The organism is Nocardioides salsibiostraticola (assembly GCF_054783655.1).
In genome coordinates this window covers 113,741-343,849 of the sequence record NZ_BAAGQD010000001.1, presented here as the reverse complement: position 1 = coordinate 343,849, position 230,109 = coordinate 113,741, and the positions used below count along the sequence as shown (strand labels likewise).

Annotated in this window: 214 protein-coding genes, 2 tRNA genes and 3 pseudogenes (2 of these 219 only partly in view); 161 read left to right on the top strand and 58 right to left on the bottom strand. The window is 67.7% G+C overall.

What is annotated here, in order from left to right; translation table 11 throughout:
* A protein-coding gene (locus ACYVLV_RS01640) for an LCP family protein (RefSeq protein ID WP_460807172.1) crosses the window boundary here: on the bottom strand, window positions 1–763 show its 5' portion. The gene continues 449 nt to the left of window position 1, outside the view; only the first 763 of its 1,212 coding nucleotides appear in the window; it begins with the start codon at window positions 761–763; the stop codon falls past the left edge of the window.
* 23 nt (window positions 764–786) lie between these two features.
* On the opposite strand from ACYVLV_RS01640, the gene ACYVLV_RS01635 reads away from it, so the two are divergent.
* Together ACYVLV_RS01635 and ACYVLV_RS01630 are read left to right on the top strand one after the other, a co-directional pair.
* Complete coding sequence (locus ACYVLV_RS01635) at window positions 787–1,290, top strand: acyl-CoA thioesterase (protein WP_460807169.1); 504 nt, start codon at window positions 787–789, stop codon at window positions 1,288–1,290.
* Between the two features lie 103 nt (window positions 1,291–1,393).
* Window positions 1,394–2,818, top strand: coding sequence for an LCP family protein (locus tag ACYVLV_RS01630; protein WP_460807167.1), 1,425 nt, complete (start codon window positions 1,394–1,396; stop codon window positions 2,816–2,818).
* Between the two features lie 10 nt (window positions 2,819–2,828).
* Here ACYVLV_RS01630 and ACYVLV_RS01625 read toward each other — a convergent pair whose 3' ends face one another.
* The 4 genes from ACYVLV_RS01625 to ACYVLV_RS01610 form a co-directional block, all read right to left on the bottom strand.
* Window positions 2,829–3,641: a shikimate 5-dehydrogenase gene (locus tag ACYVLV_RS01625; protein ID WP_460807165.1), complete on the bottom strand. Its 813-nt coding sequence runs from the start codon at window positions 3,639–3,641 to the stop codon at window positions 2,829–2,831.
* 72 nt (window positions 3,642–3,713) lie between these two features.
* On the bottom strand, window positions 3,714–4,268 hold the full coding sequence (locus tag ACYVLV_RS01620; protein WP_460807163.1) for a hypothetical protein: 555 nt from the start codon (window positions 4,266–4,268) through the stop codon (window positions 3,714–3,716).
* 139 nt (window positions 4,269–4,407) lie between these two features.
* Entirely contained in the window at window positions 4,408–5,697 is a 1,290-nt protein-coding gene (locus ACYVLV_RS01615) for an HNH endonuclease signature motif containing protein (RefSeq protein WP_460807161.1), read from the bottom strand.
* Window positions 5,698–5,836: 139 nt separating this feature from the next.
* Complete coding sequence (locus ACYVLV_RS01610; protein ID WP_460807159.1) at window positions 5,837–6,256, bottom strand: hypothetical protein; 420 nt, start codon at window positions 6,254–6,256, stop codon at window positions 5,837–5,839.
* A gap of 470 nt (window positions 6,257–6,726) precedes the next feature.
* Here ACYVLV_RS01610 and ACYVLV_RS01605 point away from each other — a divergent pair, with 470 nt between their 5' ends.
* From ACYVLV_RS01605 to ACYVLV_RS01585, 5 genes are read left to right on the top strand one after another with little or no spacing between them, the layout of a single operon-like run.
* A complete protein-coding gene (locus ACYVLV_RS01605; protein ID WP_460807156.1) occupies window positions 6,727–9,630 on the top strand; it encodes a phage tail family protein in 2,904 nt (967 codons plus the stop codon).
* A 7-nt stretch (window positions 9,631–9,637) separates the two neighbouring features.
* Complete coding sequence (locus tag ACYVLV_RS01600; RefSeq protein ID WP_460807153.1) at window positions 9,638–10,561, top strand: C25 family cysteine peptidase; 924 nt, start codon at window positions 9,638–9,640, stop codon at window positions 10,559–10,561.
* On the top strand, window positions 10,558–10,806 hold the full coding sequence (locus ACYVLV_RS01595; RefSeq protein ID WP_460807151.1) for an acyl carrier protein: 249 nt from the start codon (window positions 10,558–10,560) through the stop codon (window positions 10,804–10,806). Before ACYVLV_RS01600 ends, ACYVLV_RS01595 begins: the two co-directional genes overlap by 4 nt.
* Window positions 10,803–12,002, top strand: a complete 1,200-nt coding sequence (locus ACYVLV_RS01590; RefSeq protein ID WP_460807149.1) for a beta-ketoacyl synthase N-terminal-like domain-containing protein — start codon at window positions 10,803–10,805, stop codon at window positions 12,000–12,002. Before ACYVLV_RS01595 ends, ACYVLV_RS01590 begins: the two co-directional genes overlap by 4 nt.
* Window positions 11,999–12,472, top strand: a complete 474-nt coding sequence (locus ACYVLV_RS01585) for a hypothetical protein (RefSeq protein WP_460807147.1) — start codon at window positions 11,999–12,001, stop codon at window positions 12,470–12,472. Before ACYVLV_RS01590 ends, ACYVLV_RS01585 begins: the two co-directional genes overlap by 4 nt.
* Here ACYVLV_RS01585 and ACYVLV_RS01580 read toward each other — a convergent pair.
* Window positions 12,460–13,218 (bottom strand): inositol monophosphatase family protein, encoded by a 759-nt coding sequence (locus ACYVLV_RS01580; RefSeq protein ID WP_460807146.1) that lies wholly within the window; start codon window positions 13,216–13,218, stop codon window positions 12,460–12,462. The genes ACYVLV_RS01585 and ACYVLV_RS01580 overlap by 13 nt on opposite strands.
* Here ACYVLV_RS01580 and ACYVLV_RS01575 point away from each other — a divergent pair.
* The 7 genes from ACYVLV_RS01575 (at window position 13,217) to ACYVLV_RS01545 (ending at window position 23,081) form a co-directional block, all read left to right on the top strand.
* A complete protein-coding gene (locus tag ACYVLV_RS01575) occupies window positions 13,217–14,239 on the top strand; it encodes a glycosyltransferase (RefSeq protein WP_460807144.1) in 1,023 nt (340 codons plus the stop codon). The genes ACYVLV_RS01580 and ACYVLV_RS01575 overlap by 2 nt on opposite strands.
* Window positions 14,236–15,147 carry a glycosyltransferase family 2 protein gene (locus tag ACYVLV_RS01570; RefSeq protein WP_460807143.1) on the top strand — a complete coding sequence of 304 codons (912 nt, stop codon included), beginning with the start codon at window positions 14,236–14,238 and terminating at the stop codon, window positions 15,145–15,147. The genes ACYVLV_RS01575 and ACYVLV_RS01570 overlap by 4 nt, the downstream gene beginning before the upstream one ends.
* Window positions 15,148–15,210: 63 nt before the next feature.
* Window positions 15,211–16,380: a UDP-galactopyranose mutase gene (glf, locus tag ACYVLV_RS01565; protein WP_460807141.1), complete on the top strand. Its 1,170-nt coding sequence runs from the start codon at window positions 15,211–15,213 to the stop codon at window positions 16,378–16,380.
* The gene (locus ACYVLV_RS01560; RefSeq protein WP_460807139.1) at window positions 16,377–18,383 is read left to right on the top strand and encodes a glycosyltransferase; all 2,007 of its coding nucleotides are present in this window, start codon (window positions 16,377–16,379) and stop codon (window positions 18,381–18,383) included. Before glf ends, ACYVLV_RS01560 begins: the two co-directional genes overlap by 4 nt.
* On the top strand, window positions 18,376–19,308 hold the full coding sequence (locus tag ACYVLV_RS01555; RefSeq protein ID WP_460807137.1) for an ABC transporter permease: 933 nt from the start codon (window positions 18,376–18,378) through the stop codon (window positions 19,306–19,308). The genes ACYVLV_RS01560 and ACYVLV_RS01555 overlap by 8 nt, the downstream gene beginning before the upstream one ends.
* Window positions 19,305–20,096 carry an ABC transporter ATP-binding protein gene (locus ACYVLV_RS01550; protein ID WP_460807135.1) on the top strand — a complete coding sequence of 264 codons (792 nt, stop codon included), beginning with the start codon at window positions 19,305–19,307 and terminating at the stop codon, window positions 20,094–20,096. Before ACYVLV_RS01555 ends, ACYVLV_RS01550 begins: the two co-directional genes overlap by 4 nt.
* Before the next feature lie 231 nt (window positions 20,097–20,327).
* Entirely contained in the window at window positions 20,328–23,081 is a 2,754-nt protein-coding gene (locus ACYVLV_RS01545; protein WP_460807133.1) for an FG-GAP-like repeat-containing protein, read from the top strand.
* A gap of 21 nt (window positions 23,082–23,102) precedes the next feature.
* Here ACYVLV_RS01545 and ACYVLV_RS01540 read toward each other — a convergent pair whose 3' ends face one another.
* Window positions 23,103–23,825: a TIGR03089 family protein gene (locus tag ACYVLV_RS01540; RefSeq protein ID WP_460807132.1), complete on the bottom strand. Its 723-nt coding sequence runs from the start codon at window positions 23,823–23,825 to the stop codon at window positions 23,103–23,105.
* Between the two features lie 49 nt (window positions 23,826–23,874).
* On the opposite strand from ACYVLV_RS01540, the gene ACYVLV_RS01535 reads away from it, so the two are divergent.
* Window positions 23,875–24,966 carry a mannose-1-phosphate guanylyltransferase gene (locus ACYVLV_RS01535; protein WP_460807130.1) on the top strand — a complete coding sequence of 364 codons (1,092 nt, stop codon included), beginning with the start codon at window positions 23,875–23,877 and terminating at the stop codon, window positions 24,964–24,966.
* A 26-nt stretch (window positions 24,967–24,992) separates the two neighbouring features.
* On the opposite strand, the gene ACYVLV_RS01530 is transcribed toward ACYVLV_RS01535, so the two are convergent.
* The 5 genes from ACYVLV_RS01530 to cofD are packed head-to-tail and all read right to left on the bottom strand — an operon-like array spanning window position 24,993 to window position 29,913.
* Window positions 24,993–26,459, bottom strand: coding sequence for a DUF6297 family protein (locus ACYVLV_RS01530; protein WP_460807128.1), 1,467 nt, complete (start codon window positions 26,457–26,459; stop codon window positions 24,993–24,995).
* Window positions 26,452–27,159 (bottom strand): ABC transporter ATP-binding protein, encoded by a 708-nt coding sequence (locus tag ACYVLV_RS01525; RefSeq protein ID WP_460807127.1) that lies wholly within the window; start codon window positions 27,157–27,159, stop codon window positions 26,452–26,454. The genes ACYVLV_RS01530 and ACYVLV_RS01525 overlap by 8 nt, the downstream gene beginning before the upstream one ends.
* A 30-nt stretch (window positions 27,160–27,189) precedes the next feature.
* Window positions 27,190–27,942: a DUF3105 domain-containing protein gene (locus ACYVLV_RS01520; protein WP_460807124.1), complete on the bottom strand. Its 753-nt coding sequence runs from the start codon at window positions 27,940–27,942 to the stop codon at window positions 27,190–27,192.
* Window positions 27,943–27,988: 46 nt separating this feature from the next.
* On the bottom strand, window positions 27,989–28,909 hold the full coding sequence (cofE, locus tag ACYVLV_RS01515) for a coenzyme F420-0:L-glutamate ligase (RefSeq protein ID WP_460807122.1): 921 nt from the start codon (window positions 28,907–28,909) through the stop codon (window positions 27,989–27,991).
* Window positions 28,906–29,913 carry a 2-phospho-L-lactate transferase gene (gene cofD, locus ACYVLV_RS01510; protein WP_460807119.1) on the bottom strand — a complete coding sequence of 336 codons (1,008 nt, stop codon included), beginning with the start codon at window positions 29,911–29,913 and terminating at the stop codon, window positions 28,906–28,908. The genes cofE and cofD overlap by 4 nt, the downstream gene beginning before the upstream one ends.
* A 241-nt stretch (window positions 29,914–30,154) precedes the next feature.
* On the opposite strand from cofD, the gene ACYVLV_RS01505 reads away from it, so the two are divergent.
* From ACYVLV_RS01505 to ACYVLV_RS01485, 5 genes are all read left to right on the top strand, one after another.
* Window positions 30,155–30,418: a WhiB family transcriptional regulator gene (locus tag ACYVLV_RS01505; protein ID WP_460807118.1), complete on the top strand. Its 264-nt coding sequence runs from the start codon at window positions 30,155–30,157 to the stop codon at window positions 30,416–30,418.
* Window positions 30,419–30,507: 89 nt separating this feature from the next.
* Entirely contained in the window at window positions 30,508–33,516 is a 3,009-nt protein-coding gene (locus ACYVLV_RS01500; protein ID WP_460807115.1) for a glycosyltransferase family 2 protein, read from the top strand.
* Window positions 33,513–34,949 carry a DUF5719 family protein gene (locus tag ACYVLV_RS01495; protein ID WP_460807113.1) on the top strand — a complete coding sequence of 479 codons (1,437 nt, stop codon included), beginning with the start codon at window positions 33,513–33,515 and terminating at the stop codon, window positions 34,947–34,949. The genes ACYVLV_RS01500 and ACYVLV_RS01495 overlap by 4 nt, the downstream gene beginning before the upstream one ends.
* A gap of 110 nt (window positions 34,950–35,059) precedes the next feature.
* Window positions 35,060–35,485: a hypothetical protein gene (locus tag ACYVLV_RS01490; protein ID WP_460807112.1), complete on the top strand. Its 426-nt coding sequence runs from the start codon at window positions 35,060–35,062 to the stop codon at window positions 35,483–35,485.
* A 194-nt stretch (window positions 35,486–35,679) separates the two neighbouring features.
* Window positions 35,680–36,363 (top strand): DUF4396 domain-containing protein, encoded by a 684-nt coding sequence (locus tag ACYVLV_RS01485; RefSeq protein WP_460807111.1) that lies wholly within the window; start codon window positions 35,680–35,682, stop codon window positions 36,361–36,363.
* Between the two features lie 110 nt (window positions 36,364–36,473).
* Here ACYVLV_RS01485 and ACYVLV_RS01480 read toward each other — a convergent pair whose 3' ends face one another.
* The gene (locus tag ACYVLV_RS01480) at window positions 36,474–36,848 is read right to left on the bottom strand and encodes a metallopeptidase family protein (protein WP_460807109.1); all 375 of its coding nucleotides are present in this window, start codon (window positions 36,846–36,848) and stop codon (window positions 36,474–36,476) included.
* 100 nt (window positions 36,849–36,948) lie between these two features.
* Here ACYVLV_RS01480 and ACYVLV_RS01475 point away from each other — a divergent pair, with 100 nt between their 5' ends.
* The 14 genes from ACYVLV_RS01475 to secA all read left to right on the top strand — a co-directional run bounded on the left by ACYVLV_RS01475 (window position 36,949) and on the right by secA (window position 53,357).
* Window positions 36,949–37,320, top strand: coding sequence for a DUF3499 domain-containing protein (locus ACYVLV_RS01475; RefSeq protein ID WP_460807107.1), 372 nt, complete (start codon window positions 36,949–36,951; stop codon window positions 37,318–37,320).
* 30 nt (window positions 37,321–37,350) lie between these two features.
* Window positions 37,351–38,760 (top strand): phosphomannomutase/phosphoglucomutase, encoded by a 1,410-nt coding sequence (locus ACYVLV_RS01470; protein WP_460807105.1) that lies wholly within the window; start codon window positions 37,351–37,353, stop codon window positions 38,758–38,760.
* Window positions 38,757–38,915 carry a Trm112 family protein gene (locus tag ACYVLV_RS01465; protein WP_460807103.1) on the top strand — a complete coding sequence of 53 codons (159 nt, stop codon included), beginning with the start codon at window positions 38,757–38,759 and terminating at the stop codon, window positions 38,913–38,915. Before ACYVLV_RS01470 ends, ACYVLV_RS01465 begins: the two co-directional genes overlap by 4 nt.
* On the top strand, window positions 38,915–39,943 hold the full coding sequence (locus ACYVLV_RS01460) for an SIS domain-containing protein (RefSeq protein ID WP_460807101.1): 1,029 nt from the start codon (window positions 38,915–38,917) through the stop codon (window positions 39,941–39,943). Before ACYVLV_RS01465 ends, ACYVLV_RS01460 begins: the two co-directional genes overlap by 1 nt.
* A 44-nt stretch (window positions 39,944–39,987) precedes the next feature.
* Window positions 39,988–40,968, top strand: a complete 981-nt coding sequence (locus ACYVLV_RS01455) for a cation diffusion facilitator family transporter (RefSeq protein WP_460807099.1) — start codon at window positions 39,988–39,990, stop codon at window positions 40,966–40,968.
* A gap of 149 nt (window positions 40,969–41,117) precedes the next feature.
* On the top strand, window positions 41,118–42,548 hold the full coding sequence (gene ahcY, locus ACYVLV_RS01450; RefSeq protein ID WP_460807098.1) for an adenosylhomocysteinase: 1,431 nt from the start codon (window positions 41,118–41,120) through the stop codon (window positions 42,546–42,548).
* 102 nt (window positions 42,549–42,650) lie between these two features.
* On the top strand, window positions 42,651–43,328 hold the full coding sequence (gene mtrA, locus ACYVLV_RS01445) for an MtrAB system response regulator MtrA (RefSeq protein WP_460807096.1): 678 nt from the start codon (window positions 42,651–42,653) through the stop codon (window positions 43,326–43,328).
* A gap of 3 nt (window positions 43,329–43,331) precedes the next feature.
* Window positions 43,332–44,957 (top strand): MtrAB system histidine kinase MtrB, encoded by a 1,626-nt coding sequence (gene mtrB, locus ACYVLV_RS01440; protein ID WP_460807095.1) that lies wholly within the window; start codon window positions 43,332–43,334, stop codon window positions 44,955–44,957.
* Window positions 44,954–46,705 carry an LpqB family beta-propeller domain-containing protein gene (locus tag ACYVLV_RS01435; protein WP_460807093.1) on the top strand — a complete coding sequence of 584 codons (1,752 nt, stop codon included), beginning with the start codon at window positions 44,954–44,956 and terminating at the stop codon, window positions 46,703–46,705. Before mtrB ends, ACYVLV_RS01435 begins: the two co-directional genes overlap by 4 nt.
* A 111-nt stretch (window positions 46,706–46,816) precedes the next feature.
* On the top strand, window positions 46,817–47,581 hold the full coding sequence (locus tag ACYVLV_RS01430; RefSeq protein ID WP_460807091.1) for a ComF family protein: 765 nt from the start codon (window positions 46,817–46,819) through the stop codon (window positions 47,579–47,581).
* Between the two features lie 98 nt (window positions 47,582–47,679).
* Entirely contained in the window at window positions 47,680–48,333 is a 654-nt protein-coding gene (gene hpf / locus ACYVLV_RS01425; RefSeq protein WP_460807090.1) for a ribosome hibernation-promoting factor, HPF/YfiA family, read from the top strand.
* 174 nt (window positions 48,334–48,507) lie between these two features.
* Window positions 48,508–49,140, top strand: coding sequence for a response regulator (locus ACYVLV_RS01420; protein WP_460807089.1), 633 nt, complete (start codon window positions 48,508–48,510; stop codon window positions 49,138–49,140).
* The gene (locus ACYVLV_RS01415; protein WP_460807087.1) at window positions 49,140–50,333 is read left to right on the top strand and encodes a winged helix-turn-helix domain-containing protein; all 1,194 of its coding nucleotides are present in this window, start codon (window positions 49,140–49,142) and stop codon (window positions 50,331–50,333) included. Before ACYVLV_RS01420 ends, ACYVLV_RS01415 begins: the two co-directional genes overlap by 1 nt.
* 138 nt (window positions 50,334–50,471) lie before the next feature.
* The gene (gene secA, locus ACYVLV_RS01410; RefSeq protein WP_460807085.1) at window positions 50,472–53,357 is read left to right on the top strand and encodes a preprotein translocase subunit SecA; all 2,886 of its coding nucleotides are present in this window, start codon (window positions 50,472–50,474) and stop codon (window positions 53,355–53,357) included.
* 7 nt (window positions 53,358–53,364) lie between these two features.
* Here the strand turns inward: secA and ACYVLV_RS01405 are convergent, their stop codons facing one another.
* Window positions 53,365–53,853 (bottom strand): Rv3235 family protein, encoded by a 489-nt coding sequence (locus tag ACYVLV_RS01405; protein ID WP_460807084.1) that lies wholly within the window; start codon window positions 53,851–53,853, stop codon window positions 53,365–53,367.
* A gap of 34 nt (window positions 53,854–53,887) precedes the next feature.
* On the bottom strand, window positions 53,888–54,511 hold the full coding sequence (locus ACYVLV_RS01400; RefSeq protein WP_460807081.1) for a LysM peptidoglycan-binding domain-containing protein: 624 nt from the start codon (window positions 54,509–54,511) through the stop codon (window positions 53,888–53,890).
* Window positions 54,512–54,639: 128 nt separating this feature from the next.
* Between ACYVLV_RS01400 and ACYVLV_RS01395 the strand changes: the two genes are divergently transcribed.
* Complete coding sequence (locus ACYVLV_RS01395; protein ID WP_460807077.1) at window positions 54,640–55,212, top strand: hypothetical protein; 573 nt, start codon at window positions 54,640–54,642, stop codon at window positions 55,210–55,212.
* Between the two features lie 32 nt (window positions 55,213–55,244).
* Here the strand turns inward: ACYVLV_RS01395 and ACYVLV_RS01390 are convergent, their stop codons facing one another.
* The 4 genes from ACYVLV_RS01390 to ACYVLV_RS01375 are packed head-to-tail and all read right to left on the bottom strand — an operon-like array spanning window position 55,245 to window position 58,575.
* Complete coding sequence (locus ACYVLV_RS01390) at window positions 55,245–55,574, bottom strand: sec-independent translocase (protein WP_460807075.1); 330 nt, start codon at window positions 55,572–55,574, stop codon at window positions 55,245–55,247.
* A 2-nt stretch (window positions 55,575–55,576) separates the two neighbouring features.
* Window positions 55,577–56,740 (bottom strand): Mrp/NBP35 family ATP-binding protein, encoded by a 1,164-nt coding sequence (locus ACYVLV_RS01385; protein WP_460807072.1) that lies wholly within the window; start codon window positions 56,738–56,740, stop codon window positions 55,577–55,579.
* 10 nt (window positions 56,741–56,750) lie between these two features.
* Complete coding sequence (locus ACYVLV_RS01380; protein ID WP_460807071.1) at window positions 56,751–57,323, bottom strand: DUF1003 domain-containing protein; 573 nt, start codon at window positions 57,321–57,323, stop codon at window positions 56,751–56,753.
* Entirely contained in the window at window positions 57,316–58,575 is a 1,260-nt protein-coding gene (locus tag ACYVLV_RS01375; RefSeq protein WP_460807069.1) for a magnesium transporter MgtE N-terminal domain-containing protein, read from the bottom strand. The genes ACYVLV_RS01380 and ACYVLV_RS01375 overlap by 8 nt, the downstream gene beginning before the upstream one ends.
* Window positions 58,576–58,622: 47 nt before the next feature.
* On the opposite strand from ACYVLV_RS01375, the gene ACYVLV_RS01370 reads away from it, so the two are divergent.
* The 11 genes from ACYVLV_RS01370 (at window position 58,623) to ACYVLV_RS01320 (ending at window position 71,147) form a co-directional block, all read left to right on the top strand.
* On the top strand, window positions 58,623–59,705 hold the full coding sequence (locus ACYVLV_RS01370; protein ID WP_460807067.1) for a hypothetical protein: 1,083 nt from the start codon (window positions 58,623–58,625) through the stop codon (window positions 59,703–59,705).
* Between the two features lie 21 nt (window positions 59,706–59,726).
* Entirely contained in the window at window positions 59,727–60,176 is a 450-nt protein-coding gene (locus tag ACYVLV_RS01365; protein WP_460807065.1) for a hypothetical protein, read from the top strand.
* A gap of 168 nt (window positions 60,177–60,344) precedes the next feature.
* Window positions 60,345–61,700 carry a phospholipase D-like domain-containing protein gene (locus tag ACYVLV_RS01360; RefSeq protein ID WP_460807063.1) on the top strand — a complete coding sequence of 452 codons (1,356 nt, stop codon included), beginning with the start codon at window positions 60,345–60,347 and terminating at the stop codon, window positions 61,698–61,700.
* Between the two features lie 8 nt (window positions 61,701–61,708).
* Window positions 61,709–62,794, top strand: coding sequence for an endonuclease/exonuclease/phosphatase family protein (locus ACYVLV_RS01355; protein ID WP_460807060.1), 1,086 nt, complete (start codon window positions 61,709–61,711; stop codon window positions 62,792–62,794).
* 56 nt (window positions 62,795–62,850) lie between these two features.
* A complete protein-coding gene (locus ACYVLV_RS01350; RefSeq protein WP_460807059.1) occupies window positions 62,851–64,002 on the top strand; it encodes a glycoside hydrolase family 6 protein in 1,152 nt (383 codons plus the stop codon).
* A 45-nt stretch (window positions 64,003–64,047) separates the two neighbouring features.
* Entirely contained in the window at window positions 64,048–65,643 is a 1,596-nt protein-coding gene (locus tag ACYVLV_RS01345; RefSeq protein WP_460807058.1) for a methyltransferase domain-containing protein, read from the top strand.
* On the top strand, window positions 65,640–66,947 hold the full coding sequence (locus ACYVLV_RS01340; protein WP_460807056.1) for a DUF6752 domain-containing protein: 1,308 nt from the start codon (window positions 65,640–65,642) through the stop codon (window positions 66,945–66,947). Before ACYVLV_RS01345 ends, ACYVLV_RS01340 begins: the two co-directional genes overlap by 4 nt.
* Window positions 66,944–67,174 (top strand): hypothetical protein, encoded by a 231-nt coding sequence (locus ACYVLV_RS01335; protein WP_460807054.1) that lies wholly within the window; start codon window positions 66,944–66,946, stop codon window positions 67,172–67,174. The genes ACYVLV_RS01340 and ACYVLV_RS01335 overlap by 4 nt, the downstream gene beginning before the upstream one ends.
* A 78-nt stretch (window positions 67,175–67,252) precedes the next feature.
* Window positions 67,253–68,461, top strand: a complete 1,209-nt coding sequence (locus ACYVLV_RS01330; protein WP_460807053.1) for an acyl-CoA dehydrogenase family protein — start codon at window positions 67,253–67,255, stop codon at window positions 68,459–68,461.
* Window positions 68,462–68,475: 14 nt separating this feature from the next.
* Complete coding sequence (locus tag ACYVLV_RS01325; RefSeq protein ID WP_460807050.1) at window positions 68,476–69,471, top strand: DUF2332 domain-containing protein; 996 nt, start codon at window positions 68,476–68,478, stop codon at window positions 69,469–69,471.
* Window positions 69,472–69,581: 110 nt separating this feature from the next.
* Window positions 69,582–71,147: a sulfatase family protein gene (locus ACYVLV_RS01320; protein WP_460807049.1), complete on the top strand. Its 1,566-nt coding sequence runs from the start codon at window positions 69,582–69,584 to the stop codon at window positions 71,145–71,147.
* Window positions 71,148–71,369: 222 nt separating this feature from the next.
* On the opposite strand, the gene ACYVLV_RS01315 is transcribed toward ACYVLV_RS01320, so the two are convergent.
* Both ACYVLV_RS01315 and ACYVLV_RS01310 read right to left on the bottom strand, forming a co-directional pair.
* Window positions 71,370–72,938, bottom strand: coding sequence for a M28 family metallopeptidase (locus tag ACYVLV_RS01315; protein WP_460807046.1), 1,569 nt, complete (start codon window positions 72,936–72,938; stop codon window positions 71,370–71,372).
* Between the two features lie 179 nt (window positions 72,939–73,117).
* Complete coding sequence (locus tag ACYVLV_RS01310) at window positions 73,118–74,023, bottom strand: 3-methyladenine DNA glycosylase (protein ID WP_460807394.1); 906 nt, start codon at window positions 74,021–74,023, stop codon at window positions 73,118–73,120.
* A 52-nt stretch (window positions 74,024–74,075) separates the two neighbouring features.
* Between ACYVLV_RS01310 and ACYVLV_RS01305 the strand changes: the two genes are divergently transcribed.
* The 6 genes from ACYVLV_RS01305 to ACYVLV_RS01280 all read left to right on the top strand — a co-directional run bounded on the left by ACYVLV_RS01305 (window position 74,076) and on the right by ACYVLV_RS01280 (window position 78,382).
* Window positions 74,076–74,585, top strand: coding sequence for a hypothetical protein (locus ACYVLV_RS01305; protein WP_460807045.1), 510 nt, complete (start codon window positions 74,076–74,078; stop codon window positions 74,583–74,585).
* A gap of 24 nt (window positions 74,586–74,609) precedes the next feature.
* Entirely contained in the window at window positions 74,610–75,419 is an 810-nt protein-coding gene (locus ACYVLV_RS01300; RefSeq protein ID WP_460807044.1) for a fumarylacetoacetate hydrolase family protein, read from the top strand.
* Window positions 75,419–76,927: a glutamate--tRNA ligase gene (gltX, locus tag ACYVLV_RS01295; RefSeq protein ID WP_460807043.1), complete on the top strand. Its 1,509-nt coding sequence runs from the start codon at window positions 75,419–75,421 to the stop codon at window positions 76,925–76,927. Before ACYVLV_RS01300 ends, gltX begins: the two co-directional genes overlap by 1 nt.
* A gap of 20 nt (window positions 76,928–76,947) precedes the next feature.
* Window positions 76,948–78,084: a lysostaphin resistance A-like protein gene (locus tag ACYVLV_RS01290; protein WP_460807040.1), complete on the top strand. Its 1,137-nt coding sequence runs from the start codon at window positions 76,948–76,950 to the stop codon at window positions 78,082–78,084.
* A gap of 54 nt (window positions 78,085–78,138) precedes the next feature.
* Window positions 78,139–78,210: transfer RNA gene (locus ACYVLV_RS01285), tRNA-Gln, on the top strand.
* Window positions 78,211–78,309: 99 nt separating this feature from the next.
* Window positions 78,310–78,382 (top strand) — tRNA-Glu (locus tag ACYVLV_RS01280).
* Between the two features lie 198 nt (window positions 78,383–78,580).
* On the opposite strand, the gene ACYVLV_RS01275 is transcribed toward ACYVLV_RS01280, so the two are convergent.
* Together ACYVLV_RS01275 and ACYVLV_RS01270 are read right to left on the bottom strand one after the other, a co-directional pair.
* Complete coding sequence (locus tag ACYVLV_RS01275; RefSeq protein ID WP_460807038.1) at window positions 78,581–80,290, bottom strand: hypothetical protein; 1,710 nt, start codon at window positions 80,288–80,290, stop codon at window positions 78,581–78,583.
* A gap of 62 nt (window positions 80,291–80,352) precedes the next feature.
* Complete coding sequence (locus ACYVLV_RS01270) at window positions 80,353–81,498, bottom strand: LCP family protein (protein WP_460807036.1); 1,146 nt, start codon at window positions 81,496–81,498, stop codon at window positions 80,353–80,355.
* 218 nt (window positions 81,499–81,716) lie between these two features.
* Between ACYVLV_RS01270 and ACYVLV_RS01265 the strand changes: the two genes are divergently transcribed.
* Window positions 81,717–83,246, top strand: coding sequence for a DNA-3-methyladenine glycosylase 2 family protein (locus ACYVLV_RS01265; RefSeq protein WP_460807034.1), 1,530 nt, complete (start codon window positions 81,717–81,719; stop codon window positions 83,244–83,246).
* 1 nt (window position 83,247) lies between these two features.
* On the top strand, window positions 83,248–83,724 hold the full coding sequence (locus ACYVLV_RS01260) for a methylated-DNA--[protein]-cysteine S-methyltransferase (protein ID WP_460807032.1): 477 nt from the start codon (window positions 83,248–83,250) through the stop codon (window positions 83,722–83,724).
* A 126-nt stretch (window positions 83,725–83,850) separates the two neighbouring features.
* Here ACYVLV_RS01260 and ACYVLV_RS01255 read toward each other — a convergent pair whose 3' ends face one another.
* Window positions 83,851–84,573, bottom strand: coding sequence for an IclR family transcriptional regulator (locus tag ACYVLV_RS01255; RefSeq protein WP_460807031.1), 723 nt, complete (start codon window positions 84,571–84,573; stop codon window positions 83,851–83,853).
* 182 nt (window positions 84,574–84,755) lie between these two features.
* Between ACYVLV_RS01255 and leuC the strand changes: the two genes are divergently transcribed.
* The 4 genes from leuC (at window position 84,756) to ACYVLV_RS01235 (ending at window position 88,289) form a co-directional block, all read left to right on the top strand.
* The gene (leuC, locus tag ACYVLV_RS01250; RefSeq protein WP_460807028.1) at window positions 84,756–86,180 is read left to right on the top strand and encodes a 3-isopropylmalate dehydratase large subunit; all 1,425 of its coding nucleotides are present in this window, start codon (window positions 84,756–84,758) and stop codon (window positions 86,178–86,180) included.
* Window position 86,181: 1 nt separating this feature from the next.
* Complete coding sequence (leuD, locus tag ACYVLV_RS01245) at window positions 86,182–86,781, top strand: 3-isopropylmalate dehydratase small subunit (protein WP_460807026.1); 600 nt, start codon at window positions 86,182–86,184, stop codon at window positions 86,779–86,781.
* Window positions 86,782–86,792: 11 nt separating this feature from the next.
* Window positions 86,793–87,335: a DUF421 domain-containing protein gene (locus ACYVLV_RS01240; RefSeq protein ID WP_460807024.1), complete on the top strand. Its 543-nt coding sequence runs from the start codon at window positions 86,793–86,795 to the stop codon at window positions 87,333–87,335.
* A 228-nt stretch (window positions 87,336–87,563) separates the two neighbouring features.
* Window positions 87,564–88,289 (top strand): HU family DNA-binding protein, encoded by a 726-nt coding sequence (locus ACYVLV_RS01235; protein ID WP_460807022.1) that lies wholly within the window; start codon window positions 87,564–87,566, stop codon window positions 88,287–88,289.
* A 67-nt stretch (window positions 88,290–88,356) separates the two neighbouring features.
* Here the strand turns inward: ACYVLV_RS01235 and cofC are convergent, their stop codons facing one another.
* The gene (cofC, locus tag ACYVLV_RS01230; RefSeq protein WP_460807021.1) at window positions 88,357–88,986 is read right to left on the bottom strand and encodes a 2-phospho-L-lactate guanylyltransferase; all 630 of its coding nucleotides are present in this window, start codon (window positions 88,984–88,986) and stop codon (window positions 88,357–88,359) included.
* 124 nt (window positions 88,987–89,110) lie between these two features.
* On the opposite strand from cofC, the gene ACYVLV_RS01225 reads away from it, so the two are divergent.
* The 3 genes from ACYVLV_RS01225 to ACYVLV_RS01215 all read left to right on the top strand — a co-directional run bounded on the left by ACYVLV_RS01225 (window position 89,111) and on the right by ACYVLV_RS01215 (window position 91,429).
* Window positions 89,111–89,467, top strand: coding sequence for a VOC family protein (locus tag ACYVLV_RS01225; RefSeq protein ID WP_460807020.1), 357 nt, complete (start codon window positions 89,111–89,113; stop codon window positions 89,465–89,467).
* Between the two features lie 106 nt (window positions 89,468–89,573).
* Window positions 89,574–90,419, top strand: a complete 846-nt coding sequence (locus ACYVLV_RS01220; RefSeq protein ID WP_460807018.1) for a lysophospholipid acyltransferase family protein — start codon at window positions 89,574–89,576, stop codon at window positions 90,417–90,419.
* Window positions 90,420–90,421: 2 nt separating this feature from the next.
* A complete protein-coding gene (locus tag ACYVLV_RS01215; protein ID WP_460807016.1) occupies window positions 90,422–91,429 on the top strand; it encodes an NAD(P)H-dependent glycerol-3-phosphate dehydrogenase in 1,008 nt (335 codons plus the stop codon).
* A 26-nt stretch (window positions 91,430–91,455) separates the two neighbouring features.
* Here ACYVLV_RS01215 and ACYVLV_RS01210 read toward each other — a convergent pair whose 3' ends face one another.
* Window positions 91,456–92,568 carry a trans-sulfuration enzyme family protein gene (locus ACYVLV_RS01210; RefSeq protein WP_460807014.1) on the bottom strand — a complete coding sequence of 371 codons (1,113 nt, stop codon included), beginning with the start codon at window positions 92,566–92,568 and terminating at the stop codon, window positions 91,456–91,458.
* 31 nt (window positions 92,569–92,599) lie between these two features.
* On the opposite strand from ACYVLV_RS01210, the gene ACYVLV_RS01205 reads away from it, so the two are divergent.
* On the top strand, window positions 92,600–93,721 hold the full coding sequence (locus ACYVLV_RS01205) for a D-alanine--D-alanine ligase family protein (protein WP_460807012.1): 1,122 nt from the start codon (window positions 92,600–92,602) through the stop codon (window positions 93,719–93,721).
* A gap of 5 nt (window positions 93,722–93,726) precedes the next feature.
* Here ACYVLV_RS01205 and ACYVLV_RS01200 read toward each other — a convergent pair whose 3' ends face one another.
* The 3 genes from ACYVLV_RS01200 to ACYVLV_RS01190 are packed head-to-tail and all read right to left on the bottom strand — an operon-like array spanning window position 93,727 to window position 95,202.
* Entirely contained in the window at window positions 93,727–94,470 is a 744-nt protein-coding gene (locus ACYVLV_RS01200) for an MOSC domain-containing protein (RefSeq protein ID WP_460807010.1), read from the bottom strand.
* Window positions 94,467–94,910, bottom strand: coding sequence for a DUF3515 family protein (locus ACYVLV_RS01195; protein ID WP_460807007.1), 444 nt, complete (start codon window positions 94,908–94,910; stop codon window positions 94,467–94,469). Before ACYVLV_RS01195 ends, ACYVLV_RS01200 begins: the two co-directional genes overlap by 4 nt.
* A gap of 55 nt (window positions 94,911–94,965) precedes the next feature.
* Window positions 94,966–95,202 carry an Lrp/AsnC family transcriptional regulator gene (locus tag ACYVLV_RS01190; protein WP_460807006.1) on the bottom strand — a complete coding sequence of 79 codons (237 nt, stop codon included), beginning with the start codon at window positions 95,200–95,202 and terminating at the stop codon, window positions 94,966–94,968.
* Between the two features lie 137 nt (window positions 95,203–95,339).
* Between ACYVLV_RS01190 and ACYVLV_RS01185 the strand changes: the two genes are divergently transcribed.
* A complete protein-coding gene (locus tag ACYVLV_RS01185) occupies window positions 95,340–96,296 on the top strand; it encodes a thiamine-phosphate kinase (RefSeq protein ID WP_460807004.1) in 957 nt (318 codons plus the stop codon).
* A gap of 104 nt (window positions 96,297–96,400) precedes the next feature.
* On the opposite strand, the gene rpmB is transcribed toward ACYVLV_RS01185, so the two are convergent.
* Complete coding sequence (gene rpmB / locus ACYVLV_RS01180; RefSeq protein WP_460807003.1) at window positions 96,401–96,586, bottom strand: 50S ribosomal protein L28; 186 nt, start codon at window positions 96,584–96,586, stop codon at window positions 96,401–96,403.
* A 195-nt stretch (window positions 96,587–96,781) separates the two neighbouring features.
* On the opposite strand from rpmB, the gene ACYVLV_RS01175 reads away from it, so the two are divergent.
* The 15 genes from ACYVLV_RS01175 to ACYVLV_RS01105 all read left to right on the top strand — a co-directional run bounded on the left by ACYVLV_RS01175 (window position 96,782) and on the right by ACYVLV_RS01105 (window position 116,304).
* A complete protein-coding gene (locus ACYVLV_RS01175) occupies window positions 96,782–98,500 on the top strand; it encodes a DAK2 domain-containing protein (protein ID WP_460807001.1) in 1,719 nt (572 codons plus the stop codon).
* Between the two features lie 11 nt (window positions 98,501–98,511).
* Window positions 98,512–100,737 (top strand): ATP-dependent DNA helicase RecG, encoded by a 2,226-nt coding sequence (locus tag ACYVLV_RS01170; RefSeq protein ID WP_460806999.1) that lies wholly within the window; start codon window positions 98,512–98,514, stop codon window positions 100,735–100,737.
* Window positions 100,734–101,345: a 16S rRNA (guanine(966)-N(2))-methyltransferase RsmD gene (gene rsmD, locus ACYVLV_RS01165; protein ID WP_460806997.1), complete on the top strand. Its 612-nt coding sequence runs from the start codon at window positions 100,734–100,736 to the stop codon at window positions 101,343–101,345. Before ACYVLV_RS01170 ends, rsmD begins: the two co-directional genes overlap by 4 nt.
* The gene (gene coaD / locus ACYVLV_RS01160) at window positions 101,345–101,836 is read left to right on the top strand and encodes a pantetheine-phosphate adenylyltransferase (RefSeq protein WP_460806995.1); all 492 of its coding nucleotides are present in this window, start codon (window positions 101,345–101,347) and stop codon (window positions 101,834–101,836) included. Before rsmD ends, coaD begins: the two co-directional genes overlap by 1 nt.
* A 75-nt stretch (window positions 101,837–101,911) precedes the next feature.
* Window positions 101,912–102,508 (top strand): YceD family protein, encoded by a 597-nt coding sequence (locus ACYVLV_RS01155; protein WP_460806993.1) that lies wholly within the window; start codon window positions 101,912–101,914, stop codon window positions 102,506–102,508.
* A 95-nt stretch (window positions 102,509–102,603) separates the two neighbouring features.
* Window positions 102,604–102,789 (top strand): 50S ribosomal protein L32, encoded by a 186-nt coding sequence (rpmF, locus tag ACYVLV_RS01150; RefSeq protein WP_460806991.1) that lies wholly within the window; start codon window positions 102,604–102,606, stop codon window positions 102,787–102,789.
* 32 nt (window positions 102,790–102,821) lie between these two features.
* Complete coding sequence (gene rnc / locus ACYVLV_RS01145) at window positions 102,822–103,568, top strand: ribonuclease III (RefSeq protein WP_460806989.1); 747 nt, start codon at window positions 102,822–102,824, stop codon at window positions 103,566–103,568.
* On the top strand, window positions 103,561–104,448 hold the full coding sequence (mutM, locus tag ACYVLV_RS01140) for a bifunctional DNA-formamidopyrimidine glycosylase/DNA-(apurinic or apyrimidinic site) lyase (RefSeq protein WP_460806987.1): 888 nt from the start codon (window positions 103,561–103,563) through the stop codon (window positions 104,446–104,448). Before rnc ends, mutM begins: the two co-directional genes overlap by 8 nt.
* Before the next feature lie 86 nt (window positions 104,449–104,534).
* Window positions 104,535–104,723 (top strand): hypothetical protein, encoded by a 189-nt coding sequence (locus ACYVLV_RS01135; RefSeq protein ID WP_460806986.1) that lies wholly within the window; start codon window positions 104,535–104,537, stop codon window positions 104,721–104,723.
* 61 nt (window positions 104,724–104,784) lie between these two features.
* Window positions 104,785–106,317 (top strand): LVIVD repeat-containing protein, encoded by a 1,533-nt coding sequence (locus ACYVLV_RS01130; protein ID WP_460806984.1) that lies wholly within the window; start codon window positions 104,785–104,787, stop codon window positions 106,315–106,317.
* Window positions 106,318–106,405: 88 nt separating this feature from the next.
* Window positions 106,406–109,957, top strand: a complete 3,552-nt coding sequence (gene smc / locus ACYVLV_RS01125; protein ID WP_460806982.1) for a chromosome segregation protein SMC — start codon at window positions 106,406–106,408, stop codon at window positions 109,955–109,957.
* Entirely contained in the window at window positions 109,954–110,430 is a 477-nt protein-coding gene (locus tag ACYVLV_RS01120; RefSeq protein ID WP_460806980.1) for an acyl-CoA thioesterase, read from the top strand. Before smc ends, ACYVLV_RS01120 begins: the two co-directional genes overlap by 4 nt.
* A gap of 106 nt (window positions 110,431–110,536) precedes the next feature.
* A complete protein-coding gene (locus tag ACYVLV_RS01115; protein WP_460806979.1) occupies window positions 110,537–111,790 on the top strand; it encodes an oxidoreductase in 1,254 nt (417 codons plus the stop codon).
* Between the two features lie 41 nt (window positions 111,791–111,831).
* The gene (gene ftsY / locus ACYVLV_RS01110; RefSeq protein ID WP_460806978.1) at window positions 111,832–113,001 is read left to right on the top strand and encodes a signal recognition particle-docking protein FtsY; all 1,170 of its coding nucleotides are present in this window, start codon (window positions 111,832–111,834) and stop codon (window positions 112,999–113,001) included.
* A 9-nt stretch (window positions 113,002–113,010) separates the two neighbouring features.
* On the top strand, window positions 113,011–116,304 hold the full coding sequence (locus ACYVLV_RS01105; RefSeq protein WP_460806977.1) for a glycosyltransferase: 3,294 nt from the start codon (window positions 113,011–113,013) through the stop codon (window positions 116,302–116,304).
* 18 nt (window positions 116,305–116,322) lie between these two features.
* Here ACYVLV_RS01105 and ACYVLV_RS01100 read toward each other — a convergent pair whose 3' ends face one another.
* From ACYVLV_RS01100 to ACYVLV_RS01080, 5 genes are all read right to left on the bottom strand, one after another.
* Entirely contained in the window at window positions 116,323–117,063 is a 741-nt protein-coding gene (locus ACYVLV_RS01100; RefSeq protein ID WP_460806976.1) for a glycosyltransferase family 2 protein, read from the bottom strand.
* Complete coding sequence (locus tag ACYVLV_RS01095) at window positions 117,050–118,702, bottom strand: DUF2142 domain-containing protein (protein ID WP_460806973.1); 1,653 nt, start codon at window positions 118,700–118,702, stop codon at window positions 117,050–117,052. Before ACYVLV_RS01095 ends, ACYVLV_RS01100 begins: the two co-directional genes overlap by 14 nt.
* Window positions 118,699–119,370 (bottom strand): class I SAM-dependent methyltransferase, encoded by a 672-nt coding sequence (locus tag ACYVLV_RS01090; protein WP_460806971.1) that lies wholly within the window; start codon window positions 119,368–119,370, stop codon window positions 118,699–118,701. The genes ACYVLV_RS01095 and ACYVLV_RS01090 overlap by 4 nt, the downstream gene beginning before the upstream one ends.
* The gene (locus tag ACYVLV_RS01085; RefSeq protein WP_460806970.1) at window positions 119,363–119,863 is read right to left on the bottom strand and encodes a GtrA family protein; all 501 of its coding nucleotides are present in this window, start codon (window positions 119,861–119,863) and stop codon (window positions 119,363–119,365) included. Before ACYVLV_RS01085 ends, ACYVLV_RS01090 begins: the two co-directional genes overlap by 8 nt.
* An 86-nt stretch (window positions 119,864–119,949) precedes the next feature.
* A complete protein-coding gene (locus ACYVLV_RS01080) occupies window positions 119,950–120,963 on the bottom strand; it encodes a glycosyltransferase family 2 protein (protein ID WP_460806968.1) in 1,014 nt (337 codons plus the stop codon).
* 245 nt (window positions 120,964–121,208) lie between these two features.
* Here ACYVLV_RS01080 and ACYVLV_RS01075 point away from each other — a divergent pair, with 245 nt between their 5' ends.
* The 29 genes and pseudogenes from ACYVLV_RS01075 (at window position 121,209) to ACYVLV_RS00935 (ending at window position 150,654) form a co-directional block, all read left to right on the top strand.
* On the top strand, window positions 121,209–122,540 hold the full coding sequence (locus tag ACYVLV_RS01075; protein ID WP_460806967.1) for an ammonium transporter: 1,332 nt from the start codon (window positions 121,209–121,211) through the stop codon (window positions 122,538–122,540).
* Entirely contained in the window at window positions 122,537–122,875 is a 339-nt protein-coding gene (locus ACYVLV_RS01070; protein ID WP_460806966.1) for a P-II family nitrogen regulator, read from the top strand. Before ACYVLV_RS01075 ends, ACYVLV_RS01070 begins: the two co-directional genes overlap by 4 nt.
* A gap of 188 nt (window positions 122,876–123,063) precedes the next feature.
* Window positions 123,064–124,350, top strand: coding sequence for an ammonium transporter (locus ACYVLV_RS01065; RefSeq protein WP_460807393.1), 1,287 nt, complete (start codon window positions 123,064–123,066; stop codon window positions 124,348–124,350).
* The gene (locus ACYVLV_RS01060) at window positions 124,347–124,685 is read left to right on the top strand and encodes a P-II family nitrogen regulator (RefSeq protein ID WP_460806963.1); all 339 of its coding nucleotides are present in this window, start codon (window positions 124,347–124,349) and stop codon (window positions 124,683–124,685) included. Before ACYVLV_RS01065 ends, ACYVLV_RS01060 begins: the two co-directional genes overlap by 4 nt.
* Window positions 124,686–124,752: 67 nt before the next feature.
* Window positions 124,753–126,981, top strand: a complete 2,229-nt coding sequence (locus tag ACYVLV_RS01055; protein WP_460806962.1) for a [protein-PII] uridylyltransferase — start codon at window positions 124,753–124,755, stop codon at window positions 126,979–126,981.
* 122 nt (window positions 126,982–127,103) lie between these two features.
* Window positions 127,104–127,577: a hypothetical protein gene (locus ACYVLV_RS01050; RefSeq protein WP_460806959.1), complete on the top strand. Its 474-nt coding sequence runs from the start codon at window positions 127,104–127,106 to the stop codon at window positions 127,575–127,577.
* 122 nt (window positions 127,578–127,699) lie between these two features.
* Window positions 127,700–130,093, top strand: a complete 2,394-nt coding sequence (locus ACYVLV_RS01045) for a CDP-glycerol glycerophosphotransferase family protein (RefSeq protein WP_460806957.1) — start codon at window positions 127,700–127,702, stop codon at window positions 130,091–130,093.
* On the top strand, window positions 130,090–132,702 hold the full coding sequence (locus tag ACYVLV_RS01040; protein WP_460806956.1) for a CDP-glycerol glycerophosphotransferase family protein: 2,613 nt from the start codon (window positions 130,090–130,092) through the stop codon (window positions 132,700–132,702). Before ACYVLV_RS01045 ends, ACYVLV_RS01040 begins: the two co-directional genes overlap by 4 nt.
* A 41-nt stretch (window positions 132,703–132,743) precedes the next feature.
* On the top strand, window positions 132,744–134,312 hold the full coding sequence (ffh, locus tag ACYVLV_RS01035; RefSeq protein ID WP_460806955.1) for a signal recognition particle protein: 1,569 nt from the start codon (window positions 132,744–132,746) through the stop codon (window positions 134,310–134,312).
* An 89-nt stretch (window positions 134,313–134,401) separates the two neighbouring features.
* Window positions 134,402–134,773 (top strand): NYN domain-containing protein, encoded by a 372-nt coding sequence (locus tag ACYVLV_RS01030; protein WP_460806952.1) that lies wholly within the window; start codon window positions 134,402–134,404, stop codon window positions 134,771–134,773.
* 32 nt (window positions 134,774–134,805) lie between these two features.
* Window positions 134,806–135,879, top strand: a complete 1,074-nt coding sequence (locus ACYVLV_RS01025) for an amidohydrolase family protein (RefSeq protein ID WP_460806950.1) — start codon at window positions 134,806–134,808, stop codon at window positions 135,877–135,879.
* A gap of 211 nt (window positions 135,880–136,090) precedes the next feature.
* Window positions 136,091–136,540 (top strand): annotated as a pseudogene (gene rpsP / locus ACYVLV_RS01020) (30S ribosomal protein S16); the annotation flags it as partial.
* 182 nt (window positions 136,541–136,722) lie between these two features.
* Window positions 136,723–136,965, top strand: a complete 243-nt coding sequence (locus tag ACYVLV_RS01015) for an RNA-binding protein (protein WP_460806949.1) — start codon at window positions 136,723–136,725, stop codon at window positions 136,963–136,965.
* Between the two features lie 115 nt (window positions 136,966–137,080).
* On the top strand, window positions 137,081–137,623 hold the full coding sequence (rimM, locus tag ACYVLV_RS01010; protein WP_460806948.1) for a ribosome maturation factor RimM: 543 nt from the start codon (window positions 137,081–137,083) through the stop codon (window positions 137,621–137,623).
* A gap of 15 nt (window positions 137,624–137,638) precedes the next feature.
* A pseudogene (gene trmD / locus ACYVLV_RS01005) lies at window positions 137,639–138,319 on the top strand (tRNA (guanosine(37)-N1)-methyltransferase TrmD); the annotation flags it as partial.
* Entirely contained in the window at window positions 138,320–138,838 is a 519-nt protein-coding gene (locus tag ACYVLV_RS01000) for a GNAT family N-acetyltransferase (protein ID WP_460807392.1), read from the top strand. It begins immediately after the preceding pseudogene.
* 253 nt (window positions 138,839–139,091) lie between these two features.
* Window positions 139,092–139,439, top strand: a complete 348-nt coding sequence (gene rplS, locus ACYVLV_RS00995; protein WP_460806946.1) for a 50S ribosomal protein L19 — start codon at window positions 139,092–139,094, stop codon at window positions 139,437–139,439.
* A 40-nt stretch (window positions 139,440–139,479) separates the two neighbouring features.
* A complete protein-coding gene (lepB, locus tag ACYVLV_RS00990; RefSeq protein WP_460806945.1) occupies window positions 139,480–140,256 on the top strand; it encodes a signal peptidase I in 777 nt (258 codons plus the stop codon).
* Between the two features lie 15 nt (window positions 140,257–140,271).
* Complete coding sequence (locus tag ACYVLV_RS00985) at window positions 140,272–141,009, top strand: ribonuclease HII (protein WP_460806943.1); 738 nt, start codon at window positions 140,272–140,274, stop codon at window positions 141,007–141,009.
* Window positions 141,006–141,317, top strand: coding sequence for a DUF2469 domain-containing protein (locus ACYVLV_RS00980; RefSeq protein ID WP_460806942.1), 312 nt, complete (start codon window positions 141,006–141,008; stop codon window positions 141,315–141,317). Before ACYVLV_RS00985 ends, ACYVLV_RS00980 begins: the two co-directional genes overlap by 4 nt.
* Before the next feature lie 201 nt (window positions 141,318–141,518).
* Window positions 141,519–141,986, top strand: a complete 468-nt coding sequence (locus tag ACYVLV_RS00975) for a TadE/TadG family type IV pilus assembly protein (protein WP_460806940.1) — start codon at window positions 141,519–141,521, stop codon at window positions 141,984–141,986.
* Between the two features lies 1 nt (window position 141,987).
* Window positions 141,988–142,137: pseudogene (locus tag ACYVLV_RS00970) on the top strand (pilus assembly protein TadG-related protein); the annotation flags it as partial.
* A 117-nt stretch (window positions 142,138–142,254) separates the two neighbouring features.
* Window positions 142,255–143,787, top strand: coding sequence for a hypothetical protein (locus ACYVLV_RS00965; RefSeq protein WP_460807398.1), 1,533 nt, complete (start codon window positions 142,255–142,257; stop codon window positions 143,785–143,787).
* A 251-nt stretch (window positions 143,788–144,038) separates the two neighbouring features.
* Window positions 144,039–144,527, top strand: a complete 489-nt coding sequence (locus ACYVLV_RS00960; RefSeq protein WP_460806938.1) for a TadE/TadG family type IV pilus assembly protein — start codon at window positions 144,039–144,041, stop codon at window positions 144,525–144,527.
* The gene (locus ACYVLV_RS00955; RefSeq protein WP_460806937.1) at window positions 144,524–146,269 is read left to right on the top strand and encodes a TadE/TadG family type IV pilus assembly protein; all 1,746 of its coding nucleotides are present in this window, start codon (window positions 144,524–144,526) and stop codon (window positions 146,267–146,269) included. The genes ACYVLV_RS00960 and ACYVLV_RS00955 overlap by 4 nt, the downstream gene beginning before the upstream one ends.
* 117 nt (window positions 146,270–146,386) lie before the next feature.
* Entirely contained in the window at window positions 146,387–146,794 is a 408-nt protein-coding gene (locus ACYVLV_RS00950) for a YraN family protein (protein ID WP_460806936.1), read from the top strand.
* A complete protein-coding gene (locus ACYVLV_RS00945) occupies window positions 146,794–148,392 on the top strand; it encodes a YifB family Mg chelatase-like AAA ATPase (protein ID WP_460806934.1) in 1,599 nt (532 codons plus the stop codon). The genes ACYVLV_RS00950 and ACYVLV_RS00945 overlap by 1 nt, the downstream gene beginning before the upstream one ends.
* Window positions 148,389–149,537 carry a DNA-processing protein DprA gene (gene dprA / locus ACYVLV_RS00940; RefSeq protein ID WP_460806933.1) on the top strand — a complete coding sequence of 383 codons (1,149 nt, stop codon included), beginning with the start codon at window positions 148,389–148,391 and terminating at the stop codon, window positions 149,535–149,537. The genes ACYVLV_RS00945 and dprA overlap by 4 nt, the downstream gene beginning before the upstream one ends.
* A gap of 217 nt (window positions 149,538–149,754) precedes the next feature.
* A complete protein-coding gene (locus ACYVLV_RS00935) occupies window positions 149,755–150,654 on the top strand; it encodes a tyrosine recombinase XerC (protein WP_460807391.1) in 900 nt (299 codons plus the stop codon).
* Here ACYVLV_RS00935 and ACYVLV_RS00930 read toward each other — a convergent pair.
* Complete coding sequence (locus tag ACYVLV_RS00930) at window positions 150,616–151,251, bottom strand: murein hydrolase activator EnvC family protein (RefSeq protein WP_460806932.1); 636 nt, start codon at window positions 151,249–151,251, stop codon at window positions 150,616–150,618. The two genes, ACYVLV_RS00935 and ACYVLV_RS00930, sit on opposite strands and share 39 nt — an antisense overlap.
* A gap of 542 nt (window positions 151,252–151,793) precedes the next feature.
* Between ACYVLV_RS00930 and rpsB the strand changes: the two genes are divergently transcribed.
* From rpsB to rlmN, 9 genes are all read left to right on the top strand, one after another.
* On the top strand, window positions 151,794–152,840 hold the full coding sequence (rpsB, locus tag ACYVLV_RS00925) for a 30S ribosomal protein S2 (RefSeq protein WP_460806930.1): 1,047 nt from the start codon (window positions 151,794–151,796) through the stop codon (window positions 152,838–152,840).
* A gap of 91 nt (window positions 152,841–152,931) precedes the next feature.
* Entirely contained in the window at window positions 152,932–153,744 is an 813-nt protein-coding gene (tsf, locus tag ACYVLV_RS00920; RefSeq protein WP_460806929.1) for a translation elongation factor Ts, read from the top strand.
* A 158-nt stretch (window positions 153,745–153,902) separates the two neighbouring features.
* A complete protein-coding gene (locus tag ACYVLV_RS00915; protein ID WP_460806927.1) occupies window positions 153,903–155,021 on the top strand; it encodes an SPFH domain-containing protein in 1,119 nt (372 codons plus the stop codon).
* A gap of 11 nt (window positions 155,022–155,032) precedes the next feature.
* Window positions 155,033–156,163, top strand: coding sequence for a TFIIB-type zinc ribbon-containing protein (locus ACYVLV_RS00910; RefSeq protein ID WP_460806925.1), 1,131 nt, complete (start codon window positions 155,033–155,035; stop codon window positions 156,161–156,163).
* A gap of 86 nt (window positions 156,164–156,249) precedes the next feature.
* On the top strand, window positions 156,250–156,963 hold the full coding sequence (gene pyrH / locus ACYVLV_RS00905) for a UMP kinase (protein WP_460806923.1): 714 nt from the start codon (window positions 156,250–156,252) through the stop codon (window positions 156,961–156,963).
* A 70-nt stretch (window positions 156,964–157,033) separates the two neighbouring features.
* Window positions 157,034–157,588: a ribosome recycling factor gene (gene frr, locus ACYVLV_RS00900; protein ID WP_460807390.1), complete on the top strand. Its 555-nt coding sequence runs from the start codon at window positions 157,034–157,036 to the stop codon at window positions 157,586–157,588.
* A 7-nt stretch (window positions 157,589–157,595) separates the two neighbouring features.
* A complete protein-coding gene (locus ACYVLV_RS00895; protein ID WP_460806921.1) occupies window positions 157,596–158,498 on the top strand; it encodes a phosphatidate cytidylyltransferase in 903 nt (300 codons plus the stop codon).
* Window positions 158,499–158,622: 124 nt separating this feature from the next.
* Window positions 158,623–159,369 (top strand): hypothetical protein, encoded by a 747-nt coding sequence (locus ACYVLV_RS00890; protein ID WP_460806920.1) that lies wholly within the window; start codon window positions 158,623–158,625, stop codon window positions 159,367–159,369.
* Between the two features lie 58 nt (window positions 159,370–159,427).
* A complete protein-coding gene (rlmN, locus tag ACYVLV_RS00885) occupies window positions 159,428–160,555 on the top strand; it encodes a dual-specificity RNA methyltransferase RlmN (RefSeq protein WP_460806918.1) in 1,128 nt (375 codons plus the stop codon).
* Between the two features lie 24 nt (window positions 160,556–160,579).
* Here the strand turns inward: rlmN and ACYVLV_RS00880 are convergent, their stop codons facing one another.
* On the bottom strand, window positions 160,580–162,358 hold the full coding sequence (locus ACYVLV_RS00880) for a TIGR03767 family metallophosphoesterase (RefSeq protein WP_460806917.1): 1,779 nt from the start codon (window positions 162,356–162,358) through the stop codon (window positions 160,580–160,582).
* Between the two features lie 103 nt (window positions 162,359–162,461).
* On the opposite strand from ACYVLV_RS00880, the gene ACYVLV_RS00875 reads away from it, so the two are divergent.
* Both ACYVLV_RS00875 and ACYVLV_RS00870 read left to right on the top strand, forming a co-directional pair.
* Window positions 162,462–164,225: a DUF429 domain-containing protein gene (locus ACYVLV_RS00875; RefSeq protein ID WP_460806915.1), complete on the top strand. Its 1,764-nt coding sequence runs from the start codon at window positions 162,462–162,464 to the stop codon at window positions 164,223–164,225.
* A 76-nt stretch (window positions 164,226–164,301) separates the two neighbouring features.
* Window positions 164,302–165,447, top strand: coding sequence for a glycosyltransferase family 4 protein (locus ACYVLV_RS00870; RefSeq protein ID WP_460806914.1), 1,146 nt, complete (start codon window positions 164,302–164,304; stop codon window positions 165,445–165,447).
* Here ACYVLV_RS00870 and ACYVLV_RS00865 read toward each other — a convergent pair.
* From ACYVLV_RS00865 to ACYVLV_RS00840, 6 genes are all read right to left on the bottom strand, one after another.
* The gene (locus ACYVLV_RS00865) at window positions 165,416–166,546 is read right to left on the bottom strand and encodes an LOG family protein (protein WP_460806913.1); all 1,131 of its coding nucleotides are present in this window, start codon (window positions 166,544–166,546) and stop codon (window positions 165,416–165,418) included. The two genes, ACYVLV_RS00870 and ACYVLV_RS00865, sit on opposite strands and share 32 nt — an antisense overlap.
* 131 nt (window positions 166,547–166,677) lie before the next feature.
* A complete protein-coding gene (locus ACYVLV_RS00860) occupies window positions 166,678–167,547 on the bottom strand; it encodes a serine protein kinase RIO (RefSeq protein WP_460806911.1) in 870 nt (289 codons plus the stop codon).
* A gap of 160 nt (window positions 167,548–167,707) precedes the next feature.
* Complete coding sequence (gene ddaH, locus ACYVLV_RS00855; protein WP_460806910.1) at window positions 167,708–168,472, bottom strand: dimethylargininase; 765 nt, start codon at window positions 168,470–168,472, stop codon at window positions 167,708–167,710.
* Between the two features lie 57 nt (window positions 168,473–168,529).
* Window positions 168,530–169,150, bottom strand: coding sequence for a histone deacetylase (locus ACYVLV_RS00850; protein WP_460806909.1), 621 nt, complete (start codon window positions 169,148–169,150; stop codon window positions 168,530–168,532).
* A 98-nt stretch (window positions 169,151–169,248) separates the two neighbouring features.
* Complete coding sequence (locus tag ACYVLV_RS00845; RefSeq protein ID WP_460806908.1) at window positions 169,249–170,328, bottom strand: alkene reductase; 1,080 nt, start codon at window positions 170,326–170,328, stop codon at window positions 169,249–169,251.
* A gap of 103 nt (window positions 170,329–170,431) precedes the next feature.
* Window positions 170,432–172,249, bottom strand: coding sequence for an N-acyl-D-amino-acid deacylase family protein (locus ACYVLV_RS00840; protein WP_460806907.1), 1,818 nt, complete (start codon window positions 172,247–172,249; stop codon window positions 170,432–170,434).
* Window positions 172,250–172,489: 240 nt separating this feature from the next.
* Here ACYVLV_RS00840 and ACYVLV_RS00835 point away from each other — a divergent pair, with 240 nt between their 5' ends.
* The 5 genes from ACYVLV_RS00835 to ACYVLV_RS00815 all read left to right on the top strand — a co-directional run bounded on the left by ACYVLV_RS00835 (window position 172,490) and on the right by ACYVLV_RS00815 (window position 177,508).
* A complete protein-coding gene (locus ACYVLV_RS00835) occupies window positions 172,490–173,584 on the top strand; it encodes a 1-deoxy-D-xylulose-5-phosphate reductoisomerase (protein WP_460806906.1) in 1,095 nt (364 codons plus the stop codon).
* On the top strand, window positions 173,584–174,945 hold the full coding sequence (locus ACYVLV_RS00830; RefSeq protein WP_460806904.1) for a M50 family metallopeptidase: 1,362 nt from the start codon (window positions 173,584–173,586) through the stop codon (window positions 174,943–174,945). Before ACYVLV_RS00835 ends, ACYVLV_RS00830 begins: the two co-directional genes overlap by 1 nt.
* Window positions 174,946–175,061: 116 nt before the next feature.
* A complete protein-coding gene (gene ispG, locus ACYVLV_RS00825; RefSeq protein WP_460806903.1) occupies window positions 175,062–176,213 on the top strand; it encodes a flavodoxin-dependent (E)-4-hydroxy-3-methylbut-2-enyl-diphosphate synthase in 1,152 nt (383 codons plus the stop codon).
* Between the two features lie 73 nt (window positions 176,214–176,286).
* On the top strand, window positions 176,287–177,132 hold the full coding sequence (locus ACYVLV_RS00820; protein WP_460806902.1) for a GNAT family N-acetyltransferase: 846 nt from the start codon (window positions 176,287–176,289) through the stop codon (window positions 177,130–177,132).
* A gap of 13 nt (window positions 177,133–177,145) precedes the next feature.
* On the top strand, window positions 177,146–177,508 hold the full coding sequence (locus tag ACYVLV_RS00815) for a DoxX family protein (protein ID WP_460806901.1): 363 nt from the start codon (window positions 177,146–177,148) through the stop codon (window positions 177,506–177,508).
* A gap of 26 nt (window positions 177,509–177,534) precedes the next feature.
* Here the strand turns inward: ACYVLV_RS00815 and ACYVLV_RS00810 are convergent, their stop codons facing one another.
* Entirely contained in the window at window positions 177,535–178,518 is a 984-nt protein-coding gene (locus ACYVLV_RS00810) for a hypothetical protein (RefSeq protein ID WP_460806899.1), read from the bottom strand.
* A 139-nt stretch (window positions 178,519–178,657) separates the two neighbouring features.
* Between ACYVLV_RS00810 and ACYVLV_RS00805 the strand changes: the two genes are divergently transcribed.
* Genes ACYVLV_RS00805 through ACYVLV_RS00790 form a run of 4 tightly spaced genes read left to right on the top strand, consistent with a single transcriptional unit; the run spans window position 178,658 to window position 182,170 of the window.
* A complete protein-coding gene (locus tag ACYVLV_RS00805; RefSeq protein WP_460806897.1) occupies window positions 178,658–180,439 on the top strand; it encodes a proline--tRNA ligase in 1,782 nt (593 codons plus the stop codon).
* A gap of 60 nt (window positions 180,440–180,499) precedes the next feature.
* On the top strand, window positions 180,500–180,973 hold the full coding sequence (locus ACYVLV_RS00800; protein WP_460806896.1) for a hypothetical protein: 474 nt from the start codon (window positions 180,500–180,502) through the stop codon (window positions 180,971–180,973).
* A 41-nt stretch (window positions 180,974–181,014) separates the two neighbouring features.
* A complete protein-coding gene (locus ACYVLV_RS00795) occupies window positions 181,015–181,716 on the top strand; it encodes an HAD family hydrolase (RefSeq protein ID WP_460806895.1) in 702 nt (233 codons plus the stop codon).
* A gap of 37 nt (window positions 181,717–181,753) precedes the next feature.
* A complete protein-coding gene (locus ACYVLV_RS00790) occupies window positions 181,754–182,170 on the top strand; it encodes a nuclear transport factor 2 family protein (RefSeq protein WP_460806894.1) in 417 nt (138 codons plus the stop codon).
* Between the two features lie 274 nt (window positions 182,171–182,444).
* Here the strand turns inward: ACYVLV_RS00790 and ACYVLV_RS00785 are convergent, their stop codons facing one another.
* Together ACYVLV_RS00785 and ACYVLV_RS00780 are read right to left on the bottom strand one after the other, a co-directional pair.
* Window positions 182,445–182,879, bottom strand: coding sequence for a ferritin-like domain-containing protein (locus tag ACYVLV_RS00785; protein WP_460806893.1), 435 nt, complete (start codon window positions 182,877–182,879; stop codon window positions 182,445–182,447).
* A complete protein-coding gene (locus ACYVLV_RS00780; RefSeq protein ID WP_460806891.1) occupies window positions 182,879–183,403 on the bottom strand; it encodes a hypothetical protein in 525 nt (174 codons plus the stop codon). The genes ACYVLV_RS00785 and ACYVLV_RS00780 overlap by 1 nt, the downstream gene beginning before the upstream one ends.
* An 85-nt stretch (window positions 183,404–183,488) precedes the next feature.
* On the opposite strand from ACYVLV_RS00780, the gene rimP reads away from it, so the two are divergent.
* Both rimP and nusA read left to right on the top strand, forming a co-directional pair.
* The gene (gene rimP, locus ACYVLV_RS00775; protein ID WP_460806890.1) at window positions 183,489–184,019 is read left to right on the top strand and encodes a ribosome maturation factor RimP; all 531 of its coding nucleotides are present in this window, start codon (window positions 183,489–183,491) and stop codon (window positions 184,017–184,019) included.
* Window positions 184,019–184,993 (top strand): transcription termination factor NusA, encoded by a 975-nt coding sequence (nusA, locus tag ACYVLV_RS00770; protein ID WP_460806888.1) that lies wholly within the window; start codon window positions 184,019–184,021, stop codon window positions 184,991–184,993. The genes rimP and nusA overlap by 1 nt, the downstream gene beginning before the upstream one ends.
* Before the next feature lie 49 nt (window positions 184,994–185,042).
* On the opposite strand, the gene ACYVLV_RS00765 is transcribed toward nusA, so the two are convergent.
* Entirely contained in the window at window positions 185,043–185,492 is a 450-nt protein-coding gene (locus ACYVLV_RS00765; RefSeq protein WP_460806886.1) for a histidine phosphatase family protein, read from the bottom strand.
* Between the two features lie 66 nt (window positions 185,493–185,558).
* Between ACYVLV_RS00765 and ACYVLV_RS00760 the strand changes: the two genes are divergently transcribed.
* The 6 genes from ACYVLV_RS00760 (at window position 185,559) to ACYVLV_RS00735 (ending at window position 192,491) form a co-directional block, all read left to right on the top strand.
* Complete coding sequence (locus ACYVLV_RS00760) at window positions 185,559–185,960, top strand: YlxR family protein (protein WP_460806885.1); 402 nt, start codon at window positions 185,559–185,561, stop codon at window positions 185,958–185,960.
* A gap of 93 nt (window positions 185,961–186,053) precedes the next feature.
* Window positions 186,054–188,942, top strand: a complete 2,889-nt coding sequence (gene infB, locus ACYVLV_RS00755; RefSeq protein WP_460806883.1) for a translation initiation factor IF-2 — start codon at window positions 186,054–186,056, stop codon at window positions 188,940–188,942.
* Between the two features lie 182 nt (window positions 188,943–189,124).
* Window positions 189,125–189,610: a 30S ribosome-binding factor RbfA gene (gene rbfA, locus ACYVLV_RS00750; RefSeq protein WP_460806882.1), complete on the top strand. Its 486-nt coding sequence runs from the start codon at window positions 189,125–189,127 to the stop codon at window positions 189,608–189,610.
* Entirely contained in the window at window positions 189,607–190,479 is an 873-nt protein-coding gene (gene truB / locus ACYVLV_RS00745) for a tRNA pseudouridine(55) synthase TruB (RefSeq protein WP_460806880.1), read from the top strand. Before rbfA ends, truB begins: the two co-directional genes overlap by 4 nt.
* Before the next feature lie 30 nt (window positions 190,480–190,509).
* Window positions 190,510–191,460 carry a bifunctional riboflavin kinase/FAD synthetase gene (locus ACYVLV_RS00740; protein WP_460806878.1) on the top strand — a complete coding sequence of 317 codons (951 nt, stop codon included), beginning with the start codon at window positions 190,510–190,512 and terminating at the stop codon, window positions 191,458–191,460.
* The gene (locus ACYVLV_RS00735) at window positions 191,457–192,491 is read left to right on the top strand and encodes a hypothetical protein (protein WP_460806876.1); all 1,035 of its coding nucleotides are present in this window, start codon (window positions 191,457–191,459) and stop codon (window positions 192,489–192,491) included. Before ACYVLV_RS00740 ends, ACYVLV_RS00735 begins: the two co-directional genes overlap by 4 nt.
* A 97-nt stretch (window positions 192,492–192,588) precedes the next feature.
* Here the strand turns inward: ACYVLV_RS00735 and ACYVLV_RS00730 are convergent, their stop codons facing one another.
* Window positions 192,589–194,610 carry a PTS fructose transporter subunit IIABC gene (locus ACYVLV_RS00730; protein WP_460806873.1) on the bottom strand — a complete coding sequence of 674 codons (2,022 nt, stop codon included), beginning with the start codon at window positions 194,608–194,610 and terminating at the stop codon, window positions 192,589–192,591.
* A gap of 400 nt (window positions 194,611–195,010) precedes the next feature.
* Between ACYVLV_RS00730 and ACYVLV_RS00725 the strand changes: the two genes are divergently transcribed.
* The 7 genes from ACYVLV_RS00725 to ACYVLV_RS00695 are packed head-to-tail and all read left to right on the top strand — an operon-like array spanning window position 195,011 to window position 201,713.
* A complete protein-coding gene (locus ACYVLV_RS00725; protein ID WP_460806871.1) occupies window positions 195,011–196,120 on the top strand; it encodes a hypothetical protein in 1,110 nt (369 codons plus the stop codon).
* Window positions 196,117–197,586 carry an ABC transporter substrate-binding protein gene (locus tag ACYVLV_RS00720; RefSeq protein ID WP_460806869.1) on the top strand — a complete coding sequence of 490 codons (1,470 nt, stop codon included), beginning with the start codon at window positions 196,117–196,119 and terminating at the stop codon, window positions 197,584–197,586. Before ACYVLV_RS00725 ends, ACYVLV_RS00720 begins: the two co-directional genes overlap by 4 nt.
* Window positions 197,586–198,494: a branched-chain amino acid ABC transporter permease gene (locus tag ACYVLV_RS00715; RefSeq protein ID WP_460806866.1), complete on the top strand. Its 909-nt coding sequence runs from the start codon at window positions 197,586–197,588 to the stop codon at window positions 198,492–198,494. Before ACYVLV_RS00720 ends, ACYVLV_RS00715 begins: the two co-directional genes overlap by 1 nt.
* Window positions 198,491–199,708: a branched-chain amino acid ABC transporter permease gene (locus ACYVLV_RS00710; RefSeq protein WP_460806864.1), complete on the top strand. Its 1,218-nt coding sequence runs from the start codon at window positions 198,491–198,493 to the stop codon at window positions 199,706–199,708. Before ACYVLV_RS00715 ends, ACYVLV_RS00710 begins: the two co-directional genes overlap by 4 nt.
* Entirely contained in the window at window positions 199,695–200,480 is a 786-nt protein-coding gene (locus ACYVLV_RS00705; protein WP_460806863.1) for an ABC transporter ATP-binding protein, read from the top strand. Before ACYVLV_RS00710 ends, ACYVLV_RS00705 begins: the two co-directional genes overlap by 14 nt.
* Window positions 200,480–201,187 (top strand): ABC transporter ATP-binding protein, encoded by a 708-nt coding sequence (locus ACYVLV_RS00700; RefSeq protein ID WP_460806861.1) that lies wholly within the window; start codon window positions 200,480–200,482, stop codon window positions 201,185–201,187. Before ACYVLV_RS00705 ends, ACYVLV_RS00700 begins: the two co-directional genes overlap by 1 nt.
* 52 nt (window positions 201,188–201,239) lie before the next feature.
* On the top strand, window positions 201,240–201,713 hold the full coding sequence (locus ACYVLV_RS00695) for a hypothetical protein (RefSeq protein WP_460806860.1): 474 nt from the start codon (window positions 201,240–201,242) through the stop codon (window positions 201,711–201,713).
* Window positions 201,714–201,819: 106 nt separating this feature from the next.
* Here the strand turns inward: ACYVLV_RS00695 and ACYVLV_RS00690 are convergent, their stop codons facing one another.
* Window positions 201,820–203,994, bottom strand: a complete 2,175-nt coding sequence (locus ACYVLV_RS00690; protein WP_460806859.1) for a molybdopterin-dependent oxidoreductase — start codon at window positions 203,992–203,994, stop codon at window positions 201,820–201,822.
* A gap of 133 nt (window positions 203,995–204,127) precedes the next feature.
* Between ACYVLV_RS00690 and ACYVLV_RS00685 the strand changes: the two genes are divergently transcribed.
* On the top strand, window positions 204,128–205,225 hold the full coding sequence (locus ACYVLV_RS00685) for a DUF475 domain-containing protein (RefSeq protein ID WP_460806858.1): 1,098 nt from the start codon (window positions 204,128–204,130) through the stop codon (window positions 205,223–205,225).
* Between the two features lie 17 nt (window positions 205,226–205,242).
* On the opposite strand, the gene ACYVLV_RS00680 is transcribed toward ACYVLV_RS00685, so the two are convergent.
* Window positions 205,243–206,019: an HNH endonuclease family protein gene (locus tag ACYVLV_RS00680; RefSeq protein WP_460806857.1), complete on the bottom strand. Its 777-nt coding sequence runs from the start codon at window positions 206,017–206,019 to the stop codon at window positions 205,243–205,245.
* A gap of 192 nt (window positions 206,020–206,211) precedes the next feature.
* Between ACYVLV_RS00680 and rpsO the strand changes: the two genes are divergently transcribed.
* The 3 genes from rpsO (at window position 206,212) to ACYVLV_RS00665 (ending at window position 210,455) form a co-directional block, all read left to right on the top strand.
* Entirely contained in the window at window positions 206,212–206,496 is a 285-nt protein-coding gene (gene rpsO, locus ACYVLV_RS00675) for a 30S ribosomal protein S15 (RefSeq protein WP_460806854.1), read from the top strand.
* A 333-nt stretch (window positions 206,497–206,829) separates the two neighbouring features.
* Window positions 206,830–209,067: a polyribonucleotide nucleotidyltransferase gene (locus ACYVLV_RS00670; protein WP_460806852.1), complete on the top strand. Its 2,238-nt coding sequence runs from the start codon at window positions 206,830–206,832 to the stop codon at window positions 209,065–209,067.
* A complete protein-coding gene (locus tag ACYVLV_RS00665) occupies window positions 209,064–210,455 on the top strand; it encodes a M16 family metallopeptidase (RefSeq protein WP_460806851.1) in 1,392 nt (463 codons plus the stop codon). Before ACYVLV_RS00670 ends, ACYVLV_RS00665 begins: the two co-directional genes overlap by 4 nt.
* 164 nt (window positions 210,456–210,619) lie before the next feature.
* On the opposite strand, the gene ACYVLV_RS00660 is transcribed toward ACYVLV_RS00665, so the two are convergent.
* A complete protein-coding gene (locus tag ACYVLV_RS00660; protein WP_460806848.1) occupies window positions 210,620–211,135 on the bottom strand; it encodes a class I SAM-dependent methyltransferase in 516 nt (171 codons plus the stop codon).
* A 67-nt stretch (window positions 211,136–211,202) separates the two neighbouring features.
* Here ACYVLV_RS00660 and dapB point away from each other — a divergent pair, with 67 nt between their 5' ends.
* Both dapB and ACYVLV_RS00650 read left to right on the top strand, forming a co-directional pair.
* A complete protein-coding gene (gene dapB / locus ACYVLV_RS00655) occupies window positions 211,203–211,946 on the top strand; it encodes a 4-hydroxy-tetrahydrodipicolinate reductase (RefSeq protein ID WP_460807389.1) in 744 nt (247 codons plus the stop codon).
* 151 nt (window positions 211,947–212,097) lie between these two features.
* The gene (locus tag ACYVLV_RS00650; RefSeq protein WP_460806847.1) at window positions 212,098–213,726 is read left to right on the top strand and encodes a M4 family metallopeptidase; all 1,629 of its coding nucleotides are present in this window, start codon (window positions 212,098–212,100) and stop codon (window positions 213,724–213,726) included.
* A gap of 64 nt (window positions 213,727–213,790) precedes the next feature.
* Here the strand turns inward: ACYVLV_RS00650 and ACYVLV_RS00645 are convergent, their stop codons facing one another.
* The 3 genes from ACYVLV_RS00645 to ACYVLV_RS00635 are packed head-to-tail and all read right to left on the bottom strand — an operon-like array spanning window position 213,791 to window position 215,384.
* Complete coding sequence (locus tag ACYVLV_RS00645; protein ID WP_460806844.1) at window positions 213,791–214,090, bottom strand: AzlD domain-containing protein; 300 nt, start codon at window positions 214,088–214,090, stop codon at window positions 213,791–213,793.
* On the bottom strand, window positions 214,087–214,791 hold the full coding sequence (locus ACYVLV_RS00640) for an AzlC family ABC transporter permease (RefSeq protein ID WP_460806843.1): 705 nt from the start codon (window positions 214,789–214,791) through the stop codon (window positions 214,087–214,089). Before ACYVLV_RS00640 ends, ACYVLV_RS00645 begins: the two co-directional genes overlap by 4 nt.
* Window positions 214,792–214,850: 59 nt before the next feature.
* Entirely contained in the window at window positions 214,851–215,384 is a 534-nt protein-coding gene (locus ACYVLV_RS00635; protein ID WP_460806841.1) for a GNAT family N-acetyltransferase, read from the bottom strand.
* A 144-nt stretch (window positions 215,385–215,528) separates the two neighbouring features.
* On the opposite strand from ACYVLV_RS00635, the gene paaA reads away from it, so the two are divergent.
* From paaA to ACYVLV_RS00605, 6 genes are read left to right on the top strand one after another with little or no spacing between them, the layout of a single operon-like run.
* Window positions 215,529–216,527: a 1,2-phenylacetyl-CoA epoxidase subunit PaaA gene (paaA, locus tag ACYVLV_RS00630; protein ID WP_460806838.1), complete on the top strand. Its 999-nt coding sequence runs from the start codon at window positions 215,529–215,531 to the stop codon at window positions 216,525–216,527.
* Window positions 216,524–216,832: a 1,2-phenylacetyl-CoA epoxidase subunit PaaB gene (gene paaB, locus ACYVLV_RS00625; protein WP_460806837.1), complete on the top strand. Its 309-nt coding sequence runs from the start codon at window positions 216,524–216,526 to the stop codon at window positions 216,830–216,832. The genes paaA and paaB overlap by 4 nt, the downstream gene beginning before the upstream one ends.
* Complete coding sequence (paaC, locus tag ACYVLV_RS00620; RefSeq protein ID WP_460806836.1) at window positions 216,829–217,605, top strand: 1,2-phenylacetyl-CoA epoxidase subunit PaaC; 777 nt, start codon at window positions 216,829–216,831, stop codon at window positions 217,603–217,605. The genes paaB and paaC overlap by 4 nt, the downstream gene beginning before the upstream one ends.
* Window positions 217,602–218,102, top strand: coding sequence for a 1,2-phenylacetyl-CoA epoxidase subunit PaaD (gene paaD / locus ACYVLV_RS00615; protein WP_460806830.1), 501 nt, complete (start codon window positions 217,602–217,604; stop codon window positions 218,100–218,102). Before paaC ends, paaD begins: the two co-directional genes overlap by 4 nt.
* Window positions 218,099–219,193: a 1,2-phenylacetyl-CoA epoxidase subunit PaaE gene (paaE, locus tag ACYVLV_RS00610; protein WP_460806829.1), complete on the top strand. Its 1,095-nt coding sequence runs from the start codon at window positions 218,099–218,101 to the stop codon at window positions 219,191–219,193. Before paaD ends, paaE begins: the two co-directional genes overlap by 4 nt.
* A 9-nt stretch (window positions 219,194–219,202) precedes the next feature.
* The gene (locus tag ACYVLV_RS00605; RefSeq protein ID WP_460806828.1) at window positions 219,203–220,210 is read left to right on the top strand and encodes an aldo/keto reductase family protein; all 1,008 of its coding nucleotides are present in this window, start codon (window positions 219,203–219,205) and stop codon (window positions 220,208–220,210) included.
* Here the strand turns inward: ACYVLV_RS00605 and ACYVLV_RS00600 are convergent.
* Together ACYVLV_RS00600 and ACYVLV_RS00595 are read right to left on the bottom strand one after the other, a co-directional pair.
* The gene (locus tag ACYVLV_RS00600; protein ID WP_460806824.1) at window positions 220,203–221,024 is read right to left on the bottom strand and encodes a hypothetical protein; all 822 of its coding nucleotides are present in this window, start codon (window positions 221,022–221,024) and stop codon (window positions 220,203–220,205) included. The genes ACYVLV_RS00605 and ACYVLV_RS00600 overlap by 8 nt on opposite strands.
* A gap of 20 nt (window positions 221,025–221,044) precedes the next feature.
* On the bottom strand, window positions 221,045–221,704 hold the full coding sequence (locus ACYVLV_RS00595; protein WP_460806823.1) for a DUF3043 domain-containing protein: 660 nt from the start codon (window positions 221,702–221,704) through the stop codon (window positions 221,045–221,047).
* 66 nt (window positions 221,705–221,770) lie between these two features.
* Between ACYVLV_RS00595 and ACYVLV_RS00590 the strand changes: the two genes are divergently transcribed.
* From ACYVLV_RS00590 to ACYVLV_RS00565, 6 genes are all read left to right on the top strand, one after another.
* Window positions 221,771–222,568: a PspA/IM30 family protein gene (locus ACYVLV_RS00590; RefSeq protein ID WP_460806822.1), complete on the top strand. Its 798-nt coding sequence runs from the start codon at window positions 221,771–221,773 to the stop codon at window positions 222,566–222,568.
* Entirely contained in the window at window positions 222,565–222,843 is a 279-nt protein-coding gene (gene pspAA / locus ACYVLV_RS00585) for a PspA-associated protein PspAA (protein ID WP_460806820.1), read from the top strand. The genes ACYVLV_RS00590 and pspAA overlap by 4 nt, the downstream gene beginning before the upstream one ends.
* 63 nt (window positions 222,844–222,906) lie before the next feature.
* Entirely contained in the window at window positions 222,907–223,848 is a 942-nt protein-coding gene (gene htpX, locus ACYVLV_RS00580) for a zinc metalloprotease HtpX (protein ID WP_460806819.1), read from the top strand.
* Entirely contained in the window at window positions 223,848–224,441 is a 594-nt protein-coding gene (gene pspAB / locus ACYVLV_RS00575; protein ID WP_460806818.1) for a PspA-associated protein PspAB, read from the top strand. The genes htpX and pspAB overlap by 1 nt, the downstream gene beginning before the upstream one ends.
* A gap of 116 nt (window positions 224,442–224,557) precedes the next feature.
* Window positions 224,558–225,748 (top strand): sensor histidine kinase, encoded by a 1,191-nt coding sequence (locus tag ACYVLV_RS00570; RefSeq protein ID WP_460806815.1) that lies wholly within the window; start codon window positions 224,558–224,560, stop codon window positions 225,746–225,748.
* 105 nt (window positions 225,749–225,853) lie between these two features.
* Window positions 225,854–227,047 carry a sensor histidine kinase gene (locus tag ACYVLV_RS00565; protein ID WP_460806808.1) on the top strand — a complete coding sequence of 398 codons (1,194 nt, stop codon included), beginning with the start codon at window positions 225,854–225,856 and terminating at the stop codon, window positions 227,045–227,047.
* 28 nt (window positions 227,048–227,075) lie between these two features.
* Here ACYVLV_RS00565 and nadA read toward each other — a convergent pair whose 3' ends face one another.
* Entirely contained in the window at window positions 227,076–228,254 is a 1,179-nt protein-coding gene (nadA, locus tag ACYVLV_RS00560; RefSeq protein WP_460806806.1) for a quinolinate synthase NadA, read from the bottom strand.
* A gap of 56 nt (window positions 228,255–228,310) precedes the next feature.
* On the bottom strand, window positions 228,311–229,210 hold the full coding sequence (locus tag ACYVLV_RS00555; protein WP_460806804.1) for a GNAT family N-acetyltransferase: 900 nt from the start codon (window positions 229,208–229,210) through the stop codon (window positions 228,311–228,313).
* A gap of 51 nt (window positions 229,211–229,261) precedes the next feature.
* Between ACYVLV_RS00555 and ACYVLV_RS00550 the strand changes: the two genes are divergently transcribed.
* On the top strand, window positions 229,262–230,109 hold the 5' portion of the coding sequence (locus tag ACYVLV_RS00550) for a glycerate kinase family protein (protein ID WP_460806802.1). It continues 241 nt past the right edge of the window; the window shows 848 of its 1,089 coding nt (coding positions 1–848); its start codon is at window positions 229,262–229,264; its stop codon lies off the right edge, out of view.

Here is a 230,109-nt window from a genome sequence, read left to right as displayed (position 1 = left end):
TCCGGACCCGGGGACAGATGGTGATCCCGTTCACCGCGTCGACGATGTCGACGAAACCGCCGAAGCCGATCTCGATGTACTGGTCGACCCGGATACCGGTCTCGCTCTCGATGGTCTGGGTCAGGAGTTCCGGACCACCGGCGGAGAAGGCAGCGTTGATCTTCGAGGTGCCCCGCCCGGGGATGTCGACGATGGAGTCCCGGGGGATCGACATCAACAGGTTCGGTCCGGAGCCGGTGTGCAGCAGCAGGATGGTGTCGGTGCGCTGTCCCTCGGCGTTGCCGGTGCCCAGTTGGCGGCGCTGCTTCTCGGTCAGATCCGCGCGGGAGTCGCTGCCGACCAAGAGGTACGTCGTGCCCGGCTGGTCGCCGGGGCGGTCACCGGTAGGGGCGAACTCGATCTTCTCGACCTTGTTCCACGCGACGAAGGGGGTGACGGCGAGGAAGATCACCCAGACCAGCAACAGGACCAGGACGGTGCGGATCCAGAACCGCGGGCGGCGCAGTCGACTCGAGCGGCCGCCGTACGACGTGCCGCGCCCGGGTGTCGGGGCCGGCGCCGGAGTCGGGGCCAGCGGTCCGACCGGCTCAGCCGGAACCGCGCGGCGCTGGGCGGTCGGCGGTGGTTGCTGACGGATCGGACGCGTCGCATCCGGGGGTGGCTCCTGGCCCTTGTTCTTCCCGTACAGCCAGGTGAAGTCCCGGCCGCCACCTGTCTCGGAGCCCGATTCGTCGCGCGGGCCATCTCCGGGGGGTTTCGCCATGCCGCTGACGCTACCGTGCCGTCATGAATGATCTCTCCGGCCACGCCCCCTCCTATGCCCGCGTGTCGCTGGCGGTGATGATGTCGAGCAGGGAGGCGAACCTGCTGGGCAACATCCACGGTGGAGAGATCGTGAAGCTGGCCGACTCGACAGCCGGTGCGGTCGCGCAGCGGCACACCGCCGGACCGGCGGTCACCGCAGCCCTCGACGAGATGGCGTTCCTGGAACCGGTCCACGTGGGCGACATCGTGCGCACCTTCGGCCAGGTCAACTGGGCGGGCAAGTCGTCGATGGAGATCGGCGTACGGGTCGAGGCGCAACCGTGGAACGACCCGTCGGCCGATGGGTTGCATGTGGCCTCGGCGTACTTCGTGTTCGTGGCGGTGGACTCCGACGGGAGGTCCAGGCAGGTGCCGGAGTTGATTCCGGAGACGGCGCTGGAGAAGCGCCGGATGAGAGAGGCGCAGATCCGTCGGGCGCACCGTCTCGCGCGCCGCGAGGACATCGAGCAGAGTCGCAACTCCTGATCTGCCCCCCTCCGTTCGGCGCGTCGCGACCCGGTGTGACGGGTGGGACTGGTGATACTGGTGAGTCCTCAACTGCTTCCTTCCCCTAGCAGGAGATCCCCATATGTCCCCGACTTCGGAGCGCGCTGCTCGAGTCCGTTTCCGGCGTGCCATCGCCCTGATGGTGATGACCTTGGTGATCCCCGGGTCGGCACAGTTGATGGCCGGCAACCGCCGCGTCGGCCAAGCCGCGGTGCGGGTCTGGCTGGGGTTCCTCACGCTGGGTGCGGTCACGCTGCTGGCGCTGGTGATCCACCGCGAACTCGCGTTCTGGATGGTGGCCAACACCAGCCTGTTGCTCGTGCTGCGACTGGCGCTGATCGCCGGTGCGATCGGATGGGGCTACCTGCTGGTCGATGCCTGGCGGATCGGGCAGCCGCTGTCGTTGAGCATGTCGCACCGTCGTGCGGTGGTCGGCGTGAACGGCGTGATGTGCTTCGCCGTCGCGGGCACCCTCCTTTTCGGCGCCCACATCGTGGGGGTCCAGCGAGACTTCATCATCGCCACGTTCGGGAACGGCGCCGCCACCGACGCGAGCGCAGGGCGGTACAACGTGCTGCTCATGGGCGGTGACTCCGGCGCAGGCAGGTGGGGGCTGCGCCCCGACTCGATGACGGTCGCCTCCATCGACGCCGAGACCGGCAAGACGGTGCTGATCGGCCTGCCGCGGAACATGGCCAACTTCCCCTTCAAGAAGGGGTCGGTGATGGCGCGCGAGTTCCCGCAGGGTTTCGACTGCGACGGCTGCTACCTCAACGGGGTCAGCACCTGGGCGGGCGACAACACCGAGCTGTTTCCGAAGTCGAAGAGCCCCGGCGTGGACGCCACCATCATGGCCATCGAGGGCATCACCGGCCTGGACGTGAACTACTGGGCGATGGTGAACCTCGAGGGCTTCAAGGAACTCGTGGACGCGGTCGGTGGCGTCAAGCTCAACGTGCGCGACCGGATCCCGGTCGGCGGCCTCGGTTCGGACGTCACGGGCTACATCGAGCCCGGCAACAAGGTGCTCAACGGTCACGACACGCTGTGGTACGCCCGAGCCCGTGAGGGTTCGGACGACTACTCACGGATGGCGCGGCAGAAGTGCGTGATGAACGCGATGGTCTCCCAGATCAGTCCCCAGAAGGCCGTCGTGAACTTCCAGGACATCGCCAAGGCATCCAGCGAGATGATCCAAACCGACCTGCCCGCCTCGGAGCTCGACCGCTTCATGGCCCTGGGGCTGAAGGCCAAGGGCGAGAAGATCGCCTCGGTTTCGCTGGTGCCGCCGATGATCAACACAGCGGATCCCGACATCGATCTGGTCCAGGGCAAGATCCAGGACACCATCGACCAGTCCGAGGGCGCCGCCAAGCCGGCCCCGGGGGCCACGGGTCAGGGCAAGAAGAAGACACAGGCCCCGCAGTCAGTCATCGGAGGGTCGCTCGGTTCGCTCAAGGACGGATACGCCGCCAACGAGTCCCAGGACCTCGGAGCGGCCTGCTGACCGTCTCGCGTCACTCGCGTGAGAAGGCCGACGCCCGCTGGATCTGATCCTCAGTCGGGGTCACCCCGGTGTAGCGCTCGAACTGACGAGCCGCTTGGAGTGCAATGACCTCGGCGCCCGTGATGATCGGGGTGCCCGCCTCCCTGGCTGCCTGGATGAGGGGGGTCTCCGCAGGAAAGGCGACGACGTCGAAGACGACGTGGGCGGCCTCCACATGGGCCGACGAGAAGGCGAGGTCGTCCGCGTACGGTCCGTCCATGCCCAGTGGGGTGGCGTTGACGATCACCGCGTGACCAGGGGCGGGAGCCTCGGTCACGGCCCGGTAGCCGTTCGCATCGGCTATGGCACGACCCGCCTCGGCGTTGCGGGCGAGGACGGTCAGATCGTGGAAGCCGGCCCCCCGGAAAGCGGCCACCACGGCCTTGGCCATCCCACCGGACCCGTGAACCAAGACCGGCAGCGAGCGGTCGACGGCATGCTGATCGAGCAGGGTCTCCACCGCTTCGTAGTCGGTGTTCGACGCCGTCAGGACGCCGCCATCGTTCACGATCGTGTTCACCGATTCGATCGCCGCCGCCGAGGGTTCCAGGACGTCCACGAGCGGGATGATCGCCTCTTTGAACGGCATCGAAACCGAGCAACCCCGGATGCCCAGAGCTCGCACCCCTGCAACCGCGCCGACGAGATCTTCGGTGGAGTAGGCCTTGTAGATGAAGTTCAGACCGAGCTCGTCGTAGAGATAGTTGTGGAAGCGGGTGCCGATGTTGGACGGGCGCCCCGACAGCGAGATGCACGTGACCATGTCCTTGTTCAAGATGGGCATGGACCGATTCTGACGCACGACGCGCCGTCCCGGCTCTCGAGCGGCGGTTGAGAAAGCGACGGTGTCCCGACGTCAGCTGACCTGAATTCCCACAGAAGCTTTGTCGATACCGGTGACCGCCCAGTTGAAGCCTGTGCCGATTCCGCCGGGATTGAGAAAGTTCCACTCGATCTTGCTCGGATGGCTGAGCGAGGGCCAGGAGGACATGAACTTGGCGTCGGTCGGGGGGTCGATGGTGGAGAACGCGCCGTTGTCGAGCCACAACCGCAGGCTGAAATTCCCGATGTCGCCGAACGGAAGGCCCGGCAGGGCCCGGGGCTCGATGTTCAAGAAAAGGCCATCACCCTGCCAGAAGCCGGTCGGGTGGTTCAGCACGGTGACACTCGCGAAGTTTCCGCCGTTGGCGAACTGGGAGCCCGGTGCCGATTCTTGAGTACCTTCGATTTCGAGGAGAACCTCGTCCGGGATGTACACGCCACCGTAGTTGAACGTCCCGACATTGACCGGATTACGCATCCTCAGTTTCACGTAGATCGTGGTTTGCTGCTGGAGCGGCGTATTGGCCCACGTGCTCTGCGTAATACCGCTCATATCGGTTGCGGCTTTGACTTCGTATTCGAATCTCATGATTCCCCCCGTCCGATCGAATCACCCGTGCGGCGAGTCGATATTCGAACGTACACCTTTTTTGGGTCGCGGTGCTTTGACTGATTGGAGGAAGCAATTGGGTGCGGGAAGTGCGACGAGGCGGGCATAGTGCCATGGGCTAGACCCTCCGGTGGAAGGTGATGGTGCTGTCGGGTCTGATTTCGTGGGCGTAGTCGTGGTGGTGGATCAGGGTGTGATGACGCGGGCACAACACGGCTGTCCGACTCAGGTCTGTGGACCCGCCTTGGTGCCAGGGATCGAGGTGATGCATGTGTGACATCCCTGCGGGCCAGTCGCAGTTCGCTGCTTGGCAGGTGGGGTGCTCGAGGCTGGCCGCGATCCGCTGACTCTTCGAGTGGTAGCGACGGGTGCGGCCCAGGTCGAGGACCTGGGAGGTGCCGTTGAGAACGACGGGGATGATCCCGGCCTCACACGCGATGCGTCGGGCAAGCCCTGGGCTGATGGGTTCTCCGGTGTCGAGGTGTGCGGGCTTGATCCCGCCCATCAAGGTGTCGTAGTCGAGGTGGATGACCGCGGTCGCGGAGACGCCGCCGGAGCGGGGTGCGTCTTCGGCTTTGAAGGATTCGATGAGCTCGCAGAACGCTTCACCCATCCGCTTCGGGGTCGCGGCACGCTCGGCCCGCAACTGAGCCTTCTCTGACTCCCCGGGGTCCTCGGTCTGGTTCTTGGCGGCTTGGTGTTTGGGCGCGGAGAAGGCGAGGAGGAGTTTCCGGAAGATCGCGCCTTGCGCGGAGGGAATGACGAACTTCCCACGCACCGCACCGGTCCCGTCGTCATGCATCGTCAGCCTCGTCTGATTGCGCGCTGAGTCTTCTTCCTTCGCCAACTGTTCTGCTTCGTAGGCTTCGGCTCCTTCGGGGTCGAGGATCTCCCAGACCCGCCACCCCAGGACCTTCAGCGTTCGGGCGTCGAACTCGGTCGCGTTCTCGATCAACGTCTTCTCGACCTGCGCGACCGTTTCGGGTGGGCACTTGTCCTTCGGGAGTGCTCCGGCGGCGCGGGTGATGACGTCGGCTTGTTCGGCGTGGAGGTCCCCGGCCGCGAGCGCGGTGCGGGTCTGTTCGTGGGTGTCGAGGGCTTTGGCCTGCTTGACCCGGCGGTTGGCTTCGGTGCGGGTGAGTTTGGTGGTGTGGGCCAACCAGTTCGCCGTGCTGGTTCCGCCGGTTTCCGCGGCTACGTCACGGCGGTCGGCCTCAGCCAGGACGCGGCGTCCGAGTTCAACGACCTGGGCTTCGAGCTCGGTCAACAGCAAAGTTGCTTCGCGGGCGTCTTCGTCGCGCATCGACCAGGTCGTGTGGTCGGCGACGGCCGTCAACTTGGCCTGGATATCGCACGCAGCATCCACGATCGGGTGATCCCGATTGAGGGTGCTGGTGTCCTTGGACATGTGCCTATTCCAGCACCGGGCACCGACATTCCTGCCCCGAAATGGGGGTTATCCACACACAGCCAATCAACAGAGTGGTAACAGTTTTAGAACACATTATCTAGATCTCTGGCGATGTCTGTGGCAGCCTCAAGGCGACTCAGGGCAGTTGGACGGGCACGACCTCCGCGGGGCAATCGGCGCGCCACGGCTTCCCGATCACCCCGTAGTGGTTGAACATCACTCGGTAGCAGGCGGTGTCGGGTTCGGTGTTGGAAAATCCACCCGATGAGCTCGAATGCCGGACCAGGAAGACCAGTTCGCTCGTTGGGTCGATAGCGTCCTCAGCGTCGAACTCGTTCATCTCGATCACCATCAGCCGGCCGTCCTCACCCGCGTCGCTCTCCGCGGCGGCGCGGGCGTAGTCGACGGAGGACTCCTGCGGGGGATAGCTGATCGCCTCTGCGACCACCCGGGCCACCCGGTCGGTCTCGTGGCTCCCCGGCGCGGGCCACAGGGCGAAGACTCCACCAGCCAGAAGGACGGCGATGGCGAACGGAAGGGCGAGTCGCTGGATCACCTGATCGACGCTAGGTGCGCGGGGGACTCGAGCGCCTGAGTACGTGTACTCGATTGAGCGGGCTCGATGGCGAACTCCCCTTCAAGGAGGGGTCGGTTACTGCGCGGAGGCCTCTCGGAGCACCATTCGCGGTGTTCCGCATCTCGTGATGTCGTGCACGGGTTGCGCGTCTATGTCTCTCATCGAGGATCCCCCTGTTTCCAGCGTGCCTCGCGGGGTGCGAACGGTCACGGATTTGTCGGGAAAACCTCGGAGGCAGCGGGGTGTCTGGACCACCTCCGAGGATGAGGGGAACTAGACCGGAGCCCAGGGGGTCTCCCCAGAACCCAGGTTTATGGCTACCTTGGAATTACCGTTCCGTAATCGAGGCTACTAGGCCGATCGGATGCTGAGGGAGTGTTTTGGGAAGGCCGGGGCCTAACTCCTCTGTCGCGAAGCGACACCGGTTATCCCTGCCCTGAGGAGTCGACATGACTAATCGAATAACGGAAGCAACCAAGCGAATCCCGATCAAAGATCTTGATGGGCTGCGCCAAACGCTCAAGACCATGGAGTTCCACGCCGTTGAAGCGGCCCCGGCGTTCGACGCAGCATTCGCGGAAAGCCCGAACCGGGCGATGGCCCTGGCCCGCGGCTTCGCTGGGGCATTGGCCACGACCGAGGAGCATCGACAGCTCTTCCAGAGCGTCGCCTCCATGGACGAGGACCGACGCCGGACGCTGATCAAGGGATATCGCCAGGAGGGCCAGGGCCGCGGCGTCGTGCAAGCGATCGGCCGCTTGCCGAGAGCCCAGGGCCAATCGCTGATGCGGGCAATGGTCGAGCGGCCCGACGGCGCGATCGACAGGGCGGCGGCCAAGGAGGTCGGGGAGTGGCTTCGTGACGCTGGAGCGGTGATGCGAGCCCACGCCGCTGGGCTACCGAGTCCCGACTTCGACGACGCAGTCGTCGAGTTCTTCGAAGACGTGGTGGATGAGATCTCGGACGCGGTGAACGCGGTGATCGATGCTCTCGAAGCAATCGGGGAAGCCTTCGTCGATGCCATCAAGGACGTCGTCAACTGGACTATCGAGGCGGTCAAGGACTTGGCTCACGCGCTTTACTCCGCGGCGGCCACGCTGGGCGAACTCGTCGGGAAGTTGTTCGAAGCTGGGTACGCCGTGCTCAAGACGATGCTGGAGGGCCTCGAGGCGATAGGCATCGCGATGAAAAATATCGTGATCGCTGCGCTCGACCTGGCCAAAGAGGTGGTCATGGAGGTCTTTCGCGCCATCGACGCACTCGGACGCACCCTGGGGCAACTGTTGTCGACTATCGCGAATGTCGCGGTCGGCTTGGTGAAGAAGGCGGTTGATGCTCTGCTCGCCATCGGCAAGACCATCGGCAACCTACTTGCCCAGGCCGTTGAGTTCGGGTTCACCTTGGTGAAAAATATGGTGATCGCACTCGTCGAACTCGGCAAGGCCATGGGCGAAATCCTGGTGACGCTCGTGACGCGTCCCCAGGACCTCTTGGGCCAGGTGGTGCGCTCGTTCCGTGAACTGGGTCGGAGCCTGGCTGAGATCGTCGATGCGACGCTCGCTGCCGGAGCAGAGTTCGTCCGGCGCATCGCCCGGGCCGCAGCAGAGATCGGCGAGGCGCTGGTGGACCTTGCGGCCTACGCCGTCGGAGCCACGATCGACATCGCGAAGGCGGTCGTCCAGGGCATCCTCGATGCCGGCAAGACGGTCGTGAACTTGTTCGTCAGCATCGCCTCGGCTGGCTTCGAAACGATCAAGAGGATCACCGAAGCGCTCTTCGAGTTGGGGCGGTCGTTGGTGAGCGTGCTGGGGGACCTCGTCCAGATCGGCCTTGGTGTTCTCAAGGATGTGCTCAAGGCCGCCTTCGAACTGGGTAAGACCATCGTGGAGTTCACCCAAGCGATGGTGTCCTTCACCTACCGGGTTGCGGCCCGCTTCATCGAAGCCGCTCTAGCGGCCGGTGCGGCGGTAGCCGAGATGCTCGAGTCGGTGGTGGCGGCGGGCTACTTCGTGATGCGCAAGATCGTCAGCGGCGTCCTCCAGGCGCTCGGACCGGTAGGAGACATCTTCGAATGGTTACTTGATCGGGGTGAAGCGCTGGCCAGCGAACTATGGCGTCAGGCCGTCCTCGCGATTCGCTACGTGAAGAACAGTGTCACCGACATTCTGGACTGGGCGTTGGCCCAAACCACAGCGATCTTCGACGGCATCTTGCAGTCGATCGAGGCGGCGGGTGAGGCGCTCTATAACGTCATCGAGTGGGCCGAAGCCGTCGGCGCCGCTGCGCTGGAACTGCTGGCTGAGGCAACGATCCGGGTCGGCAACAGCATCGAGTACGTCCTGAGCTACGTCGCCAACGACCTCCTGCCGGCGATCGGCTCGATCCTCAAGGGGGCCCTCAACGCAGGGATGACCCTGGTCGACGTGATGGCCTGGGCGCTGGATCGTTCACTGCAGGTCATCACTCAATCGGTGAAGTCGTTGCTGGAACTGGGCACCACCATCGCCGGACTAGTAGCGGCCACGCTCGCCAATCCGGGCGACGCTTTGGACAACCTGCTCCTGGCTCTGGACGCCCTCGGTGAAACCCTCGGCGACATCACCTCCCAGGTGTGGACACTGGGTGAGATCGCCTTCGAGGCCTTTGTGAGGTCCGCGAGGGCGGTGGGCCAGGCGGTGGGCGACATCCTCAGCGCAGCCCTGGCAGCGGCAGGTGCGGCGGTGGGCGCAGCAATCAGCATCTTGTTGAGCATGCTTGCTGGGTACCGCCGAATGACCGCGCAGGAGATCGCGGAGGCCCGTCTGGTGTTCGAGGATTCCTTGGACTACGAGCACATCTTCTTCAGCACCGACGACATCCTGAACGACATCATCTTCGGTGTTCAGGACTTCATCACCGGGAACGACAACTCGAGGGCGTTCGTGACCAACTCGTTGGTGAACTTCGATGTCGATGACGGTCCGATGCGTCGCAGCACGATGATCCACGAGCTCACCCACGTGTGGCAGTACCAGACAAGCGGCAGCGAGTACTTGGCCGACGCTGTGTTCGCTCAAGCCACGGGCGACGGTGTGGGGGATTCGGGGTACAACTACGGATACGAAGAACCGTCGGCCGACGTCACGATCCCCTCGGACTGGTCCGGTGGCACCTTCACCGATGAGCGGGGCAAACTCACCGGTGAGGGAGGCGCGGACGACTTGAACGCGGCCAACGGAAACTTCGGCTCCTTCAACCCGGAGATGCAGGCGCAGATCGTCATGCATTGGTATGTCCGCAAGATCTTGCAGGGCCGCCCCGAGACCGAGTACGCGGCGTGGCAACCGTACGTCGAGCTCGTTCGGGCTGCGTGATGGACCGATGACGCTGCTCGGTGGCGTCACGGTGGTGGCCGATGCGGCTGCCACCGTGGCGCTCGCACCCCTCCTGGAGGTATGGGAGGGGTGCGGCCGGTTGCGCGTGGAGCGCTCAGGGCTGCCGGAGGCGGACGTGCTCCGATCGCTCGCGGACGCCTCGGACGCCATCCTCTTGGTCGGACCTCGCAATCGATCGCCGCGGACGGTTCTGGAGGGGCCCGTCGTGGAGGCGTCGGACGGGCGCATCGTCCCGGTCGGATGGCTGCCGAACACTGGACCAGAGGATCTTGCGACCTTCGCTCGAGCCGCCGTTCGAGTGCACGCTCGTGCGGCCGCGCCACCGGCGCAGGCGCGTCGTACCTTCGCGGTGCTGGCCGAGCGCCATCCACGATTCGACCGCCTCGCCGACCGCGTCGCGCGGTTGGCCCGGGAGGATCCCCTGCTCCACGCTCCTCGGTGGACCGCCTACGAGGTGGATCGCGAGGAGCTCTCGAGACGTATCGCTTCCGGTCCCGCACTCGCTGTGTATGTCGGACACGGCCGCCCGATCGGGTGGGTCGGTTATGCCGGCCTGCGAATCCATCACTTCCAGCAGGCCGAGCCGGCAGCCGCCGTGGTGTCGCTGACCTGCAAGACGGCGAGTCGGCGACGCACGGGGTTGTCGTTCGCCGAAGGGCTGGCGTTGCGGGGGATCGCCGCCGCTGCGCTCGGCGCGGTGGGCCCGACCCTGCATTCGGCCAACGCTCGATGGGCGGTGCGGCTTGCTCGCCTGACCGCCACGGCCGCCACCATCGGTGACCTGGTGGTCGCTATTGCTCCCCACGATCCCGGCGCGTCGGCGTACCGACTCATCGGGGACCCCACCGCACCATTGCTGGACTCACCGGCGATGTCGGCGTTCGGGGCTCACGAATCGGAGGCATCATGAACCGCACCGAGATGGTCGCGATCGTTCGCGAAGAACTCGCCGTCGTAGCCCCGGATCACCGAGAGGAGGTGAGCGAGACCGCGAACTTCCGCGAAGACCTGGGAATCGATTCCTTGGCCATCTTGGAGTTCGTGGCCCGTCTGGAGTACCGCTTCAACGTGGCGGTGCCTGATGACGCGTGGCCGCAACTGGTCTCCATCGCCACCACCACCGACTACTTCAGCGACTCGCTCGCGGCCCCATGACGCCGTGGACAGACGGCTCCGTGGTCGTGACCGGAACCGGCGTGCTCAGCGCACTGGGTGGGAGCACGATCACCACGTGGCAGGCCTTGCTCGCGGGTCGGTCGGCGGTGCACGAGTGGGAGGACCTGGCCGGTGAGGGCTTCCCGGTGTCAGCAGCGTGTCGTCTCCAGGACCCGATGTGGGGTCCTGGTGGCGCTCCAGACCCAGCACGACGTGGTCGGGAGTTGGGACTTCGTGCGGCGAGCGAGGCGTTGGGGCACTCCGGGTTGCTCGCCCCCTCCGGGGAACTCGTCGCTGGTCTCGACCCCACCCGGGTGGCCTGCTTCATCGGCACCACCATGGGGGAATCAGCGGTCTTCGAGACGGCCCGTGACCACGGATCCTTCGACCTGGGGGAAGGCGGAGGACAGGTGTTCGCGGAGACGATCGGCGCTGTGCTCGGTTTGCTCGGGCCTCGTCGCAGTTTCGGTACAGCGTGCGCGGCGGGGAACTACGCCATTGCCCGCGCTGCTCGCGCAGTCGCGACGGGCCGAGTCGATGTCGCGTTGGCTGGCGGGGTGGAGCCCTTCTCCCGGATCGCGATGCTCGGCTTCGCTCGGATGCGCGCCATGGCCCGCACGGGTTGTGCGCCGTTCGGATTGAATCGCACCGGCATGACCTTGGGGGAGGGGGCGGGGTTCCTGGTGATCCAGCGCCGAGCGGATGCAGTTGCCTCGCGAACGCCGCTCTTGGCCACGATCGGTTCGATCGGTCTCGCCTCTGACGCCCATCACCCGACGGCCCCGCGGGAGGACGGCCTGCAGATGATGGCCTCGATGCGCCAAGCCCTGGAGCGCACCGAAATCACGTCCGAAGACGTGGGATGGGTGTGCGCGCATGGCACCGGCACTCCCCGGTCCGATGCGGTAGAGGCGATGTCGCTGGGGTCGGTGTTCCGCAACCCGCCGGCAGTGTCGAGCCTCAAGGGCGCGCTGGGGCACAGCCTCGGTGCCGCCACTGCGATCGAGGCGGCAATGGCGGTGTGTGCTCTTCAGGACAAAGTGATTCCACCCAACACCGGGTCGCTGGAGTTGGACGAGGCGCTGGGAATGGACATCGTTCAACAGCCTCGCGAAGTTCCGCACCTGAACTGGGTGATGAACAACGGGTTCGCCTTTGGTGGCCTCAACTCTGTTCTGCTGTTGGGGGCGGCGTGAAGGCCCCGAGCGATCAGTGCACGTTCACCAGCCCCGAGCTGCCCGGGACCGGGGACTCGATCTGTGGGTGGGTTGCCACCACACTTCTCGAGGCAGGGCTCACCGCTGAAGCGTTGTACGTCGCGACCCAAGACGGTGGTGCCCGCGAGGCCCTCGCTTTTTGGCAGGCGGCACACGAAACAGGCTTTGCCTTCGCCAGCCCGGCCGCTTTTCCCTGGACATTGGCCAACAGCACAACCGGTCGCATCTCTCAGGTGCTGGGAATTCACGGCCCGTGTACGACGTACATCGGTGGTGAGGAGGCCATTGCTGAAGCGGAGTGGGATGCAGCGGACGATCTCGCTGAGGGTCTGGTTGCTAGCGCCCTGGTGGTCTCGGTGCGCGGGGAACTGCCGATAGCCCCCGGCGGGGGTCCCGTGAGGATCCAGCTCACGGCGCGGCTGCTGAGCAGCCCGAATCACACAGCGTGAGGACGAACCCGCTGGAGTACGGCGTCATACGTCGTTCGGTCGGCTGCGGCGATGAGGCTGCCGTCGCGCAGGGGGCCGAGGAAACCGCCTGCTTCGCGCAGGATCAGGCCCCCGGGTTCGTGGTCCCACGGCCAGGCGCGGGCGTAGAGAACGAAGTCGGCGTCGCCCGCGATGAGATGCGGGTAGTCCACGCCGCAGCACACCCAGGTGAGCTCCAGAGGAGCCAGGTCGTCGAACTCTCGCTGTAGCCAGGAACGACGTGAGGTGACCCCTCGCCACGTGGGCGGGGCGCCGGCGGGACGGTGCGTCGTCAGCGGCTCACCGTTCCGGGTCGCCCCGGCACCGGCCTCGGCGACGTACGCCACCTCGTGTTGGGGCTGCCAGATCCAACCGCGCACCGCCACACCGTCACGGATTTCGGCCACCATCACCGCATGATCGGGGGAACCGTTGACGAAGTTCTTGGTGCCGTCCACCGGGTCGACGGTGAAGGCGTGGGTGGCTGCGCGGTAGCGATCCATCAGGCTCTCGTCCTGGGCGAAGGCCTCCTCGCCGAGCACCACCGCGTTCGGGTACGCCGCGTTGAGGGCTTCGGTGATGAGCACCTCGGCCTCGTGGTCGGCGTCGGTCACCAGATCGCCGGGGGCCTTCTCATGCACCTCTCCGTGCGACAGGGATCGGAAGCGTGGGTTGATCACCTCGGCAGCAACGTCCTGCATCAGCCGCAGGATCGAGTCGGTGTCCATGACTGACAACCCTACCCACGCCAGTAGGGTGTCGCGGGTGCGAGTCGTGGCGGTGGTGGTGACGTTCAACCGCTTGGAGCTTCTGCAGACCCTGGTGGCGCGGCTTCGAGAGGTGCCCGAGGTCGACGAGATCCTCGTCATCGACAACGCATCGTCCGATGGCACGGGGGAGTGGCTTGGTTTCGAGGCTCCTCGCTGCGCTCGTCGCACCTCGACCAGCGCCGACGACTCGATCAGCGCCGACGCCTCGACCAGCGCCGACGACTCGACCGACGCGGCGCTGCTCTACCGCACGCTGGCTGAGAACGGCGGCGGAGCGGGCGGTTTCCACGACGGGCTCGAGTGGGCCGTCGAACGCGGCGCCGACCTCGTCTGGCTGATGGACGACGACGGTCTGCCCGATCAGACCTGCCTGGCCACCCTCCTGGAGCGCGCTGCGGACTTCGACTTCTGGGGGCCGGTGGTCGTGGACGAGGCCCAGCCCGAACGGTTGGTCTTCCCCATCCGGCTACCCGGCGGCACCCGCGTGGTGCACCGGATGGTCGACGTGGAGGCCGCCGCCATCGACGGAGTCATCAAGGACGTGGTCATCCCGTTCAACGGCGTGCTGGTCACCCGGGAACTCGTCGAGCAGATCGGGCTGCCACGGGCGGAGTTCTTCATCTGGGGAGACGACCACGAGTACCGCCTCCGGGCCGAGAAGTCCGGCGGCCGCGTCGGCACCGTGGTCGGGGCGCGGGTCCTCCACCCCAGTGTGGGCGAACTCGGGACCCCGATGATGTTCGGCCGAACGACGTACAACTACAGCCCCAGCGACCTCAAGCACTACTGCATGGCGCGGAACAACCTGGTGAACCTGCGGGACTACCGCGGCTGGCTCCACGCCCTCGCCTTCGTGGTCAAGACCCTCTGGTTCTACCTCTTCACCCGCCCGAACCCCCAGCGGATCGGGTTGAGCGCCCGCGCGATGGTCGCCGGGGTACGGGGCGACTTCACGGGCCATCGGAGGTTCCTGCGATGACCCAGCCCGTGACCGAGTCCGTGGCCGTGGTGGTCGTCACGTTCAACCGCGCTGACCTCCTCGTGGGGATGTTGGAGGCCTTGGGCGCCATGCATCGGCAGCCCGAGGCGATCATCGTCATCGACAACGCCAGCACCGATCACACCAGAACCGTCCTCGGGGACGCCGCGAACGTCGGGCTCGAAGCGGTCCACCTCGACGACAACATCGGCGGGGCCGGCGGGTTCCACCTCGGGGTCAAGATGGCTTACGAGCAGGGCTTCGACCGGATCTGGCTCATGGACGACGACGTGATGCCGGCCCCGGAGTGCCTCGACGTGCTGCTGGCCCAGGACGAGGCCTGCCTGATGTCGGTCCGCGAGGACACGACCGGCGCGCTGGTCGAGAAGGCCGCCATGACCTTCGATCTGGCCAACCCGCTGGCCATCAAGCCCAAGACGGCCATGGTGGAGACGACGTACGGCACGCGTGCGGCGATGCCTGAACGCGTGGAACTGGAGAATGTCGCCTTCGAGGGCTTCATGATCCGCCGCGAGGTCGTCACCCGGATCGGGCTACCCGACCCGACGTACTTCATCTTCTACGACGACTGTGACTACGCCATCCGCGCCCGCCGAGCCGGCTTCCGCATCTGGGCCATTCGCGATGCGGTCCTGGTCCGACAGCTCTCCTTCGACCAGCAGCACGATCTGGCCGGGTGGAAGGGCTACTACATGTACCGCAACCTCTTCGTCGTGCACTTCCGGTACGGCGAGAACGCGCTCGTACGGCTCAAACCGTGGGTGATCGTCCTCATGGTGGTGCTGCTCAGCCCGCTGCGCGGTGGCCGCGCCGAGGCCGCCAACGCAATGAGAGCCATCCGTCACGCGAGTGGGATGCGATCCGAGCCCCCATCATCCGTAGACTGACCGATTGTGTCTGCCTCCACTTCGCCCGTCGTCCCTGCCGTTGAGCCCGATCTCCCTGATCTTGTGGTTGTCGGTTCTGGCTTCTTCGGCCTCACCGTCGCCGAACGCTGCGCCGAGGAGTTGGGCCTGAAGGTCCTCATCGTCGAGCGCCGCTACCACCTCGGGGGCAACGCCTACTCCGAGAAGGACCCGGAGACCGGGATCGAGGTGCACAAGTACGGCACCCACCTGTTCCACACCTCGAACAAGAAGGTCTGGGACTACGTCAACCGGTTCACCGACTTCACCGGATATCAGCACCGGGTGTTCGGCAAGTTCCAGGGGCAGGTCTACTCCCTGCCGATGAACCTGGGTCTGATCAACCAGTTCTTCGGCAAGTCCCACACCCCTGACGAGGCGCGGGCGTTGATCGCGGAGCAGTCCAGCGAGATCGCCACGGCCGACGCCTCCAACCTCGAGGAGAAGGGGATCAGCCTGATCGGGCGCCCCCTCTACGAGGCCTTCATCAAGGGTTACACCGCCAAGCAGTGGCAGACCGACCCCACCGAGTTGAGCGCCGACATCATCACCCGACTCCCGGTGCGCTACACCTTCGACAACCGCTACTTCAACGACACCTACGAGGGCCTGCCGGTCGACGGCTACACCGCTTGGCTCGAGCGGATGGCCGATCATCCCAACATCGAGGTCATCCTCGACACCGACTTCCTCGACCCCGCCGCGGGCCTGGTGGAGAAGTACAAGGGCAAGGTGCCGATCGTCTACACCGGCCCGGTCGACGAGTACTTCGACCACAGCGAGGGGCACCTGTCGTGGCGCACCGTCGATCTGGAGGCTGAGACCCTCGACATCGACGACTTCCAGGGCACCGGGGTGGTCAACTACAACGACGGCGACGTCCCCTACACGCGGATCCTGGAGTTCAAGCACCTCCACCCCGAGCGCACCTACCCCCCGGGGAAGACGATCGTGGTCCATGAGTACAGCCGGTTCGCCGAGGACGACGACGAGCCGTACTACCCGGTCAACACCGCCGAGGACCGGGAAAAGTTGAAGAAGTACCGCGAACTGGCCAAGGAAGAACCTCTCGTCCTGTTCGGCGGACGACTGGGCACCTACCAGTACCTCGACATGCACATGGCGATCGGCTCGGCCTTGTCGATGTTCGAGAACAAGTTGCGACCGCACTTCGCTGACGGAGTGGCCCTGACCAGCGGAGGAGTCGAAGGATGACCAAGCGCGTTCTACAACGGCAGATCATGCCCCTGGACCGAGACTTCTCGGTGATGGCGCTGTATGTCGATCCCGAGGAAGCGCGGCTGGACGCCAGCCGGCACGAGGTCGGTGGCAACCGCGCGGCCAAGGACCTCAACAACGCCGCCATCCGTCAGTCCACCTCGACCGGGGCGAACATCCACCCCGACCAGATCGAGTCCCGGACCGCGCTGCGTATCGAGTCCGGCGGCAAGCTCTCCTTCGGTACCTACTTCAACGCTTTCCCCGCCAGCTACTGGCGGCGTTGGACGATCGTCACCGACATCACCCTGCGCCTGGAGGTCACCGGCTCCGGTGCCACGGTGATCGTCTACAAGTCCACGGCCGACGGACGCTCCCAGCGCGTCGAGACCGCCAGCACCGAGGGTGCCGCCGGGGAGACCTTCGCCTTCGAACTCTCGTTGAAGCCCTTCGTCGACGGTGGCTGGTACTGGTACGACGTGATCGCCGGCGACGACGACGCAGTGGTCCAGTGGGCCGAGTGGTCGACCGACGTGCCCGCCGAGCGGGCCCAGCACGGCACCGTCGACATCGCCATCACCACGATGAACCGCCCCGACTTCTGCGCCAAGCTCCTCGAGCAGGTGGCCAACGACGAGGCGCTGCGGCCCTACCTCGACACGGTCTTCGTGATGGAGCAGGGGACCGACAAGGTCACCGACTCCGACCTCTTCCCGGCCGTGGTCGATTCGCTGGGCGACCAGCTACGCGTCATCGAGCAGGGCAACCTCGGCGGCTCGGGTGGCTACGCCCGCGGCCAGCTGGAGTCGGTACGCAAGGGCACCGCGACGTACGCCCTTATGATGGACGACGACGTCGTGTGCGAGCCCGAGGGCATCGTCCGCGCCGTCACCTTCGGGGACCTGTCGCGCCGACCGACCATCGTCGGCGGACACATGTTCAGCCTCTACTCCCGCTCCCGGTTGCACAGCTTCGGTGAGATCATCCAGCCCTGGCGCTTCTGGTGGCAGACGCCGCTGGACGGCTACAGCGACTGGGACCTCGCGGCGCGCAACCTGCGGTCGAGCCGTTGGCTGCACAAACGCGTCGACGTGGACTTCAACGGATGGTTCTCCTGCCTGATCCCTCGGGTGGTGATGGAAGACATCGGTCTCTCGTTGCCTCTCTTCATCAAGTGGGACGACTCGGAGTACGGCCTGCGCGCCAAGGCGGCCGGCTACCCGACCGTGACGTTCCCCGGTTCGGCCGTCTGGCACGTGCCGTGGGGCGACAAGAACGACGCCCTGGACTGGCAGGCCTACTTCCACGTCCGGAACCGGTTCATCGCGGCGCTGCTGCACTCGACCTACCCCAAGGGTGGGCGCCTGATCTTCGAGAACCGCAACCACCAGATCGCCCACCTGGTCTCGATGCAGTACTCCACCGCCGAGATCCGTCACCAGGCGATGCTCGATGTCCTGGCCGGGCCCGACGCCCTGCACGGGATGCTTCCGACCAAGCTGGGCGAGGTCAACGCCCACCGCAAGCAGTTCACCGACGCTCAACTGGAGCCCGATCGGGACGCCTTCCCCTCGGTGTGGCGCAGGAAGCCCCCTCGCAAGGGTCGCGACATCGTCGAGATCCCCAGTCGATTGTCGCTTCTGGTCACCGCGGGGCTCGCTCCCATCCGACACCTCAAGCCGGTTCGGGAATCCGCTCAGGAGCGCCCCGAGGCGGAGATCCGCGCGATGGACTCCCAGTGGTACCGGTTGGCGTCCTACGACTCCGCCGTCGTCTCGATGCCCGACGGGAGCTCGGCCGCGTTCTATCAGCGGGACGCGGAGAAGTTCCGCGAGCTGATGAGCAAGACCTTCGCGATCCACGCCCGGTTCAAGCGGGAATGGCCCAGACTGGCCGAGGAGTACCGCGCCAAGCTCGGCGAGATCACCTCTCCCGAGGCCTGGGACGAGACCTTCCGACCGTGGACGAGCAGTGGGACCGACGAGGGGAACGATGAGTAGCGCGACCACCACCCCGAGCGACGCCGAGCCGGTGGAGCCGCCGCGCCAGGTCCGGATCGTCGATGCCCCGTTGGTCGAGCCGTCGGCCTACGGGCTGAAGGCGGTCTTCCAGAAGCGCTACCTGCTGCGCCTGCTGGTACGCCGCGAGGTCAACGCCCGCTACTCGGGGTCGTTCCTCGGCCTGCTGTGGTCCTACCTCAACCCCTTGTCCCAGCTGTTCATCTTCTGGTTCGTGATGGGGGTGGTCATCGGCCGCGGCACGGTGCCCAACTTCGCCCTGCACGTCTTCTCCGGGCTGGTGGTCGTCTACTTCTTCACCGAGACCTTCAACGCCGGCACCCGCTCGATCGTGTCCAACAAGGGCCTGGTCAAGAAGATGGCGGTGCCCCGGGAGATGTTCCCGGTCGCGTCCATGCTCGTCTCGCTTTACCACGTGGGCCCGCAGATGATCATCCTCGTGATCAGTTGCGTTATCGCCGGATGGTCCCCGGACCTGATGGGGATGGTGGCGGTCGTGCTCGCCCTGTCGATCTCGATGACCCTGGGGTTGGCCCTGGCCCTGATGTTCAGTGTGGCCAACGTCTTCTTCCGCGACTTCGGCAGCACGGTGTCGATCATGACGAACTTCGTCCGCTTCAGCGTCCCGATGATCTACCCCTACACCCTGGTGGCCGAGCGTTTCCGCGGCCACGTCGACCTCTTCCTGGCCAACCCCATCGCCAATGCGGTCCTCCTGATGCAGCGGGCGTTCTGGCAGCGCACCACCGTGGACGGTCAGGGCAACCCGGCCTACCGGGTGGCCGACCAGGAACCCGACTTCCTGTTCATCCGGGGCCTGATCGTGCTCGGGGTCTGCATCCTCCTGCTGGGCTTCGCCCAGTGGGTCTTCTCCCGCTTTGAGAACAAGATCCCGGAGCGCCTGTGACCAGCTCGAGAGATTCCATCGTCGTGGAGAACGTCACCAAGAACTTCACCCTGCGACACCAACGCACCTTCAAGCAGGTGACCGTCGCGATGGCCAAGGGTCGCGATATCAGCACCGAGTTCAAGGCCCTCGACGACATCTCGTTCACCGTCGAGCAGGGCGAGTCGATCGGGCTGATGGGGCTCAACGGCTCCGGCAAGAGCACCCTGCTGAAGGTGATCAACGGCGTCATGCGCCCCGATGAGGGCAAGGTCCTGACGCGGGGGAGTGTGGCCGGGCTGATCGCCACCGGAGCGGGGTTCCACCCACAACTCAACGGTCGCGACAACATCTACCTCAACGCCGCCATCCTGGGGATGAGCGAGAAGGAGACGAAGGCCAAGTTCGACTCGATCGTCGACTTCTCCGAGTTGAAGCCCAAGTTCCTCGACTCGCCCGTCGGCAACTACTCCAGCGGCATGTTCGCCCGGCTCGGGTTCGCGGTGGCCATCCACGTCGACTCCGACATCTTCCTGGCCGATGAGGTCCTCGCCGTGGGCGACCGGCCGTTCAAGGAGAAGTGCCTGGCTCGCATGCAGGAGGTCCGCAACAGCGGACGCACCCTGTTCTACGTCAGCCACTCCGCCGGGTCGGTGCGCAAGATGTGCGACCGGGTCCTGGTGCTCGAGGAGGGCAAACTCGTGTACGACGGAAAGGTCGGTCCGGGCATCCGCTACCTCAAGTACGACGACGCCAAGACCCAGAGCGAAGAAGACACTCTCGACGACGAACTCGGCGCGGATATCTAGAAGTTTCTCGGTCCGCTCGGCGTGTCGAGTGGAAATTACACGTTTGTAGTTACTCAGAAGCCCTTCCCAGGGTCTGTGACGCATGTGAAAGTTGGCACCTCGTGTGACCTTCCCCGCGCACTGGAGTAGCCAAATATGCCTTCGAGAACCCCCCTTCCCCCCCGCCCGATCCGACCCCACCGTCTCCGTTTCGTCACCGCCTGCTCGCAGCTGTTGACCCTCGGTGTCGTCGTGGCTGTCCTAACCCCGGCCGCCAGCGTCGTCACCCTCGACGTGGTCAGCCCCCAGGACGAGTCCTCGACGCTGGCTCTCGCCGCTCCCGCCCCGAACGGTGGCTTCGCGGAGTACGACGCCTTGGCAGATAAGACCTCACTGGTCTCCGCCGAGCCGGCCGACGCCGAGGTGACCGAGGTCCAGCTGACCGCGCCCCGCAACGCGCGGATCGCCCCGTCGGCACTGAAGGCCACGGCGGAGACCGAGTCCGACACCGGACTCAGCCGAGTCACCAGCACCCCCCAGCCCATCACCGGGTACGGCACGGTCGGCGTGACCTGGGAGTCCGGGGCCAACCTGGCCGAGGACGCCATCAACGTGGAGGCACGCACTCTGCAGGACGGCGAGTGGTCGGACTGGATGGCGATCGAGTACGAGGCCGAACACGGCCCGGATCTCGGCAGCAGTGAGGACCTCGCGTCCCGGCCTGGGACCGATCCCCTTCTGATCGGCGACGTCGATGAGGTGCAGGTCCAGATCGTCAGCACGGACGCCGCTCCCGCCGACCTGAAGCTCGCGGTGATCGAGCCCGGCGACGAGCCGGTCGCAGAGCTGGAACAGCCAGCCATCGACACCGCCGAACTGGACGCGCAGCCTGCCGCCAACGAGACCGACGCGGCCGACGCAGCCGACGAGGGCGACGAGGGCGAGATCGTCCTCCAGTCCGCCTCGGCGGCACCGGCCAAGCCCAAGATCTACTCGCGTGCCCAGTGGGGTGCCAACGAGTCCTGGCGGGACAAGGGATCGTTGCGGTACGGCTCGATCAACGCTGGCTTCGTGCACCACACCGTCAACGCCAACGACTACTCCGCCGACCAGGTTCCAGCGCTCCTGCGGTCCATCTACGCCTATCACACCAAGTCGTTGGGCTGGAGCGACATCGGCTACAACTTCCTGGTCGACCGGTTCGGGCGGATCTGGGAGGGACGCGCCGGTGGGGTCTGGAAGGCCGTCGTCGGGGCCCACACCCTGGGTTACAACGAGTACTCCTTCGCGATGTCGGCGATCGGCAACTTCGAGACCACTCAGCCGTCCAACGTGATGCTCGAGGCCTACGGGTCCCTGTTCGCCTGGAAGCTGGGTAGGGCAGGTGTCGACCCCAGTTCGACCCGCCAGAAGGTGGGACGTTCCTACTTCCAAGCCATCAACGGTCACCGTGACGCCGGGTCGACGGCGTGCCCCGGCAAGTACCTCTACGCCAAGCTGGGCAAGATCCGGGACCTGGCCGCGGCCGGCGGCAGCAGCACACCGCCCCCCGCCCCCGAGCCCACCCCCGAGCCCACCCCGGAGCCGCCCTCGGCCACGACCTTCGCGGGTCGCATCCTGAGCTCGAACCTCGCGTCCAGCACGAACCCCGACCTCGTCGTACGCCGGGCCAGCGACGGCCAGGGCGTCATCATCCCCACCGGCGGTCTGACCGACCTCGGGGCGTCGAAGCAGGACCCCACCAGGTGGGGCAACGCCGAGCAGGTCATCGCCACCCCCGACGTCACCGCGGACGGGCGCAGCGACGTCCTGGTGATCCGGAAGAACGGCAAGTCGATGATCCGGCCGGGCAACGGGCGACGGTTCGTCAAGGCTCGCAAGACCATGGGGGTGTTTCGTGGACACGAACTCATCACCGCAGTGGGCGACCTGAACACCGACGGGGTCAACGACTTCGTGGGTCGTAACGCCAAGAGCGGGCGCCTCAATCTCTTCATGGGCGGCGGCAAGGGCGGATTCGCTCGACGTCCCCTGATGGACGGCTGGCAGGCCTACGACAAGATCGTGGCCACCGGTGACGTCAACGGCGACAACCTCCCTGACGTGATGGGCCGCGACGCCGAGGGTCGCCTCTGGCTGCACCCCGGAACGGGCCGACGCACGTTGGCCGACCGGGTGCTCATCCCGGGCTCCTACGGCGCCTTCGACACCATCATCGGTTTCGGTGACTACACCCGCAACGGACAGGCAGACCTGTTCCTCCGGCGAGCGGACACCAAGGCGGCCTACCTGATCGCGGGTCGGGGAGACGGTACCTTCACTGCCGCGATGGGCCCCTACCTGCAGTTCGCCGAGGTTCGCTCCATCACCGCCGGCGGTTCGGTTGCCGGCAACTGGCTGCCCGATCTGATCGGTCGTTCGGGGGATCGCCTGCAGATCTTCCCCTCCACCGGGACCTACAACCTGGGCGGTCCCGTGGAGACCAACCTGAACCTCAAGAACGCCGACGCGGTGCTCAACGCCGGTGACTTCGACAAGGACGGCTACGGCGACGTGATCACCCGCAACGCCTCGAACGGAAGACTCTTCCTTCGGCGCGGAGACGGGCGGGGCTCCTTCAGCTCAGTGCACTCCCTGGGCAGTGGGTTCGCCAGCGCCACCGAACTCTCGGTCATCGGCGACCTGACCCGCGACGGCAAGCCCGACCTCGTGATCGAGCGCGGTGGCAAGGTCTACGTCTACCCAGGCAACGGCACCGGCGACCTGGGCCCCCCGATCGCCTCGTCGATGAGGGGTACCGTCTCCACCGCCTGGTCCAAGGGGCTGGATCTGCGGCCCTACGACTGGATCGTCGAGACCAGCGACCTGGACGGCGACAAGGTGCCGGACCTGTTGGTCCGCGAACGCAGCACGAAGGTCCTGTACGCCATCCGCCGGAACGGTTCGGGGTACTACCCCCGGTCCTTCATCGGCGAGACCATGGCGGACTACGACTTGGCCGGCTGAAACCAAGACGTCCCGGGGAACTCAGGCAGGGAAGCGAGCGGTGGCCCGCTCGGCGACGTACGTCGCCTCGAGGTGCTGCTGATCGGCATGAGCAACCAGGATGACCGAGCCATGGGAGACCAGAGGCTCGGTGAAGGTGGCGATATCCGGTGGGGAAGCCGGGTTCGCCACCGACAGGAGGCGGCCGCCGGCGGTGAGGAGACTCCCGCTGGCGGCCGCCGACCACAGTTCCTGCTGGGTGACCAGTTGGCCGTCGTACTCCAGGGCGTCGCTGTCGTCGGTCGGCGGGTCGTAGGAGATGAAGGCATCAGGTTGGGACCAGATGTCGATGCCGACGTCATGAACACCGTCCGGAACCGGATCCGCGAACCGCACGCCCATCGGACGCAGGGCGCACGCCAGGATCGGGCGGTCGGCCGCCTGCGCGGCCCAGGTCGCCAGGGTGTCGGGGCCGCACACCACCGCATCGGCATCGTCTGCGTCGGTCACGATCAGTCCCGCAGCCCAGGCGGCCCCGAGGAAGACCGGTCCCAACCAGTGGGTGGGCAGGTCGATCCGCAACCGGTCGCCGCGCTCGAGATCGTGCTCCTCGACGAGCAACGAGGCGGCTTTGGCCACCCAGTTCGCGTACGTCGTCACGGACAACTCGATCCGTTCACCGGAAGCCTGGTCGTAGAACGTGATCAGCGGCCGGCCGGGCTCATGGCGCAACTGTTGGTCCAGGACGGTCGAGAAGGTGGTCATCTCGCCAGTCTCGCAACAGAGGACGAGAGGTAGTCACTAGGGTCGCGCCATGACGTCTCCTGCAACCCGCATCGACAACTTCTGGGCCGTCGTGCCCGCCGGTGGTGCCGGAACCCGCCTGTGGCCGTTGTCGCGGCAGACCGCACCGAAGTTCCTGCGCGACCTCACCGGGGGAGGACGTTCCCTGATCCAGGACACCTACGACCGGCTGGTCCCGCTGGTCGACGACCGCTTCCTGGTCGTCACCGGCGGCGCGCACCGGGCGGCGGTGTGTGAACAACTGCCCGAACTCGACGGTGAAACGGTGCTCGCCGAGCCCTCCGCACGTGACTCCATGGCCGCGATCGGCCTGGCTGCCGCGCTGCTGGAACGCCGTGACCCCGACGCGGTGATGGGGTCGTTCGCGGCCGATCACGTGATCCCCGACAGTGCAGCCTTCGCCGACTGTGTGGCCACGGCTGCCGTCGTGGCCCGCGACGGCTGGTTGGTCACTATCGGCATCGAACCGAGCTTCCCCTCGGCAGCCTTCGGGTACATCCACCTCGGGGAGGAGTTGGCGACCCACCCCGGCGTCTTCGCCGTGCAGGAGTTCGTCGAGAAACCCTCCGTCCAGGTCGCTACGGAGTACGTGGCCACCGGACAGTTCCGCTGGAACGCCGGCATGTTCGTCGTCCGACCCACGGTGCTGCTGGACCTGCTCGCAGAGAGCGACCCCAGCTTTGCTGCCTCCCTGCGGGCGATCGCGGCCGACCCCTCGACCCTGGAGACGGCCTGGGAGGACCTGCCGAAGATCGCCCTGGATCACGCGGTCGCCGAGCCCGCGGCCGCTGCCGGAAGGGTTGTCACGGTGCCGTCCACGTTCGCCTGGGACGACATCGGCGACTTCGACTCGTTGGCCGCTCTGCTGGAGCAGGAGGGAACCCCGATGACTGTGCTGGGAGACGACACTCTGGTCCGGGCCACCGACTCCTCCGGTCTGGTGATCCCGGCCGCAGGCAAGGTCGTCGCCGTCGTCGGCCTCGAGGACATCGTCGTCATCGACACCCCGGACGCGCTCCTGGTCACCACCCGTGCCCGGGCGCAGGACGTGAAGGGCGTCGTCAACGAATTGAAGGAGAACGGCCGCGCCGACCTCACCTGAGGCTGGGGATCGGGGATCGGGGGCGGCTACTCGCGCCCCACGAGGTAGGCCAGCACGCCCACCGCGATCAGGATCGAGAACGCCGATCCGCCGCCGGTGGGGGAGATCAGGATCGGTGCCGAGGCGAGCACGGCCACGTCGAACCCGCGGACGACGCTGCCGTAGAGGTTCGCTGGCACGGCTCCCGAGGGGGTCGATACGAGCGGGCGACCGTAGTCGGGTGGGCGTCCGGTCACCCACCGGGTGGAGGCGGCCAGAGCGCAGGCTCCGACCGCCACCGCGGTCAGGGCCGCGGTGCTCCAGGTCTGCTCGGTCGCGCCCCGGACCGCGCCGATGGTGGCCAGGCCGTAGAGGCCGAACAGGGCGGCGGGCACGGCCAGGCTGGCCGTGCGGGTCTCCCGCTCGGGGAAGGGCAGGGCCCGCGCGATGGCGGCCGTGCGGGTGATGGTCCGCAGACCTGCGAGCAGAGGCAGACCCGCCGCGAAGCCGACGAGGACCGCGATGAGCACCACGATCCGGCCGCCGCCGGCCTGCGTGGCGGCGTACGGCACGACCGCCGCTGCGGCGAGCCACACCACGTTCTGCGGGCTACGTCGCAGGCGCACCCCGTCGAGCCACACCAGCGACCACAGGCCGGAGGGCCCACCACGCCGTGCGGCGACGGCATCGTGACGGTGCCAGTGGTGGGCCAGGACCACGTCGTAGGCGAGCGCCAGATCCAGGTTGGCCAGGGCGCCGGACATCCCGGGGGCCAGGGAACCGCCGGGCGCGACATCGCGGGTCCGCAGGCGGCCGAGTCGGCGCAGCGTGAAGACGAAGAGCGCGAGCACTACCAGACCCAGGGCGATCAGGGCGGTTGTCCAGCCGGTCCGGAGAACGGGTGGGCTGGCGATCGGGGCCAGACCGAGAGCGAGCAGCAACAGACCCGACCAGGCGGCCAGGGCGGTGAGGACCAGGAGGGCCCGTGCCGTCGTACCCCCGGAGGCCTGAGTGAGTGCGGAGGCGCAGACGGCCCCGACGCCGAGCAGTGCAGCGGACCCGGCGAAGGCGAGGAGTGAGGGCACCGTGAATCCGCCCAGGGCCGCTGCGCCGGCCGCGACGGCACCGGTTCCGACCAGGGCAAGCACAGTGGTGCCGATCAGACGGGGCCTCAACACCGCGGGTCTATCGACCGGCGCGGTGAGCAGCCAGGATGCGACAGCGGGGGTGACGAACACCGGTCCGAACATGCGGGCCAACCCCAGGGTCACCACGACGCCCCCCACGGCGAAGACCCAGGGAAGGATGGTGCGGGCCTCGAGGCAACCTGCGGCCACGCATCCCTCGTTGCCGGCGCGCCGCACCCCGAGGACCACGTTGACCAGTGCCGAGCCGAACATCAAGGTGGCGAACAGGGCGACGTAGGCGTCCTCGAGGACCTCGATCAGGGTGGTGTCGGCTCGGCCACGACGCCAGTGTCGGATGTCTCCGCGCAGGTCGCGCAGATCAGTCACGCGGGGCTCGCGGCGCTCGGGTGCCGATGTCGATGACCACATCGGCCACGGCCTCGACCAGCCCGGCGGCGTGGCTGGCGACCAGCACGGCCAGGCCGTCGGCCTTCTCCCGCAGGAGGCGCTCGGCCAGCCAGTCGAGACCGGCGGCGTCGAGCCTGGCCTCGGGTTCGTCGAGGATCAGGAGCCGCCGGGGTCGTACGAAGGCCCCCGCGAGGGCCAGACGGCGGCGTTGGCCCGATGACAGGGTGCCTGGGAGTTGTCCGGACTGGTTGATCAGCCCGACCTCGCGCAGCACCTCGTCCACAGCGGCGTCAGCCTCGCGGACCCCGTGGGCCTTGGCGAACAGATCGAGGTGCTCGACCACCGAGAGATCGGGGAAGAAATCGATGTCGTCGAGCACGACCGCGAGATCACGACGGATGGCCGGGGAGCGCTCGTCCAGGGGCGAACCGTCGAGTTCGATCACCCCCTCGGTGGGCTGATCGGCGCCGGTGACACACCGCAGCACGGTCGACTTGCCGGCCCCGTTGGGCCCCACGAGCGCGACGACCTGCCCCGCCCGGACGTCGAAGGAGACCCCGGAGAGGGCGTCGTACTCGCCGTAGGTGCGTCGAAGTCCACGGACCCGCAACACCGGAGGAGGCTCAGGCGCCGCGGCTGCGGGCCTGGCCTTCTTCTTGCGTTGTTGCGGGCGACTCATGGGGCCGGCACTTCCCTCAGGTCCGCATGATCAGCCTGCGGCCGGCTCCGGGCTGTCGAGGTAGGGGTAGTCGAGCATGAAGTCCTTCAACGCCTCGCCGCTGGGCTCGGCGCAGTACTGAGTGATGCCCTGTTGAGGGGCACCTTCCGCGGCGTCGACGCCGCCGATCGACCAATGGGTGAAGGCGACGTGTTGGCCCTCGGGGAAAGGATCCCCGTCATCGCTGGTCCATGGGACGGCCTTGAACTTGAGCCGGAAGTTGGTGTCGTTGTCGTCGAGCTTGCTCGCGATCGCCTTGACGGAGTTCAACTGGTCGGCGTCGTCCGCCACGGTCTGGTCGTACCAGAGGATCGTGTAGCCGTGCTCGGAGTTGTGCATCAGCGCCTCGAGCTCCGGACGGTCTGCGACGTCGTAGAAGCGGCGGCCGATCGGATCGGGGGCGAGGTTGAACTCGTTCCAGTGCGGGCCAGTGGCCGGCGGCGACTCCTCGTAGGTGAGCTGGGTGCCGGTCGGCTGGTGATCGTTGTTCCCGGTCGCGTCCTGGGTCTCGACCTCACCACACACCGAAGCGGCCGCGCCGATCTCCTGCAACGAGGTGTCGTTGAAGGCGCGGGAGTCGATCTTGTCCTTGATGGGGCGGTACGCCGCCGCTCCGACGATGCTGACGGCCAACACGATGCTGACCCCGACGATCGCGAAACCGCGACGCTTGTCGGCACCCTTCTCCTTCTTACGGATGTCGTCGATCACCTGTTGGCGTTCGGTCTTCTTGGGCTTGGCCACGGCGTGCGGTACCTCGTCAATGTCGAAGAGCAGGAGCGCCCGCAGTCTACGGAGTCCTTGGTCGCAGACGAACTCGGTCCGCCGATGAGGCGGGATCGGGCTCCCAGCCATGGGCGAAAGCGATGGCCGATACGGCACCCGCGGCACCCGCTTCTTGGGGGTCCACCCCGGCCGCGGCGAAGGCCTCGTCGAGTTCGGCCTGCGACACCGCGGCCCCGAAGGCCTGCTGATCCTCCTGCGCTCCCCGAACCGCCCTGATGACCGCCTCGCGACTGCCGTAGCCGAAGAGGTCGCTGCCCTCGGGTCGGACCAGAGCGACTGCTCCGGGACCGTCCTGGTCGGGCGGAAGGACCAGGTCGCGCCGTCCAGTGACCACGGCGAAGGGGCGCGCTGTGAGTTTCCCCTGGGCGAGTTCGGCCATGCCGGCGATCTCGTCGGCGACCGCCGGGGCGGTGACGGCCAGCGGATTGCCGTGGCTATCGACCTCGCCGGCGTGATCGATCAGGACCTTCAACCCGGCGGCCCCGATGGCGATGTCGGTCTGGCCCTCGCGCCAGGCGCGTCCAGCGGTGTCGGTGATGACCACGGCGACATTGACCCCGGTGAGGTCGGCGATGCGCCGACGCAGGTGCCGTGCCGAGGCGTCCGGGTCCTCCGGCAGGAGCACCACCCGACCGGGCTCGACGTTGGAGGCGTCGATGCCCGCAGCGGCCATTGTCAGGCCGTGGGCGGTGCGGACGATGGTCGTGGGACCGCGTCGGGCCACGACTCGCTGGGTCTCGCCCTCGAGCATCTCCTCGCGGGTGCCTTCGAGCACCCGGCCCTCGGCCTTGCTGACGATCTTGCTGGTCACCACGAGGATCAGGCCGTCGGTCAGTTCCACCTGCGGCAGGATGAGCGCCGCCAGATCGTCACCCGATCGCACTTCGGGGAGTCCGTCTGGGGCGTAGACGGAAACCCTGCTCACGCCCGCGATCCCGCAGCCAGGTCGACGGCGGCGGCCACCATGGCCGCTGTCGCGTCGTGGTCGGTCATCATCAGGGGCACCGCGCGGGCGGTGAGCCCGACCGCCGCCAGGTCTTCGACCGCACCGGCGTCGCGTTCGTCGACGAGCCAGCCGTCCAGGATCCCGCCTCGGTGGCGGGCGCCGTAGTGCAGACCCACTCCGGCTGCGGAGACCTCGACGTCGATCGAGGTCAACAACTGCTCGGCCATCCCGCGCACGTGGGCGTCCCCGACGATGGGGGAGACCCCGACGATGGGGGCGGCGGCGTCGATCAGGGCATCCCGGATGCCGGGGACGCCGATGATCGTGCCGAGGGAAACGACCGGGTTCGAGGGCGGAAGCAGGATCAGGTCGGCCTCGGCGATGGCCTCCAGCACCCCGGGCCCCGGGGCGGACTCGGCCAGCCCGACGGGCAGCACCGCCTCGGCGGGCACCTCGGCCCGCATCCGCACCCAGTACTCCTGGAAGTGGATGACCCGCTTGCCGCTGGGGGAGTCGGGGTCCGCGATCGCGATGTGGGTCTCGACCCGGTCGTCGGTCATCGGCAGCAGTTTCACTCCCGGCTTCCAGCGCTGGCACAGCGCCTCGGTGACCTGGGAGAGCGGATAGCCGGCTTCGAGCATCTGGGTTCGCACCAGGTGGGTGGCGACGTCACGGTCGCCCAGCCCGAACCAGGTGGGTTCGACGCCGTACGCCGCCAGCTCGGTCTTGACGCTCCAGGTCTCCTCGCGACGTCCCCAACCCCGCTCGGCGTCGATGCCGTCGCCCAGGGTGTACATCACCGTGTCCAGATCCGGGCAGACCTTGAGCCCGTGTACCCACAGGTCGTCCGCGGTGTTCGCCACCACGGTGATCGTGGTGTCCGGAGTCAGCCCTGGGACCAGGCCTTTGGTGGTTGCGTGCAAGATGCCCTGGAGGAATCGGGCCCCGCCCATCCCGCCGCTGAGGACCGTGAGGTTCTTCATGGGCTTCACTCTGCCGGACGCGGGGGATGGGGTGGGCGGCCGGGCCATCAGTGGGGCCATCGGTGGGGCCATCGACGGGGGTCATCTGCCCGGGTAGGCGCAGAAGAGACCGGATTCGGGCTTTATAGCAGATCGGGGCTTGACTTCCGGGGTACGACAGGCATGTAATTCCCACAGTGTCGTTACACGATCACCCCGGTCGTGAGGTCGAAGCAGGGTCGAAAGGTAGGCGAAAAAGGCGATGAGAGAGCTATTTCTTCTCGAGCCGGACGCTCTGGATACCGGAGAAGCGGGTTGGCAGGATCGGGCGCTGTGCGCACAAACCGATCCCGAGGCCTTCTTTCCGGAGAAGGGTGGATCGACCAGAGAAGCCAAGAAGGTCTGTCTGACGTGCGAGGTTCGCGACGATTGTCTCGAGGCCGCGTTGATGAACGATGAGCGCTTCGGTATCTGGGGCGGTCTGTCCGAGCGCGAGCGTCGCAAGTTGAAGAAGCGCGCCGTCTGAGGGTTGCCCCAGGAGCGTTCGATGCAGGATCACCCCGGCCGATTCGGCCGGGGTTCCTTCATTTCAAGGGCGCTCACTAAGGTTCCTTCGTGCCCTCACCCGATCTCCAGCGCCCCGATTCGGTCGGAGTCATCCTGGTCACCCACCAGGGGGAGCGCTGGATCCCGACCGTGCTGGACGGCCTGGCCGCCCAGACGGCACCGATCGACGAGGTCGTGGTCGTGGACACCGGCAGTCGCGACGAGAGTGTGGCGCTGTGCGAGGCGGCGTACGGCGAGGTCCTGACGCAGTCGCGGTCCACGTCCTATCCGGAGGCGGTCGTCGCCGGTCTGGAGCGGATCCGCGACCGCTTCACCGACGAGCCGCACGGGACCGACGCGACCCACCGGGGGCCGGAGTGGATCTGGCTCCTCCATGACGACTCCACTCCTGATCCCACCGCCCTCGCCGAACTGTTGGCCGAGGCCTCGCGCCGACCCGACGTCGACATCCTCGGACCCAAGCTGCGGGAGTGGCCCTCGCTGCGCCGTCTGCTCGAGGTCGGCGTCACCATCTCGGGCACCGGCCGACGGGAGACCGGACTGGAGCGCGCCGAGTTCGACCAGGGCCAGCACGACGACGTCCACGAGGTTCTCGCGGTCAACACCGCCGGCATGCTCGTGCGGCGTACCGTCCTGGAATCCCTGGGTGGCTTCGACCCGAACCTTCCCGTGTTCGGCAACGACCTGGACTTCGGGTGGCGCGCGGCCAAGGCGGGGCACACGACCCTGGTGGTGCCGGCGGCCGTCGTCTTCCACGCGGAGGCGGCCCACCGGGGGCTGCGGCGCACATCCCTGACCGGCCGGCACACGCACTACCAGGAGCGGAGGGCAGCGCTCTACACCCTGGCGGTCAACGGCCGGGGCAGGTATCTGCCTCTCCTGATGCTGCGACTGGCGGTGGGCACCCTCATCCGGATGGTGGGTTTCCTCGTCGTGCGATCGGTGGGGGAGGCGTTGGACGAGTTGGGGGCCTGGGTGTCTCTGGTCTCCCGGCCCGGGCTGATCGGTCGGGCCCGTCGTCGGCGTGCCGAGCAGTCCGGACAGTCAGGGCAGTCAGGGCCCAGGCGGGATCCGCGTGAGTTGCTGGCCAAGCCCTGGGTGCCCTACCGCCACGGGCTGGACTTCGTGACAGATCTCTACGACGCGGCGAGCAATCAGGCGGCCGACGTCGCGGAACGTCGCCGGATCGCTGCGGCCGAGCTCGATCCGTCCTCCATGGCGGCGGCCAGGATCAACCGGGAGCAGATCGCAGCCCGGCAGTCCGAGGACCCGGACGAAGCTGAGTTGGGTTATGAGGACACCGGTCTCGCGGCCCGGTTCTTCACGAATCCGATCGCGGTCACGATGGCGGTGGTCCTCCTGGTGTGGCTCGTCGCGGCGCGCACCGTCGTGGGCGAGATCTCCGGGGGCGGGCTGTCTCCGGTGCCGGCGGGGGTCGGTGACTGGTGGAGCCTCTACGTCGAGCAGCGCCACGCCGTCGGGCAGGGAGGGCAGGGAAGCATCGTCCCTGCTGCGCCGTACCTGTTGCCGTTGATGGCGTTGGGCTGGCTGTTCGGCACCAGCGGAGCGGTCACCGCGATGTTCCTGCTCGTCGTGCCGATCGGGCTGTGGGGTGCGTGGCGGTTGCTGCGGGTCGCCGGGCGGCTGGTGCGCCCCCAGGGGGCTCCGCGCCCGCTCCTGCTCTGGGGGTCGGTGACCTACGCCGTCGCGCCGGTCGTCTCCGGAGCGTGGAGCCAGGGTCGTCTGGGCCCCGTCGTCGCGGCCGCGCTGTTGCCCTGGCTGGCTCACGCGGCGCTCGGCTTCGCCGACCCGGATGCGGATCGTCGGTGGCGGGCCGCTTGGCGCACCGGACTCCTGCTCGCCCTGATCACCTGCTTCTCACCGATCGCCTGGCTGGTGATGGCGGTCGTCGGGTTGGTCGTCTTGGGCGTCGGCGTCCTTGTCGCCGGTCGCGCCGTGACCGGGCGAAGTGTGTGGGGTCCCCCTGCTGTTTCCCTGGGGGTGGCTCTCGCGCTGTTGGTCCCGTGGTGGGTGCCGGCGCTGACCGCGGGGGGAGCCACCGGACTCGAGGGGTTGCTTCTCGAGATCGGCCGGTCGCCGTCTCCGGCGATGGACGCCTCGGACCTCGTGCTGGGCCGGTGGGCCGGACTGGGTGCCCCGCCTGAGATCGCAGTAATACTGCTGCTCCTGGCCGTGGTGGCGCTGGTGCCACGCGCCACCCGGGTCCCGGTCGTCCTGTGTTGGCTGTTGGCCCTGGCTACGAGTCTCGTCGCCGTCGTGACCAGCCGGATCGAGGTCTCCCTGGCCTTCGGTACGGCGCCGGTCGGGCTGGGCCTGTTGGTGATGATCCTCCCGGCTTGTTGGGTCAGTGCGGTGGTCATCGGTGCGCTGGGGGTGCCCCGTCCTCAGTGGAGCCGGGGTTGGCTGGAACGTCTCCGATCGGGGGCTGTGGTGGGGCTGATCGCGGGAGCGGTCGTCGTACCCCTCGTCGGACTGGGGTGGTTCGCCGTCGCGTCCCCAGACGAGTTGACCGATCAGGACACCTCCGGAATTCCGGCCTACATGGTCCAGCAGGCCGTGACCGCGCCCGAGCGTGGCGTCCTGGTCCTGCGCGGGTCGCTGGCCTCGGGCGTGGACTACTCGGTACGCCGTGGCGACGGGGTCACCTTGGGGGAGGACGAGATCATCGCCCGAACCCCTGAGGACCGCTCGTTCAGCGAGATCGTGTCCGTCCTGACCTCCCAACCGACGCCGGCCGCAGTGCAGGAGCTGGCCAGTCAGGGGGTCGCCTACATCGTGTTGCTGCCCGCGGGCGCTGCGTCTGACGGGGTGACCGACGGCCGGATCTCCTCCGGGCTCGACGCGACCGGAGGCCTGGTGGCGGCCAGTGCCGAGGACCGACGGACCCGGGCCTGGCAGGTGACCCGGTCGATCGAAGGTGCCGAGGTCCAGCCTCGGACGAGCTGGTGGCGCAGCGGATCGATAGGGCTGCAGCTCCTGGGGCTGGTCGTCGTGGCCGTTCTCGCTCTGCCCACCACCGAGCGGAGGACGCGATGAACGAGGGGAGAAGCGGACGTCGGATGACGATGCGTGGGCGCCGCCCTGATGGAGTTGCCGTGGTGGCGACCGTCGTACCGGTGGTCGTGGCCCTGCTCCTCTTGATGGTGGCCGGACGCGACGGGACGGACCGCTTCGGCCTACGAGACGAGTCGACGTCGCCGACGGCGGTCCCGGCGAACAGCGCGACCCTCATCTGCCCAGGTGGGATCGATCGCACCTTCCTGTCCAGCGCCACCGAGGGCGGCGAGGTGTCGGTCCGAGACGTCGGGCGACAAGCCGACCGGGACGCCGACCCCACGACCCGATCCGTCGTGGCCGGTGCGGTGAACCGTCTGCCCAAGGACCGATCCGCGATGGTGATCACCGGTGAAGGCCCGGTGGCATCGGGTGTGGTGGCGTCCCGGTTCACCCTGCCGTTCGCGGCCGCGGAGTGCAGGGACCCGGACCCGGAGTTGTGGTTCACCGGGGTCGGGGCCGGCGCCCGCTACTCGAGCACCTTGGAGTTGGTGAACCCCGACGCGGGACCGGCCGTGGTCAGCATCGCCGTCTACGGGCGGCGGGGCGAGGTCAGCGCGCCGCAACTGCGAGGCGTGGCGGTGCCGGCCCGCGGCACCATCACCTTCGACTTGGCTCGGACGTTGCCGCGACGCGACGAACTGGCGTTGAGGGTGGTGGCCTCCCGAGGCCGGGTACGGGCCAGCGTCAGCGGTCAGCTCGACCGGCTCGATGGCGGCACCCCCAGTGTCGACTGGCTCCCGGGCCAGGTGACCCCCGCGACCACCAACCGACTCCTCGGAGCCGACACGGGGTCCGGGCAGCGCACCCTGGTGCTGGCCAATCCCGGTGACGCGCAGGTTCGAGCCACCATTCGCCTGATCACGACCGACTCGGTGTTCGCTCCCGTGGGCAGCGAACCTGTCGTGGTCGCGCCGGGTAGCACCACGCGGGTCGATGCTGCGCCGTTGCTGCGGGCCGCGAACGCCCAGGGGGTCATCGGGTTCGAGGTGCAATCGTCGCAGCCAATCACCGCAGCATTGCGCTCGTTGGTCTCTGACGACCTGGTCTTCGTCGCCCCCGGCGACCCCGTGACCACGACGACCGCTCTGGTGGTGCCGACCGGCGCCAAGCGCCTGCTCCTCGCCGGGGCAACCGGACCCGGAACAGTGGTGGTCACCAGCACGGACGCCGATGGGAAGAACGAGCGCGAGAAGGAGGTCGAGGTCGTCCGCGGACGCGGCTACTCGGTCTCTCTCCCCGACTCGGCGTCGCTGGTGCGGATCACCCCGCAGGCCACCCTGGTCGAGGCCTCGATCCTGCGCTCCGACGCAGGCCGATCCGCGAGCAGGGGACAGGGGACGGTGGTGTTCCGGATGAGGGACCTGCTGCGACAGAGCCTGGTACCGGGAGTTCGACCCGGCGCCCCGTCCTGACCGAGACGCGTGCACGCTGCCGGTTGCGGTTCGGCCTGCGCAACGCGTCCGCCGACAGCAACGGTGCGCTAGGCGCGGGCAAATACTCGGCAGTCCGGTAAAGTTTCGGAGTGCCCATGCCGACACTCGCCATCCTGTGGCGGAGCGCTCTTGGTGCGACGATCGCGCTGACGGTGGGCCTGGCCTGCACCGTCCTCTGGGCCGCGACGCCAGTCGCCCCCATGGCCGGCATGAGCGAACACGCGGCCCCCATCGCGACCGTTGCTGCGGGGGTGGCTGAGGAGTTCTCCTCGGCGTCGCCCGCAATGGCCCCGATGTGCGGCAACCCCTGTGTGAGTGACACCAGCAGTGTCGCCTGCACGGGCGTTGGGGTGATCTTGACAAGCCTGCTCGTCTTGTTCTTGGCGTTCCGCCGCAACACATTCATGGGGCTCCTCACCCGGGTTCGCAGGCCCGGTCTCACGCGTCGACGGCTACGCGAGCGAACCCCCTGGGTCGTGCTGTCACCGGTCTCCTTGTGCGTGTTCCGGGTCTGACAGGTCGCTCAGGATCCTTCCTCTGAGCCAAGCCTCGCGTGGCGTGCGCTCACTGCACGCCACGAGACCGGTGCACCTCGTGCGCCAGTCACGCCCCTCAACCGGTCACCGGCCCACCCGCAACGCCCGCAGGGCGCATGTGGTCCCTGGGAACCCGATCGGACTCACTCCCATCACAAAGGACTGAACAACTCATGGACATGGCTTCCGCCATCCCCGGCTGGCTCACACCCGTCGCCTGGACCTACATCGCACTCTCCCTGCTCAGCGCCACCTTCATCGCCGCCGACATCTATCTGGCCCGGCGCCGCCATCACAGCGTTGCCCCCGAACTGGTGTGGCTCACCTCAGCGCTCTACCTCGGCCCGTTCGCCATCCCCGTCTACCTGAGCCGAGGACGCACCCGCGCCTCGACATCGGCTGACGACACGAAGACACCGACCGACGCAACAGCGCTCGCGGTGCTGCCCGGCGGCGGGGCATCCGCCGTTGCCCACCTGATCGCGGTCCCCTTGGTCATCGCAATCGGCTGGACCATCGCCGGCGAGGCGATGTGGCCCATGATCCTCGTCATCGCTGTCCTCGTCACCATCATGCTGGCGGTCTACGAACACCTCGCCAGTCGCGGTGTCAGGACCGGAAACGTCCGAGCGCTCTCCATCGGTGGCGCCATCACCGCTGCCATCATCACCGTTGCGGCGTTCGACATCGGCATGGTCGGCTGGATGCTCCTGCTCTACTACAACAGCGCCATGCCGCCAGTCACCGAGGGCACCTTCTGGTTCCTCATGCAGGTAGGCGTCATCGTCGGACTGGCCACCGGATATCCAGCCGTGAAGTGGCTCGTGCGCCGCAACCAGACCGTCATCCCCGCCTGAGCACTGACGGCTGACTGTCCGCGCAACCCACCCCATGTGCTGCCGCTGCAATCGCGTGGCGGCAGCACATCGGGTCCACTGAACGACCGATCAGCCTCGTACTCGACGCGTCAGTCGATCGGGTCGACGTCCTCGGGATCGATGCCCAGCAACTCCGCGACCTGTTCGACGATCAGGGCCCGCACGGTGTACCGCAGGTCCGAACGGGTTTCGCAGCGATGCTCGATCGGTCGGCGGAAGAGCACGAGTCGAGACGGGCGGGAGCCTGAGCCGCGGACCAGGGAGGACAGCGGGACCTGGTCGGCGCTCCAGTCATCGGGGACGACCGGGGTGTCCTCGACGGCGTACTCCACTAGTCCGAGCCGGTCGGCCCATCGGTCGTCGATCTCGCTGACGATCTCGAGGGTCAGGGCGTCGAAGCGTTCCCGATCGGTGCGGCCCGCGGGGGCCCCGGGTCGATGGGGGAGTACGGAGGGACCGCGCATCCCGCGACCGTGTCGATCGCGTCGTCGTCTCCCTGCTCCTGTGCGCTCCATCCCGCGAGCCTAAACGCCCCACCGTGGAAGTCAGGGTAGGTTCCGTCGCGTGAGTCTCGCCCGCCGCTGTTCGCGCAATGCCTGCGGTCGCTCTGCCGTCAAGACCCTGACCTATGTCTATGCCGACCAGACGGCCGTGCTCGGCCCGCTGGCGACGTACGCCGAACCGCACGCCTACGACCTGTGCGAAATCCACAGCGCTCGCCTTTCCGCGCCTCGGGGATGGGAAGTGCTGCGGCTGGCCTCTGACGTCTCCACGCGGGGTCCGAGCACGGATGACCTGCTCGCGCTGGCCGACGCCGTGCGCGAGGCGGCCCGACCGCCGGTCGCAACGGCACCCACCGGCCAGGTCGACCCGGCCGCCGAAACGGGCCGTGAGACCACCCGCCGTGGTCACCTGCGCGTGCTGACCACTGACTGACGGGATCGTCTCGTCCACTAGTCTCGGCGCATGCCCGAGAACCCCCCAGCGTCAACGCTGAGCGCGGAGAACGTCCACGCGATCTTCAAGGCCTACGACGTCCGCGGCCTCGTCCCTGAACAGATCGACGACGAACTCGCCCGCGCGACCGGCCGGGCATACGCAGCGGTGATCGGGGCTCCTGAAGTCGTCGTCGGCTACGACATGCGCCCGAGTTCGCCGAGCATGGCGCGAGCCTTCGCCGAGGGCGTCGCCGAGATGGGACCGAACGTCACGCTCATCGGGCTCGCCTCGACCGACCAGCTCTACTTCGCCTCCGGACACCTCGAGATGGCCGGCGCCATGTTCACCGCTAGCCACAACCCGGCGCAGTACAACGGCATCAAGATGTGCCGCACCAAGGCCACCCCGATCGGGATGGAGACAGGCCTGGCCGAGATCCGCGACCTGGTCGTCTCCGGTGAGGTGGGGGAGCCCGCCGCCACTCCCGGCACGATCAGCGAGACCGACGTCCTGGCGGCCTATGCCGACCATCTCCTGTCCCTGGCGCCGATCACCGGTCGCCCGCTCAGGGTGGTCGTCGACGCCGGCAACGGCATGGCGGGACACACCGCGCCGGCTGTCTTCGAACGGGTCGGGACCGAGCAGATCCAGACCGTCGAGATGTACTACGAACTCGACGGCACCTTCCCGAATCACGAGGCCAACCCCATCGAGGCCGCCAACCTCGTCGACCTCCAGCAGCGGGTGCTCGCCGAGAAGGCCGACATCGGGTTGGCCTTCGACGGCGACGCCGACCGCTGTTTCCTCGTCGACGAACTGGGTCGCGCGGTCTCGCCCTCGACCCTGACGGCACTCATCGCCGAGCGGGAGCTGGTCAAGGAACCCGGATCGACCATCATCTACAACCTGATCACCAGCCGGGCGGTGCCCGAACTGGTCGAGCAGCTCGGCGGACGACCGGTGCGCACCCGCGTGGGTCACTCCTACATCAAGGCCGAGATGGCCCGGACCGAGGCGATCTTCGGCGGCGAGCACAGCGGTCACTTCTACTTCCGCGATTTCTGGCGCGCCGATTCCGGCATGTTGGCCGCCCTGCACGCCCTCGCGGCTCTGGCCGGCACCGATCGGTCACTCTCGGAGCTCCTCGCGCAGTACGAACGCTACCCACTGTCCGGCGAGATCAACTCGACCGTGGTCGACCAAGCGGCTGTCATCGATGCCCTCGAGGCGGAGTACGCCGGCGCTGAAGGTGTGACGACCGACCGGATGGACGGGTTGTCGGTGCACCACGCCGACTGGGCGTTCAACGTGCGCGGCTCCAACACCGAACCCCTGCTCCGCCTCAACGCCGAGGGCAAGGACGAGGCCACCATGGGCCGGATCCGCGACGAGATCCTCGGCAAGATCCGCGGCCCACAGAACGGAGAACCACAGTGATCGACCAACTCCTGCTCGACATCATCGTCTGCCCCGATTGCCACGGAGCCCTCAAGCACGAGGGGGCTGAACTGATCTGTCAGAGCTGTGGGCTGGCCTACCCGATCCGCGACGAGATCCCGGTCCTCCTGGTCGACGAAGCCCGCCGACCCTGATGGGGACGTGGTTCGACGAGTCCCGGCTCGACGACGAGATCGCACTGGGGTCGGCCGACCTGCGCCTGCGCACCCTCGCCGAGTCCGGCGCGCGGGTCCGTCGAGAGGCCGGTGACGCGGCTGAGGCGACCCTGCAAGCGGTCGCGCAGAGTCAGCAGGGTCGTCCCCGTGCCGTGATTGCCGCCGGGCCGGACAGCCGACTGCTGCGAGCCGTTCTCGAACCGTCCTGTCCGGTGCCGTTCGTGGCCTGGCCCGGAAGCGCGCTGCCCGGATGGGCCGGCAGCATGGACCTCGTCGTCGTCCTGGCCCCGGACGGTTCCGACCCCGGCACCGCGTCGGCTGTCGCCGAGGCCGTACGTCGGGGCTGCCAGGTCGTCGTGGCCTGCCCCCCGAACTCCATGGTCGCCGAGCACGCCGCCGGGCGCTACAGCACCATCCTGCCGACCACGACCCGCGACCAACTGGCCACGGCCGTGGTCATGCTCTCGTTCCTGAACCAGATCGCGCTCGGACCGCAGGCCCAACCCGACCAGGTTGCCGAGGCCCTCGACGAGGTGGCGCGAGCCGCCTCACCCCACCGCGACATCGCCGTCAATCCAGCCAAGATGCTGGCCATCGGTCTGGCCGATGCGGTGCCCGTGGTCTGGGGTGGATCGGTCCTGGCCGCGCGTGCTGCCCGACGGATCGCCGAGTCGATCCGTCGCACCAGCGGCCGTTCTGCCATCGCCGGAGACGTCGACCAGTTGCTCCCCGTGATCGAGGCGGCCACCGCCCGCGACGTGTTCGACGACCCCTTCGCGGAAGGTGCGGCCGAGTTGCGCCCGGCGCTGGTGTTGCTCGACGACCACTTCGAGGACCCGGTGCTCGATGAACAGCGCGACCGGCTTCGCAACGCAGCGGACGCCCGCGACGTACGCATCGAGGTCGTGGGCACCGAAGCGACCACGGAGGTCGCGCGCTATGCCTCGCTCCTGCTCAGCGGCACCTACGCAGCGGAGTATCTGCGCCTGGGTCTGGTCAGCGATTGAGCCGCGCTGAGCGAGGTCGTGGCATCACCCGTTAATCTGCGCGCATGGCAGCAGACGGAGGTACCAAGGCGGTCGTAGCGGCGTTACTCGCGAACTCGGGGATCGCAGTCACGAAGTTCATCGCATTCGCGCTCACCGGCATCAGTTCCATGCTGGCCGAGGCGATCCACTCGGTGGCCGACGCCGGCAACCAGGCTCTGCTCCTGGTCGGGGGAAAGCGCGCCAAGCGCGACGCCAACGAAGAGCATCCCTTCGGCTTCGGCCGCGAGCGCTACATCTACGCCTTCATCGTCGCCATCGTCCTGTTCAGCGTCGGTGGCCTCTTCGCGCTCTACGAGGCCTTCCACAAGTACGAAGAGGTCCACGCCGGAGAGTCAGAACTCGCCGGCGGCTGGGTGCGCTTCGTCCCCCTCGTCGTCCTGGCCATCGCGATCGTTCTCGAGAGCCTGTCCTTCCGGACCGCCATCGTCGAAACCGACAAGGTCAAGGGCAAGGCCTCCTACTGGCAGTTCATCCGTCGGGCCAAGCAACCGGAGCTCCCGGTGATCCTGCTCGAGGACTTCGCCGCTCTGCTAGGTCTGGTGTTCGCCTTCGCGGCCGTGTCACTGACGCTGATCACCGAGAACCAGTACTTCGACGTCGCCGGCACCGCGATGATCGGGGTGCTGCTGGTGGTCGTGGCCATCATGCTCGCCATCGAGACCAAGAGTCTGCTGCTGGGGGAGTCTGCCTCGATCGACGCTCAGAACCGGATCAGCGCGGCGCTCACGGGCACCGACGGGGTGGACAGCGTGATCCACATGAAGACTCTTCACCTGGGCCCCGAGGAACTCCTGGTGGCGGCGAAGATCGCGGTCACCGCCCGCGACTCGGCCGCGGAGGTCTCGGCCGCCATCGATCGGGCCGAGCGCGCCATCCGGGAAGCCGAACCCACCGCGAGCGCTATCTACCTCGAGCCGGATCTCTACCGCGACGACTACGTCCCGGCCGATCGGCCCGAGCCACCGGCACCCGCCGGGCACTGAGCCTGTCTGGAGGCACGCGGCAACACCTCTGAGAGCGACCTTGCAACCTCAACAACACGTCGAGGATTCTCTGTTCGCGGGGTCGGCGTTCTAACGTTTATGGACTAGCCCGATCTACACGTGCCCCACCAACAAGGAGCGATTTTCTCATGGACTTCAAGGTCGCAGACCTCTCCCTGGCCGACTATGGCCGCACCGAGATCGGCCTCGCCGAGCACGAGATGCCCGGACTGATGGAGATGCGCGCTCGCTACGGCGACTCCAAGCCGCTGGCCGGCGCCCGCGTCACCGGTTCGCTACACATGACGATCCAGACGGCCGTGCTCATCGAGACGCTGACCGCGCTCGGTGCCGAGGTCCGTTGGGCCTCGTGCAACATCTTCTCCACCCAGGACCACGCCGCTGCTGCGGTCGTCGTCGGCCCCGAGGGCACCCCGGAGAACCCCTCCGGTGTCCCCGTCTTCGCCTGGAAGGGCGAGACCCTCGAGGAGTACTGGTGGTGCACCCAGCAGATTCTCGACTGGCCCGGCGACGAGGGTGCGAACATGATCCTCGACGACGGCGGCGACGCCACCCTGCTGGTCCACCTCGGTGTCGAGGCAGAGAAGAAGGGCTTCGCCCCTGACCCCGCCACGGCCAAGAGCGTGGAGCAGAAGGTCATCTTCGAGGTGCTCACCGAGTCCCTGAAGAACAGCACCGACCGCTTCTCGAAAATGGGCAACGCCATCAAGGGCGTCACCGAGGAGACCACCACCGGTGTGCTGCGCCTCTACGACATGATGCGCGAGGGCTCGCTGCTCTTCCCCGCGATCAACGTCAACGACTCGGTCACCAAGTCGAAGTTCGACAACAAGTACGGCTGCCGCCACTCCCTCATCGACGGCATCAACCGGGCCACCGACGTCCTGATCGGCGGAAAGGTCGCAGTCGTGTGCGGCTACGGCGACGTGGGCAAGGGTTCGGCCGACTCGCTGCGGGGCCAGGGCGCGCGCGTCATCGTGACCGAGATCGACCCGATCTGCGCGCTGCAGGCGGCCATGGACGGCTACCAGGTCTCGACGCTCGATGACGTGATCGGCACCGCCGACATCATCATCACCGCCACCGGCAACAAGGACGTCGTCTCGGTCGACCAGATGCGCCAGATGAAGCACAACGCGATCCTGGCCAACATCGGTCACTTCGACAACGAGATCGACATGGCCGGCCTCGAGGCCGACGGCGTCGCCTCTCGCAAGAACGTCAAGCCGCAGGTCGACGTGTGGACGTTCCCCGACGAGAAGGCGATCATCGTCCTCTCCGAGGGCCGCCTGATGAACCTCGGCAACGCGACGGGTCACCCCTCGTTCGTCATGTCGAACTCGTTCACCAACCAGGTGCTCGCCCAGATCGAGATCTTCACCAAGCCGCAGGACTACCCGGTCGGCGTGTACGTGTTGCCCAAGCACCTCGACGAAGAGGTCGCTCGTCTGCACCTCGACGCACTCGGTGTTCGGCTGACCCAGCTCAGCGACGACCAGGCCTCCTACCTCGGCGTACCGGTCGAGGGTCCCTACAAGGCCGACGCGTACCGCTACTGAGTGCGGTACCGCACGCCGGTCTGACGCGTTTGCACCATCGCGTCACCGGTGTGGGGCAGAATTGAAGTCATGTCAGCACCAGCATCTCCAGGGAGTCTCACCATGAAGGGTCGCGTTCTCGTCATCGACGACGACGCGGCCCTCGCGGAGATGCTGACCATCGTGTTACGCCAAGAGGGTTTCGACAGTCGCATGTGCACGCGCGGCGACGAAGCCCTCGAGGCGTTCCACGACTACAAACCCGACGTGGTCCTGCTCGACCTGATGCTCCCGGGCAAGGACGGCATCGATGTGTGCAAGGAGATCCGCGCCGAATCGGGGGTCCCCATCGTGATGCTGACAGCGAAGGGCGACACCGTCGATGTCGTCGTCGGCCTCGAGTCAGGGGCGGACGACTACGTCGTCAAACCGTTCAAGCCCAAGGAGCTCGTGGCTCGCATCCGAGCTCGGGTGCGCATCTTCGACTCCTCCAGCCACGAATCGCTCACCGTCGGCGACCTGGCCATCGACGTGGCCGGGCACGAGGTCACTCGCAACGGTCGGGCGATCAGCCTGACCCCGCTCGAGTTCGACCTTCTGCTGTGCCTGGCCCGTAAACCCTGGCAGGTCTTCACCCGCGAGGTGCTCCTCGAACAGGTTTGGGGCTACCGTCACGCGGCCGACACGCGGCTGGTCAACGTGCACGTGCAGCGCCTGCGCAGCAAGGTCGAGCACGACCCAGAACACCCCGAGATCGTGCTCACGGTCCGCGGAGTCGGCTACAAGGCCGGAAATAGTTAACCGGTGAAGAGCCGCGGTGCGGCCCGGGGTGGCCTCCGCAGAGGACTCACGTTCTGGCGGCGGTCCATCCAGGCGCGGGTCGTGGCGAGCACACTGCTGTTGTCGACCCTGGTCGTCGCAGGGGTGGGCGGTCTGCTCCTGAGCCAGACTCGTGAAGGTCTCCTGGACAACCGGGTCCGAGCGGTCGTGGCCGAAGCGAGCAACGAGACCGAGGAGGCCGAGGCCGCCCTCGCCGCGGCCTCGGGAACCGAGATCGCCACCCGACAACAGCGGGAGTTGGCCGAACCGATCATCCAACGGGGGGAGACCCGCGGCTTCAGCGTCGTGCTGGGTGGACCGGTCGGGAGCGGCGACCGGCTCGCCGACGGCGGTGCGGAGTACACCAAGGGCATCGACCTGGGCAGTGTGCCGGTCAAGCTGGAGGATCACTTCGCCCAGATCGCTCCCTCGGCGTGGACCTACACCAGCATCGTGACCCGCGACGCCGCCACTGGTGCCGTACGCCGCGAGCCCGGCGTCGCCGTGGGGTCGCAGGTGAACCTCCCCGCAGACGGGGGCGTCTACACGCTCTACTTCCTCTTCCCCATGGAGCAGGAGGCCGAGACCCTTGCCCTGGTGACCAGGGCCCTGCTGACCGCCGCGGTGCTCCTGGTGTTCCTGGTGGCAGGAGTCGCGTGGTTGGTGACGCGGCAGGTCGTCACACCCATCAGGCTGGCCCGACGCGTCGCCGAGCGACTCGCAGCAGGACAACTCCAAGAACGGCTCCGCGTCTCCGGCGAGGACGACCTGGCTCGGCTTGCGACCTCGTTCAACCAGATGGCGACCAGTCTGCAGCGGCAGATCCGACAGCTCGAGGAACTCAGCCGGGTCCAGCGCCGCTTCGTCTCCGACGTCTCTCACGAACTGCGCACCCCGCTCACGACCGTACGCATGGCCAGCGACGTCCTCCACGACGCTCGCTCCGGTTTCGACCCGACCTCGGCCCGCGCCGCGGAACTGTTGCAGAACGAGTTGGACCGGTTCGAGACGTTGCTGGTGGACCTGTTGGAGATCAGCCGCTTCGACGCCGGTGCCGCCGTCCTGGAGGCCGAGGACGTCAACCTGGTCGATGTGGCCCACCGGGTGGTCGCCGCGACCGAGGCCCTGGCGGCCCAGCGGGGGGTGCGTGTCGTGATCGATTCGCCCAGCGAGCCGTGTATCGCGGAGGCCGACGTACGGCGGGTGGAGCGGATCGTGCGCAATCTCGTCACCAACGCCATCGACCACGCGGCCACCGGCGGGGACGACGTGGTGGTCCTCCTCGCTGCCGAAGCGGACGCAGCCGCGATCGCGGTGCGTGACTACGGAGTCGGTCTGCAACCCGGCGACTCCACCATGGTGTTCAACCGGTTCTGGCGCGCAGACCCGGCCCGAGCCCGCACCAGCGGTGGAACCGGCCTCGGGCTCTCCATCGCTCTGGAGGACACCCATCTGCACGGCGGGTGGCTTCAGGCCTGGGGTCGCCCCGGCGAGGGCGCCCAGTTCCGCCTCACCCTTCCTCGACGGGCAGGCGAGGCGTTGCGGCACAGCCCGTTGCCGCTGGTGCCCTCGGACGCGAGCGAGATCATGGATGCGGGAGCACCCCGATGAAGCGACGTCAGATCGCCGCCTGCCTGCTCGCCGCCGTGACTCTCATCGGCGCCAGCGGTTGTAGCGGTCTGCCGGAAGGCGGGCCGGTGGTGGAGACCCGGGTCGACAGCAGCCCTGATGCCGAGCGGCCTATGTCGATCGACCCGGCGCCACCGCGTCAAGGTGCGTCGGCCCCAGACATCGCTGCAGGTTTCCTGGACGCGATGGAGGCCTCGCCGGTGCGGGTCGATGTGGCTCGTCAGTTCCTGAGCGCGGGTGCGCAGAGCACCTGGGACCCGGAGCGCAGCACGATCGTCCACGACGGGTTGGGCTCTCCGGACGTCATCGGCCGCACGGTGTCGGTGTCCATGACCGATCCCGATCGGTTGGACCGTCGGGGAGCGTGGCAGGGGGTGCTGCCCCCCAGCCAACAGACCCTGCAGTTCGAGATGGTCGAGGAAAGCGGCGAGATCCGCATCGCCGACCCGATCGACGCACTGATCGTGTCCGCCACCTGGTTCGAGTCCCGCTACGAGCAGGTGTCCTTGTACTTCTTCGATCGGAACGCCGAGTTCCTCGTCCCGGAGCCGATTTTCGTCCCCCGTGGGGAACAGATGGCCACCAGCCTCATCGACGGTCTCCTGGCCGGGCCGCCGGCCGATCTGGGGGCCAGCGGTCGCACCTTCGTCCCCTCGCGACTCGGGGTGGGACTGTCGGTTCCGGTCTCGCGTGACGGTGTCGCGGACATCGCGTTGGTGGGCGAATCGGTCCTTCCCGACGCCGAGACGGTGGAGCGCATGGTGGCCCAGTTCGCCTGGACCCTGCGCCAGGAACCCAGCATCACCGCGTTCACCATCACCATCGGTGGCCAGGACGTTCGCCTGCCCGGAGGCATCACCGAGTTTCCCGTGAGCGGGGCGGGCCGATACGACCCCACGGGGTATCAGTCCAGTTCGCTGCTCTTCGGGGTGCAGGACGGCCTGGTGGTCTCGGGGTCTGCGGAGGACCTGTCGGTAGTGAGCGGTCCGTTCGGGCAACAGGTCCTTGGACTCGAGTCGATGGCGGTCAACCCCGATGGGAGCACGATTGCCGGGGTTACCGGCGCAGGGGCCTCGGTCCTGGTGGGCCCGGTGGCTCAAACGGTCGGAACGGGCGCCGAGACGGTCAAGGAGGTACTCAGCGGGGCTGTCGACCTGTTGCCCCCTGCCTACGACCTCACCGATCGCCTATGGCTGGTCGATCAGACCGCCAACGGCGCGGAGATCAGCTACCTGGTCGACGACCGTCCCGTCCCGGTCGAGATCCCCGGGATCACTCACCGACAGGTGCGGCACTTCCTGGTCTCGCGCGATGCGACCAGGTTCGTCGCCGTCGTACGCAGCAAGGGCATCGACGAGGTCCGGGTCAGCCGTCTACGCACCAGCGAGAACGGAAGAATCCTGCGGGCCACGCCCTCCCGTTCGTTGGTGTTCGACGACAGCGAACGACTCCGGGTCGTCGATCTGGGGTGGTCGACTCCGACTTCCATCGCATTGCTGAGCCCGATCACCGGGGATCTGTTCGAGGCCCTCACGGTCGCGGTCGACGGAGCACCCACGGGACTCGAGATGCGCAGTAGTTCGGTCAACGGTCCGGCTCGGGAACTGGTCGGGTCGCCCGCCTCCGACACCGTGGGCTACGTCCGCACCAAGGAGGGGCTGGTCGAGGTCGGGCGTCCCATCCTGGTGACCCTCGACCCCGGCGTCAGCGCCGTTCAGTACGTCGGCTGACCCGGCCAGCCCGACCCGTCGGATCTGCACAACTGACCGGTTGCCCCTGCTGGTCCACAGGTCGATCGTTGGATCGATGGCTGCTCCCCACCGCTGGGGTCTGATGGTCCCATGAGTTCAGCATGGGAGGCACCGGTCGACCTGTTCCTGGGTGGACGGTGTGTGGGATGCGCGGCTGGCGGTGCCGCAATCTGTCAGCCCTGCCTGAGTACGGTCGGTGCCGAGCCCTTCCTGGCCTGGCCGACTCCCATCCCCGAGGGCCTCGTGCCGCCGTACGCCGTGGCGGAGTACGCCTGCGTCGTCCGGGCCATGGTGCTCGGCCACAAGGAACGCGGGCTTCTCGCGCTCGGGCGTCCGCTGGGGCACCTGCTGGCCCTCTCGGTGGCCGCCGCGGTCAAGGAGAGGGCGGCCCAGCAGGGGCCGGCCCGGGAGACACTGCCCGGTCTTCGTGGCGGTGGCCCAGGCATCGACGTGCGGCTGGTGCCGGTGCCCTCGCGGCGCGCCAGTGTGCGGGCCCGGGGCCACGACCCGATGCTGAGCATCGTCCGCCACGCCACCCACGCTCTGGCAGCCTCCGGCTGGACTGCCCGCTGCACCCCGGTGTTGGCGCCCGGGCGCGGCTTGGCCGATCAGTCCGGACTCGACGCCGAGGCCCGGGCACGCAACATGCACGGTTCGATGCAGGTGGGAGAACGCGCTGCCCGGCGCCTCCTCACGTCCACGGCGCGACCCAGCCGAACGATGACCGTGGTGTGCGACGACGTCCTCACGACGGGAGCGACCGCACGCGAGGCACAACGAGCCCTGCTCTGTGCGGGTGTCGAGGTCTGCGCCGTCGCAACCGTCGCCGCCACGCGCCGGCGGTCACGGATGTGAGGACGAAGGTCCCGACTTCTGGCGATTTCCTTTCTTCCGGTGCGACCACGGACTACCTTCGACACAGGGTTAACCAACTCGTTCAACGGGAGGTTCACATGGAAGTAGTTGCCACCGGACGAAACTGCGAGATCACTGATCGATTCAGGGATCACGCGACGGAGAAGCTGAGCAAACTCGAGAAGCACGACCACCGCATCATTCGCGTACATGTGGAGGTGGATTGTGAACCCAACCCCCGCCAGCATGACCGGGCGGTGCACGTCGAGTTGACGGCATTCTCCAAGGGCCCGGTTATCCGGGCTGAAGCATCGGCCGACGACAAGATGGCCGCCCTGGACCTGGCCCTGGACAAGATGGCCACCCAGATGCGTCGAGCGGCCGACCGCCGCCGCGTCCACCGTGGACGACACGCGCCCCAGTCGGTGGGCCAGGCTCTGGCCGACATGCCGATGCTGGACGAACCTGTCACGGTCGAGGGAGTGGCTCAGGCCCACGCCCGAGAAGAGCAGGAGGAGACGCAGGAGCATCGCGTCGGCCCCATCACCGTCATCGGCGACGGTCCTCTGGTGGTGCGCGAGAAGACCCACCCGGCATCCCCGATGACCTTGGATCAGGCGCTCTACGAGATGGAGCTGGTGGGACACGACTTCTACCTCTTCGTCGACAAGGAGAGCGAGCGACCCGCCTGCGTCTACCGACGTCGCGGCTACGACTACGGAGTCATCTCGCTCGACCTCGGATCTGACTGATCACATCTAGCCAGGCGTATGGCCCATGAGGGCCATGCGCCTGGCTAGTTCTTGGGCGACCGATGCTCTCGATGACGCCCGACTCCGGGCTGGACGTGACTACACGCAATGGTCATTTCGTGCCATGATTGGGCCATGTCGGGAGTCCCAGAAGAACCCGTCCGCGTATTGGTCGTGGATGATCAGGAGCTCTTTCGACGCGGCCTGACCATGCTCCTGTCCGTCGAACCCGGCATCGAGGTCGTCGGTGAGGCCAACGACGGGGTCGAGGGAACCAACCTCGCCCAGACCGCCGCGCCCGATGTCGTGCTGCTGGACGTGCGGATGCCGAAGCGATCCGGGATCGAAGCCTGCGTGGCCATCAAAGAGGTCGTCCCGAGCGCCAAGATCATCATGTTGACGGTCTCCGACGAGGAGGCCGACCTCTACGAGGCGGTCAAGAACGGCGCCTCGGGTTACCTCCTGAAGGACTCCTCGATCGACGAGGTGGCCCAGGCGGTGCGGGTCGTGGCCGAAGGTCAGTCACTGATCAGCCCCTCGATGGCGGTCAAGTTGATCGATGAGTTCAAGCAGATGTCCCGCCCGGAGCGGGAACAGGGCCCCAACCTCCGCCTGACGGAGCGGGAACTCGATGTCCTCCGCCTGGTGGCCCACGGCCACAGCAACAAGGAGATTGCGGCCCGGTTGTTCATCAGCGAGAACACCGTGAAGAACCATGTGCGCAACATGCTGGAGAAACTGCAGCTCCACTCGCGGATGGAAGCCGTGATGTTCGCGGTCCGAGAGAAGCTGCTCGAACTTCCGTAGTGCCACCGGTCCGACTCACCCGCCCGCAGGCCCGTCGCATCGCCCTCGCGGCTCAGGGGTTCCTCGACCCGGCGCATCAGACGCCGACGCTGCGCACCCTGCAGCGCACCGTCGACCGCACCGGTGTTCTCCAGGTGGACTCGGTCAACGTGTTGCAGCGGGCGCACTTCATGCCGCTCTACTCACGAATGGGTCCCTACGACGTCGACCTGCTGCGCCGTGCCGCGGAGCAAAGACCCCGGCGGCTGGTGGAGTACTGGGCCCACGTGCAGGCCTTCATGCCGGTCGACCTCTGGCCGGTCATGCGTCACCGGATGGAGTCCTACCGCACCCAGTCCCACAAGTGGTGGGGCACCGAGGTCACTCCTGACCTGGCCGATGGGCTGATGAGTCAGATCGCCGATCGCGGGGCCAGCACGGCGCGCGACCTGGACGAGGGCCTTCCCCGGACCAAGGAGCACTGGGGCTGGAACTGGTCCGCGACGCGTCGAGCGCTCGACTACCTCTACATGGTGGGTGACGTTGCCGTGGCGGGACGGAATCGGCAGTTCGAGGTCCGCTACGACCTTCCCGAGCGGGTCATCCCCGCCGAGTTCCTTCACGCACCGACCCCCTCGGTCGAAGCGGCCGATGACGAACTCATCCGCCGCGCGGCGCGGTCCCACGGGGTGGGGACGGTCCGCTGCCTGGCCGACTACTACCGGATGAGGACCGCCCCGGCGCAGGCGGCGATCGACCGTCTGGTCGCCCGAGCCGAGCTGGTGCCGGTCCAGGTCGAGGGCTGGAACCGGTCGGCGTACCTCTGGCCGCAGGCGCGAATCCCCAGGAAGGTCACGGCGCGAGCCCTGTTGAGTCCGTTCGACCCTGTGGTCTGGGAGCGCGAGCGGGCCGAGCGGCTCTTCGACTTCCGCTACCGGATCGAGATCTACACCCCGGCCGCGAAACGGATCCACGGCTACTACGTGCTGCCTTTCCTGTTGGACGACGAGTTGGTGGCTCGGGTCGACCTCAAGGCCGATCGGGCGAGCGGTCGACTGCGGGTCCTGGGTGCCTACGCCGAGGACGGTGCTCCTCGACGCACCGCCGCGGAGCTGAGCGAGGAGTTGAAGCGCATGGCCGGCTGGTTGGGATCGGACTCGATCGAGGTCCACCCGCGCGGTGACCTGGCCGAGGAACTGGCCCGCCACCTCTAGCCCGAGCTCCCCGTGGACACAGACCGACCCGCCGAGGAACCTCCGGCCGGGGTGGCTCGTTATGCTGGAACGAGGCCCGTCGTGGGCCACCGGCCGATTCCACCGGATCGCCGCGCCCCAACCCAGGAGTCACCACTCGTGCCCGTCATCATCGACCGCCTTCTCCGCATCGGAGAGGGCAAGATCCTCCGCCAGTTGGAGACCATCGCGAAGGCTGTCAACGCCATCGAGGACGACTTCGTCGCGATGAGCGACGAGGAGCTCCAGGGGATGACCGCGGAGTTCAAGCAGCGGCACGCCGATGGCGAGAGTCTCGATGACCTGATGCCGGAAGCGTTCGCCACGGTGCGCGAGGCCTCCAAGCGCGTGACCGGGATGCGCCCCTTCGACGTCCAGATCATGGGTGGCGCGGCGCTGCACCTGGGCAACATCGCCGAGATGAAGACCGGTGAGGGCAAAACCCTGGTCGCGACGCTTCCCTCCTACCTCAACGCCATCTCCGGCAAGGGTGTCCACGTGGTCACCGTCAACGACTACCTCGCGAAGTTCCAGTCCGAGCAGATGGGCCGGATCCACCACTTCCTCGGGATGACCGTCGGTGTGATCATGCCGCACATGCGCCCGGCCGAGCGTCGCGTGGCCTACGCCTGCGACATCACCTACGGCACCAACAACGAGCTCGGCTTCGACTACCTGCGCGACAACATGGCCGGCTCGATCGAGGAGTGCGTACAGCGCGGACACAACTTCTCCGTGGTCGACGAGGTCGACTCGATCCTCATCGACGAGGCGCGGACACCGCTGATCATCTCGGGGCCCACCGAGGACGAGGTCAAGTGGTACGGCGAGTTCGCCAAGATCGTCAGCAAGCTCAATGTGGACGTCGACTACGAGGTCGACGAGAAGAAGCGCACCATCAGCGTGCTGGAGCCCGGCATCACCAAGGTCGAGGACCACCTCGGCATCGAGAACCTCTACGAGTCGGTGAACACACCGCTGATCTCGTTCCTCAACAACTCGATCAAGGCCAAGGAGCTGTTCCGCAACGACAAGGAGTACGTCGTCATGAACGGCGAGGTCCTCATCGTCGATGAGCACACCGGTCGGATGTTGGCCGGACGTCGCTACAACGACGGGCTGCACCAGGCGATCGAGGCCAAGGAGGGCGTGACCGTCCGCGAGGAGTACCAAACCCTGGCCACGGTCACCCTGCAGAACTACTTCCGTCTCTACGGCAAGCTCTCCGGAATGACCGGTACGGCCATGACCGAGGCGTCGGAGTTCGACAAGATCTACAAGCTCGGCGTCGTGCCGATCCCGACGAACCGCGAGATGGTCCGCAAGGATCAGGCCGACCTCGTCTACCGCACCGAAGAAGCGAAGTACGACGCCGTGGCCGAGGACATCGCCGAGCGTCACCGGGCCGGTCAGCCCGTACTGATCGGAACCGTCTCGGTGCAGAAGTCCGAGTACCTCGCCAGCCTGTTGAAGAAGCACCAGATCCCTCACCACGTGTTGAACGCCAAGGTGCACGCCGACGAGGCGAAGATCGTCGCCATGGCCGGCCACAAGGGAGCGGTGACGGTCGCGACCAACATGGCGGGTCGAGGCACCGACATCATGCTCGGTGGGTCGGTGGAGTTCCTCGCCGACGCGGAGTTGCGCAAGATGGGCCTGGAGCCCGCCGGCGAGACCGCCGAGGAGTACGACGACGCCTGGCCCGGCATGATCGAGAAGATCAAGGCCCAGGTCGGCGCCGAACACGATGAGGTCCGCGAGCTCGGTGGCCTCTACGTCGTGGGCACCGAGCGCCACGAGTCCCGCCGGATCGACAACCAACTCCGTGGTCGTTCCGGGCGACAGGGAGACCCGGGGGAGTCGCGCTTCTACCTCTCCCTCGAGGACGAGCTGATGCGCCTGTTCAAGTCCGACTGGGTGGATCGCGTGCTGCAGGTCCTCAAGATCCCCGACGACGTCCCGATCGAGAACAAGCGGGTCACCAGCGCCATCGCCAACGCCCAGGGCCAGGTCGAGTCGCAGAACTTCGAGTCCCGCAAGAACGTCCTGAAGTACGACGACGTGATGGACCGCCAACGGCAGGTGATCTACGGCGAGCGCCGTGAGGTGCTCGAGGGCGCCGACCTCAAGGAGCAGATCAGCACCTTCTTGGACGACGTGGTCACCGGCTACGTCACCGGCTCTCTCCTGGAGTTCTCCGAGGAATGGGATCTCGAGCAGCTCTGGATCGACCTGCGTCTGATCTGGCCGGTCTCGTTGTCCTACGAGGCGTTGGTGGAGGAAGCCGGAGACAAGGCGAACCTCGACAAGTCCGAGCTCATCGAGCTACTGCAGGCCGACGCCCACGCGGCGTACGACGCCCGCGAGGCCGAGATGGGCTCCGAGGTCATGCGTGAGCTCGAGCGCCGGGTGCTGCTGTCCGTGCTCGACCGCAAGTGGCGTGAACACCTCTACGAGATGGACTACCTGCGCGAGGGCATCTACCTGCGTGCCTACTCCCAGCGCGACCCCTTGGTGGAGTACCAGCGCGAGGGCTTCGACATGTTCGCCGCCATGATGGACGGCATCAAGGAAGAGGCCGTCGGGTTCCTGTTCAACCTCGAGGTCAGCGTGGACGAGGACGACGACGTTTCCGGTGGATTCCTTTTCGACGGCGAAGACGAGGAAGACCCTGAGGTTGTCGAGCCGCTGGCTCGGGACATGTCCGAGGTCACCCGTCAGGCGAACACCCCGCACATCCACGCCAAGGGCCTGGAGGTGCCGAAGAAACAGGGCAGCCTGACCTACTCGGCGCCGCGCGAGGGTGTCTCAGCGGTGGGTGCGGAGGACGACGCCGAAGTCCGCACCGAGGGTCCAGCCAAGGGGACCACCGTCACCAACGCCGACGACGAGTTCGCCGACGTGGGCCGCAACGCCCAGTGCCCGTGTGGGTCCGGCAAGAAGTACAAGATGTGTCACGGCCGCCCCGGCGGCCCGACAGGTCTGACGGCACGGTCCAACGGCTGAGGTCTGCTCAGGCAAACTCCAAGGCGGTGCAGACCAGGCCGTGGTTGCGGTGCTCGAAGCGGGCGGCGATGGCCCGTGAGCGTTGCCCGTAGCGGATCCGGATGCAGGTCTCGATGATCTCCTCGGAGATGTGGGTCGAGTGCACACTTTCGACGCGCGGGCAGGGCGACTGGACCCTGGCCGCGGCCGGAGTGTGCGCGCCGGCCCGGGCGACGAGCACCGCCCGTCGGCGCAGATCGAGGTAGACGTCGCGATCGGTCCACCGCAGCAGTTGAGAGGCGGGGCGGTCGCCTCCGACGATCTCGACGACGGCCTGCGCGAACCGGCGGGTCCAGGCGTCGAGGTCGCCGCTTTCGGAGCGCAGATGGACCACCGGGGCCGACGGTGGGTCGAGTCGAGGTTGTAGATCGAGGGCGAGAGTGCCCTGGGTGCTGGCCAGGGGGATCGACATCCGGATCGGGACGACCTCGGGGTGGTGGGTCTGGCTGCTGGGCATGGTCGGTCTCCTGGCTCGCTCGGTCATCGTTGGGTCATTGGTGGGGGAGGTCGAGTCGTTGAGCGATCTCGATGAAGTCGGGGTCGGCACCGATGCGTCCCCTGTTCAGGTCATAGATCTCGGTCCAGCGAGCCGGGTCACCGAGCTCGCCCTCGGCGATGGACCACAGCGATTCGCCCGCGGTCACCCGATGAGTAGTGGTCTCTGTCCCTCCCGCAGCGGGAGGGCGAGCAGCGCGAAGGACAGGGCGCACCGTCTCGGCGAGGAAGCCTCCGCTGGCCCGATCGGGCATCGGGAGCCCGTCGAGATCGATGTCCTCGGCCGCTCCGGCTGGTGAGGCGAGTCCGACTGCGGCGACACCGCAGGTCATCAACACCAGGCCTCGGGCCCAGGTCGGCACTCCCGGGGTGGTGCCCGACGAGCGGCGGACGATCTCGAGGACCACGACACCGACCACCAACCAGGCCCACACGGCGCAGAGTCCGATCGCCACCATGCAGGCGCTCACCAGAGCGGCATCGAAGGACGCCGGGGGCGAGGAGGACACGAGATCACCGACCAGCCATCGCAGAAGGACCGCGAGGCTCGCCGTGCTGAAGGTCCACAGCATCACGGCACGGAGGCGGGAGGTGCGGGAGGTGCAGAAAAGAGAATCCATCTGAGTCAGAACCTTGCGTTTGCGTATGTTTGCGTCATTTAAGAATGTTTGACGCAGTTCGTCAAGGGTTCATCCACAGGCGGCCCGGCCGTCCTCGTTCTGTGGTGACGGCGTCCTAGACTTCGCTCGTGAGCCACGACGACGGCCCCGACCCGCCGACACCACAAGGGGAGGACGCCGCGCTCTTCGCGTTCCTCGACGACCTGGAACAACAGGCAGAGGCCCTCTACGCGACCGAGCGCGTCCCGGAGTTGGCGGATCGCAGCCGCGCCGAATACCAACAGGTCACCCTCGCGGGCCGGCTGATGGCCTCGGTCGGCCACGACGTGACGCTCGGAGTCACCGGGGTGGGGCCGGTCACCGGCAGGTTGGAGAGGGTGTCCGCCTCGTGGTGCCGGGTGAGCGGATCAACGACGGAGTGGATCGTGGCAGTGACCCACATCGACACGGTGGTGGGCGCCTCCGCCCGTGCGATTCCCGAGATCGCCTGGTCGCCGCTGACGAAGTTGGGCCTGGGGTCGGTGCTACGAGGCTTGGCAGAGGCCGGGGAGCGTTGCGTCATCCACGGGGTGGACGGTTCCATCCGCGACGGTGTGGTGCGCCGGGTCGGTCAGGACTTCCTCGAGTTGGAGGAGGTGCCGGGACGGGTGGTGCTGATCGCGTTCAACGGCCTCGCCGCCATCCAGAGTGAGCAGCACTAGGGCTCGCAGGAGAGCCCGCTGATCAGGTCAGGTCAGGTCGCGTCGGTGTCGTACGGCGGGGTCTCGCCCTGACCCAGGACGCGCTGACCGCGCCGCTTCTTGCGGGTCTCCTCCTCGCCGGCGTCCTCCATCGCTTCGATGATGTGCTTGCGCACGATGGTGCGGGGGTCGAGGTCGCGCAACTCCAGGTCGGAGTACTCCGGACCCAACTCGCTGCGCAACTCGTCGCGAGCAGAGTTGGCGAAGTCCCGGGCCTTGCGGACCATGCCGCCGGCCTGCTTGGCGAGCTCGGGAAGACGATCCGGGCCGAAGACGATCACCGCGACGAGGGCGATGACGAGAAGTTCTCCGAACCCGGGCATGCCTAGAACTTACTGGTGGGGGTGAGACCCAGTTGCATGCCGGCCAGTCCGCGACCCCGACCGGACAACTTGTCGGCGATCGACGCGAGCGAGAGCGCTCCGGGAGCGGTCGGGTCGGAGTCGACGATCGGCTTGCCGGAGTCACCGCCCTCACGCAGGGAAAGGTCGAGCGGGATCTCGCCCAGGACCGGGACGTCATACCCGAACCGCGAGGAGAGCGTGGCCGCGACGCGGGCCCCGCCGCCACTGCCGAACACCTCGATGCGGTGGTCCTTGCCCTCCGGCGTGCAGTGGGGGCAGGGCAGGTAGCTCATGTTCTCGATGACGCCGACCACTCGCTGGTGCATCATCGAGGCCATCGTTCCGGCGCGCTCGGCGACCTCCGCTGCTGCTTCCTGCGGAGTGGTGACCACGACGACCTCGGCGCCGGGCAGATGCTGACCCAGCGAGATCGCCACGTCGCCCGTGCCGGGTGGGAGGTCGAGCAGCAGGACGTCGATGTCGCCCCAGTAGACGTCGGCCAGCATCTGGACCAACGCTCGGTCGAGCATCGGTCCACGCCAAGCCACCACCTGATCGCGCCGCGGCTTCAGCATGCCGATCGAGATCACCGAAACCCCCGACGAGGTCGGCACGGGCATGATGAGGTCCTCGACCTGGGTGGGACGCTCATCGGCGATGCCGAGCATCGCGGGGACGGAGTGACCGTAGATGTCGGCATCGACGATGCCCACGGACAGCCCCTGCTTGGCCATGGACAGGGCCAGGTTCACGGTGACCGAGGACTTGCCGACTCCGCCCTTGCCGCTGGCGATGGCGTAGACCTTGGTCAGCGATCCGGGCTGGGCGAACGGGATCTCACGGTCGGCCTTGCCGCCCTTCAACGTCTCCTGCAGTCCCGAGCGCTGGTCGGCGGTCATCACGCCCAGGGTGAGGTCCACGTCGGTGACCCCGGGGACCTTGGAGACCGCGCCGGTGACGTCTCGGGTGATCGTCTCCTTGAGGGGGCACCCCGCCACGGTCAGCAGGACTGTGACCCTCACAAGTCCGTCCGGATCGATCTCCACGGTGTCGACCATGCCCAGGTCGGTGATGGGTCGTTTGATCTCGGGGTCGTTCACGGTCGCCAACGCGGCGTTGACCTGATCGAGGGTCGGGGTAGCCATACGGGGGAGTCTAGGAGGCGGGTGATCGAGGATCGGAGTCGCCGTCCGCGTGAGCATCGCCACTGCGGTTTCGCTCCTCGAGGTCGGAGAGGAGGGAACGCAGTTCCGAGCGCAAGAAGTCGCGGGTCGCCACCTCTCCCACGGCGAGTCGTAGCGAGGCGACCTCGCGAGCGAGGAACTCCATGTCGGCGTGCGCACGGGCGTTGGCCTGGCGATCCTGTTCGGCGATGACCTTGTCGCGAGTCTCCTGACGGTTCTGCGCCAGGAGGATCAACGGCGCCGCGTAGGAGGCCTGGAGGCTGAGGATGAGGGTCAGGAAGATGAAGGGGTAGGCGTCCCACTGGGCCTCGCTGGGGGCCACGGCGTTCCAGATGATCCACAACGTCACCACCAGCGTCATGTAGATCAAGAACGTCGCGGTGCCCATGAACCGGGCGAACTGCTCGGCGAAGATCCCGAAGGAGTCCGGGCGCAGCTCGGGGCGCTTGACCAGGTGTCGCTTGGTGTCGGCCGGGGTGTCCAGGCGGCTACGCGCCGGACGAGACGGTCGGGCCGATCGCGACCCGGAAGGGGTCTCAGTCACGGATATCACCTGGCCTGGTCGCCTTGTCGCGCCAGTTGTCGGGCAGCATGTGGTCCAGCAGGTCGTCGACGGTCACCGCGCCCAGCAGCCGACCGGTCTCGTCGACCACGGGGGCCGCCACGAGGTTGTACGTCGCGAGGTGGGCGGCCACCTCCTCGATGGTGGACTGGGGCCGCAGATTCTCCATCGAGGTGTCCATGGCCCCGGCCACCAGGGTGGAGGGTGGCTCTCGCAGGAGCCGCTGGATGTGCGCCACCCCGAGGAACTTCCCTGTGGGGGTCTCCAGGGGCGGTCGGCAGATGTAGACCAGCGCCGCCAGGGAAGGCGTCAGCTCGGATCGCCGCACCTGGGCCAGGGCCTCGGCGATGGTGGCGTCCGGTCCCAACACCACTGGTTCGGGGGTCATCATGGCCCCGGCGGTGTCCTCGACGTAGGACATCATCCGACGGATGTCCTCGGCCTCGCCCGGCTCCATCAGGTCGAGCAGCAGTTCGGCGGTCTCGGGGGGTAGGTCGGCCACGAGGTCGGCCGCATCGTCGGGAGACATCTCCTCGAGGACGTCGGCGGCGCGTTCGGTGTCGAGGTGGCCCAGGATCTCGACCTGGTCCTCCTCGGTCATCTCCTCGAGCACCGCAGCCAGTCGTTCGTCGTTCAGGGCGGCGGCCACCGCGATCCGACGCCCGATCGGTAGGTCGTGCAGCATGTTGGCGGCGTCGGCGTTGCGCATCTCGTTCAGCGCCCCCACCAGGTGGGTGGCGCCCTGGGTGTCCTCGGGGCGGGTGAGCCCGGTGACGTCACGCCACTCCGCAACGTGGGTCTGGCCCTTACGACGAAAACCGCGGCTCGGTTCCTGGACCGCGACCCGGCTGATCACCCAGTCGCGGTTGCGAGCCTGCTCCATGGCGACGTCGTACACCACGCCGGTCACCCCGGACTGGCGGATGGTGACGCTGCGGTCCAGCATCTGGCCGATCACCAACGTCTCGGTGGAGCGTTGCTCGAAGCGCCGCATATTCAGCAGGCCGGTGGTGTAGACCTGCCCGCTGTCGATGTTCGTGACCCGGGTCATCGGCACGAAGATGCGGCGCCGTCCGAAGACCTCACTGACCAGACCGAGCACCCGCGGCTGGCTGGCCTCGTTGCGCACGGCGACCACGACGTCGCGCACCTTGCCGACCTGATCGCCCTGGGGGTCGAAAATGGGCAGACCCACCAAGCGGGCGGTGAAGACGCGGATCGGGGTGCTGGCCACGCCCCTAAACTAGCCGTCGCGGTTGACGACGTGGGTTCCCTGGCACGATGTCGCCTGTGAGTGTCGTCCTGCACGTGGGTCTCCCCAAGACCGGAACGACGTTTCTGCAGCGAATTCTGGCGGAGAATCGGGGCCTTCTCCGGGCGCGCGGCGTGTCCTACCCGTTCCTGGGACCCGGCTCCCACTTCCACGGAGCAGTCGAGGTGCGGGGGAGCGCGGCCAAGTTCGGACTCGATCCCGCAGAGATCGCAGGCACCTGGCGGGCCCTGTGCGACCACGCACGAGGGTTCGAAGGGACGACGATCCTGAGCCACGAGGTCCTGGCGGGGGCCACCCCGGATCAGATCGGGGCGGCTCTCGAGCCGCTGAGCGGACTCGAGGTCCGAATCGTGGTGACCTCACGCGATCTGGGCCGCCAGGCCACGGCCCATTGGCAGGAAGAGGTCAAGCTCGGACACACCGGCTCGTTCGCCGACTTCGAACGCGACCAGGTGCGCTCCGACAGCGGGCGGGACCTCGGGCCCGACGCCGGCGGGGTCCGGCCGCACTTCTGGCACGCCCAGGACGCCGTGCACGCGTTGGATCGCTGGACCGAGCGGTTGGGACCCGGAGCCGGTCACCTCGTCATCGCCCCCCGGCCCGATGCCGAACCGCTGGAGCTCTGGCGCCGATTTTGTTCCGCAGCGCAGATCGACGACCGGGAGGTCGTCGTACCGGACGGCAGCGCCAACATCTCGCTGGCGGGCCCGGACATCGCCCTGTTGCGGGCGGTGAACCTCGCCATCGGTGACCGTCTGGAGCGGGGAGAGCGCAACCGGATCGTGAAACGCGAGTGGGCGGAGGGTGAGCTGGCCGCACGCTCCGGGTCGTCCCCCCAGGCTCCGCACACCCTGGCTCCGTTGCTCGATGAGGTGACCGCTGCATGGAGCGAGGAGATCCGGGGCAGGGGGTACGTCGTGCACGGGGACCTGAGCGAGTGGGAGCCCCTGACGGGAGCTCCCGGGGACCCGCCCCCGGACGTGGACGTTCGGGAGGGTGAGGTCCCTGCCGATCTGGCTCGCTCCTTCATCGCTCGCGGCCGGTCCACGCCACGCTGGAGAGACCGACTCCAGGGGCGGCGCCGAAGCTGAAATCGGCGTACTGTGAAGGGCATGAACCAGCGCATCGGTGGCCGTCCGTCCCTCCAGGTGCCTCGGGTCCCCGGGCTTCTCGCCGGCGCGGTGGCCCTGGGCCTGCTGCTCAGTGCGTGTGGGTCATCAGAACCGGACACCGCATCCGAGGCGACCCCGACCGCGTCGGTCACGGCGAGCGAGTCGCCCTCCGAACCGACTGAGCCGACTGAGCCGACTGGGGAACCAGTGGTCACCGAGCCCCTGTGCTCAGAGGTCTGGGTGGCCGATGAGCAGATGCCCGACCCCTACAAGGGCTGCTACGACGGCGATGCCTTCGTCAAGGCCGAGTCGGAACGGTGCGCCTTCGGAGCGAAGTTGTTCACCTACGGCGAGCGCTTCTACGCCGCCCAGTTCAACAAGATCAACGAGACCGAGGGCCTCGCCGAGAGCGCGGCCTATCAGAAGGCTGTGACCCAGTGCGGCGGCTAGCCTCGCCCTTCTGGGTGACATCGGTTTCACGAGGCGGCATATGCGGAAGTGACTGTTAGGCTTTTCGGACGCGGAGGACTAGACATCGGACCCCTCCCCGTCAGTCGTCTCCCTCCGGATCAGGTCGGGACGGCTCCCAAGGACATCAACACGGGGAGTGACCCAGGCGTGCGACGTACCACCACGATCACAGCAATCACCGCGACCGCGTTCCTGGTCGTCAGCCTTCTCGGCGCCGGCCCCTCCGTGGCCGCGCCGGTCGCACCACTCTCCGTGGGCACCTCGGTCGGAGCCGTCGGGCAGGTCGTGCCGTTCGCGGCCAAGCCTAAGCCGGCTCCTCAGAACTACACCCCGCCCAAGGGAGTGCGGTTCAACAACCCGCTCGGGCGGTCGAAGGCCTCGATCCGCAATCACCTGATCAACACCATCAACTCGGTGCCGGGTCGTGAGCAGATCCGGATGGCCAGTTGGAACATCAAGAGCCGCGACATCCAGAACGCTCTGGTGCGGGCGCATTATCGCGGGGTCTCCGTCCGCGTACTGATCGACCGCGGCAACGCCAGCAAAGCCAAGCCCAACCCCGGGTTCGAGTGGGTCAAACGGGAACTGCGCAAGGGCCAGAACAACCGCCGCCCGTTCATGAAGAGCTACGCCCGCAAGTGCTCCAGTTCTTGCCGCTACCCCGGTGGGATCATGCACACGAAGTTCTTCCTCTTCAGCAAGGCCGGCCGGGCGAACAAGATCGTGATGTACGGCTCCTACAACGCCACCGACCTGGCCGCTCACTCCCAGTGGAACGACATGTTCACCACCAAGGGCAAGGGCAACATCTACAACGAGTTCAACGGCATCTTCAATCAGATGGTCAAGGACAAGCGCTACAACCGCCCCTACCGGACCTACCAGCACGGCTCCTACACGTCGTACTTCTACCCCTACAAGGGCCAGGGAACCAACGGCGACCCGCTGTTGCGCGAGCTCAACAACATCCGCTGCAAGGGCGCCACGGGCGGCACCGGGACCAACGGGCGGACGAAGATCCGGATCGCTCAGACGTCGATGCACAGCGCGCGCGGACTCTCCATCGCGAAGAAGTTGCGCAGCATGTACCAGAACGGTTGCGACATCAAGATCGTCTACGCCGTGTTCGGCAACAACGTGCTCAAGACCCTGCGTCGCACCTCCCGTGGGCCCGTGCCGATGCGCCACATCACCCAGGACTTCGACTACGACGGCGTCTATGACAAGTACCTCCACATGAAGGCGATGTCGGTCAGCGGGGTCTACAACGGCCGCTCCGACGCCAACGTCGTGTGGAACGGCACTGCGAACTACACCGGCGTCGCGTTGGCCAGCGACGAGGTCGTGATGCGGATCTTCGGAGAGAGCTTCGCGCGGTCCTACGCCGACTGGGTCGACTTCCTCTACAGCAACCCGCCGGGCTACAACCAGCGGTCGCGGATGGCCCTCGCCGCGGCGATCGCCAACGGGGTGGACCCGTACTCCAAGATCGAGGTCGACTGAAGGTCGCCATGTCCGCGGACCGGCGTGGGCTGATCGGCACACTGGGTGCGGTGTTCGTGGTCGTCATGATCGTGATCGCAGCCAACACACTGCGCTCGAGCACGGACGGATCGACCGACGAATCGCCGGACGCGGGCTTCACCCCCGCCACCATTTCGGCGATGCCCGATGGCGCCACGAGCCGGGCCGAGATCGATCGGCTCAGCCCTCGGCAGATCGCGGGGGCAGCGCTGGGCGATCGCGGCAAGGTGGCCGAGGACGTCAAGGACGCCAAGGGCGACAAGACCGAGGGAATTCCGAAGGGCGCGCAGAGTCTGGCTCGGCAGGCTGAGGGCCTCGCCGGGAACCAGCCCTTCAGTTTCGTGCTGACGAGTTTCAACGTGCTCGGAAGTCAGCACACGCGCGCAGGGAAGAACGCGGAGCGCTTCGCCTCCGGTCAGGTCCGGGCTCGGGCAGCGGCGTCGCTGATCGCCTCCTACGGCTCGACGGTGGTCGGACTGCAGGAGCTCCAGCGCGACCAACTGGCGGTGCTGGCCGGCATCGCAGGGGATCGCTGGGCGTTCTACCCCGGTACGACGCTCGGCGGCTCCGGCGTACCCCAGTCGATGATGTGGGACACCGCCGTGTGGGAGCCGACCTTCACAGGCTCCATCACCATTCCCTTCGTCGGGACCACGCGACCCCAACCGATCGTCCGACTGCGCCATCGGGAGACGAACCGCGAGATCTACGTCCTCAACGTGCACAACTCGCCACGTGACCGCCAGGGCCGCGAGAACGAGCGCGACAAGGCCGAGCAGATCGAGATCGCCGCCGTACAGGAACTGCGCAAGGACGAGATCCCGGTCTTCGTGATCGGGGACTTCAACGAGAAGGCCGACGCCTTCTGCGCATTCGCAGGCAAGGCCGGACTCCAAGCCGCCCAGGGCGGCACCGCCGAGGCAGGCAGTTGCCGGCCACCGGCGGCGATGCGGGTCGACTGGTTGTTCGGCACCAGGGACATCACCTTCTCCGACTTCCGGTTCGACACCAGTCCCGCGGTCCGCAGGATCACCGACCACGCGGTTCTCACCGCCACGGTCTCCGTTCCGTAAAGGCGGATTGAGGAAAAACCTGGTCAGACGCGGGTGGTCGGTCGTACCGTCCTGAGGTGCCCCACCTCTCGCGCCCGACCCGGGCCGCCTCGGCCGTTCTGCTCACCCTGGGCCTGGTCTGTAGCGCCGCCCTCCTCGTCACGGTCCCGTCGACCGCAGCCGGACCGGCCAGCCCCTCGGGGCCTGCGAGTGCAGCGAGCGTCGAGAGCCCGCCGGTCTCGGCCCGGCCGAACGCCGACAATCCGCTCGCCGCCCGCCCCTGGGCGGTGTACTCCGGCCCCTACGAACTCTGGTACGAACCCTGGCGCACCTCGACCGGACGCACCCGGGCGCTCCTGGACAAGATCGCCCTCCGACCGAAGTCGGCGTGGTTCGGTTCCTGGATCGCGGACAACAAGATCGCCGAGGTGCTGGATCGCTACATCGTGACGAGTCAGGGCGGGAACCCCGAGGCGCTGGTGCAGTTCGCAGTGTTCCGGATGGACCCGTGGGAGTCGGCGGCCTGCAAACGGACCCCGACCCTCGCCGAGCAGCGCAGCTACAAGACCTGGATCCAGAATGCCGCCGCCGCGGTGGGCGACACCCCGGCAGCGATCGTGATCCAACCCGACTCGCCGTTCGCCGTCTACTGCGCTCCCAACCCGAAGTTGTCGCTGCGGTTGATTCGCTACGCCACCAAGCGGTTCGCGGCCCTGCCGAACACCAGCGTCTACATCGAGGCCGGTTCGGCGGACTGGATGAGGGACAAGGTCCAGACCGCACTTCGGATCCTGAAGCCGGCCGGAGTGAAGTTCGCTCGGGGGTTCGCGTTCAACGGGACCCACTACGACGCCACGGATCACAACATCGTGTTCGGCGCGAAGGTGGCCAAGGCCCTCGCGCGACAGGGAATCCGCAACAAGAAGTTCGTCATCAACACCGCGCAGAACGGGTCCCCGTTCCGGGGATATGAGTACCCCGACCGTAACTATCCCGACAACGCGCCGGTCTGCACCAAGAAGAGGACCCGCCTCTGCGTGACGTTGGGGATCCCGCCGACCACCGACGTGGCCAACAGGTCCTGGCGACTCAGCCGCGTCGAGCGCCGTCTGGCCCGGCGGTACGTCGATGCCTACCTGTGGTTCGGGCGGCCGTGGCTGTACGACCAGAACTCGCCGTTCGTGATGAGCCGAGCCAAGAAACTCGTCTCCTCGAGCCCGTTCAAGTAGCCAGTCCATGACCTGCGGGGGTCGGGTGCCGTAACCTGCCTGCTCGTGAGCGTGAGCGCGGGCGAGGTGCAGGTCGACGACGAGGGACTGCACTTCGCCGACGGATTCCACGGCAACGGGGACGTCTACTTCGACGAGCACCACGCCTGGTCGTTCAGCGCGGAGGACGACGAGGGCGGCCCCGTCTCCCACGTCCGGTGGCCCAAGCGCATGGTGAGGTGGCTCAACGGCACCGCCACGGTTCAAATTCGCCACGAGGACGACGTGATCTTCGAGGGTCAGGTGGTCTTCGGAGACGGGGAGGGCAGGGTCCGATTCGTCGACAAGGCCGGCATCCCGGTGATGATCGACAAGTGGGGCCTGCTGCAGCGGCCCTTCTCGGGTCGGGACTCCAGCGTGGTCGACCAGATGGTCGAGGTCACCACCCGCATCCTCGACGTGATGGAGGCCGAGTGCGGGGTCGAGGGCTGGATCGCGTTCGGCACTCTGCTGGGCGCAGCCCGGGAGGGCGGGGTGATCGGGCACGACTCTGACATCGATCTGGCGTACCTCAGCGAGCAGGCGACGCCGGCCGCCATGGCCAAGGAGCTCTACGACATCTCCCGGGCCCTGCGCCGGCACGGCATGACCGTGCTGAACAAGTCCGGGGCCTTCATCACGGTGGTGTTCAGCTCCCCGGACGGGGCAATGGCCAGCATCGACGTCTACACGTGTTTCTACATCGAGGACCGGCTCCACGAGACGGCGACGGTGCGACAGGTGGTCCCTCGGTCGGCGATCGTGCCGCTGATCGAGATGGAGTTCGAGGGTCAGTCGCTGCCCGCGCCCGCCGATCCCGACGCGATGCTGGCGGTGTCCTACGGGCCCGGCTGGCGGGTTCCGGACCCTTCGTTCCGGCACGAGCCCGGGCCGGAGATCGTCGAGCGGTTCGACGGCTGGTTCTCCTCTCTGATGCGCCAACGCCGCGACTGGGAACGTTTCCTGGCCGATCAGGCGCAGGCGGCCGACCTTGAGCCGTCGGACTTCGCGAGCCTGGCGGCCGAACACCTGCCCACTGAGGCCCGGGTGATCGACGTGGGCGCGGGCACCGGCCAGGATGCGCTGCTCCTGGCTCGGCGCGGTTACAACGTCGTGGGCCTCGACTACGCCCGCCAGAGCCTGCGAGCGCCCAAGCGGACGGCCCGGGCGGAGAGTCTGCCCGCCAAGTTCGACCACATGAACCTCTACGACCTGCGCGACGTGATGACCCGGGCCGCGCTCGTCTCTCGGGGCAGCCGCGAACCGGCGATCTACGCACGCGAGGTGCTCGAGACCCTGGATCCCGACGGGCTGGAGAACTTCTGGCGGTTCGTCACCATCGTGCTGCGAAGCGGCGGGCGGCTGTTGCTCGAGGGTTGGGCCAGGTCGCCCTCCGAGTCGACGGCCCACCGTGCCGAGATCGGGGGCGGACGTCTGCGTCCTCTCGATCCACAGGAGGCGGAGGAGGCCGTCATCCGGGCCGGGGGAGTGATCGACGTTCGCGACGGTTTCCCGGCCGGCTCGGCGGCGGTGACCGGCGGGCCCGCGGCACGGTGGAGAATGATGGCGACGTTTCCCGGGATCGGACTGATGCGCGACCACGAAGGAGATGACGAGGAGTGACCACACGGGTCTATCTACACGTCGGTGCCCCCAAGTCCGGCACGACGTACCTCCAGCGGGTGCTCGAGGCCAACCGTGATCGGTTGGGTCAGGCTGGTGTCCTGGTGGTGGGCGAGACCCACCTCGACCGCATCCACGCCGCGATGGTCGTGCGCGAGGATCCGCGTCTGGAGAAGTTGCCCGAACGTGCCTCGCAGGCCTGGACCCGACTGGTGGACCAGATTCGGCAGTGGTCCGGCGAGGTCGCCATCGTCAGCTATGAGTTGTTCGCCGGAGCCTCCGCCGACCAGGTCAGCACCGCGCTGGCCGACCTCGAGGGGCTCGAGGTCCACGTCGTGATCACCGCCCGCGATCTGGGTCTCGCCGTTCCCTCGGCCTGGCAGGAGCGGTTGAAGTTCGCACTCACCACGCCCCTGGAGAAGTGGCGGCCCCGGCCGGAGTCGGCCGGAGTTCGGGTGGAGTGGGGCTGGCGGACCCTCGATCCCTCCGGGGTGGCCGCGCGTTGGGGTCGCGATCTGCCGGCCGATCGCGTGCACATCGTGACCGTGCCGCGCGAACGGGGCGATCAGGAGGAGTTGTGGCACCGCTTCGCCCGGGCCTGCGGGATCGACGTTCCGGCCCTCCAGTTGGGTCTCGAGCGGGTCAACCAGTCCCTGGGCGTGGTTCCCGCCGAACTGTTGCGCCGCGTCAACGAGGTCGTCCGCGAGCCCATCTCCGGCAACCGGGAGCACGCCCTGTGGCTGCGCGACACCCTGGCGCACGGCGTACTGGTGGATCTGGGGCGTGAACCCATCGGCGTCACTGACGAGCAGTTCGCCGACGCCACCGCCCGCTCCGAGGCGGCCATCGCGGCGCTCGGCAAGGCGGGGTACGACGTACAGGGGGATCTCGCCGACCTGACGGCTTCGCGCCCGGAGGGCCGCACCCCGGGAGAGGCGACCGACGCCGAACTGCTCGAGACGGCCGTGGAGACCATCGTCCGTCTCCTGATGCTCCTGCGCGAGCGCACCCACCAGCGAGACGAGCGCCCCGGGGGCCCCTCCTCGGAGGAGGGCTCGCGAATGGCGGCGCTCGGCAAGGGCGTCGTACGCCGCGTGACCGCTCCCCGCGTGGAAGGTCGCGCCGAGGAGTTGCGGGCTCGCATCGCGGATCTGGAGGCTCAGGTGGCCGCCGATCGTGGGTTGCATCTACGGGTGGCGGAGTTGACCGACGTGGTCACCGAGTTGTTGCTGCCGGTCAAGGCCGCCGACGGGCGGGTCGCAGCCAAGGCCCTGCACCGCTACCGCGACGAGTCGTTGGGATGAGCCCGATCAAGCGGCCGGGCCATCTGTTGGGTCAACGGCTCGACGCAGTCAAGGCCCGTGTGGCCTCCGGCACAGGTCACGAGGAGCTGTTTCGCCTTGGCGAGCGTCTAGAATTGGTCGAGGAAGCGGTCGGCGAGAATGCCCTGCTGGCGCAGAGGCTCACCCACCAGGTCCGTGACCTGGAGCGTCTGTTGATCGGACCGTTGGAGAAGCGCACGCAGATGTGAATTGAGCCATAGGAAACTGAACCTACTCGCGGGTAACCTTGCCCGCAGCATCCGTTGACTTATCGAAGGGGGCAGACCATGGGTCGCCTGTGCGAGACCGAGGGACTTACCGAGGACCAGACCGAGCTTCTGAAGGCGGTCCGGACGTTCGTGGAGGAGCAGATCCTGCCCGTCGCGACGGAGTTGGAACACAAGGACGAGTACCCCACCGACATCGTCGAGGCGATGAAGGAACTCGGCATCTTCGGTCTGATGATCCCTGAGGAGTACGACGGGATCGGCGAGTCGCTGTTGACCTACGCGCTCGCGGTCGAGGAGATCGCGCGCGGATGGATGAGCGTCTCCGGGGTGATCAACACCCACTTCATCGTCGCCTACATGCTGATGCACCACGGCACCGAGGAGCAGAAGAAGAAGTACCTGCCCCGGATGGCCACCGGCGAGGTCCGCGGCGCCTTCTCGATGTCCGAGCCCGGTTGCGGCTCCGACGTCAGCGCCATCAAGACCAAGGCCGTCAAGAACGGTGAGGACTCCTACAAGATCGATGGCCAGAAGATGTGGCTGACCAATGGTGGTTCCTCGACCCTGGTGGCCACCCTGGTGCGCACCGACGAGGGTGTCGACGAGGGCGCCTCGGTCTACAAGAAGATGTCGGTCTTCCTCCTCGAGAAGGAGTCCGGTTTCGGTGAGACTGCTCCCGGTCTGACGATCCCCGGCAAGATCGACAAGATGGGCTACAAGGGCGTCGACACCACCGAGATGATTCTCGAGGGTCACGAGGTCTCCACCGACCAGCTCCTCGGCGGCGAGATCGGCAAGGGCTTCTACCAGATGATGGACGGCGTCGAGGTCGGCCGCGTCAACGTCGCCGCCCGTGGCTGTGGGGTCGCGAACCGCGCCTTCGAGCTCGGTGTCGCCTACGCCCAGCAGCGTGAGACCTTCGGCAAGCCGATCGCCGAGCACCAGGCCGTGCTCTTCCGTCTCGCCGAGATGGCGACCAAGGTCGAGGCCGCCCACGCGATGATGGTCAAGGCCGCACGGGTCAAGGACAAGGGCGAACGCAACGACCTCGAGGCCGGGATGGCGAAGTACCTCGCCTCGGAGTACTGCTCACAGGTCGTCGAGGACTCCTTCCGGATCCACGGTGGCTACGGCTTCTCCAAGGAGTACGAGATCGAGCGTCTCTACCGCGAGGCTCCGATGCTGCTCATCGGTGAGGGCACCGCGGACATCCAGAAGATGATCATCGGTCGTCGCGTGCTCGAGGACTACAAGCTCAAGAGCTGATCGAGCGACCCCGCGTGGATCTAGTCGAGGCCCTGCGCAGGCAGTCCGCTGCCTGTGGAGATCTTGGCTCTCCGATGTACGCCGATCTCCTGGCCCGCGTTGCTGATGACGTGGAGGCCGGGGGATCGGCGTCGGTCGTTCTGGAGGGCTACAACCAGGCTCCAGGTCCCTCGGCGGTGGGACTGCGGCTGATGGGCAGTGTGCACCGATTGGTGGTGGAGCGCCGCGCGGGCCTGTTGGCGGCGTACTACCCGAGCGTGGGCGGGATCTACGAGCCCGACGGTTGTTGGACGGCCTTCCGGGAGTTGCTGTCCGCCCAACCGGACGCGGTGCGTGAGTGGTTGGACCGACCCCCTCAGACGAACGAGGTGGGCCGTGCCGCGGCCCTGATGGGGGGACTGTGCTCCCTCGGGCCCGTGGGATCGTCCCTGCCGGTACGACTCTTCGAGATCGGCTCGTCCGCCGGGCTGAACCTCTTGGTCGACCGGTTCGACTTCGTGGCGGACGCCTGGCAGGGCGTGGTGCCCAGCGGTCCGCCTCCGGTGATCGTCGAACGCCTGGGATGCGATCTGATGCCCATCGACCCCAGAACGACCGATGGTCGGCTGGCGCTCACGGCGTACGTCTGGGCCGACCAGTCCGAGCGCCACGAACGTCTCCGCGCGGCTCTTGCCTGCGCCGCAGAGGTGGACGTGGAGGTGCGGGCTCAGGGGGCCGCTTCCTTCGTCTCCACCCTCTCCGTGGTGACCGGCACCCTCACCGTGCTGTGGCACAGCGTGATGTGGCAGTACCTCGATCGGACCGAGCAGCGCGAGGTCGACGCCCAGATCGACCGGCTGGCAGCCTCGGCAACCGACGAGGCGCCGTTCGCGCATCTGCGAATGGAGCCCACCCGGCGTACCGGCGGTGCCGACCACGAGTTCCTCGTGGTCCTCGACGAGTGGCCCGGCGGCGTACGCCGGATCCTCGGTGTGGCTTCCGCCCACGGGACCCCGATCACCTGGGAGTAGCCCTCGCCGACGGGCGAAAAGCAGGACGTCGTGACTTTGGACGCAACAAGCACGGTCAGACGACTTCTGTCGGTTAATCTCGTCGCTCCGGACCACGTCGAAGGATGCCCATGACCCACCCCCGCCCGAGACGTTGGTCCACGATCCTGTTGCTGCTCGCGCTGGTGTTGTCCACCCCGGTCCTGCCGGGTGCTCAGGCGCGGATCGCCGAGAGCACGACGGAGGCGGTTGACGTCTCCTCGGCACCGGGCGCGACCTCGGGGGGCCAGCGACGTCCGAACCTGGTGTTGATCACCTCCGACGACCAGAGCGACACCGAGCTGCGGTTCATGCCCAGAACCCGTCGGCTCCTCGAACGCCAGGGCATCAACTTCGTCGACGGCATCAACCCTCATCCCCTGTGCTGCCCCGGTCGGGCCGAGATCCTGACCGGCGAGTACGCGCAGAACAACGGTGTGCGCCACAACGACGGTCCGTTCGGCGGCTGGCCGGCGTTCATGCGCGGGAACCGCACCGAGAATCTGGCGGCTTGGCTGCACCGAGCCGGATACCGGACCGGCTTCGTGGGCAAGAACCTGAACGGCTACAACTATCGAGGTGGTCGACCGAACGGGTGGGACTTCTTCTCACCGACCGGGGCCAACACCTACGCCTACTACGGCACCGAGTTCTTCAACAACGGCTCCCCGAAACGCTTCGGGGGAAAGTACGTCGCCGACATCGTGCGGGACGAGTCGCGCCGACTGATCCGGAGTTGGGCTCCCTCGGACAAGCCGTTCTTCCTCTGGGCCTCGCACGTCGGACCGCACGACGCGCTGGTCCGGGGTCGTTGGCGTGGTCCGGTTCCGGCGAAGCGACACGCCGGAATGTTCAGGAAGGCCAAGCTGCCCAGCAGGGGCAAACCCTCCTTCCGAGAGAAGAACCGCCGTGACAAGCCCGGCGCGGTGCGGCGTTCCGAGCCGGTGCCCCTGGACACGATGACCTCGCGATACCGCGATCGGCTGCGCTCCCTGCAGGCGATCGACGAGGCCAACGCCGCGACGATCCGTCAGCTCGCGAAGAGCGGGGAGTTGGCCAATACGGTGATCGTCTACGTCTCCGACAACGGTTTCCAGTTGGGTGAGCACGATCTGTTCTCGAAGAACTACCCCTACGCGGAGAACCTGCAGATCCCGTTCCTGATGCGGGGTCCTGGGATCCCCAAGAAGACGCGCAGTTCGCAGACAGCGAGCATGGTCGACATCGCACCGACGTTCCTGGACTACGCCGGGGTGCTGGACCGGGTGCGCAGGGCGGGCCATACCGACGGAGAGGCCCTCCAGCCCGTCATCGCGGGTCGGGCCACTCTGAACACGACCACCCTCATCCAGGGAGGCACCAAGGAGCCGAAGGCGTTGCGCCGGTTCGGCTGGGAGTGGCGGGGCGTGCGGACCTCGCGCTACACCTACGTCAAGTGGTGGGACGGTTTCCAAGAGCTCTACGACCACCGAACCGATCCGTACGAGGACTCGAATCTGATGCGTCACGGTCGCCGGCTGGCTCCCGCCGATCGCGCCTACAACCCCGTCGTGCGCGACCTTCGCCAGCGCTACCAGCGACTGGCCCGGTGCTCGGGCTTGCAACGCTGCGAGCGCCAGGACTTCGGTCCCGAGCCGGTCCCCACTGACGCTGGATGAGGGCCGCGCCACGGTCGTTGGTTGAGGTGTGACGAGCGCCAGCGAGGAGCCTCGAAACCTGGTTCCGTGGACGGGGACGTTCGTGGGATCGGTTGCTTGGTTTCGAGGCTCGGGCCTTGGCGGCCCTCGCACCTCAACCAGCGCCACCTGAACGCATCGTGGCCGGGCCCCCCGAAACGGGGGACCCGGCCACGTCCTGCGGCTAGCGTCGCGCTGGGCGATTCAGCTGGTGGTGCCGAACGCTGCCGGGGCACTCCGCTGAGCGGTGCGAGCGGACCGGTTGGAGCGGTCGCCGGGTCCCCGAGTCACTGCCTTGGTGGAGATGGCGTAGGTGCCCACGGACCACGCGATCGTGTCGATGTTGCGACCGAACGCTCGGTTGTTGATGTTGCCGAGGTCGTCACACTCGGCGTGGTAGCAGGAGTCGTAGGCGACTCCGGCCTCTCCGCCCCACAGTGCGGCCTCTTCCTCGGTCTTGATGTCCTCGGCGCCGGTGAACAGACCACCGGCCGGGATGCCGACCTCGATGAACGGGCCGTAGTCGGAACGTCCGCTGAAGTCGGTGCCTCGGGTGGGGATGCCGCGCTTCTTCTCGAGGAACCTCGACAGGAGCTTCTCGATCTGGGCCGATCCGTACGGTCCGGGACCGGCGCCCTCGTCGTCGGAGTCGTCACCGTCGTAGACGAAGTACGCCGCGTTGGGCGACCCGATCATGTCGAAGTTGAGGTACAGCGCGATGTTGAGCTGCTGACGCGGCGAGAGCGCGTCGACGTAGGCCTCGGCACCGAGCAGGCCGAGCTCCTCAGCACCCCACCAGGCGAACCGCACGGCGTTCTTGACGTTGGCCCGACCACCGAGCTCGAGGGCGACCTCGAGCTGACCGGCCGAACCACTGCCGTTGTCGTTGATGCCGGGACCGACCGGGACGCTGTCCAGGTGAGCGCCCGACATCACGATGTTGTTGGTGCGTCCCTTGCGGGTCTGTGCGATGACGTTGCGCGTTGTCGTGGTGCGGCTCTCGACGCTGGGCTTGGCCGTGGCGCTCTGGCCGGCCAACGGGGTGAGGGCGTTGCCGTCCTCGAAGTTCACGTATCCGACAGGAACCGGTGCCGGTTCGCCCAGGGTGCTGTTCAGCATGTCCGACCCCGTGGCGCTGTTGGCGATGATGACGGCGGAGGCGCCTGCCTCGGCGGCGTTGGTTGCCTTGATCAGGAAGGTGCAGCTGCCGCGTCGGATCACTGCGATCTTGCCGTCGTAGTCGCCGCCGTCGAAGTCGGTGGCCTCGCACCCGGTGGTGTCGTCCTCCGGCACGATCGCCAGGTCGGCGGTGACGCCCTCGGCAGGAGCAGAGATGCTCTCCTGCAGCAGCCCGAGCGCGAAGGTCAGGTCGCCGACCTCCAGCGTGCCGTCAGGAGCGATGCGCTCGTCGTAGGTGAACTCCGGCGTGCGCACCTTGTAGCCGGCCCGGCGCAGCTTGCGAGCGACGTAGTCGACGCTGGCGTCGTAGCCAGGGGTGCCCGAGGCGCGGTTGCCGTCGTTGCGGTTGGCGATGCGCTGAAAGGCCCGCAGGTGCCGGAAGGCGTCGGCGCCGTCGGACTTGCGCACCAACTTCTTGGCCAGCTTCTGGGGCTTGTTCTTCGACTTGTTGGGCTTGGCCGACGTGGCCACGCTCGTCGAGGAGGCGTCGGCCGCGGACGCGGCCTCCGTAGGCGCCATCAGCGCCGTGCTGGTCAGGGCGAGGGCGGCCAGCGTGACGGTGCTGGACCGGACCCAGGGCGAGGTGCTTCTCATGGGCGAACCTTTCGGGGTGACCGACGGTCAGTTTTTGCCGTCGAAAAGAAAGGTCGATCAGCCCAGGGGCCGGGTTTCGACCATCCCGAGTGGTCGACCTGCGGATACTGTGCACTGTGGGGCCCATGTGGTCAAGGTCACAGGGCGAACCAATTTCTGCGCACACCGCAGGGGTGCGCTCAGGGGGCGGCGACCTCGAGAAGTCGTGCACACTGCGCGATGAGGCGGTCCCGAAGTGGCGCACCCCGATCGGCGAATTCGGCCTGCGCCGCGGCGTACTCGCGCTTGCCCTCGGGGGTCTCGATGGGAACGGGGTCGAACCCCAGATCGGCCAGGTCGTACGGCGCCGCACGCATGTCGAGCACGCGGATCTCGCGGGCCAGGTCGAAACAGTCGGCCACCAGGTCGGAGGGGATCATCGGGGTGAGCCGGAAGGCATGCTTGTAGAGGTCCATTCCGGCATGAAGGCAGCCGGGCTGTTCGAACTCGGGGCGGTCGTCGCGACCGGGGGACAGGGTGTTCAGCGGTCGGGCGGGATCGGTGAAGAAACGGAACGCGTCGAAGTGGGAGCACGCGATCCGGTGGGACTCCACGACACGATCGGTTCCGGCTGCCCCCAGGCGCAGCGGCCAGTCGGCGTGCCGGGTCTCGTCCTCATCGAGGCGATAGACCATCGCCCACTCGTGCAGGCCGAAGCAGCCGACGTGGGCTGGCCGCGAGGCCGTGGCGCGCAGTAGTCGATGCAGGGCGGTGAGCAGGGGGATCTGGGAGGCGACGTACTCGACAGTCACGGACGCAGTGGCAGTGGCAGTGGCAGTGTCAGGGGCCACGACGGGTGCCTCTTCGACGGCGTACCCCTTCAACCCGTCGTACGCCGCCACGTCGCCTCGCAGCGTTACCCCGAATCCGGGGTGCCACCGGCGCAACTGCACCGGGCGTTGGGAGTAGTAGGTGAACAGGAAGTCGTGGACCGGATGCTTGGTCGAACTGCCCCGGCGCTCGAGATGAGGGGCGATGAACTCGTCGACGCGAGCCGCGTGGGTGGCGGTGCGGGCCCGCCACTCGGGTTCGTCGAGGTAGGTCATCAGCACCCTCCGAGAGTACGGAACAGGAGGAGATCGGGCCTACAGTGCACTCGTGAATGACCACCAGCCAACGACTCCGCCCCCCTCCGAGCCCCCCGCCGCCGACGATGTGACCTCCCGGTATCCCGCGGGTTCCCCGCCGCCGTCGACCCCGCCGCCCTCGACTCCGCCGCCGTCCGGTCCGCCCGCGGGCCTGTCGGCCGGGCCGCGCGTCCAGCCCGTCCTCGTGGCCCATGTCGTGGCGCTGATGCTGATCGTGATCGGGGTCATCATGCCGTTGGACCAAACCATGGCGTTGCGTACCGTTACCGCCTGGGCGGTCTTCGCGATCCTGGCTGCCCTGGTGCAACTCACACCCCTGCTCGAGGTGGGCGGGGACGATGCCCAGCGCTGGCTGGTCGGTGCCGTCGGCACCGCCGCACTGATCCTGTTCTGGGTGGCCGTCGTCCAGCCGGTGGCGTCGTCCACCACCGGCTTCGTGCTGACCATGGGAGTGGTCGCCGCCGCTGTGGGCACCTTCACCTCGCCCCACCGCCGGTGGCCAGCAGTGCACGGTCGCTGACCGTTCCTCGATAGGGTCGGCCTCGTGCGTATTGCGAGATTCACCCGAGGAGAAGAGCCCGCTTACGGTGTCGTGACGGGGGAGGTGGACCAGTTCGGTCAACCCGACCCGGACAGCGTCATCGTCGAGTTGGCCGGCGACCCCCTGTACGTCGGCATCAAGTTGCTCGAGGTCGAGCACAGGCTCGAGGACGTGCGCCTCCTGGCGCCGGTGCTGCCACGCAGCAAGGTGGTGGGCATCGGCCGCAACTACGCGGCGCACGCCAAGGAGATGGGCACCGAGGTCCCGGCCGAGCCGCTGATGTTCCTCAAGCCCAACACCAGCGTCAGCGGACCGGGTGACCCGATCTTCTACCCCCGCCAGACCGAGGACCTGCAGTACGAGGGCGAGTTGGCGGTGGTCATCGGCCGGATCTGTCGCGACGTGCCCGTCGAGCAGGCCACCGACGTGATCTACGGCTACACGATCGCCAATGACGTCACGGCCCGCGACCTCCAGCGGGGTGACGTGCAGTTCACCCGGGCCAAGGGGTTCGACTCCTTCTGCCCCCTGGGGCCCTGGATCGAGACCGACCTCGACCCGCAGACCTTCATCGACGGGGCCGCCGTACAGACCCATCTCAACGGGGACCTGGTCCAGGACGGCAACACCGCCGACATGATCTTCGACATCCCCGCGCTGGTCGCCCACGTCTCCAGCGTGATGACGTTGCTGCCCGGCGACGTGATCCTCACCGGCACCCCCGAGGGTGTCGGACCCATGCAGGTCGGTGACGAGGTCGAGGTCTCGATCGCCGGTCTGGGAACCCTGACGAACAAGGTGGCTCAGCGCTGATGGCAGACACGACACTCTCGAGTGACAAGCCGGTCCGCGTGCGGATGGCTCCCAGCCCGACCGGGAGCCCGCACGTCGGACTGGTCCGCACCGCCCTCTACAACTGGGCCTTCGCGCGCCACCACGCCCGGCACGGCGCCGGCGGCACGTTGGTGCTTCGCATCGAGGACACCGACGCCGCCCGCAACACCGAGGAGTCGTACGCCGCCCTGCTGGACCTGTTCCGCTGGCTCGGACTCGACTGGGACGAGGGGCCGGAGGTGGGTGGCGACCACGGTCCCTACCTGCAGTCGCAGCGCAGCGACCTGTACGCCGACGCCCTGGCGCGTCTGGCCGAGGCAGGCCACACCTACCGGTGTTTCTGCACCAACGACGAGGTCGAGACCCGTCGCAAGCTCACCGGCAGCAAGCAGATGGGCTACGACCGGTTCTGCCGGGACCTGACATCGGAGCAGATCGCGGCGTACGAAGGCGAGGGCCGCTCGGCGGTCACCCGTTTCCGGATGCCCGACGGCGAGATCGCCTTCGATGACCTCGTCCGCGGTCGGATCAGCTTCCAGGCCGAGCACGTCCCCGACTACGCCCTGGCCCGCGCAGGCGGTGAGCCGCTCTACACGTTGGTCAACCCGGTCGACGACGCGCTGATGGAGATCACTCACGTCCTGCGCGGCGAGGACCTGCTGTCCAGCACGCCGCGCCAGATCCCGCTGTACGCCGCCCTGGCCGGCGTGGGCATCGGCACCGGTGCGCCCGACTTCGGGCACCTGCCTTACGTGATGGGTCAGGGCAACAAGAAGCTCAGCAAGCGCGACCCCGAGGCCAACGCCCTCGGCTACCGCGATTCCGGCTTCCTTCCCGAAGGCCTGCTGAACTACGTCGCCCTCCTCGGCTGGGCGATCGCCGCGGACCGCGACATCTTCTCCCTCGACGAGATGGTGGACGTCTTCGACATCCGCGACGTGAACCCGAACCCCGCGCGGTTCGACCTCAAGAAGGCCGACGCGATCAACGCCTCCCAGATGCGGCTGCTCTCGACCGAAGACGTGACGACTCGCGCCCTGCCGTTCCTGGCTGCTGCGGGGGTGGTCTCCGACCCGGTCACCGACACGGAGTCCGCTCTCCTCGACGAGGCGATGCCGCTGGTCGCCGAGCGCATCAACAAGCTCACCGAAGCCCCCACGATGCTGCACTTCCTCTTCGTCGACGAAGCCGAGTTCACCCTCGACGAGACCGACGCCGAGAAGCTCCTCGACGAGTCCGGCCGTGGCGTCGTACAGGCGGCCCTCGAGGCGGTCGAGGGATTGTCGCAGTGGAACACCGAAGCCATCCAGGCGGCGCTCCAGGCCAAGCTGATCGACGAACTGGGCCTCAAGCCCCGCCACGCCTTCGGTCCCGTTCGCGTCGCGATCACCGGCCGTCGGATCTCCCCGCCTCTCTTCGAGTCCATGGAGATCCTGGGAGCCGACCGTAGCCTGGGGAGACTCCGCTCCGCTCTCAGCGAGCACTGACCCCCCAGGACCTGATCCACGTGACGAACGACGCTGCGCCGCCTCCCGGACCACCGCCGGGCCGACCACTCGACTACGGCACCCCACCGGCGTACGGCGGTCCGACTCCTCCGGTGGCCTATGAGCAGCCGTACGCCTACGACTACGAGCGGGCCTGGTCCGAGCCCCGACAGTTGCCGCCGAGCGGGCCGGTGACCCCTCCCGAGGGCTTGGAGTACCACCGGATCCACCGCGGGGGAGCGCCCGGCTGGTGGCGACCCCTCGTCGGGGTGTTCTCCCTGGCCTCGGGAGCGGTCATCTTCGCCCCGCTCCTGCTGGTCGCGCTGTTCCTCATCGGGTACGCCATCGCCGGAGAACCGTTGCAGGAGAGTCTCACCGCGCTCACGGACACCGACGACGTCACCCCGATGGGGCTGGCCTTCCTGAGCCTGAGCCTGGCCGCCGCCATCCCGATCGTGTGGTTGCTGCAGCGCACCCTGCACCGTCTTCGTCCTGGGTGGGCGTCCTCGGTGTTCCCGCGCATCCGGTGGCGCTGGTTGGCGGTGTGTCTAGGCCTTGCGGTGATCGCGCTGATCGCCACTGTGGCGGTCTCTGCGGTGCTGCCCAGCGGGGGAGGGGCGGAGACCTCCGGTTCGGTCAACGACTTCACCACGATGACCCGGGACTTCCTGATCGTCATCGTGTTGCTCGTGCCGCTCCAGGCCGCCGGCGAGGAGTACGCCTTCCGGGGCTACCTCACCCAAGCGTTGGGGGGTCTGTTTCCCTGGCCGCGGATTTCGCTGGCCGTCGCGGTGACGGTGCCCGCGCTGCTCTTCGCTCTCGCGCACGGTGCGCAGGACGCTCCGATCTTCATCGACCGGCTCGCCTTCGGACTCTCCGCCGGGATCCTCGTCATCCTCACAGGCGGCCTGGAGGCGGGCATCGCCATGCACGTGCTGAACAACTGGCTGGCCTTCGCCTACGCGCTGCTGTTCAGCGACATAGGATCCTCCCTCGCCCCCACCGACGGCACCTGGTGGATGCTGCCCTCGACGTTGACCAAGGCGCTGGTCTTCCTGGGGTTGTGCGTCTGGATGGCTCGTAGAATGGGGATAGACCAGCGCACCAGAGCCCCATCGGGGGAGGGCGTTTTGGCGGCCCCCGGGACCCGCGTGTAAGGTTCCCGACGGCTCGACAGATGGTCTGAAAAGATCTGAAGTCCAGTAAGTCAGTGGGATATGGTGTAATTGGCAGCACGACTGGTTCTGGTCCAGTTAGTCAAGGTTCGAGTCCTTGTATCCCAGCGGGTCCGGTGCGATTTTGTACCGTCGCTCAACCGCGATAATGTTCGCGAGTTGTCTGGAAGTAGACAACAACAGTGAGAAGCACGAAGCAGTACTAGGGCCCCCGTTGTGTAGCGGCCTAGCACACCGCCCTCTCACGGCGGCAGCGCCGGTTCGAATCCGGTCGGGGGTACAGCACAGAAAGAGGCCTCGTCCTTCGGACGGGGCCTCTTCTTCATTTCCGCAAGCCGACCGTCAAACGTGCAATGGAGGCTCGGCTCGCACGCAGAGACGACCCCAGCGCCCCCGGGGGCACCCATTGCACGTTTGACGGATAGCTCACAGCGGACGCCGGGGTCTTCGCTTGAGCCTCGGGTCGAACACCCGGCGGTCAGCGGCGGTGGTGTCGTACTACTACCTTGAGCTTCGCGATGCTGCGGCTTCCGGCCGCGCCGGGCTGCCGCACCACGAATGCGCAGCGACGCTTGGTCGTCGCCGCGCGCTTGGTGGCTCGCACCGAGACCCGTAGGACGTGCCGTTTCCCCGGTGCCAGCGACGGTGAGCGCCATGTGCCGCGGCGTACCTTGCCGGTGACGTTGCGGCGTCCGTCGCGGACGCGGAGGACGACCCGGGGTCCCATCCGGCAGCCCTTGACCCCCAGCACCGCTGGATTGTCGCCGGCGTTGGTCACGACCAAACGGGTCGTGCGCCAAGGGCCACGCCGCATCCGGACCGTGGCCGGGCGAAGCTTGGTGCTGGTCGCCGTGATGACCGGGGTCGCGGGGGGAGCCGGGGGCAACCAGTCCGAGACCAGTTCGGCCACGAAGACATCCAGAAGGTCGTCGGTGTCGAGGCCCACCAACGACCCGTTCGCGACGCCCACGAGTCGGAGCCCGCGGGCCGCGTCGTACACCAGATCCGAGGCGAATTCGCTGCCGTCGGTGTCGATGACGGTGGACCACAGATCGGTGCCCTGCGAGGAGAAACCATCCACTCTGATCAGCTTCGGTCCCCACGGTGATTCACCCATCAACTCAGTGGTGGCGCTCACCAGTCCGGTCGGCGTATCGGTCAACCCATAGGATCCTTCGTGGTAGTACCCCTCACCCGAACTGGTGGCGAACTGACGGAGCCACGCCTGGGTGCCGTCGGCGTTGATCGCGGCCAGGAAGCGGTCTTGGGCGCCCTGTCTGGTCTGGCCGGCGAACTCCCCTCTGATGATGCCGACGACCACGGCCTTCCCCTCCGAGATGGTCAGGTCCTGGCCGTGGGTGTAGTCGTCGCTGTCGAGCGTGGTGGTCCAGGTCGTGCCGAGGTCCGCACGACTCACCTTGCGCACGGCAACCGAATGCACCACTTGCAGCGGGTCGGTCTCCTCGTTGGCGCTGTAGGCGAGGACGGCTAGATCCTCGCCCCAGACCTCGACCCGTGAGAGGCCACTGCGACCGAACGGCCCATCGAATTCGGAGAGCGCTTGCTCTCCCAGGTCCCCGGTGGCCAACGATGCTCGCTGGACCAGGGGTTTCGAGTGGTACGCGCCGTCGTCACCGACGAGGAAGATGTCGTCGCCGACGACAACCAGGTCGTTGATCCGGTCGGTCACCTCGAAGCGGCGGGACCACACCAGGACCCCGTCGGGGTCGTAGCGGCGCAGCCAGAAACCGGCTCCGTATCGCGAGGGGCCGACATAGTTCATCCTGCCCAGCACCACGGCGCCCCACGGGCCCGCCGCGACGGCATTCGCCCCGTCGGCGTGCTCGGTCGAGAAGGTGTCGGTCCAGACGACACGGCCGTCGGCGTCGACCTTGGCGATCTCCACCCCAGGAACCGAGACATTCCACTCAGGGTCGACCTCCCGCGGGTCCGTGGAGGTGGCGGCGACGTACGTCGCGCCGTCGGAGGTGGCCGCGACCGGGAAACGTTCCCCGGTACCCGGCAACGGTACGCCGGTCACCTGGCCCAGGGTGGGGGCTGGGTCGGACGCTGTAGTCGGCCGCGCGCCCGCGGCGGGTTGGCCTGCGAGTAGCCCGGCGACCAGACCGGTGACGAGTCCACTGAGGAGGAACATGCGGACCGGTCCGATGCGTGGGGATCGACTCATGCTCCCGGACCCTAGGCGAGACGACCGTCATTGGCGAGGGTGTTGACGCCGCTCGATCAGGCTCAGACGCACAACCCGGCCGCGCGACGGGCCGCGGCCTGGTCCAGTTCCTTCTGTGAGAGCTCCGGCTCCGCTGAGGGCGAGGCGCTTGGCTCGGCGGACGGCGACGGACTCTCGCTGGCGCCCGTGGTGGCCTCAGGGTCCTGCGAACTGCCGCCGACCGGGTCCTCGGCCGAGATGCTCTGATCGGAGAAGTTCACGCCCAGGGGCAGGTCGTTGCGGATCCGACGCCACAGATCCTTCGCTGCGTCGGTGATCTCGAGTCGACCCGGTTGGGTGGTCGAGTCGACGACCGGGACGGTGACGAACCGGATCTTCGACAGGCCGGTGTTCTGGAACTGCGAGGCCAGATCGGCCAACGCCGGGATCGAGTCGATGTTCTCGTCGACGCTGATCGAGGAGGTCACGGCCTCCAGGAACGAGAAGACCTTGGTGGGCTGCGACAGGGTCTGGGCGGAGAGCACCTTGTTGATCATCGAGGCCATGAAGGCCTGCTGCCGACGCATCCGGCCGATGTCCCCGGTGACCGAGAGTTGGTAGCGCTCGCGGACGTAGTCCAGGGCCTGATCGCCCTGCAGGATCTGGGTGCCGGCATCGAGGAAGATGTCGCGCTCGGGATCGTCGACCTCCTCGGGGATGCAGACCTCGACCCCGTCGACGGCGTCGACCATGTCCTTGAAGCCGTTGAAGTCCAAGGTGATGAAGTGGTCGACGTACACATTGGTGATCGCCTCGACCGTCTGCACGGTGCACAACTGACCACCCACGGAGAAGGCGGTGTTGAACATCGCGTTGTCCTCGCCGGGGATGGTCTCGGCATCCACGATGCAGTCGGGGCGATCGACGAGCGCGTCGCGGGGAATGCTGATGCCGTAGGCCTCGTCCCGGGTGGCGGAGACGTGGACCAGGATGGTGGTGTCGGAGCGTTCGCCGCCACCGGTGAGGCCGTCGATGTCGTTGCCGTCGCCGTCGCGGGAGTCGGAACCCATGATCAGGATGTTCAGCGGCTCCATCGGGCCGGTGGTCTCCGGCTTCGCAGACACCATGTGTTCGATGGAGGCGCCCGCCTCGATATTGCCGTCGAGACGGTTGTAGCCGAGATAGACCGCGACCCCGGTGAGGAGCGCCAACACCAGTTGGGTGCTCACGATGACCCTGAGAACCGTACGACGGTGCCTGGGTTGCAGGGCTTGCTCGCTCGGAGCATGGGGCGCCGTGGGGGGCGCGAGGTCATCGGACACGTTCACATCATCACAAACACCCGGTGAGCATGTGGCAGGACGGAACAGACAGGCGTTCCGGCGGCGCGCGCGGCGGTGTCCGATTCCCGCTGGTCGCATGGGCCGGCGTCGGTCAGAATAGAGCCATGCCCAGCACCGAGAGCCTCGACCAGGAGTCGTGCTACCGCGCCGTGAAGTCGCGCGACCGTCGGTTCGACGGGGTGTTCTACGTCGGGGTGCGCACCACCGGGATCTACTGCCGACCCTCGTGCCCGGCTCGGACGCCCAAGTTCGAGAATGTTGCCTTCCACCTCACCCCCGCCTCAGCCCAGGCTGGAGGCTTCCGGGCCTGCAAGCGGTGCCTGCCCGATGCGACCCCCGGCAGTCCCGATTGGGATGTCGCGGCCACGGCGGCCGGTCGTGCGATGCGACTGATCGCCGATGGTGTGGTGGACCGTGAAGGGGTCGAGGGTCTCGCCTCCCGTGTGGGCTACACCCCTCGACATCTCTCCCGACTACTCACCCACGAGTTGGGTGCCGGGCCGCTGGCCCTGGCACGGGCCCAACGCGCCCAAACCGCCCGGGTGCTGCTGGAGACCTCGGATCTGTCCTGCACCGACGTGGCCTTCGCCGCCGGTTTCTCCAGCGTGCGTCAGTTCAACGCCACGGTGCAGGAGGTGTACGCCGCCAATCCCTCGACCCTTCGGGGACGACGGGCAGGGCAGAGCTCACCGGGAGTCGTGCGGGTTCGACTGGCGGTGCGCAGTCCCTTCGCCGGCGCTGCCCTGCTCGACTTCCTCGCCGCGCACCTGGTTGCCGGGATCGAGGACTGCGGACCGGGGTGGTACTCCCGGACGCTCGCGTTGCCCCACGGAGACGGAGTGATGCGGCTCGAGATCCCCGATGCTCCCCAGAGCGGAGAGACGGTCTTCGTCGGTGCGACCTTCAGCCTGGACGATCTCCGCGACACCACCGCCGCCACCCAGCGCGCCCGTCGAGTCCTGGATGCCGACTGCGACCCGGTCGCCGTGCTCGAGAGCTTCGCCGGCGACCCGGTGCTGGGTGCGCTGGCGCGGCGTACCCCCGGCCTCCGCGTCCCCGGTCACGTCGACGGGGTCGAGTTGGCCGTGCGGGCGGTGGTGGGGCAACAGGTCAGCATGGCCGCTGCCCACACGGTGCTGGGCCGACTCGTCGCCGCCTATGGCCGTCCCCTCTCCGAACCCACCGGGACCTTGACCCACCTGTTCCCGACCGCAGATGTCCTAGCGGCCGTCGATCCGGAAACCCTGCCGATGCCCCGAGCGCGGGGACGGGCCCTGGTGGGTCTGTGCGCGGCTCTGGCCGTCGGCGACGTGGCCTTGGACCGTGGTGCCGACCGGGACGACGTACGGGCCTCCCTGCTGGCGCTGAAGGGCATCGGACCCTGGACCGCCGACTACATCGCGATGCGCGCACTGGCCCACCCCGATGTCTTCCTGCCCACCGACATCGGAGTCCGCGACGCTCTACGCGGATTGGGGATCGATCCCACCGGCGGCCCTCCCGAGCTGCGACCGGCGGTATTGGCCGAACGCTGGAGGCCCTGGCGCTCCTACGCCCTGATGCACCTGTGGCGGACGGTCATCCCGACCTCCCCACGCACCAACCCTGAACCCCACGAACCCGAGGAGACCTGAGATGTGGACCGTCATGGAATCGCCGATCGGCGAGTTACGCATCGTCGAGCAGGCCGGAGCGATCACGGCCATCGAGTTCTCGCCCTTCGTCGACACCGGACGGGTGCGCGGCGAACGAGGAGACACCGCCGCTGTCCTCGTGGAGGCTGCGCGACAGCTGGGGGAGTACTTCGCCGGGGAGCGGCGCGACTTCGATCTCCCGCTTGCTCCCAAGGGCAGTGAGTTCCAGCAGGTGGTGTGGGAGCAGCTGGAGAAGATCGCCTACGGCGAGACCGCGTCGTACGGCGAGATCGCGAAGCGCCTGGGACGCACCAACGCCGCCTCCCGGGCGGTCGGACTGGCCAACGGCTCGAATCCCATCCCGGTCGTGATCCCGTGTCATCGGGTGATCGGGGCCAGCGGCAACCTCACCGGGTACGCCGGAGGTATCGAACGCAAGCAGATCCTGCTCAGCCTCGAACAGGACGCCCTCTTCTAGGTGGTTGAGGTGCGAGGAGCGCCAGCGACGAGCCTCGAAACCTGGTTCCGTGCCTCGAGGACTTGGGTGGGCGGCTTGGGTGGTTTCGAGGCTCAGGCCTTGGCGGCCTTCGCACCTCAACCAGCGTTACTCGGCGGCGGCGCGGCGCAGGGACTCGGAGAGGCGTTCGGCAGCAGCGAGTACGGCGGGGGCGTGCATCCGGCCGGGCTGACGCGACAGGCGTTCGAGTGGCCCGGAGACCGAGACCGCGGCGATGATCTTGCCGCCGGGGGAGCGGACCGGGGCAGAGACAGAGGCGACGCCCTGCTCGCGCTCGCCGACCGACTGGGCCCAGCCGCGACGACGGATCCCCGAAAGTGCGGCCGCCGAGAAGGCGGCGTTCTGGAGACCGCGGTGCATCCGCTCGGGGTCCTCCCAGGCGAGCAGCACCTGGGCGGCGGAGCCGGCGCGCATCGTGAGTTGGTGCCCGACCGGGATGGTGTCGCGCAGTCCGGAGGGACGTTCGGCGGCGGCCACACAGACGCGGTGCTCACCCTGACGGCGCCACAGTTGAGCGGACTCGCCGGTGATGTCGCGCAGTCGGGCCAGGACGGGTCCGGCGGTCGCGAGCAGGCGGTCCTCGCCGGCGGCGGCGGAGAGCTCGGCCAGTCGTGGCCCCAGGACGAAGCGGCCCTGCATGTCCCGAGCCACCAGCCGATGGTGCTCGAGCGCCACCGCGAGTCGGTGAGCTGTCGGACGAGCCAATCCGGTCCCCGCCACGAGGCCCGCCAGGGTCGCCGGTCCGGATTCGAGGGCCGTGAGCACGAGGGCTGCCTTGTCGAGTACGCCGACGCCGCTGGAGTTGTCCATATGGCAATACTGCCGTCTCAAGATCTGGATAGCAAGGCGAGCGACCAACGTCACGTTTCCCGTGATTGCGGCCTTCGTCAACCCCGGTCGTCTCGGATGTCGGGATCCGAGTCTCAGATCATGGGACGGACGGTCTACTCTTGACCCACACCAGAGCAACAGCCTGAACGAGGAGTGAACCCATGGGCAGAACCCTGTCAGAGAAGGTATGGGACGAACACGTGGTGCGATCCGCCACGGGAGAACCCGACCTGCTCTTCATCGACCTTCACCTCATCCACGAGGTGACCAGTCCCCAGGCCTTCGACGGCCTCCGGCTCGCCGGACGTAGCGTCCGCCGCCCCGACCTGACCCTGGCCACCGAGGACCACAACGTCCCGACGGTGGACTGGGACAAGCCCATCGCCGACCCGGTGTCCCGGACCCAGGTCGACACCCTGCGCAAGAACGCCGTCGACTTCGGCGTGCGACTGCACTCCCTTGGTGACGTGGAGCAGGGCATCGTGCACGTCGTCGGCCCGCAGCTCGGGCTGACCCAGCCGGGCATGACGATCGTCTGCGGCGACTCCCACACCAGCACCCACGGCGCCTTCGGCGCGATCGCCTTCGGCATCGGCACCTCCGAGGTCGAGCACGTCCTGGCCACCCAGACCCTGATGCAGGCCAAGCCCAAGACGATGGCCGTCACCATCAACGGCAGCCTGCCGGCCGGCGTCACCGCCAAGGACATGGTGCTCGCGCTGATCACCCACACCGGCACCGGCGGTGGGCAGGGTTACATCGTGGAGTACCGCGGCCAGGCCATCGAGGAGCTCTCGATGGAGGGCCGGATGACGGTCTGCAACATGAGCATCGAGTGGGGCGCCAAGGCTGGCCTGATCGCTCCCGACCAGACCACCTTCGACTACATCGAGGGTCGTCCCGAGGCGCCCAAGGGCGACGACTGGGACACGGCGGTCGCTCACTGGAAGTCCCTGGTCACCGACGATGACGCGGTCTTTGATGAGGAGATCGTCATGGACGCCTCCGAGATGACGCCCTTCGTGACCTGGGGGACCAACCCGGGTCAGGGGGTCCCGCTGGGCGGCAACGTCCCGCACCCCGAGGACTTCGCCGAGGCCTCCGACCGGGTCGCCGCCGAGAAGGCACTGGAGTACATGCAGCTCACCGCCGGCACCCCGATGCGTGAGGTCAAGGTCGACACCGTCTTCGTGGGTTCCTGCACCAACGGCCGGATCGAGGACCTCCGCCTCGCGGCCGAGATCATCGAGGGCCACACCGTCGATCCCGACACCCGCCTGCTCGTCGTACCCGGGTCCTTCCGGGTGCGTCTCCAGGCGCAGGAGGAGGGTCTGGACAAGATCTTCCTCGCAGCCGGAGCCGAATGGCGCGGCGCCGGATGCTCGATGTGTCTGGGCATGAACCCCGACACCCTGGCTCCGGGCGAGCGCAGCGCGTCGACCTCCAACCGCAACTTCGAGGGACGTCAGGGCAAGGGTGGGTTGACCCACCTGGTCTCGATCCCGGTCGCGGCCGCGACCGCCGTGCGCGGCACGCTCTCCTCGCCCTCCGACCTGCCCGCCCTCTCGAACGCCGAGGAGCTCTGACATGGACGCCTTCACCAGCCACACCGGCGTCGGCGTACCGCTGCGCCGCAGCAATGTCGACACCGACCAGATCATCCCCGCGGTCTACCTCAAGCGGGTCACCCGTGACGGGTTCGAGGACGGCCTGTTCTCGGCTTGGCGCAACGACCCCGACTTCGTGCTCAACAACCCGGTGTACGCCGCGGGGTCGGTCCTGATCGCCGGACCCGACTTCGGGACCGGTTCCTCTCGCGAGCATGCGGTCTGGGCGCTGCAGAACTACGGCTTCCGTGCGGTCATCTCTTCCCGCTTCGCCGACATCTTCCGAGGCAACTCCGGGAAGGCCGGACTGCTCGCGGCGCAGGTCGACGAGAAGGTCGTCCAGCGTCTGTGGGACCTCGTGGAGGAGAACCCCGGGGCGGAGATCACCGTCGACCTCGAGTCGCGCACCGTCCGGGCCGGGGAAGGCCCCGATGCGGTCAAAGACTCCTTCGACATCGACGACTACACCCGGTGGCGTCTACTCGAGGGGCTCGACGACATCGGCATCACCTTGGGCAACGAGGCCGACATCACGGCCTACGAAGCCGGGCGCCCTGCCTGGAAGCCCTCTACCTGCTGATGGTCTGACCTGTGCTGGCCGACCAGTTCCGCATCAGTTTCGAGACCGCTGCGACGGTCTTCGTCACCACCGCGTGCATGTATCTCGCACTGGTGGTGCTGCTGCGGATCGTCGGCCCGCGCAGTCTCACCAGCCTGGCCGGGTTCGACTTCCCGGCCGTGGTCGCGCTCGGTGCGGTGATGGGCAGGACGTTGTTGCTCGAAGAGCCGACCTTGATGATCGGTCTGGTGGCCCTGGTCTCGTTGTTCACCGTCCAGGGCGCGTTGGGCTCGCTGCGGCAACACGCGCGATTCGACCGATGGGTGCATCGCCCACCCACGGTGCTGGTGCTCGACGGGGAGTTGTTGCCCGCGAACCTGCGCCTGGTTCACATCGTCGAGGAAGAGATCCGGCAGGCCGTACGCCGTGCGGGCGCGAGCAGTCTTGCGGACATCGCCTGCATCGTTCTGGAGCGAAACGGTGCGCTGAGCGTCGTGCGCGTCGGAAAGCCACTGGATCCTTGGCTTCTGGCTGGAGTGCACGGCGTACCCGTCGACTACCTCCAAGCTCGCTGACCCGTTTGGCCAACCAGGCTTGACGATTCTCGCTTCCCGAGGAGCCCAGGGCTGCACCCTCGATGCCGCCTGAAGCAAGCCGGCGCGCCGTTGAGGGCGACAGGCGTCAAAAGATTTGTGGGGAGCCGCGCCGTCAGGTTGTTGTGACCTAGGGCACGAATCCCTAGCGTGCCTTGAAGAAAGTCGGGCATGTCGTCCGGCGGCAACCGTTCATTGGAAGGGAAACTAGTGAACAAGACAGAGCTCATCGACGCACTGGCGGCGCGCTACCAGGGGAACCGCAAGGCGGCCTCGCACGCGCTCGACTCCGTGCTGGACACGATCACTCGAGAGGTAGCCAAGGGGGAAAAGGTCGCGATCACCGGGTTCGGCTCCTTCGAGAAGAAGGTGCGCGAGGCTCGCTGGGTACGCAACCCGCAGACCGGCGATCGCATCAAGGCCAAGAAGAAGGCGGTCCCCAAGTTCACACCTGGTGCCGACCTGAAGAACGTCATCTCCGGGGCGAAGAAGTTGCCCAAGCTGACCGAGGCGGCCCTCGCTGACGCAGCTGCTGCTGCGGCAGGCCCCGCCAGGAAGGTCGCCGCTGCGGCCGCCAAGGCGACCCCGGGCAAGAAGGCTCCCGCCAAGAAGGCACCGGCCAAGAAGGCACCCGCCAAGCCGGCCGCCAAGAAGGCCCCCGCCAAGAAGGCCCCCGCCAAGAAGGCTCCGGCCAAGGCGGTAGCCAAGAAGGCTCCAGCCAAGAAGGCGCCCGCGAAGAAGGCGCCGGCGAAGAAGGCTCCGGCCAAGTCGACGGCAGCGAAGTCGACCGCCAGCAAGACCACAACAGCGAAGAAGGCTCCAGCCAAGAAGGCGCCCGCGAAGAAGGCGCCCGCGAAGAAGGCTCCGGCCAAGACTGCGGCCAAGAAGGCGCCGGCGAAGAAGGCTCCCGCCAAGAAGGCCGCGTCGAGTTCCTGACCCGCCACAGACCGATCCGGGCCGTCACTCCTGCGGGAGAGGCGGCCCGATCGTTTTGCCCGGAACCTCAACTCAGGTCGAGGCGGGACACCGCGGAACTGGTCTGAGAGCCCAGCCCCAGGCTGATGGCGGCAGTCAGGTCCTGCAGGTCATCGACATCGCGGCGCAGCGTCGCTCCGGCCGCGGCGACCTCGAGGGCTCCAGCGGCCCGGTGGGCTGCGCAGGACCCGACGCCGAACTCAGGTACGAACTCGGCGTACGGCGCCGTGTAGAGCGTCGTGCCAAGCCCCGAGGCATCGGCGACGAACGATGCTCCCCCCGGCACGAGAGAGCGCAGTGCCTGGTCGAGTTCCGCGGGGAGCAGGGCGGGTAGATCTGCGCACAGCGCGACCGGTGTGTGCTCGGGCCATCGGCGGTGTGCCTCCGCCGCGGCCTGCACGAGCGCGGCATTGAGATCCTGGGTCGTTCCGTCAGGGACGGTGTGGCACCCCGCCAGGTTCGGGTCGGAGGCGAAGGTGGCGTCGTCGGTGACGACCAGGACCTGGGCGACCGTCGTTGCCTGCCGACAGGCCGCGACGGTGTCGAGAGCGAAGGCACGTGCCAGATCGGCCCGCTGGGAATCGGTGAGCCCCACGAGTCGCGACTTGCCGCGGGCCGGTGGTTTGACCGGTACGACGACGACGAACTGGGGGGACATGGACCCAGATCATTCCAGTCGGGTCTGTACCCACGCCCGGGGAGCCCCCACAATGAACGCACGGCCTCCACGGCGGGCGAACTGGCGATGCGAGGTCTCGACCGCCACGTTCGAGAGGAACTCCATGAGCCTGACCGTCAACGCCATCACGGTCGACAGCGACGACCCACCCGGGATCGCCGCTTTCTGGGCAGCGGCCCTCGACCGATCCCTGGACGACTCCTATCCGCCGAGCCCCGACTTCGCGCGTCTTCGACCCGGCGCCGGAGGACCGGCCATGATGTTCATCAGGGTTCCCGAGCCTCGGACGAGCAAGAACCGCCTGCACCTCGATCTGGAATCCGATGACCGCGAAGCGGAGGTGGCCCGACTCGTCGGCCTCGGCGCCGAGGTGATCGGACGGTACGACGAGTGGGGAATCTCGTGGACGACCCTGAACGACCCCGAGGGGAACGTCTTCTGCGTAGCCGCCCATCACTGATGACAGACCGTCGCAGGCCACATCCGACACACCGGATCGTCACCGATGTGCGAACTGAGTACTGGGCTCCACGGACTCGAGGCCGACTGCTAGTAGCCTCAGCCGCGTGAGAATTCGCAAAGTCAGGCAGAAGCAGGAGCCACTCGGGCTGGCCTTCGGGGCCGGAGTGGTCGTGATCAAGCCCCTTCTGCTGGCGACCACCAAGCCGACGTGGATCGACACCGACAAGTTCCCCTCGTCCGGTGGCTGCATCGTGGTGATGAACCACGTCTCGCACATCGACCCGATGACCGCCTGCCACTTCTTCTACGACCATGGTCGGGTGCCGCGGTTCCTGGCGAAGTCGGGCCTGTTCAAGACCAAGGCTCTGGGCGCGTTTCTTCGCAACGCCGGCCAGATCCCCGTGGAGCGACAGAGCAGCAACGCGGCCAGTGCGTTCGCCGCCGCCGTCGAGGCGGTGAAGGAGGGCAACTGCCTGGTCATCTACCCCGAGGGCACCTTGAGTCGTGACCCGGACATGTGGCCGATGGTCGGCAAGTCCGGCGCGGCCCGCATCGCGCTTGAGACCGGAGCGCCGGTCGTGCCCATCGGACAGTGGGGCGCACAGGAGTGGCTCGCTCCCTACGCGAAGTACCCCTCCTTGGCCCCGCGCAAGCCGGTGACGATGAAGGTCGGCGATCCGGTCGACCTGGATGACCTGGTGAGCCACGACCCCAGCCCCGAGGTGGTCGCCGACGCGACCGATCGGATCATGGCCGCAATCACGGGCCTGGTGGAGGACATCCGCGGAGAAAAGGCGCCAGCCAAACGCTACGACATGCGCGACCACGGCGTCCGGCGTACGGGGAACCCCCACAAGACGTTCAGCCCCGACACCCCCGAGATCCCCCAGACCACCAAGCACACCACAACCACCAAGGCCACCAGGGCCTCGAAGAACAAGGCGGGCTGAGTATGAGTCACGGAAAGGTCGCCGTCTTCAGTGCCGGCTCCTGGGGGACGGCGTTCGCGCTCGTTCTGGCCGATGCGGGCAACGACGTCACCTTGTGGGCCCGTCGCCCCGAGTTGGCCAAGGCCATCAGGGACACCCACGAGAACCCCGACTACCTGCCGGGGATCGAGTTGCCGGCACGGGTCACCGCCACTGACAGCGCCGAGGAGGCTCTGCGCGGTGCCGACCTGGTCGTCCTGGCCACGCCCTCCCAGTCGTTGCGGGAGAACCTCACCCAGTGGGCGCCGTACGTCGAGGACGGCGCCGTCTTCGTGTCCCTGATGAAGGGAGTCGAACTCGGTTCGCTGAACCGGATGAGTGAGGTCATCCACCAGGTGACCGGAGCCGGCGAGGACCGGATCGCGGTGATCAGCGGACCCAACCTGGCCAAGGAGATCGCGCGCCGGGAGCCGGCCGCCTCGGTGGTGGCCTGTGCCGACGAGAGCGTGGCTCGGGCTCTGCAGGAGCGCTGTCACTCACCGGCCTTCCGTCCCTACACCAGCACCGACGTGCTCGGGTGCGAGCTCGGTGGCGCCTACAAGAACGTCGTCGGACTCGCGGTCGGTATGGCGGTCGGCCTGGGCTTCGGTGACAACACCACGGCCTCCCTGATCACCCGCGGACTGGCGGAGACCGCCCGGCTGGCGATGAAGCTGGGCGCGAACCCGATGACCTTGATGGGGTTGGCCGGGATGGGCGACCTGGTCGCCACCTGCTCCTCGCCCCTCTCCCGCAACCGGACCTTCGGGGAGAAACTGGGTCAGGGGATGACCACTGACGAGATCTACGCCTCGACCAACCAGGTCGCCGAGGGCGCCAAGTCCTGTTCGTCCCTGCGCGCGCTGGCGGCCCAATCAGGTGCGGACGCCCCGATCGTCGAGTACGTCGACGAGGTCGTTGCCGGGCGGATGACCGCCCAGGACATGATGGAAGCGTTCATCGCCCGCGACACGAAGGCCGAGACCGACTGAGTCTCGGCCTACCCACAACGTCTAGGTCACTCCTGCAGGTCGTTCAACGCCTTCGACAGGTCGTCCCAGAGGTCTTCGACGTCCTCGATACCGACCGAGAGACGTACCAGCGCCTCGGGGATGGTCGGGGCCTCGGTCTTCCACCGTCGACGCCGCTCGAAGGTGGATTCGACCCCACCGAGCGAGGTGGCGTGCACCCAGAGCGAGGTCTTGTGGGTGAGGAGGTCGGCGGCCAGTGGGCCGGCGGCGAGCACGATCGACACGATCCCGCCCATGTCCGGGTAGCGGACCTCCGCGATGGCGGGGTGGTCGGCCAGTCGGCGGGCGAGTTCGGCGGCGTTCGACTGGGCGCGCTCGACGCGCACATGCAGGGTGCGCAGACCACGCAGGGCCAGGAACGACTCCATCGCACCGGGGACCGCGCCGGTGACGTCACGGCGACCCTTCAGGACACTCCAGAGTTGATCATCAGCGGTGACCACGGCCCCCATCAGCAGGTCGCTGTGACCCGCGAGGTACTTCGTGACCGAGTGCACCACCACGTCGGCGCCCAGCGAGAGGGGCTGTTGGAGCAGGGGAGTGGCGAAGGTGTTGTCCACGACCACCGAGGCCCCGTTGGCCTGTGCGGCGGGGATGATCGTGGCGAGGTCGGCGACCTCGAGAGCCGGATTGGTCGGCGACTCCAACCAGACCAGGGCGGCGCCTTCGCTGGCCGCGATCACCGCATCGGTGTCGGTGACGTCGACGAGGTTGACCTTGAGCCGGCCGCGGCTCTCCAGCTCGGCCATGGCCATGATCGACCCGTTGTAGGCGTGACGAGGAGCCACGACCACCCCTTCGCTACCGACCAGGTCGAGAACGGCGGCGATGGCGGCCATGCCCGAGGCGTAGGAGAGCGCCCGGCCACCCTCGAGTGCGCCGAGAGCCTCCTCGAACGCCGTCCAGGACGGGTTGCCGTACCGCCCGTAGTCGACCTCGCCGCCGGCGATGTAGGTGGAGGCCATCGTGATCGGGGTGTTGAGGGGAGCATCCAACTCACGGGCCGGCCGGCCGGCGGTCACCGCCACCGTTGCCGGCTTGAGTGCGGGGGACCCCTGCGTCGAGGGGTTGGTGGGCAGGTCTGGCGTGCCATCGGTCATGCGCCGAGCCTAGGCGGATAAGGTCCTCTCGATGAATCAGCCTCCCCGAAAGCCTCGTGTCGCGGTCGTCTTCGGCGGCCGGTCCGGTGAACACGCGATCTCCTGTGTCACCGCCGGCAGCGTGTTGGCCGCGATCGACCGGTCGACCTACGACGTCATCCCGGTCGGTATCACCCCGGAGGGCCGGTGGGTGCTGGAGTCCGGTGACCCCGATCGTCTGCGGCTCGACGGTCCCGACGGGCTGCCCACCGTGGACGCGACCAGGCCCGGCGTCGCGCTGGCCCAGGCCGAGTCCGGCACCGACCTGATCGTCTCCGAGACCGGCGCCCCGCCCAGCGTGCTGGGTGAGGTCGACGTCGTGTTCCCGCTGCTCCACGGGCCCTGGGGCGAGGACGGAACCATCCAGGGCATGCTCGAGATGGCCGGCGTGCGGTACGTCGGGGCCGGCGTACTCTCCTCCGCGGTGTCCATGGACAAGGCCTTCATGAAGGTGGCCCTGATCGCGGCGGGTCTGCCGGTCATGCCCAGCGTCGCGGTGACGGCCAAGCAGTGGGGCGTGGCCCCGGACCGCATCCGGGAGCAGGCCGTGGAGCTCGGCTATCCCTTGTTCGTCAAGCCCGCCCGAGGCGGATCGAGCCTGGGCATCAGCAAGGCCCACGACTCCTCGGAGTTGGACGAGGCTCTGGCCGAAGCCTTCCGGCACGACCCGAAGGTGCTGCTGGAGGTCTCCGCCGAGGGAGCCCGTGAGGTCGAGTGTGGCGTCCTGGAGCGCCTCGACGGCGGCGTCGACACCAGCCTGCCCGCTGAGATCCGGGTGGCCGGCGGACACGAGTTCTACGACTTCGAAGCCAAGTACGCCTCGGGTCAGTCCACCGAGTTGGACGTCCCGGCGATCCTGCCCGATGAGGTGACAGAGCAACTGCGAGCGTTCTCGGCGCGAGCCTTCGAGGCCGTCGACGGCGAGGGCCTGGCCCGGGTCGACTTCTTCGTGTTCCCCGACGGTCGACTGGTGATCAACGAGTTGAACACCATGCCCGGCTTCACGCCTTTGTCGATGTTTCCGCAGATGTGGGCGGCCACCGGGGTCGACTACCCGGCCCTCGTGGACCGGTTGCTGGCCTTGGCGTTGGCCCGGGGGACCGGCCTGCGCTAAGGCCTCTACCGGGGCGTGACGGTGTCACCGACGCGGATGACGCCGCCGGTGGAGACCATGGCTCCGATGGCCAAACAGCGCTCCCGCTCGGTGTTGATCGTGCGCAGGACATCGAGGTCACGCTCCTGCCCGGGCAACGGCCGGGTCACCATCACGCAGCGGTCGATGCGCTTGCGGACGTCGAGCACCACCTCGGAGCCAACGGTCAGAGAGTGTTCGACCCAGTCGTCCTCGGCCCCGGACTCACCGCCCTCGAGAAGCAGGTTGGTGCGGAAACGTCGCTCGTCCCACTCGCGCAGGGTTGCGGCGCCCACCAGGGACACCCGGGATCGGGTGCTGTCGTGCCAGGCGCCGCCCGGACCCTGCCAGGTGGCCCAGTCGGTGTCGTTCTCGGCGTCCTGGGGGGATTCATACGTCCCGCCCTCGCCTCCTGCTCGCTCGAGACGGACCTTCCGACCCAGCCACGTGGAGAGGATCTCGTCGCGGTCGGGTTGGTCGCTGGTCACCACGGTGCCCTCGGGAAGGGTGACGTGTGCACGTCCGCCGTCCTCCTCGGACCATCGAGCGGAGGCGAAGAGCAGCGCGGGGGTCCGCCTGGCCGTCAGCACCTTCCCGGTCCCCAGATCGCGCAGGCCGAAGGCTCGGTCGCCGGTGATGCCGAGGTCGGTGACACGCGCCCCCTCGAGGCGCTCCCCACCCATCGACTTCACCGGGAACCGGGTGATCCGGCGAACCGTGATGTGACTCATCGGCACGGCGTTGTCTCGGTGAGGTTGTCCTGCACCGCCGTGGTCAGATCGGAGAGCACCTCACCGCCGGTGACCTGGCGGTACTGCGCCGGCACCTGCACCGCGACCAGTGGCTCGTAGCCGACCGCGGTGAAGGTGGCGTCGAGGGTGTCGTCGACGATCTGCTCATCGGGGAGGTACCACCCGACCCCGTTGACCTCGACGCAGAACGCGAACTGGTCGAAGCCGGCGGGGATCGTGTCCACGCAGGAGACGACGATGGCGGGGTCGCCGTACGCGCGCGCTGGGGCCTCGGGCGGGTCGACTTCCACCCGTTCGAGGTCGAGCAGCGGATCGGGGACGTCCTCGAGGAAGGCGTCACACGCCGATTGCAGCGCGGGATCCAGATCCGGCACGGGAACCTCGACAGGGCTGCACGCAGCCACCGTCAGGACCGTCAACGCGAGACAGACCCCCCCACGAGCGGGGAGCCGGCGGTTCGAGCTCAGTGTCGGCTCAGATGTGGACGACGGGGCAGGTCAGGGTGCGGGTGATGCCCTCGAGGTTCTGGACCTTGGAGACGACCAACTTGCCGAGTTCGTCGACGTTGCGGGCCTCGGCCCGCACGATCACGTCGTAGGGGCCCGTGACGTCCTCGGCCACGGTGACACCCTTCAGACCGGCAATGGCCTTCGCCACCTCGGCGGCCTTGCCGACGTCGGTCTGGATCAGGATGTAGGCCTGGACGACCATGGTGTTCTCCCTCGCGTACGTGCGAATGTGCCCGCGCTGTTCCGGACTGCAGCGCGCACGACAACCTACCCCGCAATGGGGGCGCGCCGGTAGTCCGCAGTTGGCCGCCACCGCCTCCCGTCTGGTGTGATGGCGCGGTGCCGACAACCGAGGAACCGACCGTCGCCGATCGTGGTGAGTTCGGGTTGATCTCCGACGTCACCGCCCTGTTCACCCAAGGCGAGCACGTCCTGATCGGACCCGGGGACGACGCCGCGGTGCTGCGCATCAAGAACGGTCACGTGGTCGTCTCGACCGACCTGATGGTGGAGGGACGACACTTCCGACGCGACTGGGCCAGCGCCCAGGACGTCGGCCACCGAGCGGCCGCTCAGAACCTCTCCGACATCAACGCGATGGGCGGCCGAGCCACGTCCCTGACGGTGGGGCTCGCCGTACCCGATGACCTGCCGGCGTCCTGGGTCACCGACTTCGCCCGCGGATTCGCGGCCGAGTGCGCCCTGGTGGGCGCCAGCGTCGTCGGGGGAGACTTCACCCGCTCCCGCGAAATCGTGGTCGCCGTGACCGTCCTGGGTGCGTGCACGCAGACCCCCTTGGTGCGCTCGGGTGCCACAGCGGGCGACGTGGTGGCCCTACGCGGTCGCCAGGGCTGGGCGGCAGCCGGTCTGGCGGTGCTCGGGCGGGGATTCCGCTCCCCACGTGTCCTGGTCGAGGCCTACCGACGCCCCGAACCGCCGTACGACGCCGGCCGGGAGGCCGCCGAGGCCGGTGCGTCGTCCCTGATCGACATCTCGGACGGGCTCTTGAGCGAAGCCGCTCACCTGGCAAAGGCCTCGCAGGTCAGCATCGACGTCCGCACCGAGGCCTTCGAGATGCCCGAACCGCTGGTTGCCGTGGGCGCGGCGGTGGGCGCCGACCCGATGTCGTTCATCCTCGGCGGGGGCGACGACCACGCACTGCTGGCGACCTTCCCCGACGCCGCAGCGGTTCCCGAGGGCTGGTTGATCATCGGTGCCGTGGGAGACCGTGAACCCGGCCTGGTCACCGTCGACGGGTCGGCGTACGACGGCCCCACCGGGTGGACCCACTTCTGAGCGACTACCGCCAAGGGTGGGGGTTTTTCGCGCCGGATGGGAACGACAAAAGCCGCCACCCGGCATGGGTGACGGCTTCGATCAGGTACTGGTGTTCCAACCGATCAGCGGCTGACCTTGCCCGCCTTGATGCAACCGGTGCACACGTTCATGCGCTGGGGGGTGCCGTTGACGGTGGCCCGGACCCGCTGGATGTTGGGGTCGAAACGACGCTTGGTGATCTTGCGGGACCACGGGCGGTTGTTGCCGAAAGTCGGCTTCTTCGCGCAGATGTCGCACACGGCAGCCACGGTGACTCCTGAAACTCGATGATATGAACCAAGGACAGATCCGCAGACGCGGACCACAGCCCGGCTAGCGGGCAACTGCCCCAGCGTATCCGAGCCGCCACGCGCAACGAAATCGCGCTGTATCCCGGACCCGGACCCACTAACGTTCGGGACTCGCCCCGGATGGGGCAACGACCGCGACCGGAAGGCAACAGCATGGAGCAGACACCCCAGGGTGGCCCCATCCAGTTGGCGATCGTGTTGCGGTTCGTCGACATCGCAACCGACGCCCTGGCCCTGGCCCGCGAGGAGATCGACGCCCTCAACGTCTACCCCGTTCCGGATGGGGACACCGGCACGAACATGTACCTCACCGTGTCCGCGGCCCGGGACGCCATCCGGGAGGCCGCCGCCGACAAACCCGAGCCCACGGGACGCGAGGACCTGATCGAGGCCCTGGCGGTCTTCCGCCGTGGTGCCCTACTCGGGGCGCGGGGAAACTCCGGGGTGATCCTCAGCGAGATGCTCGGAGCCATCGCCCGACGCATCTCCGAGGCAACGCCCGAGGAACCCAACGTCCGGGTGATGGCCGACGCCCTGCGGATGGCCACCGAGGCGAGCTACGCAGCGGTCGGTGAGCCCGTCGAGGGGACCATCCTGTCGGTGGCACGAGCGGCCTCGGAGGCCGCGCTCCTGCGAGCCGCCGACCCCGCGGGTCGGACCCGCGACGTGTTCACCGATGCGGCGCAAGCCGCCCGAGAAGCCTTGGCACGTACGCCGGAGCAACTGCCGGTCCTGCGCGACGCCGGGGTCGTGGACGCCGGTGGTCGAGGGCTGAGTGTCATCTTCGACGCGGCGGAGACCGCGTTGACCGGTCGCCGTCCGATCCCGGTCACCGTGCCCCTGGGACAGCACACCATCCCCATCCCACGACGCCCCGAGGATCGATCGGGCTCCCCGGACTCCACCTCGCCGGTGGCGGGGGAGGACCGGACAGAGGGCCTCAGTGCCGAAGGTCCGGCCTACGAAGTCATGTATCTCCTCGACACCGAGCGGACCGGCGATGACGTCGTACCCCACCTCCGCACGGTGCTGGGCTCACTGGGGGACTCCCTGGTGGTGGTGGGAGGAGAAGGTCTCTGGAACGTGCATGTGCACGTCGACGACGTCGGAGCCGCCATCGAGGCGGGCATCGAGGCCGGGCGCCCTCACCGCGTCCGGGTGACGCACTTCGCCGAACAGGTCGAGGCCGCGAAGCAGAGCCGGCGGCGTACCGGTCGCGGCATCGTCGTGGTCGCGGCAGGTCCGGGCCTGGAGGCGCTGTTCACCGAGGCCGGCGCGGTGGTGGTGGCAGGGGGTCCTCAGCGCCGACCGTCGACCGGACAGATCCTCGAAGCCATCCTCGGGTGCGGCGCCGAGGAGATCATCGTGCTCCCCAACGACGCCGACTCCGTGCGGGTGGCGCAGATCGCGGCCAGCACCGCAGCCACCGACTACGGCCTGCGCGTCAACGTGATCCCCACCCAGGCCCAGGTGCAGGGTCTGGCCGCGGTCGCCGTTCACGAACCCGGCCGTTCCTTCGACCAGGACATCGTCGAGATGACCGCCACCGCCCGCCACGTCCGCCACGGTGCCGTCACCATCGCCGCACGTCAGGCCATGACCATGGCGGGTCCCTGCGAGATCGGCGACGTGCTCGGCGTGATCTCCGGTGACTTCGCGGTGGTCGGAAAGGACCTCGACGACGTGGCCCAGGAGGTGCTCCGCCGTCTGCTGGCCTCCGGCGGTGAGTTGGTGACCCTCGTGGCCGGCGCCGAGGACCAGGGGCTCACCGAGCGGTTGACCGCCTGGGTCGAGCAGGAGCACCCCACTGTCGACGCCGTGGTGTACGACGGTGGGCAGGAGCGTTACCCGCTCCTGCTGTCGGTCGAGTAGGAGTCGAGCTGATGATCGCGTGGGACAGCCCGGTGACCACCGTGCTGGGCGGCAAGAAGCCCGCGAAACAGAAGAAGTTCACCGAAGGTCTCCGCCTGCGGACGGTCCAGGACCTGATGCGGCACTTCCCCCGCCGCTACCTCAAGACCGGGGAGTTGACCCGTGTCGAGGAACTGCAGGAGGGCGAGTTCCTCATCGTGGTGGGGGAGATCATCAGCAGCCAGGTGAAGACCTACGACGATCGGCGTACCAACAAAACGGCCTACCGCGTCGAGACAATGCTCGCCGCCGACGGCGCCCGGTTGCTGATGACGTTCTTCGCCAAGAATCACAGGACCGCTCAGTGGCAGTCGACCAAACTGCATGTCGGTCGTCAGGGTGTCTTCATGGGACAGGTCAAGCGGTTCCGGGACACCTGGCAGCTGACCCACCCCCAGATGAGTCTCTTCGGCGCGGACACCGAGGAGGAGGGTGTTCCCATCGATGCGCTGGGGGAGCTGTTTCCGATCTATCCCCTCACCAGTGGTCTGGAGAACCTCGAGGTCATCCGGGCTGTCGCCTTCGCCCGCAGCGTTCTGGACGAGCCGATCGATGTGATCCCCGAAAGCATCCGAGCCGACCACGACGTCACCGGCGCCCATCAGGCCTATGAGTGGATCCATGCCCCGGACACCTTCGAGCAGGTGGAGCGGGCCCAACACCACTTCCGTTTCACCGAGGCCCTCATCACGCAGATCGTGATGGCCCGTCGCCGGCGGTTCGTGCGCACCATCGGGACCTTCGCGCGGACCGGGAGGAGCGGCGGTCTGCTCGACGCCTTCGACGCCCGGCTGCCGTTCGAACTGACCGGTGGTCAGCGGTCCACCGGACAGGAGATCGCCCACGAACTCGGCCGATCCCACCCGATGAACCGACTCCTCCAGGGCGAGGTCGGCTCGGGCAAGACGCTCGTCGCGCTGCGGGCGATGCTGCACGTTGTCGACTCGGGCGGCCAGGCCGCACTCCTCGCGCCCACCGAGGTGCTCGCCCAGCAGCACCACCGGTCCATCACCGAACTGCTCGGCGACCTCGCTGCCGGCGGCATGCTCGGCGGAGCCCCGGAAGCAACGCAGGTCGAGTTGCTGACCGGTTCGATGACCAAGACCGAACGCACCGCCCCGATGTCCCGGCTGGCCTCGGGCGAGGCCGGCCTGGTCATCGGCACCCACGCCCTGCTCGAGCAGCACGTCATGTTCGCCGACCTCGGACTGGTGGTCGTCGACGAGCAACACCGGTTCGGCGTCGAGCAACGCGCCGCCCTGACAGACAAGGCGATCTCGCCGCCCCACGTCCTGGTGATGACCGCGACTCCCATCCCGCGGACCGTGGCGATGACCGTGTTCGGGGATCTGGAGGTCTCCACGTTGACCGAGCTGCCGGCGGGTAGGGGGGAGGTCCAGACGACGGTGATCGACCTCAACCGGAATCCGAACTGGCTCGATCGTGCCTGGAAGCGGGTGCGGGAGGAGGTTGCCGACGGGAGGCAGGCCTACGTCGTGTGTCCGCGCATCTCGGGGGACGACTACGAGCAGACCGATGTCGATCTGCTCGTCCTGCCCAACGGCGAGATCGCGGAGCCCGATGTGCCCTTGGCGGCGGTGGAGGAGGTCGTGGTCGAACTCCGTCTGGGTGAACTGAACGGGTTGCGTGTCGAGATGCTGCACGGCCGGATGAGCGCGGACGACAAGGACGCGATGATGCGAGCCTTCTCCGCCGGGAACATCGATGTGTTGGTCGCCACCACGGTCATCGAGGTCGGGGTCGACGTTCCGAACGCGACCACGATGGTCCTGCTGGACGCCGATCGTTTCGGGGTCTCCCAGCTGCACCAACTGCGCGGCCGGATCGGCCGAGGCGGGCACGACGGTCTGTGCCTCCTGGTGACCAGGGCCGACTCGCTCTCGGGCTCCCTGGAACGGCTCGATGCCGTCGCCTCGACCCGCGACGGGTTCGAGTTGAGCCGGATAGACCTGGAGTTGCGCCGTGAGGGGGACGTCCTGGGTCGATCACAGTCGGGTGGTCGCACGACCCTGGACAACCTGCGGGTGCTGCGCGACGAGGACACGATCATCGCCGCCCGAGGTGCGGCTGAGAAACTGCTCGACGAGGATCCCGAACTACTGACCGCGCCGTTGCTGGGGATCGAGGCCGACGCCCTCGAGCACTCCCAGGAGGCCGGCTTCATGGAGAAGTCATGACACGCATCATCGCCGGCTCCGCCGGTGGCCGCAGGCTCAAGACCCCGCCCGGTGACGCGACCCGTCCCACCAGCGACCGGGTCCGCGAGGCGCTGTTCTCCGCCGTCGAATCGTGGTGCGGCTCCTGGGACGGACTGGCCGTGCTCGACCTGTACGCCGGGTCCGGGGCGGTGGGTCTGGAGGCGATCTCCCGAGGGGCGACGCAAGCGACCCTCGTGGAACGCGACAAGCGCACCGCGAGCCTGATCAGGGACAACGCCCGGGTGCTGGCCATGGCCTCGGCGCAGGTCCAGGCGGCCTCGGTGGCGACTTTCCTGGCCGGCGGCGCGGCGGGGGAGCGGACGGCGTACGACCTGGTGTTCCTCGACCCGCCGTACTCCCTGGAGGCCGAGTCGGTCGACGAGGACCTTCGCGCCCTGGCCGATCACGGCTGGCTCGCGGCAGATGCCCTGGTCGTGGTCGAACGCTATCGACGCAGCCCCGAACCGACCTGGCCCCACGGGCTGGAGACCGTCAGGTCGAAGCGGTACGGCGAGACCACGCTTTGGTACGGTCGCGCGGATTCGGGTCCTCCCCCCGAAGACCCAGCCAGCAGCGAGGAAGCCTGATGCGCCGAGCGGTATGCCCCGGATCCTTCGACCCCGTGACCCACGGGCACCTCGACATCATCGGTCGTGCGGCCGGTCTGTTCGACGAGGTCGTGGTGGCGGTGGGGGTGAACGCCTCCAAGAACAAGATGTTCACCCCTCAGGAGCGCATGGAGATGCTCAGTGAGGCCACCGCAGAGTTCGGCAACGTCCGCGTGGACGGGTTCTCCGGTCTGCTGACGACCTACTGCCGGGAGCAGTCGATCCAGGCCATCCTCAAGGGCCTGCGCGGCGGGGGTGACTTCGAGTACGAGGTGCAGATGGCGCAGATGAACTCGCACCTCACGGGGGTGGAGACGGTGTTCCTGCCGACCTCGCCGACCTACGCCTTCGTGTCCTCCAGCCTGGTCAAGGAGGTCGCCACCCTGGGCGGTGACATCGAGGGCCTGTTGCCCGACTTCGTCCGGGAACGACTCCTCGAACGCCTGGCCGAACGCGCCGACAGCGCCTGAGGGCCCTGATCGATCTCGACGCCCGACCACAACGATTGTCCGTCGCACCGGGCGACGACTACGCTCGCCCCTGTTATGGCACGCAGCGGAAAGACCCAGAGTTCCTTGGATCCCCAGGATCCCTTCGTCCTCGACACCCGTGAACTCGGTCGGCGAGCAGGGTCCCAGAAGGAGCTGAGCTGGACCGCTCCGGCGCCTGAGGATCTGGGCATCGAGGTTCTCGCGGTACCCGTCGGCTCGCCGGTCGCCCTCGACGTACGACTCGAGGCCGTGCTGGAGGGCGTCCTGATCACCGGGACGGCCACCGCTGCGTTGTCGGGCGAGTGCGTGCGCTGCCTGATCGAGTTGGACGAGGACCTCGAGGCGCGCTTCCAGGAACTCTTCCTCTACGAGCGTCCGGCCGAGGACGACGACGAGGAGCAGGACCTGCAGGTCCTCGACGACGACCTGCTCGACCTCGAACCCCTGCTGCGCGACGCCGTGGTGCTCGAACTGCCCTTCCAGCCGTTGTGCGAGGAGGACTGCCCCGGTCTGTGCGTCGAATGCGGCGCCCGCCTGGCCGACGACCCGGACCACGATCACGAGGCGCCGATCGACCCACGGTGGGCCGCATTGACCGATCTGACCCCGGATCGGACCGCCGATGCGGACCCCGAGAAGGAAACCCCCTAGAATCGTCCAGTTGATCGACCCGGCAACGGGACGACCCCAGACCAGAACCCGAGGGACCGTACGAATCGCGGTCCCCCCACCTTGAGGAGAACACCGTGGCTGTCCCGAAGCGGAAGATGTCGCGCAGCAACACGCGCCACCGTCGCTCGCAGTGGAAGGCCGTTGCGCCGACCCTGGTGACCTGCGCCAACGCGTCTTGTGGTGCCAAGCACCTGCCCCACCGCGCCTGCAGCACCTGCGGCGAGTACGGCGCCAAGTCTGCCCGTCGTCAGGTTCTCTGAGTCCCTGTCGTCGAACAGGTGGTGAGCAACCGGTGAGCAACCCCGGGAGCAGCGAAGAGGGTGCCCAGGACTACGCCGAACTGAGGCGTGCCCTGGGCAACCCGACGCTGGATCCGCAGTTGCTCGACCAGGCGCTGACCCACCGGTCCTACGCCTATGAGAACGGCGGTCTCCCGACCAACGAGCGCCTGGAGTTCCTCGGGGACTCCGTGCTCGGGGTCGTGGTGACCGAGACCCTCTACACGATGCACCCCGACCTCTCCGAGGGTCGGTTGGCCAAACTCCGTGCCGCGGTGGTCAACGCCCGTGCGTTGGCCGGCGTCGGTCGCGGGATCGGGCTGGGCGACTACGTCAAGCTCGGTCGCGGCGAGGAAACGACCGGCGGCCGGGAGAAGGCCTCGATCGTCTCCGACACCGTCGAGGCCGTGATCGGTGCTGTGCACCTGAGCAGCGAGACGATCGACAACGCCGCCGCGGTGGTGCACCTCCTGTTCGATCCCCTCATCGAGGCTGCCTCGGGGATGGGAGCGGGCCTGGATTGGAAGACCTCGCTCCAGGAACTCACCGCCATCCACAGTTTGGGCGTGCCCGAATACGTCATCACCGACGACGGGCCCGATCACATGAAGACCTTCATCGCCCAGGTGCGCGTCGCCGACCAGCTCTACGGCAACGGCCACGGGCGGTCGAAGAAGGAAGCCGAGCAGGGCGCCGCCGAGACCGCCTACGGCGAACTGATCGCAGTACTGCCGGACCCCGAGCCCTCGTCGGGTGCCTGAACTTCCCGAGGTCGAGGTCGTCCGGGCCGGTCTCGAGAAGCATGTCGTCGGCGCGACGGTGGCCTCGGTCAGCGTTCTGCACCCTCGACCGGTACGCCGCGACCCCGGGGGACCCGAGGGTTTCGCCGGCGCGGTCAACGGTCGGCGGATCGAAGCGGCCCGACGCCGGGGCAAGTACCTCTGGCTACCCCTCGACGACGGCAACGCACTGCTCGCCCACCTCGGGATGAGCGGCCAGATGCTCGTCCAACCGGTGGGCGCGGCCGATGAGCGACACCTACGGGTCCGCTTCGGGCTCAACGGCTCGACCGGTGGCTCGACCGGTGGGGGAGAGAGTTCCCTCGAACTCCGCTTCGTCGACCAACGCATGTTCGGCGGGCTGTCGGTCTCGGTGGGCGGCGCCGACCTCCCCTCCGAGATCGCCCACATCGCGCGGGACCCGCTCGACGAATGCTTCGACGACGACGAGTTCGTGGCGCGCACCCGTCGGCGCACCTCCGGGATCAAGCGGCTCATCCTGGATCAGGGGCTGATCTCCGGGGTCGGGAACATCTACGCCGACGAGTCGCTCTGGCGGGCCGGACTCCACGGGGAGCGGCCCGGCGACCGGCTTCGGGTCGGGCAGGTGCACGACCTGCTGGGCCACATCCGTGCGGTGATGGGGGAGGCCCTGGCCCAGGGAGGCACCTCCTTCGACGCTCTCTACGTCAACGTCAACGGCCAATCCGGCTACTTCGATCGGTCCCTGCACGCCTACGGGCGGGGCGACGAACCGTGTGACCGGTGCAGCACCCCGATCCGGCGGGTCGCGTTCATGAACCGCTCGTCGTACTTCTGCCCCTCCTGCCAGCCCGCGCCGAGGGCACGGCGCTCGCGCTGAACGGGACTTGCCGGGGTCGACGTCAAGTGGGACGCTGGTAGACGGCCCATATCCGTGGGCAGAGTCCTGAACAGAAAGGCCGACTCATGGCTAAGGCCCTGATCGGGTTCGTCAACACCGATCGTCACCATCCCCGCCTGATCGCCGAGAACGCACGTCTGCGCTCGCGCGTCGCCGACCTGGAAGCCGTCGTGCTCCGCCTGGCGGAAGAGAACGATCATCTTCTCGAGGCACGGGCCGCCGAGCTCCTCGACGCACAGATGCAACCCGCCTGACCCGTTATCTGTCTTTCGAGACTCGGCGTGACCCCGGCTCTGGTCGGTCGTTGAACGGGGCATGCGTAGACCTCTCGCCGCTATGGCCTCGGCCGTCCTTCTCGGAAGCTCACTGGCCCTAGGTGTCGTTGCCCCCGCTTCGGCCCACGGTGATCGTGATCGGATCGAGCGGATGTCGCTTCTCGCCGACGGCACGGACACCGCTCTGGAGAGCGACAACATCGCTCAGCTCTCCAGCAACCCCTCTCAGGTGGGCATCTCGGGGTGCTTCATGAAGACCGCTCCGATCTTCGTGACCAGCGGTCTGGACTCCGTGCGGGTCTACGACGTCCGCAACGCCGCCCGGCCCCGACTGGTGGGCACGCTGCCGAACGTGTTGTTCGAGAACGAGGCGATGAACTGTGGGGAGCGCCGAACCTCCAACGGGGTCCGTCGCTTCGTGCTGATCGGGGTCGACCTCGTCAACGCCAACCCGGCCGACATCGCCCACACCAACGTCGGTGGCGGGGAACTGATCGTCGTCGATGTCACCAACCCGGCCCGACCGCGGATCCTGTCCCGTGCCGAGGGATCCACCAGCACCCACACGGTGGCCTGCGTGCAGGAGTCGAACTGCACCTACGCCTACTCCGCCGGCAGCGGCGGTAAGTTCTCCGTCTTCGACCTGCGCAACCTGAGCAAGCCGGTCGAGGTCGACAAACGCCGGAAGAAGCCGGGCCTGCAGGCGTTCCCGTCGCCCACCGCCGGGCACAAGTGGAACTTCGACGCCGCCCGGATCGGCACCCACACCGGCTTCGGCGGGGCCTCCATGTGGAGCACGAAGAACCCCGCCCGACCGAAGCTGATCGTGACCACCGGCAAGGCCGGGGAGGGCACGGACCCGAGGTTCCCCGGCTACAACGACTTCATCCTGCACAACTCCTTCCGCCCGAACGCCAAGAAGTTCAAGCCGAACAAGCGGCCCTCGCTGAGCCGCGGCAACGTCCTGCTCATCACCGAGGAGGACTACGAGCAGACCGACTGCAGCCGCGCCGGCTCGTTCCAGACCTGGTGGGTCAAGCGTCTCGGCACCACCAAGGTCAAGGGCAAGAACGGTCAACGCGTCACCCGCAAACCGGTCATCGTCCCGCTCGACAAGGTCGAACTCTCCGATCTGGGCACCTTCCCGCTGCCGCAGGGGGCCTTCTGCTCCTCCCACTGGTTCGACTACCGCCCCGGTGGGCTGGTCGCGGCCGGCTTCTACGGCGGCGGCACCCAGATCCTCGACGTCCGCAACCCCCGCAACATCAAGACCTACGCCCACTCCGTCCACGGCCTCTCCGAGGTCTGGGACGCCATGTGGGTGCCGGTCTTCAAGCAGAACGGCAAGCAGACCAAGCGGCGTACCAACGTCGTCTACTCGGTCGACCTGGTCCGCGGCCTGGACGTGTACGCCGTCGACGTGCCTGGCGACGGTCGCGGAGCGTTGCCGCCCAACGCTCGCACCGGGGCGTCCTTCGACCGCTCCGGCGCCATCGTGCCGCTCGGCCTGGTCGGCGGAGCCATGGGTCTGGCCCTCGGGTTGCGCCGCCGTCGGCGCACCCCCGCTGTCTGATCGGACCACGATCCGGACCGCCCCCACGGCCCGTCCGGGACGGTAGGGTGAGGCTCGCCAGTCGCCCGTAGAGCCGAGCAGGAGTGCTGTGTACCTGAAGAGCCTGACCCTCAAGGGGTTCAAGTCCTTCGCCTCGGCGACCACTCTCCAACTCGAACCGGGCATCACCTGCATCGTGGGACCCAACGGGTCCGGCAAGTCCAACGTCGTGGACGCCCTGGCGTGGGTGATGGGTGAGCAGGGCGTCAAGAGCCTGCGCGGCGGCAAGATGGAGGACGTCATCTTCGCCGGCACCTCCGGGCGCCCGCCCCTGGGACGCGCCGAGGTCGTGCTGACCATCGACAACTCCGACGGGGCCCTGCCCATCGAGTACGCCGAGGTCACGATCAGCCGCACCATGTTCCGCAGCGGCGGGTCGGAGTACGCCATCAACGGCACCTCCTGCCGTCTCCTGGACGTCCAGGAACTCCTCAGCGACTCCGGCATCGGCCGTGAGATGCACGTGATCGTGGGGCAGGGACAACTCGACACGATCCTGCACGCCACGCCCGAGGACCGCCGCGGCTTCATCGAGGAGGCTGCCGGGGTCCTCAAACACCGCAAGCGCAAAGAGAAGGCGCTGCGCAAGCTCGACTCCACCGACGGCAACCTGACCCGACTCGGCGACCTGCTCAGCGAGATCCGACGCCAACTCAAGCCCCTGGGTCGACAGGCCGAGGTGGCTCGTCGGGCGGCCACGGTCCAGGCCGATGCCCGCGACGCGCGCGCCCGCCTCCTGGCCGACGACCTGGTCACCGCCCGCACGGCTCTCGAGCAGGAGATGGCCGACGAATCGATCCTCCTCGAACGTCGCACCCAGGTCGAGTCGCAGTTGACGCAGGCGCGGGAGGTCGAGGCCGGGCTCGAAGCGGCCCTGCGAGAGGATCTCCCCGCGCTGGCCGCCGCCCAGGACACCCAGTCGTCCCTCAGCAGCCTGCGTGAACGCCTGCGCGGCACCGAGTCGCTGGCCTCCGAGCGGGTGCGTAACGCCGCAGGTGCCTCCGAATCCGACCGGTCCCAGGGACGTGACCCCGACCAGCTCGAGGCGGAGGCGCAACGGATCCGCGAGCAGGAACAGGCCATCGGTGCGGAGGTGGAGGCGAACCGCAGCGCCCTCGAACAGGCCGTGGCCGCCAAGCACCGGGCGGAGGAGGCGGCAGCCGAGGAGGACCGTCGGGTCGCCGGACTGCAACGCGCGGCCGCCGACCGACGTGAGGGTCTGGCCCGGCTCCACGGACAGGTCAACACGGTGCGGTCGCGAGCCGCCGCCGCGGACGACGAGATCGGTCGACTCGAGCTCTCCCGCGAGGAGGCCAAGGCCCGTGCGGACCGCGCCGAGCGCGACTTCACCGCCCTGGAGACAAAGGTGGCCGGACTCGACGCTGGCGAGGAGGGGCTCGACGCCGAGCACGAATCGGCGGTGACCTCCCTGGACGCCGTGGAGGAACTCCTCATCACGGCCCGCGAGGAAGCCCGACAGGCCGAGCAGGACCGGTCCACCCACGCAGCCCGCAAGGAAGCCCTGGAGATGGGGTTGAACCGCAAGGACGGGGCTGGCGCCCTGCTGGCCGCCTCCGACGAGGTCGCGGGTCTGCTCGGTTCGGTCGCGGCCCTTCTGACTGTCCAAGCGGGCTTCGAGCCCGCGATCGCCGCAGCACTCGGCTCCGCGGCGGACGCGATCGCCGTGTCCGATGTCGGCTCGGCCATCACCGCCGTCGATCACCTGCGCGACGCCGACCTCGGTCGGGCCGGACTGCTCCTGGCCGGCGGTGCCGTCGACGCCGAACCCTGGCCCGGTCTCCCGGACGGTGCGTCGTACGCCGTGGATGCGGTCGAGTGCCCCGCCGAACTGACCGCGTCCCTGACGCGGCTCCTCCACAAGACGGCGGTCGTCGACGACCTGGACGCAGGACGGCGCCTGGTCACCGAGTTGCCCGACGTCCTGGCGGTGACCCGCGACGGCGACCTGATCGGGGCGCACTTCGTCAGCGGCGGGTCCTCGGGACAGCAGAGTCTGATCGAGATCCAGGCCGCTGTCGACGACGCCGCCGCCAAACTCATCGCGGCGACCGCCTCCTCGGAGCGGTTGTCCTTCGAGATGTCCCGGCTCGAGCGCGAGCGACTGGAGGCCCAGAAATGGGTCGACGTCTCGCTGGCCAAGTTGCACGAGTCCGACGCAACGCTCGCGGCCGTGGCCGAGGAGTTGGGCCAGTACGGCTCGCAGGCCCGTTCCGCTCGGGCGGAGGCCGACCGGATCGCGGCGGCGATCGAGAAGGCCCACAGCGCACGGGAGCAGGATCTCGCCGGTCTCAGCGATCTGGAAGCCCGGTTGGTCGCAGCCCAGGATTCCCCGGAGGAGGAGCCCGACACCAGCGAACGCGAACGCCTCGCCGAGCAGGCCCGCACGGCTCGTCAGGGGGAGATGGACGGACGCCTGGCCCTACGGACCTCGGAGGAACGCGCCCGCGCCCTGCACGGACGCGTCGACTCGCTGTTGCGCTCGGCCAAGACCGAGCGTGAGGCGCGCGCGAAGGCGGCCGAGCGCCGCGAGCGGTTGCTGCGCGAGGGGGCCGCCGCAGAGGCGGTCGGGATCGCCGTCGGGTTCGTGCTGCGCCGCCTCGAGATCTCGATCTACCTGGCCAACGATCGACGTCGCGCGGTCGAGGAGTCCCGACGGGGCCGCGAACGCGAACTGTTGGAGATCCGGGCCACGCTGCGCGATCTGGCGAAGGAGAACGACGACCTGGTCAACTCCGTGCACCGCGACGAGATGGCCCGCACCCAGCAGCGGATGCGGATCGAGCAGCTGGAGGAACGCGCCATCGATGAGCTCGGTCTCGAGCCAGAAGGTCTGGTCAACGACTACGGCCCCGTGACCCTGATCCCCTTCACCGGTGAGGTCGACGAGGGGGAGGAGACCCCCGAGCCGGTCGCGTTCGTCCGCGACGAGCAGGTCAAGCGTCTGCGTTCCGCGGAGCGGGCCCTGAATCAGTTGGGCCGGATCAACCCCCTGGCGCTGGAGGAGTTCTCCGCCATGGAGGAGCGGCACAAGTTCCTCACCGAACAACTCGAGGACCTCAAGCAGACCCGCAAGGACCTGATGGACATCGTCAAGGAGGTCGACTCGCGCGTCGAGCAGGTCTTCACCCAGGCCTACGCCGACGTCAGCGCCGCCTTCGACTCGACCTTCGCCCGTCTCTTCCCCGGAGGGGAGGGCCGCTTGGTCCTGACCCAGCCGAACGACATGTTGACCACCGGGGTCGAGGTCGAGGCCCGGCCCCCGGGCAAGAAGGTCAAACGGCTCTCGCTGCTCTCCGGTGGTGAACGATCGCTGGTCGCCGTGGCGTTCCTGGTGGCTCTGTTCAAGGCGCGACCTTCGCCGTTCTACATCCTCGACGAGGTGGAGGCCGCCCTGGACGACACGAACCTGGGCCGTCTGCTCGAGATCTACGAGGAGTTGCGGGCGCACTCCCAACTGCTGGTGATCACCCACCAGAAGCGCACCATGGAGGTCGGTGACGCCCTCTACGGCGTGACGATGCGTGGCGACGGGGTCAGCGCCGTGATCAGTCAGCGACTCCGGGAGAATGAGCCGGCATGAGCACTCCTCAGCGGCCCACCCGGGCCGACTACGTCGCCTGGCGCACCGCGACCACGCGGTGGGCCGATGATGACGTCTACGGCCACATGAACAACGCCAAGTACTTCGAACTCATCGACACCGCCGTCAACGTCCACCTCGCCGAGGCCACCGGCCTGAACATCCGGAACCTGCCGGCGGTCGGTGTCGTCGCCGAGGTGTCGTGCCGCTACTTCCGGGAGATCGGCTACCCCCACCCGGTCGAGATGGGGCTGGTCGTGGAGCGTCTGGGGACCTCCTCGGTCATCTACCGGATCGGACTCTTCCAGCAGGGCGACGGCTCCGCGGAGGACCATTCCGCTGATGAGCCTGCCGCCGCCGAGGGACGCTTCGTGCACGTCTACGTCGACAACACCGACACCACCGCTGGGCCTCGCCCCGTCGTACCCGTCCCCGACGAGATCCGAGCCGCGGTCACGCCTCTCGTCCGCTGACTGCCGAGTCGGCGCAACTTGACGCCGAAAACAGGCCCACTCGGCGCTACTTGTTCAAAACGCGCCGACTCGCGGGGTACGGCGGGGTCACCGGTAGGGTCGCGCCGTGCCAACGACTCTTGATTCACCCATGACCCTGCGCAGCGGATTGACTCTGCCGAACCGGATCGCCAAGGCCCCGATGACCGAGAACCTGGCGGATCGGAACAACCAACCCACGATCCGGCACGAGCGGGTCTACCGCCGCTGGGCCCAGGGCGGAGCGGGGCTGCTGATCACGGGCAACCTCATGGTCGACCGCCGCTACCTCGAACGATCGCGCAACATCGTCGCCGACTCCCACCTGGACATCGCGGCCCTGGCGCGGGTGGTCGACGCAACTGGGGACACCCCGGTGATCGCCCAACTCTCCCACCCGGGCAAGCAGTGCGCCCGTTGGATCGCGACCACGCCGGTGGCACCCAGCAAGACCGATGCGGTCAAGGTCCTCGGAGCCTTCGGGACCCCTCGCGAACTGTCATCCCCGGAGATCCGGGCGATCATCACCGGCTTCGCGGACGCGGCGCGACGGTGCCAGGAGGCTGGCATGGACGGGGTCCAGATCCACGCCGCCCACGGCTATCTGCTCGCCCAGTTCCTCTCCCCGCTGACCAACCTGCGGACCGACGAGTACGGCGGAGACCTGGCCGGACGGGCCAAGCCGCTTCTCGACGCCGTCAAGGCCGTGCGCGAGGCCACCTCGAACGAGTTCACCGTCGCGGTGAAGCTCAACTCCTCCGACTTCCGCCATGGCGGGTTCACCACCGCCGAAGCGGTCTCGGTGTTCGCGATGCTGGCGCAGGCAGGGGTCGATCTGGTCGAGGTCTCGGGAGGGACCTACGAGTCGCCGGCCCTGCTGGGCCTCGCGGAGGACCAGAGTGCGGGAACCGTCGAGGACTCGCCCTACAAGGAGGCGTACTTCGCCGACTTCGCCGCACAGGCCCGGGCCGCCGCCCCCGACACCCCCATCATGCTCACCGGTGGTCTACGCAGCGCCGCCGCGATGCGAGCGCTGCTGGCCTCCGGATCGGTGGACCTGATCGGGCTGGGGCGTCCCTTGGGTCTCGACCCCGACTTCGCCCGGGCGCTGCTGGAGGGGTCGGACGGGATCGAGTTGCCGGCGTACAAGGTGCCGAAGTTGCTGGCCATGGCCGGCCAGTCGGAGTGGTACGAAACGCAGATCGGTCGCCTCGCCGATGCGCGCGAACCGGATCGTGGCTTGAGTCCCGTACGCGCCGCCCTGGGTTTCACCCTCGGCGAGACCCGCCGCGGCGTCGGCGAGGGACGCGCACGGCGTGCGCTGGCCGCCACGGCCCGCTGACTACCCGATGACCTGTTTCACGACCCTGATTGGATGGGCTCATGATTGAGCTGTTGTTCCTGATCACCGGCATCGCCGTCTTGGCTCTGGTGCTCGTGGTCGGCCTCGTTTCCACGGTACGACGCCGGTCGGTGGGGCGGCCGCCGGAGACCCCGACCGTCGAGGCGCCGACCGAACCAGATCTCCCGGCACCAACCGGACCGGACCTCACGACCCCGCCGGAAGAACCCGTCGAGGAGCCCAGTGGGGAGACCGGCGAGGAGCCCGGCGACACCCTCACCCTTGATCGCCCCGAGGGCACGGCCTCGCGCCTGGTGCGGCTGCGTCAGCGGCTGGCCGGATCCCAGGGTGGACTCGGACGCGGACTGCTCGCGCTGCTGAGCCGGGACCGTCTGGACGAGGACACCTGGGAGTCGATCGAGGACATCCTGATCACCGCCGACGTCGGGGTCGCACCGAGTCAGCAGATCGTGGAGAACCTGCGGACCCGACTCCGGGTCGAGGGCCGTGAGCCCGGTGAGGTGCGGGCCGTGTTGCGCGAAGAGTTGCTGGCGGTCGTCGACCCCGGCATGGACCGCCGGTTGCAGGTCTCCGGAGCCGACGGGCAGCCCGGAGTGGTGCTCGTCGTCGGGGTCAACGGAGCCGGCAAGACCACTTCGGTCGGCAAGATCGCCCGCATCCTGGTCGCGGAGGACCGACGAGTCACCCTTGGGGCGGCCGACACCTTCCGGGCCGCAGCTGTCGAGCAGTTGGCGACGTGGGGGGAACGCGTCGGCGTGGAGGTGATCCGCGGGCCCGAGGGCACCGACCCGGCCAGCGTCGCTTTCGATGCCGTCAAGCAGGGGATGAACGACGGTGTCGACACCGTCATCATCGACACCGCCGGACGGCTCCAGAACAAGCAGGGCCTGATGGACGAGCTCGGCAAGGTCAAGCGGGTGGTCGAGAAGCAGGTGCCCGTCACCGAGGTTCTGTTGGTCCTCGATGCGACGACCGGTCAGAACGGCATGATCCAGGCCAAGGTCTTCTCCGAGGTCGTCGACGTCACCGGCATCGTGCTCACGAAGCTCGACGGCTCGGCCAAGGGCGGCATCGTGGTCGCCGTACAGCGCGAACTCGGTGTCCCGGTGAAGCTGGTCGGGCTCGGCGAGGGCCCCGACGATCTGGCCCCCTTCGACGCCGGTGCGTTCGTGGACGCCCTGTTGGGCTGAGGCGGGTCGATGAGCGAACCCCCTGACAGGACGGACAAGGGCGTCGCGCGCGCCGGCAAGGCCCTGGGCCGCAGGGTCCGAGCGCTGTCCGGTGCCCAGGACGACGAGCCCGGGCCCACGCCGGAGGAACCCACCGAACGGCTCACCGCCGAGGAGAGACTGCTCAACGAGTCACCGCTCTTCGATCACGAGTGGTACGCCGCCCAGTTGCGTCGCAAGCTCGACCGGCTCGAGGCGGTGCGTCACTTCCTACGCGTCAGCGCCACCGAGGGCCTCCGCCCCCACCCCCTGTTCGACCCCGCGTTCTTCGCCGAGGGCTACGACGGCGACATCGGGGATCGCAACCCCCTGGTCGTCTACCTGCGACGCAAGGCCTTCCGGGTTCCCACGCACCCGCTGTTCACCACTGTCGGGTACCTGACGCGCAATCCCGACGCACGAAGCCACCCCGCGGGCCCTCTGGGCCACTATCAGGAGATCGGCGCCGCTCAGCGCGCCTCCGCGACCCGGTGGCTGCCCCTCGACGACGACGGGGGACAGGAGGACCTGTTGGCCTGGGTCCGAGATCGCGCAGCCGAGTGGGAGGCACAACGGCGGAGTGTGCCGAGGGTGTGGAGCGACCGCGCCCCCTCCGCTCAGATCGACCGCTTCACCGAGATGTTCGCTCAAGCCGCTGCACCGCCTGAGGGGCCGGCTGAAGCATCGGTCACGGTGGTCGTGACGGCCGGCTTCAGCTCCGAGCACCTGATCGCCTCCCTGCGGTCCTTGCACGCCCAGACGCTGCCGCAGTGGGAGGCAGTGGTCCTCGACCGCGGAGATATCCCCGGCCTCGAGGAGTTGTGCGCGGCCGAACTGTCCGAAGCCCGACCGATCACCGTCATCCGCCAGGATCCGAGCGACCCCAGCGCAGCCGTGGGACACGCCATCGACTCGGCCACGGGACGCTACGTGACGTTCCTCGATGCGGGCGACGAATGGACTCCGGACCGACTGCGAGCGCTGGTCATCGCAGCCCAACCGGACGACCGGTCCCTCGTGGCCGACATCTTGGAGGGAGTCACCGCCAAGGGGGCCTCGCGCTTCGCCAGCGGCGGCCAACGCAAGGGAGCCGTCACGTCCCGGTCCGCGGTGGAGCTGCCCCGCCTGCTCGTCCGACGAGAACTCCTGCAGAGCGTCATCGAGGACGGCGGTCTGGTCGATGACCGGCCCGGGGCCTGGCGTTTCCGCCTGGTGGTGAATCTTCTGGACCGGCAGGACATCGAGGCCGTGGCCCACATCGGGACCCGTCGTGTCTTCCGCTCACGTTCGCAGGCCCAACTCCCACCGGAGGCCCAGCGACCCCTGCCCGACCACGAAAACATCGACTCGTGGGAGGACGTGGTCCTCAACGACACGTTGATCGACTGGGACGAGTTGTCCCGGCGTACTCCCACCGCTGGCCTGGTCTCCGTCATCATCCCGACTTACCACGACTGGGCGATGACCATGGCGGCCGTGCGCTCGGTGCTCGCTTCGGCGCCCACCCCCGATGACGGATCCGAGACGGAGTCGGACGCGCAGGACCCGCCACCGGAGAGGCCGAGCGTCGAGTGCATCGTCTTCGACAACGGCTCCGATCTGCACACCAGCGTCATGCTCGACGCGTTGGCGGCCCGGTACCCCGACATCTCGCTGATCCACAGCGCGGTGAACCACGGGTTCGCGCTCGGAAACAATCTCGCTCTCGTCGAGGCGCGCGGAGACACGGTGGTGTTCCTCAACAACGACACCGTGGTCCCGGTCGAGTGGCTGAGCCCACTGCAACGGGCCCTGTCGGATCCGCAGGTGCTGGGCGCCCAGCCGTTGCTGTTGTTCCCCAGTGGTGCCGTGCAATCGGCGGGAGTGGCCTTCCCCGCCACGGGCGGTCTGCCGCACAGTTTCCTGGCCAACTTTCCGGTCGAGGACGCCGCTCGGGTCGAGGAGCAAGAGTTCTCCGCGATCACCGGGGCCGCCATGGCCCTGCGCTACGACGATGTGATCGCGCTGCGTGGGTTCGACCCGGTGTTCACCAACGGCATGGAGGACATCGACCTGTGTCATCGGCTCGCGGCGATGCGTGAGGGACATTTCCGGGTGCTTCCGGAGGCTCCGGTGATCCACCACGAATCCCGCACCCAGGGTCGCTTCGCCAAGCACCTGTCGAACCGCGAGCTCTATCTGGGCCGTTGGGCCGGAGTCACCGAACCCCGCGACGACGTGGACCTGTGGGCCAGCGTGGGGATGCGCGTGGTGGACCACCAGTTGCGCGACGCCAAGGACCGGCGCAGCCGACGTCTGATCATCCCCGACCCGGTCCTGGTGCGTGCCGAGCGACTGCAAATCAGTGACCGACTCCGCCCCCTCCGGTGGGCGATCAAGAACCCTGCACCGTGGGGACGGGAGGGAGAGAAGTGGGGGGACACCCACTTCGCCCGAGCGGTAGCCACCGCGCTGCGCGCACGGGGACACGAGGTGGTGATCGATCACCGCCTGGAGTTCGAGCGGACGACCAGCCGGCACGACGATGTCGCGTTGGTGTTGCGCGGACTCTCCTCATTCCGCCCGACCCCCGAACAGATCAGCATCGGCTGGGTGATCTCCCACCCGGACAAACTGGGCCAGCGGGAGGCAGCGGGCTACGACCGGCTCCTTGCCGCCAGTTTCCGCTGGAGTGCCGCGACCTCGAAGCGTTGGGGCATCGACATAGAACCCATGTTGCAGGCCACCGATCCCGGGCTGTTCCACCCCGACAGCGCGCGGCCCGGCACCGGCCATCCGGTGGTGTTCGTGGGCAGTTCCCGCAAGATCTACCGGCCGATCGTCCGCGACGCGGTGGAATCGAATCTACCGCTGTCGATCTACGGCGATCACTGGAGTGAGTTCCTCCCCGAGGGTTTCGTCAAGGGGATCTACCTGCGCAACGACCTGGTCAGTGCGGCGTACCGCAGCGCCGGCGTCGTGCTCAACGATCACTGGGACGACATGCGCGCGCAGGGGTTCATCTCCAACCGACTCTTCGACGCCGTCGCCAGCGGCGCCCGAGTGGTCAGCGACGAGGTCGAGGGTGCCGCTGAGATCTTCGGGCGTTCCGTGCAGATCTGGCGCACACCGGAGGACCTGATCGCGATGACGTCCTCGCTGGACCTCGACGACATCTTCGGCGATGACGAAGAACGCCGGACTCAGGCCGCCTTCATCGCACGCGAGCACTCGTTCGGCGCCAGAGCGGACCGGTTGATCGAGATCGCTCGGGAGCGTCGACACGCCCGCGGGTTCGCGGACTGAGCCCAGACCGGACTGAACTCAGCTGCGGCGTCGCACCGGGCGCGGTCGCTTCATCCCGGGGGTGATCCGGGTGCGGATCACCATCCACATCATCAAGAACCCCAGACGCAGGGTCTTGTCGAGGTCACCGGTGACCGAGGACTGGCCGACCCGGGGCAGGTAGTTCACCGGGATCTGAACCACCTTGATCCGCCGGACCACGGCCAGGAGCAGCATCTCCAGACCGAACGCCGACTCGGTGTTGCGGAAGGAGGGGCTCAGGTCCTCGACACACTCGCGGGAGACGACGCGGAAGGTGCAGCCGACGTCCGACAACGAGGTGGTGTTGAACAGCACCTCGATCATCTTCGCCACGAACCAGTTGCCGACCTGTAGGAACCAGTTCATGTTGGCGCCCTGCCAGATGAACGTCGACACGGTTCGGGAACCGATGACGAAGTCGCACTCGCCGGTGTAGGGAAGCAGTTTGCTCAGATCGGCGGGTTCGAAGGTGCCGTCGGGCTCACAGATCGCGATCAGGTCGCAGTCCGCTTCACGCAGGCCTCGCTGGATGGCGGCGCCGTAGCCCTGCTCGGTCTCGATCACCTCGCGGGCACCGGTGCGGGCGACCTCCTGGGAGGTGCCTTCGGCGGCGTTGTTGTTGACGACGATGATCTCGTCGACCACCCCGAGCGCCTCGAAACCACGGATGCACTCCGCGATGCTGTCCTTCTCGTTGTAGGTCGGCAACACGACCGCTAACGATTTACCGTTCCACATGGTCCACGACCCTCTCATCCTGCACGATGTTGCGGTTCTCCCCAGTCGGTTGGCCAGTCAGTTGGCCAGTCGGTTGGCCAGTCGGGTTGCCGGTCAGCTCGGCCCCGAGATCCCGGGGGCGGAAGCTGAAGACCACGAACGTCAGCAGCACCCCGGCGAACGCAGCCAGGCCCAACCACGGTGGGAAACCCCCCGGTGGGGTCCAGGTCGCTTCGGGCACGAACCAGAACGGGCCGGGTACGCCGACGGCGTACCGACGGGCGTTGAAGTACAGCGAGAGAGCCTGGACGACACCGACCACGAGCGCGACCGCAAGGTAGCTGCGTGTCACCGCGGCCCGACCCAGGGACGGAAGCCGGTCCACCACGACCCCGCCCGCCAGGATGACCAGGAACGCGGTCAGCCCGAGGAACTGGCGCCCCTGGATGTCTGCGGAAATGGTGTAGAAGACGCTGGCGTAGAGGGCGAAGGCCAATGTCCACAGGCCGATCAGCCCCAGGGCGATGATGACGACGTCCCGTCGTCGTCCCATGATCAGCGCGAAGCCGACCACCACCACCCACAGGGTCAACCAGGCTCCGGTGGCCGGTCCCGGGATCCGGGTGTCGAGCCAACCGAACAGGCCGATGCTGGATACCAGGTAGCCGTAGGACCGCTCCACGAACGGGAGGACGGCATCGCTGTTCAGCACCGAACCGGTGTTGGAGGGGTGGTCATAGGTCAACTCCCACGCCGCGACCGTCACGGTCGCCGCGAGGATGCCGACGACGGTGAGCAGGAACGTGGGCGGTCGGGTGCGCAGCAGGGTGGTCAGGTGCTGACGGCCGGCGGCCACCAACAGCACCAGCAGCATCAACCCCAAGGAAAGCGCCCCGAGTTGTCGACCCAGCGCTAGCGCCACACCGGCGGTCAGGAGGGTGAGGTGGGTGCTGACGGCGTGCACGGACTCTGGGCGGCGCAGGGCCACCAGCACCACGGCGGCCACCGCGCAGGAGGCCATGATCTCGATGCCGCTGATCGAAAGGATGCCGGTGGAGTAGACGGCCATCGGGGTCATCGCGACCGCGAAGACCAGCACCACCCGTCGTCCCAGCCAACGCACGGCATGGGTGACCCCCATCCACAACAGGAGGGTGCTCAGGAACGAGGCCACCAACCGGCCGGCCACGAAGGCCTGTTCGGGGGTCTGTGTGGACAGGGTGGCCCACCCGATGGGGGCGTAGAGGAACGGGGGATAGGCACCCATCGGAGTGTCGAACTCGACCTCCCCGTCGCCGCTGCCAGGCGGTTGATCGGGCAGGCAGTCAGCCGTGATGTCGGGCGCGAAGGCGAAGCAGCGGTACCCCTGCCCGGAGACCAGGCGCTCGGGGATGCGGTAGATCCGGGTGATGGAGGCGTTGCGGGTCACCACGTTGGGTGGGGCATCTGACGCGGGCGGGGGCCCGGCGCGACCGAGTTGGAAAGAACCGCTACCGATGGCCTTGACCAGGTGGTGCTGCTCGTCGGGTGCAGCCCCCGGCGGATTGCTGACCGCCCAGCTCAGGCTGAACAGCAGGTAGGGCAGGACGAACAGGGCGGCGAGCAGTGCGGGACGACGCTCGGCGTACGCCGTCGGGGTTCCGGAGGTGGAGCTGCTCATCGACCGGCCACCACCAGCATCTGACCCGCCATCGGCTTGATGGGGGAGCGCAGGTAGTAGGGCACCAGGAAGGTGAGTCGAGAACCTTTGGATTTCATGGTCAGGGGCAGGAAGCGGGCCGCCACGTGCTGGATCGACCAGCCCTCGGAGACGAGGTAGTCGGACAGCGACTGGTCGGTGTAGATCGCCACGTGGGTGAAGTCGTCGAAGTAGCCGCCGGGGTTGAGCCGGAAGTTGGGTTGTAGCAGGAGCAGCCGTCCGCCGGGTCGGAGCACCCGCTTGGCCTCGGCGAGCAGGGCGGTGGCCACCGGACGCTCGAGGTGCTCGAGCAGGTTCGAGGCGAAGACCACGTCGAAGCTGGCGTCCGCGAACTCGCTGAGGTCCGTGCAGTCACCGACCACCGCGCGCACATGCGGTTCCGCGGCGCGCTCGACGACTGCATCGAGATCCATCGCGGTCACCGAACCGGCCTGGATCAGGTTCGCGAAGTCACACCACCCGGCACCGAGCTCCAGCACGTCGGCATCCGGGGCGATCCACCGGGAGAGGTAGTCACAGATGTGACGCCAGACCGCGCGTCGATTCGGATCGTGCGCCAACCGGGTCTCGAAGTACCCGGCCTGGTAGGTCCCGGGGTCGCGTTCTGGGGTCGCGGATGGGTCAGTCACGTGAGGCCTCTCCGGCTGCGGCTTGCTCGGCGGGCAGGAACACCCACCGCTTGTAGGCGTAGAAGCGGAAGACGACTCCCACTCCGATCGAGATGATGTTGGCGATCTGCAGGACCACGATGTCGGTCTGGCCCAACCCGTAGCGGGTGGCCCCGATGATGGCCAGGCCGATGCCGAGGGACACCGCACTGAGCAGGATGAACAGGGTGTACTCGCGGCGTACTCCGGTTTTCGCGCGGTGGGCGAAGGACCAGTGTCGGTGCATGAAGTAGGCCAGGGTCGAGGTGAGCGCGGTCGAGACCACCTTGGAGACCAGGGCGCCCTGGGCGAACACCGAATACATCACCTGGTACGCCGCCAGGTCGACCATGAAGTTGACGCCACCGACGACCCCGAAGGCCGACATCTCCTTGATGAACATCGGCCAGCGTCGTTCGATCCGGGCCTTCAGCGCTGCGAGACCTCGCGGCGTGGCAGAGGGCGGACGCGACACGTACTGCTCCTCTGGACGTCGGGCTGCGGATCGGGCTGGCTGGATGGGGGACTGAGGGGGCTGATCGTGGGGGATGGCGCGTCAGACTACCCACCGACGGGCTGCGGGGCGTCTTCCGGTTCGGCGGCGAGTTGCGCCCTGCCTCGGGCAGCCCCGTCGGCGTGTTCGTCCTCGGGCACCGGATCGTCGGCGGCAGGGTCCACCACCGGACGCAACGCGTCGGGAAGCAACGCCCGCTGGAGCAGGGAGCGAAGGTGCGTGGCCAGCCAGTCATCGCGGACATAGGAACCATCACGTTCCCCCGCCTCGAGTTCGGACCGCTGGGGGGTGCGGGCCAGATAGGCCTCCTGGAGCCGGCCGGCCTGGTAGCGCCGATAGTCCTTCATCCCGTGGTGACGCGGGCTGGGCTGCAGTTCGGGGTTGCTGTCGTAGGCGCGACCGGCGTTGATCACCTTGCGCTCGAGTTGGGCCCACGAGCGCCACGGCAGATGCAGCACCTCCATCGCGACCTCCGGCGGCGGTTGGCCGTTGCTGGCGAGTGAGACGAAGTGGTTTCCCTGGGCGATCCAGACGTCCGACTCCCCGCGATGGACGGCGTTCGCGGTCGGTTGGGCGTGGATGCCGACCGCCTGCAACTGCTCCTCGGAGCGGACATCACGCCAGACCAGGCGGTCCACGCCGCTGCCCGACCACCCTGCGGGTCCGACCAGGTTGGTGACCGGGGTGGTGAAGGCGTTCAGGTGCAGGCTCGTGCCCTCGAGGGCCTGCCGAACCGTCATCGAGAGGTCCAGGGGCACCAGGAACTCGTCCGCGTCCAGGTTCAGCACCCAGTCGGCCTGATGCTCGGTGCGGGCCCGGCGGGCCATCCGGGTGACCACCTTGGCCTGTTGCTTGCGATGCAGAGGGTCGTGGTGGAGCTCGACCTGACCCGTGGCGGCGTACTGCTCGAGGATCTCGGTGGTGCCGTCGACCGACGCGTTGTCGGTGACGATCAGGAGATCCACCCCCTGGTCGAGATGGTGCTCGATCATGGCCGCAACGATGTCGATCTCGTCGCGAACCATCATGGTGGCGATGATGCGGGGGCTGCGTCCGGGCATGAAGGTGACTGTAGTGGCCGCGCGGCCCACCCCCGGCGTGCACACCGCCGGCGGGACCAGGGGTTCACAGGCTGGCGTTACCAGGGCGAAACAAAACCCCCGAACTCGTTGCACGACGGCAACACGGTGGCGAACACCACGAAACCTCGTTGCCCGAAAGTACTCGTGAATGGGGTGGGACCCGCCGTCGACAACGCTGTCGCGACGCTGCTCGCACCCCTCCGTTTCACGTATCTGGAGGTTCCATGGACGGCTACAACGCCTTCATGCTCGTGGCCACGCTGTTGGTGCTGATGATGACCACGCCGGCGCTGGCCCTGTTCTACGGCGGGATGACCCGCTCGAAGTCCGTGCTCAACATGATGATGATGTCCTACATCGCGATGGCCATCGTCGGCATCCTCTGGGTGCTCTACGGCTACTCGATGGTGTTCAGTGGGGACGGGACGTTCTTCGCCTCTCCCGTGACGAACTTCGGTCTTCAGGACGTCGGGTACGACGGCTACACGTTCATGATGTTCCAGCTGACGTTCGCGGTGATCACCACTGCCCTGATCAGCGGGGCCATCGCCGACCGGGTCAAGTTGTCGGCCTGGGTCGTCTTCGTGCCGCTGTGGGTCACGCTGTCCTACTTCCCGCTGGCCCACATGGTCTTCCAGTGCGGCGACGACTCGCTCATCTGCGGCACGATCGGCGCGCAGGACTACGCCGGCGGAACCGCCGTCCACATCAACGCCGGTGTCGCGGGCCTCGTGCTCGCCCTGGTCGTCGGCAAGCGGATCGGCTTCGGCCGCGAGCCCATGCGGCCGCACAACCTGACGCTGACCATGCTCGGCGCGGCCCTGCTGTGGGTCGGCTGGTACGGCTTCAACGTGGGCTCCATCGTCTTCAGCGACGAGCTCGATGCGAGCGAGCAGTTCCTGGCCGAGACCGGTCAGACCTTCGCCAACACCACCCTGGCCACGATGGCCGCGATCATCGCCTGGTTGGTCGTCGAACGCCTGCTGCACGGCAAGGCCACCACGCTGGGTGCCGCCTCCGGCATCGTCGCCGGACTTGTCGCCATCACCCCGGCCGCTGGTGCGGTGGACATCTTCGGTGCTCTCGGCATCGGCGTTGTGTCCGGTGCCCTGTGTGCCTGGGCGGTCGGTTTGAAGTTCAAGCTGGGCTACGACGACTCGCTCGATGTCGTCGGAGTCCACCTCGTGGGTGGCATCGTCGGCACACTGCTGATCGGCTTCTTCTCCACCACCGCGTCAGAGGGTGACAACATCGCCGGCGGCGTGGTCGACGGCCTCTTCTACGGCGGGGGGATCGGCTCCCTGGTCGACCAACTCCTCGGCGTACTGGTCGCGGTCGCCTGGTCTGGTGTCATGACGCTGCTCATCGCCCTGGCCATCAAGTACACCCTGGGTTGGCGTATCGACGAGGAGGCCGAGATCGAGGGCATCGACTTCGACCAGCACGGCGAGTCCGCCTACGACCTCCACACCAGCCTGTCCAGCAGCAACCGCCCCAGCGTCCTGAGCGGTTCCGCCACCAGCCCCTCGACCCGCAAAGAAGGAGCCACCTCATGAAGCTCGTGACCGCGGTGATCAAGCCGCACAAGTGGGAAGACGTTCGTGAAGCCCTCGAGACGTTCGGGGTGACGGGCATGACCGTCAGCGAGGTCAGCGGCTACGGCCGCCAGAAGGGCCACACCGAGGTGTATCGCGGGGCGGAGTACGACATCGCCCTGGTGCCCAAGATCCGCATCGAGATCGTCGTCGACGACCCGGACGCCGAGGACATCATTGGGATCGTGGTCAAGAGCGCCGGCACCGGACGCATCGGCGACGGCAAGGTGTGGCTGAGTCCCATCGAGACGGTCATCCGGGTGCGCACCGGCGACAAGAACGAGGCTGCGGTTTAACCACCTCGGTTTCGTCGGTTTGACGGCCCGGCTGCTCACGCAGTCGGGCCGTTAACACGATGGAAACCTGAACCCTGCTACGACGAAACAATCAGAATGCAGAATCTGCGTCCGTGAAACCTCACCTCGCCGGCTTCCTGTCCACCGTCGCCGACCTGGGCTCCCTGGACTCCGGAGACACCGCCTGGATGCTGGCCGCCACGGCCCTGGTCCTGCTGATGGCTCCCGGACTGGCGCTGTTCTACGGCGGCATGGTCCGCTCCAAGAGCGTGCTGAACATGATGATGATGACCTTCGGGTCCCTGGCGGTGATCCTCGTGCTGTGGACCATGGTGGGCTACTCCCTGGCCTTCGGCGACGACCTCGGTTACGGCCTGATCGGAGACCCACGGCAGTACGCCGGACTGGGACAACTCCTCGAACCCGGCGCCAACGGCGACTCGACGATTCCCCTTCTGCTCTTCGCCGTCTTCCAGGGCCTGTTCTGCGTCATCACCGGCGCCCTGGTCTCCGGTGCGATCGCGGACCGCGCGCGGTTCGGGGCCTGGATGGTGTTCGTGGCCGCCTGGACCCTGTTGGTGTACGCACCGATCGCCCACTGGATCTTCGACTTCTCCGACGGTGACCACGTCGGGGGATGGATGGCCAACAACCTCGGCGTCGTGGACTTCGCCGGGGGAACCGCGGTCGAGATCAACTCGGGTGCCTCGGCACTGGCGTTGGCCCTGGTGCTGGGACGCCGGGTCGGATTCGGGCGCGACCCGATGCGCCCCCACAACCTGACCCTGGTCATGCTCGGCGCCGGTCTGCTCTACTTCGGCTGGTTCGGATTCAACGCCGGATCTGCCCTCGCGGCGAACCAGGACGCCGCCGTCGTCTTCACCACCACCCTGCTGGCCGCCGCGGCAGGGGTGCTCGGGTGGTTGGCCCTCGAACGCATCCGCGACGGGCACGCCACCTCACTGGGTGCTGCCTCCGGCCTGGTCGCGGGCCTGGTCGCCATCACCCCTTCCTGCGGATCGCTGTCCCCGATGGGGTCACTCGTCATGGGCTTCGTCGCCGGTGTGGTGTGTGCGCTCGCGGTGGGACTGAAGTACCGCTGGAAGTACGACGACTCCCTCGACGTCGTCGGGGTCCACATGGTCGGCGGGTTGGTGGGCACCTTCGGGATCGGTCTGATCGCCACGGCCGCCGCCCCCACGGGTGTCGACGGGCTCTTCTACGGCGGGGGAGTCGACCAGTTGGGCCGTCAACTGCTCGGCGGTGGCGCGGTCCTCGTCTACGCCTTCGTGATGTCGGGCATCATCGGACTCGTGGTCGACAAGACGATGGGCTTCCGGATCGACGAAGAACACGAGGTCAACGGCATCGACCTGATCGTCCACGCCGAGACCGCCTACGACCTCCACTCCACCGCCGGATCCCGAACCTCGGGATCGGTTCTCTCACCACCAGCCGACAAGGAGCGCCGATGAAGCTCATCACCGCCGTCATCAAGCCACACAAATGGGAGGACGTCCGCGAAGCGCTGGAGGGCCAGGGTGTCACCGGGATGACCGTCAGCGAGGTCAGCGGCTACGGGCGCCAGAAGGGACACACCGAGGTGTACCGGGGTGCCGAGTACGACATCGCCCTGGTGCCCAAGATCCGGGTGGAGATCGTGGTGGCCGACGACGACGCGGAACGCGTGACGGCTGCGATCACCACCAGCGCGCAGACCGGACGGATCGGCGACGGCAAGATCTGGGTCAGCCCGCTGGAGTCCGTGGTGCGGGTGCGGACCGGCGACCGGGACGACGCGGCGATCTGATCGCTGAATCCAGCGGGGCCAGCCGGTCCCCGGCACCACCACGACCCACCGCCGGGAGCGCAGTCACATGACCGCCGCACAACGAGCACAGCGAACCGAAGCAGCCGACGCGATGTGCGCCTCCGCCTACCAGGCCTCGGGTGGCATCGACGTCGGCGCGGCGCTGGTCGCGGTCGGCGGCTACGGCCGCGGTGAGCTCGCGCCCTTCTCCGACCTGGACGTGGTGCTCGTCTGCGACGACGGCGTGGAGGTTCGAGAGCTCGCCGAGAAGGTCTGGTACCCGCTCTGGGACTCGGGTTCCACGATCGACCACTCGGTCCGGACCTTCTCGCAGATGATCGCGGCGGCCGAGGACGACGTCCGCGTGGCGTCGGGACTGCTGGACATCCGGCACGTCGCCGGCGACCCGAATCTGACGTTGCGACTGCGGGCCACCATGTTGGCGCAGTGGCGACGAGGCGCCAAGAACCGCCTACCCGACCTCCAGACGATGGTTCGCGCCCGACATGCGCGGGCCGGGGAGTTGGCCCATCTCTCGATCCCGGACCTGAAAGAGGCCACCGGGGGTCTGCGGGACGCCACGGTCCTGAACGCGCTCGTGGCGACCTGGCTGATCGACGTACCGCACGCGGATCTGGAGCGCAGCCGTCAGGCGCTGCTCGATGTTCGCGATCTCGTGCACGGCATCGCGGGACGGGCCACCGATCGGATCACGCCGGAGATGTGGAGCGACCTCGCCCCCGGGCTGGGGTTGGAGGACGATCGGGCCGCCCAGGTGTACGTGCGGGGCATCGCGCGCCGCATCACCCACCTCTCCCGCCTGGCCTGGCGACGGGTCGACGACCTCCTACGCCGCCCCACCTCCGCGACCGCCCCCCGTCGTCCGCAGCTCGAACCCCTGGCCGACGGGGTCGCGCTGTCCCAGGGCGAGGTCGTCCTGGACCGCAGGGCACGTCCGGCGAACGATCCGGTGCTGCTGCTCCGCGCCGCCACCGCCGCGGCCGAGAAGGATGCCCTGCTGGCTCCGGCCACCGCAGCCCGGCTGGTCCGGGAGTGCGGGGAACTGCCGAACCCGTGGCCGACCGAGGCCCGACAGCTGCTGGTCCGCCTGCTGGCCTCGGGACGGGGGCTGCTGGGGGTCTGGGAGACGCTCGAGGAGACGGGGGCGCTCAACCTGATCCTGCCCGAGTGGGAACGAATCCACCTCGTGCCGCATGCGTCGGTGATCCACCGGTTCACCGTGGCCCGACACGTGGTCGAGACGTGCATGGAGGCCTCCGGCCTGATCCGCACCGTGGCCCGCCCCGATGTCCTGATGATCTCCGCGCTCCTGCACGACATCGGGAAGGGTGGACTGGTCGAACACAGCATCGCGGGGGAGCCGATCGCGCGCACCATCGCGACGCGGATGGGGTTCGAGCAACCATCGGTCGACCTGATCGCCCTGCTGGTGCGCTGGCACCTGCTCCTGGCGCAAACGGCCACGACCCGGGACCCGGACGATCCGGCGACGGTGGAGACGATCACCTCCCGCCTGGGTACGCCCGAAGCGGTGTCCCTGCTCATCGCCCTGACCGAGGCCGACGCGAAGGCCACCTCCCCGAAGGCCTGGTCGTCGTGGCGGTCGGGTCTCATCCGCGATTTGGGTCGCCGCGCCCACGCCACCCTCGACTCCGGCACCGACTGGCCGGCCATCCGCACCGAGGACCAACCGATCCCGGAGTTGGAACCCGGCGCGGTCTCGATCGAGGTGGAACCGGTGGTGGGCGGAGCCCGGGTGACCACGATCGCGGTGGATCGGGTCGGGCTGTTGGCCAACCTGGCCGCCATGTTCGCCCTCCAACGCACTCCCGTCAGGGCCGCCCGGATCTGGTCCCAGGGCGAGCACGCCGTCGCGGTGTGGGAGATCGCCGAGGAAGTGGTCGATCCGGCCATCCTGCGCACCCGGTACGCCGCGATCGTGGACGGGCGCCTGGACCCCACCGCCCGGTTGCAGCCCGCCGACTCCTCAGCGCTGGCGCCGAGTGTGGTCGTCCAGCCCGAGGCCAGCGAGCAGTCGACCGTGCTGGAGGTCCGAGCCGCCGATCGACCCGGGGTGGTGTACCTGGTCTGCGCGGCTCTCGCGAGCCTCGGGATCGCCGTACGATCGGCGCACCTGGACACGTTGGGTCCGCAGGCGGTCGACGTCTTCTACCTGCAGGAGGACAGCGCCGGTGTCCTGTCCGACGAGCGAGCGGCCGAGGCTGCCCATGCGGTCCGAGAGGCGTTGACCTCCACAGACACGCGGGACGCCTAGCGCGAGGTTTAGCCGGTGGCCTCTTGGTGGGATGAGATAGTACGGCTCGATCCGAACCAGCGATGAAGGTTGCCATGGCACAAACACCGAGCGAGTCCGACAGAGTCGTCGAAGAGTTGAGGATGTGTCGACTCGAGTTGGCTCAGGTACGGGCTGCGCAGGAAGAGATCGCCGAGACCTCGGCGAGCGACAGCCGCAGGCTGAAACGCTTGAGCGCCCAGCTCAACAAGCTGGCCGAGACCATCGACGCACACCTCGACCAGCACGAGAGCGAGGGCAAGCCCACCCGCGCCCTGCGGGTCGGCGCCAAACTGGTGGGCCGCAGAAGCAACGAGGACGACGACGCAGCCCTGCTCCGGGCCTCCGACAGTTTCGCTGGCCCCTGGTACCTCATCCAGCACCCGGAGGTGGTGGCCAGCGGACAGAGTGCCGCCCTCCACTACCTCCGACACGGTGCCGCCGCTGGTTTCGATCCGAGCCCGAGCTTCAGCACGCGCGACTACCTGCGCACCCACCCCGACGTCGCCGAAGCCGGGATCAACCCCCTGGTCGACTTTCTCACCGAGGAACGACGTAGCGCCGGAAAGCACCAGTGACCCAGCGCGCGCACGGGACGCCTCGAGAGCCCGGGGAACCCGGCCACGTCGAACCTGACCCGCCGACGGCCTCAGCCGTGCGCCGGCTCGCTGCGGGTCCGCGGGACCGCGACGATCCGCGGGTGACGCTGGACGCCGAGGTGATTGCCGGATCCGGGCTGTTCGACAACGAGTTCTACGCCGCGCAACGCCCCGCCCTCAGGGAAACCGACGAGGACCTGCTGCGGCACTTCTGTCGGACCGGTTGGCGGGAGCTGCTCCGTCCCAGCGCGGACTTCGACGTGTGGTGGTACTGGTCGAACTATCTGGACCCGAGTCAGGACGAGACCAACCCACTGGCGCACTACATCCTCGAGGGCCGGGCGGCCGGGCACACGGGGATGCCGGCGACCACGCAGGCCGGGCCCGGACACCCGCTGCCGGCCGACCGGCCCGTACGCCGGGTGTGCCTCCTCGCCGGACACGACGTCGACGGCGTCGTGGACGACTACGTCGTGGCCTACGCCCGGGAGCTGAGCCGGCACAGCGACGTCTACTACCTGTGTGACGGTTACCTGGATCCCGATGAGCTGGCCAAACTGGACGAGTGCACGACCGGGGCCTGGGCCATCCGGCACGGCGCCTACGACTTCGGGTCCTACTCACTGTTGGCCCAGGAACTGGTCGGTTGGGACGTCCTCGACGAGTACGACGAGGTCCTGCTGGTCAACGACAGCTGTTACCTCTTGCGTCCCCTCGACGACGTGTTCGAGGACATGAATGCCCGCGCCTGCGACTGGTGGGGGCTCCAGGCGACCAAGGGCCTGGCGCTCACGGCGGCGGAGCCGAGCAACTCGTTCGCCGAGCCGATCGCCCTGACTCGACTACGCGAGGAACTGCTGGAGGAGTTCGAGCGAGATGTGGTCTACGACTTCCACGTCGGCTCCTACTTCCTGGCCTTCCGCCGGCCGGTCGTCCAGGACGACGGCTTCCGTCGACTGCTCAGCAGCGTCCACCGTCAGCGCGGAAAGCTGGCGATCATCCAGAAGTACGAGATCGGACTGACCCGCTACCTGATCGGGAACCGGTTCGCCTTCGACACCTTCTGTTCTGATCTCTATCCGTTCCACCCGTTGTTCACCGAGTGGTACTTCCGCCTGGTCGAAACGGGGTTCCCCCTGCTGAAGCGATACCTGATCTACCAGAACCATTACGACGTCCCCGGGCTGCGGGAGTGGAAGGAACGGATCACGTCGCTGGTGCCCGACGCTCCGGTTGAGATGTTCGAACGCAACCTCCTGCGGGTGGCCCCGCACGACCGGTTGGCCCGCAGCTTTGCCATCGAACGCGACGAGACCGGAGCCGTGACGGTGCCGCGGCTCCTGGCGGGACGAGACTTTCGACGTCGGGACGCCGCGACCCCCACCTTCGAGCACTGGTGGGCCTTCCCGGTCTCCGCGGACCTGCACACCCTGCCGGACAACAGTCGCGCGATCTTCGAGGAGGTACGGGACGACCCGTCGGTCAAGAAGATCGTCCTGACGCGGAGTCGGGACGTGACGCTGACCGGCGAGAACGTGGTGGTGCTGCCGCTGAACAGTCCCGAGGGGCAGGAGCACCTGCTTCGGTCGGGGCAGGTGTTCGTCAAGGACCGCCCCCGGGCCAGCCTCGGGCAGCCGCTCTCGTCGGACCACAACGTGATCGTGGTTCGACCCGGTCTCGCCCTGGAAAGTCCCGCCCAGTCGTCCGCCTCGGCCTCGGTTCGGCCCATCGCCCCGGCCGGGCCGCGGCGTACCCGGGCAGCCCTGGGTTCCTCCCGGGTCGATCAACTCGCGGCCGGCAGCCTCCACTACCCGCTGGCGTACGACGATCTGTGGATGACCGGCCACCCGGCCCTGGACTTCCTTCTCGCGGCGCGCGACCGACTTCCAGATGATCTGGCGGGGGAGGAGGATCGACTACAAGACGAGCTCGACGGCCGACGGCTGCTCCTGTTCGCGCCGAGTCGTCGCGCACCAGATGATCGACCCGCCTACCCCTTCAGCCACAGTGAGACCTCGTGGTTGGCCGAGTGGTGCACACGTCACGACGTCGTGCTCGGCTTGCGTGAACACCCCCACGATCAGACCCGCGACTACTCGCGTTCGTTGCGTGAGGTGAGCCTCGACCTCTCCGCCCGGCGCTATCCCCACGTGCACGTCGTGCTGCGCAGTGTCGACGCGCTGTTGACCGATTACCACAGCCTGGCGCTGGATTTCCTGGCCACGGGCCGGCCCATCGTCAACTTCGCTCCCGACCTCGACGACGTGGCCGGTTCCCTGCTCTACGACCTCGAACACGTCCTGCCCGGACCCGTGGTGCGGTCGTTCGATCAACTCAGCGACGCCCTCGACACCGTCTTCGACGAGCCCGACGACCAGGCGCGACGACGTCGCGACCGATCACGGCAGCTCTTCCACCAGTGGGTCGACGACCAGAGCAGTCATCGTGTGGTGAGGATGGTCAAGAGCCTCTACGTGGAAGGGATCAACGCATGAGCCCCGAGGAGTACGACCTCCGTTGGCGTGCGTTGGTGACCAAGTGGGGTCAGCTCGTCGAACGACGGGACGGCAGCGCCCTGGCCCTGCTGCGGAGGGCCCGCGAGGCGGGGCTGGCCGAGGTGCCGGACCTGGACGAATTCATCGCCCACAACGCAGGGAGAGGACCCGAGGTCCACCAGGGGGAGTCCTTCAAGTGCGAGGTCGCCCTCATCCGGGGCAGCGGCGCGGTGGACGGGCCGGCGTACCTCGAGGCGAATTCCGCAGCGATGCGCGGAGACGACCCGATCAAGCACTTCGCCCACCGTGGATGGCGCACCCTGCGCAACCCGAGTCTGTCCTTCGACGTGTGGTGGTACTGGTCGGAGTATCTCGATCCGGCGGTCGAGGGACCCAACCCGCTCGTCCACTACCTGCTGGAGGGTCAGTACGTCGGCCACGACCCGTTGCCGACCCGACCCGAGCGGCCCGTTCCGAGCGCCCTGGGCGCAGGCCCGGTGCGACGCGCCTGTCTCTTCGCCGGCTACGACCCGGACGGGCTGATCGACGACGTCGTGGTGGCCTACGTCCGCGAGTTGAGTCGGTTCGCCGACGTCTACTACCTCGCGGACTGTGCGCTCCAGAACGGCGAGCTCGAGAAGTTGGGCGGTCTCGCCGCGGGTGCGTGGAGCGAACGGCACGGAACCTACGACTTCGGCTCCTACTCGCGTCTCGCCCGCGACTACGTCGGCTGGGACGTCCTCGAGACGTACGACGAGGTGCTCTTCGTCAACGACAGCTGCTACCTGCTGCGCCCCCTGGACGACGTTTTCGCCGCCATGAACGAACGCAGGTGCGACTGGTGGGGATTGCAGGTCACCGCTAGGTACTTCGACGGGACCGGTGAGCAGCGAGAACCCCTGCCGATCGACCACGTCAAGCGCGAGATGCTGCCGCGGGCGGTGATGGAGGGCAACGGGTTCGTCCACATCGGGTCCTACTTCCTGGCCGTCCGACGCCCGATCATCACCGACGCGGGATTCCGCAAACGGTTGGAGGCGGTGGCCGCACAGCCCTCGAAGATCATGATCATCTACAAGTACGAAACCGGCACGTCCCAGTACCTCATCGGCCAGGGGTACGAGTTCGACACCTACGCCGCCGACCTGCACCCGTACCACCCGATCTACGGCCCGGCGGCCTTCGACCTGATCGCCGATGGCTTCCCGCTGCTCAAGCGCGCCTTCCTGGCCGACAACCCCTACGACACCCCTGATCTGGAGTCGTGGAAGGAGCGGGTCGCGGAGTTGGTGCCGCAGGCGCCCGTGGAGCAGATGGAAGCCAATCTGTGGCGGGTGTCGCCCGACGACCGGATCCGACGCAGCTTCGCGATCCACACCCGAGCCGACGGCGGCGTCGAGGTGCCGACCTTGTTGAACGACGAGGAGTTCGCCGACCAGGACGCCACCACACCGACGTACGACGAGTGGTGGGCCTTCCCGGTGTGCGGCTACGAGCACACCTTGGCCGGTAACGAACGCGCCCTGTTCGAAGAGGTCCGCGATGACCCCGCGATCAAGAAGATCATCCTCACCCGATCCCGGGCCGTCGAGGTGGACGGGGTCAACACGGTCGCGGTCCCGCTTCACAGCCCCGAGGGTCAGTACCACCTCCTGCGCTCGGGTCAGGTCTTCCTCAAGCACGGGGTCCACAAGAACGTGGAGTTCCCGGTCGACCCCGAGCGACACAACCTGATCAACCTCTGGCACGGGATCCCCCTCAAGCGGTTCGGCCCCGCAACCTTCGACGCCTCGCAGAATCCCGAGTTCGTCCGGGCCGAGAATGCGCAGTGTCGCGCCGTCATCACCTCCTCGGCCATCGACACCCTGGCCATGACCGCCGCGTTCCACCCCCTCACGCTGCACGACATGTGGCCCACGGGACTGCCGCGCAACGACTTCATCGTGAGAGAGGACGCGCTCCTCCCTCCCGATCTGAGCCAGCAGGAGGCCGACCTCCGAGCCGAGGTGGGGGACCGCAGGCTCGTGATGTTCCTCCCGACCTTCAAGAGCGGCCAGGCCGAGGCCTACTACGAGTTCTCGTCCACCGAGCTGGACTGGCTCGCCGGCTGGGCCGAGCGGAACAACGCGGTGCTGGGCATCCGCGAACACATGGCCGACAAGGCCCACACGTACTCCCGGATGCTGGCCCCCCTGAAGCCGATCGACCTGTCCGCGCGCAGGTTCCCCACCCTGGAGATCCTGTACCGGGTGGCGGACGCGTTGGTCACCGACTACTCCAGCTGTGTGGTCGACTTCCTACTGACCGGCCGACCGGTCATCAGTTTCGCCTACGACTACGAGCGGTACGTCACCGAGGAGCGCGGGCTCTTCTACGACTTGGAAGAGGTTCTCCCCGGCCCGGTGGCTCGGGACTTCGAGGCGCTGGGCGTTGCGCTGGACGATCTGTTCCGGGAACGGACGACCGAAGAGACCGAGACCTACGCCTGGCGGCGACGGATCTTCTTCGATCACCTCGACGATGGTGCCTCGCGTCGCGTGTCCGAACGAGTCCGGGCTCTCTACGCTCAGCCGTCCGCACCCGACGCTTCGCCCGAGGGCCCCCGATAGGCTGACCCCCTCAGACCCACCGAGATCTACGAAGGATCACCTTGTTCGCCACACTCTCCGACCGGCTCGCCGACACCTTCAAGAACCTGCGCGGCAAGGGCAGGCTCTCCGAGGACGACATCGACGCCACCGCGCGCGAGATCCGGATCGCCCTGCTCGAGGCCGACGTCGCCCTGCCGGTGGTCAAGGAGTTCGTCGCAGCGGTCAAGGAACGAGCACGCGGCGAAGAGGTCAGTGGGGCGCTGAACCCGGCCCAACAGATCATCAAGATCGTCAACGACGAACTGGTCGAGATCCTGGGCGGGGAGACCCGCCGTCTGCGCTACGCCAAGACCGGCCCGACGGTCATCATGCTGGCCGGACTCCAGGGCGCCGGCAAGACCACGCTGGCCGCGAAGCTGGCCCTGTGGCTCAAGGACCAGGGCAAGAGCCCCCTGATGGTGGCCTGCGACCTGCAGCGGCCCAACGCCGTCAAGCAGCTCCAGGTCAACGGTGAGCGGGTCGGCGTACCCGTCTTCGCTCCGGAGGAGGGCAACGGGGTGGGCGACCCCGTCGCCGTGGCCCGGGCCTCGATGGAGGAGGCCAAGCGAGCGCTGTACGACGTGGTCATCGTCGACACCGCCGGCCGGTTGGGTGTCGACACCGAGTTGATGCAGCAGGCCTCCGACATCCGCGACGCGGTCAACCCCGACGAGGTTCTGTTCGTCGTGGACGCGATGATCGGTCAGGACGCAGTCACCACGGCCAAGGCGTTCCTCGACGGTGTCGGGTTCGACGGCGTGGTGCTGACCAAGCTCGACGGTGATGCCCGCGGTGGTGCGGCCCTGTCGATCCGGTCGCTGACCGGACGACCGGTCATGTTCGCCTCATCGGGTGAGAAGCTGACGGACTTCGACGTCTTCTACCCCGACCGGATGGCCTCGCGGATCCTCGACATGGGCGACATGCTCACGTTGATCGAGCAGGCCGAGAAGTCCTTCGACCAGGAAAAGGCCATGAAGGCCGCCGCGAAGTTGAGCGGCCAGGGCGGCGAGTTCACCCTCGACGACTTCCTCGAGCAGATGCAGCAGGTCCGCAAGCTCGGGTCGATGAAGTCGATCCTCGGGATGTTGCCGGGCATGGGCCAGATCCGCGACCAGCTCGAGAACTTCGACGAGCGCGAGATCGACCGCATCCAGGCCATCATCCAGTCGATGACGCCGACGGAGCGGAACAACCCGAAGATGATCGACGGGTCCCGTCGCCTGCGCATCGCCAAGGGTGCCGGGCGTGAGGTCTCCGACGTCAACCAACTGGTTGACCGCTTCTTCGAGGCCCGCAAGATGATGATGCAGATGGCCAGCGGTGGCGGGATCCCCGGGATGCCCGGCATGGGCGGACCCGGCGGCGGCAAGCGGGGCAACATCAAGCAGCAGCCGAAGAAGGGCAAGAGCAAGCGCGGCTCGGGCAACCCGGCCAAGGCGGCCCAAGAAGCCAAGAAGGCCGAGGCCGCGGCCAAGGAGAAGGCCGCCGCGAACCCCTTCGGCACCCCTGGTGGCGAAGAGGTCGACTACGAGAAGGCCGCCGCCGAACTCAACCTGCCCAAGGACTTCTCCAAGTTCCTGAAGTGATCCGCGAGTCGGCGCAACTTGACGCTGAGAACGGCCTGAGTCGGCGCTACTTCAACAACTAGCGCCGACTCGGCGACAGGGGGTGGGTCATGGGGACAACGCTGATCGTCGACGGGGCCAACGTCGTGGGCAGCCGCCCGGACGGATGGTGGAAGGACCGCGCCGGCGCGGCCACCCGACTCCACGAACAACTCCTCGTCGCGGACACGGCGTACGACGTGATCGTGCTGGTGCTCGAGGGGCAGGCCAAGGGCGGCGTACGGGCCGGTCGGGACGCTCACGTCCGCACCGTGCATGCTCCGCGCGACGGCGACGCCGCGATCGTGAAGCAGGCCCGCCTGGCCGTCGAGGCCGGTTCCCGGGTCACCGTGGTGACCGCGGATCGCATGCTGCAGGCCAAGGTCGAGGGGGCCGGCGCCATGGTGATGAGTCCGACCTGGCTGCTCGGAGAGTTGGACTGACCGATCGGCCAACGGGTCGTAGGGTCTGGCGCATGACCAGTCTGCGCTTCCACGGTCCGGTGCTTCCCGATGGGGAGGTGCGCACCTTCTACGTCGTGGACGGCCGCATCTCCACCGAGCCAGAGGCCGGGGCCGACACCGCGGCCGAGGGATGGATCGTCCCGGGTCTCGTCGACGCCCACTGTCACATCGGGATGGATGACCACGGCGGTATCCCCGACGAGGAGTCCGAGGCCCAGGCCATCGAGAACCGTGACGCCGGGGCCCTGCTCATCCGGGACTGCGGGTCGGCCGCGGACACCTCCTGGATACACGACCGTGCGGATCTTCCGCGGCTGATCCGGGCCGGTCGGCACATCGCGCGAACCAAGCGCTACATCCGCAACTACGCCCACGAGGTCGAGCCGGCTGACCTGGTTGCGACCGTGACGCAGGAGGCGCAACGGGGCGACGGGTGGGTGAAGCTGGTCGGCGACTGGATCTCCCGGGACGAGGGAGACCTCGCTCCGTCCTTCCCCGCCGACGCCTTCCGGGACGCCATCGAGGCCGCACACGCCCACGGGGCCCGGGTGACCGCTCACTGCTTCGGCGAGAGCGTGTTGCCCGGCCTCATCGACGCCGGCATCGACTGCATCGAGCACGGGACGGGGCTGTCCGCGGACCTGGTCGACCTGATGGCCGAGCGCAACATCGCCCTGGTCCCGACGGTGATGCAGATCGAGAAGTTTCCCCAGTACGCCGAAGCGGGGGCCGAGCGCTTCCCGACGTACGCCCACCACATGACGGACCTCCACGCGCGACAGCGCGAGACGATCATGAACGCCTACGAGGCCGGGGTCCCGCTGTACGCCGGCTCCGACGGTGGCGGGATGAGCCGCCACGGCAACATCGCGGGCGAGGTCATGGCCATGACCGATCTGGGGATGCCGGTCGACTACGCCCTGGGCGGGGCCAGTTGGCGAGCTCGCGAGTGGTTGGGCCACGAGCCGGCCCTGGAGGCGGGAGCTCCCGCCGACTTCGTCGTGTACGACGCCGACCCGCGCCAGGATCTCGACACGTTGCGTCGTCCCGTGTGCGTGGTTCTGCGGGGTCGCGTCGTCGCCTAGTTGCCCATGTCGGGCAGCGGCGGGCACCACGCGAGCCACATCTGGCACCGATTCGGTTCGGCGCCTCGGGTTCTGGCATGATCAGCCGCTGAGTCCTGTGCGGCCGGACCCCTCTCATTCGACCGCGGCACGGCCCATCGAAGGTCAGCGTTGGGTGTTCCCCACCTTGGCAACGACCCTCAGCCATCACGAAATTCAAGGAGACACACACGTGTCCGTCAAGATCCGTTTGAAGCGCCTGGGCAAGGTCCGGGTTCCCCAATACCGCATCGTCGTCATCGACTCACGCAAGAAGCGTGACGGTCGAGTGATCGAGGAGATCGGCAAGTACCACCCCAAGGAAGACCCGAGCTACATCTCGGTCGTCTCCGACCGGGCCCAGTACTGGCTCGGAGTCGGCGCGCAGCCGACCGAGGCCGTCGCCAAGATCCTCAAGATCACCGGTGACTGGCAGACCTTCAAGGGCACCCCCGGCACCGAGGGCACCCTCAAGGTCAAGGCCCCCAAGGAGAACAAGCAGGACCTCTTCAACGAGGCCCTCAAGGACGTCGCGAACGAGCCCAAGGCCGGCGCGACGACCAAGAAGGCCGCCAAGAAGAAGGCCACCGACGACTCGGACAAGTCTGCCGATGAGTCGAAGCCGGCCATCGAGCCCAAGGCCGACAAGCCTGCCGACGCCGAGAAGCCCGCCGAGGACAAGCCCGCCGAGGACAAGCCCGCCGAGGACAAGGCCGAGAAGCCTGCTGCCGAGGCCGAGGTCACCGCAGGCAAGACCACCGAGGGTGCCGCTGTCGAGGCCGAAGCCGCCGAGACCGACGATGCTCCCGACAAGGCCAGCAACTGATGCTCGCCGACGCTCTGGAACACCTCGTGCGAGGTGTGGTCGACAACCCCGACGACGTCTCCGTGCGTGACAAGGAGCTGCGTCGAGGGTCGATCCTCGAGGTGCGCGTGCACCCCGACGACCTGGGCAAGGTCATCGGCCGTGGTGGACGCACGGCCACGGCGTTCCGCACCGTGATCGGCGCTCTTGCCGGCCGGGCCGGAGCTCGCGTCGACTTCGTCGACGTCGATCGTCGCCGCTGAGTCCTCGCAGAACACAGCATTGAACGGGTGTCACGCCACACTGGCGTGACACCCGTTCGTCATGCTCGACGTCGCGCCTCGATCAGAGGTCGTCCAAGCTAGGAGAAGAGTCATCGTGGAGACACTCGAGGTCGTCGTCGGACGGGTCGGCAAACCGCACGGAGTCCGCGGAGAGGTGACCGTCGAACTACGCACCGACGAACCCGAACGGCGTTTCGTCGACGGGGCCTCGCTGCGGGTCACCGCGGGTCGCGACTCGACCTACGCCAGCAAGGCGTTGACGGTGAGCCGAACCCGCTGGCACCAAGGCACGTTGCTGGTCACCTTCGAGGAACTGGGGGACCGCAACGTCGCCGAGACCGCCCGCGGGGTGCTGCTGCACACCACGATCGATCTGGCCGATGTGCCCGAGGATCCTGATGAGTACTACGACCACCAGCTCATCGGCCTGGCGGCGTACGACGTCACCGGCGCGGCTCTGGGTGAGGTCACGGGCCTGATCCACGGAGGAGCCCAGGACCTGTTGGCGGTGCGCAGCATCGACGGGCGCGACACGCTGGTCCCGTTCGTGAAGGCGCTCGTGCCCGAGGTGGACCTCGAGGCCAGGCGGGTCGTCATCGCCGACCGCCCCGGCCTCGTGACCCCCCTCGAGGACTGAGGGACACCGGCCCCCATGCGTCTGGACTACGTCACGATCTTCCCCGACTACTTCGCCCCTTTGGCCCTCTCGTTGCCGGGCAAGGCCCAGCAGCGTGGCCTGCTGGAGGTGGCGGTGCACGATCTGCGGCAGTGGGCCCACGACCGTCACCACACGGTGGACGACTCACCGGCCGGTGGGGGAGCCGGGATGGTCATGAAGCCGGAGCCCTGGGGTGCGGCGCTGGACGCGTTGCTGGAGGGCGAGGACCCCGCCGGAACCACGCTCGTGGTGCCGACCCCGTCCGGGGCGCCGTTCACGCAGGCACAGGCTCGCACCCTGGCCGGCCGCCAGCGACTGATCTTCGCCTGCGGGCGCTACGAGGGCATCGACCAGCGCGTCCTGGACCACGCGGCCACCCGCGTCGAGGTCCAGGAGATCTCGCTCGGGGACTACGTGCTCAACGGTGGCGAGGTCGCCGCGCTGGCCGTCACCGAGGCGGTCGTGCGGTTGTTGCCCGGGTTCATGGGCAACCCCGAATCCCTCATCGAGGAGTCGCACGAGGACGGCCTGCTCGAGGCGCCGGCGTACACCAAACCAGCGCGCTGGCGGGATCTGGACGTGCCGCCCGTGCTTCTGTCCGGTGACCACGGGCGGATCGCCACGTGGCGCCTCGACCAGGCGGTGCGTCGTACTGCCCAGCGGCGACCCGATCTGGTGGCTCCCGCCTCCGTGCCCGGCGGAGGAGACCTGCGCGTCGCAGCCCCCTCCGATGCCGGCGAGGTCTTCACCCTGCAGCTGGCCTGCTGGGTGGCCGAGGGGCTCGACAACCCGGGAGTGACGATCCCCGCGCAGCACGAGGATCTCGGCGACGTCCAGACCTGGGTGGGCCTCGGAACGGTGTTGGTCCTTCGCCGGGCCGGACGTCTCATCGGAGCGGTGCGGGGACGCTTGGAGGCCGGCCGCGATGGGGGAACGTGGGACATCGGTCGCCTGATGGTGGCCCCAGACCTGCAGGGCCAGGGCTTGGGACGATTCCTGCTGGCCGAGATCGAGTCCCGCGCCCCCGAGGCGGCGACGACCCTGTCCCTGTTCACCGGAGCGGGGAGCGATCGCAACATCCGGATGTACCAGAAGGCCGGCTATCGGCTCCGGCGTACGCCGCCCGATGGCGCAGCCACCGTCCCGCACGGTGCCGTCCTCCTCACCAAACCCATCCGCCGCGGTAGTCCCTGACGTTTGTGTGGTCCCGCCCGGCGTGTCGTCGCATAAACGTCAGGGACTACCGCCGGATTCACGTCCCGTCGGGAGGCTGTGGCAAACTTCGCTCTTGGTCTTCGCTGGCCGAAGGATTGCTCTGCGCACTGGTGTGCAGAGGATCTGCGTTGGACTCCCGCCACAGGGAGAGTCCGCGCGGCGGCCGATACGTGAGAACCGTCGTACTCATCCCATATTCCGCGGCTGACCTGTGGCACTCGCGAGGAGCATCATGACGAACGCCATCACCGAGCTCGGCCGCGCACAGCTGCGCACCGACGTGCCCCACTTCCGTGCGGGTGACACCATCAAGGTCCACGTCAAGGTCGTCGAAGGCAGCCGCAGCCGTGTCCAGATCTTCCAGGGCGTGGTGATCCGCATCCACGGTTCGGGAATCGGCCGCACGTTCACGGTCCGCAAGGTCTCCTTCAGCGTCGGCGTCGAGCGCACCTTCCCGCTGAACTCCCCGATCTTCGAGGAGATCGAGATCGTGACCCGCGGTGACGTGCGTCGCGCCAAGCTCTACTACCTGCGCAACCTGCGCGGCAAGGCTGCGAAGATCAAGGAACGTCGGGACTGAAACGCTTCGGCGAGTCACCTACTTTCCTAAGACTCACAACGTGAGCGAAGAGGTACCCGAGAAGGCTGCGTCTGCAGCGGATCGCGACGGCCACGTCACCCATGGCGGCCGCCGCAAGATGCCGATCTGGCAGGAGTCGATCCTGCTGGTCGGTATCGCCGTCGTGCTGGCGATCGTGATCAAGGCCTTGTTCCTGCAGGCCTTCTACATCCCGTCGATCTCGATGGAGCCCGGCTTCGTCAAGGACGACCGGATCCTGGTGCAGAAGCCGTCCTACTGGTTCGGCGACGGTCCCTCCCGAGGCGACATCGTGGTCTTCGAGGACCCGGGCGGGTGGCTGAGCCCGACCGAGGCGGCCGGGCCCGAGGGCTTCGTGGCGACCACACTGGCCACGTTCGGCCTTTTCCCAGAGGGCGGGCACCTGGTCAAGCGCGTGATCGGCGTCGAGGGTGACGTCATCGAGTGCTGTGACGAGGAGGGCCGGTTGATGGTCAACGGGTTCCCGTTGGACGAGGGTGACTACGTCGTCTCCGACAAGGGCATGACCTGCAACGGTCCGATGCCCAACGGTTGTACGGCGCCCTGGAAGGTCGGTCCGGTCCCTGCCGGCAGCGTGTTCGTGATGGGGGACAACCGCGACGACTCTGCGGACTCCACCGTGCACTTCTGCCAGGACACCGAGACCGACTGCACCCAGAACCCCTTCGTCGACAACGAACTGGTGACCGGGAAGGTCGCGTTGCTCGTGTGGCCGCGCGATCGCTTCGGTCGGATCACTCCTCCGGCCGTCTTCGACGACATCCCTGACCCGTCCTGACCGCGGTCCGATTCCGTGTCGGATCTGCCCCGGGGCCTGACCGTACGCCGCGACGCCGGCCTGTACGGCTACGAGCGTGCGCTTCGGCGCCACGACATCCAGGTGGTCGCCGGGGTCGATGAGGCCGGTCGGGGTGCGTGCGCGGGCCCGCTGGTGGCCGGCGCGGCCATCCTGCCCCCGGGCAAGGCCGGCATCGTGCCGGGTCTCGCGGATTCCAAACTGCTGACCGCGAAGGCGCGGGAGCGCTGCTACGACCAGATCGTTCGCCGGGCGGTGGCCTGGTCGGTGGTCATCATCGATCACGATGAGTGTGACCGGCTCGGGATGCACGTGGCCAACATCGAAGCACTCCGGCGTGCGGTGGCGCTGTTGGACCCGTCTCCTGGCTATGTGCTGACCGACGGGTTCCCGGTCGACGGGCTCGGGGTGCCGGGTCTGGCGGTCTGGAAGGGCGACCGGGTCGCGGCCTGCATCGCGGCCGCCTCGGTGCTGGCCAAGGTGACCCGGGACCGCCTGATGGTCGAGGCCGACCGTGAGTGGCCGGCGTACGACTTCAAGACGCACAAGGGCTACATCACCAGCGTCCACACCCAGGCGTTGGAGGAGCACGGGCCCTGCCCGATCCACCGGATGCGATTCGTCAACGTCCGGCGGGCCGCGGGGCTCGAACCGGCCGAGGCCGTGCACAATGACAGCCAGGCGGCCCCGCTGGTCGAGCCTGTCGAGACCGATGAACCAGGAGATGCCCCGTGAGCGCCGATGAACTCGAGCAGTACGAAGCCGCGCAGGAGCTCACCCTCTACCGCGAGTACCGCGACGTCGTCGGCATCTTCAAGTACGTCGTGGAGACCGATCGACGGTTCTACCTGTGCAATCAGGTCGACGTGAAGGCACGCACCGAGTCCGGGGACGTGTTCTTCGAGGTCTCGATGTCCGATGCCTGGGTGTGGGACATGTACCGACCGGCTCGCTTCGCCAAGACCGTCAAGGTGCTGACCTTCAAGGACGTCAACGTCGAGGAACTGAATCACGCTGACGAAGAGGGCCCGGCCAAGGCCTGAATCGGACGCTTGCCGTCGAGTGTCGCCGTTCGCGCCCGGACGATGTGCACGATCGTGGCCCGGTTACTAGTTCTTTGTGACCAGAGACCTCATCTCATGAACGGGCGTGTAACCGGTCCGTGAGCGCTAGTCTTTGCTCGAGTCTGCGGGTGGGAGCTTGATCGCGGACTCAGTGCTTGTCAGGCGACAGAAAGCGGTCCCATGTGCGGTTCCCAGGCGAAGCGTCGTCGTGACGACGGCGCCGCTGCTGTCGAGTTCGCGCTGATCGTGCCGCTACTGGTGTTCATGCTGTTCGCCATCATCGGTTACGGCTACATGCTGAGTTTCCGTCAGGGGATCAGTCAAGGTGCTGCCGAAGGCGCTCGAGCTATGGCGGTGGCTCCGGCCGGGCTGAGCGACGCGGAGGTTCAGACTCGGGGCCGCAATGCGGTCAATCAGGCCCTGTCCTCGTACGGCGTCACGTGCTCCGGTGCGAATCTGGTCCGGAACGGCACTGCCGGCACCTGCAACGTCGAGATCGCCGCGTGCCCTGAGGACCTCAGCAAGATGTGCGCCATCGTCAAGCTCGATTACAACTACAAGGACAATTCGCTTCTGCCGTCGTTCCCCGGCCTGGGGATCGTGCTGCCCTCGAACCTGGCTTATCAGGCCATCGCCGAAGTGAGTTGAGATGTTCTTCTCTCGCCGCGAAGAAGAGCGCGGCGCCGTCGCCGTCATCGTCGGAGTGAGTTCGATGCTCATCTTCGTCCTGATCGCAGCGTTCGCCGTCGACCTGGGCACCCAACGGGTGGGGCGACGCGACATGCAGTCGCTGGCTGACGTCGTCGCTCTGGACCTCTCCCGCTTGCTGGACGGTCGGACCAAGTCCGCCATCGAGTCGTCTTCTGGTTGGGCGTCGACTCGCACCAACAGCGTCGCTCAGAACGACGACTTCGCAGTGGGCGACAACCTCGACGTTGTCGCGGTACTCGGAGATCTCAACGGTACCGGCGACTTTGTGGCGTTGGGTTCGGGGCAAGGCGCTGCGGTCCCTTCAGCGGTCGAGGTGACTGCGTCCGTGGTGGTCGATCGTTCCTTCCTGCCGGGGTCGGGGGGCGCCGTCCGCTCAGCAGTCGGCGCCAACGAGAAGACCGCGTGCTTCCAGCTGGGCTCGTACGCCGCCGCCATCAAAACCGGCAACTCCGCGCTGTTGGCGCCGCTCAACGGGCTGCTCGGCCTGAACCTCCAGGCCGTCAGCTACCAGGGTCTCGCGACCGGCACGTTGAGCGTGGATGAGCTTGTCGCAACCGGTCAGGTTGGAACAACTGACCAGCTGGTCGGTGGGCAGGTAACGCTGGGGCAGCTGTACAACGCCAGCTTGACCGCCTTGCAGAATCAGGGTCCGACCGCTTCGGTCAGCAACGCGGCGGCGATAGCGGGTGTGCAGGCGCTGATCGCCCAGAACGTCGATCTCAACTCGCAGGTGAGTTTGAGCGATGTGCTCAGCATCGACACCGACGACTCGGCGGCGTTGGCCACCCAGTTCAACGTCCTCGATGTCTTGACCGGGGCGGCGCTGGTTGCGAATGGAACCAACGCGATCGCGCTGACCGGGATAACTGCTGGTCTCGGCGGGGTCGGAGGTATCACGGTGAACAATCTTTCGCTGATCGAGCGCGCTCGACTCGCGTGCGGCATCGTGCCGGGAAACCCTGGGGCAGCGCTGGCGACTTGCGCCACTGCGTCCAGCCCCCTGCCTCGCGGGTGTGCACAAAACTCGCAGGTCCGGGGATCTGCCACCATCCCCCTGACGATTCCCAACCTCGTCCCAGGATTCGCTGTGACAGCCACTAGCCAGCTGACGCTCGACCTGGGCAACGCATCCGGCGTGTTGAACGTCCCGGAACCCACGTGCGTCCAGGGCACCCTTTCCGATCCCGACACCCTCAACGTTCTGGTGAACACCTCCCTCGCCACGGCATCGCTGTCAACGCAGTTGAAGTTGAAGCAGATTCTGGTGGTGCCACTGTTACTCACCAGTGTCCGAGTGGTGATTGAGTTCGATGTTGCTGTCACGAGCGGAATCCCGAACACCACGGGGAACAGCAACGCCGCACTGGCCGTGCCGCCCAACGACGTGACGCCGGTTTCAGGTGGCTCAGACGCCATCCTCTCCGCGCCCGTCGTTGGCTCAGCCAGCAACATCAGCATCAAGATCGACAACAACAACGACGGGATCGGTGACGTCGCCATCAGCACCTTGAACGCCGCTTCGCAGCTTCTGGTCAATGTTGCGATCGGTGGTTTGGTGAACACCGCGTTCAACCAGGTCACCTCCGCGGTCGTACCCAACGTCATCTCACCGTTGATCTCCAGCATCAATACACAGGTGCTGGACCCGATCTCCAAACTCCTGGGCCTCGATATCGCCGGAGCCGATGTCTACGGGGTCGGGCGGCCGACATGCCAGACCCCCAAACTCGTGGGCTGAACCGCTCTCGTTGGGCTGTGCTGGCTGTCGCGCGATCTGGCTGGCCGGTAACGGCTCAGGTGAGGGGGTGGGGGCGTCGAGGCGGACTCAGGGTGCGTCCGTCAGGCGACTCACTGGGCATGTCCGGACTAAGGAATTATGGCCGAAAGGTCAGTTCTCTATCGATTTCTGGACGCACCTGAGTAACGCGTCCTAACGTTGCGGTACCGCAGGGAGTGGGGGCACTGCCACGGCTAATTCGAGGACCCCCCATGTACTCATTTCCCCCCCGTAACCCGGCCGCGCGCCCGCGCCCGGACGACGAACGTGGCGCGGCCGCCGTCGAGTTCGCTCTCGTGCTGTTGCCGCTGCTGACGATCGTCTTCGGTCTGATCCAGTACGGCTGGTACTTCTACGCCATGCAGTCGGGCACCTCCGCCACCAGCGCTGCGGTCCGCGAGCTGTCGGTCGGCGACTGTCAGGACTCCTCGAAGCTCTCCGCGTTCGTCATCAAGCGGCTCGGCGGAGCCTCTCTGTCCGACGACACCGTCCAGATCACCACCGTCTATCGCAACGCCACCCTCGGTGCCCCGCCGATGTCGGCGCCCGGGGTCGTGGGCGGGGAGGTGGAGATCACGCTCCGCTTCCAGACGGCCGATCTGCACTTCCCGTTCATCCCGATTCCCGACGACGGGGTCGTTACCCGTACCGCGGTTGCTCGGGTCGAAGACACCCAGCCGTCCACGAACAGCTGCCAATGAACGAGTGCGGGGGGCAGGGCCGACACCAGGACGAGACAGGGGCCATCGCCATCATCGTGGGACTGCTCTGCGTGGTCCTGCTGAGCTTCGCGGCGTTGACGGTGGACCTGGGCATGATGCTCGTGCAGAAGAGTGAGGTCCAGCAGGACACCGACCAGGCGGTGCTGGCAGGGGCAGGCGGAAACAACCTTCCGGGGACCCCTATCGGGACGTGTGGGTACGGCGTACGCGCTGCCTCCAGCGACCAGGCAGTGGCCGATGTCGCGCGTCACTTCGTGGCGGAGTCCTGGTCACCAGCACCGTCCGCGGCCGAGCTCGCCGACTGTGACCTGACCAACGGTGAGGCGCTCTACGGGACCCTCGAGAAGACCCTTGCCGGTCCGGTGTTGCAGTACGACCCCAACCAGCTCACGGTGCTCAGTCCAGAACGCACCGTCGACTTCGGATTCGCCAAGATCATGGGTTTCGACAGCGCGGCGGTCACAGGTTCAGCCACCGCCGCTGTCAGCTCGCCATCGGTCCGGTCGGTTCCCTTCTACGCCTTCACGGGGTGTGACTACGGGCGGCAGACCATCGCACAGCCGAACAACGGTCACGCCAACGGTGGCCCGCTCCTTTCCCACGCGGGGGAGGTCAACTTCTCGGTGCTGAGCGGTGTGTCCACGTTCCCGGCCACCACCCCGCCGACGGTGGCGTTGGGCAGCGACAGCTCGCTGGAGATCGCCGGCCTCAATCTGTTGCTGGTGACCGATGTCGGTTTCTTCGAGTCCGGGGTCAGCGGGCAGGGGCCCGAGCCGATCACCGTGCCCCGCTCCCAGTTCGACTTCTCCGGTCTCCTGAGGATCAAACTTTCCTCGATCCCCTCGCAGGTGACCTCGGTGCCCGGCACGTGGTACGTCCGGGTCAAAATCGGGGGCAACTGGTCTGCTGTGTCTCTCGCGCCGCAGCTGATCGTGGGTGAGCCGACGCTGACGTGTGGTCAGGGGTCCAGCGAAGGCAACTTCGGGTCCCTGCTGCTCGCCAACAGCCAGGCGAAGGGTGAGTGGCAACAGATCGCGATGAACATCGCGACCGGCCTCGAGCACTCGATTGCGGTCCACCCGTCTCCGCAGGACGACTGGACCTGCTCGTCGGGACAGTCCGGTGCGGTGCTGTGGCCCGAGGACGGAACCAACTGCACCGACACCAAACCCGGGATGGTCGCCAACGCAGCCCATGCAGGTCTCGTGTCCGGCGTCAGCGGAACCAGCGGGTTCCAAGCCGGGCGCCTGGCCAACACGGAGCCAGGAACCGGTTGTGCGGACTCCGGTGCACCCGCGACGTCGACGGTCTCGGGGGTCCTGGTGAACAACGACACGCTGACCTGTTTTCTCACCGACGGCAGCACCAACGTGGGGATGATCAGCAGTGCCGGCTATGCGGGAGGGCCGGTCCTCTCTACGAAGATCTTCGCTTCGCCACGGTTCATGATGGTCCCGGTCCTGGGCCGTCAGCCCGCGAACGGTGGCAGCGCGAAGTACCAGATCGTGGGGTTGAGGCCCGCCTTCCTCACCGACCAGCCGAACTCGGCGACCAAGACCACCACCGCATTGGCTGGCAACGGGTTGACCCTGGACAAGAAGGGCGAGATCGAGTCGGTCCAGATCGTCTTCCTGAATGCGGCCGCACTCCCCGCCATGGAATCGGCCGACGTGACGCCGTACTCCGGTTCCGGTCCGAGGGTCCTGCGGCTGGTCGACTGACCAACGGCCCCTCGATCATCCACAGGGTCGGCAGTTCGCAACGTCGTCCACAGGTCGTGCCCGCAGGGCCGCTCGGGTCTCTCGGGGAGGGGGAGGCTCCTCCTCAGGAGGTCAGCGATGACGACACAGTCGACCGATTCAACTGCACCATCGAGTGCACCGACCACAGCAGCCGCGAGGCAGGCCCTCGGTGCGTACGGCGAAACCATCGCCCTGCGGCATCTGACGGCTCAGGGTTTGCTACTGCTCGACCGCAACTGGAGGTGCGATCAGGGCGAGATAGATCTGGTCATGCGCGAGGGTCGGGTGCTGGTCATCTGTGAGGTGAAGACTCGCACCAGCAACGACTACGGCACCCCGCACGAGGCGATCACCGACGCGAAACTCGATCGGCTACGCCGGTTGGGGGAGGCCTGGCAGGAGGCACGAGAGCTTCGGGTGCCCGAGGTGCGGGTCGACCTGGTGGCGGTGCTCCGCCCACGCCGTGGCCCGGCCCTGGTGGAGCATGTGCGGGGGATCGGCTGATGCCCTTTGCGACCGCCCGCACCGTCTCCCTGCTGGGCGCCCTGGGCCACCTCATCGACGTGCAGGCCGACGTCTCCCCGGGGCAGGTGAACGTCACTCTGGTCGGACGCCCCGACGCGTCGCTGAACGAGGCGAAGGACCGCTGTCGGATGGCCATCATCAACTCGTCCCTCGACTGGCCGGCCACCAAGCGAATCACCATCCTGTTGGCGCCGGCCGACCTGCCGAAACGTGGCACCCACTTCGACCTGGCCATCTGTGTGGCGGTGCTGGCGGCAGACTCCTCGGTGCCGCGTCGATGTCTGGAGGACACGGCCTTCATCGGTGAGGTGACCCTCTCCGGTGGCCTGCGATCGGTGGCGGGTGTCCTCCCCATGACCCTCGCCGCCGCCGAGCGCGGGATCCGGCGTGTCTTCGTCCCCGAGCCCCAGGCCCAGGAGGCGGCCATGGTGCCGGGCATGGCGGTGTTCGGCATGCGTTCCCTGGAGCAGGTGGTCGCGGAACTCTGTGGGGACGAGGTCCCTGAAGCCCCGCCGGTCGCCCCGATGTCAGGCAGCCGGCTGCTGTCCTGGCGCGGAGCCGAACGGCTCGAGGAGATGGACTTCGCCGACCTGTTCGGCATGGAGGACGCCAAGTTCGCCGTGGAGGTCGCAGCCACGGGCGGACACCCGTTGATGCTGTCCGGACCGAAGGGGGCAGGGAAGACCAGCTTGGCCGAGCGGATCCCCACCATCCTTCCCGACCTGATCGCGGAGGAGTCGCTCGAACTCACCGCGATCCATTCACTGGCCGGAGCCTTGGAGCCCGGAGACGAGATGCTGCGGCGGCCGCCGTACTCCGCCCCGCACCACGACGCCAGCAAGAGCAGTCTGATCGGCGGGGGTTCGGGGCAGGTGCGACCTGGCGAGATCAGCCGGGCGCACTGTGGTGTGCTCTTTCTCGACGAGTTTCCGCTGTTCCGCACCGACGTCATCGACGCCCTTCGACAACCTCTGGAGAGCGGTGACATCACCATCGCTCGCCGCGACGAGCTAGTGACACTGCCGGCGCTCGCGATGTTGGTGTTGGCCTGCAATCCGTGTCCCTGCGGGGAGTACGCCGAGGACGCAAGCGCGAACCGGTGCCGCTGCCGAGAGCAGAAGCGGCGTGACTACCGGGCTCGGATCAGCGGGCCGATCGCCGATCGAATCGACATCACCCGTCACGTGGCGCCGCTGCGACCCAGCGACAGGGATCCCCTCGACGAGGTGGAGTCCTCGGCGGTCATCCGCAGCCGGGTGGGCGCGGCGCGTCGTCGGCAACACGAGCGCTTCGCGGGCAGGGGCTGGCGGCTCAACGGCCATGCCCCGGGAACCGCACTGCGTGACGAGTGGCCGCTGCAGGAATCCGGTCGGCGTCTGGTGGACGACGCGTTGTACGCCGGCCGCATCAGCAATCGTGGCGCGGTCCGCGTGATGAGGCTGGCGTGGACCCTGGCGGACCTGCGCGCCGGAGACACCGGTGTGGAGATGGTTCCCGGGGGCGACGACGTGCAGACCGCACTGGCGCTGCGCTCTGGTGCTCCACTCCTCAGTCGAGTGGTGCGGAGGGCCGGATGAGTGATCACGAGGTGGAGCGTCTGGCGCGTGTCGCGCTGAACAGGATGGGGGAGCCCGGCAACCCCCGCATGGCCGCCATGGTCGCCGAGCACGGAGCCGGCCCTCTCTACGACATGTTGCGCAACGAACGGGACATCGAGAATCTCCTCACCGATGGTGCTGCGCGTCTGGCCGAGATCGAACCGGAGCGGGAACTGACCCGGGCCGAACGGTTGGGCATCCGGTTCGTGATCCCCGGAGACACCGAGTGGCCCAGTGGGATCGATGACCTGCTGGGGGTCGAATCGCTGCACGACCGCGGTGGGGTGCCCCTGGGACTGTGGGTCAAGGGACCCCTGACCCTGGACTCACTCGGGCAGTCTCTGGCCATCGTGGGGTCGCGCTCGTCCACGACGTACGGCGACACCATCGCCCGAGAGTTGGGTGCTGCGGTGGGTCGGACCGGTCACGCGATCGTCTCGGGTGCGGCGTTCGGGATCGACATCGCTGGTCATCGCGGTGCCCTCGCCGAGGATGCACCGACGGTGGCGGTGCTCGCTTGCGGAGTCGACAAGATCTACCCCAAGGCGCACGCCGGTCTGCTGGCCAGGCTGGCCGAGCAGGGCGCGATCGTCTCTGAGGCGCCTCCGGGGTGCGCGCCGCAGCGGATCAGGTTCCTGGCGCGCAACCGGATCATCGCGGCGCTCTCGCAGGGAACGGTGGTCGTAGAGGCGGCGATCCGCAGCGGTGCGCTCAACACCGCCAACTGGGCCGGTCGACTCAATCGCCTGGTGATGGGCGTCCCCGGGGCAGTGACCAGCGCATCGTCGGCGGGGGTGCATGCCCGCATCAGGGACGGGTCGATGACGCTGGTGACGTCGGGGCGAGACGTACTGGAACTCATCGGGGCCGCGGGGGAGAACCTTCTCGAGGAGGAACGGGCTCCCGAAAGCGCTCGTGATCTCCTGCCGAGGTCTCTGCAGCAGGTGTTGGATGCGGTGCCTGTCTACGAAGCGGCCCGCCTCGACTCCATCTGTCGGGCCGCGGGTCTCGGCCGGGTCGAGGTGGCCGAGGGACTCCGCCGCCTGGCAGAGATCGGGCAGGTCGCCGAACACCAGGGCGGGTGGCGTCTCTCCGAAGAGGCTCGAGTCTCGGCGCGCAGGTGAGTCGGCCCCCTCATGAACGGTCGTCGATCGGCCTGGACCACGACCATCCAGGAGGGAAGCGACGCAGTGGGCCGGGGCGAGCGCGCGGAGTAGGCCATGCTGCCGGTAGTTCGCCACCCTCGGCCTCCCGCTGAAGGAGGTCCGGCCGCTCTAACCTGACGGTGTGCCCCAGGACGTGAGTGATGACGAGGAGAAGGCCTCCGGCCTCCCTGAGGCGATGGCACGCATGCTGGGGGAGTACGAGCGTCACCTCACCTCCGAGCGTGATCTGTCGGCCCACACGGTGCGGGCCTACCTGACCGACTTGGCAGACCTGGCCGATCACGCCGTTCGCTCAGGGATGAACGATCTGACGGATCTGGATCTACGACTCCTGCGCAGTTGGCTGGCCAAGCAACAGAGCACGGGCAAGGCGCGCACCACGATGGCCCGCCGGGCCACGGCCGCCCGGCTGTTCACGGCGTGGCTGGCTCGTAGCGGCCGCATCGCAACCGATCCGGGAGCCGCCTTGGGATCACCGCGGGCGAGGTCGGCCCTCCCGGTGGTTCTGCGCGTGGATGAAGCTCGCGACCTCGTCGAGTCCGCAGCCCTCCGAGCCGATGACGGCAGTCTGGTCGGTATTCGTGACGTCGCGGTACTGGAGTTGCTCTACGCGACCGGAGTGCGGGTGGGTGAACTCGTCGGACTGGATGTCGACGACGTGGACCGGGAGCGTCAGGTCGTCCGGGTCCTGGGCAAGGGGCGCAAGGAACGCGTCGTACCGTTCGGGAAACCGGCCGCGACCGCCGTCGACCGCTGGGTGAACTCGGCGCGGGGTCAGGTCATCGTGCCCGAGGCCGGCCCGGCGTTGTTCCTGGGGATGCGCGGACGGCGCATCGACCCGCGGGCCGTTCGGACGATGGTGCATCAGCGCATCGCGGCGGTTCCGGGAGCGCCGGACATCGGACCGCACGGTCTGCGTCACTCCGCGGCGACCCATCTGCTCGAGGGCGGGGCGGACCTCCGGTCGGTGCAGGAGCTGCTGGGTCATGCCTCGCTCAACACGACCCAGCGCTACACCCACGTCACCACCGACCGGCTACGCCGCGCCTTCCAGCAGGCCCATCCCCGCGCCTGAGCCGATCGACGCGCCGCGGCCGGACACCGTGGGTGGTGAGGGCGGCGACACGCCCGATGGTCCTGAAGCTGCGGTGGGCGAATCGCGCCACAGCGGCAACAACCGGACCGGGCCGGCGCCCACGAGCCGCAACGGATCGAGGTAGGTGTCGCCCTCACGCCATCCCCAGTGCAGGCAGGCGCGAGGAAAGCAGTGAGACCCGGGCAGCTGCAGCCGGCCGATGACGTCGCCCGCTGCGACCGGATCGCCCACGGTTACGCGCGCATCCACCGGCTCATAGGTGGTGCGCGTGGCGCCGTGGTCGACCACCACTACGCCTCGGCCCGCCAGCGGCCCCGCAAAGCTGACGGTTCCCGGGAGGGCGGTGCGAACCGCTTGGTCGGTCTCACCCATCAGGTCCACGCCACGGTGGCCTGCGGCGTACGGATTGCTCGGTGGGTCGAAACCTTCGACGACCTCCGGCTCGGGAACCAAGGGCCATTGCCCGATCGGCTCCTCGACGGCCGCTGCTGGTGTGCTGAGCGACGCCAGCAGTAGGGGCGCAACTAGGAGGGGAGCGCTGATGAGGGCACGGATGAGAGAGGAGAGCGACGCCATGACGACAGAATGCGGCGCGGACGGGCGGTGCCGGCCGACGTACGGCGACCCGGTGGATGGCGGCAGGCTTGCGCCACGTTGTGCATGGTTCCTGGGTTGCCCTAGGCGACCTTGGCCGACGAAACTGGACCTTGGACGACAAAACTTTCTCGTCCAAGGTCCAGTTTCACCGGCCGGCCGGTGAAACTCCCGCCACCGGCGGCCCGGATTGGCGGAGTCACCCGGCCTGGACTAACCTGAGACCACCGGGAGTCCTGTGCGAATGGGGCGACCGGAATTCGCATGCGTGCAGACCGTGACGAAACTTCCGAGTTTCTCGCCCACGGACGCGGATCGTCAGTCCAGTCACCGAAGTCGGGTGGCGGGTCCGATCCCGTGCAGGCATCAGGGTGGTCGACAACCGTCGGCCGCAACCAACTGAAATCAATGCCGAAGAAGATTCGGCGCGTTCTGCCCGCTCGCCAAAGCGATCGGGTGCCCTTGGTCCACGAGGGTCGGAAGGCGCGCAGACGAATCCGATCCGGCCAGGAAAGAGAATCACCATGGCAGTTGTGACCATGCGCCAGCTCCTCGAGAGCGGCGTCCACTTCGGACACCAGACCCGTCGCTGGAACCCGAAGATGAAGCGCTTCATCATGACCGAGCGCAACGGCATCTACATCATCGACCTGCAGCAGTCGCTGGCCTACATCGACCGCTCCTACGCCTTCATCAAGGAGACTGTCGCCAAGGGCGGCACCGTGATGTTCGTCGGCACCAAGAAGCAGGCCCAGGAAGCGATCGCCGAGCAGGCGACCCGCGTCGGCATGCCGTACGTCAACCAGCGTTGGTTGGGCGGAATGCTCACCAACTTCCAGACCGTCGCCCAGCGCATCCAGCGTCTGAAGGAGCTCGACGAGATCGACTTCGACGACGTTGCCGGCAGCAGCCGCACCAAGAAGGAACTGCTGCAGATGCGCCGCGAGCGCGACAAGCTCGACAAGTCCCTCGGTGGTATCCGCGAGATGGGCCGCGTCCCGAACGCCGTCTGGATCGTCGACACCAACAAGGAGCACCTCGCTGTCGAAGAGGCCCGCAAGCTCAAGATCCCGATCATCGGCATCCTGGACACCAACTGCGACCCCGACACCGTCGACTTCCCGATCCCCGGCAACGACGACGCCATCCGCGCGGTCGGCCTTTTGACCCGCGTCATCGCCGACGCCGTCGCCGAAGGTCTCATCGCCCGCTCGGGCGCCAAGACCGGTGAGGGCGAGAAGGCCACCCCGGGTGCCGAGGAGCCGCTGGCCGAGTGGGAGCGCGAGTTGCTCGCCGGCGACGCCGAGAAGGCTGCTGTCTCCGCCACCGGTGGCGACAAGCCCGCCGAGGCTGCGACCGAGACCCCGACCGAGCCTGCATCCGAGGCCACCGGAGCATCGTCCGAGGCCGCGGCTTCCGACGAGGCCGCTGCGGCCGCGACCGACGCTCCCGCTGCTGACGCTGCGACCGAGGCTCCTGCCGCTGACGCTGCGACCGAGGCTCCTGCCGCTGACGCTGCGACCGAGGCTCCCGCTGCTGACGCTGCGGCCGAGACCCCGGCCCAGGCCTGAGGCTCCGCCTCATCACCGCCTGAAACATCCACCCGCGGCGGGTCCCGCCGCACCCACCTCAGACACGACAGATTCGAGGGAAGAGACACGCATGGCAAGCTTCGCTGCAAGTGATGTCAAGAAACTCCGGGACCAGACCGGTGCCGGGATGATGGACTGCAAGAAGGCCCTGACCGAGACCGACGGCGACTTCGACAAAGCCATCGAGCTGCTCCGCGTGAAGGGTGCCGCCAAGGCCGCCCAGCGTGGTGCGGAGCGCGAGGCTTCGGCTGGACTGGTCGCCACCTCCGGTGGCGCGTTGATCGAGCTCAAGTGCGAGACCGACTTCGTCGCCAAGGGCGCCGAGTTCATCGCGGCCTCCGAGCAGATCGTCGCCGCCGCTGAGAAGGCCCAAGCCGGTGACCTGGAGTCGCTGAAGGCTGTGCCGCTTGGCGACAAGACCGTCGGGGAGGTCGTGCAGGACCTGGCGATCGCCATCGGCGAGAAGATCGAACTCGGCCGCGTCGCCTACTTCGGTGGCTCTGTGGTGACCTACATGCACCGCCGTGCCGCAGACCTGCCGCCCGCCGTGGGCGTGCTGGTCGAGTACGAAGGTGACGCCGACGCAGCGCGCGGCGCCGCCATGCAGGCCGCCGCGATGCGCCCGCAGTACCTCACCCGCGACGAGGTCCCCGAGGACATCGTGGCCAAGGAGCGTGAGATCGCCGAGGCGACCTCACGTGAGGAGGGTAAGCCCGAGCAGGCGATCGCCAAGATCACCGAGGGTCGGCTCAACGGTTTCTTCAAGGAGGTCGTGCTCCTCGAGCAGCCCTCCGTCACGGAGAACAAGAAGTCCGTCAAGGCTGTCCTCGACGGCTCGAGCACCACCCTGAAGCGGTTCGCCCGCTTCGAGGTCGGTTCCTAAGCAGCACCTCGACAGCGCCGGTTCCCCTCGGGGACCGGCGCTGTCGTGCATTTCGGGCGCCTGTCGTCCCGATTCGGGTCGGCCCCTTCGAGTTCCACCGCCCCAGCCTCTCGATTCCACTACGATCCTGCGAAACCGAACAAACGTAGGAGAAGACGATGGGACTGTTCGACAAGGTCAGAGGTCAGTTCATCGACATCGTCGAGTTCCTCGACGCCAGTCGCGACACCCTCGTATGGCGGTTTCCCCGCCACGACAACGAGATCAAGAACGGCGCCCAACTGGTGGTGCGTGAAGGTCAGGTCGCGGTCTTCGTGAACGAGGGACAGATCGCTGATGCCTTCACCCCCGGCACGTACACCCTCGAGACCAAGAACCTTCCGATCCTCTCGGACCTGAAGGGCTGGAAGTACGGCTTCGAGTCACCGTTCAAGGCCGAGGTCTACTTCGTCGGCATGCGGCAGTACACCGATATGAAGTGGGGCACTCAGAATCCGGTGACGATGCGCGACGCCGAGTTCGGGATGGTGCGGCTGCGAGCGTTCGGCACGTACTCGCTGCAGGTCGTCGACGCAGCAGCCATGTTGCGCCAACTCGTCGGCACCGACCCGCACTTCCGTACCGAGGAGGTCTCGGAGTTCCTGCGCCAGACCATCGTCAGCCAGGTCGGAACGGCGCTGGGGAACTCCAACCTGCCGATGCTCGACCTCGCGGCCAACCAGCAGACGATCGCCGCCACCCTGGCCGGTACGTTGACCAGCAACTTGGCCGACTTCGGCATCAGCATCCCGCGGTTCGTCATCGAGAACATCTCTCTGCCGCCCGAGGTCGAGGAAGCGCTGGACAAGCGCACCTCGATGGGCGTGCTGGGCAACCTCGACCAGTACACCAAGTTCCAGACCGCGGAGGCGATCGGCGACGCGGCGAACAACCCCGGCGGCGCCGGGGAGGGTCTGGGCATGGGGATGGGGATGGCCATGGGACAGCAGATGGCCAACAACCTCAGCCCCCAACAGACGGCCGCGGCCCCCACCGGTGGGCCCCCGCCGATTCCAGGAGCGGCGGCTTCCTTCTTCCTGGCTGTGAACGGCCAACAGGTCGGACCGGTGACCGTGCCCGAGATGCCGGAGCGGATCGCCGCCGGCGAACTGACTCCCACCACGCTGGTCTGGCGCGACGGTATGCCGACCTGGACCGCGGCCTCGGAGTTGCCGGAGTTGCGCAGCCTGTTCCCCGCTCTGCCGCCGCCCCTGCCCCCGCAGACCACCGAAGGCTGAGCGACGACTCGATGACCGACAGTCCGATCCCCCCGACCCCGGACCCGGCGCAACAGAGCGTCCCTCCCGCCCCGATGAGCTCGACCTGCCCCCGCTGCGGGGCTCAGGCCGCCTACGCGCCGGGGAGCAGTGCCCTGCGCTGCTCCTCGTGCGGAAGTTACCTCGAGATCGCCGGTCCCACCGCGCAGATCGAGGAACACTCCTACGACCAGTGGCGTGCCCGACACGGGGGCGTCGAGGTGGCCACGATCGGGGCTCAGATCGTCCAGTGCCGCAGCTGCGGCGCCACGACCGAGACCAAGAACCTGGCGAGCTCCTGTCAGTTCTGTGCGGGAGCCCTGGTCGCGCTGGAGCAGCCGCCGGGTCTGGTGCCGCCCGAGGCCGTCGTCCCCTTCAAGATCGACACCCGAGGTGCACAGAACGCTTTCGCCGACTGGGTCGGATCCCGGTGGTTCGCCCCGAACGGCCTGAAGAAGGTCGGGTCCACCGAAGCCCTGGCCGGAACCTACGTCCCCCATTGGACCTTCGACGCCCAGACACGGACCGACTACACCGGCCAGCGAGGGGAGTACTACTACGTCACGGTCACCGACCAGGTTCCCGACGGCAAGGGCGGTACCCGCACGGAGACCCGACAGGAGCGACGTACTCGCTGGTACGGCGCTTCGGGCTCCGTGTCGCGGTTCTTCGACGACGTCCTGGTCTTAGGCAGCCGGCAGCTGGAGCAGAAGAAGCTCAACAAGATGGGGCCGTGGACCCTGGCCGAGGCGCGACCCTTCCAGCAGGAGTATCTCGCTGGATACTCCGCGCTGCGCTATGACGTCGACCCGAAGGACGGTGCCGCCCAAGCGCGTCAGGTCATGAAGGGGGTCATCGAGGGGGACTGTCGCCACGACATCGGCGGCGACGAGCAACGCGTCGACCATATGGACGTCACCTACTCCCAAGCGATGTTCAAGTTGGTGCTGATGCCGCTGTGGATCGCCACCTACCTCCACGCCGGGAAGAGTTGGCAGGTCATGGTGAACGCCAACACCGGTGAGGTCGTGGGCGACCGTCCCTTCAGTGTCCTGAAGATTCTCGCCGCGGTGTTGGCCGCGGCCATGGTGATCGCCGTCATCGTCCTGCTGGCGTCGCGCTAGGCGAGCGAGACCCGGCGCCCCGGATCGGATAGGTTGCCCTGAGGCCCATCGGGGCATCACGACGAGCAGAGCAGGAGACATCAGGGGTGGCTGGATACGACCGGGTCCTGTTGAAGCTGTCGGGCGAAGTTTTCGGCGGCGGCAAGGTCGGAGTCGACCCTGACGTGGTGCAGAAGATCGCCCACGAGATCGCGGAGGTGGCTCGTTCGGGGACCCAGATCGCCGTGGTCACCGGGGGAGGCAACTTCTTCCGAGGCGCCGAGTTGCAGCAGCGCGGCATGGACCGCGTTCGCGCCGACTACATGGGCATGCTCGGCATCGTGATGAACTGCCTGGCCCTGCAGGACTTCCTGGAGAAGTTGGGCATCGACACCCGGGTGCAGACCGCCATCACCATGGGCCAGGTCGCCGAGCCCTACATCCCGCGCCGCGCGATCCGCCACATGGAGAAGGGTCGGGTCGTCATCTTCGGAGCCGGGATGGGCATGCCCTTCTTCTCCACCGACACCGTCGCGGTCCAGCGGGCCCTCGAAAGCCGCTGCGACGTGGTGATCTACGACAAGAACGGTGTCGACGGTCTTTACACCGCGGACCCCCGTAAGGACCCTGACGCCGTCAAACTCGACTCCCTCACCTACGACGAGGCCATCGAGCGCGGCCTGAAGGTCATGGACCAGACCGCCTTCACTCTCGCTCGCGAGAACGGTCTGCCGATGATCGTTCTGGGCATGGCCGAGCCAGGAAGCATCCTTCGAGCCGTTCAGGGTGAGAAGATCGGCACGCTGGTCCATCCAGGCTGAAAGCCACCCAACATCTGGCCAGCACCACCTGCATTGCGACCCACCCGAGACCACAGGAGCAACAGCCGTGATCAACAGCATCCTCAACGAGGCCGACGGCAAGATGGACAAGTCGGTCCAGGCGACGCGCGAAGAGTTCGCCGCCATCCGCGCGGGTCGTGTTCAGCCCAGCATGTTCAGCAAGATCATGGTGGAGTACTACGGCACCCCCACACCGCTGCAGCAACTCGCCTCGTTCACGGCTCCCGAGGCACGCATCATCATCGTGGCCCCCTTCGACATCACCGCGATCGACGCGGTCGAGCGGTCCGTCCGTGACTCGGACCTGGGGGTCAACCCGTCCAGCGACGGCCGGGTGCTGCGCTGCGTCTTCCCCGAACTGACCGAGGAACGCCGCAAGGAGTACGTCAAGATCGCCAAGGCCAAGGCCGAGGACGGTCGGGTGGCCGTGCGCAACCTGCGCCGCAACGCCAAGCAGTCCCTCGAGAAGCTCGAGAAGGACGGCGAAGCGGGCAAGGACGAGGTCAACGGTGCCGAGAAGCGTCTCGACGGGATGACCAAGACGCACACCGACGCCATCGACGAGATGCTGAAGAACAAGGAAGCCGAGCTGATCGAGGTCTGAGGACCCGATGACAGCCCAGCGACCGGACCCGATGGACGACACCTCAGCCCAGCACGCGACCGCGCAGAAGGATCACGGTCGCGCCGGTCGCGACCTCAAGGCTGCCGTCATCTCCGGGATCGTGTTGCTGGGGTCGGTGGGAGCCTCGCTCTACTTCTACAAGCCGCTGTTCATGCTCATCGTCGTGATCGCGGTGATCGTGGCCGTGTGGGAACTCAGCCGCGGGTTGTCCGCGAAGGACATCGACCTTCCGCGTGAACCGCTGACCATCGGCGGCATCACGATGGTGGTGGTGGCCTATCTCTTCGGGGCCGAAGCGCTCGTGACGGCGACCGCAGTAACCGCGCTGGTCACCATGCTGTGGTTGCTCAACCGTGGGATCGACGGTTACGTCAAGAACGCCTCCGCCTCGGTCCTCACGCTGATCTATGTGCCGTTCCTGGGCTCGTTCGTCGCTCTACTCCTGGCCGAGGGCGGGCTCGATGGGGGAGGGCTCGACAACGACGGCGTCATCGGCATCGTCACCTTCGTGCTGATCACGGTGGCGTCCGACACCGGCGGTTACGCCGCTGGTGTGCTGTTCGGCAAGCACCCGATGGCCCCGGTCATCTCCCCGAAGAAGTCCTGGGAGGGTTTCGCAGGGTCGGTGCTCGCCTGCGCCGGCGCCGGAGTGATCCTGGTCGTCTTCCTGCTCGACGGCAACTGGTGGGTCGGGATCATCCTGGGGCTCATCACCGCCGTCATGGCCACGCTGGGCGACCTCGTGGAGTCGGTGATGAAGCGGGATCTGGGCATCAAGGACATGAGCCAGGTGATTCCCGGCCACGGCGGCCTGATGGACCGGCTGGACTCGCTGCTCGCCACGATCGCCCCGATCTGGTTGCTCCTGCACTACCTCGTCTTCGCCTGACCCGTTTCCGTCCTGAGCGTGGCGCGTGCGGAGCCACCCCGGAGCGGGCTAGGGTCCGCAACGGCGGCACACACACCAGAGGTGGCCGCGACACGAAGCTGAGCGAGTTGCCGGAGGACGTCACGTGACGCAACGCAAGGCAAGGTCGGCCCCCGTGGTTGCCGCTGGCGCGGTAGTCGCCGTCGCCGCCGCGGACGTCGTACGCCGCAAGTGGCAGGGCCGCGCCGCGCTCACACCGGCGCCCGGATTCGCCCCCGCACAGCCTCCACGCCCCACCGCGGTTGCGGCCAGCCCCGGCCTGGGCAACGAAGCCGCGATCTCGAGCCCGGCCAACGAGCCGGCCCCAACGCCTGAGCCTTCTCCGCCGCCGTCGCCCAAACACCGCGCCGCGGAGCTGGAGGCAGAGGTCTCACAGGTGAGCGGCCCCGACTCGGCTGCCCCCGAGCCCGAGACGCTCGAATCCTCTGCTCCCCCGACGCCGGCCCGCGACGCCGGCGCGCTATCCGACGCCGAATCCGAGGCGCCGTCTGATCCGATGGATCCGGCAGAACCTCAGCCGGCGGAAGCGCCGAACTGGTGGCACCGGGGACACCCGACCTTCTCCGCCCTGACCGGATTCTTCGCCGGGATCGCCTTCCTCGTCGTGGTGCCCGGCCTGTACGCCGGCATCCTGGCCCAACTGGTCGACTACGAGCGGGCCGAGCAGCTCTTCCCGTTCGTGCTGTTGACCCTGATCGTGCCCCTCGTCCTGCTGACGATCGGGAAGACCCGACGTTTCGCGTTCTTCATGCTGATCGGACTGTTCAGCACGCTGGTGGTCGTCGGCGGAGTCACGGCACTGGTGCTCTACGTGTTGTTCGCCATGAACTGACCGATCTCCTCTCGTGCTTTCGGCTCACCGTGGCGGTGGGTGCCACACTGGGTGGGTTATGGATGAACCGATCAAGACCCTTCCGCTGGTGTTCGACGAGCCGAAGGGCCGGCGCAAGCCGCCTCCGCACCTGGCCGACCTGACTCCCGCTGAGCGCAAGGAACGAGCTGAGTCCGCCGGTCTTCCCGGGTTCCGAGCCAAGCAGCTCTCAGCGCACTACTTCTCTCGGCTGGTCGACGACCCCGAGCAGATGACCGACCTGCCGGCCGAGACGCGAGGTGAACTGGTCGAGGCACTGTTGCCCACGCTGATGACGCCGCTGCGCACGATGGAGGCCGATAAGGGGACCACGCGTAAGACACTGTGGAAGCTCTTCGACGGCGCTCTGGTCGAGTCGGTTCTGATGCGCTACCCCGGTCGGGTGACCATGTGTGTGTCGAGCCAAGCCGGTTGCGGCATGGCGTGCCCCTTTTGTGCCACCGGGCAGGGTGGTCTGCAACGGAACATGTCGACGGCCGAGATCGTCGAGCAGGTCGTGGCGGGCGCCCGATCGCTGGCCCGTGACGAGGTCGCCGGAGGACCTGGCCGCGTGTCCAACGTGGTCTTCATGGGCATGGGCGAGCCCCTGGCCAACTACAAGGCCGTGATGGGCGCCGTACGCCGCCTGACCGACCCGACCCCCGACGGACTGGGGATGTCGGCGCGCGGGATCACGGTGTCGACCGTCGGCCTGGTGCCGCGGATCAAGCAGCTGACCGAGGAGGGGATCCCCGTCACGCTGGCCCTGAGCCTGCACGCCCCCGATGACGAGTTGCGCAACGAACTGGTGCCGATCAACACCCGCTACTCGGTCCACGAAACCGTCGAGGCCGCCTGGCTCTACGCCGAGAAGACCAAGCGACGCGTGTCCATCGAGTACGCCATGATGCGCGGGATCAACGACCAGGCGTGGCGGGCCGACCTGCTCGCCGAGGTGCTGAACTCGTTCGGTGACTGGGGCTGGGTGCACGTGAACCTGATCCCGCTGAACCCCACCCCGGGGTCGAAGTGGACCGCCTCGGACCCGGCCGACGAGCGTGAGTTCGTCCGTCGACTGGAGTCACACGGGATCTCGACCACGGTGCGGGACACCCGAGGGTCCGAGATCGACGGCGCCTGTGGCCAGCTGGCGGCACTGGACAACTGAAGGCCCGTAGGGGATCCAGATCCCCTACTTCTTGCCTCGGTACCCCGGACGCAACTGCTTGGGGGTTCGGACCAGCAACTCGACGTTGCGGTCGCGGCGTCGGCCGCGTCCCCGGTCGGGATTCGTCCGGCTCTGCGGGTCGTTGGCGGCCAGTTCACGAGCCAGGCCCGCGAGCACTTTCGGATTGGCCAGCGAGCCCCGGTTCGACGCCGGGCCGGCGTGGTCGATCACGGTGCTGAAGATCGAGATGGTGTTGTCGCGGTTGTCGACGACCTCGATGATGCGCGCCTGCTGTGGCCAGTCGATGTGGGCGGCGGTGTTGATCTCCCACAGGCCACCAGCCCCCGGGCGGTCGCGACGATGTGCGGTGATCTCGTTGCGGTGGGTGTGGCCGTTGATCCAGGCGACGACCTTCGGGTTGCGCAGGAACAGGGCCAACACCTCCTCGCCCAGCACTCGAGGCTCGACGTCTGCGCCGGTCCCGATCAGGGGGTTGTCCATGGATGAGGAGGTGTGGTGACTGAAGATCAGGCAGTACTTGTTCTGCGAACGCCCGAGCACCTTCTTGAGCCAGGCGAACTGGGTCGCGTCCAAGGACCCGTTCGAGTTGCCGTTCGGGTTGACGCTGTCGAGGACGATGAAGCGGATCTGACCCCGGTCGACGGTGTAGTACGCCGTCCCCTCCCGACGATTGGTGGCGGTGAAGCCGTGGCCACGGGGGAGTCCCGGGGTGTCGAAGTGTTCCTCGACGATCTCCGCACGCGAGAGGAGACGCCGGTCCGGATCAGGCGTCACCACCCGGGCTCCCGGGGTGAGTGCGAGCGACGCGAACAGGCTCGGGAGATCTCCACCGGCGCCGGCGAGCAGTTCGGCGGGGTTGGCGCCCGCCGGCGGCGAGATGATCTTCACCGGACCGGTGGCGATCGCGTTTAGTGGGAGGACGCCAGGAAAGTTCCCCTGGACAAGGCCGTCGTGGTTCCCGAAGGCGGTGAACCAGGGCATGTCGAGACCCTGGGCCCGGAAGGGCCGACGAGCGGCGTCCAGGAGTCCGGGTGCCTTCGGGTAGCCGAAACGCGTCATCGCAGCATCGGCCAGGGCGCCAGGGGGCGGTCCGTCCGGGTGCCAGTAGGCCCGGTCGTAGTACACCGGGTCGCTGTCGCAGACGCCTTCGTAGCGGCCCCGGTCCCCGGAGTCGACCGCTACCCGGGCGCCGCCCAGCAGGTCGATGTTCCAGCGGATCTCGTTGAACTGCGAGTTGTCGGAGTTGTCACCGGTCTGGATGGCGAGCGCCAGTTTCCGGCCGGTCACCGGACCTGTGCGGATGCGGTTGATCCGACGCACCATCGAGTCGGCGATCTGACCGGAGAGCATCTCCCACGGTCGGTAGGCCGAGGTGAAGACGCCGGTGACGGTCGGACCGGGATCATCGAAACGGTCGGTCCACTCCACCCGCAACGGGGACTGGGCGTCGACGATGTGCACGTCGCTGAGCTGGACGAAGGCGATCAGCCCACGTCGACGGTCCTTGCGTTTGGCTTTGGCCTTGACCCCCAGATCGGTGCGGACCAGGTGTCGTTCCCCGCCGCGGCGTACGAGCCGTTGGTACCCACCGACGTTCGCCGCGCCTCGCGAGAAGATCGAGGCCAGCGTGGTGCCCTGCCGACGCGGGATCGCTCGCACCACCGAGCGGCCCGCAGCCTGAGCGACCGACTGGGCAGCCGACTGGGCAGCAGCCGGTCCAGCGGCGATAGCCCCGCCGAGGGCGGCACCGGAGCTCAGCAGAATGCGTCGTGTGATGGCCATTCGCCTCAGGATACGGGTGTGCGTGACCCCCACCACAGAATCGACCGAATTCGTCTCGGCCCGCTGCACACCTGTGGGACGGAGATACGGCAGGGTGGGGGTCATGTATGACGTGGGGATCGATCTGGCGTGGGGGTTGCGTCGCCCCACGGGGTTGGCCGTGCTCGATGACTCGGGTCGCCTGATCCACATCAGTTCGGTGCGGGACGATGACGAGATCGACGCCGCAGTGGGGGAGTACGTCGCTCAGGACTGTCTGGTCTCGATCGACGCTCCGCTGATCGTCACCAACGCCACCGGGAACCGGCCCGGCGAACGGGCTCTCAACGCCGACTTCGCCCGGTTCGACGCAGGGGCGCACCCCTCTAACACGAGCAAGGCCGAGTTGGCGCAGCCCCGTGGGGCCGATCTGTGCCAGCGATGGGGACTCGACGTCGACCCCGGTTCGACGGCGCGGAGGCGGGCGATCGAGGTCTATCCCCATCCCGCGACGGTCGCGCTGTTCGGGCTGGGACGCACCCTGAAGTACAAACAGAAGAGTGGACGTTCCTTCGCCGATCTACAGGCGGCGTTGACCCGGCTGACCCGCCTGGTCGAAGGACTCGGCGACCGCGAACCCGTTCTCTCCCTGGATGCCTCCGAGGAGTGGGCCGCCTTGATGCATCGCCTGGCCAGTGCCACCCGCAAGAGCGACCTTCGGGTGGTGGAGGACCAGGTCGATGCCGTGGTGTGCGCCTACGTCGGCCGCTACGCACGTCTGCGCCCGGACGACACCACGACGTACGGCGACGGCGCGACGGGCTACATCGTGACCCCGACCCTGCCCGCCGATCAGGTTCCGACCCCCCGGCCACCCCGCCCGACCCCGGCCGAGAGCCACGCCGAGCGGGTGGACCGGGCTGTGCGTGCCTACGCCGCACAGCGCCCCGAGTTGGTGATCGCCGCCCAGCACTACGTCGATCTGGTGACCTCGATCCTCGACGACGCCGGCATCAACTATCTCAGCATCACCGGACGGGCCAAGGACGTCGCCTCCTTCGCTGGGAAGGCGACCCGACTGGTGGACGGTCAGCCGGCTTTCGCGGAGCCGGCCATCGACATCGCCGACCAGATCGGCATCCGGGTCATCACCTACGTGCACCGTGACGTCGCGGCGGTGGCCGACCTGCTCGACGACCAGGTAGTGGTGCTCGACGACCGCGACCTCGGGGACGAGACAGCCAGCGAGGGACGATTCGGGTACTCCAGCCGTCACCTGATGATCGGCCTCGACGCTGAGCGCTCCCACCAGCAGCAGCACGCGCCGGTGCGGGGTCGTAGTGCCCAGGTCCAGATCCGTACCGTGCTGCAACACGCCTGGGCCGAGTTCGAACACGACATCCGCTACAAGGGCCAGGTCCCCGACGAACACCGCGCCGACTTCGACCGCCGTTTCACCCTGGCCGCCGGTCTCCTGGAGCTGGCCGACCGGGAGTTCTCCACCATCCGCGACCGACTCCACTCGGCGGTGCCCCCGGAGGCCGATCAGGACGACGACCCGCGGATCAGCCCCCGGGACCTGGCTGCGTTCCTCGCCGGGCAGTACGCCGACGCGGGATGGTCCCGCATCGACCACTACGACTGGATCGCGCGTCTACTGCTCGAACTCGGCATCACGTCATTGACCGAGCTGGCAGAAGCACTGCGTCACCTGGACGCCGAAGCGCTCAACGAGCGGATGAACTACCGCTACCCACCGGGCGCCGTACGCCGTTTGGACGACGCGTTGCTGGCCAGCTTCGGGGAGGGGTTCGTCCGGCTGCACGGCAACGCTCACCGGGTCGATGCCCTGCGCGGGCGGCTGGCGAAGCTCGTCGACGGGTCCTGACCCGTTCATCTGACGTGCACCCGGGCGCCATGGATGCGGTGACGACCGTTGGTGATCGGGCCCTAGCGTCATCGGTATGCGAGTACTCGTGGTTTCCGAGTCGTTCCTCCCGCAGATCAACGGGGTCACCAACTCGGTGTGCCGGGTCCTGGAACACCTGGCGGCACGCGGCCACCACGCCGAGGTGGTCGCTCCGACCGGGCCCACGTCGTACGCCGGCTTCCCGGTGCGGCACGCGCGGGGCACCAATCTTCCGTTCTACCCGGATTTCCGGATCGGGCTGGAGACCCGCCGATGGCTCAAACTGGTGATGGTGCGATTCGACCCCGATGTGGTGCACATCGCCTCCCCGGCCACCCTGGGTTATCAGGCGGCGAAGGTGGCCGACGAGATGGCGATCCCTTCGGTCGCGATCTACCAGACCGACCTGGTCGGATTCGCTGACCGGTACGACGTCCCCGGTGGAGCGCGGGCGGCCGCCGCGTTGACCCGCAAGATCCACTCCCGCGTCGACCGGACTCTGGCTCCCTCCTCGGCGAGCCTGACGCAGTTGCGTGATCTGGCGGTCCCGAACACACACCTGTGGCCCCGTGGCGTCGACCTCGAGAGGTTCCACCCCGCCCGGCGCAGCGAGGAGTTCCGCCGGGCGATCCTCGGTGAGGCTGATGGCCGCCTCCTGATCGGGTACGTCGGCCGCCTCGCACCCGAGAAAGAGCTCGACCTCCTCGCGCACCTCGCCGACGACCCCCGTTACGCACTGGTGGTCGTCGGCGGGGGTCCGGAGGAGCAGCGGTTGCGTGTCCTGCTGCCCCAGGCGCACTTCCTCGGCACCCTGCACGGCGACGAGTTGGGGAGGGCCTATGCCTCCCTGGACGTCTTCGTGCACACCGGTCGGCATGAGACCTACTGTCAGGCCGCCCAGGAGGCGCTGGCGTCCGGCGTGCCGGTCGTGGCCCCACGGCAGGGTGGCCCGATCGACGTGGTGGACGACGAGGTGAGCGGTTTCCTCTACGAACCCGGCAACGGCGAGGACCTCGTCAGGTGCGTGGACCGGATCGCCGCGGATGTGTTGGTCCGCCGGAGGATGGGGCTCTCGGCTCGTCGCAGTGTGGAGGGCCGTGCTTGGCCGGCCATCAACGACGCCCTGTTGCAACACTTCGGCGAGGTCCTCACCGAGGCTCGTGAGCGCTTCACCCAGGTCCTGTTGCCTGTGGCCGGTTGAGCACGAGTTCGGCGGCCTCGTCCACCGTGTCGACGAGGTGGACGTGGTCCTCCATGGGGCGTTCACGGGCGAGTGCACGGAGCAGCGGCCACACCGGCAGGGTCTCGGTCCAGTAGGTCGTGCCGACCAGGACCATCGGTGCGACCGAGGCCGGGTCGGCGTAGTAGTTCTCGCACGCGTCCTGGAAGACCTCCTGCACGGTCCCTGCCGCTCCGGGGAGGAAGACGATCCCTGCGTCACAGATCTGCAGCAGGATCGCTTCGCGGGTGGCGTTGCGGAAGTACTTCGCGATCGTGGTGGCGAGGACGTTGGGCGGTTCATGACCGTAGTGCCACGTGGGGATGCCCAGCGACGGATTCATCGCCGCGCTGCCGCCCAGGTGGTCGATCACCTCGAAAGCGGCCCGGGCCCAGGCGTCGATCGAGGGCCGGAACCCTGGTGTGCGGCCCAACGACCTCAGCGCGGATTCCAGGTCGGCGGGGGAGTGGCGGGCGAGGCCCGCACCCAGGTTCGCGGCCTCCATGGCACCTGGCCCGCCGCCGGTGGCGATCGTCAGGCGCGAACCCAGGGCGTGTCCCAGACGTGCGCCGTCGGCGTACCCCTGCTCTCCGCGGCGCAGCGCATGGCCTCCCATCACCCCGACCAGGTCCCGGGTCTCGACCCACGCGAGAAGTGCCTGGTCGATGGTGTGGTCGTGCAGGGCCTGGACCCGAAGCCGTTCCGGGCTGGATTCGGCGTCCGAGGCGGCAGGTTGGCTCCAGGCGTAGGCGCGAGCGTCGAAGCTCTGGTCGTAGTGGTCCGCGTCGTACAACTCCGCCGGCGTGTAGAGCGCGGACCTGTCGGTGCGTACCGGGGTCGAACGAGTGTGCGGCAGCACCAGGGCGCCGTCCTCCCGAAGTTTCTCGACCGTCGGTTCCGCAAGATCGCACCCGATGAACAGGGCGTCGTGACCGTCCAGAGCGGTCAGGGTCTCGTCCCGCTCACGCAGATCGACGCCGTCGATCCGCCACCCGGCCAGATCCCGGGCGCCGTGCCCCACCCGTCGATCGAAGTCGTCCAACGAGGTCACGTCGACGACGCCTCCACGCATCCGTTTCATGCCGCTCCCTTGATTGACCACCCGTTGATGGGGCCAGCCAACCAAAGTACTGACAGAACGGCTCCGAAAGCCCCGATTCGGGGCTTTTCGGGCCGCTTCCAACTCGTTCTGTCAGTAGTTCGGCGAGTCATTCAAAAGGCGTGCGCGATCAAGGTCGCGAACAGTTCCTGCTCATCGGCCTGGTCAAGGCCCTTGGTCCGGAACCAGGCGCACATGTTCGTGCAGTCGCGCATCAGGAAGTCGAAGCCTGCGGAGTTGCCCACCAGATCGACGATCTGGGGGAGATCGATGATCACCAGGCGGTCGCCTGCGGCGAGGATGTTGTATGCCGACAGGTCGCCGTGCACGACCCCGTGCTGGACCATGGTGGCCATGGCGTCACGGACCTGGTCGAAGTAGGAACCCAGCAGGTCCGCCGGTGGCCGCGTCTGCGCCAGCCGGGGGGCGGTCTCACCCTCATGCGTGACCCACTCCATCAGGATTTCGGTGCCGTCGATCTGCACGGGATAGGGCACGGGTAGCCCCAGATTCCAGAGCCGGGTCAGCGCGGTCCACTCGGAGGTGGCCCACTCGCCCCGGGCGACCATTTTGCCGAATGTGCTCTTCCGTTTCAGGGCGCGCTCGTCGCGGGATCGCTTCATGCTGCGCCCCTCGGTGTAGGAGGCGGACCGGTGGAAGGTGCGGTGGTCGGTGTCGCGGTAGCGCTTGGCGGCCATCACCACGCCGCCCTCAGGGTCCTGGGGATCGCTCCGCTCGAGCAGGAAGACATCGGCCTCCTTGCCGGTCTTCAGGACACCGAGATCGGTGTCGATGGCTCCCCGCGAGGTCACGACCCAGTCGGGACGTGGTCGAGGACCTCGGCAGAGTGGTTCGACGTCGAGCCACGTCGACCATCGCTGGCCGTCGGCGAGATCGTCGTAGGCGGTGAAATCGAAGACGAAGTCGGGATCAGGGCTGGTGGTGTGAGAGTGCTGGGAGTCGTGCGTGAAGTCGTGCGTCATCGGAAAGCGTGCTCCTGGGCGAGACGAGGATGGTCTGGGTGGGCAGACCAAGGACAGTCATGGACATGTCACGCTCCTCTCGTCGGGCACGCCGCCGTGGCGCACGAACTGATGCGATCCTGCCGCAGGCGGCGGGCAGGGGCAACGGGTTTTTCGCAGGTCAGCCGCGCAAGCGCACCGACAGGCAGGTGACGCAGCCCTCGAGCTTCTCGAACTCCGACATGTCCACGGCGACCACTCGCAGCCCCCGGGCTTCGTACAGCGCCGCGGTCTGCGGTGCGCTGGTGGCCATCAGGACCGTCTCGTCGTCGAGGAGTACGACGTGAGCGCCACCCTCCTCGGGCACGTCCAGGAAGGCGTCCCACACCGTCGGGTCGTCGACCAGGGGCGAGTAACCTACGACGGTCCCGTCGGGCAGGGCCGTGACCGCCGACTTCAGGTGCAGCACCTTGCTCAACGGTACGTCGATCACGCGGAGTCCGACGCTGGCCAGGAGGGCGCGCAACTGGCCCACCCCGACCTGGTTCGTGCGTCCGCCGACTCCCACGTAGGCGATGTCGCCGATCTTGAGGACGTCGCCGCCGTCGAGGGTGCCGGGGGCGTCGATGCGCTCGACCCGGTACCCGAGCTCGGTCAGGGCTCGTTCGGTGCCCTCGGTCTCGGCCTCACGTTCGGGGGCGCCCGGGTGGGTGATGACGGCCAGGTCGCGGTGCACCACCACCGAGTCCTCCACGAAGACCGCGTCGGGACAGTCGTCGGCGGGGTCGACCTCGATCAGGTCCCAGCCCTCGGCCCGCAGCGCCGCGGCGTACCCCTCCCACTGCTTCATCGCGAGCTCGGGATCGACCGGCACGCGGTCCAGGTGGGTCAGGAGTCCCTCGGTCACACGGGGTCCGGGCCGCCGGACGAGCGCCTGCTTCTTCATGGGAGACATCGTTTCAGATGACCGACGTCGGCGGCAGCCTCTCGCTGGATCTACGGCTCAGCTCACGACGTCCGCGAGCGCAGTGCGCAGGTCGTCTCGCGTCCACGCACCGATGCCGTCGCAGCCCAATAGATAGTCGATGCACTGATCGTCGTCCCATTGGTGACCCGACCGCAGTCCCCTGGCCATGGTCGCGAGGTACGCCGCCGTGGGGGCGTTGTACGGCACCTCGTCCGCGGTCCAGGCTGCGGTGAAGGTGACCACCGGCAGATCGTCGATCTCACCGACCACGTGGAGCGTTTCGTACCGGCCGGGCCCCAGGGCGTGGACCCCGTCGGTGAGCAGGTCGGAGAGATCCAGATCGGTGCCGGGTGCGCGGCCCATCTCCTGCGCGGCCACATCGGAGAACTGGCCGAGCGTCAGACGGTAGGCCCGGCCGGCCGAGCTCCCGGGTCGTTCGGGGTCGTAGAAGGCGACCCCGCCTCCCCAGGTCGGGGACTGCCAGGCGAAGTAGACCGAGCCGGCGAGGTCGACCGGCCGGCTTCGGGTGGGCAGGGTGCGGTCCCGGGCCCCGGCGTAACTGCGTCGTGCCCCGGTGGGGGTGCCTCCGGCGACGTAGCAGGCGAGCCGGTCGGCGTCCATGTTGCTGCCGTAGGAGGCGTACCAGAGTTCGTCCATGGGGTGATGCTCTCAATCGGTGGAAATGACCTCGACCCGGACACTGGTCGAGCGTCCGGGCCGAGGTGCTGCTGGGTGGTGATGAGGTGCTGAGGGGACTAGGAAGCTGCGTCCAAGGTGGGGTAGTCGGTGTAGCCGACTCCGTCGCCACCGTAGATGTGGTCTCCGTCGAGGTCGTTCAACTCGCTGCCCTCGCGCAGGCGGTGCGGGAGGTCGGGGTTCGAGATGAACTGTCGACCCACGACGATCGCGTCGCCGGCGCCGTCCTCGAGAAGCTTCTCGATGGAGTCGAGGTCGGTGATGTCGGAGAAGCCGGTGTTGAAGAGGATCGAACCCCCGAAGCGGGTACGCAGGTCGGCGTTCAGCGCCGAGGTCGGGTCACCCAGGATGCTGAGGTAGGCCAGACCGAGGTCCTTCACCCCGTCGATCAGCGCACCGTAGGTGACATCGAGGTCGGCGCCGGGCTGCTCGCCGACACCGTTGAACGCGTGTCCGGGGGAGATCCGCAGGCCGACGCGGTCGGCGCCGATGGCGTCCGAGACCGCACGGACCACCTCGACGACGAAGCGGGCCCGGTTCTCCGGGGAGCCGCCGTACTCGTCGTCGCGCAGGTTGATCGTCGGGTCGAGGAACTGGTGAGCGAGGTAGCCGTTGGCCGCGTGGACCTCGACCCCGTCCAGGCCGGCGGCCAGGGCGTTGCGCGCGGCGACCACGTAGTCGGTCACCAGCGTGGCGATCTCGGAGGTCTCGACCGCGCGGGGTACGTCGTGCGGCTTGGGGCCCTCGGCGGTGACCATCTCGCCGGGCGCCTGCACGGCACTCGGGGCGATGGTCTCGAGGCCGGCCTTGTTGTCGGTGTGGGCGATGCGACCGGCGTGCATGATCTGGGCGACGATCGTGCCGTTCTCAGCGTGCACGGCGTCGGCGACGAGCTTCCAGCCGGCGATCTGCTCGTCGGTGTAGAGCCCCGGGACGTTGAGGTAGCCCTGGCCAACCTGGGTCGGGGCGGTGCCCTCGGTGATGATCAGCCCGGCGCTCGCGCGCTGGCCGTAGTAGGTGGCGTTGAGCTCCGTCGGCGCGTTGCCGGCACCCGCGCGGTTGCGCGTCAGGGGAGCCATGACGAAGGACTGCGGAAGGTTCCAGGCGCCGATCTTGACGGGGTTGAATGCACGTGACATGAAGTGATGACCTCAGAACTGATTGACGATTGGACTATTTGCTCCAACCGGCCTCCGCGCTACGGCATTCCTCACCGCGCGCAGGTGAGGGACGGATCACATCTCAGTGCTGAGCTGCCCCGGGTCTCGTTGGGTGGACCGTGCTGGGTTGCTGAACGGGTTGCTGAACGGGGGCCGTCGGTTGGTCGGCCCGGAGGAACTGACCGGTCCGCTCGTGGCCCAGCACCTCGGTGGGCCGTCCATCACGCCACACCGCACGGCCGGCGATCACCACCAGCGGCACCGTGGCGTCGTTGCGGTTGACCATGCGGGACAGGCCGTCGTACTGCGCGACCGGGCTCTCGGCGTACTCCTCCAGCGATCCGTCGAGGTGCTCGGGGTCGAGCAGGAAGAGGTCCGCGCGGTCGCCTACGCGCAGGTGGCCGGCATCGAGGGAGTACCAATCGGCCAACTCCCCGGTCAGGCGGTGCACCGCCTGCTCCATGGACATGAAGGGCGCACCCGCTCGCTCGGCGTCGTGCACGTGCTTGAGCAGGCGCAGCCCGAAGTTGTAGAAGGCCATGTTGCGCAGATGGGCGCCCGCGTCGGAGAAGCCCATCTGGATCCCCTGCTCCTGAGCCATCTTCTTCAACAGCTTCGGTCGGTGGTTGGAGATCGTGGTCCGCCACCGAATGTCCGTGCCGTGCTCGAGCACGAGATCGAGGAAGGCGTCGACGGGGTGCGCACCGCCACGTTCCTCGCCCACCTGCCCGAACGACTTGCCGACGACGCTGGGGTCGGGGCACGCGACGATCTCGGCGTCGAAGAAGTCGCGGTGCCACACGCGTGGGCCGTACTTCGACTCGTAGTCCTTGCGGAAGCCGGCACGGTAGTCGGGGTCCGCCATCAGCTCGTCGCGCGCGAGCTTCTCCTGCAGGTGCAGGGCCGAGGCGCCGGAGCCGAACTCCTCGAAGATGACCAGGTCGATGCCGTCGGCGTACACCTCGAACGGGACCGGCAGGTGCTGCCAGCGGAAGTCGCCGCCCAGGGTGTTGATCGCCTTGGCCAGGCCCCGCATGAGATAGATGATGAACGGGATGGCCTTGATATCGGCCGCGGACAGCAGGCTGGTCTTCAGGGGCTTGCCTCGGAGCCCGATCGAGCCGAAGGCCTGGGTGAGGATCGTGTGGGGGTGGCTCGCGTCCGGACCGGCCTGGAGCGCGCGCTCACGCCGTCGCAGGATCCGACGCAGTCCCCGCATCTCCTTGCCCTTGGCGTACGTCGAGGGCAAGGTGCGCGAGCGGCACAGGTCGCCGTCGAGTTTGTCGAAGAGCAGTTGCTGGGACGACATGCCGATGAACCCTGCGTCGAGCGCCTCGGTGAGCATGCGCTCCATCGCGGTCTGCTCCCCACGGGAGGGACGGACCTCCTTGCGGGTCGATCGGTCCAGACCCATCGTGGCGGCGCGCATGTCGGAGTGTCCGATGAAGGCGGCGAGGTTGGGGCCGAGCGGGAGCGACTCGAGGGCGGCGACGTACTCCTCGGCGTTGGACCATGTCTTCGCCTCGTCGAGTGCGCCGATGACGTGCTGGCGCGGAATGGCCTCGACCCGGCCGAAGAGGTCGCCGGCGTCGACCGGGTCCACGTGGATCGTGGACAGGGAGCACGAACCCAGGAAGATCGTGGTCACCCCGTGCCGCACCGACTCGCTGAGGTCCGGTCCACGGAGGACCTCGACGTCGTAGTGGGTGTGGATGTCCACCAGACCGGGGAGCACCCACTTGCCCGCCGCGTCGATGACCTCGGCGCATCCGGTCTCGTCCAGAGGTTCGGCGCTGACGGCCGCCACTCGTCCGTTCCGCAGGCCCAGGTGCCGGACCGCCGAGGGCCCACCTGTCCCGTCGAACCAGCGGGCGGACGCGATGATGGTGTCGAAGGTCATAGCCGGACTTTAGAGGGAGATCGAGCCACTTCTCTCGAGGTTGACGTATGACGAGCGCCAGCGAGGAGCCTCGCGCACGCTGGTTGAGGTGTGACGAGCGCCAGCGAGGAGCCTCGAAACCCGGTTCCATCCACGCGAACTCCCGGGGATCCGTCGCAGGGCTCCGAGCCTCGTCGTCTGGCTGCTCGGCCACCGCAACCAGCGCGGTGGCCCGAGCCCGTCGCCTGTCAGACTGAGGCTGTGACGCCTCGCGATGTTGTGATCCTCGGATCGACCGGATCCATCGGCACCCAGGCACTGGACCTGGTGCGTGCCAACCCCGACCGGTTCCGGGTGACCGGGCTGACGGCAGGCGGTAGCAACGCCGACCTGTTCGAGGCGCAGGTCGCCGAGTTCGCCCCGGCGTACTCGGGACTGGGGGAGGAGGCCTCGATCGAGGCCGCGGGGCGGGGCTGCGACGTGGTCCTCAACGGCATCACCGGAGCGGTGGGTCTCCGCCCCACTCTGGCGGCCCTGGACGCGGGGAACGTCCTGGCCCTGGCCAACAAGGAATCACTGATCATGGGTGGCCCGCTGGTCCTCGACCGAGCGGGAACCGACCAGATCGTCCCCGTGGACTCCGAGCACAGCGCGATCGCCCAGTGCCTGCGCAGTGGTTCGGAGTCCGAGGTCTCTCGCCTGGTCCTGACGGCGTCGGGCGGGCCCTTCCGTGGCCGCACGCGCGAGGAACTGGCCCAGGTGAGCGTCGAGGAGGCCCTGAACCACCCCACCTGGGACATGGGCCCGGTGATCACCATCAACTCGGCCACCCTGGTCAACAAAGGGCTCGAGGTGATCGAGGCGCACCTGCTCTTCGGGATCCCCTTCGACCGCATCGAGGTCGTGGTCCACCCCACCAGCGTCGTCCACTCGATGGTGGAGTTCGTGGACGGCTCGACGATCGTCCAAGCCAGCCCTCCCACGATGATGATCCCGATCGCGCTGGGTCTGGCCTGGCCGGATCGGGTCCCAGGAGCGGCCCCATCGGTCGACTGGACCCGACCCGAGACCTGGGAGTTCCTTCCCCTGGACAGCGAGGCCTTCCCAGCCGTGTCGTTGGCGCGCAGCGCGGGGGAGCGAGCGGGCACCACCCCCGCGGTCTACAACGCGGCCAACGAGGTCTGCGTGGAGGCGTTCCGGCAGGGGAAACTGGCCTTCGTCGAGATCGTCGACACGATCGCCGCGGTGGTTGCACGGCACGACGTAGGCTCAGGGGTGGACCTGACGGTGGACACCATCCTCGCCGCCGACGCCTGGGCCCGTGACGAGACCACACGACTGATCGGACAACCGTAGTGAGCGTTCTGTACTACACCCTCGGTGTCGTCATCTTCGTGGTGGCGATCCTGGCCTCGATCGGTCTGCACGAACTCGGCCACATGATCCCCGCGAAGAAGTTCGGCGGAAAGGTCACGCAGTACTTCATCGGTTTCGGGCCCACGGTCTGGAGCAAGCAGGTCGGCGAGACGGAGTACGGCGTCAAGGCGATCCCCCTGGGTGGCTACGTCAAGATCGTCGGGATGCTGCCACCCGGGGCGGAGAATCTGGCCGAGGACGTCACCTACGACGCCCAGGGCAACCAGCAGGTCAAGATCCGCAAGTCCAACACCGGCATGTTCACCCAGCTGATCTCGGACGCCCGGGCCGCTGAATGGGAATTGGTCGGCCCCGAGGACACCGACCGGCTGTTCTACAAAATGCCGTCGTGGAAGAAGATCGTCGTCATGGCCGGCGGGCCCTCGGTCAACATCGCCATCGCCTTCTTCCTCTTCCTGATCGTGTTCTCCACCTACGGGCAACGCTCCCTCGAGGCGGAGCCGGGTCAGCCGGTCGTGGACACCGTGTCGCAGTGCGTCCTGCCCTTCGAGGAGTCCCAGCGCGAGTGCACTTCCAACGACCCCGTCGCCCCCGCCGCTGAAGCGGGTCTGCTGCCAGGGGACGTCATCACGACCTTCAACGGCGCCGCGGTCACCGACTGGGACCAGTTGCGCGATCTCATCCGCACCAACGACGACGGCAACGCCGTGATCGGCTACGAACGCGACGGTCAAGCGCTGAGCGGCACCACAAGCACCACCGTTCAGGCCCGTCCGACCTCGCAGACCGATCTCGACCTCACACAGGTCGGCTTCCTCGGGGTCAGCCCGACGACCGAGATCGTCACGGAGAAGGGCGGCCCGATCTACACCGCCCAGCAGATGGGCTACATGACCGTCGACACGGTTCAGGCCATCGCGACGCTCCCCGTGAAGGTGTGGCAGGTCGCCAAGGCCATCGTCGGTGTCGAGGAGCGGGCCCAGGACAGCCCCGTGAGCATCGTGGGTGGCGGACGGTTCGCCGGTGAGACGGTGGCCAACCAGGACTTCCCGATCGTAGAGAAAACGATCTTCCTGCTCTCCCTGATCGCCGGGTTCAACTTCTTCATCGGGATGTTCAACTTCCTGCCCGTGCTGCCGCTCGACGGTGGCCACATCGCCAGCGCCTCGTGGGAGGCCATCCGCCGTCGCCTGGCCCGACTGCGCGGCCGACCCGACCCGGGGTACGTCGACGCCGCCAAGTTGCTGCCCGTCGCCTACGTGATGGCCTCCGCACTGCTCGTCATGGGAGTCGTACTGATCGTCGCCGACTTCGTGGTCCCGCTCAGCCTGACCGGCTGATCGGCTGAACCTTAGTTACTGACCGTCGTTACTACTACCGGACCGTTATAACGCCCCGGTAGTAGTAACGACGGTCAGTAACAAGTGACCTTCGGCCCGCGAGTAGCCTTGCGAGCATGACTGCCATCAGCCTCGGCATGCCCGAAGCGCCGCCTCCGGTGCTCGCCCCCCGTCGGAAGACCCGCCAGATCAAAGTCGGCTCGGTCGGGGTGGGCAGCGAGTCGCCGATCTCGGTGCAGTCGATGACCACCACGCTGACCTCGGACGTGAACGCGACCCTTCAGCAGATCGCCGAACTCACCGCGACAGGCTGCGACATCGTGCGAGTCGCGTGCCCCAGCACGGACGACGCCGACGCTCTCAAGGAGATCGCCGAGCACTCCCAGATCCCGGTGATCGCCGACATCCACTTCCAGCCGAAGTACGTCTACGCCGCCATCGATGCAGGCTGCGCCGCAGTCCGGGTGAACCCCGGAAACATCCGCAAGTTCGACGATCAGGTCAAGGAGATCGCCCGGGCCGCAAAGGACCGTGGCACCTCGATCCGAATCGGTGTGAACGCCGGCAGCCTCGACAAGCGGATCATGGAGAAGTACGGCAAGGCCACCCCCGAGGCACTGGTCGAGAGCGCGGTCTGGGAGGCGTCCCTGTTCGAGGAGCACGACTTCCACGACTTCAAGATCTCCGTCAAGCACAACGACCCTGTCGTGATGGTCCGGGCCTACGAACTCCTCGCCGCGGCGGGGGACTGGCCGCTCCACCTCGGCGTCACCGAGGCCGGTCCGGCTTTCCAGGGCACGATCAAGTCCTCGGTGGCCTTCGGTCACCTGCTGTCCCAGGGCATCGGCGACACCATTCGGGTGAGCCTCTCGGCCCCACCGGTCGAGGAGATCAAGGTGGGACTGCAGATCCTGGAGTCCCTGAACCTCAAGCCGCGTCGTCTCGAGATCGTGTCCTGCCCGTCCTGTGGTCGAGCCCAGGTGGACGTCTACAAGCTCGCCGAGGAGGTCACCGCCGGTCTCGAGGGGCTCGAGGTGCCGCTGCGGGTGGCCGTGATGGGCTGTGTCGTCAACGGTCCCGGGGAGGCTCGTGAGGCCGACCTCGGGGTGGCCTCGGGCAACGGCAAGGGCCAGATCTTCGTCAAAGGTGAGGTCATCAAGACCGTGCCCGAATCGAAGATCGTCGAGACGCTGATCGAGGAAGCCATGCGGATCGCCGAGGGCATGGAATCGGTCGAGGGCACCGGCGCCGAGGTGTCGATCAGCTGACGTTCCCGACCCTGGGGAGCGTCTATCGCAGGCGGGTCCGTCGGCGAACGCTGCATGCTCGTAGGCTCAGACCGTGCCGACCACGCGACACGGAGTGCATCCGCTGGGATCCTCCGACCTTGACGTGTTCCTGCGCCTCGCGGAGCAGGATCCGGTCGTCAACGTCTTCGCGCTCCACCGCGCCCTCAACACCAACCTCGAACCACGCTGGCTCGGGGGAGAGATCTGGGGACGGTTCGACCACGGAGACCTCGTAGCGGCCTGCCATGTCGGCGCCAACCTGGTCCCGATCCAGGCCACCATCGCCGACGCCGAGGCGTTCGCCGAGCGCGCGCTGGCCCGCAACCGGACCGCGACCACCATCGTGGGACCACACGACGTGGTGAAGGCCTTCTACGAAGGTGTCGCCCCGGCCTGGGGTCCTCCGCGGGAAACTCGCTGGCGGCAGCCGCACCTGGTGATGGACGGGCCGCCCCTCGTGGCTCCGGACCGGTCGGTGCGGCGTACCGACCGGAACGACATGTCGGTGCTGTACCCCGCCTGCGTGGCGATGTACACCGAGGAGGTGGGGATCTCACCGGAGACCAAAGACAACGCCGACCTCTATCGGGCTCGGGTCACCCAGCTCGTGACGCGGGGGTGGTCGTTCGCGCGCTTCGACGGCGACGACCTGGTCTTCAAGGCGGAGGTGGCCTGCACCACCAATGACGTCGCGCAGATCCAGGGGGTCTGGGTGGCGCCCGAGCGCCGTGGTGAAGGGCTGGCCGTGACCGGTATGGCGGCCGTGGTGGCGCTGGTCCAGCGCACGATCGCGCCGACGGTCTCGCTCTACGTGAACGAGTGGAACACCCCCGCCCGCAAGGCCTACCACCGTGTGGGCTTCCGGGAGACGGCACGCTTCTCGACCATCATGTTCTGACACACTCTGGTCCGTGGCTCCCACTCGTAGTACCCAGCTCCTGGCCGGCATCTTCGCCGTCTCCGGCACCATTCACCTGGTGAAGCCGGGGGTGTACCGCGGCCTCATGCCGAAGTGGGTGCCCAAGCACCGCGAGGTCATCATCGGCAGCGGGGTCGCGGAGTTGGTGCTCGCTGCCGGACTACTCGTGCCGGCGACCCGCAAGGTGGCCGGCTGGGGAAGCGTCGGCCTGCTCGTCGGGGTCTTCCCCGCGAACGTGCAGATGTGCGTGGCCGCCGACAGGGCGGGCAACAAACCCCTGCTCGCGGGGTCCATCGCCCGCCTGCCGCTGCAGGCGCCGATGATCAAGGCGGCGTACGACGCCACCCGGACCTGAGCCACCCTCACGGGAGTGGTCAGCACTCAGCTCGCTGTCGGCCTCGGTGCTCGGACCCGACGGACCTTCTCGGCGGCCTCACACCGACCCTTGACGCAGCGGGCCGTCGTGGTCTTGCCCGAGCGATAGGTCTCGAGGAGTAGCCGGACGTTGCTCTCCCAGGAGATCGACCCGAAGTAGCCAGTCGTATACGACGCCAGCAGTCGACCGCTCGTCGTACGGACCCAGACCTTGTTCGGTCCGATCCCGTCGGAGAGCAGATCCACCGTGGCCATCCGGTTGCCGTTCGGGTTGAAGGCTTCGACCCGTTCATCGCAGGAAGTGAGCAGGCGCTGGCGCGGGGCACTGAGTGCGGCCACGACACTGCAACCCCCGAAGTAGGGGTCCGCGGTGAAGTAGGCGAAACGATCCGCCGTCGTGTCGGCGGCGTACGCGGCCTTGCGGATCACCAGACTCACCTCGTCCGAGGCGTGGTCCCAGGTCAGGGTCCGGTCCGGGCCGTGAGAACTCAGCAGGACTCGGGAGCCGGTGACGTCGAGGACCGAGACGTAGCCCCCGAAGGCTCGTCGGCTCAGGATCGGACCGCCGCGAGCCGACTTGACCAGGATCTTGGCGCGCCTGGGTGTGTAGCCCCGGGTGAAGACGATCTCGGACCCGTCCGCGGAGAGCGTCAGGTCGCCGGGGAAACCGGGGGCGATCGTCTTGATCGAGCCGTTGCGGCGGACCCGGGCGACGCGGGCGTCCTCGCCCTGCCCGGTGCCGACCACCGCAACGTAGGCCGGACCGGATCGGCCGAGCAGCGCCAGCACCGGTTCCTCGAGTCGGATCCGCAGTCCGTCGTCGACGATGGTGCGGCTGCCCTCGAGGTGGGGTCCGGCGACGTCCGGGCCCCGGGTCAACGCTTCGGGTCGGATCTCGACGGAGGGCGCTGCCTGGGCCGGGGGCACGACGAGCAGGCTCGACGCGGCGACGGCGCCCAAGAGGGTCAGGATGGTGGGTCTGATGCGCATGGAACCTCCCGCGGTCACACCGGGCTAGTCCCGGCTTCTGTCGGTATGACGCAACTGGACCCCGAAAGGTTGCGAACGACTTCTGGGCTCCGGGGGAACTCGCTCGCGGGGCGCGGAGGTCCGCCAGTAGCCTGACGCCATGATCTCCCGGATGTCGACCCTTTTCGTGCGCACCCTCAGAGACGACCCGGCCGACGCCGAGGTGCCCAGCCACCGTCTCCTGGTCCGTGCGGGCTACATCCGCCGGGCCGCACCGGGTATCTACACCTGGCTACCGCTGGGGTTGAAGGTCCTGCGCAAGATCGAGGCCGTCATCCGCGAGGAGATGGAGTCCATCGGGGCCCAAGAGGTCTCGTTCCCCGCACTGCTTCCCCGCGAGCCCTACGAGGCCACCGGGCGCTGGGCGGAGTACGGCCCCAACCTGTTCCGTCTCAAGGACCGCAAGGGCGGCGACTACCTGCTCGGCCCCACCCACGAGGAGATGTTCACCCTCGTGGTCAAGGACCTCTACAACTCCTACAAGGACCTGCCGCTCTCGATCTATCAGATCCAGACCAAGTACCGCGACGAGGCGCGTCCGCGTGCCGGGCTGCTGCGCGGGCGCGAGTTCGTGATGAAGGACTCCTACTCCTTCGACGTCGACGACGCCGGGCTCGACGCGAGCTACCAGGCGCACCGCGACGCCTACATCCGCATCTTCGACCGCCTGGGCTTCCCCTACGTCATCGTCAAGGCGACCTCGGGCGCCATGGGCGGGTCGAAGTCGGAGGAGTTCCTGGCCACCGCTGAGGTCGGCGAGGACACCTACGTGCGTTGCACCGTGTGCGACTACGCCGCCAATGTGGAGGCTGTCCAGGTGCCCGCGCCTGCTTCCATCCCGTTCGACGGCGTACCTGCCTCCCACGCCGAGCAGACCCCCGGCACCCCGACCATCGACTCGTTGGTCGACCACCTCAACGAGGCGTTTGCGCGCGAGGACCGTCCCTGGCACGCCGGTGACACCTTGAAGAACGTCCTGGTGATGCTCAAGCACCCCGACGGCACCCGGGAACCGGTGGCCATCGGCCTGCCCGGCGACCGAGAGGTGGACCAGAAGCGACTCGAGGGTCAGCTCGAGCCCATCGAGGTCGAACCCTTCGAGGCCGGTGACTTCGCCAAGCACCCGTCCCTGGTCAAGGGCTACATCGGGCCCGGAGCCCTGGGGGAGGAGAACGCGAGCGGCATCCGCTACCTCACCGATCCCCGCGTGGCCGAGGGGACCAGCTGGGTCACCGGCGCCGATGTCGACGGCAGCCATGTGCTGGATCTGGTCGCCGGCCGCGACTTCACCGCCGACGGCACCATCGAGGCCGCCGAGGTCCGCGCGGGGGATGTCTGCCCGACCTGTGCGGTCAGCGGTCGGGACGGTGTCCTGGAGTCGGCGCGTGGGATCGAGATGGGTCACATCTTCCAACTCGGCCGCAAGTACGCCGACGCCCTGGATCTCAAGGTCCTCGATGTGAACGGCAAGCTCGTCACGGTCACGATGGGCTCCTACGGGATCGGCCCGTCGCGTGCCGTCGCGGTGGTGGCCGAAAACACCCTCGACGAGATCGGTTTGTGCTGGCCCCGCAACATCGCGCCGGCCGACATCCACCTCGTCGCGGCGGGCAAGGACCCGGCGCTCTTCGCCGCCGCCGAGCAGATCGCGACCGAGTTGTCCTCGGCCGGCCTCGACGTCATCTACGACGACCGCACCGGCAAGATCAGCCCCGGGGTGAAGTTCAAGGACGCCGAACTGCTCGGTGTCCCCACCATCGTGGTGGTCGGCAAGGGGCTCATCGAGGGTGTCGTGGAGGTCAAGGACCGGGCCACCGGAGAACGCGAGGACATCGCGGTGGAGCGGGTGGTCGACCACCTCGTGGCGCTGGTCAGGTCCTAACCGAGGGCCCGGCTGTGTAGGTCCGGATCCCTGGGCTGATTCCCTCCCAAATGGTCGCGCTTGAGCCTGATCAACGACCATCTGGGAGGGAGCCGGCTCCCTGTGGAGACGCGTTCGCACTCGGTCGCCGGGTGGGCGGCCTGCCGTTGGTGGGGTGCCGCCTTCTTCGACGGCCTCGAGCCTGACGGGAGGACCAGGATCCCGGTTCGTCTGGCCGTCGGGCCGCACGGCAAGACCCGCAGCGGTCGGGACTGTTCGATCAGCTACGAGAGGCTGGACGCCGGCGACGTCGTGCCCGAGTCCTGGCCACCGGTCACCTCCCCGGAGCGGGCTGCCTTCGACGAGGCACGCAGGACCGGGGACGTGCGCGAGGCCGTCGTGGTTCTCGAGAACCACCCGGTTCGAGGGGCCCGGAACCCGGAGGTGGTTCCCGAGGCCACCGGCCGACGTACTCGACGAGTTCCTGGACCGACGCGACCTCGAGGCTGCCTGCGGACCTGGCTCCCTCCGTTCGGGTCGCTGAACCACCCCTGAGGCGACCATCTAGGAGGGAGCCGTCAACTAGGGTTTCGTGCATGCCGATCGACGCTGTGATCTTCGACTGGGGCGGCACCCTGACCCAGTGGCACGACATCGACTTCCACGCCGAGTCGCTCGCCCTCGCGCAGGCTGTGGTCCATGCGGAGCATGACGCGGAGGTGGTCCGCGAGCGCTTGCACCTCGCCGGGTCGACCGTGTGGGGACGGTCCCGGGACCACCAGCAGAGCGCCACCGTGGCCGACCTGTTCCACGAGGCGGGCTTCGACCACGACCCCGAGCGGCTGGCGGCCTACTACGAATTCTGGGAGCCGCACACGCTCACCGATCCGGAGGTGGGCACGATGTGGGAGTCGCTTCGCGCTTCGGGGACCAAGGTGGGGGTGCTGTCGAACTCCATCTGGTCCCGCCCGGTGCACGAGAACATCTTCGAGCGGGACGGGGTGGGTCACCTGATCGACGGGGACGTCTACTCCAGCGAGATCCCCTGGACCAAACCCTCGCCCCAGGCTTTCCGGGCGGCGATGACGGCCGTCGGAGCCACTGATCCGAGTCGGTGCGTCTACGTCGGCGATCGACTCTTCGACGACATCTGGGGTGCGCAGAACGTCGGGATGCGGACCATTCACGTTCCCCATAGCGTGATCCCCACCGAACAGATCGGCCACACCGAGGGGACGCCCGACGCGGTGGTGCACTCGCTCACGGAGATCACCGGAATCATCGAGAGTTGGCGCTGATCTCGACGGTGAGGGCCGCAACCGGTTGACTGCAGCCATGTCACCTCTGCCATCCGATCCGAACCGGCCCCCCGCGCTCGCTGCCTGGCACGCCATTGCCGAGAACCATGACGCAGACGGGCTCGATGCCCTGCTGTCGGACGAGGTCGTCTTCCGATCTCCGGCGATCCACACGCCACAGCAGGGCAGGGCGTTGACCACGATGTACCTGCGCGCAGCCCTGATCGTCCTCGGGCCGAGCCTGACCTACCTCGCCGAGTGGTACGACGACCACTCGGCCGTGTTGGAGTTCGAGGCCGTGATCGGTGAGGAGGATCAGCAACGCACGATCCACGGGGTCGACATGCTCCGCTGGGACGGCGAGGACCGCCTGACCTCGTTCACCGTGATGGCTCGTCCCTACAAGGGTCTGGAGGCCCTGATGGGGGCGATGATGCGGCAACTGACGCCCTGAGACGGCTCTTGACGTTCGGCCGGTCGCCGACCCGACTTTTGCAAGTTCTTGCAATGCAAGTTTGTGTGGCGAGCAAGTCGTTCCCTGCAACGGGTCGCTGTTGCATGCTTCTCATGAAGCAACCGGATCCCACCCCGGAATCTTCACCAGGCCTCTGTCCCAGGCCTCAGCGGTCCGCGTACTCGTCTTCCCGGGGAACATCTCGGGCGTTCCCCGGAAGACGAGTTCGCGGACCGCTCTCATTTTCACTGGGTCCTCCCGGGGAACGGCGTACTCAGCGGTCGGGGTACTCGTCGCTACCGGGAAACAGTTGCGCAGCTCCGCCGAGAGCGAGCTCACGGACCGCCGTCGCCTGCAACCTCGCGATGGGCCACCGACGGTCGGAGCCCGTGCTCGACGCGGTCAGGGCGGCGTACGACGTGGCGAGGGTCCGCTGCACCTCCAGGGCGCGTCGCTCGAGGACGTCGCTGCGGCTGAGGTCGTCCGGCAGGGCGTAGGCGGTCTCGGCGACCACCGGTTCCCCTCCGGCGCCGATGACGAGCCCGACCAGTCGGTCCCGAGCGGCACGGTGCTCGGCGTAGGACTCGGTCAGAGTCTCGTAGAGCCCGGGGGACTGGTTCTGGGAGGTCTGCGCACCCAGGACCCCGATCACGTACACCGCGGCGTGTTCGGCGGCAAGCGTCTCCTGCAGTGCCTCGAGGTAGCTCATCAGGACGCCTCGGCGAGAGCGACGAGGTGCTGGGCGATGGACGCCGAGACGGAGGCCAGGACCTTCGCCACCTGTCCCGCGTCGGCCCTCTCGGCTGCGCGGGCGACCTGCTGTTGAAGTGTCCGTTCGGCCTGGATGACCCGTCGACGATCCTGTGCCGATCTGGCCGTGCTCAGCACGGGAAGATCGGTCTCGTCGGTGGATCCATCCGGATCGAGAACCCTCAGGTGCGCCACGTGCATCCGGGCCAACGGGCCCAGTTCCTGGCGCAGGTCACCGTGGCGGCGTCGTACGGCGTCGACTCGCGCGCGACGATCAGTGATCAGCGAGACCACCTCGGAGACCAGCGTCTCGTCGGAGTCCGGATCGGGACTCGCCGTGGTGGCGGCACCCGTACCAGGGGCCGGTATCGGCGACCGGGGGTCGAGGTCCTGCAGGTCGCAGGCGGCCACGGAGAGGCCCAGAACTCCCAATCCCACGGTCAACAGCCCGCGGCGGGTGGCGGTGGGTGAGTGCTCGGACACAGCGCGACCCTAGACGACCGGAGGCGGGCCCCGGGCGCGCTAGGGTGACCTCGTTCCACCACAACAGCACAGGAGGGTCGCCAGCATGAGCAAAGAGGCGGAAATTGCCGACCGCGTAGAAGCGGAGGTGAGCGGCCCCCTGAGCGTCCTGGGACTCGACGTCGAGGCCGTCGAACTGACTCCCGCGGGCAAACGGCGCGTGCTACGCATCGCGGTCGACAAGGACGGCGGCGTCACGATGGACGATGTCGCCGACGCGACCAAGGCCATCGACGACCTGCTCGAGACGTCGTCCGCGATGGGTCAACACCCCTACACCCTCGAGGTCACCTCGCGCGGGGTCGAGCGGCCCCTGACCCTGCCCCGGCACTGGCGGCGCAACGTCGACCGTCTGGTCAAGGTCACCGACGTTGACGGCACCGTGCAGACCGGCCGGATCCTCGACAGCGACGACGACGGAGCCACGATCGAGGTCGACGGCGGTCCCGTCAGCATCGGATACGCCGAGGTCGGCAGAGCGCTGATCCAGATCGAGTTCAAACGGCGCAACCCCACCAATACTGCATCGGAGGCCGAGGACGACCTCGAGTCACCGGATGAGAAGGAGAACGACTGATGGACATCGACATGAGCATTCTGCGCAGTCTCGAGCGGGAGAAGGAGATTTCCTTCGAGGTGCTCGTGGACGCCATCGAGCAGGCCCTTCTCACCGCCTACCAGAAGACCCCGGGAGCCCGGGACAAAGCGCGGGTCGTCCTCGATCGCAAGAACGGCCACGTCACGGTGCACGCGACTGAGGTCGACGAAGAGGGCAACGAGATCGGCGAGTTCGAGGACACGCCAGCCGACTTCGGCCGGATCGCCGCGACCACGGCGAAGCAGATCATGCTGCAGCGGCTGCGCGACGCCGAGGACGACATGCGCTTCGGTGAGTTCTCCGGCAAGGAGGGCGACATCATCTCCGGGATCATCCAGCAGGGGCGTAACCCCGACGACGTGATGGTCGACCTGGGCAAGCTCGAGGCCATGCTGCCTCCCGGCGAGCGGGTGCCGGGGGAGGACTACTCCCACGGCACGCGGATCAAGTGCCTGGTGGTCTCGGTCCGCAAGGGCATGCGGGGTCCCCAGATCACCCTGTCGCGGTCCCACCCGAACCTCGTCAAGAAACTGTTCGCCCTCGAGGTGCCCGAGATCGCCAGCGGCGTCGTACAGATCGCTGGGATCGCTCGCGAGGCCGGACACCGCACCAAGATCGCGGTGTGGTCCGAGGCGGCCGGCGTCAACCCCAAGGGTGCCTGCATCGGCCCCATGGGTCAGCGGGTCCGCAACATCATGTCCGAACTGCACGGCGAGAAGATCGACATCGTCGACTGGTCCAAGGATCCCGCGAAACTGGTCGCGAACGCGTTGTCGCCGGCCCGCGTGAACAGCGTCGAGATCGTCGACCTCGCGGCCAAGTCGGCCCGTGTGATCGTGCCCGACTACCAACTCTCCCTGGCCATCGGGAAAGAGGGCCAGAACGCCCGCCTCGCCGCCCGCCTCACCGGCTGGCGCATCGACATCCACGGGGACGAGGAAGACCCGGCCTGAGGTCCTCGGACCCCCGCCGGCCAGTCGGGGCCAGTCGGGGTCGTCGGGGTCAGTCCGGTGCGTCCCACCGTCGACAGACCCAGTCCTCGGCGTCGATCTCGATCTCGATGATGCTGCCGGGACCGAGATACCTCGGCGCAGCGTCCATCCGACACATCTGCGGTACGACGAGCCGCAGCGTCTCGGGGTGCGTCACGACGAGCACGGTCTCCCCGGGGTGGAGATCGGCGATCTCGGACAGCGAGGCGCGCATTCTCTCCACCACTTCGGCATCGGTCTCATCGAAGGAACGTTCCCGTAGGTCGAGGCGGCTGGTGGAGCCCACTGTGCATCGTGTCGCCACGGCCTCGGCCGTCCGCACGGCGTCGGGCAGATCGCTGGACCACACGTGGCCCACCTTCCGGGTACGTAGCCGGTCGTCGAGCCTCGCAACGGCGTCGTCGCCGGGTTCGCAGGGTCCGGTCAGGAGCACGGTGGCGGGGCATTGCAACGAGCTCATGAGGTCGATCCTAGGAGTTGTCGCAGGCCGTGGTTCGCACCTCAAAGGTACGTGCGGCTATGCTGTATGACGGTGATCCACCAAGATGTTCCTCGCTCCCGGACCCCGTCCGGACGTGAGCCGACCTCGGGACCAGGTCCTGTCAGGACCTGTGTCGGATGTCGTAGGCGGGCCACCAAACGCGAGTTGTTGCGGGTGACCGTCGGCTCGGACACCGATGGCAGACCTGTCGTGGTGGCCGATCCAGTGGGAGCCCGACCCGGCCGGGGAGCACATGTGCACCCCACGTTCGAGTGTGTCGACCTCGCGGTGTCACGCAAAGCATTCGGCCGTGCCCTCCGGGTAGGACCCGCGATGCCGGTGGCACCACTGGACGAACACCTTCACCACGCACCCACTGAAATGGCCGGCGTACCAACCGGCCAGACCGAAGCAGAACCGACCAGAAGCAGGAGCAGCAGCTCATGAGCACTCGATGAGTACTTACCGATGAGTTTGCAACATCCAATAACGGTCTGAGATACGCCCCGGACACCCGGGTCTCAGGCCAGAAGGAGAATTGTGGCCAAGACCCGAGTCCACGAACTCGCTAAAGAGTTCGGAGTCGAGAGCAAGTTCGTTCTCGAGAAATTCAAAGAGATGGGTGAGTTCGTCAAGTCGGCGAGCTCGACCGTCGAGATGCCGGCGGAACACCGTTTTCGCAAGGAGTACGGCGACTCCCTGAAGGCCGCAGCAGCCGCTGCCGCCCCCGTGGTGGAGAAGCCCGCCACCCCGCGCCCGCCGGCCAAGAAGGCCGCCGCCAAGCCGGAGCCGACCCCCGAAGCCGCCCCTCCGGTGGCTGCGGAGGCCCCCACCGTCGACGCTGCCGCCGAGTCGTCCGATGGGTCGACCGCGCAGAACCCGACCGAGATCCCCGCCGACGGCGGCACCGGTTCGGTCGCCGACGCACCTGACGCTCCGGCTGCTGAAGCACCCGTTGTCGAGGCACCCGCGGCCGAAGCGCCCGCTGCCGAGGCGCCCGCTGCCGAGGCGCCGGCCGCTGCACCCGCGAAGCCGTCGGCCAAGCCGGGTCCCGCTCCGAAGCCCTCTTCCCCGCCGGCTCCCAAGCCCGTGGGCCGACCGGGAGCCCCGCGCCCCGGCAACAACCCGTTCTCCTCGAACCAGGGCATGGGCAAGCGCCCCGCGCCCCCGCCGCGTGAGGCTGCTCCGGAGACCGGTGGCGGCGATAACCGTCCGCCGCGTCCGCCGGCCGCCCGTGAGGGTGGAGCCCCGGGTCGTCCCGGGATGCCCCGCCCCAACCCGGCGATGATGCCCAAGAACCCTGCCGCCTTCGGCGGTGGCCCCGGTGGCCGTCCCGCCCCGGGTCGTGGTGCTCCGGGCCGCGGTGGCCCTGGTGGTCCCGGCGGTGCTCCCGGACGCGGTGGCCCCGGTGGCGGCGGTGCCCCGGGTCGTCCCGGTGGTGGCGGCTTCGCCGGCCGTCCCGGTGGCGGCGGAGGTCGTCCCCGTCCCGGTCAGCGTGGCCAGACACAGGGTGCCTTCGGGCGTCCGGGTGGTCCCTCGCGCCGTGGGCGCAAGTCCAAGCGGGCCCGTCGTCAGGAATTCGAAGCCATGGAGGCCCCCACGCTGGGCGGCATGCGCGTCCGCAAGGGCGAGGGCGAGACCGTTCGTCTGGCCCGTGGCGCGTCGCTGACGGACTTCGCCGACAAGGTGGGCGTGGACGCAGCACAGCTGGTCCAGATGCTCTTCCACCTCGGTGAGATGGTCACGGCGACCGAATCGGTCAACGATGCCACCCTCGAGCTCCTCGGTGACGAGCTCAACTACAACATCGAGATCGTCTCTCCCGAGGACGAGGACCGCGAGCTGCTCGAGTCCTTCGACCTGGAGTTCGGTGCCGACGAGGGCGACGAGTCCGATCTGGTCATCCGGCCCCCCGTCGTCACGGTCATGGGTCACGTCGACCACGGAAAGACCCGACTCCTCGACGCGTTGCGCAACGCCAACGTGGGGGACAAGGAAGCCGGCGGCATCACCCAGCACATCGGTGCCTACCAGGTGGCCACCGAGGTCGACGGTGACGAACGACGGATCACCTTCATCGACACCCCGGGTCACGAGGCCTTCACGGCCATGCGTGCGCGTGGTGCCCAGGCCACCGACATCGCGGTGCTCGTGGTCGCGGCCGACGACGGTGTCATGCCGCAGACGGTCGAGGCGCTCAACCACGCCAAGGCCGCCGGTGTCCCGATCGTCGTGGCGATCAACAAGATCGACAAGCCCGACGCCGACCCGACCAAGGTCAAGGGTCAGCTCACCGAGTACGGCCTGATCCCCGAGGAGTACGGCGGCGACTCGATGTTCGTCGAGGTGTCGGCCAAGGCCGAGCTCAACCTCGACAAGCTGCTCGAGGCGATCGTGCTCACCGCGGACGCCTCCTTGGACCTGCGGGCCAACCCCACCCAGGACGCCCAGGGTCTGGTCGTGGAGGCACACCTCGACAAGGGCCGCGGCCCCGTCGCGACCGTGCTGATCCAGCGCGGAACCCTGCGGGTCGGCGACTCGATCGTCGCCGGACCGGCCTACGGCCGCGTCCGTGCGCTGCTCGACGAGCACGGCGAGCACATCGAACAGGCCGATCCCTCACGTCCCGTGATGGTCCTCGGTCTGACCGCAGTCCCCGGCGCCGGTCAGAACATGATCGTCGTCGATGACGACCGGATGGCTCGCCAGATCGCTGAGAAGCGTGAGGCTCGCGAACGGGCGGCCATGCAGGCCAAGCGTCGCGTGCGTCGTACCCTCGAGGACTTCATGGCCTCCATGGAGAAGGGCGAGAGCCAGGAGCTCAACCTCATCCTCAAGGGCGATGTGTCCGGTTCGGTCGAGGCGCTCGAAGACGCGCTGTCCCAGATCGACGTGGGCGAGGAGGTCACCCTGCGGGTGATCGACCGCGGTGTCGGTGCGATCACCGAGACCAACGTCGACCTGGCCGCCGCCTCCGGCGCGATCATCATCGGATTCAACGTCCGCCCCCAGGGCAAGGCGACCGAGATGGCCGACCGCGAGGGTGTGGAGATCCGGTTCTACTCGGTCATCTACCAGGCCATCGACGAGATCGAGGCTGCGCTCAAGGGCATGCTCAAGCCGGAGTTCGAGGAAGCCACCTTGGGTCAGGCGGAGATCCGTGCGATCTTCCGCTCGTCCAAGCTCGGCAACATCGCCGGTTGCATGGTCACCAGCGGCACGATCCGACGCAACGCCAAGGTTCGGGTGCTCCGCGACAGCAAGGTCATCGCGGACAACCTCGACCTGTCCTCGCTGAAGCGGGAGAAGGACGACGCCTCCGAGGTCCGCGAGGGCTTCGAGTGTGGTCTGGTGCTCCGCAACTTCAGCGACATCAAGGAGGGCGACATCGTCGAAGCCTTCGAGATGAACGAGATCAAGCGGGCCTAGTCCCGTACCCGGCTTCGCCGGGTGAAATGCGAGGAGCCGCTTCGCGGCCCTCATTGGTTGGTTCCGCCAGGCCAAGCGAACTTCGTTCGCGGCCTGGCGGGCCAGCCTTCGCTCGCTGCGCTCCCTCGACCGGCAGTTCTTGGGTAGCGTTTCCCCTCACGAACTAGGTAGAAGGAAGAGCCATGGCAAACCCACGGGTGCGCAAGATCGCGGACCGGATTCAGGTCATCGTCGCGGAGATGTTGGAGCGACGGATCAAGGACCCGCGGCTGGGGTTCATCACGATCACCGACGTCCGTGTGACCGGCGACTCCCAGCAGGCCACCATCTTCTACACCGTCCTCGGTGCCGAGGCTGAGCGCTCCGACACAGCCGTGGCTCTGGAGTCGGCCAAGGGTGTCCTGCGCTCGGAGGTCGCCAAGCAGTTGGGCATGCGGCTGGCGCCCACGCTGGCCTTCGTGCACGACGCGCTGCCCGAGGAGGCACGCGCCCTCGATGAGGTCCTGGCCCGAGCCAAGGCCCAGGACGATGCGGTCGCCGCGGCTCGCGGGGTGGCGTACGCCGGCGAGGAAGACCCCTACAAGAAGCCTCGCGAGATCCTCGACGAAGACGCCGCAGAAGACGAGGCCGAGGCCGAAGCCGAGTCCGAGGGAGACCCCGAGGCGTGACCGAGTCGGGCCTGGTCATCGTGGACAAGTCCGGCGGGATGACCTCACACGATGTCGTCTCCCGGGTACGCCGCCTGGCCGGGACCCGCAAGGTCGGCCACGCCGGCACCCTCGATCCGATGGCCACTGGCGTTCTGGTGCTGGGGGTGAACCGGGCGACCCGACTACTGGGCCACCTCATGCTCACCGAGAAGGGGTACGCCGCGACCGTCCGGTTGGGCACGACGACCACCACCGACGACGCCGAGGGCGAGACCATCGCCGAAGCGACGCCGGAACTCATCCTCGGCATCGACGAGGCCCACCTGCGAGCCCGCTTCGCGGAGTTGGTCGGTGACATCGAACAGAAGCCCACGGCTGTCTCGGCCATCAAGGTCGACGGCAAGCGCGCCTACCAGCGCGTCCGTGACGGCGAGGAGGTCGACCTCCCTGCTCGCGCGGTGACGATCCACTCTCTCGAGGTCGGCGAGGTCCGCCGATCCGCGGGGGCCGTCGACGTCGACATCGTGGTCCGCTGTTCCAGCGGAACCTACATCCGCGCGATCGCCCGCGACGTGGGCGCTGCCCTGGGCGTGGGGGGACACCTATCGGCGCTTCGTCGTACCGCGGTGGGAGCCTTCGATCTGGCCAGCGCCGCGACCCTCGAGCAATTGGGCGACGAATTCGTGATGACGCCCCTACGGGTCGCGGCCAGGTCGACGTTCACCTCCGCGGACCTCGACGAGGCCCAGGCCGCCGACGTCCGGTTCGGACGGGCCCTGGGCCTGGACCTGTCCGGGGTGACGGCACTGTTCGACCCGACCGGCGAGTTCCTCGCCCTCTACGAGCCGCGCGATGGTCGGGCCAAGGCCGTCGCGGTGTTCGTGTGAACGACTTCGGCAACCATTAAGGTGCGTGACGTGGCGATCTGGCGAGACGGTGCTGAGGTGCCCGGTGACCTGACCGGTTCGGTGGTGGTCATCGGCAACTTCGACGGTGTCCATCTCGGTCACCGTGCGGTGATCGAGGAGGCCCGAGCCGGCGCAGAACGTCTGGAACTGCCACTGGTGGCGGTCACCTTCGACCCGCACCCGATGGCAGTTCTGCGACCCGAGCACGCCCCCACCATGCTGACCTCCATCGAGGCGCGGGCCGAGCTGCTGGCCGACGCCGGGGTCGACCACCTGTTCGCCCAGGCCTTCGACCGGGAGGTCGCCTCCTGGTCTCCGGAGGAGTTCATCGAACGCGTCCTCGTCCAAGGTCTGCGGGCCCACCTGGTCGTCGTCGGCGCCAACTTCCGCTTCGGTCACCGGGCGTCCGGCGACGTCGCCACGTTGCGACGGGTGGGGGAGAGCTCGGGATTCACAGCGGTCGGCGTGGAGCTGGACGGCGGGCCCCAGGTCTGGTCCTCGACCTACGTGCGCACCTGCCTGGCCGCTGGCGACGTCGCGGGGGCGGCCGAGGCGCTGGGGCGACCGTTCAGCCTGCGGGGCGTGGTCACCCAGGGTGACCAGCGGGGACGCGAACTGGGCTATCCCACGGCCAATGTCCCGGTCGACGCGGCGTACGCCGCTCCCGCGGACGGGGTGTACGCCGGGTGGTTGCGACCGATCGACAGCCCCGAGCAGCTACCCGCCGCGATCAGCGTCGGGACCAACCCGACCTTTGAGGGGGAGCGGGACCGTCGGGTCGAGAGTTACGTGCTGGACCGGACCGACCTGGACCTCTACGGGGTCGAGGTCGAGGTGACCTTCGTCGAACAGTTGCGCGGGATGGTGGCCTTCGACGGCATCGAACCGCTGCTCGAGCAGATGGCCGATGACGTACGCCGCACCCGGGTCGTGCTGGCCCAGCCCGCGGACGGAGCGTGAGCCCCAAGGGCATCGGTCGTCGTTCCGCTCGGGCCGAACAGGATCCGATCGAAGCGACCGAGGCCTGGTTCCTCAGCAACGGGCTGCCCTACTTCGTGCCGGGGGAGCGTCGGGCCGTCCGCGAGGGCCTGCGACCGCGACGCCTGGCCCCTCTGTTGGCGTTCATCGTCGTGCTCGCCGTGTCACTCGGAGGCGGCCTGGCGTTCCTGTCCAACCAGTTCTCGCTGGCCCCAGCGATCCTGATTTCGACCGTCGGAGGATCTGCGGTCTACTACGCCCTCACCGCGCTGCGGGCCAGGCCGATCCTGAAGTGGGCCCTGCGGCGCAGCGTGCACAGCCTTCGCCTGATCCTGCCCGTGGTGACGCGGGGTCTCCCGCTGTTGCTGCTGTTCGTCACGTTCCTGTTCATCAACGCCGAGGTCTGGCAGGTCGCCGGCAACTTACGGCCGGGCACGCTGTGGCTGACGGTCCTGATGTTGGCGGGACTGGCCACGCTGTTCCTGATCGTGCGCCTGCCCGAGGAGGTCGACAAGACCGACGACGAGGTCGACGACCGCTTCCTGACCACGGCCTGTGCCGGCACCCCGATGCAGGAGACCTGTGGTCGACTGATCCGCGACCCGAAGGCCGACCCCGCGTCGTACGCCACGATCGGCGGCTTCGAACGCTGGAACCTGATTCTGACGCTGATGATCATCCAGGCCGTCCAGGTCCTGCTGTTGGTCATCTCCGTCTTCGTTTTCTTCCTCCTCTTCGGAGCGTTGGCCATCGATCCGACGATCCAGCAGAGCTGGACCGGTCAGCCGATCCTGGGGGTCCCGTTCCTGAACGGAGCGACCAAGGACCTGTTCCAGGTCTCGGTGTTCCTCGCGGCCTTCTCCGGGCTCTACTTCACCATCTCCGCGGTCACCGACGAGACCTACCGCGGCCAGTTCTTCGGCGCGGTGATCAAGGAACTCGAACGCGCCGTCGGGGTGCGGGCGGTCTACCTCGCGGCACGCAAGGAGCGCGAGCCCGGCCCCCCCACCTGACTCACGAAGTTCGCGAGATGGGGACGCGAAGTTCGCCAGATGGGGCACCGAGGTACGACGTGCGGGGACCACCGGAGGCAGCGTCAGCCGAGCGGGTTCAGGCGGCGACCGTCGGGAGCGGGGTCTTGGACATCGACTTCAACCCGATCACCGCAGCGGCGGCGACCAACACACCAGCCACCAGGGCGATGACGAACCCGAGGACCCCGTCGACGGCGAAGAGGACGAAGATGCCTCCGTGCGGGGCGCGCAGGCCTACGTCGAAGGCCTGGGAGAGCGCTCCGGTGACGGCGCTGCCCAGCATGATCGACGGGATGACCCGCAGCGGATCGGCGGCCGCGAACGGGATGGCACCCTCGGTGATGAAGCTGGCCCCCAGGAGCCAACCGGCCTTGCCGTTCTCACGCTCCGGGACGCTGAACAGGCTTGGGCGGACGACGGTGGCCAGCGCCAGGGCGATGGGAGGAACCATGCCGGCGAGCATGACCGCAGCCATGATCTTCAGCTCGGGGGCGTTCTGGACGGTTCCGACGGCGGCAAGTCCCGTGGTCGCGAACGCGTAGGCGGTCTTGTTCAGCGGTCCACCCATGTCGAAGGCCATCATCAGACCCAAGATGGCGCCCAGCAGGATCGCCGAACCACCGGTCATGCTGTTCAAGCCGTCGGTCAGACCGTTGCTGAGCGCGGCGAGCGGACGGCCGAGGACGACGACCATGATGAAGCCACTGACCAGGGTGGCGCCGAGTGGGATGACCAGAACCGGCATCAGTCCTCGAGCCCATGACGGCACCGGACGACGCGAGATCCACAGTGCGACGATGCCGGCCAGCGAACCGCCGATGATGCCGCCGATGAAGCCGGAGTTCGTGATGCCTGCGACGGCTCCCATGACGAAGCCCGGCGCGATACCCGGACGGTCCGCGATGGCGTAGGCGATGTACCCGGCGAGGGCTGGGACGAGGAAGCCGAAGGCAGCGCCACCCAACACGAAGAGCAGGGCGCCGAAGTAGGCGAGCAGCGGACTGCCGAAGAGAGCGTGTTCCAGTCCGAGGGCCTCGAGATCGGGAAGATTCGTCAGAGTGTTCTCGGTCGCGACCTCGGGGGTGTTGACGATCTCGTAGCCACCGAGCAGGAAGGCCAGGGCGATGAGCAGACCACCGGCCGCGACGAACGGAATCATGTAGGAGACCCCGGTCATCAGGACCCGACGGATGGTGCCGCCGATACCGGTGCTGCCGGTCGACTCCGAGACCTCGGCCGCATCTCCCTCGACGCGAGGGGCCTGCGGGTCGGCGGCGTACCGCAGGGCTTCGGCGATCATGGCGTCGGCGTCGTCGATCGGACGCTTCACCCCGGAGGAGACCATGGCCTTGCCCGCGAAACGGGCCCGGTCCTTCACCCCGACGTCGACGGCGAAGATCACGGCTTCCGCGGCGGCGATGGTCTCGGGAGCCAGGGGAGTGGACCCGGCTGAACCCTGGGTCTCGACGGTCAGCTCGACGCCGGCTCGCGTGGCTGCGTTCTCGAGGGCCTCAGCGGCCATGTAGGTGTGCGCGATGCCGGTGGGGCAGGCGGTGACCGCGACCAGGCGGCGGGTCTGTTGCGGGGCGGCCGATCCGGTTCCACCTCCAGCGGCGGCGCCGACCGGGGCCTCCTGCTTCTGGGCCGGGGTCTCGACGGCGGCACCGACGAGGCTGACGACCTCCTCGGCGTTGGCCGCGCGTCGCAGTCCCTCGGTGAACTCCGGTCGCACCAGGGCGCGGGCCAGCGAGGTGAGGATCTTCAGGTGGGTGTCGTCGCCTCCTGCCGGGGCGGCGATCAGGAACGCCAGGTCCGCGGGGCCGTCCTTGGCCCCGAACTCCACCGCAGGTGCGAGTCGCGCGAACACCAGGGTCGGCTGCTCGACCGCGGTGGTGCGGCAGTGCGGAATCGCGATTCCGTCCTTGAGCCCGGTGGGGGCCGTGGCCTCCCGGGCGAGGGCATCCTCGACGAGCTGTTCTACATCCGTGGTGCGGTCAGCTGCGGCGACGACTTCGGCTAACCGGCGGATGACGTCATGTTTCTCGGAACCGAGGTCGGCATCGAGCCGAACCAACTCGGCGGTGATCAACTCGGACATGGGATGCTCCTGACGGTTGTTTCTTTGTTTGTGTTGTTTTACACCCGATTCTGTGGGTTAGTCAAGAGTCCTGGTCACAAGTTCTTCACAGGAGCCCGCGGCGCAGCGCGGTCGAGTAGGGAGCACCCACCCACGAAGTTCGTCAGATGGGGACGCGAAGTTCGCCACAGGGGCTGGCGAGGAAGGCCGCTAAGCCGACCAGCGACGAGGTTGATCGCAAGAAAGGTTCCGGGCGGCGGCGGCCTCTACCTACTCGTCCGTAACTTGTGGCGAGCAGTGACGTTGATCACTGCACCACCGCCCGAGACCTAGGTAGAGGTTGAGCATGCCCCCGAGCCGCCCCCCACGTCGGCAGAGGCTGCAGTCCACTGCAGCCTTTGCGGCCTTCTGCGTATTTCTGATGCCGATCGTCATCGCCAGTTCGGCGACGGCGGGCGAGAAGGGCCCCAAGCCGGGCACCTTCCGCGGAGGCGCCCTCATCCAGGACGGGTGGTGGGCCCGGACCAACGAGCCGCCTCCGGAGACAGGGCTCGCCCAGCCACCCAGCGTGCCCGCGGTGGCGGCTCCCGAGGACGCCCTCCTTGTGGCCCTGATCAACGGGGATCCCGAGCGCATCACCGCTCTCGAGTTCGGGCTCAAGGGTGGAGACGACACGATCGTCGACGAGGTTCTGTTGGCGTTGGCTGAGTCCGACGAGCGTGGAGCGAACGTCAACTCCGAGTTGGCCAACCTGCAGGCGTGCCCGGTCACCGAATCCTTCTGGGTAGGCGTCGACAACGGAGCCTGGAAGACGGCTCCCGTCTACGACTGCGAGACGGGAGCTGCGCCTGGGGTGCGTAGCGACGAGGGAGTCTGGACCTTCGACCTGACTGCGCTCGCGTCGGGGTGGACCGCCTCGGACAGCATGAACTCTCCAGCGGTGGTCCTGGTCGGTACGCCGGCAGCGGACCCTGCGCAGGGGGCATCCAGTTTTCAGGTGGGTTTTGACGGCGAGAAGGGGATCGGGCTTGCCGCCAAGGTCACCCGCCTTCCCGCCGAGAACACCGACGGTGGCGAGGAAGGGGAAGCCGAAGGGTTGGAGACCCCCGACGCCGCGTCGGGCGGCTCCGGCACCGGTGAGACGACCGGATCCGGTTCCTCCGGTGGTTTCGGCGGCGTGAGCAGCAGCGGCGACCTGGGTTCGTCGAACGTCGACCCGATCTCGGTCCCGGACTCGTCGGCGGTCGAAGGAGCCGCTGGGCTCGAGGACACGGGCGCCGGCTTCGCTCCTGAGGAGGCCGACACCCGGGCGCTGGTGTCTGCCCCCATCGGGTCGGCCTGGTACTCCGGCCTCGGGATCCGCGCGATCCTTCTGGCTGCCGTTGTCCTGATGCTCTCCTACCTGGTCATGGTCGCCATGGGCGGCGCCGGGCAGCCGACCGTCGGTGGTCGGCGTCGCGGTGTGGGCCGAGCTCTCGAACGACTTCGCGCAACTCCTGACCGCATCGTCACCCTGGAGGACCGCACATGAGCCCCCGTATCAGTTCAGCCGTCGCTGTGATCGTGATCTGTACCGGCCTCGCGGCCTGCGGTCAGAAGCCCGGCATCGAGACGGCAGTCCCCGTGGGCGGTTTCGTCGCCGCAGACGGCTCGGTAGTAGATGCCGGTGGCAGTGTCATCGACCCCGGTTCGGGAGCCGGTGCCGAGTTCGCCGAGAGCGGGGGTGGGGACTTCGGTGGAGACATCGGATCCAGCGACGGTGGGGGTGGCGCAGCCCTCGGTGGCGGCGGCGGTTCCACCGCTGGGGGTTCCCCCGAGGGTGGCGCTGAAGCGCCCACAAGTGGAGAGCAGCCTCCAACTGATGGAGCGCCCGCGCCGCAGCCCTCCGGTGGAAGTGGCGACACGACCGGTGTCACGGCCGACACCATCAAGATCGGCGTACACGCCCCGGTCACCGGCGCGGCCGCGGTGCCTCAGAGTTCGTTCGAGCGAGCTGTGGGCGTCTACTTCAAGGCGGTCAACAAGGCCGGTGGCATCTTCGGACGGAAGATCGAGGTCTTCTTCGAGGACGACCAGTTCCGTCCCGACGTGGCGCGGGTGAAGTGCAAGGAGATGGCCGAGCAGGAGGGGGTCTTCCTCATGATCGGCGGCGCTGGCGCCGACCAGATCGATGCCTGTGCCCGTTACTCCGCCTCCGTGGGGGTTCCCTACCTCTCGGCGGGCGTGCATCAGACCCGGCCCGGACAGGTTTCGCTCGGCGATCTGCCTACCTACTTCGCTCTGTCGCTCGCCTACGAGCAACAGGTGCCGATGCTGGCCAAGCTCTACCGCGAGCGGTTCGCGGGCAGCCCGGTCGTGGTGATCACCGCCGACAACGACTCGCTCAACGGATTCCACGCCAAAGCAGAATCCGCGATCAAGTCAGCTGCTGGCAGTTCCTTTCAGTACGCCGCCCGCATTCCGAAGAACACCCAGGCCGAGGCCCTGTCCATCGGCACTCGGATCTGCAACTCGGGTGCCAAGGCCGTGATCTGGAACGCCAGCCCCAGCACCCTGCTGAACGTGTCGAAGTCGATGGTCTGTCAGCCCGCCTTCATCGGTCCAGGTCTGACCAACGGACTCAACATCGTGGCCGCGGCGGGTTGCCCGAACATCCAGGGCTCGTACTTCTACTCGCCGTTCTCCGGCATGGACGTGATGCGTCGCAACGCCGACTTCGTGCGTGACTACCGCTCGGCCAACGGCGCTGAGCCCGACGACATCGGCGCCGCGATCTACGGCGTGGAGCGACTGATCGTCTCGATGCTGCAGGCCACCGGCAAGGACCTCTCACGCGAGGCCTTCATGAGCACGATCGCGAAGAAGAAGAGCTTCAGCACCGGCGTCTATCCGCCGACCAACTTCAGCTCACGTTTCGGCGGTACGGCGATGCACCTGTTGCAGGCCGACTGCAGCAAGCGCGAATGGGTCACCGTGCGTCAAAACGAGCGCCCCTGATGGATGGTCTGTTTCAGGAGCTCGCCATCGCCATGACGGCCGGGCTTCTACGGGGCAGCGTCTACGCGCTGGTCGCCCTCGGGATCGTGCTGGTCTTCCGGGCCTCCGGGGTCTTCAACTTCGCCCAGGCCGAGTTCGGCACGACGGGCCTCTTCGCGGCGTACGCCGCCCTCGAACTGTGGGGTTGGAGCTATCCGTTGGCGTTCGTCTTCGGTTTGGCTGTGGCTATCGCGATGGGATTGTTCACCGAACGGTTCGTCATTCATCCGCTGCGCAACGCCTCGAAGGTCACGCTGCTCGTCGGCACAGCCGGTGTCGCGCTGACGGCCATCGGCCTGCAGTTCTGGCTGTTCAACGAAACGTTGATCATGACGATGCCGAAGATCAGCGACGCCTTCTTCGTCACTCCCTGGGGTGCTGCGGTGACCATGCAGGCCCTGATCACCGCCGGGGTCCTGGTCGTCGTGGCTGTCCTGCTGGCGCTCTTCTTCAAGTCACCGTCGGGGCTCGCGGTTCAGGCGGCTCAGCAGGAGCCGGTGGCCGCCGAACTGATCGGCATCTCGGTGCGACGGGTCTCGATGATGACCTGGGGGATCGCTGCAGCCCTGGGCGGCTTGGCCGGGCTTCTCACCGGGCCGATCCTCACCTTCACCGCAGCGTTCCTCAGCTTCGGTGCCTTCGCCGCGTTGTTGCCCGGCTTCATGGCCGCGGTGCTGGCCGGGATGCGCAGCATGCCCGGTGCGGTGGCTGGCGGGTTGACGGTCGGATGCGTCGAGCAGTTGGGTTCGCTTTCAGTTCTGAGCACCCGCATCCCCGGCACCGGCGCGGCGGTCCTGTTCGTCTTCCTGCTGGCGGTGCTGTTGATCAAGCCTGACGGCGTCTTCGTGGGACGGACCGTGACGGCATGAGCACGACCAACGACGCCACGCGGGTGCTCTCGCCGGTCCCGGATGCGCCGCCGCAACAGCGTGGGAAGTCACCGGCGGGGCCGGAGCATCCCGGTGACCTCGGCTCGAATCATCTCGAAACCTTTCGCCCGAGCCCCGCGGGCAAGGCTGCTCGCGGCTTCGTGTGGGGGTTGTTGGCCTGGTTCGTCCTGGCCGTGCCGGCCAACGTGCTGTCCCCGTTCGACCTGGGAGTCTCCGATGTGGGCGCTGCGACCGAGGCCGCCATCTTCGGTATCGTCGGGCTCTCGCTCAACATCCTGCTGGGGTACGCCGGCCAGATATCGCTGGGCCACCAGGCCTTCGTCGGCATCGGCGCCTTCGCGTCTGCCTTCATGGTCTCCGACCTACAGCTGTCGTTCTGGTTCGGTCTACTCGTGGCGGCCACGCTGGGTGGGGTGGTCTCCGGACTCCTGGGTGCGGTGTCGCTGAGACTGACCGGCCTCTACTTCGCACTGGTCACGTTGGCCTTCGGTGCCTTCACCGAGCAGACCCTGCTCGGCATTCCGGAGATCACCGGCGGTGAGGGCGGCAAGGCTGCTCCCCGGCCCGCCGGGTTCGACTCCGAGGTGCGCTACTACGTGTTGTGCCTCGTCATCCTCGGTGTGGTGCTCTTCCTCGACTGGAGGCTGACGCGTAGCAAGGCCGGCCGGGCGCTCGCGGCGGTCCGGGAGAACCCACGCGTGGCGGCGACGTACGGCATCAATGTGAAGTCCTACATCCTGCTCGCATTCGTACTCTCCGGAGTGGTGGCCGGGGTCGCCGGTGCGCTGCTCGCTCACCACGACGAAGTCATCGTAGGCCAGAAGTTCGGCTTCCGCCTGGCGCTGCTGTTCGTGATGATGACCGTGGTCGGCGGGTTGCGGAGCCGTTCGGGGGTGGTGATCGGGGCCGCGTTCTTCGCGCTCCTCGAGACCGGGAAGTTGCTGGAGATGGTGGACAAGCCGCTCGGCGCTGTCGGCTTCAGCCTGACGGACTTCTTCGAGGGCACCATCGGTCTGCCCCAGGAGTTCGTGGCCCTGGTGGTCGGTCCGATTCTGTTGCTCATCACGATCACGCTCTATCCGGGCGGGATCGGCCAACAGATAGCACCGGTGCGCGAGTGGCTCCTCGGGCGCCGCTTCGACAGGCACGCCGGCAAGGTCGAGGAGGTGACGGTCGCCGATGTCCGTGCTTGAGATCAAGGACCTCTCCATCCACTTCGGTGGCATCAAGGCACTGCAGCACGTGTCGTTGCGGGCCGGCGAGTGGGAGATCGTGGGGATCATCGGGCCCAACGGTGCCGGGAAGACAACGCTCTTCAACTGCATCACCGGCTTCTACACCCCCACCTCGGGCTCCGTGCTCTATCGCGGCAAGGACATCAGCCGGCTGCCCGTGCACAAGCGGAGTGCGCTCGGCATCGGGCGCACCTTCCAGAACGTCGGCCTGGTCAAGAACGCCACCGTGTTGGAGAACCTGCTCACCGCTCAACATCTCCAAGTGGGCTACGAGCCGATGGCCGGCATCCTCGGTCTCCCGGCGTCGTTCTCCGAGGAGAAACGCCTGGGGGAGCGCGGGGAGCAGATCCTCGAGCTGCTCGACCTCACCGACGTGGCGCGAGCGCGCGTCGCCGACCTGCCGTACGGCGTACTGAAGCGGGTCGAGATCGCGGCGGTGCTCGCGACCGATCCCGACGTGCTACTGCTCGACGAGCCAGGTTCCGGGATGGGGCCTGAAGAGGCCAGCGACCTGGGTGACCTGCTGCTCAAGCTGCGTAGCACCTTCGGTCTGACGATCGTGATGATCGACCACCACGTGCCGCTGGTGACCCGCATCTCCGACTACGTCTACTGCCTGAACTTCGGAGAGGTCCTCGCCGAGGGGCCGCCCGATGTCGTACGACGTCACCCCGACGTGGTGCGCGCCTACCTCGGTGAAGAGGCTCCTGCGGAAGAGGTGACGGTCTGATGGCCCTGCTAGAGATCCAGGACCTCGTCGTGGGCTACGGCCGCTATCCCGTCCTGCACGGCATCGACTTCACGGTGGAGGAGGGCGAGGTCTGCGTCCTGCTCGGACTGAACGGGGCGGGCAAGACAACCACGGTGGCGACGATCGCGGGTCTGCTGCGCCCGATGTCGGGGCAGGTGGTCTTCGACGGTCGCTCACTGGGTCGACGCTCGCCCTCGGCTCGGGTCAAGACGGGCGTCTCCCTGTGTCCTGAGGGTCGTCGTGTCTTTCCTCGCCTCAGCGTGCAACAGAACCTGCGCCTGGGTGCGTGGACCCAACGGCGTCACGCCCGCGCGGTCAAGAAACAGATGGAGCTCGTTCTCGACTACTTCCCACGGCTCGATGAGCGAGCCGATCAGATGGCCGGCACCCTGTCGGGTGGTGAGCAGCAGATGCTCGCCGTGGGGAGGGCGTTGATGTCCCGCCCTCGTTTGTTGATGATCGACGAGGCCTCGCTCGGACTGTCGCCGACCCTGGCCCGCACGGTCTGGGAGGCCGCCGCGAGGATCGCGCGAGACGGCACCACCGTCCTCATGGTCGAGCAGAACGCCGGCGCGCTGCCGTTCGCCGACCGTGCACTGATCATGGAGAAGGGCACCTTGGCCCACACCGCCGTCGGAGCCGACATCCGCAACGTCAACCTGCGTGAGGCCTACCTCGGCGTCTAGTTGCGCGCAGCACCCGAACTCGAGTACCCCCGCACCCTCAAGGAGTTAGCAGATGAACAACAACAACCTCGGACGCCTCGGCGGCCAACTCGGCGTCCTACTGTGCCTACTCGGCTTCGCGGCGATCTTCTTCGGCTGGAACGGAGCGGCCAGCAAGAACGTCTCGATGGCCCAGTTCCCCTTCCTCATCTCCGGAGGGGTCACCGGGATCGCCATCGTCATCATCGGTGCGGCCATGCTCATCATCCAGAACGCACGCGAGGACCGAGCGCGGATCGAGGCCATCCTCGAGCGGGTCGCCGTCGCGGTGGAGGCGTCCAGCGCTGCTTCCGGCCGCGGCGGCAACGCGCCAGCCCACAGTGGAGCGATGGTGCTGGCCGGCACCACGTCGTACCACCGGCTCGACTGTTCACTGGTCGAGGCGCGCGAGGAGGCTCACGTCGTCGGCCTCGAGGACGCCTTCGCCCGTCAGTTGCACCCGTGCCGGGTCTGCCACCCGCCCGCGATGGCCCCCGCCCACGCCTGATCACACCCACCCACGAAGTTCGCCAGATGGGGACGCGAAGTTCGCCGAATGGGGACGCGAAGTTCGCCGAATGGGGCGCCGAGGTTCGCCAGATGGGGCGGTGGGATCAGCCGTGCGACACGGTGACCGGTACGCCGGTCAGGGCCGCGTTCCCGGAGATGTCGAGCAGTTCGGGGTCGGTGAGGTCGTTGATCGAGACCCCGGGGACGGTCGTGGCGTGCGACAGGCGGGTGCCCTTCACCTGGTGCCCGTAACCGTGCGGGAGGGAGACGACCCCAGGCATCAGGTCGGCCTCGCCGGTGACCTCGACCTCGACGGACCCCACACGTGAGGTGACCGTGACCCGAGAGCCGTCCTCGATCCCACGGGTGGCCAGATCGTCAGGGTGCATCAAGAGGTGGTGGCGTGGCTTTCCGCGGGTCAGCCGGGCGGTGTTGTGCATCCAGGAGTTGTTGTCCTGCTTGTGCCGACGCCCGATGAGGAGTAGTCGGTCCGGCTCAGACGAAGCGGATTCCTCCAGGCTCGCGCGGAGTCGGTCCAGGTCCCCGACCAGCAGTGGGGGTGTCAGGTCGATGCGCTGATCCTTGGTTTGCAACCGAGCCGGCATGGTCGGCTTCAGAGGGCCGAGGTCGACCCCCTCGGGGTGGGCACGCAACTGCAGCATCGTGGTCTTGCGACCGGTGGCGAGCAGACCCGCGATGAGGACGGCGGGGGACAGACCCATCCGCATCCGCGCCATCGCCTTCTGCTGGAGGGATCGCTTCGGGCCGAGGCGGTCGGACAGACGCGCGGCGAGGGCGGAGAAGATCTCCCAATCGTGGCGCTGGTCATCGCCTTTCTGGAAGACCGCCGGGGTGAACCGGGCGGTGTTGCGGACGGCGAGACCGTGGAAGATCAGGTCGTACTGATCGCGCTCCAGTGCCGAGGTCGGCGGCAGGATGACGTCGGCGTGGCGGGTGGTCTCGTTGATGTAGAAGTCGACGCTGACCATGAAGTCCAGACCTTCGAGGGCCCGGGAGAGCCTGGCCCCGTCGGGGGTGGAGAGCACCGGGTTGCCAGCCGCGGTGAAGACGGCCCGGATCTGCCCCTCCCCGCCGGTCTCGATCTCCTCACGGAAGGCGGCGACCGGTAGTTCGCCGGCGAATTCGGGCAGACCTCGCACGCGGGACCGCCACGCGTCGAAGTGGCCCGGGCTCACGATGCGTCGGCCGACCGTGTCGACGGCGGGCTCGGTGAAGAGGACCCCGCCCTCGCGGTCGAAGTTGCCGGTGATGATGTTCAGGCACTGGATGGCCCACTGGCACACCGAACCGAAACCGTGGGTCGAGACGCCGATCCGGCCGTACGCCGCTGCGCTGTCCGCCGAAGCGAAGTCACGAGCGACCCGTCGGATGGTCTCGGCTGAGACTCCGCTGGTGGCCTCGGCACGCTCCGGGGTGAAGTCGGCGACCGCCGCGGTGAGTTCGTCGAGGTGGTCGACGTACGACGGAACGTCGGTGAGCCCCTCCTCGAGGAGGACGTGCAGCATCGCAAGCAGGACGGCGGCGTCGGTCCCCGGCCGCACGAAGTGATGGTCGGTGGCGACCTTCGCGGTCTCGGTGCGACGCGGGTCGAAGACCACCATCTGCCCGTCACGCTTCTTCAGGTCGCGCAGCCGGTTCGGGAAGTCCGGAACCGTCATCAGTGAGCCGTTGGAAGCCATCGGGTTGGCCCCGAACACCAGGAAGTACGACGTGCGGTCGATGTCCGGGATCGGCAGCAGCAGTTGGTGGCCGTACATCTGCCACCCCACGAACTGGTGGGGGATCTGGTCGACGGTCGAGGCGCTGAACCGGTTGCGGGTCTTGAGGGTCTTGAACATGGAGACGCCGTGGGTGGAGTTGCCCAGGGAGTGCGCGCTCGGGTTGCCGAGGTAGATCCCGACGGCGTCGGCGCCGTGTTTCTCTGCGGTGGTGGCCAGTCGGTCGGCGACCAGGTCGTAAGCCTCCTCCCAGCCGATCTCCTCCCAGGTGTCCTCCGTGTCGGGGTCATCGCTCGTGGACCGGACCCGCCGCACCGGACGGGTGAGCCGATCCGGATCGGTGTAGACGTCGGCCATCGACACGCCCTTGGGGCAGATGTACCCCCGGGACAGCGGGTCGGCCTTGTTGCCCTTGATCGAGGTGACCTCGCCGGACTCGATGGTCAACTCGATGCCGCAGATCGCCTCACACAGGTTGCACACCCCGATCCGGGTGCCGGTGAAGTCGTCAGGGACCGGGTTCTTCGTCAGGATGCCCACGGTGGCATCGTGCCACGCCGACACGGGCGAATGGCTCGAGCCGGCCCCGCGACGTAGGGTTTCCGCGCACCGGCGACCCGGTCGCGTCACGACCCCGGTCGCCCACCTACCCCAGATACGTGAGTTGGCAACCGTGCTCTTCCGGACGCTCAAGTGGTCCTTCTTCTTCACCCTCGTCGGTCTCGTCGTCGCGTTCCTCTACGACGGTGTGACCGGGTTGACGGTCACCGCCATCCTCATCGTCCTCGAGGTGTCGCTCTCCTTCGACAACGCTGTGGTCAACGCCAAGATCCTGAACCGGATGTCGGAGTTCTGGCAGCGGCTCTTCCTGACCGTCGGGGTCCTCATCGCCGTCTTCGGCATGCGGCTGCTCTTCCCGCTCGTCGTCGTAGGGGTGACCGCGAAGCTGTCGCCGATCCGCGCGTGGGAGTTGGCTCTGGAGAAGGGCGACATCGAGACGCCCGGCACCTACTCCTTCATCCTCGCCGAGGCCCACCCGTCGATCGCGGCCTTCGGGGGCATGTTCTTGATGATGATTTTTCTGGACTTCTTCCTCGACGCGGCCAAGGAGGCTCACTGGCTCGGCCATATCGAACGGCCGGTCGCTCGACTGGGTCAGTTCGAGGGGGTGTCCGTCCTGGTCGCCCTGATTGCCCTGATCTCCTTCGCCCTGGCCTTCCGCGAGCACAGCGAGCAGGTCCTGATCGCGGGCATCGTGGGGCTGATCCTCTACCTGCTGGTGCACGGCCTGGGGGAGTACTTCGAGCAGGCCGCCCTCGACGAGGCCGGTGACGGGGCTGGTGATGGGGCTGGTGATGGGGCCGGCGCCGGGGCCGTGGCGGTGGCCACCGGTAAGGCTGCGTTGTCCCTGTTCATCTACCTCGAACTGCTCGACGCCAGCTTCAGCTTCGACGGGGTCATCGGCGCCTTCGCCATCACCTCGGACCCCATCATCATCGCTATCGGACTGGGCGTCGGTGCGCTCTACGTCCGATCGATCACCATCTACCTGGTTCGCCAGGGCACCCTGGGGGAGTACATCTACCTCGAGCACGGAGCGCACTGGGCGATCGGGGCGCTGAGTTTCCTGCTGATGCTCACGATCCGCTACGAGATCCCGGAGGTCATCACGGGGCTAGTGGGTGTCGTGTTCATCGTGGCGTCCTTCGCCTGGAGCATCCGACACAACCGGGCGCCCGCCGAGAGCGCGGCACACGTTGGCGTCGGCTAGGGGTCAGGGGTCGGGGGTCAGCAGGCCTTGCGCAGCACCGGTTCGATGACCCGGACGTCGGCCTCGGTGATGGCCAGGTCGTAGGCATGGGCCACCTCGAGGTACGCCGTCACGTAGGTGCAGCGGAACGACTTGCTCGGCGGGAGCCAACTCGCCGGGGTGCTGTCACCCTTGCTGAGGTTGGCCGACCCGTTCACCGCGAGCAACTCCAGTTCCGTGTCGTTCGCGAAGGTCGCCCGCTCGCGCGGCGACCACGTGGCAGCGCCGAGGTCCCAGGCCGCCGCGAGGGGATAGAGATGATCGATGTGGATGGCCGAAGCCTGCGTCGCGTAGTCCATCGACACATCGGTGTAGGGATCGATCAGGGTGCCGCCCACGACGTCGCAGTCCGGGCTCCGCGTTGAGAACTGCACCTGGTCGAGGGACAACGCCAACATGTCGTTGCGGGTGTCGCACCCGTTGCGGCTCAGGGGCGCATCGGTGTCGTCGGTCCACGACGGCCCGAAGACACAGGCGTCGTCGGGCCCGCAGTCCCGGTCGTAACCGTTCACTCGATCTCGACGGGGTACGACGCGGACCAGCTCGAGCAGTTCGCGGGCCCGAGCCGAGCCGGGGGCGGTGTTCGGAGATCCCGCGGTGGGTCCGGCGGTGTCGGAACCGGAGGCGGAGGTCGGGGGAGCCGGGGTTCCCGGGGCGGTGAAGAGGTCGAACCGCGCTGCGAGGAGCACGATCAGGGCCAGGAATGCGGCCACGACGCCGGTGACCCGGAGGCTGCGATGATGGGTCCGCTTCACGATGCCCCGACGATACGACGCCTCCGAGGCCCGTGCCCACGGATTCGGGGTCCCGCTGCTGCGCTGATAACCTCAGGCAGTTGCCACGTAGGCGACACGCACCACCTGCCGTGAAACGGCCGCGGAACCAGAGTGCCCGGGTGAACAGGCCCCGGCGCGCCGCGCAACGAGACGAATCGAGAAGGAGCCCTCATGTCCATCGGTACCGATGCTGAGACCAAGAAGAAGATCATTGCCGAGTACGCCACGACCGAGGGCGACACCGGTTCCCCCGAGGTGCAGATCGCGCTGCTGAGCTTCCGCATCGCTCACCTCACCGAGCACCTCAAGACCCACAAGCACGACCACCACAGCCGTCGTGGCCTGCTGCTGCTCGTCGGTCAGCGCCGCCGGCTGCTGAACTACCTGCACGACGCCGAGATCGCGCGTTACCGCTCGCTCATCGAACGCTTGGGCATCCGCGGCACTCGCCGCTGATCACCCGCGTGGGGACTCACCGATTCGGTGGGTCCCTTCGCTACATTGGGCGTGGTCCCGGGCCGCTGGATGCCAACCGGCACAGCGACGGGACAGCCCGACGTACAACTGAATAGTTCCACCACTAGAGCTCCATCCATTGAGCAAGTGGTCCGCGCCCCCGTTCGGCCCGGTCCTCGGTAGTGGTTTTCAGATCTCGAGACGCTCACACGAGCCGGAGACCTGCGAACCTCGATCGAAGATCGGCCTTGGCCCTCCCGACAACGTGTCGGACACTCGCAGGGCATGCATGCGGACGTCGCGGATCGCTTGACGCGAACAGAGAGTTACAACGTGACAGAACCCGTCATCTCCGCCGTAGAAACCGTGATCGACAACGGTAAGCACGGCACTCGCACCGTCAAGTTCGAGACCGGGCTCCTCGCCCGCCAGGCCGCCGGTTCGGTGACCGCCTACCTCGACGACGACACCATGCTCCTGTCGGCCACCACGGCCGGCAAGCACCCCAAGGACCACCTCGACTTCTTCCCCCTGACGATCGACGTCGAGGAGCGGATGTACGCCGCGGGCCAGATCCCCGGTTCGTTCTTCCGTAGCGAAGGTCGTCCCGGCGAGGACGCGATCCTCACCTGCCGCCTGATCGACCGCCCGCTGCGCCCGACCTTCAAGAAGGGTCTGCGCAACGAGGTCCAGGTCGTCATCACCGTCATGGCGCTCGACCCCGAGCACCCCTACGACGTGCTCGCGATCAATGCGGCGTCGATCTCCACCCAGCTCTCCGGTCTGCCGTTCTCCGGCCCGGTCGGCGCCACGCGCGTTGCCCTGATCGACGGCCAGTGGGTCGCATTCCCGACCCACAGCCAGCTCGAGACCGCTGTCTTCGACATGGTCGTGGCCGGTCGGGTCACTGACACCGGCGACGTCGCGATCATGATGGTCGAGGCCGAAGCCACCGAGCAGACCTGGACCCTGGTCCAGGACGGCGTGCAGGCCCCCACCGAAGAGGTCGTCGCCGGCGGGCTCGATGCCGCGAAGCCCTTCATCAAGCAGCTGTGTGAGGCCCAGGCCGAGTTGGCCAAGCAGGCCGCCAAGCCGGTCAAGGACTTCCCGGTCTTCCTCGACTTCGAGGACGACGTCTACGCCGCTGTCTCTTCGGCTGCGTCCACCGACACCGCCGCCGCCCTGCAACTCCAGGGCAAGGGCGAGCGCGACGAGAAGCTCGACGCGATCAAGGCATCGGTCCTCGACAGCCTCGGCGCTCAGTTCGAGGGTCGCGAGAAGGAGCTCGGTGCGGCCTTCCGCGCGCTGAGCAAGGAGATCATGCGCGAGCGCGTGCTCCGCGAGAAGATCCGCATGGACGGGCGCGGCCTGGCCGACATCCGCCCGCTGCACTCCGAGGTCGCGGTTATCCCGCGCGTCCACGGTTCGGCGTTGTTCGAGCGCGGCGAGACTCAGATCCTGGGTGTCACCACGCTGAACATGCTGACGCTGGAGCAGAAGCTCGACAGCCTCTCCCCGGAGAAGTCGCGCCGCTACATGCACAAGTACGTCTTCCCGCCGTTCTCCACCGGCGAGACCGGCCGCGTGGGTTCGCCCAAGCGTCGCGAGGTCGGCCACGGTGCGCTCGCGCGCCGCGCCCTGCTTCCGGTGCTGCCGACACGCGAGGAGTTCCCCTACGCGATTCGTCAGCTCTCCGAGGCGATGGGTTCCAACGGATCCACCTCGATGGGTTCGGTCTGCGCCTCGACCATGTCACTGCTCCAGGCCGGTGTCCCGTTGCGGGCGGCTGTCGCCGGTATCGCCATGGGTCTGATCTCCGGTGAGGTCGACGGCAAGACCGAGTACGTCGCGCTGACCGACATCCTCGGAGCCGAGGACGCCATGGGCGACATGGACTTCAAGGTCGCTGGCACCCGTGAGTTCATCACGGCCCTGCAGTTGGACACGAAGCTCGACGGTCTCCCCGCCGAGGTCCTGCGGGCCGCCCTCACCCAGGCCAAGGACGCCCGAGTGGCGATCCTCGACGTAATGGCCGAGGCCATCAACGAGCCCGAGGAGATGTCGCTGCACGCGCCGCGCATCATCACCGTGCGCATCCCCGTGGACAAGATCGGCGAGGTGATCGGGCCCAAGGGCAAGGTCATCAACCAGATCCAGGACGACACCGGCGCCCAGTTGTCGATCGAGGACGACGGCACCATCTACATCGGTGCCACGAACGGCGAGGCGGCGGAAGCTGCCCGTCAGGCCGTCAACGCGATCGCCAACCCGACCATGCCCGAGGTCGGCGAGCGCTACCTCGGCACGATCGTCAAGACGACCAACTTCGGTGCGTTCGTCTCGCTGATGCCGGGCAAGGACGGGCTGCTGCACATCAGCAAGCTGCGCGCCCTGGCCGGTGGCAAGCGAGTCGACGCCGTCGAGGACATCGTCTCGGTCGGCCAGAAGGTCCAGGTCGAGATCGCCGAGGTCGACGACCGCGGCAAGCTGTCGCTGATCCCCGTGGTCGAGGAGAGCAACGACTCTGCCGACGCCGGTGCCGATGCAGAGGCCGGCACCGAGTCCGAGTGACTGAGGTTTCTTCCACGACCCGTTCGGCTTCCAGCGAGATCTCTCGCCGGGGGCCGGGCGGGTCGGCCCCATTTCGGGGGGCGGGCAGGGCGTCGACGCAGACCCTGCTGACCGACGTCGACGGGGCCGGTCAGACCACCTCGCAGGTGCGGCGTACGACCCTGCCCAGTGGGTTGCGCATCGTGACCGAGGAGATGGTCGGCGCCCGCTCCGTGGCGGTCGGCGTGTGGGTCGGGGTCGGCTCGAGTCACGAGCGAGCCAGCCAGCACGGCTGTTCGCACTTCCTGGAGCACCTGCTGTTCAAGGGGACCCGGGGGCGCTCGGCCTTCGACATCTCCATCGCGCTGGACGCCGTGGGCGGCGAGTTCAACGCCTTCACGGCCAAGGAGTACACCTGCTTCCACGCGCGGATCCTCGATGTGGATCTGCCGATGGCCATCGACGTGCTCGGCGACATGATGACCGACTCCCGCATCACCGGCCAGGACGTCGAGGCCGAGCGCGATGTCATCCTCGACGAGATCGCCATGCACGACGACGATCCGGATGACGTGGTGCACAACCTGTTCGCCGCCCAGGCGTGGGGTGCGTCCTCGCCGTTGGGTCGCGGTATCGCTGGAACCGCTGAGTCCATCACCGCGATGTCGGCCGATCAGGTCCGCCGGTTCTATCGGCGGCACTACCGCCCCGACAACATGGTGGTGTCGGTGGCTGGCAGCCTCGACCATGCAAGCGTCGTACGCGCGGTCAAGCAGGCCTTCGCACGCAACGACTTCCTCACCCGCGATCACGGACCTTCGGCGGCTCTCGCGCCACGTCGTACGCCGCCCGCGGTGTTCGCCGGGGAGTCCTCCGCAACCGCGCCCTTCGAGCAGGTCAACCTGGTCCTCGGGATGAAGGGCCTGACGCGAGACGACGATCGCCGTTTCGCGCTCGGCGTCCTGAACACGACCCTCGGAGGTGGCCCCTCCAGTCGCCTGTTCCAAGAGGTCCGGGAGAGGCGCGGGCTGGCCTACTCGGTGTTCTCCTTCGCCATGCACCACATCGACTCCGGACTCGTAGGGGTCTCGGTGGGCTGCCTGCCCGCCAAACGCGACGAGGTGCTCTCGGTGGTCCGCGGGGAACTCGCCAAGGTCGCAGCCGAGGGCATCACGGCCATCGAACTCGAACGCGGCAAGGGTCAACTCCGTGGCGGACTCGTTCTCGGCCTCGAGGACTGCGAGTCACGGATGTCACGGATCGGGAAGTCGACGTTGATCGGCGAGGAACTGCTCGGCATCGACCACGTCCTGTCCCGCATCGACCAGGTCACCCTCGCCGAGGTACGCGACCTGGCCGCGGACCTCTTCGGCCAACCGGAGATCCTGGCCGTCGTCGGCCCCGCCTGAGCGTGAGTCGGCGCAAGTTGACGCTCGTAGGACGGTGAGTCGGCGCAAGTTGACGCTGGTAGGACGGTGAGTCGGCGCTACTTCAAAAAGATGCGCCGACTCGGCGTCCGTCCGGGATCAAGATGCGCCGACTCGGGGTCAAATCAGCGTCAACACGCGCCGACTCAGCGTTTGCCGATGATGCCGACGACCGCCGGGTTCTTGGAGTCCACGACGAACACGCGGAAGCCGCCCTCGGTCAGCGAGGCCGAGGCCTTGCGGATGATGTCGGGAACCTCCTCGGGACGGGTCGCCTCATAGAAGAGGTGAACCGCGCCGCCGGGGAGGACGCGTTCGTGAAGCAGCGCGATCTCCTCGGCACAGTCACGGACCCAGAAGAGGTTGACGTTGAAGGCGAAGACCTTGTGCAGGCGCTTGACCGGCACGCGCAGGGTGGCCAGGTCGATCTGGCGCACGGAGAGGCGGCCGGAGGCGACGTGCTCGGCGCAGCGCCGCTTGGTGCGGTCGACACCGGACTCGGAGCGGTCGATGGCCAGGAGCTTTCCGCTCTCCAGTCGATCGCAGATCAGTTCCGCGCCGGCGCCGGGTCCGCAACCGATCTCCATGACGTGATCGCTCGGCTGGACGTCCATGAAATCCACCGCCCACCGGATCCGCGCAGGGATGTTCTGAAGCGTCATGTGTCCAGACTGCCAGAAGTGTGGGGGGTGTGTTTCACCTAAGGCTAGGTTTGGGCGCGTGATTCAGATCAAAGTGGGTGTCCTGGGGGCTGCGGGCAAGGTCGGGGCGGAGGTATGCCGGGCGGTCGAGGAGGCCTCGGACACCGAACTCGTGGCCCAGATCGACGTCGATGACTCCCTGGAGGCCCTCGTGGAGGCGGGGGCCGAGGTGGTCGTCGACTTCACACACCCCGACGTCGTGATGACCAACCTGGCCTTCTGTATCGAGCACGGCATTCACGCCGTGGTCGGAACCACCGGCTTCGACGATGATCGGGTGGCCGCGTTGAGCGAGTTGCTCGGGTCGAAGCCCGAGGTGGGGGTGCTCATCGCCCCGAACTTCTCCATCGGGGCCATCTTGATGATGCGGTTCGCCGCAGCGGCGGCTCCGTTCTACGAATCGGTGGAGGTGGTGGAGTTGCATCACCCCGACAAGGCCGACGCACCCTCCGGGACAGCACGTCGTACGGCGCACCTCATCGCCGCGGCCCGACGAGAGGCCGGGTCCGCCCCGGTCCCGGACGCCACCACCAGCGAGCTCGTCGGCGCGCGAGGGGCCGACATCGAGGGCGTCCGTGTGCACGCGCTACGGATCCGGGGCATGGTCGCCCACCAGGAGGTCATCCTCGGGGGCGTGGGGGAGACCCTCACGATCCGTCACGACTCCTTCGACCGGACGTCCTTCACCCCGGGTGTGCTGACCGGCGTGCGCCAGATCGCGTCCCGTCCTGGCCTGATGGTGGGACTGGAGTCGTTCCTCGACCTCGACTGACCCAGCGAGACCGCGGGGCGCCGAACTTTTGCAGGTTTCTGCGTTGCAGAGTTCTGCACGTCCGCAGGTCTAGCCCGCCGGGCGTTTGCTTGACACTCTCGATCGCACGACGCCCGCTCGGGGACGTCTGTTCACGAGAGGTCATCACCACATGCGCATCTCCACCAGTCTTGCGGCCGTAGCCGCCCTCGCCGTCACGGTGCTGGGAGCCCCATCGGGCCCAGCGACGGGGGCACCTTCAGGCCCAGCAGCCGACGACGGAGATCTCGCATCGGCCGCGATCAGCTCCCTGCGCGGGTCCGCCAAGCAACTCAACGGGATCGCCGCGAAGGGCCCGTACGTCGACTTCGTGGTCGCCGACGTGATCCGCGACGCCGACGGCGGGTCACACGTCCGCATGGATCGCACCGTAGGAGGACTCCGGGTCCTCGGCGGTGACGTGGTGGTGCACCAGGACTCGTCCGAGAAGATGGAGGGCGCCAGCCAGAGCCTCGAGGCCCCGCTCGGTCTGTCCCTGAGCCCCGAACTCGGTGCACCTGCTGCGACCGCCGCCGCACTGCGTCCGGCCAAGGCGACGCGTGGCATCAAGAATCTGCGAGCCGGCGGGGCCGCTCCCGAACTGGTCGTGGACGCCCTCGGCGCCGACCCGCGACTGGCCTTCGAGGTCATGACCCGCGGACGTCAGGCGGACGGCACCCCCAGCCGGCTCCTCACCTATGTCGACGCCCGGACGGGCAAGGTGTTGCGTCGTGAGGAGCAGATCCAGACCGCGGACGGGGAGGGCCGGTCGCTTTACAGCGGCACGGTGCCGCTCTCGGTCACCCAGAGCGGAAACACCTTCACGCTGCGCGACGTCGCGCACGGCAACGCAGCCACCTCGGATATGAACAACAAGCAGGACTCCTTCTTCTGCACCGTGTTCGGATCCGGCTGCACCAACGGCACCGTGTTCTCCAGCCCCGACTCGAGCTTCGGGAACGGGTCGACCAGCAGCCGGGAGTCGGCCGGTGTCGACGCCCACTACGGCGGCGCCACGACCTTCGACTACTTCAAGTCCGTGCACGGCCGCAACGGCATCTTCGGAACCGGTGCCGGCGCCCCCAGCCGCGTTCACTACGGCAGCAACTATGTCAACGCGTTCTGGGACGGCAAGAAGATGACCTACGGCGACGGGGACGGCACCAGCTTCGGTCCGTTGGTGTCGCTCGACGTCGCGGGCCACGAGATGAGTCACGGGGTGACCGAGAACACGGCCGGTTTGGTCTACTCGGGCGAGTCGGGAGGTCTCAACGAGGCCACCTCCGACATCTTCGGCACCATGGTGGAGTTCTACGCCGCCAACCCCTCCGACCCGGCGGACTACCTGATCGGTGAGGAGTTCGACCTCGCCAACGGCCGTGGCTTCCGCCGGATGGACAACCCGATCGCGGACGGGAGTTCGCCCAACTGTTACTCGTCGAACACCAAGAACCTCGACGTCCACTACTCCTCGGGAGTGGGGAACCACTTCTTCTACCTGCTGGCTGAGGGTTCGGGCGCCAAGACCATCGGCGGCACCGCCCACAACTCCCCGACCTGCAACGGCTCGACGGTCACCGGGATCGGACGCTCCGCGGCCCAGCGGATCTGGTTCCGGGCGCTGGACGTCTACATGACCTCGGGGACGACGTACGCCCAGGCGCGTACCGCCACCCTGAACGCCGCCACCGACCTGTTCGGCGCCTCGAGCGCTCAGCGGTCCGCCGTGGCGGCTGCGTGGAGTGCCGTCAGCGTCAACTGATCCCCCCCCCTGCTTGATCCGAAGGGTCCGTTCCGAGGGGGACGGGCCCTTCGGTGCGTTCGGGTCAGAGAAGCCGCAGGAGGGCAGCCGCGGCAGCGGAGCCGAAGACGACCACGAGGAAGGGTGCCCTCAAGACCAGGAGGAGCGCGGCCACCCCGAGGGCGAAGGCTCGAGCGTCGAGGCTCAGAGAGGAGCCGGTGCTGAAGACCTGGACCGAGATCAGGGCCGCCAGCAGGGCGACCGGGATCAGGTCCGTCACCCGGGCGACCAGGGGCCGGGCCAGTACCCGGGCCGGCACGGACAGCCCGGCCAACTTCAAGAGGTAGCACCCGACTCCGGCCAGCATGATCGCCGCCCAGGTCACGAGGGCACCGACGGGGGAGTGCGGCGCAGGAGCCCGACGAGGAGTGCGACCCCACCGGCGGCCAGGACGGGCACCCCGGCCGCGGTCAGGGGTACGGCGCCCAGGGCGACCGCGACGGCCAACAGGGCGACCATCCGGTGGTCCCAGGAGGAGAGCCGAGGCCACAGCAGGGCCAAGAACGCGGCTCCGACCGCGGCATCGAGTCCGTAGGTGCGCGGGTCACCCATCGCCGTACCGGCCAGCGCCCCGACCAGGGTCATCAGGTTCCACAGGACGAAGACCACCGAGCCGGTCACGGTAAAGCCGAGGCGGGCTGCGGGGATGCTGGTCCGAGTCACGCCCATCGCCGTGGACTCGTCGATGAGGAGATGGGCGGCCCCCAGGCGGCGGGGCCCCCGCCAGGCCAGCAGCGGGGCCATCCGGAGTCCGTACAACGTGTTGCGCGTGCCCAGCAACAGTGCGGCGGCCGCCCCCGAGAACGGATTGCCGCCACTGGCGATGACCCCGACCAGGGCGAACTGTGAGGCCCCGGTGAACATCAGCAGGGACAACACGCAGGTCTGGGCCACGGTGAGGCCCGAGGCGACGGACACGGCACCGAAGGAGACGCCGTACAGGCCGGTGGCGATCCCCACGCCGAGACTGTCGCGCACGATCGCGGCGCGTTCGGCACGGTCGAGTCGGCCGAGTCGGTCGCTCACGGGGTCACCACGTTGTCACTGGGTCGTCACCGGGTCTCCATCAGATCCAGGCGCGTCGATCAGGAGAGATCGGTGTGCAGACGGACCTGCTTGACCAGAGTGCTGCCGGTGCCGTCGAGGTCGAGCTCACGGTGTGCGGTGTCGGGAGCCCAACCAGCCGTGCTGAGGAAGCCGCGCAGAGCGTCGTCGGTCGCGATCGTCCACGTCACCGCGCGCTGGAAGCGGTCGGCCTGCATGGTCTCGGCGGTCGCCTGCAGCAGTCGTGAGCCATGACCCTTGCCGCGCTCGTCGCTCAACACCGTCAGCTCGCTCAACTCGGCGTCGACCATCGGGTCGCAATCGGGATCCGAGGCGGGAGCGGTGATCGCGAAGCCGACCACCCGATTGCGCTCCAAGGCCACCATCACGCGCATCCGGGCATCCGGGGGACGGGTCAGGGACTGGTGCCAGGCGGCCGCAGCACCTTGAACATCGTCGGGAATCGAGGCGCGCGGGAGAAGATCGGCGTACGCCTCCTGCCAGGTGCCCAACTGCAGGGCGGCGATCGCTGCGGCATCGTCGGCCCAGGCCACGCGTACGGAGACATCACTCATGCCTCCACCCTCTCAAGGGCGGTAGCCCACGCCAGGCTCAGGGTCGGCGCAGCGCCCGGCTCGCAGACCGACCCCTCGAGCATGATGTTACGAAATCTCGCAACGATGCGATGAAACTGTCATGAACGGGTGTACGTTGGGGGTATGTACGGCAACGACTTCGGCACCCCGGACCAACCCATCGACCTGCCCACGGACCGGGCAGCCGACGGGGACGATTCGTTCGTTCAGTTCATCCGGGACGAGGGACAGGTCGAGCCGCGCGACGAGATGCCGGACGCCTATCGGCGCACCCTGATCCGTCAGATGGCCCAGCACGCCCACTCGGAGATCATCGGCATGCAGCCGGAGGGCAACTGGATCTCCCGGGCGCCCAGTCTGCGCCGCAAGGCCATCTTGATGGCCAAGGTGCAGGACGAGGCCGGACACGGTCTGTACCTCTACGCCGCCGCCGAGACTCTCGGCGCCGACCGTGCCGATCTCCTCGACGCCCTGCACAGCGGGCGGCAGAAGTACTCCTCCATCTTCAACTACCCGACCCTGACCTGGGCCGACGTCGGGGCCATCGGCTGGCTCGTGGACGGTGCCGCGATCGTGAACCAGGTGCCGCTGTGTCGCTGCTCCTACGGGCCCTACGCCCGAGCCATGGTCCGGGTCTGCAAGGAGGAGTCGTTCCACCAGCGCCAGGGATTCGAGATCCTGCACACCCTCAGCACCGGCACAACGGCTCAACACGCCATGGCCCAGGACGCGGTGGATCGCTACTGGTGGCCCTCGCTGATGATGTTCGGCCCACCCGACGACGACTCACCCAACACCGCCCGGTCGATGGCCTGGGGGATCAAACGCCACACCAACGACGAACTGCGCCAACGCTTCGTCGACATGACCGTGCCGCAGGCCGAGGCACTCGGGTTGACCCTGCCGGATCCGGCGATCGCCTGGAACGACGACCGAGGCCATTACGACTTCGGGCCCGTCGACTTCACCGAGCTGTTCGACGTCATCGCCGGACGGGGCCCGTGCAACACCGAACGCATGGCCCACCGGGTCTCCGCCCACGAGGACGGCGCCTGGGTGCGGGAGGCAGCGACGGCGTACGCCGAGAAACAGGCCGAGCGAGCCCGGGCGGTGGTGGCATGACCGGCGGGGAGAACCAGGCCGACCGGGGTGCGTGGCCCCTGTGGGAGGTCTTCGTCCGATCGCGGCGAGGGGTCTCGCACGTCCACGTGGGATCCCTGCACGCCCCAGACGCGACCATGGCGCTGCACAACGCCCGCGATCTCTACACCCGACGCTCCGAGGGGGTGTCGCTCTGGGTGGTGCCGTCCGGGCAGATCATCGCCTCCAGCCCGGGGGAGAAGGACTCCTTCTTCGATCCGGCGGGCGACAAGATCTACCGGCACCCGACGTTCTACGACGTCCCCGAGGGGGTGGATCACCTGTGACGGCCACCCAACCCGAGACCCAGGACGCGCTGGTCGACTACGTGCTCTGTCTGGCTGATGACGCTCTGTTCTCCGCCCAACTGCTGGGTCAGTGGATCAGCCGAGCACCTGAGCTCGAGGAGGACGTGGCGTTGGCCAACATCGCTCTGGACCAACTCGGCCAGGCCCGCCTCCTGCTGGCGCACGCCGGGGAGCTCGAGGGGGAGGGCCGGGACGAGGACGCCCTCGCCTACGGCCGCGACGACCGGGACTTTCGCAACGTGTGGTTGGTCGAACGGCCGCAGACCGACTTCGCCGTCACCATGGCCCGGCTGCTGATCTTCTCCACCTACCAGTGCGGCCTGTACTCCGCTCTGGCTCACAGCCGTGACGACCAGCTGGCGGGCGTGGGGGCCAAGGCGATCAAGGAAGTGACCTATCACCTGGACCATGCGGCGAACTGGGTGATCCGCCTCGGTGACGGGACCACTGATTCCCACCGCAGGATGCAGGCCGCCCTCGATGCGGAGTGGCCCTTCCTCGAGGAACTGTTCGAGGTCCTGCCCTCCTGGCATCACCCGCTGGTGGAAGACGGCGTGGCCATCGACCCGGTCGGACTGCGGGAGGCGGCGATGTCGCGGTTGGCCCGAGTGATCGACGAGGCGACGTTGAATGAGCCCGACGTCGTCTCCTCCGTGGGCGGTGGGCGCCGTGGGCTGCACACCGAGCACCTGGGGATGGTGCTGGCTCCGATGCAGCACCTGGCCCGATCCCACCCGGGAGCGTCGTGGTGAGCGCCGTCATGAGTGCCTGGGAGGTCGCCGCCAGCGTGCTGGATCCCGAACTCCCGGTGGTCACCATCGCCGAGCTCGGGATCCTGCGTGACGTGGCCACCGACGACCGGGGCCGGGTGCACGTCCAGATCACGCCGACCTACTCAGGGTGTCCCGCGATGGAAACGATCCGCACCGACCTGATCGAGGCATTGACCACCGAGGGTTTCGGCCAGGTCGAGGTCGAGTTCGTCCTCGCCCCGGCCTGGACCACCGACCACGTGACCGACGAGGGCCGGGCCAAGCTCGCGGCGTACGGCGTGGCGCCACCGCACCGCGCCACCGAGGCGGCCGGCGGGCGTGACGAGGGTCCGGTTCCGTTGACCCTGTCGGTGCGCTGCCCGCAGTGTGGGAGCCTCGACACCGGCGAATCGAGCCGCTTCGGGTCCACGGCGTGCAAAGCCCTGTGGGTGTGCCGCTCCTGCCGAGAGCCCTTCGACTACTTCAAGCCACTATGAGCGCCCCGACGACGGCGCAGGCGAGCCCAGCGCTCGGAACGGGCGGATTCCACTCCGTCGCGGTCAGTGCTGTGGAGCAGTTGACCGAGGACGCGGTGGCGATCACCTTCGACGTGGCTGAGGAGTTGGCCGGGGCCTTCGCGTTCCGTGCCGGGCAACATCTGACGATCCTGGGCGATGACGGGGTACGCCGCTCCTACTCCTTGTGTGACGCACCCGAGAGTGGGAAACACCGGATCGGCGTACGCCGTCTGCCCGGCGGCGCCTTCTCCGAGGGAGTTGTCGCAGGGCTCGCCGTCGGGGACACCCTGGAGGTGATGGCTCCGGCGGGGAGGTTCAGTCCGCAGGCGACGGCACCTGACGCAGCGACCGGTCGCCGATGCGTCGCGATCGCCGCCGGCTCGGGGATCACCCCCGTTCGCGCCATCGTGGAGTCGCTCCTGGTGGCGGAGGCCGATGCTTCGGTGACCCTGATCTACGCGAACCGAACCCAGCGCAGTGTCATGTTCCTCGACGAACTCCACGATCTGAAGGACCGGTTCCCCGAGCGGTTCCAGATCCTGCACGTCCTCTCGCGTGAGCAGCAGCAGGCCGAACTGCTGTCCGGTCGACTCGACGAGACCCGGCTGAAGGCGATCCTGGCGGCGTTCGTCGATGTCGAGAATGTCGACGAGTGGTTCCTGTGCGGGCCCCAGGAGATGGTGCTCGAACACCGAACGGTGATCCAGCAGTCGGGGTCCACCGGCAAGATCCACCTGGAACTCTTCCACGCCGACCCCGTGGCTCGACGTACCACCGCTCCGACCCCTGCAGGGGGGTCGACCGTGACGATTCGGTTGGGCGGCCGGGACTCCACCTTCGACCTCGCCGACGATTCGTCCGTACTCGAGGCGGCCTCGGCGGTGCGTCCCGACGTACCTTTCGCCTGCAAGGGCGGGGTGTGCGGCACGTGCCGGGCCCGCGTGATCGAGGGCAGCGTCACCATGGACGCCAACTGGGCACTCGAGCCGGACGAGATCGAGGCGGGCTACGTGCTGACCTGCCAGTCACACCCCACCTCACCGAGCGTGCTCGTCGACTACGACGGCTAGGCTCGAATCATGGAAATCCGCAATCTCGGAGCGAGCGGCCTGAAGATCTCGGCCATCGCCTACGGCAACTGGCTCACCCACGGATCACAGGTCGAGGAGGACGCCGCGCTCGCATGCGTGCACCAGGCACTGGAGGAGGGGATCACGACCTTCGACACCGCCGACGTGTACGCCAACACCGTGGCGGAGACGGTGCTGGGCAAGGCCCTGAAGAGCCAGCGTCGCGAGAGCCTGGAAATCTTCACGAAGGTCTTCTTCCCGACCGGCCCGGGCGGTCACAACGACCACGGGCTGTCCCGCAAACACATCATGGAGTCCATCAACGGGTCCCTGACCCGGCTGGGCACCGATCACGTCGATCTCTACCAGGCTCACCGCTACGACCACGACACCCCGCTGGAGGAGACGATGCGGGCGTTCGCTGACGTCGTCCGGGCCGGGAAAGCGTTGTACATCGGGGTCTCCGAGTGGCGGGCCGAGGAGATCCGGGCCGGGCAGGAACTGGCCAGGGAAATGGGGTTCTCGCTGATCTCGAACCAGCCGCAGTACAACATGCTGTGGCGGGTGATCGAGTCCGAGATCGTCCCCACCTGCGAGGAACTGGGCCTGGGTCAGATCGTCTGGTCGCCCATCGCGCAGGGCGTGCTCACCGGCAAGTACCACCCCGGCCAGCAGCCCCCCGAGGGATCGCGGGCCACCGACAGCAAGGGCGGATCCGACATGATCTCGCGCTGGATGAAGGACGAGACCCTCGAACGGGTCGCCCGCCTCGCTCCGGTTGCCGAGGACGCGGGTCTGACGATGTCTCAACTGGCGGTTGCCTGGACGCTGCAGAACAGCAACGTCTCGGCCGCCATCATCGGGGCCAGCCGCCCCGAGCAGGTGACCGAGAACGTCAAGGCCGCCGGGGTGTCCCTGTCCGAATCGACCCTCGCGGCGATCGAGGAGATCCTCGGCGACGTCGCCGAGCGGGACCCGGCCAAGACACAGTCCCCGCCGCGCTCCAACTTCAACTGACCGGTCTCGGCGGCCCCGTCTGACTGAGCGCCTGAACCCCGCCGAGCGCCAGCAGCACCCCCACCACCGCGGCCAGAGCTCCCTGGGCGGGAAGGGTGTCCCCGAGGATCGAGACACCGACGACGGCCGGAACGAGGGTCTGCAGCACGATCAACGATCCGGTCGCCGGTGCGACGTCGTCGGAGTGCATCGACAGGGAGTAGAGCCAGAACGCGATCAGGCCGTACGCCGGGACGCACGCGGCCGCCAGGAGCACCGGTGCGCTGAACTCCGTGGTGATCCCGCGGACGGCGATCGCAGACCCGGCGTACCCCAGCCCGGCCAGCCCCCCGAGAACGGACCCGGCCCAGGCGGTGCCCGCACGCCCGAGCAGGCCGAGGGCCAGGACTCCGAGAGCCAGCAAGCCCGCGAACCCCCATCCGATGACCGTGTCCCCGGGTTCCCCGGAGGTCAGCGCGAGCAACGCCAACCCTGCGGTGATGGCCACCACCGCGCTCAACCGGCGACGACCCGAGGTGTGGTCGAGGTTGCGTGAGAGCCACGCGGTGATCGGGAAGGAGAGCGCGATGCTGGCCTGGGCCACGTAGAGCGGGAGCAACAGGATCGCCACGGCATGCAGCACGAAACCGGCCAGATAGGCCCCGACGACCAGCATCGTCACCGGATCGGTCACCGAGGTGCGCCAGAAGGCCGCTACCCGGCGGGGACGATCGCCCTGACGCCGGACGGCGCGGGCCTGCACGACCGCGGCGACCCCGAACAGCACGGCTGCCAGAAGCCCCGCGATCAGCCCCGCGAAGCCGCTAGCGGTCATTGCGGCTGGTCACCGGCTGGTCACCGGTAGCGGTCCGGGAGTTCCTCGCCGATCTTGACCTTCGCCTTGGGCATCCGCATGAACTTCATCTGGATCGCCCGGCTGACCGAGTAGTACGTCACACCCTTGGTGGACTCCTCGGGGAAGCGAGTCGCGATCTCGGCCCTCAGCCGTCGACGCAAGATGAAGATGTCGAAGGCACCCACAGCCAACATGGCGAACAGGACGGTGTTCCCGACGCCCGCCAGGGTGGAGCTTCCGGAGTAGCCCAGGATCATGGTCAGGATCAACAGCGGGATCATCAGCTCCAAGATGGAGAAGCGGCTGTCGATGTAGTCCCGGATGAAGCGCCGCATCGGCCCCTTGTCGCGAGGGAGGAGGTAGCGCTCGTCACCCTCCTTCATCCCCTTGCGGACCGTTTGCATGGACTCGCTCTTCACGCCACGGGCCTGCGCCTTCTGCGCCTTCGCGATCTCTCTGCGGGTCCGGGGCACCTTGGCGCGTGCCTTCGCGGCCGCCTCGGCCTCCCGACGGGTGGGAGTGGGTCGACCCTTGCCGCCGGCCTTGGTGGTGCCGGCCTGGGGGTCGGGTGAGTTGGCCTCGGCCTTGGTACGACGGAACAAGAGATGCGCCTTCTCGGGTTGCGGGGTTGCGGGACGGTGTTTGGGGACGGGCCCCACATTACGCAGCCTACTCACCCTCCCGGGCCCTCGCGCTGCCTTGCCGCCGGGCATAGGGTGGATCGCATGAGCCTCATGAAGCGCATCGGTCTCGTCTTCCGGTCGAAGGCCAACAGCGCCCTCGACCGCGCCGAAGACCCTCGCGAGACCCTCGACTACAGCTACCAACGTCAATTGGACCTGCTGTCCAAGGTGCGCCGCGGCGTCGCCGACGTCGCCACGTCGCGCAAACGCGTCGAACTGCAGGTGACCCAACTCGAGCAGCAGTCAGCCAAGCTCCAGGCCCAGGCGGAGAAGGCCATCACCATGGACCGGGAGGATCTGGCCCGGGAGGCACTGACCCGGAAGTCGGCCCTGAACGGCCAGATCTCCGATCTGCAGGCACAGCACGCACAACTCCAGGGTGAGGAGGAGAAGCTCACCCTGGCCCAGCAGCGGTTGCAGGCCAAGGTCGAGTCGTTCCGCACGCGCAAGGAGACCATCAAGGCGACCTACACCGCCGCGGAGGCCCAGACCCGCATCAACGAAGCGATGTCGGGCATCGGCGAGGAGATGGGCGACATCGGCATGGCCATGCAGCGGGCCGAGGACAAGACGGCCAACATGCAGGCCCGGGCCGGTGCCATCGACGAGTTGATCGCCTCCGGCGCCCTGGACGACGCCTCGTCCTCGAACCGCGGCGACGACATCTCCCGCGAACTCGAGGCGATGAGTTCCGAGTCCGACGTCGAGGCTGAGTTGCGCCGGATGAAGGGTGTCGGATCGGCGCCCACCCGCGAGGCCCTCGAAGCAGGGGAGGGGACGACCGAACCCCTCGCCTATGAGCCGGGCCAGGCCGAGACCGAGGGGGAGCAGCCGCGATGATCGTTCGTATCCTCGGCGAGGGCCAGTACGACGTGGCCGACGCCGCTCTGGACCGACTCAACACCCTGGACTCCGCCGTCGAGGCGGCCGTGGAGGCGAACGACGAGACCTCGTTCGCCGCGGCGCTCACCGAGTTGCTGGAGGGTGTTCGCACCGTGGGTGTGGCCCACCCGTTGGACAGTTTGGATGAGTCCGACCTGATCCTGCCGCCGTCCGACGCCACGTTGGACGAGGTGCGAGAGCTCCTGCAGGACGACGGCCTGATCCCCGGCTGATCAGCTTTCACCCCCTCGGCCAGCCCCACGCGCAGCCCTTGGGCGATGCAGGAGACTAGTGACATGGCACAGACACGATTCCTCCCCGACCGGGGCCTGACGGCCCGGATGACTCTCGTGATGTTCCTGCTTGGCGGACTGTTCGTGGTGCTCATCGCCGGACTGATGGCCGTTGCAGGCAGCAGCGGGTACGGCGCCCTGATTCCTCTGATCGGGATCGCCGGGATCGGTGTGGCCGTCTACCAGTGGTACACCTCGGACAAGGTGGCCATGAAGGCCATGCGGGCCCGTGAGGTCACCCCGGAGGAGGCCCCTGAACTGCACGGGATGATCGACCGGCTCTGTGCGCTGGCGGACATGCCCAAGCCCAGGGTCGGCGTGTCCGACTCCCGGATCCCCAACGCCTTCGCGACCGGCCGGTCCCCGGAGCGGTCCGTGGTCTGCGTGACCACCGGAATCCTGCAGACCCTCACCGTCGAGGAACTCGAAGGGGTTCTGGCCCACGAACTCTCCCACGTCGCGCACCGCGACGTGCTGGTGATGACAGTCGCCTCCTCGGCCGGCATCCTCGCCGGGATGCTCACCTCCGGCGCCCGGTTCGGCGCCTACGGCAGCATGATGGGCGGTGGACGACGCAACAACAGCAACAACAACGGGTTGCCCCTGTGGCTGGTCGTGCTGGTCATCAGCGTGGTCGTGTACGCCGTCAGCTTCGTCCTCCTCAAGCTCCTGTCCCGCTACCGCGAACTCGCCGCGGACCGAGCCGGCGCGCACCTGACGATGAAGCCCGAGGCGCTGGCCTCGGCCCTGCAGAAGATCACCGGGGAGATGAACGCCATCCCCAGTGAGGACCTGCGTGCCTCCCAGGCGATGAACGCCTTCTTCATCGCCCCCGCCATCAAGGGCCTGTCGATGAAGACGCTGACCTCGACCCACCCGCCGTTGGAACAGCGCCTGGAGCAACTGGCCAAGATCTCCGCCGAGCTCGGCCGTCCCGCAACCTGATGGGACTTTGGGATGTGATCGCCGGCCGGAGCCGGCAGAAGGCACCGAACCTCGACTCGCTGTTCCTGGTGCCGAGCGCGGCCATCACCCTGCAGACGACCCTCGGGTTGCACGCGACCGGGGACGGATCAGTCTGCTACCGCGGTTCGGCAGGGGCCGGCTTTGCCTCGACCCAGCGCGACGCCGTCGAACTACTTCGCGCCGACCACGAGGCACCCGAGGTTCGTGTGAGCACCGACGGCTATGGGTTCTCCTGGCTGGAGATCGACCGCGAGCCCGGAGCTGACGTGGCCGGACTGTGCACAGGACTGCACGGGGTCAACACCGGTCTGGAGGCCGCCGGCTTCGGCGCCTCGCTGCTGTGCACGGTGATCACCTTCGAGGGTGAGGGTCGGCGCGCCGGCCTGGTCTACCTCTACAAGCAGGGCACGTTCTACGCCTACTGCCCCGTGGGGGAGCCCGGCGACGCGAAGCGTGAGCAGCGCCGAGACAACCTGCTGGAGATCCAGATCCGCGATGCCCTCGCCGCGGAGCTGCCGATGGAGACCCAGATGAGTCGATGGCTGGCCCTCTGGGGAGCTCCCGGCCTGTAGCAGCAGGACACCCTCTCGGGGCCGACCGCATCGGTCTAGCCCCCTGACGGTTTGAGCGTGCCCATAGGTTGAGACTCACGGCAGTTCGACTGCCTCAGGAAGCTGAGAAGATCACGATGACGCTGGCGGACGTGTCCCAGGTGCAGACGATCGAGGACTATGGCGTCCTCGGGACGCAGCGGACCGATCTCCAGGAGATTGCCTGGCTGGCCGCGCATATCGCCGGAACCGCCATGGCCTCGGTCAACGTGATGACCGCCAACGAGCAGCACATGGTCGCGACGTACGGTTTCGACGGCGCTTCCTGCGCGCGAAGCGACTCGATGTGTACCCAGGTGATCGGAGGCAAGAGCGCCATCCAGGTGGCCGATGCGAGCGACGATCCCCGGTTCGTGATGAGCCCCTGGGTGACCGGCGAGTTGGGGCAGGTCCGGCTGTACGCCTCGCAGACGTTGCGCTCACCTGCCGGTGTCGCGTTCGGCACCCTGTGCGTCTTCGACGAGCAACCCGGTGTCCTGAGCGAGAGTCAGATGTACGGGCTGGAGGTGCTCGCGCGTCGGGTCGTCAACGCCGTCGAACTGACCCGACGGGAGCGTCAGATGATGGCGTCGAACTCCCTGTTGAGCGAGTTCGCCTCCCGGATGAGTCACGACCTCAAGGCCCCGTTGACCAGTGTCGGACTCTCCCTGGGTGTGCTCGAGGAACACCTGGTTCAGGGCGCCCCCGCGGAGACGACCCTTCCACTGGTGGAGCGGGCGGTGGCCGCCACCTCGAGGATGGGGCTGTTCATCGATCGACACCTGGAGTTTGCCGAGCGTGCGGGTGTCCTGCGAGCCGAAACGGTGGACATGAACCACGTCGCCGAACAGGTGCGCATCGACCTGACCGCAGCGCTGAGTGACGTGCGGGTCACCCAGGAGCCGCTCCCGCGCGTCACCGGTGACGCGGTCCAACTGCGGTCGGTCCTGCAGAACCTGCTGCACAACGCAGCCAAGTTCCGTCACGAGAGCAGGCCTCCGGTCGTCGTGATCCGAGCAGCCCCGGTCGAGACCGGTTGGCGGATCGAGGTGGTGGACAACGGCTCCGGCCTCGACGAGAGCGACCGCGACCGGGTCTTCGGCGCGCTCGAACGAGCACACCCGTCGGTCGAGGGCAGCGGCCTCGGTCTCGACACGGCTCGTTGGGCCGTGGAGGCTCACAGGGGCCGCATCGGTCTGAGTCCCGCCCCCGGCGGCGGAACGATCGCGTGGTTCGAGCTTCCGCACGGGGGTACTGCCAACGGCGGCGTCGGCGGCCACCCAGCATGACGTGTCGCCGTACCCAGCGGTCGGTGCAGTGGTGGGTAGAGGCATCGATGCAGCGGCGGATAGTGTCCGTTCGACGCAGTTCGTTTGGGACCGGAAGGGGTTCTCGTGGACGCGGCTGACTCGCGTGTTGCCGTCATCGACGACTATGGCGTCCTCGAGGACACCGACCGGGCGGAGTTGCGCGAGTTGGTGCAACTCGCCGCCCAGATCTGTCAGACCCCGATGGCCACGCTCAGCATCTTCTCGGCGACCCAGCAGCACCATCTCGCAGCCTATGGTTTCGACGGGGTCGTTCTGCCCCTCGAGGACTCCCTGTGCCTGTCCTTGAAAGGTGATCTGCGGCCGGCCATGGTGGCCGACGCCAAGGAGGACGGTCGACTGGCCGACAACCCCTTCGTGGCGGCAGGTGGTCCCGAGATCCGGCTGTTCGCCACCGAGCATCTGATCACACCGGAGGGGGTCACCTTCGGGTCACTGTGCGTGGCCGACGTGGAGCAGCGCACGTTGTCCCCAGAGCAGTTGCGGGGTCTGACTCTGCTCGCCAGTCGGGTGGTCGATGCGCTCGAGTATCACGTGCGCAACAAGGAACTGGCCGCGAGCCTGAACCAGATGGCGGAACTACGCGACAACCTGCAGGCGTCCAACAAGCGTCTCCAGGACTTCGCCGCGCAGGTCAGCCACGACCTGAAGACGCCGTTGACGAGCATCGGTCTCTCCTTGGACCTGGCGCTGGAGCAACTCGTGGACGTAGACGTCGACGACGACGTGCTCTGGCTTCTGGAGCGGGCCATCCACGGCACCTCCCGGATGGGTGGTTTCATCGACCGCAACCTGGAGTTCGCCGCCATCACCGGTGGCATGCGCACCCGGAACGTCGATCTGGCCGGGGTCCTGGAAGGCGTGATCGCCGATCTGGGGGAAGTGCTCGACGATGTGGAACTCACAGTGGAGGCGCTTCCCGTGGTCGACGTCGATCCGGTCCAGATGCGCTCGGTGTTGCAGAACCTGGTCCACAACGCGGCGAACTACCGCGACCCACAAAGGCCCCCGGCCGTCACAATCCGCTCGGCCAGGGGCGACCTCGGATGGCGGATCGAGGTCGAGGACAACGGTTCGGGCCTCTCCGCCATCGATCGCGTCCGGGTGTTCGAGGCCCACGCGCGGGCCCACCACGAGATCGCCGGGAGCGGACTGGGCCTCGACACCAGCCGTCGGTTGGTGGAGGCCCACGGCGGCACCATCGGTCTGGACGCAGCACCGATCCACGGCACCATCGCGTGGTTCGAACTCCCCGACTGAGCGGGGCGCGGCGTACGGCCTCGAGGCCTCAGTCGCGGTGGGACTTACCCGGGAGCGCCAGCATGCGTTCGAGGGCGACCAGGGCTTCGCGTTCGGTCTCGTCGTCCACATCGATGCGGTTGACCACGGTGCCGGCGACCAATGACTCGAGCGCCCACACGAAGTGGGGCAGGTCGATGCGGTTCATCGTCGAGCAGTAGCAGACGTTGCGGTCCAGAAAAGCGATGTTCTTGTCCGGGTGGGCGTCGGCGAGGCGCTTGACGAGGTTCAACTCGGTGCCGATGGCCCAACTCGATCCCGCGGGGGCGGCCTCGATGGTCTGGATGATGAACTCGGTCGATCCCACCAGGTCGGACTTGAGCACGACCTCGTGGGTGCATTCTGGGTGGACGAGAATGGAGATGTCCGGGTTCTTGGCCCGCAGGGTGTCGATCACCTCGGTGGAGAAGCGTCCGTGCACCGAGCAGTGGCCCTTCCACAGGATCACCTTGGCCTCGCGGAGTTGCTCGGTGGTCAGTCCACCGTTGGGCAGGTGCGGGTTCCACACCACGCAGTCCTCCAACGCCATCCCCATCTTGAGCACTGCGGTGTTCCGACCGAGGTGCTGGTCGGGGAAGAACAGCACCTTGCCCTCACCGGCGGGGCGCTGGTCGAAGGCCCACTCCAGGGCAACATCGGCGTTCGACGAGGTGCACACGACCCCACCGTTGCGTCCACAGAAGGCCTTGATGTCCGCGCTGGAGTTCATGTAGGTGACCGGTATGACGGCCTCTTGCACTCCGGCGTCAGCCAGGGCGTCCCAGGCGGCCTCCACCTGGGGCAACCGGGCCATGTCGGCCATGGAGCAACCCGCGGCCAGGTCGGGAAGGATCACCTGCTGTTCGGGCCCGGTGAGGATGTCGGCCGACTCGGCCATGAAGTGCACACCACAGAAGACGATGAATTCCGCCTCGGGCCGGGCGGCTGCTTCGCGGGCGAGCTTGAAGGAGTCTCCGGTGACGTCGGCGAACTCGATGACCTCGTCGCGTTGGTAGTGGTGACCCAGCACGAAGAGCCGATCACCCAGCGCCTCCTTTGCAGCGACCGCCCGGGCAACCAGGTCCGGGTCGGAGGCAGCAGGCAGGTCGCCCGGGCACTCGACGCCACGCTCGGAGCCCAGGTCCTTCCCGCGGCCGAGGGGCAGGAGGGGCAGATCGACGGTAGTCATGGGTTCATTGTGCCAAGTCGACGGCGATCCTGCCGGAGCGCCCGACCCGGGCACGCTCAGAGCAGCGCCCCGTGGTGCAGATAGGGCCACGGAGGGTCCATCCCACGCAGTCCCAGGTAGCCGTCTTGGTGGAGGTCCAGCCGCGCCGCCAGCCCCACATCGACCGCCCAGGAGTTCGCCGCGGTGACGTGGGCAATGGTCTGGGGCGTCTCCACCCCACCTTGGGCCTCACCTTCGGCCAGGGCCGCCCAGAGGAGGCGGGACGCGGTACGCCGGTTGGTGGCGGCCAGGAGAGCAACGCTCCCCGTGCTCCCGAGATAGGCGTAGCCGGATCCGGTGGTGCCATCGCTGATCAGTAACCGCCAGGCCTGCAGCATCAACTCGTGGTCCGAGCCGTGGGCCGCCCCACGGGTTCGGCGATCGATCGAGTCCATCAGATCGATGTCTCCCGCGGACCCCTCCCGGACCTTCGTGATCACCGGCAGAGTGGATCGATCCACCACCCCGGTGAGGAACATCTGGGGATGCAGCACGAAACCTGCGGCGTGGTATCGGCGTACGGCCAGGGGGTCCGCGGAGGAGGACAACATGGCGTGCAGGGTTCCGTTGCCGTGTTGGAGCGCGGCCGCCAGGACCTCCCTGCCCAGTCCCCGCCCCTGGAGCGACGGTCGGACGGCGTACGTCGCCAAGAACCACGTCGTCTCCCGAACGAAGGAGGTGGCGAAACCGACGATGACCCCATCGTGTTCGGCGACCCAGCAACCACCGGGATCGGTGCGGAGCAGGTGGTGGGTGCGCACGATCCAGTCCGAGCGGCGGGCCGCGTCCCGCCGTGTTGGTGTGGGCCACGAGCGACGGTTCAACCGCAGATCCACCTCGTGGAAACCCTCGTCGCTGATCTCCTCCGCCTCGAGAACGTCGCCGGGACGCATGGGCCGGATCAGGGCAGTGGACACGCAACCGACCCTACGTCGGTCCGGGCGTCCGGTGCGGGCGAGGATGGGGCCATGCGCGTACTCATTGCCCCCGACAAGTTCGCCGGCACCCTCACCGCCGTCGAGGCGGCGGCCGCCATCGCGGAGGGGTGGGCCAGACGTGCGCCGGAGGACGAACTCGACCTGGCGCCGATGGCCGACGGAGGACCGGGCTTCGTCGATGTGCTGCATTCCGCGCGGGGAGGTTCGCTGATGGCCGCCACGGTGCGGGGCCCCCAGGGCGACGACGTTCCCGCGACCTTCCTCCTCGACGGGGACACCGCCTATGTCGAGGTCGCTCAGGCCTGCGGTCGGCATCTGATGCGTGAGGGCGACGACCCCGAGGCGGCCAGCACGTACGGCGTCGGGCAGCTCCTTGCGGCGGCCATCGAGGCAGGAGTCTCCACCGTGGTCGTCGGACTAGGAGGCAGCGCGACGACCGACGGTGGTGCCGGGATGTTGGCGGCACTGGGCGCCACGGCCGATCGCCGCCTCGACGGGGGGTGCGCCGGTCTGGTCGGGGTCGGTTCGGTCGACCTGGTTCCCGCGCGTCAGCGACTGGGCGAAGTGCGGTTGGTCGCGGCCACCGATGTCAGCAGTCCGCTGACCGGACTCTTCGGTGCAGCCAAGACCTTCGGACCCCAGAAGGGGATCGCCGAGGAACGCATCGCAGCGGTGGACCTCGCCCTGGAGGAGTACGCCGTCGCGACCGACCGGCGACGGTCCCTCGACGCGGGGGCGGGGGCCGCGGGAGGACTCGGCTTCGGCCTCTTCCTGCTCGGAGCCGAACGCGAGCCGGGCATCGACCTGGTGGCGGCAGCCCTCACCCTGCGTGAGCGTGCCGTGGCCGCCGATCTCGTCATCACCGGCGAGGGTGCGTT

Bases quoted from the DNA above. Each gene is read 5' to 3' on its own strand.
- ACYVLV_RS00875 (WP_460806915.1), top strand. From the start codon at position 162,462: ATGTATGACGTGGGGATCGATCTGGCGTGGGGGTTGCGTCGCCCCACG.
- ACYVLV_RS01580 (WP_460807146.1), bottom strand. From the start codon at position 13,218: ATGGACACCGACTCGATCCTGCGGCTGATGCAGGACGTTGCTGCCGAG.
- ACYVLV_RS01215 (WP_460807016.1), top strand. From the start codon at position 90,422: ATGAGTCACGGAAAGGTCGCCGTCTTCAGTGCCGGCTCCTGGGGGACG.
- paaB (WP_460806837.1), top strand. From the start codon at position 216,524: ATGACCGGCGGGGAGAACCAGGCCGACCGGGGTGCGTGGCCCCTGTGG.
- ACYVLV_RS00945 (WP_460806934.1), top strand. From the start codon at position 146,794: ATGCCCTTTGCGACCGCCCGCACCGTCTCCCTGCTGGGCGCCCTGGGC.
- ACYVLV_RS01590 (WP_460807149.1), top strand. From the start codon at position 10,803: ATGACGCCGTGGACAGACGGCTCCGTGGTCGTGACCGGAACCGGCGTG.
- ACYVLV_RS01365 (WP_460807065.1), top strand. From the start codon at position 59,727: ATGAACCAGCGCATCGGTGGCCGTCCGTCCCTCCAGGTGCCTCGGGTC.
- ACYVLV_RS00790 (WP_460806894.1), top strand. From the start codon at position 181,754: ATGTCACCTCTGCCATCCGATCCGAACCGGCCCCCCGCGCTCGCTGCC.
- htpX (WP_460806819.1), top strand. From the start codon at position 222,907: ATGGCACAGACACGATTCCTCCCCGACCGGGGCCTGACGGCCCGGATG.
- ACYVLV_RS01370 (WP_460807067.1), top strand. From the start codon at position 58,623: ATGTCGCCTGTGAGTGTCGTCCTGCACGTGGGTCTCCCCAAGACCGGA.
- ACYVLV_RS00700 (WP_460806861.1), top strand. From the start codon at position 200,480: ATGGCCCTGCTAGAGATCCAGGACCTCGTCGTGGGCTACGGCCGCTAT.
- cofC (WP_460807021.1), bottom strand. From the start codon at position 88,986: ATGTCCCCCCAGTTCGTCGTCGTCGTACCGGTCAAACCACCGGCCCGC.
- ACYVLV_RS01095 (WP_460806973.1), bottom strand. From the start codon at position 118,702: ATGAGCAGCTCCACCTCCGGAACCCCGACGGCGTACGCCGAGCGTCGT.
- rsmD (WP_460806997.1), top strand. From the start codon at position 100,734: ATGACACGCATCATCGCCGGCTCCGCCGGTGGCCGCAGGCTCAAGACC.
- ACYVLV_RS00870 (WP_460806914.1), top strand. From the start codon at position 164,302: ATGCGAGTACTCGTGGTTTCCGAGTCGTTCCTCCCGCAGATCAACGGG.
- ACYVLV_RS01615 (WP_460807161.1), bottom strand. From the start codon at position 5,697: ATGTCCAAGGACACCAGCACCCTCAATCGGGATCACCCGATCGTGGAT.
- ACYVLV_RS00930 (WP_460806932.1), bottom strand. From the start codon at position 151,251: ATGGCGTCGCTCTCCTCTCTCATCCGTGCCCTCATCAGCGCTCCCCTC.
- ACYVLV_RS01155 (WP_460806993.1), top strand. From the start codon at position 101,912: ATGGCACGCAGCGGAAAGACCCAGAGTTCCTTGGATCCCCAGGATCCC.
- ACYVLV_RS00710 (WP_460806864.1), top strand. From the start codon at position 198,491: ATGAGCACGACCAACGACGCCACGCGGGTGCTCTCGCCGGTCCCGGAT.
- gltX (WP_460807043.1), top strand. From the start codon at position 75,419: ATGGCAGACACGACACTCTCGAGTGACAAGCCGGTCCGCGTGCGGATG.
- ACYVLV_RS00725 (WP_460806871.1), top strand. From the start codon at position 195,011: ATGCCGATCGTCATCGCCAGTTCGGCGACGGCGGGCGAGAAGGGCCCC.
- ACYVLV_RS01105 (WP_460806977.1), top strand. From the start codon at position 113,011: ATGAGCGAACCCCCTGACAGGACGGACAAGGGCGTCGCGCGCGCCGGC.
- ACYVLV_RS01540 (WP_460807132.1), bottom strand. From the start codon at position 23,825: ATGACCACCTTCTCGACCGTCCTGGACCAACAGTTGCGCCATGAGCCC.
- ACYVLV_RS01170 (WP_460806999.1), top strand. From the start codon at position 98,512: ATGATCGCGTGGGACAGCCCGGTGACCACCGTGCTGGGCGGCAAGAAG.
- ACYVLV_RS01275 (WP_460807038.1), bottom strand. From the start codon at position 80,290: ATGAGTCGATCCCCACGCATCGGACCGGTCCGCATGTTCCTCCTCAGT.
- ACYVLV_RS00765 (WP_460806886.1), bottom strand. From the start codon at position 185,492: ATGAGCTCGTTGCAATGCCCCGCCACCGTGCTCCTGACCGGACCCTGC.
- ACYVLV_RS01555 (WP_460807137.1), top strand. From the start codon at position 18,376: ATGAGTAGCGCGACCACCACCCCGAGCGACGCCGAGCCGGTGGAGCCG.
- ACYVLV_RS01535 (WP_460807130.1), top strand. From the start codon at position 23,875: ATGACGTCTCCTGCAACCCGCATCGACAACTTCTGGGCCGTCGTGCCC.
- ACYVLV_RS01025 (WP_460806950.1), top strand. From the start codon at position 134,806: ATGACCAGTCTGCGCTTCCACGGTCCGGTGCTTCCCGATGGGGAGGTG.
- ACYVLV_RS01225 (WP_460807020.1), top strand. From the start codon at position 89,111: ATGAGCCTGACCGTCAACGCCATCACGGTCGACAGCGACGACCCACCC.
- ACYVLV_RS01015 (WP_460806949.1), top strand. From the start codon at position 136,723: ATGCTCGCCGACGCTCTGGAACACCTCGTGCGAGGTGTGGTCGACAAC.
- ACYVLV_RS00605 (WP_460806828.1), top strand. From the start codon at position 219,203: ATGGAAATCCGCAATCTCGGAGCGAGCGGCCTGAAGATCTCGGCCATC.
- ACYVLV_RS01400 (WP_460807081.1), bottom strand. From the start codon at position 54,511: ATGGATTCTCTTTTCTGCACCTCCCGCACCTCCCGCCTCCGTGCCGTG.
- ACYVLV_RS01460 (WP_460807101.1), top strand. From the start codon at position 38,915: ATGGGGACGTGGTTCGACGAGTCCCGGCTCGACGACGAGATCGCACTG.
- ACYVLV_RS01260 (WP_460807032.1), top strand. From the start codon at position 83,248: ATGTGGACCGTCATGGAATCGCCGATCGGCGAGTTACGCATCGTCGAG.
- ACYVLV_RS01625 (WP_460807165.1), bottom strand. From the start codon at position 3,641: ATGCCCATCTTGAACAAGGACATGGTCACGTGCATCTCGCTGTCGGGG.
- ACYVLV_RS00795 (WP_460806895.1), top strand. From the start codon at position 181,015: ATGCCGATCGACGCTGTGATCTTCGACTGGGGCGGCACCCTGACCCAG.
- ACYVLV_RS00910 (WP_460806925.1), top strand. From the start codon at position 155,033: ATGACCGACAGTCCGATCCCCCCGACCCCGGACCCGGCGCAACAGAGC.
- ACYVLV_RS01030 (WP_460806952.1), top strand. From the start codon at position 134,402: ATGGGGACAACGCTGATCGTCGACGGGGCCAACGTCGTGGGCAGCCGC.
- rplS (WP_460806946.1), top strand. From the start codon at position 139,092: ATGACGAACGCCATCACCGAGCTCGGCCGCGCACAGCTGCGCACCGAC.
- ACYVLV_RS01210 (WP_460807014.1), bottom strand. From the start codon at position 92,568: ATGACCGATGGCACGCCAGACCTGCCCACCAACCCCTCGACGCAGGGG.
- ACYVLV_RS01390 (WP_460807075.1), bottom strand. From the start codon at position 55,574: ATGCCCGGGTTCGGAGAACTTCTCGTCATCGCCCTCGTCGCGGTGATC.
- ACYVLV_RS01200 (WP_460807010.1), bottom strand. From the start codon at position 94,470: ATGAGTCACATCACGGTTCGCCGGATCACCCGGTTCCCGGTGAAGTCG.
- ACYVLV_RS01055 (WP_460806962.1), top strand. From the start codon at position 124,753: ATGACCGCCGCACAACGAGCACAGCGAACCGAAGCAGCCGACGCGATG.
- ACYVLV_RS01255 (WP_460807031.1), bottom strand. From the start codon at position 84,573: ATGGACAACTCCAGCGGCGTCGGCGTACTCGACAAGGCAGCCCTCGTG.
- ACYVLV_RS00715 (WP_460806866.1), top strand. From the start codon at position 197,586: ATGGATGGTCTGTTTCAGGAGCTCGCCATCGCCATGACGGCCGGGCTT.
- ACYVLV_RS01505 (WP_460807118.1), top strand. From the start codon at position 30,155: ATGAGAGAGCTATTTCTTCTCGAGCCGGACGCTCTGGATACCGGAGAA.
- ACYVLV_RS00695 (WP_460806860.1), top strand. From the start codon at position 201,240: ATGAACAACAACAACCTCGGACGCCTCGGCGGCCAACTCGGCGTCCTA.
- ACYVLV_RS01480 (WP_460807109.1), bottom strand. From the start codon at position 36,848: ATGCGCGGTCCCTCCGTACTCCCCCATCGACCCGGGGCCCCCGCGGGC.
- ACYVLV_RS00895 (WP_460806921.1), top strand. From the start codon at position 157,596: ATGACAGCCCAGCGACCGGACCCGATGGACGACACCTCAGCCCAGCAC.
- ACYVLV_RS01385 (WP_460807072.1), bottom strand. From the start codon at position 56,740: ATGGCTACCCCGACCCTCGATCAGGTCAACGCCGCGTTGGCGACCGTG.
- ACYVLV_RS00865 (WP_460806913.1), bottom strand. From the start codon at position 166,546: ATGAAACGGATGCGTGGAGGCGTCGTCGACGTGACCTCGTTGGACGAC.
- ACYVLV_RS01635 (WP_460807169.1), top strand. From the start codon at position 787: ATGAATGATCTCTCCGGCCACGCCCCCTCCTATGCCCGCGTGTCGCTG.
- ACYVLV_RS01315 (WP_460807046.1), bottom strand. From the start codon at position 72,938: ATGAGAAGCACCTCGCCCTGGGTCCGGTCCAGCACCGTCACGCTGGCC.
- ACYVLV_RS00810 (WP_460806899.1), bottom strand. From the start codon at position 178,518: ATGCGCATCAGACCCACCATCCTGACCCTCTTGGGCGCCGTCGCCGCG.
- ahcY (WP_460807098.1), top strand. From the start codon at position 41,118: ATGGACTTCAAGGTCGCAGACCTCTCCCTGGCCGACTATGGCCGCACC.
- nusA (WP_460806888.1), top strand. From the start codon at position 184,019: ATGGACATCGACATGAGCATTCTGCGCAGTCTCGAGCGGGAGAAGGAG.
- ACYVLV_RS01050 (WP_460806959.1), top strand. From the start codon at position 127,104: ATGTGTCGACTCGAGTTGGCTCAGGTACGGGCTGCGCAGGAAGAGATC.
- pspAB (WP_460806818.1), top strand. From the start codon at position 223,848: ATGGGACTTTGGGATGTGATCGCCGGCCGGAGCCGGCAGAAGGCACCG.
- ACYVLV_RS01040 (WP_460806956.1), top strand. From the start codon at position 130,090: ATGAGCCCCGAGGAGTACGACCTCCGTTGGCGTGCGTTGGTGACCAAG.
- ACYVLV_RS01070 (WP_460806966.1), top strand. From the start codon at position 122,537: ATGAAGCTCGTGACCGCGGTGATCAAGCCGCACAAGTGGGAAGACGTT.
- ACYVLV_RS01265 (WP_460807034.1), top strand. From the start codon at position 81,717: ATGCCCAGCACCGAGAGCCTCGACCAGGAGTCGTGCTACCGCGCCGTG.
- ACYVLV_RS01455 (WP_460807099.1), top strand. From the start codon at position 39,988: ATGGCAGCAGACGGAGGTACCAAGGCGGTCGTAGCGGCGTTACTCGCG.
- ACYVLV_RS00730 (WP_460806873.1), bottom strand. From the start codon at position 194,610: ATGTCCGAGTTGATCACCGCCGAGTTGGTTCGGCTCGATGCCGACCTC.
- hpf (WP_460807090.1), top strand. From the start codon at position 47,680: ATGGAAGTAGTTGCCACCGGACGAAACTGCGAGATCACTGATCGATTC.
- ACYVLV_RS01065 (WP_460807393.1), top strand. From the start codon at position 123,064: ATGCTGGCCGCCACGGCCCTGGTCCTGCTGATGGCTCCCGGACTGGCG.
- cofD (WP_460807119.1), bottom strand. From the start codon at position 29,913: ATGAAGAACCTCACGGTCCTCAGCGGCGGGATGGGCGGGGCCCGATTC.
- ACYVLV_RS01630 (WP_460807167.1), top strand. From the start codon at position 1,394: ATGTCCCCGACTTCGGAGCGCGCTGCTCGAGTCCGTTTCCGGCGTGCC.
- ACYVLV_RS01060 (WP_460806963.1), top strand. From the start codon at position 124,347: ATGAAGCTCATCACCGCCGTCATCAAGCCACACAAATGGGAGGACGTC.
- ACYVLV_RS01330 (WP_460807053.1), top strand. From the start codon at position 67,253: ATGGGTCGCCTGTGCGAGACCGAGGGACTTACCGAGGACCAGACCGAG.
- ACYVLV_RS00720 (WP_460806869.1), top strand. From the start codon at position 196,117: ATGAGCCCCCGTATCAGTTCAGCCGTCGCTGTGATCGTGATCTGTACC.
- ACYVLV_RS01430 (WP_460807091.1), top strand. From the start codon at position 46,817: ATGAGTTCAGCATGGGAGGCACCGGTCGACCTGTTCCTGGGTGGACGG.
- rlmN (WP_460806918.1), top strand. From the start codon at position 159,428: ATGGATGAACCGATCAAGACCCTTCCGCTGGTGTTCGACGAGCCGAAG.
- leuD (WP_460807026.1), top strand. From the start codon at position 86,182: ATGGACGCCTTCACCAGCCACACCGGCGTCGGCGTACCGCTGCGCCGC.
- ACYVLV_RS01190 (WP_460807006.1), bottom strand. From the start codon at position 95,202: ATGGTCGTCCAGGCCTACATCCTGATCCAGACCGACGTCGGCAAGGCC.
- ACYVLV_RS01080 (WP_460806968.1), bottom strand. From the start codon at position 120,963: ATGCCCGGACGCAGCCCCCGCATCATCGCCACCATGATGGTTCGCGAC.
- ACYVLV_RS01135 (WP_460806986.1), top strand. From the start codon at position 104,535: ATGGCTAAGGCCCTGATCGGGTTCGTCAACACCGATCGTCACCATCCC.
- nadA (WP_460806806.1), bottom strand. From the start codon at position 228,254: ATGACTACCGTCGATCTGCCCCTCCTGCCCCTCGGCCGCGGGAAGGAC.
- ACYVLV_RS00935 (WP_460807391.1), top strand. From the start codon at position 149,755: ATGGCACGCATGCTGGGGGAGTACGAGCGTCACCTCACCTCCGAGCGT.
- ACYVLV_RS01310 (WP_460807394.1), bottom strand. From the start codon at position 74,023: ATGACCTACCTCGACGAACCCGAGTGGCGGGCCCGCACCGCCACCCAC.
- ACYVLV_RS01595 (WP_460807151.1), top strand. From the start codon at position 10,558: ATGAACCGCACCGAGATGGTCGCGATCGTTCGCGAAGAACTCGCCGTC.
- ACYVLV_RS00845 (WP_460806908.1), bottom strand. From the start codon at position 170,328: ATGTCACGTGCATTCAACCCCGTCAAGATCGGCGCCTGGAACCTTCCG.
- ACYVLV_RS00955 (WP_460806937.1), top strand. From the start codon at position 144,524: ATGAACGAGTGCGGGGGGCAGGGCCGACACCAGGACGAGACAGGGGCC.
- ACYVLV_RS01100 (WP_460806976.1), bottom strand. From the start codon at position 117,063: ATGTGGAACGGTAAATCGTTAGCGGTCGTGTTGCCGACCTACAACGAG.
- ACYVLV_RS01320 (WP_460807049.1), top strand. From the start codon at position 69,582: ATGACCCACCCCCGCCCGAGACGTTGGTCCACGATCCTGTTGCTGCTC.
- ACYVLV_RS00705 (WP_460806863.1), top strand. From the start codon at position 199,695: ATGTCCGTGCTTGAGATCAAGGACCTCTCCATCCACTTCGGTGGCATC.
- paaA (WP_460806838.1), top strand. From the start codon at position 215,529: ATGTACGGCAACGACTTCGGCACCCCGGACCAACCCATCGACCTGCCC.
- paaE (WP_460806829.1), top strand. From the start codon at position 218,099: ATGAGCGCCCCGACGACGGCGCAGGCGAGCCCAGCGCTCGGAACGGGC.
- ddaH (WP_460806910.1), bottom strand. From the start codon at position 168,472: ATGAAGAAGCAGGCGCTCGTCCGGCGGCCCGGACCCCGTGTGACCGAG.
- ACYVLV_RS01355 (WP_460807060.1), top strand. From the start codon at position 61,709: ATGTCCGCGGACCGGCGTGGGCTGATCGGCACACTGGGTGCGGTGTTC.
- ACYVLV_RS00650 (WP_460806847.1), top strand. From the start codon at position 212,098: ATGCGCATCTCCACCAGTCTTGCGGCCGTAGCCGCCCTCGCCGTCACG.
- ACYVLV_RS01495 (WP_460807113.1), top strand. From the start codon at position 33,513: ATGAACGAGGGGAGAAGCGGACGTCGGATGACGATGCGTGGGCGCCGC.
- ACYVLV_RS01130 (WP_460806984.1), top strand. From the start codon at position 104,785: ATGCGTAGACCTCTCGCCGCTATGGCCTCGGCCGTCCTTCTCGGAAGC.
- ftsY (WP_460806978.1), top strand. From the start codon at position 111,832: ATGATTGAGCTGTTGTTCCTGATCACCGGCATCGCCGTCTTGGCTCTG.
- rpsO (WP_460806854.1), top strand. From the start codon at position 206,212: ATGTCCATCGGTACCGATGCTGAGACCAAGAAGAAGATCATTGCCGAG.
- ACYVLV_RS00570 (WP_460806815.1), top strand. From the start codon at position 224,558: ATGACGCTGGCGGACGTGTCCCAGGTGCAGACGATCGAGGACTATGGC.
- ACYVLV_RS00950 (WP_460806936.1), top strand. From the start codon at position 146,387: ATGACGACACAGTCGACCGATTCAACTGCACCATCGAGTGCACCGACC.
- ACYVLV_RS00975 (WP_460806940.1), top strand. From the start codon at position 141,519: ATGTGCGGTTCCCAGGCGAAGCGTCGTCGTGACGACGGCGCCGCTGCT.
- ACYVLV_RS00660 (WP_460806848.1), bottom strand. From the start codon at position 211,135: ATGACGCTTCAGAACATCCCTGCGCGGATCCGGTGGGCGGTGGATTTC.
- pspAA (WP_460806820.1), top strand. From the start codon at position 222,565: ATGATCGTTCGTATCCTCGGCGAGGGCCAGTACGACGTGGCCGACGCC.
- ACYVLV_RS00785 (WP_460806893.1), bottom strand. From the start codon at position 182,879: ATGAGCTACCTCGAGGCACTGCAGGAGACGCTTGCCGCCGAACACGCC.
- ACYVLV_RS01335 (WP_460807054.1), top strand. From the start codon at position 66,944: ATGAGCCCGATCAAGCGGCCGGGCCATCTGTTGGGTCAACGGCTCGAC.
- ACYVLV_RS00840 (WP_460806907.1), bottom strand. From the start codon at position 172,249: ATGACCTTCGACACCATCATCGCGTCCGCCCGCTGGTTCGACGGGACA.
- ACYVLV_RS00635 (WP_460806841.1), bottom strand. From the start codon at position 215,384: ATGAGTGATGTCTCCGTACGCGTGGCCTGGGCCGACGATGCCGCAGCG.
- ACYVLV_RS01120 (WP_460806980.1), top strand. From the start codon at position 109,954: ATGAGCACTCCTCAGCGGCCCACCCGGGCCGACTACGTCGCCTGGCGC.
- ACYVLV_RS01175 (WP_460807001.1), top strand. From the start codon at position 96,782: ATGGAGCAGACACCCCAGGGTGGCCCCATCCAGTTGGCGATCGTGTTG.
- ACYVLV_RS01560 (WP_460807139.1), top strand. From the start codon at position 16,377: ATGACCAAGCGCGTTCTACAACGGCAGATCATGCCCCTGGACCGAGAC.
- rbfA (WP_460806882.1), top strand. From the start codon at position 189,125: ATGGCAAACCCACGGGTGCGCAAGATCGCGGACCGGATTCAGGTCATC.
- rimP (WP_460806890.1), top strand. From the start codon at position 183,489: ATGAGCAAAGAGGCGGAAATTGCCGACCGCGTAGAAGCGGAGGTGAGC.
- ACYVLV_RS01470 (WP_460807105.1), top strand. From the start codon at position 37,351: ATGCCCGAGAACCCCCCAGCGTCAACGCTGAGCGCGGAGAACGTCCAC.
- ACYVLV_RS01570 (WP_460807143.1), top strand. From the start codon at position 14,236: ATGACCCAGCCCGTGACCGAGTCCGTGGCCGTGGTGGTCGTCACGTTC.
- ACYVLV_RS01600 (WP_460807153.1), top strand. From the start codon at position 9,638: ATGACGCTGCTCGGTGGCGTCACGGTGGTGGCCGATGCGGCTGCCACC.
- tsf (WP_460806929.1), top strand. From the start codon at position 152,932: ATGGCAAGCTTCGCTGCAAGTGATGTCAAGAAACTCCGGGACCAGACC.
- ACYVLV_RS01405 (WP_460807084.1), bottom strand. From the start codon at position 53,853: ATGCCCAGCAGCCAGACCCACCACCCCGAGGTCGTCCCGATCCGGATG.
- mtrA (WP_460807096.1), top strand. From the start codon at position 42,651: ATGAAGGGTCGCGTTCTCGTCATCGACGACGACGCGGCCCTCGCGGAG.
- coaD (WP_460806995.1), top strand. From the start codon at position 101,345: ATGCGCCGAGCGGTATGCCCCGGATCCTTCGACCCCGTGACCCACGGG.
- ACYVLV_RS01205 (WP_460807012.1), top strand. From the start codon at position 92,600: ATGAATCAGCCTCCCCGAAAGCCTCGTGTCGCGGTCGTCTTCGGCGGC.
- ACYVLV_RS01525 (WP_460807127.1), bottom strand. From the start codon at position 27,159: ATGAGTCGCCCGCAACAACGCAAGAAGAAGGCCAGGCCCGCAGCCGCG.
- ACYVLV_RS00590 (WP_460806822.1), top strand. From the start codon at position 221,771: ATGAGCCTCATGAAGCGCATCGGTCTCGTCTTCCGGTCGAAGGCCAAC.
- ACYVLV_RS01620 (WP_460807163.1), bottom strand. From the start codon at position 4,268: ATGAGATTCGAATACGAAGTCAAAGCCGCAACCGATATGAGCGGTATT.
- leuC (WP_460807028.1), top strand. From the start codon at position 84,756: ATGGGCAGAACCCTGTCAGAGAAGGTATGGGACGAACACGTGGTGCGA.
- ACYVLV_RS00880 (WP_460806917.1), bottom strand. From the start codon at position 162,358: ATGGCCATCACACGACGCATTCTGCTGAGCTCCGGTGCCGCCCTCGGC.
- rpsB (WP_460806930.1), top strand. From the start codon at position 151,794: ATGGCAGTTGTGACCATGCGCCAGCTCCTCGAGAGCGGCGTCCACTTC.
- ACYVLV_RS01575 (WP_460807144.1), top strand. From the start codon at position 13,217: ATGACTGACAACCCTACCCACGCCAGTAGGGTGTCGCGGGTGCGAGTC.
- ispG (WP_460806903.1), top strand. From the start codon at position 175,062: ATGACTGCCATCAGCCTCGGCATGCCCGAAGCGCCGCCTCCGGTGCTC.
- ACYVLV_RS01605 (WP_460807156.1), top strand. From the start codon at position 6,727: ATGACTAATCGAATAACGGAAGCAACCAAGCGAATCCCGATCAAAGAT.
- ACYVLV_RS00960 (WP_460806938.1), top strand. From the start codon at position 144,039: ATGTACTCATTTCCCCCCCGTAACCCGGCCGCGCGCCCGCGCCCGGAC.
- ACYVLV_RS00760 (WP_460806885.1), top strand. From the start codon at position 185,559: ATGACGGTGATCCACCAAGATGTTCCTCGCTCCCGGACCCCGTCCGGA.
- dprA (WP_460806933.1), top strand. From the start codon at position 148,389: ATGAGTGATCACGAGGTGGAGCGTCTGGCGCGTGTCGCGCTGAACAGG.
- ACYVLV_RS00850 (WP_460806909.1), bottom strand. From the start codon at position 169,150: ATGGACGAACTCTGGTACGCCTCCTACGGCAGCAACATGGACGCCGAC.
- ACYVLV_RS01485 (WP_460807111.1), top strand. From the start codon at position 35,680: ATGGACATGGCTTCCGCCATCCCCGGCTGGCTCACACCCGTCGCCTGG.
- ACYVLV_RS01435 (WP_460807093.1), top strand. From the start codon at position 44,954: ATGAAGCGACGTCAGATCGCCGCCTGCCTGCTCGCCGCCGTGACTCTC.
- ACYVLV_RS00915 (WP_460806927.1), top strand. From the start codon at position 153,903: ATGGGACTGTTCGACAAGGTCAGAGGTCAGTTCATCGACATCGTCGAG.
- ACYVLV_RS01075 (WP_460806967.1), top strand. From the start codon at position 121,209: ATGGACGGCTACAACGCCTTCATGCTCGTGGCCACGCTGTTGGTGCTG.
- ACYVLV_RS00860 (WP_460806911.1), bottom strand. From the start codon at position 167,547: ATGACGCACGACTTCACGCACGACTCCCAGCACTCTCACACCACCAGC.
- ACYVLV_RS00805 (WP_460806897.1), top strand. From the start codon at position 178,658: ATGATCTCCCGGATGTCGACCCTTTTCGTGCGCACCCTCAGAGACGAC.
- ACYVLV_RS00600 (WP_460806824.1), bottom strand. From the start codon at position 221,024: ATGACCGCTAGCGGCTTCGCGGGGCTGATCGCGGGGCTTCTGGCAGCC.